Origin of the sequence: Agrobacterium sp. ST15.16.055 (assembly GCF_027956555.1) — a bacterium.
Taxonomy (GTDB): domain Bacteria; phylum Pseudomonadota; class Alphaproteobacteria; order Rhizobiales; family Rhizobiaceae; genus Agrobacterium; species Agrobacterium salinitolerans.
On sequence record NZ_JAQKGN010000002.1, the window covers coordinates 1 to 220,781 of the forward strand.

Here is a 220,781-nt window from a genome sequence, read left to right on the forward strand (position 1 = left end):
CTGGTCCCGAAAGATCACCTGCTTCGCAAGATCGACGCGGTGATCGACTTCTCATTTATCCATGATCGTGTTGCCGGTCTTTACTGTGCCGACAACGGCCGTCCGCCGCTCGATCCCACACGCATGTTCAAGGCGCTGTTCATCGGCTACCTGTTCGGTGTTCGCTCGGAGCGGCAGTTGATGCGCGAGATCGAGGTGAACGTCGCCTATCGCTGGTTTCTGCGCCTGAAGCTGACCGATCCTGTCTTCGATGCCTCGACGCTGTCGCAGAACCGCCGCCGTCGCTTCAACGGGACGGAGGTTGCCCAGGATATCTTCGATGCCATCGTGGAGCAGGCGATCAAGCACGGTCTGGTGGATGGGACCGTGCTCTATACGGATTCGACCCATCTGAAGGCCAATGCCAACAAGGGCAAATACGATCTGGCCATGCTCCAGAAGTCGCGGGCCGATTATTGGGCCGATCTGGATCGAGCGATCGAGGCGGAGCGCATATCCCATGGGCAGAAGCCGTTGAGGGAGAAACAGCGCGAGCCGGAGGTGAAGGAAACGAAGGTCAGCCGTACCGATCCCGATAGCGGTTATATGGTGCGCGACGGCAAGCCCAAGGGCTTCTTCTATCTCGATCACCGTACTGTCGACGGCCGCCATGCGATCATCACCGATACGCATGTAACGCCGGCCAATGTGCATGACAGTATCGTCTACCTGGAGCGGCTCGACCGGCAGCGCCAACGCTTCGACTTGCATGTCGGGGCGGTCGGGCTGGACGCAGGCTATGCCACGGCAGGCATTGCCAAGGGTCTGGAGGACAGAGATATCCTCGGCGTGACCGGCTATCGCAACCCGACCCCGCCCAAAGACGGGATGATGCGCAAGTCGAAGTTCGTCTACGAACCAGAGACCGATGGCTACCGCTGCCCTGAAGGACAACTGTTGACCTATGCGACGACCGACCGCAGCGGTTACAGGCACTATCGCTCAGACCCCTCCATCTGCCGTGACTGCCCGCTTCTTGCCTCCTGCACGTCCAATGCCGGCTCGATACGAACCATCACCCGGCATGTCTGGCAAGATGCACGCGAACGCACGGATGTTCATCGAAAGACGGCGTGGGGCAAGGCGATCTACAAGCGGCGCAAGGAAACGGTGGAGCGCTCCTTCGCCGATGCCAAGCAGCTTCACGGGCACCGCTATGCCCGCTTCCGCGGCTTGATCAAGGTTAGATGGCAGTGCCTGCTCGCCGCGAGCGCCCAGAACATCAAGAAAATAGCGATGGCGCTCACGAAAGCACCCAAACCCGCCTGGGGATGAGGAAACGAGGCTCATCTTATCTCCCGTTCACCCGCAAAAGACGACAACAAAACGTCATCATCCCGAAAAAGAAAAAACCCGCCGAAAATATCGACGGGTTTGTCAGCGGTCTGAGGGCCGCGAAAGCGGCCCTTTTTATTGGAACTCGAAGATTTGCCGGAAGACGCCCGGTGCAATCAGCGACAGCGGATTGATCGTCAGCTTCGGCTGGTCCGTCTGGCCGGAAAGCTTGAAGGTGATGCCGAGCAGGCCGCGGTCGCGGCCGTTGCCGAGGAAGATGCCGATGAAGGGCAACTCGCCGAACAGCCGGTTCAGCCCATAGGCGGGCATGAAGGTGCCGGTCATCTCCATGCGGCCATTCTGATCCTTCAGCAACCCCTGGAAGGTTGCGCCGATCTGCTCGCCGCGCACGACGCCGTTTTCCACCGCCACCGAACCGTTGACATAAACGAGCCGGGCAAACCCGCGCTGGAACTTTTCCGAGCTCACGTCGATATTGCGGCGCACCGCATTGTTGAGGCTCCTGCCGTCCTCGCCCGTCGGCGTGGCGACGATGTCCTGAAGCTTGGCTTCGTTGACGACGGCAAAATTGCGCAGGTCGAGCGATCCGCTCCAGTCGCTGCCATTGGAGGTCGTCAGCGCAAGGTTGAGAAGGCCGCCGCGAATGCGGCTGTAGATATTGGCGAAACGGGCGAGCGACCCCGCGTCGCTGCTGGTCAGCGTCACGGTTCCCGTCGCCCCGCGATTGACGGTCTGCGCCACGACCGCCTGGCCGTTGCCCGTGACGCCACGGAAATCGATGGAGCGGACCTTGCCGTCCCGCACGCTGACATCGGAACTGACATTGGCAAGAATTTCGTCGTTGAACCCGTAGACCTTGTCGAATTGCGTCTTGATGGCAAGGGATGGCTGCGCACGTGACGTTCCGTCGCCGCCACCGGAAGAGCTGCGAAGCTTCGAGAGGAAAGGCCTGAGATCGGCGGATTTTCCCGAGGCATTGATGATATAGCCGTTCTTCGAAGCGGCGACCGAAACGGCGTAATTATCCGAGGGCGAGAGCTGCACGCGGCTGAGATCGGCCGAAATCAGCCCGTTCTTGCTAAAGGCGATATCGCCGGCGGCGCCGAAGCCGTCGCCATCGAGCGAGAAGTCGCTGATCGTTGTGCGCCCGTCTCCCGTTTCCATGGTGAAGGCGGCGCTGGCGGGAATGCCGATGCCCTTGCTCCAGCCGAGCCCGGGCAGAATGATCGACGCCTTGGTCAGATCGAGCCGGATATCCTGGCGTTTCGGGTCGGCGCCGTCGATTTCAATTGCCGTTGTGCCGCCAAGAACCGTGGAGAGTTCCGGAGCGAGCTTGGCAACCTGCGTTTCGTTCAGGCTAGCCTTCAACGACAGCGTCGGCGCGATATCGCTGTTCTTGCGCACCGGCTCCGTCATCACGATGTCCATCGGCACATCGTCCACCCGACCCTTGCCCTCCAGTTTGAGCTGGTGGTCGTTCAGCGACATGAAACCATCAAGCGCGGTCACCTTGTGGCCGGCGAAGGGCTTGGTCAGCGCCAGGTTCTTCAGGTCGAGATCGGCCGTCCACACCGGCGGGGGCGGGTTCTGGCTGGAGAGCATGCCAACGGTCAGCTTCGCACTGACCTTGACGTCGCCGGTGAAATCCTCTGGCTTGAACTGCGTATCCTTGAGCGCATTGATGGGCTTGAGCGTCGCAAGCTCCGCCACGGCATCGGCCGCACCGGACACGTTCAGTTCAAGATTTCCGAGCAGCGGCTTCTCATACACATCTGAAATGAGAAAGCGGCTGTTCTCCAGCGAAAGCGTCCGGTTGGAGGGGAAATAGGATGTACCCTCCTTGATATCGACGACCATCTTGCCGCCGACGAGGTCGAAATGCGCATCGACATCCCGCAGCGGTGGAATGTCGCCCGTCGTGTTGAGGCGCGTCTCGTCGATGTCGAAGCGGATTTGCATTTCGCTTTCGCCAAGCACCAGCGGGCAGCCGGGGCCGCACATCCGTCCCTGCGGGATGAAGATTGCGATTGACCCATTGGTGACGGTGCCGCCGTAAAGATTGGAGACCACCCAGTCGCGCGGCTTGTGCGCCATCCAGAACGGCCAAAGCTGCTTGACGGCCGTCGCCTCCATCTTCGGAATCTGGCCGCCAAAGCTGATTTCCGGCGACCCCTCGCCAAACCGGATTTTCAGCGACCCCGCCATATCTCCGAGCGGGCCGCTGACGTAAAGCGAGGGAACGTCGAGCTGCTTCGCGGCCGTTGTAAAATGACCGTCCGCTTTCAGGTTGAAAGAAACGGGTGCTTCACCCGAGGCTTCGGAGGAAGCGACGCCGTTGTCTACTCTCAGTGAAAGGCCGAAACCCTCTTCCGTATCGCTGATTTCACCGCTGACGGGAATAATCGTCCGCCCGAGTTCCAACCGCGAATTGTCGATGACCACGCTGTTTTTTGCAAAATCATAACGCGCATGCACGGTTCCAGTTGTGAAGGGCTGCGCCTCGCCGCCAATCATCAACGTTCCATTGCCGAGACCGACCGAAACCTCCAGCCGCGGCTCCTGCGCTGCCATCGCGCGCCGGGCAACAATATTCACGCCGGTCTTGACGTTCAGGCCCTCATGGAGATTTCCTTCCGGATCGAATTTTTCCAGGAACGGGCCGATGTCGAAACCATCGATGCGGGCGTCAAAACCGTCGATCACGCCGCCAGCGCCGGAGGTTCTGAGCGACACGCTGGCGATTTCCCCGTTAAACAGGGTTTCTCCATCAAGCGTATATCCGCCCTGCTGATCCGGTGTCAGCGACAGTTCCCGCACCTCGATGGTGCGCGGCTTGCCCTGTTCGCTGGGCGGCAGGTGAACCGAAACGCTGGAAATATCGATTTCCTCGGTGCCGCTGCTGAGAAACGCCTGGGCAAGCTTGTCGAGTTGCCCGAACGCCATCTGCAATTGTTGCGGCACGGCGTCGAGCTTGATGCTGGCGAGATCGAAACCGTTGCCTTTCGGCAAAAGCGCCGTATCGAGTTCCATCCCGTCGGCCTCGAGGCTCTGCACCGACACATGGCCGGCCAGAAGCGCAAGCGGGTCGAGCACCATGCCAATCGCCCGCGCCCGGCTCAGATGCTGGCCGGATTCCTTCTCGATGATATCCACGTCCTCGGCCACCAGCGCCAGCCTCAGCCCGGTGGAAAACCGGATCGCCGAGGAGCCTATCCGCGCGCTGTAATGGGGACCGAGTGCCTTTTCCAGCGCCTGCTGCGCCTGGCTCGAAAGCGTATTATCGATGGAACCGGTCTCGACCGACAGGATGATGCCGCCGATGGACAGGAAAGCCAGCACGAAAAGGGCCGCAAAAATCTTGCAGAAAGCGCGCGCCATGGAGCGCGGCGGCGGGCAATGCACGATGATCGGGTCTTCGGCCTGAGCCGAAGGAAGCTCGTGCAGCGCAACCATATCGCGCTTGCCGAACGTAACCTTTTCACCCCTTATTTCAGCCATACGCCCGTGTTTGCCTCTAAGTAGCTTTTGTTTCGCCGCAACACTGGACGACGCGCGGTTTCGCTATATATCGAATGTGGCGACTTTCCCTCAACATCCCGGCGAAAGAAAGGTAGAATATGACAGACTTGACGATTGGCAGCCCCGCCCCCGACTTCACCTTGCCCCGTAACGGTGAAGGGACGGTGACATTGTCGAAACTGCAAGGCAAGGCGGTCATTCTTTATTTCTACCCGAAGGACGATACTTCCGGCTGCACCGCAGAAGCCATCGACTTCAGCGCGCTGGGCGGCGAATTCGAGGCCGCCAACGCCGTCGTTATCGGCATTTCGCCCGACAGCGTCAAAAGCCATGACAAGTTCGCGGCAAAACATTCCCTTTCCGTCATGCTCGCTTCCGACGAGGAGAGGAAGGTTCTGGAGGCCTACGGCGTCTGGAAGGAAAAAAGCATGTATGGGAAAAAATACATGGGTGTCGAACGCACCACTTTCCTTGTGGCTCCGGATGGAAAAATCGCGGAAATCTGGAACAAGGTGAAGGTCGCGGGCCATGCACAGGCCGTTCTCGAGGCTGCAAAAAAGCTCTGAGGGATCACTTCATCGTGACGCCCCCCTTCAAAATCATCTCGCTGCGAGGCGGCGCGACGGATGCGATCGCGAGCGCCGATCTCGACCGAAAAACCGAACTCGCGCAGGAAACGGCAACGCGCTGGTTCGAGCGCCGGCTGTCATTGCGCTCCCCGCTCGATCCGCCCTTGCCCGAGCGACCGGGAAGGCCTGCGAAGCCGGAACTCGTTCCACCGACCGCGGTGGAGCGCCGTTCGCTGCACAGCGTCAAGGGTCGCATCGCCCTCTTGCACGCCATCGCCCATATCGAACTCAATGCCGTCGATCTCGCGCTCGATATCGTCGCCCGTTATGCCGGCGAGCCGGTGCCGCACTCCTTTTTCGACGGCTGGATGCAGGTCGCCTTCGAGGAAGCAAAGCACTTCCGGCTGGTTCGGGACCGGTTACGAAGCCTCGGGGCCGATTATGGTGACTTGCCCGCCCATGACGGGCTGTGGCAGGCTGCGCATTCCACCCGCAACGATCTGACCGCGCGGCTTGCGGTCGTGCCGCTCATCCTGGAGGCGCGTGGGCTTGATGTCACCCCTTCCCTGCAGGCCAAGATGCGCGAGACCGGCGATCTAGAAAGCGCTGCGGTTCTTGACGTGATCTACAATGACGAGAAGGGCCACGTCGCCATCGGCGCGAAATGGTTCCGTTTCTTGTGCGCGCGTGAAAAGAAGGACCCGGCGGCAACCTTCAGGCAACTGGTCCGCGCCAATTTCCGCGGCCCCCTGAAACCGCCTTTCAACGACCTCGCCCGCGCCGAGGCCGGCCTGACGCCATCCTTTTACCGCTCGCTGACATCCGTCAGCCGATAGCCGACACGGCTAAAACCTCTCCGGCAAAACTTCGTTAACCTTAACGAATTATGATTTCCGTTAAGAAATCGGCCAGTCCGGAGAGAGATTGTGACTGATACGGCGGAAAACCGGGTATTCGGCAAAAAGCGTGAGCCCCACGTGCTCATTCTCGCGCGCGGCGAAAGCGTGCGGCACATGACCATTCGGCCGTGGATGGCGGCGCTTGCCGGCTGCGCGATCGGGCTTTTTTCGCTCGGATATCTCGGCGCCACAGGCTATCTCATTTTGCGTGACGACCTGATCGGCGCGACCATGGCGCGCCAGACCCGCATGCAAAACGACTATGAAGACCGCATCGCGGCGCTCAGAGCCCAGGTGGACCGTGTCACCTCCCGGCAATTGCTCGATCAGCAGGTTGTTGAAAAGAAAGTGGAAAAGCTGCTGGAGCAGCAGGCGGCGCTGGCCTCGCGGCACGGTCGCATGAGCGAATTGCTTGAGCGCGCCGAAAATTCCGGCATTGCCGCCTCCCCTATCGCGCCCTCGTCTCTTTCGAACGCCATGGCGCCGGAAAAACGCGCCGACCTCTCCGGCGGCCTCTCGGCCATCGAAAAGCTGATGACCCCACGCAGGCCGCAGGCGGAAAAGCCGGCCACATCCGACAGACACGCCGCCTATGTGCCGGAAGCCGGCGAAACGCCATCCGACCGGGCCGACCGGGTGTTTTCCAAGGTGACGCTGTCGCTGAAGGATATCGAACACCAGCAGATATCGCGCATCGCCAGACTGACCAGCGACGCCGAGGACAAGGCGAATGCGATGCAGGACATCATCCGGCAGGCAGGCCTGAAAATCGAAGAAAACGGCAACGACGACATTGGCGGCCCCTATGCGGATCCCGAGCGCGGCGAAACCGATCCTTTCAACCTGTCGCTTACCAATCTCGACAATGCGCTGAACCGGCTCGACATCGTCAAGGAAACCGCGACCAACCTGCCCTTCGGCAACCCGGCCCCCGGCCGGGCGATCACCAGCCGATTCGGCAACAGGATGGATCCGTTTCTCGGCCGCCCGGCCCTTCATACCGGCATCGATTTTCGTGCAGAAACCGGCGCTGACGTCAAATCCACCGGCGCGGGCAAGGTGACGGTGGCGGAAAATTCCGGCGGCTATGGTAATATGGTCGAGATCGATCACGGCCAGGGCGTCTCGACGCGATTCGGCCATCTTTCCGCAATTCTGGTGAAAGTCGGCGACAGGGTCGAAACCGGCGATATCATCGGCCGCGCCGGCAGCACCGGCCGCTCCACCGGTCCGCATGTACATTATGAGGTACGCCGCAACGATGTGCCCGTTGATCCCATGCGGTTCCTGATCGCGGGAACGGAACTCAAAACCTACCTGAAATAGCAGCCCGATTTTAACGCTTCTTTTGCTATTTTAACGATAAACCGCACAAATATGCGCCCAAGGCTTAAAAGCCCCGCCCGAGGCATCACGTTTCGCGTGCTTTTCCCGTTGTTTCCTTGACTTTCCGGCAATTTGGGCCTATCCCCGCGCCAAGTCTTTGCAAGTGCCAGAGCGCACGCAGGTATATCGTACCGAACCAGAACGGAAAAAGTTCTTCCTTTGACAACATTCTCTGATCTTGGCCTGAGCCAAAAAGTTCTTTCCGCTATTGCAGATGCCGGCTACACGACGCCGACACCCATTCAGGCTGGCGCCATTCCGCCGGCGCTGGAAAAGCGTGATATCTGCGGTATCGCACAGACCGGCACGGGCAAAACCGCGTCCTTCGTTCTGCCGATGCTTACCCTGCTCGAGAAGGGCCGCGCCCGCGCAAGAATGCCGCGCACGCTGATCCTCGAGCCGACCCGTGAGCTTGCAGCACAGGTGGCGGAGAATTTCGAGAAATACGGCAAGAATCACAAGCTGAACGTCGCCCTTCTCATCGGCGGTGTGTCTTTCGAAGATCAGGACCGCAAGCTTGAGCGCGGCGCCGATGTTCTCATCTGCACCCCCGGCCGTCTTCTCGACCATTGCGAACGCGGCAAGCTTTTGATGACCGGCGTGGAAATCCTCGTCATCGATGAAGCCGACCGCATGCTGGACATGGGCTTCATTCCCGATATCGAGCGCATCGCCAAGATGATCCCGTTTACCCGGCAGACGCTGTTCTTTTCGGCCACCATGCCGCCGGAAATCCAGAAGCTGGCTGATCGCTTCCTGCAGAACCCCGTCCGTGTCGAGGTTGCCAAGCCCTCCTCAACGGCAAAGACCGTTGCCCAGCGCATCGTCGCCGCGCATAACAAGGACTATGAAAAGCGCGCCGTGCTGCGCGATCTCGTCCGCGCCGAAGAAGCCGAACTGAAGAACGCCATCATCTTCTGCAACCGCAAGAAGGATGTGGCCGACCTGTTCCGCTCGCTCGACCGTCACGGCTTTTCCGTCGGCGCGCTGCATGGCGACATGGACCAGCGTTCGCGCACCACGATGCTGCAGAGCTTCAAGGACGGCAACCTGAAGCTGCTCGTCGCCTCTGACGTCGCCGCACGCGGCCTCGACATCCCCGATGTCAGCCACGTCTTCAACTTCGATATTCCCATTCATTCGGAAGACTATGTCCACCGCATCGGCCGCACCGGTCGCGCCGGCCGCTCGGGCAAGGCCTTCACCATCGTCACCAGAAACGACACCAAATATCTCGACGCGATCGAAAAGCTGATCGGCGAAAAGATCGAGTGGCAGAACGGTGACCTCTCCACCCTTCCCGCGCCGATGGAAAGCTTTGAAAGCAACTCCGGCCGCCGGGGCAAGGAACGGGGCGGCAGGGGCCGCGACCGCAACCGTCGCGACGCAGCGCCGGTCGACAACATCAATCAGGGTGCACAATCCGCTGCGGACGCTGATGTCGCGGCTCATGGAGACGACAAGGTGAGAGCAGAACGTAAATCGGAAAAGACCCCGCGCAATTCCGACCGCAACAGCCGCAACCCGTTGCACGCCAATGACGACAACCGCGACCGCCGCCGCCATTATCGCGACCACGACGATGGCCCGACACCGGTTGGTTTCGGCGACGACATCCCCGCTTTCATGCTGATTGTCGCCAACGCCAAGGGCTGACCGCGGGAATGGGCAGCATGACATCGACCACCAGGCCCGGCCTTGATTTTCCGGGCGTCGGCGTCGGCCTTGTCATATTGCGTGACGAACGCATACTTTTATGCCGGCGCTTGAAGGCGCCGGAAGCCGGATACTGGAACATTCCGGGCGGCAAGGTCGATCACCTTGAAACATCCCTCGCCGCGGCACGTCGGGAAGCCGAAGAAGAAACCGGGCTCAAGATCGGTGACGTCGAATTCCTCTGCCATAGCGAATTCATCGATACGGAAGACCGTCACCATTGGGTTTCGCTGATCTTCGTCACCCGCGATGCACAGGGTGAGCCGGCACTGACCGAACCCGACAAGCTTTCCGCCATCGGCTGGTTCGATCCGGATAAGCTTCCCGAACCCATCTCCGCCTTCGCCAGGGACGCCCTGGCCGCCCTGAAAAAAGGCCAGCCAGAAAACTGAACCCGCCGCCTGTTGGGCGAGGCCAGTCAAAGCGCATCGTCAAACAGCCGCGCGAATGACGCGCGAGAGCCGGTATCGCCGTCTCCGCGCTATATTTTTTCAACAAACGGCAGACGGAAGCACGCCTTGGCGTAAGGCTTTCCGAATTCAATTTAAAATTGCTGAATTTAGCCCCACATAAAAAACCGCCCCAGTTTCCTGAAGCGGTTTATACGTAATGAAAAAAATACAATATATGAAGCAATATAGTCTGGCAGTGCTTACAATCGGAACACTTTCCGAGGCCGGTTAAGGCCAATTTCAGTCGTCCCCTGAAACAATTACATTTAAGCTAATCATTTACTTTGCGTCAAGCAAATCTTCTCGCAATTGCGAAAAAACCGGAAAAACAAACCTGCCAATGAGGTGAAGCTTTATATATTTCTAATATATATCAGATATTTACGGAAATGAGAACAAAATGTGCATTTTTGTGGGCTGCACTATAAAAGGCACAACCAAGATGCACAGGTTCTAAATTTCATATCTACTCCACAAATATGATAGTTTTATAAAGTAAAACGGTCGCTCCTCCGCACAGAGTTTATTCCTGTAGCAATCAGAGTAAATCGAGGATGATCCAGGGAAAATTAACGACTATGGCTGCTTCGGTTTGCAAGACGCAGAACAACTAAAACTTGATATTTCTATAGGTGACTAAAACATGAAGGTTCACGCTGAAATCCACGACCAGACTTCAGGCGATTTTCTGCTGTTGAGTGGGCATTTCAGGATGCAATAATCATACTAAGCGCAGGCCTTGCTGCACCTAATACGGCGACATGATGAATCGGGCAAAAAAAATGATAATCCCCCACATGACGATAGAGACGACTAAAACCAGCAAATGACGCCTGCGCGTAAAGTAAAGTACGAATGCTTTTGCAATTTTCTCCATATTTTCCGATGACGACACATTCATATTAGTGCGCGGCCACCCCTCCTTCGCGACAGAAAACCTGATCAGTCACGCCTTTCTTCTCGCGGCTTTATCTCAGGAGAGATCGCCACCATTGCCATCATGATTATCGCGAACAACAATATGAATGGGCACAAAACGAGCACCGCAAGGCCCTTGACGATCATACCGGGCACCTTGAGAATTTGCTTCGGTCTCTCAACGCACATCGTGACCGCCTTTTTGGAAATCTATATATTCAAATATTGTCATCGCCCCCCTCAAAATCGCATCGCCTTCAAGACCGCTGAGGAGTCATGAAGCATCTATGGCGCGATATGTGGGTCAGTGCAGGGAGCACGAAGCATGCGCCTATCTTGCTGATACCTTTAACACAGTGCTAAATAACCTTCTAAAACAGGTGCGTCCCGGCAGACGCCCTTCAAACTGGTGATATACGAACACAGAGAGGATTAAATCACATTTGGATTTTTGTAAACTCCATTTGTGATTTAATTTGAGAGAATTTGGCTAGGAAAGAAGTCGAGTCCAAGACAGACCTTGGAAGACGCCTCAGAGCTGTGAGGGCAGCTTTCGATATCGATGACCGGAATGTCTTTGCGAGCCGGCTTTCGATCAGTAAAAGCGGACTGGCTCATTATGAGCGGGGCGAACGCGTGCCCGACGCCGAACTGCTTTGCGCCTATCACCGTGAATTCGGCGTCAACATATCCTGGCTTGTCACGGGGCAAGGCGATATGTTCGAGACCGGGCAATCAACAAACACGGAGCATGGCTCACATCAGCTTCTGGTCGATCTGATCAATCCGCTCGGGAGGCTGATAAACAAAGTTTATCGTGACCAGCAAGTCAGGATAACCGACGATCAGCGCTTCGCGGAGCTGACGAGATGGCATAACAATCTGACGAGCCGCGCCGGCCCCTCTTTCGAATGGAACGATCTGATGTCGCAGTTGCCCTGGGTGGAGCAAAGCCTTGCGGAGGAACTGCGTTCGAAACGAGCGGACGCCGAAGGCAATAAAAGATCGACAGGTTGATTATTGGTGGCAGGGCGCGACGCGCGTACAATGTGATAGTTTTCCGGGAATGACCGTGAAGCGCATATTTTTCCTTTGGAAAACCGGTTGTTGCCGATAAACATCAAGCCGAGACAACAGGATTTCCATCGCGTCATGCTTTCACTTCGCCTGCTAACGATCATCGCCGGTTTTGCCCTTGCGGGCTCAGCAAGCGCGGCATCGATTGGCATCGTTGCTCCCCAAAGCGGTCCTTACGAACTTCTGGGACAGCAGATACGGCAGGGGGCGAAAGCGGCGGCCGCCAAGCTCGGCCTTGATGTCGTCGAAATCCATGAAAGCTGCGAAGACGGCAGCGGCGGCGCTATTGCCGACGGCCTTGTAGCCGCCAAGGTCAGCACCGCGATTGGGTTTTTATGCACGGAAACGCTTCAGGGCGTTCTGCCGCCCTTGAAGGCGGCCGCCATACCCGCCATCACGCTTTCCAGCCGCGCACCGATCCTGATGGAAGACGCCCTGAAATACGGCTGGCCGCTATTTCGTCTCGCCCCGTCCGACAGGGCCGAATCGGACAGGATCGCGGAGATCATGCTGCGCAACTGGAAGGGACATTCCATCGGGCTTGTGGATGACGGCACGATCTACAGCCGCGAGCTGGTCGACCGCATCCGCTCTTCGCTCGAGGAAAACGGTCTCAAACCCACCTTTGCCGACACGATGCGACCCAATCAGGAACAGCAGGTGGCGCTGGTGCGCCGACTGGCGCGCACTGGCGTCTCCCATGTCTTCGTCGGTGCTGAGCGCAACGACGTGGCCATCATCGCCAGAGATGCCGGGTCGGAAAACCTTCCTTTGACCATCATGGGCGGCGACGCCATGAACGCCGCCAACAACCCGGTTCCCCTCGCCGCGAATGTGTTGGCGGTCACCCGCCCGGCCTATGATACCCTGCCATCGGCCCAGGCCGTCGCCGGCGAACTGCGCGGCGCCGGCATCGAGCCGGAAGGTTATGTCCTGCCGGCCTATGCGGCTGCGGAACTGACTGCCGCCCTTGCGGAAGCCACGCAGGCGCAGTCGAAACCCGCGCCGGAGATACTGGCGGGCGGCGCCGTGTTCAGGACAGTCATCGGCGAGCTCGGCTTCAACCCCTCGCATGACCTTTCGGACAATCCTTACCGCCTGCAGCGATGGAACGGCCAGCGCTTCGAACCGGCGGACAAGGCGGAAAGACCATAGGCGAAACCCGCGCGGCCGAAATTTCGAGGAAACGTAGCTTAAAACCCCCGGCAACCGCGATGCCAGCCGTTCCAAACCCGGATACTTGGTGTTAAAGGCAGCTTACGCAACGCGTCGAGAGGAGTTTGCCCCATGTCCCTGCCCATCCGCATAGCCCCGTCCATTCTGGCTGCAAATTTCGCCAAGCTCGGACAGGAAGTCGCCGATGTCACGGAAGCGGGCGCGGACTGGATTCATCTCGATGTCATGGACGGCCACTTCGTCCCCAACATCTCCTTTGGCCCTGACGTCATCAAGGCGCTTCGCCCGCACAGCAATGCCTTCTTCGATTGCCACCTGATGATTGCGCCCGTCGATCCTTATCTCGAAGCCTTCGCCAAGGCGGGCTGCGATAGCATCACCGTGCATGCGGAAGCCGGACCGCACCTTCACCGTTCTCTCCAGACCATTCGCGGACTTGGCCTGAAGGCCGGCGTCACGCTCAATCCGGCAACGCCGCTTTCCGTCATCGAAAACGTGCTGGATGATGTCGACCTCGTGCTGATCATGAGCGTCAATCCCGGCTTCGGCGGTCAGAAATTCATTCCCGCCATGCTCGACAAGATTCGTGTAGCAAAGGCGATGATCGGTGAACGGCCGATCGAACTGGAGGTGGATGGCGGCGTGACAGCGCAGACAGCAGGTGACATCATCGCCGCCGGCGCCAATGCGCTCGTCGCCGGCTCGGCGGTCTTCAAAGGCGATGGCGTCGATGACTATCGCAAAACGGTCGCCCTGCTACGCTCGGCAGCCGAAGCCGGACGGACGTAAACCACCACGGCTGAATGCGGCACAACGAGGCATCGGGGGATTGTCATGGAAAGCGGCATGAAGAGCTTCCGTGGCAAGGCTCTTCCAACTCTGTTGATTCTGCTCGGCGCGCTTGGCTGGGGCGTCTGCTCGACCGCTTCCGCCGGCATTGGCCTCTATGTCCGAAACAGGCTGGAAACGGACCACGCCGCCGATATCATCACGCTTTTTTTCGTGGGTGGCTTTTTCGGCTGGCTATTGGCGCTTGCCGCATTGCGCTTTCTACCCGCCTCGACATCCCGGCCATTACGTTTTGCGGCCGCTTGTCTCGCCATCGTTTTTTTCACGCTGGCCGTTGCGGCAGCATTGTTCGCATTCGAATACCGCATCTTTTATGCGCAATGGCACGCACCGGCTTTTTCACGCATCTGGTTTTTCCAACAACTCTTCACGTCGCTCGGCGCGGTCTATCAATTCGCAATTCTCGGTCTTGGGCTTTATTTTCCTTTTTCCATTGTTCCGCTCTTGGCCGCTGGCGCAATCCTCTGCCGGCCTGCGCGACGAGCGGCATAGCCATGCAGCTTGATAGATTGAGATTAGCGGAACACTTTGCTAAACGGGCAGCAAATTTCCTCCACTAAGAAAGTCATTGCCATGATCCCTCGTTACTCCCGGCCGGAAATGGTCGCCATCTGGTCGCCGGAAACAAAGTTCCGCATCTGGTTCGAGATCGAGGCACATGCCTGTGACGCGCTGGCCGAACTCGGCGTTATCCCGAAATCGGCGGCCCAGACCATTTGGGAAAAGGGCGGCAGCGCGACCTTCGATGTCGCGCGCATCGACGAGATCGAGGCCGTGACCAAACACGACGTCATCGCCTTCCTCACCCATCTTGCCGAATTTGTCGGCCCCGACAGCCGTTTCGTGCATCAGGGCATGACCTCGTCGGACGTGCTTGACACCACGCTCAACATCCAGCTCGTGCGCGCCGCCGATCTGCTGCTCGCTGACATGGACCGGGTGCTCACAGCGCTGAAGACCCGCGCCTTCGAACACAAGAACACAGTGCGCATCGGCCGCAGCCACGGCATCCATGCCGAACCGACCACCATGGGCCTGACCTTCGCGCGTTTCTACGCCGAGATGCACCGCAATCGCGAGCGCCTCGTCAACGCCCGTGCGGAAATCGCCACCGGCGCAATCTCCGGTGCCGTCGGCACCTTTGCCAATATCGACCCGCGCGTCGAAGAACATGTCTGCGAAAAGCTCGGCCTCATCCCCGAGCCGGTCTCCACGCAGGTCATCCCGCGCGATCGCCACGCCATGTTCTTCGCCACCCTCGGCGTCATCGCCTCGTCGATCGAAAACGTCGCCATCGAAATCCGCCACATGCAGCGCACCGAAGTTCTGGAAGCGGAAGAGTTTTTCTCGCCCGGCCAGAAGGGTTCCTCGGCCATGCCGCACAAGCGCAACCCGGTTCTGACCGAAAACCTCACCGGCCTTGCCCGTCTGGTGCGCATGTCGGTCGTCCCGGCCATGGAAAACGTGGCGCTGTGGCACGAACGCGACATCAGCCACTCCTCTGTGGAGCGCGCCATCGGCCCAGACACGACCGTCACGCTGGATTTCGCGCTGAACCGTCTCGCCGGCGTCATCGAAAAGCTGGTGATCTACCCGGACAACATGTTGAAGAACATGAACAAGTTCCGGGGTCTCGTGCATTCGCAGCGCGTTCTGCTGGCGCTGACGCAGGCTGGCGTCTCCCGTGAAGACGCTTACCGTCTGGTGCAGCGCAACGCCATGAAGGTGTGGGAACAGGGTGCCGACTTCCTTGAGGAACTGCTGGGCGACGAGGAGGTGCGCGCCGCACTGTCCGAAGAGGTGATCCGCGAAAAGTTCGACCTCGGCTACCACACCAAACACGTCGACACGATCTTCACCCGTGTCTTCGGCGAGGCCTGAGAGAACTCCCTGAAGTTAATGCCGCCGCGGCCTTGATCGCGGCGGCATCACAACACAGATATGGGCGCATGAAAGTTTCAGAAGCAGATATCCTGATCGTACCCGGTTATACCAATTCCGGCCCCGACCACTGGCAGAGCCGCTGGGAGCGCAAGCTTTCCACCGCCCGCCGCGTCGAGCAGGCCGAATGGTCCAAACCCGTGAAGGAAGACTGGGTCGCCCGGCTGGTGGAAGAGGTCAACGCTTCCACCAAGCCCGTTGTGCTCGTCGCCCATTCGCTCGGCGTACCGACCGTGATCCACGCCTTGCCGGAAATCGGCAAGAAGGTGTCCGGCGCGCTGTTTGTCGCGCCGCCCGATGTCGCCAATCCCGATATCCGGCCAAAACACCTGATGACCTTCGGGCCTTACCCGCGCGACCCGCTGCCTTTCCCGGCGATCACCATCGCCAGCCGCAACGACCCTTTCGGCTCCTATGAACATGCCGATGACATCGCCGCCGCCTGGGGCTCGCTTTTGATCGACGCCGGCATGTCCGGCCACATCAACGCGGAGTCCGGCCATGGTCCGTGGCCGGAAGGCGGCATGGTCTTCGCGCAGTTCCTGAGCCGGCTGAAGGCAGTCGAGCCCTGATTGGTGGCAGCCATGCAGGCCCCCGCCTTCTCTATCGGCTCCGCAAGCCGATTTTTCAGGCAAAGCCGTTTCCCGGCCTGTCACAAGAATTGAAGGGAAATATGCGAGCCGCATTGTAGAATGCACGCTTTTCCTTTATGGGACCGCTTCAAAGACCAAACGCAACGCCACCAGAATCGGCGTCAACCAAGAGACCTGCAATTATGAACCGTCGCCGCCGTATTTACGAAGGCAAGGCCAAGATCCTCTACGAGGGTCCGGAGCCAGGCACGCTTATCCAGTTCTTCAAGGACGATGCGACCGCCTTCAACAAGAAGAAGCATGAAGTCATCGACGGCAAGGGCGTGCTGAATAACCGTATCTGCGAATATGTCTTCACGCATCTGAACAAGATCGGCATTCCCACGCACTTCATCCGCCGCCTCAACATGCGCGAGCAGCTGATCAAGGAAGTGGAGATGATCCCGCTCGAAGTCGTCGTGCGCAATGTCGCCGCCGGCTCGCTGTCGAAGCGCCTCGGCATTGAGGAAGGCGTGGTTCTGCCGCGCTCCATCATCGAATTCTATTACAAGTCGGATGAGCTTGAAGACCCGATGGTCTCCGAAGAGCACATCACGGCGTTCGGATGGGCCAACCCTGCCGAGCTCGACGATATCATGGCGCTCGCCATCCGCGTCAACGACTTCCTCTCCGGTCTCTTTCTCGGCGTCGGCATCCAGCTCGTCGATTTCAAGATCGAATGCGGTCGGCTGTTTGAAGGCGACATGATGCGCATCATCCTCGCCGACGAGATTTCGCCGGACAGCTGCCGCCTGTGGGACATCGAGACCCAGAAAAAGATGGACAAGGACCTGTTCCGCCGCGATATGGGCGGGCTTGTGGAAGCCTATTCCGAGGTCGCGCGCCGTCTCGGCATCATCAATGAAAACGAACCGATCCGCGGCACCGGCCCCGTTCTGGTAAAGTAGTATCGGCCTCGTAAAGTTATATTGGCCTCGTAGGGTAAATCAGGAGAAGATCAGGTGATCAAGGCACGGGTGACTGTTACGCTGAAGAACGGCGTTCTCGATCCGCAGGGCAAGGCAATCGAAGGCGCGCTCGGCAGCCTCGGTTTCGGTGGCGTCGGCCATGTCCGTCAGGGCAAGGTCTTCGATCTGGAGCTGGAAGGCGCCGATAAGGCCAAGGCCGAAACCGACCTGAAGGCAATGTGCGAAAAGCTTCTGGCCAATACGGTCATCGAAAACTACGCCATCGCCATTCTCTAAGCTCCAGGAGCCGCCGTCCATGAAATCCGCTGTCGTCCAACTTCCCGGCCTCAATCGCGACCGCGACATGATCGCGGCTCTGACGAAAATCTCCGGTCAGGCGCCCGTCACCATCTGGCAGACGGAAACGGATATTCCCGATGTCGACCTGATCGTCATTCCGGGCGGCTTCTCCTACGGCGACTATCTGCGCTGCGGCGCGATTGCCGCCCGCATGCCGGTCATGCAGGCCATTCGCGAAAAAGCGGAAAAGGGCGTGAAGGTTCTAGGCGTCTGCAACGGCTTCCAGATTCTGGTCGAGGCGGGCATGCTGCCGGGTGCTTTGATGCGCAACGCCTCGCTGAAATTCGTCTGCCGTGAAGTGAAGCTCGAAGTCGCCAATAACGACACGGACTTCACCCGCGCCTACGACAAGGGCCAGATCCTGCGCTGCCCAGTCGCCCATCACGATGGCAACTACTTCCTTGATGCGGATGAGCTGAAGTCCGTAGAAGGCAATGATCAGGTCGTGTTCCGTTATGCCGAGGGCACCAACCCCAACGGTTCGCTGAACGACATTGCCGGCGTCATCAATACCAAGGGCAATGTCCTCGGCATGATGCCGCATCCAGAAAACCTGATCGAAGCCGCCCATGGCGGCAATGACGGCCGCGGCCTCTTCGCTTCGGCGCTGGGCGTCATCGCAGCCTGATAGACCAAGGCGGGTTTCAAGCCCGCCTTTTTTGATGCCGGTTTCCGGCTATGTTTCGGCTTCTCTTCTGGATGACCTGATGCCCCGTCTTTTTCGACACGATGCCTGCAAAGCCGCCGGATTGATCCTTGCGGCAGTGGCGCTTGCCGCCTGCCAGCCGAAACCGCAACCTTCCTCCTCAATCTCCCGCGCGGCCCTGCCGACCATGGAACGCATTGCGCTTGGCGCGAATGTCTGCTGGTTCAAATCGGGCGACGCGGCCTTCAAGGCCTATCGTCTGGCGCCGGAACTCAACTCCTTCTCCGGCCGTCCGCGCATCCTGCTCGTGCCGCGCAACAGCCCGGAATCGCGCCCCATGCTGGTGGTTCAGGCCGAAGGTAACCCGGCAAAGCTCGATGCATTCGGCCCTGTCATGAACGAACCCATGTCCGGCCGCATCGCAACCGACGTCAAACGCTGGGCGAACGGCGGCAAGGGCTGCTGATCGACAAGCGCGGAAACGGGCCCTCGGCAATCCACTAAAAAAACCCGCCAACGCCGGTTGGGATTGGCGTGGCGGGCTGCCGAATGGCTGCTTGGCGCCGGGGAAAGAAGGCGCCGCTCTCCGACAAAATCAAAGCGGCCGCGGCGGCCAGGAAAGGAGTCGGGATTTCGCTGCTTCCGTCAAGGCTTCATCACGCGTAACGCCAATATCCTCCAGCAGATCGTCCGACAGTTCGCGCAAGGCGAGCCGTCCCCGTCGTTTCTGCTGCCAACGGGCCATGCCCGCAATCAGACGACCAATAAGCGTGCGGGCGATCTTGGCCGGAAAGGGCGCCGGTGCGACCATGTCGCCGGCATCGCGGAACACGCGTTCCCGTTCGTAGCCATCAGGATAGAGTGTATCCGCTGTCGAAAGGTATTGATTCATCTTGCGCATATTGCACCTATTGTCTCCGTGCGTTTAAGGTCATTCAATGCAGACAATAAATACAATTGACTTGGCGACAGATACAATGCATAAATTGTCACCATGACAAATTGGCTTCCCGACATTACCGAGGGCGACGGCCCGATTTACCTGCGCCTCGCCGACAGTATCGAAGGCGCGATTTCCGATGGCACCCTGCAGGCCGGCTCGAAATTGCCACCGCAGCGCAATCTTGCTTACGATCTCGGCGTGACAATCGGCACAATCAGCCGCGCCTATGCGCTCATCCACGAGCGAGGCCTCGTCAGCGGCGAAGTCGGCCGCGGCACTTATGTCAATGAGCGGAAGACGCCGGCACCCTCCTCGCCAATGGAACAGGCTGCCCCAGCCTTCGGCGGCACCCGGCATGCCATTGAGGCCACCGGCGAATATCGCCTGAACACCACAGCTGCCCCGGATGTCGGCCAGAGCGTGGTGATCGCTCGTCATATAGAGGCGCTGACGCGCGAGCATGGCTATGACATCACCAATTATGCCCGGACCTTCCCGGATAACTGGTGTAAAGCGGGGGCTCGCTGGCTTTCACAGAATGGCTGGTCGCCGCAGCCGGAAAACATCGTCTCGACGCTCGGCGCCCATGCGGCGGTGATGAGTGTGGTAACGGCGATGACCGCGCCGGGCGACCGTATCGTCTTCGAACAGGTCACCTATTCCCATATCAGCCGTAGCGCCGCCCTTGCAGGACGACGGGTAACGTTGGTCGATGCGGATGAAAACGGCATCATTCCCGAGGATTTTGAGCGGGTCTGCGCCCAGCAGCATCCCAAGATGATCTTTCTGATGTCGGCCGGCCAGAACCCGACCTGCGCCACCCTTCCGGAAGACCGCCGCCGCGCGATTGCGGACATCGCCCGCCGATATGGTGTCTGGATCGTCGAGGACAATCTTTATGGCGCGATGACGCGCGAGGCGATCCCGCTGATCGCCGAGTTCGCACCCGATATCACCTTTGTGGTTGGCGGCCTGTCGAAATCCGTCGCCGCCGGCGTGCGCGGCGGCTGGGTCGCCTGTCCCGCACAATATTCCTCACGCATCCGCATTTCCCACTCGATGCTGACCGGCGGCCTGCCCTTCATGCTGGCCGAACTGAATGCACGCCTCGTCAATAGCGGCGACGCAGACGATATCCGCAAAGATTGTATAACCGAGATCAATCAACGCGAGGCAATCGCCAGACAGGTATTTACCGGGCTGGATTTCAACTCTCTGCCCGATATCGCCTTCCTGTGGCTGAGGCTGCCCGAACCCTGGCTTTCCGGCACCTTCCGCAATGCGGCGATGAAGGAAGGGGTCCTGATCGATGACGAAGACGAATTCAAGGCCGGGCGGACGGACAAGGTTTTCCACCGCGTTCGCATCAGTTTTTCCGGGCCTTCCACCCGCGAGGAGCTGACCCATGCCTTCGGCATCCTCCGCCATCTGCTGGATAACGGCTCCGCCGGCTATGAAAGCGTGGCGTAAACACCGGCGCACAGAGTCTTTCCTGCAACACCCTGCCTAATTCAGTAACTGATCATTTACCGCACCGCCAAACCTGCCATCCTTTGCAGAATTCACAGCGAGGAATGATTCGATGGCAGCAGTCGGATTGAAAAATGCCAGGGTGTTCTTCTTGCTGGCGACGATGTTTGCAGCATACCTCCTCCTCAGCGTAGTGCCGGCCACCGCCGCGGACGGCGCTGTCTTTGATGAATTGCGGTTTGGGATTACCACTTCACTCTCAAATCGTGATGGCGGCGGCGAAGATGGCGTATTCCCGGCCTTCACCGCCTATTTTGATCCCTTCGCCGGCGCCTCGGCCGTCACACTTGGTGAAAAGCTTGCCCGGCCCCGCCTGCATCTGGGCGCGGAAATCAGCACAGAGGGTGAAGCGAACACCGTTTATGGCGGCGTCAACTGGACCTTCGACCTCAATCCGAAAATTTTCGTCGACCTCGGCTTTGGCGGCCTGTGGCACGATGGCAAACTGAGAAACGTCCCGGGCGAAACGGGAGCGGAATTCGGTTGCCACCTGCTTTTCCATGAATATGCCGCCATCGGATATCGCTTCGACAACAGCTGGAATATTTCGACCCAGATCGAACACGCCTCCCACGCCAATCTATGCGACGGCCCCAATGACGGGCTCACCCGCGTCGGCCTGATGGTCGGATACAAGTTCTGAAGAAGCCAACAAAGCGGCGTTTTGCGGGTAAAACGGCGCATTTTCCTGTCGCACCTTTGAGCCTCTTGCGCTAAAGAACCGGAAACTTTCCTCGGCTCGAACCGCGTGAGACCTATGTCGATTTCAAACTCCATCAAGATCACCCCGGAACTCGTTGCATCCCACGGGCTGAAGCCCGACGAATACCAGCGTATCCTCGACCTGATCGGACGGGAGCCTAGCTTTACCGAGCTTGGCATCTTCTCGGCCATGTGGAACGAGCACTGCTCCTACAAGTCCTCCAAGAAGTGGCTGAAGACCCTGCCGACCAAGGGACCGCGCGTCATTCAGGGTCCGGGTGAAAATGCCGGCGTGGTGGATATCGACGATGGCGACTGCGTCGTCTTCAAGATGGAAAGCCACAACCATCCGTCCTATATCGAGCCCTATCAGGGTGCGGCGACCGGCGTCGGCGGTATCCTGCGTGACGTCTTCACCATGGGAGCGCGCCCGATTGCCGCCATGAACGCCCTGCGTTTCGGCGCGCCGGATCATCCGAAGACCCGCCACCTCGTGGCCGGCGTCGTCGCCGGTGTCGGCGGTTACGGCAATTCCTTCGGCGTGCCGACGGTTGGCGGCGAAGTGGAATTCGATCCGCGTTATAACGGCAACATCCTCGTTAACGCCTTTGCCGCCGGCCTTGCCAAGTCCAACGCGATCTTCCTTTCGGAAGCCAAGGGCGTTGGCCTGCCGGTCGTTTATCTCGGTGCAAAGACCGGCCGCGACGGCGTCGGCGGTGCGACCATGGCGTCCGCCGAATTCGACGAATCCATCGAGGAAAAGCGCCCGACCGTTCAGGTCGGCGATCCCTTCACCGAAAAGTGCCTGCTGGAAGCCTGCCTTGAGCTGATGAAAACAGGTGCGGTCATCGCCATTCAGGACATGGGCGCCGCCGGCCTCACCTGCTCGGCCGTCGAGATGGGCGCCAAGGGCGATCTCGGCATCGAGCTTGACTTGAACGCCGTACCGGTGCGCGAAGAGCGCATGACGGCTTACGAAATGATGCTCTCGGAAAGCCAGGAGCGCATGCTCATGGTTCTCGAACCTTCCAAGGAAGAAGTCGCCAAGGCGATCTTCGTCAAGTGGGGTCTGGACTTCGCCATCGTCGGCAAGACTACCGACGACCTGCGCTTCCGCGTGCTGCACAATGGCGAGGAGGTCGCCAACCTGCCGATCAAGGAACTGGGCGATCAGGCTCCGGAATATGACCGCCCGTGGACGCCTGCCAAGGTGCCTGCGCCGCTTTCGGAAAACGACGTTCCCGCCGCCGATATCGCCGATGCGCTGGTATCGCTGGTCGGTTCGGCCAACAACTCCTCGCGCCGCTGGGTCTACGAACAGTATGACACGCTGATCCAGGGCAATTCCCTGCAGCTTCCCGGCGGCGACGCCGGCGTGGTTCGCGTCGAAGGCCATGATAAGAAGGCGCTCGCCTTCTCCTCCGACGTCACACCGCGTTATGTCGAGGCCGATCCCTTCGAAGGCGGCAAGCAGGCCGTTGCCGAATGCTGGCGCAACATCACCGCAACCGGCGCTCTGCCGCTCGCGGCCACCGACAACCTGAACTTCGGCAACCCGGAAAAGCCCGAGATCATGAGCCAGCTGGTTCATGCCATCAAGGGCATCGGCGAAGCCTGCCGGGTACTGGAATTCCCGATCGTTTCCGGCAACGTCTCGCTCTATAACGAAACCAACGGTCAGGCGATCCTGCCCACCCCCACCATCGGCGGCGTTGGCCTCCTGAAGGATTGGGGCCGCATGGCGCGCATCCGTTTCGCCGCCGCTGACGAAGTGGTGCTGCTTGTCGGCGCTCCTGCCGGCCTCGGCACCCACATCGCCCAGTCGGTTTACATGCGTGACGTCCACGGCCGCATCGATGGCCCTGCGCCGCATGTCGATCTGGCCGCCGAAAAGAGGAACGGCGATTTCGTTCGCAGCCTGATCACCGATGGTCTTGCCACCGCCGTTCACGATTGCTCCTCGGGCGGTCTCGCGCTTGCGGTTGCCGAAATGGCGATCTCGTCGGGCATCGGCGCGACCATCGACGCGGTCGAAGGTCACAATCCGGTTCTCACCTTCTATGGTGAAGATCAGGGCCGCTACGTCATGACGGTCAAAAAGGCCGATCTCGACGAGGTGCAGACAGCGGCGAAGGCAGCGGGCGTTTCCTGCCCGGTCATAGGTGTTACCGGCGGTGCGAGCGTAAAGCTGGGCACGGCGCGGGCAGTCGAGATTAAAGAATTGCACTTGGCCTATGAATCGTGGTTCCCTCAATTCATGGATGGCGAAACTTTGCTCGCCGCAGAATGAATTAAGGAGAAACACCATGCCCATGAAACCCGGCGACATTGAAGACATGATTAAGGCGGGAATTCCCGGGGCAAAGGTCACGATCCGCGATCTGGCCGGTGACGGCGACCATTACGCGGCAGAAGTCGTTGCGGATGCGTTCAAGGGCAAGACCCGCGTGCAGCAGCACCAGATGGTTTATGACGCACTGAAGGGCAATATGGGCGGCGTTCTGCATGCCCTTGCCCTGCAGACCTCCGCTCCCGAATGATTGCGCCCGTGAAAGCGGCTCCGGTAACAATCCGTCTCTGTCCCATCTGCGGCAGGGCGTGAAATCTGCTGAATAAATCAAAGGCCCGCGTGAGACTCTCACGCGGGCCTTTTTCATGTCCGATATAAGGATCGGATGCCGCTTACAGAACAGGCGGCGTCTGCGAATCCAGATCGGCGAAGGAGGCGGCCGGCAAAGGGCCTGCCGTCAGCAGGGTAAAATCGTAACCGGATCTGCGATCCGGCCCCAGAACATATTGCCGGTGCATGCGCAGGAAGTTGCGCTTGTTCTTCTTATAGCGCTCCGGCGAAAGCGAATGCTTGAAGCGGATCGGCACGATCTTCGGCTGCGGCGCATCGCCATGACCGGTCAGGGTAACCGTATTGCAGCGATAAAGATGGATCGGATCGGTGAGACACTGGATGTCGAACCATGTCACCTCGGCGTGACGCGCTATTATGCCTACGCTTTGACGAAGCCGTTCAGCGCTCGCCAGGAACGCGCATTGCAAAGCCGCGCCGCCCAACGTCGCGAAAGACAGTGTCCGGCCATCCAGCGCATCCGGTTTCTGCTCCAGCACGCGGCCGATCGTGGCAAGCGCAAGGCTGGCGCCCATGCTATGGGAAACCACCAGAACCTCATCCGAAGGCTGCTCCAGCGCCGTCAGAACAAGTGCTGCCCTCTCCTCGATCCAGTCGCGGGCAATCGGCTCATCACGGCCGACCGCAAGCGCGAATCGCCAGTCTGCATAAAGATGCAGCGTGTGAAACCGCTCCGCAAACGGCAGGAAAGCCTTTAGGAAAAACAGGGCGGCGGCGGGAAGGCTGATCGCAAAGAGCCAGAGCGGTAAAGCGAAAAGCCAGGGCGAAAGGGCGATAGTCGCCGCAAGCGCGCCACCGACAAGCATCAGCAGGAACGGGAAGATGAAGAACAGGCCAAAACGCCAGGCATGGCGGAAATAACGCGCCGCACCGCCCTCACTGACAATGCCCGCCCCGGCCTTGAAGCCCAGCCAGATCTGCCGCCAGACCGGCGCATCGCGCAATTGCGATATCACCGCATTATGGTCGTAAACGAAAATGTCGGAGCGCGTCCGCCAGTCGCCCGCCGCGGCCTCCACCGTGAAAGTCTCGCCCCCGGGCGCATTTTCCAGCGGCCCCACCGTGTAATCCACATCCCAGGTTTTGCCGGCGAGCGCCGCCGCCCGCTGGTAACGCAGATGATGGGCGGCCGCATCGAGCGGATCGAAACCGGGAAAATAAAGAACAAGTCGTGACTTGACGGCTGGCATGCATAGACCTTCAGGCTGGAGACGCCCGAAAGGATCGCTTGATACAGTGGGCGATGCACGTATAGTAAAAAACGCGACAGAAATATGATTTATTTATCGGTGAGGGAAATTTGTCTGGCATCGTCGATCAATTGCTCAACGGCGTCGTCAAAGGCGCTCTCGCCGAAGTGCTGACCAAATCCGGCATCCGCAAGACACGCCGCACGCGCCGGACGAAAAGTACCCGCTCTGCGGCCGGCGGTATCCTCGGTTCCGTGCTGGAAGCCGCAATCAAGGCCGCCGTCAAACCGAAACCCGCCCGGAAACAGGTCAGCAAAAAGCGCACCGCGGCTGCCCGCAGCCGGCAGCGATATAAATAAAAAGCCGCAGGCCGGATTTCCCCCGTCACGCCATGCCATCGAGACGCATTTTTTACGCTCCCCCGGGTGGAAATCACGGCGCGACATGTTATTTAGAGGCTAACAGAAAGCAGCGGCCTTGAACCGCATGTGAAAGGAATAGGCCTATGAGCGGCATTCACGACATGATCGACAGCGAAGTGAAGAGCAACGACATCGTTCTTTTCATGAAGGGCACCCCGCAATTTCCGCAATGCGGTTTTTCCGGCCAGGTGGTACAGATCCTCGATTATCTCGGCGTCGACTACAAGGGCGTCAACGTGCTTGCCGATGCGGACATCCGTCAGGGCATCAAGGACTATTCCAACTGGCCGACCATCCCGCAGCTCTACGTCAAGGGCGAATTCGTCGGCGGCTGTGACATCGTAAGAGAGATGTTCCAGTCGGGCGAGTTGCAGAGCCACTTCCAAGAACAGGGTATCAGCGTCCGCGGCGCGGCCTGATTTCGGCCGGTTCATCCGGCCCACCCTGATTGTCAGAAATTTATGCCAGGCGTTGCTTCATGCAACGCCTTTGCCGTTCTTTTTGGGGCAATCCTGTGACAGAACTTTCACAATCCACCGCTTCGCGCGCAGGCTCGATGGGGCGTACGGAATTCATTGCGCTGGCAGCCATGCTGATGGCAATGAATGCGCTCGCCATCGACATCATGCTACCCGGTCTTCAGGAAATCGGCGCCTCGCTGGGCGTGGAAAATGAGAACCATCGCCAGTACGTCATCTCCACCTATCTTCTCGGCTTGGGCATAGCCCAGCTCGTCTACGGACCGATCTCGGACCGTTTCGGACGTCGCAAGCCAATGCTTTTCGGCCTTGCGATCTACATCGTTTCAGCCGTTGCCGTCGTCTTCGTGCCGTCCTTTGCGGGCCTGCTGTTCCTGCGCTTCATTCAGGGCATCGGTTCGGCAGCAACGCGCGTCATCACCATCTCGATCGTGCGCGATATCTATGGCGGCCGCCAGATGGCGGAAGTCATGTCGCTGATCATGATGGTCTTCATGGTTGTTCCGGTCATCGCGCCCGGCACCGGTCAGATCGTGCTTTTTTTCGGCAACTGGCACCTGATCTTCGCCTTCATGGCCGGAATTGCTGCCATCGTGACGGCCTGGATGTATTTCCGCCTGCCGGAAACCCTGCATCCTGATGACGTCAGGCCTTTCACGGCTCGTTCGATCCTTGGCGGCTTCAAGATCGTGCTCACCAACCGTATCGCGCTCTGTTATACGCTTTCCAGCACCTTCATCTTCGGCGCGCTGTTCGGCTTCATCAACTCGGCTGAGCAGGTCTACAAGGGCATATACGGCCTTGGCGCATGGTTTGCGGCGGCCTTTGCGGGCGTTGCCCTGTTCATGGCCTTCTCATCCTTCATCAACGCCAGGCTGGTCGGCCGGTTCGGCATGCGCAAGCTGTCGCACGGATCGCTGCTGGGCTTCATCGCCATCACCTTCGTCTGGCTGGTGGTGCAGGTGCTGGGGCCGGAGCCGATGCCGTTCGCCATCTTCATCGTGTTCTTTGCGCTTGCCATGTTCCAGTTCGGCTGGATCGGCTCGAACTTCAACTCGCTCGCCATGGAGCCGCTCGGCCACGTCGCCGGCACCGCCTCTTCCGTTATCGGTTTCATGGGAACCGTCGGCGGCTCGCTGATCGGTGCGGCCATCGGCCAGGCGTTTAACGGCACTGCGCTGCCCATGGTGGCAGGCTTTTTCGTGGTCTCCATCATCGGCCTGATCTTCGTGCTGATCGGCGAAAAGGGCATGCTGTTTCAGGCGCATAACAAGCCGACACGGTAACACCGGTTGAAAAAGAAAAGGGCGCGGAATTCTGTTCCGCGCCCTTTTTATTTGATTGACGGCTGGCGTAACACTCAGCGTCGGCCAGTTTCAGCACCCATTCCCCACTCTTGGCGTCATCCTCGGGCTTGACCCGAAGATCCATCGCTTCGACCGCCTGTGGATCCTCGCCTCAAGGGCGAGGATGACAGAGGTGAGGTAGATGATGTCCACCATCAAGCCGCAACCTTGTCACGCCACCTCAAACCGTAAAAATCTTCTCCCGCAGCAGCTCCCATGTCTGCTGGTCAGGCGCAAGCAGCAGCCCGCCATCCACATGGCTTGGCAGATAGGGCGAGCCGTCGAGGCGCGCCGCATAGGCGCCCGCTTCCTGCGACAGCAGCGTGCCGGCCAGATGGTCCCAGGGCATCAGCTTGTTGTACATCAGGAAATGCATGTGGCCGCCGCAGAACAGGCGATATTCGTGCGCAGCACAACGGTAGCTGGTGAAGAGCCGCACATCCGCCAGATTCATCAGGATCTTGCGCCGTGTTTCCACCTCGAAATAGCCGGTATTGGCGATGCCGACCATCTGCGACAGTTCCGGCGCCGGCACGACCGACATCTGCGTCTGCGAACCATCGGCGCTGCACAGCCATGCGCCGGAGCCCTTTTCGGCAATCGCCCAGTCGTTGCCCATGGGGTCGAAGATCAGCCCCGCAACGGTCTCGCCCTTGGAAATGACGCTCATCATCACGCCGAAGAGCGGCAGGCCGGAAGCGAAATTATAGGTGCCGTCGATGGGATCGACCACCACAGCCAGATCGGCATCGGCAAGCTTGCCGAGCAGCGAGGCATCCGCCGCCACCGCCTCTTCACCGATGAACAGGGCGTCAGGCATGATCTCCTGAACGCGGGCGCGGATCAACCGCTCGGCGGCCTCGTCGCCCTCGGTGACGAGGTCTATCGCCTCGGTCTTCATCCGTACATCGCCTTCGCCCAGATTGCGGAACCTTGGTAAGATTTCCACTGCCGCCGCCTCCTGAAGCGCATTGGCAAGAGAGGCGATGTCGAGTTCGAGAGCCATGGGCGATATCCTTCTATTTGGGCGTGATGTTATAAGGCGACGATTTCCCGTCGCAGCATCTTCCAGCTTTCCTTGTCGGGGGCGGATAGGATGCCGCCCTCCGTTTGTCCCGGCCGATAGGGCGTATTGTCGAAACGGGCCGTGTAGCCACCCGCCTCCTGATGAATGAGCACGCCGGCGAGATGATCCCACGGCATCAGCTTTTCATGGCCGATGAAATGCAGCTTGCCGGCCGAGGCGAGCCAATATTCATGTGCCGAGCAGTTGAGCGACAGTGCCATCTTGATCTTGGCCATATTGGCGGCAATCACCGGCCGGCGATCCTGATGGCTGTGGCCCCAGGAAAAGATGCCGACCATGTCGGACAATGGCGCGGGATCGGCAACACTGAGCTTCGCCTGCGAACCGTTCCTGCGGTTGAGAAACGCGCCCTCGCCTTTCAGGGCAACGATGGTATCGCCCATGACAGGATCGTGGATGATGCCCGCCACCGTCTCGCCCTTGACGGTGACCGCAAGCAGCGTGCCGAAAGCGGGAAAACCGGAAGCGTAATTGAAAGTGCCGTCGATGGGATCGATCACGAAGGCAAGCGGCGCATCGGCAAGGGCTGGAATGACGGATTGGTCCGTCTCATAGGCCTCTTCGCCGACGATATGGGCCTTCGGAAATCGCTGAAGGAGAGCAGCGGTGATCGCCTTTTCCGCTAGAACATCGGCCTCGGTGACCAGATCGACGGCCGAGGTCTTTTCGGAGATCGCACCGGCGCTCAGGTTTCGGAAGCGGGGAAGAATTTCATTTGCGCCGGCAGCGGCAACGGTGGAAATAAGAAAATCGATATCTTTGTCGGAAAGGGTCATCGGGCGGGGCACTTCTTCATAAGGGGGAGTTGGCCTCCCTACGCTCTTCAGGTGACGCCCCGGTGACAGAAAGCGCCGAAAAATCAAAAAGCTTGGGATCGAGCAGATGCGACGGATTGACATGGGCAAGCGCCCTCAGCATCACGTCCTTGCGGCCCGGCATACGCCGCTCGATGTCGGCCAGCATCTCCTTCATGGCATTGCGCTGAAGCCCGTCCTGCGAGCCGCAGAGGTCGCAGGGAATGATCGGGAATTCCATCGCCGCCGCGAATTTCGCCATATCTTCCTCGGCGCAATAGGCGAGCGGGCGCATGACCATCACGTCGCCCTCATCATTCAAAAGCTTCGCCGGCATGCCGGCCAGACGGCCGCCATGGAAGAAGTTCATGAAGAAGGTTTCGAGAATATCCTCGCGGTGATGGCCGAGCAGCAGCGCGTCGCAGCCCTCCTCCCGCGCGATGCGGTAGAGATTGCCGCGCCTGAGCCGCGAACAGAGCGAACAGTAGGTGCCGCCGGACGGCACCTTTTCCTTCACCACCGAATAGGTGTCACGATATTCGATGCGATGGGGCACACCGATCTTCGCCAGATATTCCGGCAGGACATGCTTTGGAAAATTCGGCTGGCCCTGATCGAGATTGCAGGCGACCAGTTCCACCGGCAAAAGGCCGCGCCATTTGAGATCGAGCAGCAGCGCCAGAAGACCGTAACTGTCCTTGCCGCCGGAAAGGCCGACCAGCCAGCGCGTCTGGCCCTTCAGCATGTCAAAATCTTCAAAGGCCTGGCGCACATTACGCAGCAGCCGTTTGCGCAGCTTGTTGAACGAGACCGAGCGCGGCGCGTTGTCGAACAGCGGGTGCGAGTTACCGCTCTCTTCCGGCGGTTCCTGATCTGCCCCGACCTTCTCCGCGATGTCATCGATCCTGGTGAGAATGTTCATCATCCGCTCGCTCCGGCACGACTGCCGTTCTTCATGCTGGCAATGCCCCCATCCGCCGGCAAGATCAAGCCCCGAATACCGACCAGCCGGTTTTCGTTGCCAGCAATTCCAGCGCCTGTGACCCGAGCGCCGAGTTTCCGACCTTGTTGAGACCCGGCGACCAGACCGCAATCGACGCCTTGCCCGGCGCCACCGCCATGATGCCGCCGCCGACACCGCTCTTGCCCGGCAGGCCGACATGATAGGCGAAATCGCCCGATCCGTCATAATGGCCGCAGGTCAGCATCAGCGCATTGATACGCCGCGCCCGCCGGTCCGAGACAACCGTGTGGCCGGAGAGCGGATTGCGGCCGCGATTGGCAAGGAAGAGGCCGGCCCGCGACAGCTGCGCGCAGGTCATCGACAGCGCACACTGATGGAAATAAACGCCCAGCGTATGTTCCACGGGATGGTGCAGATTGCCGAAGGAGCGCATGAAATTGGCGAGCGCAAAATTGCGGAACCCCGTCGCCTGCTCGGATTTCGCCACCGTGTCGTCAATGCTGATCGTATCGTCATCTGCGAGGTAACGAACGAAACGCAGAAGCTCGCCGATAGCCTCGCGCGGCTGGTGGCCGGCAAGCACGATATCGGTCACCACAATGGCGCCGGCATTGACGAAGGGATTGCGTGGGATTCCGTGCTCGTGCTCCAGCTGGACGATGGAGTTGAAGGAAGAGCCTGAAGGCTCGCGCCCTACCCGGTTCCACACCGTCTCACCGGCCTTGCCGAGCGCCAGCGTCAGCATGAAGACCTTGGAAATGCTCTGGATCGAAAACGGCGTTAGCGCATTGCCGGCCGTATAGGTGGTTCCATCGACAGTGGTGATGGCAATGCCGAACTGGTTGGGATCGACCTTGGCGAGCTCGGGAATGTAATCGGCTACCTTCCCCTCGCCGAGTCTCGGCAGCATATTGTCATAGATGGAATCGACGATAGCCTGAATGTCCTGCATGCAAAGCCTTCCCCAGCCAACAAAAAAGCCGCCCCGAAGGGCGGCTTTCTCAATACTGAAACGCGTCGATTAACGCGAGTAGAATTCGACGACCAGATGCGGTTCCATGACGACCGGGTACGGAACGTCGGAGAGCGAAGGAACGCGAGCATAGGTCGCAACCATCTTGTTGTGATCAACTTCGATGTAGTCCGGAACGTCGCGCTCTGCGAGCTGAACGGCTTCGAGAACCGTAACCAGCTGCTTGGACTTCTGGCGAACTTCGATGACGTCGCCCGGCTTGCAGCGGTAGGAACCGATGTTGACGCGAACGCCGTTAACCGTGACGTGGCCATGGTTGATGAACTGGCGCGATGCGAAAACGGTCGGAACGAACTTGGCGCGGTAGACGATGGCGTCCAGACGCGACTCGAGCAGGCCGATCAGGTTTTCGGAAGTGTCACCCTTGCGACGGTTTGCTTCGTCGAACGTGGCGCGGAACTGCTTTTCGCGCAGTTCGCCGTAGTAGCCCTTGAGCTTCTGCTTGGCGCGCAGCTGCGTGCCGAAGTCGCTCATCTTGCCCTTGCGGCGCTGGCCGTGCTGGCCCGGGCCGTATTCGCGGCGGTTAACCGGGGACTTCGGACGGCCCCAGATGTTTTCGCCCATGCGGCGGTCAATTTTATACTTAGCCGATTCGCGCTTGCTCATCGTATTTCCTTCTCAAAAGGTTATACCGATCTTTTGCCAGACCGGTTTAAGGAAACACGCCCTCCTCTGAGGCCCGTTTCAGGGCCTCTGACAGGCTTCTCACATGCAAATGGAGAAACCACGGGACATGTCGGTGATATTGACCGCCGAACGTCAGTTCTTAAACTGCAGGGCAGTCAACAAAACACACCGGACATCACTGCCCGGCGTTGGGGCGGCTTCTACAGAGCTTTCACGGTTTTGTCAAACAAGCCCTTTCGCTTTTTTATGAAGTCTCCTCTTGAAAAGCAACAGTGCCCACCCATCTCTTCGTCGTGATCAGAACTCGGGCCCCTCTGGCGTGTTACCGGACAACACGTGATGTCGAGTTTGTTAAGGTTGGGGCCACGTATATTTTTGACGCACGTTCCCCATCCGTAAAGCCAACCTCGTCCGGCTAAAGGTTGACTGATGGACTTTCTTCTATCGGATTTTCTCGGCACCCCCACATGGATGTGGGCTGTCTTTATTTCCCTCGTGCTTGGCCTGCTCGCGCTCGATCTCGGCGTGCTGCACAAGAACTCCAAGGAAATCGGCGTTCGTGAAAGCCTGCTGATGTCCGGCTTTTACATCGCCATCGGCTTGGCCTTTGGCGGCTGGATCTGGTACCAATCCGGCCAGCAGTCGGCGATGGAATATGTCACCGGCTTCGTCGTCGAAAAAAGCCTGGCGATGGACAATATCTTCATCATCGCCATGATCTTCTCATATTTCGCCATTCCCCGGCAATATCAGCACCGTGTGCTGCTCTGGGGTATCCTCGGCGTCATCATCCTGCGCGGCATCATGATTGCCGGCGGTGCTGCCATCGTCGAAAACTTCCACTGGGTGCTTTATCTCTTTGCGGCCTTCCTCGTCTTCACGGGCCTCAAGATGCTGTTCTCGTCCGACCATGACGAAAACGACATCGGCAATAACCGCATCCTGAAGTTCCTGCGCAGCCACCTTCCGGTGACAAACAGGCTGCATGGAGAGAAATTCTTCGTCAAGGAAACCGATGAGGCCACCGGCAAGCTCAAGACCTTCGTAACGCCGCTCTTCCTAGCGCTCATCATGGTCGAAATCGCCGACCTCATCTTCGCGGTCGATTCGATCCCGGCAATCTTCGCGATCACCACCGATCCGTTTATCGTCTATACCTCGAACATCTTCGCGATCCTCGGCCTGCGCGCGCTCTATTTCGCACTCGCCGCCCTGATCCACCGCTTCGCTTATCTGAAATATGCGCTGGCTGCGGTTCTGGTCTTTGTCGGTTCGAAGATTTTCGTGGCGGACATGCTTGGCATCGCCAAGATCCCGCCCGCCGTCTCGCTCGGCGTCACGGTCACCATCCTCGCAACCGGCATTATCGGTTCGCTGATCGCGACGCGGAAGGAAGAAAAGGCCATCGAGTAAGGCTTCCAACGGCAAGCGGCAGGGAAACCTGCCGCAACCTCACTCAGCCGCAAGCCTCGTATCATCCTCAGCCGCATCCGCATCGCCGGGTGCGGTTTTTGCGTCGAGATCGGGAAACGCCACGATGCGCTTGCCGGAGAAATCGGCATGCACCACCACAAGCTCCTTCTCCTCGAAATAACCGAGAAGCCGCCGGGCGCGGCGGGCGGAATGGGTGCCGTAGGCGCGAGCGATGCGGGCGTCCGATGGGCAAGGCTCTTCACCCAGTGCCGCCTTGACCAGCAGCAGGAAGACCCCCTGCAGATCGTCGGAGACCGACATCGACAATTCCAGCGCTTTCTCCCAGCCTTCGCTTGCCGCCATCGCCGCATCCACGCCGGAACGGGCAATCGCCACCTGGCGGCGGAATTCGGGAAGCGTCATCGGCGTGCCGGGAATGCGGCGCATGCGGGCGCGAACCAGAAAATCCTGATAAAGCACGGCATCCGTGCGATAGGCCGATTGCGGATCATCGAGAATTTCGACGAGAACCGCCCCGATCTTTTCCTCGCGCTCCTCCGGTGTCATCTCCGGCTGGCCTGCACGCGGCGACTGCTCCGATGAAGGGCCAACGGCAGCGGGCGTGGAGCGGGAAAGCTCTGCCAGAATATCGGTGGTCGGGCGCGGTGCGGGGGGTGTACGGCGCACGGCTGCGCGCGTGAACTCTTCCGGATCAGGCGTGAAGATAAGGTCTTCGACATCCTGCGGGGCATCCGGTAGCGGCATCAGCTTCGGTGAAGATGACCGCGCCGAGGTTTCCACCGCCCCGATGACGATTGGAAGCGGACGGCGCGACAGCGCCGGCCCGAGCGCCACGAAATTGCCACGCTGGAGATCACGGAACATTTCCGCCTGGCGACGGTCCATGCCGAGCAGATCGGCGGCACGCGCCATGTCGATATCGAGGAAGGTTCGGCCCATCAGGAAGTTCGAGGCTTCCGCCGCGACGTTCTTGGCAAGCTTGGCCAGACGCTGCGTGGCGATGACGCCGGCAAGACCGCGTTTACGGCCGCGGCACATCAGATTGGTCATGGCGCCCAGCGACGCCTTGCGCGCATCCTCAGTCACCTCGCCGGCGACGGAGGGCGCAAACATCTGCGCCTCGTCTACCACGACAAGTACGGGATACCAGAATTCACGGTCCGCATCGAACAGGCCGTTGAGGAAGGCGGCGGCGGCCCGCATCTGTTGCTCGATATCCAACCCTTCCAGCGTCAGCACGCAGGAGACACGGTGCTGGCGGATGCGGTTGGCAATACCGGCCAGCTCGGCTTCCGTGCGCTCGCCATCGACCACCACATGGCCGAACCTGTCGGAAAGCGTGACGAAATCGCCCTCGGGATCGATAATGACCTGCTGCACCCATGGCGCCGATTGCTCCAGCAGCCGCCGCAGCAGATGCGACTTGCCGGAACCGGAATTGCCCTGCACCAGCAAACGCGTCGCAAGCAATTCCTCGATATCGAGCTTGGCCTGCTGCCCGCCCGATAGGGTCCCCATGTCGATACCGACCTGCAATGTTCCATTCCTCGTGCTGCATCTCACCCGACCGATTCCCTAGAGGACGGCCGAACGTACTCTTTACCAAAAAATCGGCTCTTGCGTCTCATCCGTGCCGATAATGCACAGGCAATTCACGCTCAGCCCTGCGGAGACCTGACCCAGAAGCTTGCAATGCCGATGCGCCGACCGAAGACGTTAAGTGCCAGCCCGAGAATGACCAGCGCCGCACCGATGATTTCGAAAACGGTGATGTGTTCTGCAAAAGCCAGATAGGCGCTGATGAACCCGACAACAGGCACCAGCAGCGAAAACGGCGCCACCGTTCCGGCGGGATACCGCAGAAGCAGATAACTCCAGATGCCCGCGCCGACGATGGTTGCACCATAGGCCATATAGATCACCACGAGAGCCATGGTCGGCGTCGCATTGATCACTCCTTCGGCAATCGCTTCCGGCCCTTCCACGACCAGTGAAAGCAGGATCAGCGGCAGAACGGGCACAAGGCTGGTCCAGGCAATGAAGGACACCGCATTGACTTGCCCGATGCGGCGATTGACGATGTTACCGCAGGCCCACGCAATCGCGGAACCGACGCCCATCAGAAGCGGCACCAACCCTGCCGCCGTCATGCGCTCCACACCGATGACCGCCAGCCCGCCAAAAGCGATGAGTGCGCCAAGAATCTGCGACGGCAACGGCCGTTCGCCCAGAAACACCACGGCAAGCGCCAGCGTGAAGAAAGCCTGCGACTGCATGACCAGCGACGCAAGACCGGCCGGCAGGCCGAGCTTGATGGCGGGATAAAGCAGGCCGAATTGCACGAAACCCATCGCCATGCCGTAAACGACCATATGTCGCCACGGCACATTGGGTTTCGGCAGGAAGAACACCAGGGGCACCGCCGCAACAAGATAACGCACCCCCGTCAGAAACAGGGGCGGCATGTCCGTAACCCCGATCTTGATGGCAACGAAGTTGAAGCCCCACAAAAACACGGTGATCAGGGCGAGAAATATATGCGGCAATGCCATTTTGTTATGTCCGAATGTCAGGCGATCAGCAGGCGTCAGGCCGAAACCGCCCTCTTCCAGCCGAAGGTAATAAGGCCGGCGCCGATCAGGAGCCCGCCGCCCGTACGGTTGACGATACGCTGAACCTTCGGCTTGCGGATCGTATTACGAGCGGCGCTTGCCAGAAGTCCATAAAGCGCTGCATTGACAGTAGCAAGCACCAGGAATGTGACTTCAAAAATCAGCACCTGCGGCCAGAAGGGTAATGTCGGCACCAGAAACTGCGGCAGGAAGGCCACGAAAAACACGATGCTCTTCGGGTTCAAGGCCGTGACGATATAGGCGTGCAGGAAGATTTTAAGCGGCCTTTCGCGTCCCGTCACGCCCGTATTTTCCGCCGCGTCACCAACCGGCGAACGCCACAGCTTGATGCCGAGATAGATGAGGTAAGCCGCACCGATCCATTTCAGACCGGTGAAAAGTGCAGCCGACGTGGCAAGCAGCGCGCCAAGTCCCAGCATCGAGGCCGTCATGGCGGTGAAATCGCCGAGCGCCACACCCGTCACCGTCGCCGTGCTGGCCTTGCGGCCGTGGCCCAGCGCATAAGAAATCACCAAAAGGATCGTCGGTCCCGGAATGGCGAGCATGATGGCAGATGCGGCCACGAAGGCCAGCCAGTTTTCTATCGGCATGATGAGTCTCCTGTCTCATATTGGGGGAGCAAGCCACGGAAAAAACTCCGCATCAAGCAGGATTTTTCGCAGATCGCGCCGCGGCCGCCTGCATTTCGTGGTTTGCCAGCGGGCGTAATTCGACGACGAAGCCTCCCCGACATTTCTTTGCCGGAGAGGCCTTTGCCAATCAAAACCGGGGCGCCCAGTAAGGAACCTCCCAATCCCGCCGCCGCTTCACCCGCGATGGGTCAAGGCCGATATCGACCAGAAGGCGCTCTGGCAGATCGGCAGGATCGGTCGGCGGCGCGCGTGGCACGACAGCCGCGAAGACGACCGTCTTCAGGGTCTTCCAGACGCCGAATGTGACGAACAGACGGTCCACCGCATCCGGCAGCGCATATGCTACCAATGGTTGATCATTTTGCATGGGAAATCCATCCCGGCGCGGCAAAGCGGCCAGGTCCTTTATCGATGGAAAACGACAGGACGAAACGACGCGCGCAGCACGCATGCCACGCGGACGCGCAAGTCACATGTCAGACGAAGTGAAAATGCCAAACGGCTGGGGAATCAGGCCATAAGCCTTATCGGAGGGAGATGCCTCGCATCACATAACCGCCGACAATCACGCCAAAGGGGCCCGACATGCCATTAAGGCGCATATTAATGTCATTGCTCATTCCACGCCTCCAGTTCTTGCGGTTACAGACGAGATGCATCTTACACAGGAAAACAGACGCGACAAGAGGTCGCAATCTCGAATTGCAAAAGACGAATAGTGGCGATGCAAAAATGCAACAGGCGATCAGGTAGCGGAAACGCTGAGACCGAAACCCTGCATTAGCCGCCGCGTGGCGAAATCCGGCTTGCCTGACGTGAAGACGGCAAAGTCGAAACCGTCGGGATGCTCCGCATCCTGTGGCAGCGGCACCAGATGGCGGGCCCGCCTCGCAATCGCCTCGGCGGGATCGAGCCAGTCCACCGGCCATGGCGCCAGCCGGCGGAACACATTGGCCATGAAGGGGTAATGGGTGCAGGCGAGAACGACGATATCGGTACGCTTGCCATCGCTGTCGATGAAGCAAGGTTCGATTTCGGCCAGCACCGCCTCGTCGGGCACGGGTTCACCTCTGATCCAGCTTTCCGCCATGCGCGCCAAATTTTCCGACCCCACAAGACGAACATGGCATTGCGTGGCGAAGGACTGGATGAGATCGCGCGTATAGGCCCGCTTGACGGTGCCGGGCGTCGCCAGCACGGAAACGAGGCCGGAGCGGGTCCGCTCGGCCGCCGGCTTGATGGCGGGAACGGTGCCGACGAAGGTCATGTCCGGAAACCGGGCGCGAAGATCGGCGCCCGCAAGCGTGAAGGCGGTGTTGCAGGCGATGATGCAGACTTCGGGGCTGTAATCCTGCAGCAGCGTCTCGAAGAGCGAGAGAATACGGGCTTTCAGCGCCTCCTCTTCCCAGCCGCCATAGGGAAAACCCGCATCGTCGGCCACGTAGATGAAACCGCGCTCGGGCATCAGCACGCGCGCCTCGCGCAGCACGGTAAGCCCGCCAATGCCGGAATCGAACACCAGCACCGGTTTCATCACATCGGCCGCCGCCTCACTCGTCTTCAGCATTCTCCCCTGCTCCCTCAGCCGACGGCCCTGCAGCCCGGCCCGTCTTCTTCGGCCATTGCCGCGGGAAACGGTCGAGCGAATTGATCACGCCGCGGAAAACGCTGATCTCCTGCTCGGAAAAACCGCGTCGCGACAGCACGGCGCGCAGATTGTCGACCATTTTCGGCTTTTTTTCAGCCGGATGGAAATAACCCCGCGCATCCAGCGCTTCCTCGATATGTTCGAACAGGCCAAAGACCTGTTCCTTGGTCGAAGGCCGCTGCTCGACGGACTGGAACAGTGTCTCTCCCAGATCGTCCATGCCTGACTTCATCCACTCATAGGACATCAGAAGCACGGCCTGCGCGATGTTGAGCGAGGCGAAGGCGGGATTGACCGGGAAGGTCACGATCTCGTCGGCCAGCGCCACTTCCTCGTTCGTCAGCCCCCAGCGCTCGCGCCCGAACAGGATGCCGGTCTTTTCGCCAGCCTTGAATTTTGCCCTGAGCGTGTCGGCGGCAGTAACGGGCGCACGCACCGGCTTGAACCCGTAACGCTCGCGCGCCGTTGTGGCATAGACGAAATTCAGATCCTTGATCGCCTCTTCCAGCGTCTCGAACACCTTTGTTCCGTCAATGACGTGATCGGCCTTGGAGGCCGCGGCGCGTGCCTTCTCGCTCGGCCAGCCGTCACGCGGATTGACCAGCCGCAATTCGGCCAGGCCGAAATTGGCCATAGCCCGCGCCACCATGCCGATATTTTCGCCAAGCTGCGGTTCGACGAGAATGATCGCCGGGCCTTCCGCCACAAGTTCGAGATCGCTGTTTGTGCCTGCCATCGTCTTTTGTCCGTTTGTTGAAGCGTCGCATAGATTTTCAGCCCGACGCGCTAAAGCGCGCTTCACTGGCACAGATCGACGCCAAAATCAAAGCCGGCGCGGAGAAAGCCCGGACCCGCCCCGCTGGCAAAGACGCCCCTTATTGCTCTCCCTTGATGATCGTTGCCATCTCTTCGCGCAGCGAATCCCTGCCCTCATCGCCAACCCGGTGAATATCGCTGATGACAGGGCGGCCGTCTTCCTCGACGACATCGAAATGAACTTCGTCAACCGTCGCCTTCATCTCCGCCTCATCCATGCAGGCCCAGAGCTTGAATTTCGCCGTCACGTCCGTCACGCCGTCCTTGACCGCGCCCGGCGTCACGGAAACATCGGCCAGCGGGCAGCCATCCTGCGAGTTCGTCACGACATCGTAACCGAAGGGATCGCCGGTCTCACCGCTTTCGGCCTCGTAAGCCGGCTTTTTGGACGCTTCGCGATATTGCGCGACGAAATCCTTGCTGAACAGGCTGGTCAGCATGTCCTCGTCGAAAATGTATTTCCAGTTTTCCGCATCGCCGGACCAGTTCTTCACGGTGATATCCATCACCTTCTGAACGGGATCGGCCGGCCCGGCGGCGAGCGCGCTGTGGGAAAAGAGGACGGCGGCAGTCAGAAGCAGAATTTTCCGCATGGTGTTATCCCGGTAGAGGCCCAGAGACGGGCGAAGCGATTCGCCTGACTGTATTCCGGCGTTATGGTTTGGCAATGCGTAAAGCGTTATTGCGCTGCGCCAAAAAAGCGCCCCCCATGGCTTTGCCTCAGGCGCGCGCGATGCTATAGCCGCACCGGATATTTTTCCGGATACCGGCGCCATCCGGCGCCACAGCTTCGAAGGTGAGGAATTCATGGCAAAGATCAAGGTAGCCAATCCGGTCGTCGATCTCGACGGCGACGAAATGACCCGTATCATCTGGCAGCTGATCAAGGACAAGCTGATCCTGCCTTACCTCGATCTCGACATCGAATATTACGATCTCTCGGTTGAAAACCGCGACGCCACCAACGACCAGATCACCGTTGATGCGGCACACGCCATCAAGAAGCATGGCGTCGGCATCAAATGCGCCACCATCACCCCCGATGAGCAGCGCGTCGAGGAATTCGGCCTGAAGCAGATGTGGAAGAGCCCGAACGGCACCATCCGCAACATTCTGGGCGGCGTCATCTTCCGCGAGCCGATCATCTGCAAGAACGTTCCGCGCCTCGTTCCCGGCTGGACGAAGCCGATCGTCGTCGGCCGTCACGCTTTCGGCGACCAGTACAAGGCAACCGACTTCAAGTTCCCCGGCAAGGGCAAGCTGACGATCAAGTTCGTCGGTGAAGACGGCCAGGTCATCGAAAAAGACGTCTTCGACGCCCCGAGCGCCGGCGTGGCGCTTGCCATGTACAACCTCGACGAATCCATCCGCGAATTCGCCCGCGCCTCCATGAACTATGGCCTGATGCGCAAGTGGCCGGTTTACCTCTCCACGAAGAACACCATCCTCAAGGCCTATGACGGCCGCTTCAAGGATATCTTCGAGGAAGTGTACCAGACCGAGTTCAAGGCGCAGTTCGACGAAGCCGGCATCACCTATGAGCACCGCCTCATCGACGACATGGTCGCTTCCGCGCTGAAGTGGTCCGGCGGCTACATCTGGGCCTGCAAGAACTATGACGGCGACGTTCAGTCCGACACGGTCGCGCAGGGCTTCGGCTCGCTCGGCCTGATGACCTCGGTTCTGCTGTCGCCCGATGGCCGCACGGTCGAAGCCGAAGCTGCGCACGGCACGGTCACGCGCCACTACCGCCAGCACCAGAAGGGTCAGGAAACCTCCACCAACTCGATCGCTTCGATCTTCGCCTGGACCCGTGGCCTCGCCCACCGCGCCAAGCTGGACGACAATGCGGAACTGGCAAAGTTCGCGGCAACGCTCGAAACCGTCTGCGTCGATACCGTCGAAAGCGGCTTCATGACCAAGGATCTGGCGCTGCTCATCGGACCGGACCAGCCCTGGCTCTCCACCACCGCTTTCCTCGACAAGATCGACGAAAACCTCAAGAAGGCGATGGCGGTTTAAGCCTGCTTTCCCCGAGACTTCAAAACCCGGCCTCAGCGCCGGGTTTTTTATTTGCACGGTATAGAAGAAACGTCAGTCCAGTAGAAACGAAATGGACAACTAGATAGCGAACAAACATCATCGAGTGCCAGAGGCGCCGAAATAGGAGAAAGAAGTCCGGCGCAATACCAGGTTTCTTTTTTGTTCACGGCACCTTGATTAGCCGTTGCACTAGGCGCAAAATTTGATTCCGCGTGCTTAGGGCCAGCACAACAATAAAACTAAGATAAACAGCATCTACTTGCACATAACTTGCCCGGCACAGTCAACCATTCACCGTAACATCCATGCGACCCCAGGGAACATGCGAGGGATGTTGCGGACATAAAATGCGAAGCGCAGGCATGAAATTCTGTTGGGTTTTACACGATGCTTCGACGATTTTGCTTGGGGAGGCAAAAGCATGAGTGAACTGATCTTCTACACCAATCCCATGTCGCGCGGGCGCATTGCGCGATGGATGCTCGAGGAAGTGGGCGTTCCCTATAAGACCGAAATACTTGGTTTCGAAACCTCGATGAAATCGCCCGCCTACCGGCTGATAAACCCGATGGCGAAGGTGCCGGCGATCAAGCACGGCGATACCATCGTCACCGAGGCGGCGGCGATCTGCGCTTATCTGGCTGACGCCTTTCCGGGCGCAAACCTTGCCCCGACGCCGAAGGCGCGCGGCCTTTATTACCGCTGGATGTTTTTCGCCGCCGGCCCCCTCGAAATGGCGGCAAGCATGAAGGCCATGGGTTTTGAAGTGTCCAAGGAGAAGTTGCGCATGGCCGGCTGCGGCAGCTATGCGGATGTGATGAATACGCTCGAACGCGCGGTCAGTGAAAACCGCTTCATCGCCGGCGATCTCTTTACCGCCGCGGATGTCTATGTCGGCGCGCATATCGGTTGGGGGCTGCATTTCGGCACGATCGAAAAACGCCCGGCCTTTCTGGAATACATGGCGCATCTCACTGACCGACCGGCCTTCAAGCGCGCCGCCCAGCTTGACGAAGAGGCAGCGAAGGACTTGCAGGCGACGGGATAAGACGGGAAAGCCCGCATAGGCCACTATTGTGCGCCGGACGGCTTGAAACCGTAATTAAAAAGGCGGGGTAAAAGCCCCGCCCTCTTCAATTTTCTCGCATCAGGCAGCCAGTGCCGCCGCCACCGCTTCGATGGCATCTTGCGCCTTGGCGCCGTCAGGGCCGCCGGCTTGCGCCATATCCGGGCGTCCGCCGCCACCCTTGCCGCCAAGCGCTGCCGAAGCGGTGCGGACGATATCGACGGCGCTGAAACGGCCCGTCAGATCTTCGGTCACGGCCGCAACAGCACTTGCCTTGCCGTCTTCGGAAACGGCAATCAGCAGCACGACGCCGGAGCCGAGATTAGCCTTGGCCTCATCGGCGAGACCCTTCAAATCCTTGGCATCGATGCCGGACATGGATTTTGCCAGGAAGTTGACGCCCGCGACCTGCTTGACGTCGCTTGCGCCGGCATCCGCCGAGCCGCCGCCCATGGCGAGTTTGCGGCGGGCATCGGCAAGCTCACGCTCAAGCTTCTTGCGCTCGTCCAGCAGGCCTTCAACGCGCGACAGAACATCGCCCGGCTGAACTTTCAGCGATGAGGCCAGCGCCTTCACTCGCTCATCCTGTTCAGAAAGATAGGCAAGCGCGCCCTGCCCCGTGACAGCCTCGAGACGACGAACGCCAGCACCGACGGCGCTTTCACCGAGGATGCGGATGAGACCGATCTGGCCGGTCGCGCCCACATGCGTACCGCCGCAGAGTTCGACCGAATAAGGACGGTTGGCTTTTGCGCCATGCAGGCCAGTGCCCATCGAAACGACACGAACTTCATCACCGTATTTCTCGCCGAACAACGCCATAGCGCCCTCGGCAATGGCGTCATCGACGCTCATCAGACGGGTGACGACTGGCGAGTTCTGCAACACGATTTCGTTGGCCATTTCTTCGACGACCTTCAACTCCTCGGCCGACATCGGCTTCGGATGCGAGACGTCAAAGCGCAGGCGCTCGGGCGCGACCAGCGACCCCTTCTGCGCGACATGGGTGCCGAGCACTTCGCGCAGCGCCTCATGCAGCAGGTGCGTGGCGGAATGGTTGGCACGCAAGCGCGAGCGGCGATCATGATCGACCGTCAGCTGAACGGCGTCGCCCACTTTCAGACCACCGTTGGAAACGGTGCCCATGTGGACGAAGAGGCCTTCGCCCCGCTTCTGGGTATCGGAAACGGCAAAGGCACCATTATCGCCGGTGATAACGCCGGTATCGCCCATCTGGCCGCCGGACTCGCCATAAAACGGCGTCTGGTTGACGACGACCTGAACGGCCTCACCATCCGCAGCGCTTTCGACAGCCTTGCCGTCCTTGACGATCGCCTGCACAACGCCCTCTGCCGTTTCCGTGTCGTAACCGAGAAACTCGGTGGCGCCGAGCTTTTCCTTGAGCTCGAACCAGATCGTTTCGGTGGCCTTGTCGCCGGAACCGGCCCAATGCGAGCGGGCTTCCGCCTTCTGACGCTCCATCGCATCCGTGAAGCCGGAAATATCGACGCCGATTTCGCGGGCGCGCAACGCGTCCTGCGTCAGATCGAGCGGGAAGCCGTAGGTGTCATAGAGCTTGAAGGCGGTCTCGCCATCCAGCATGTCGCCCTTGTGCAACGTCGAAGTGGCATCGGACAGCAGCGACAGGCCGCGCTCCAGCGTCTTGCGGAAACGGGTTTCCTCAAGCTTCAGCGTTTCGGAGATCAGCGCCTCGGCGCGAACCAGTTCCGGGTAGGCGCGGCCCATCTGCTGCACCAGCGACGGCAGCAGCCTGTAGATCAGCGGCTCGCGCGCGCCGAGAAGTTCGGCATGGCGCATGGCGCGGCGCATGATACGGCGCAGAACATAACCGCGCCCTTCATTGGACGGCAGGACGCCATCGGCAATGAGGAAGGCGGACGAGCGCAGATGGTCGGCGATGACCCGGTGGCTAGCGCGCTTTTCGCCTTCAGCCGGAACACCTGTCGCTTCGACGGAAGCGGCGATCAGCGCGCGGAACAGGTCCGTATCGTAATTGTCATGCTTGCCCTGCAGCAGCGCAGAAATGCGTTCCAGACCCATGCCGGTATCGATCGACGGACGCGGCAGGTCGATGCGCTCTTCCTTCGTCACCTGCTCATATTGCATGAAGACGAGGTTCCAGATTTCGATGAACCGGTCGCCATCCTCTTCCGGAGAGCCGGGCGGGCCGCCCCAGATATGATCGCCGTGGTCGTAGAAGATTTCGGAACAGGGACCGCAGGGGCCGGTATCGCCCATCGCCCAAAAATTGTCGCTGGTCGGGATACGGATGATGCGGTCGTCGGAGAAACCGGCGATCTTCTTCCAGAGGTTAAAGGCCTCGTCGTCGGTGTGATAGACCGTGACCAGCAGACGGTTGCGGTCGATGCCGAATTCCCTGGTGATCAGGTTCCAGGCGTGCGTGATCGCCTCTTCCTTGAAATAATCGCCAAAGGAGAAATTGCCGAGCATTTCGAAAAACGTGTGGTGACGGGCGGTATAACCGACATTGTCGAGGTCATTATGCTTGCCGCCAGCGCGCACGCATTTCTGCGCGGATGCGGCCGTGGAATAGGGACGGCTTTCGAGACCGGTGAAGACGTTCTTGAACTGCACCATGCCGGCATTGGTGAACATCAGCGTCGGATCGTTGCGCGGCACCAGCGGGCTGGAGGGCACAATCTCGTGTCCGTTCTTCTTGAAGTAGTCGAGGAAGGTCGACCGAATTTCATTTACACCGCTCATGCCCACACACCGCTCACAGCTGGAGTCCATCACCGCCACCGGTAACGATGGCCATATTGCAAAATCACTGGCTTTTATCGTCCGTATCCAGCCCTGTCCAGCCATGGAGACCGGTGAAGGCGCACCGACAAAGAAAAAGGACCATGCGACGGGAAATCACACGGCCCAATTCATTTCAATCAGCTCATTTCAGCAAAGCGGCCAGACGGTCGATGTCCTGGCCTTCTTGCATATCAGCCTTCGTCACCGTCACCATCGCTGTCGCCGGCATCCGGACCACCATTCTGCAGGAACCGGTCAGCGATCAGACCGGCATTCTGGCGCAGCGCCAGTTCGATCTCATTGGCCGTATCCGGATTGTCGCGCAGGAAGGTCTTGGCATTTTCACGCCCCTGCCCGAGACGCTGGCTGTTATAGGAGAACCAGGCACCAGACTTTTCGACGATGCCGGCCTTCACGCCGAGATCGACAAGTTCACCGGTCTTGGAAACGCCTTCGCCATACATGATGTCGAATTCCACCTGCTTGAAGGGCGGCGCCATCTTGTTCTTGACGACCTTGACGCGGGTCTGGTTGCCGACAACCTCTTCGCGCTCCTTGACGGCGCCGATACGGCGGATGTCGAGGCGAACCGAGGCGTAGAACTTGAGCGCGTTACCGCCGGTCGTCGTTTCCGGCGAACCGAACATGACGCCAATCTTCATACGGATCTGGTTGATGAAGATGACCATGCACTTCGACTTGGAGATCGAAGCGGTCAGCTTGCGCAGCGCCTGGCTCATCAGACGAGCCTGAAGACCCGGCAGGCTGTCGCCCATCTCGCCTTCAATTTCCGCCCGCGGCGTCAGTGCCGCAACGGAGTCGACCACGAGCACGTCAACCGCGCCGGAACGCACCAGCGTATCGGTGATCTCAAGAGCCTGCTCGCCCGTATCTGGCTGCGAGATCAGAAGACCCTGCAGATCAACGCCAAGCTTGCGGGCATAGACCGGATCGAGCGCATGTTCGGCGTCAACGAAGGCGCAGATGCCGCCCTTCTTCTGCGCTTCCGCAATTGTCTGCAGCGCCAGCGTCGTTTTACCCGAGCTTTCCGGACCATAAATTTCAATGATACGCCCCTTCGGCAGACCGCCGATGCCGAGCGCGATATCCAGGCTGAGCGAACCCGTCGAAACGGTTTCCACTTCAACCACATTTTCATTGGAACCGAGCTTCATGATCGATCCCTTGCCGAACGACCGTTCGATCTGGGAGAGCGCCGCTTCCAGTGCCTTGCTTTTATCCACCGATTTATCCTCTACGAGACGCAAAGAATTTTGTGCCATCCGAACCACCTTTAGGTTATTGAAGCCGCACAGGCAATGAAGCAGTATGGAAACGGTATGTACTCTATTTGTTCTCATTTCACAAGGCTGAGCCAGCATATTGAAAACAAATAGTGATAAGTCGTTTGTTCTGCTTTCGTTTTTCTGTGCGCGGCCCATTGCCGCAAACCGGAGGCGAGGTCAGGAAGACGTCAGTTTAGGCCGAATCGTCCGGTCTTTCCATCCGCCAGAGAGGGAAACGCAAGCGTGAAGAAAATACTCGTTCTGGGCGGCGCGCATATCGACAGACGCGGCATGATCGAGACTGAAACGGCGCCGGGCGCCAGCAACCCCGGCTCGTGGATGGAAGAGGCGGGCGGCGGCGGTTTCAACGCCGCGCGCAATCTTTCCCGGCTCGGCTTTCAGGTCCGCATTATCGCGCCGCGCGGCGGCGACGTGACGGGCGAAGCGGTGGCGGAGGCCGCACGTCAGGCGGGCGTGGAAGACACGCCGTTCACCTTCCTCGACCGGCGCACGCCAAGCTACACGGCCATTCTGGAGCGCGATGGCAACCTCGTCATCGCGCTTGCCGATATGGATCTCTACAAACTCTTCACCCCGCGCCGCCTCAAGATACGCGCCGTGCGCGAGGCAATAAGGACGAGCGATATCCTGCTTTGCGACGCCAACCTGCCCGAGGATACGCTGACGGCGCTTGGCCTCATCGCCCGCACCTGTGAGAAGCCGCTGGCGGCCATAGCCATTTCGCCGGCCAAGGCTGTGAAGCTGAAGGCGGCGCTCGGCGATATCGACATCCTCTTCATGAACGAAGCGGAAGCCCGCGCGCTCACCGGCGAGACGGCGGAAAATGTTCGTGACTGGCCGGATATCCTGCGCAAGGCCGGGCTTTCCGGCGGCGTCGTCACCCGCGGCGCAAGCGAAGTCGTGGCGTTCAACGGGACGGAAAAAGCCATCCTCCACCCGCCCCTCATCCGCGAAGTGAAGGACGTCACCGGCGCCGGCGATGCCATGGCCTCCGGTTATCTCGCCGCCATTGCCGAGGGAAAAACAATCAGGGAGGCCTTGAGACAGGGGGCGGCGGCAGCGGCCATTACCGTGCAGTCACCCTTCGCCACCTCCCACGACCTATCAAAAGACAGTGTCGAGGCCATGTTGGGGCTTGTTCCCCAGGCCGAAATGCTGGCATGAACCGCTTTTAAAAACTGGAACAGATGAAATGACCCGCCCCATCTCCCCGCTCCTGCCCATCGTCTATTCTCAGGAAGTCGCCGCCGCCAAGCAGCGCGGCGCGCCGATCGTCGCGCTCGAATCGACCATCATCACCCACGGCATGCCCTATCCCGGCAATATCGAGATGGCGGAAAGCGTCGAACAGATCATCCGCGATCAGGGTGCGGTTCCGGCCACCATCGCCGTCATTCACGGCACGCTGCATATCGGCCTTGAGAAGGACCAGCTCGAGGCGCTCGCGCAGACCACCGACGCCATGAAGGTGTCGCGCGCCGATATCGCCTTCGCGATCGCCGAGCGCCGCACGGGTGCCACCACGGTCGCCGCCACCATGATCGCCGCCGCCCGCGCCGGAATCCGCGTTTTCGCCACCGGTGGCATCGGCGGCGTGCACAAGGGCGCGGAAGAAACCTTCGATATCTCCGCCGACTTGACCGAGCTTGCCAAGACAGGCGTTATCGTCGTCTGCGCCGGCGCCAAGGCGATCCTCGATATTCCGAAGACACTCGAGGTTCTCGAAACCAACGGCGTGCCTGTCGTTACCTTCGGCTCCGAAGAATTCCCGGCTTTCTGGTCGCGCTCCTCTGGCCTGGCCAGCCCACTCTCGCTCAACAGCCCCGCGGCAATCGCCAATTTCCAGGCGACCCGCGAACAGCTCGGCATCGATGGTGGCATGCTGGTGGCCAATCCCGTGCCGGAAGAAGACGAAATTCCGCGCGAGGAGATGGAGATCTACATCAACCGCGCCATCTCCCATGCCGAACGCGACGAAGTTACCGGCAAGGCGGTCACGCCTTACCTGCTGGGCGATATCTTCCGCCTGACGGATGGAAGGAGCCTTGAGACCAATATCGCGCTGGTGCGCAACAATGCGCAGCTGGCTGCGGAGATTGCGGTGGCGCTGAGCTGAGGTCATACCTGCCCTCTTCGTTCCGTTCGACAGCAGAGAGGGTTCGTCAAAATAAAGAAGAGCCGCGCGCTTTTGACTTCCCGGGAGTGGGAGGTCGCAAGCTTCCCCTCCGTCATGCTCGGGCCTGTCCCGAGCATCTGCGACGCCTCTCCCAGTGAGACGTGATTGGATCCTCGGGACGAGCCCGAGGATGACGTCGAGTTGCCGGAAAGACCCGTCACCGACAACAAAAGGCCCGGAGAGCTTGCGCTTCCGGGCCTTCGTTTTTCTTCCAGAACCCAATCAGTTCTGCGCGATCGGCTTCACCAGCGGCGTCACACGACGGATGGTCACGCGGCGGTTCTGCTGTTCCGGGCCGAGCGTCTGAACCTTCAGGTAACGCTCACCATAGCCCTGCGTCGCGAGGTTTTCCGGCGGGATGCCGTAAACATCGCTCAGCACGTTGGCGACGGAGGCGGCGCGTTCATCGGAAAGCACGAGGTTGCTTTCATCCGAACCGACCGCGTCGGTGTGGCCTTCGATCAGGAAGGTTTCCGCCGGGTTCTTTTGCAGCGCCTTGTTGATCGCGTCGGCCACCTTGCGCAGCGAACGGGCCTGCGCCATCGGAATGTCGGCGCTGCCAGTGGCGAAAGTGATCGTATCGAGGTCGATACGGCGCACCTTGTCGCGGATACGGGCCGAATAACGCACTTCATCCAGCGAGTAGACACGCTCCACAGGCTCGACCGGCGGCTGCTCCAGGAAGCGATAATAATCGCGATCCGGATCGCTTGACGTGTCGATGATGTAGTCCGTCACGGGGATGCGCAGGCGCATCGGCGGCAGGTCGAGACCGGGATCGCGATAGACGTAATCACGATCGGGATCATCCATCAGTTCCGGTGCGTAGAACAATACGTATTCACGACCGCGATCGTCGATGCGCGAGCGCTGCATCACATCACCGTAACGGTTGCGGATCGTCACCACCTGCGTGCCGTCACGGCGTTCCACGGTTTCGCGGACGCGACCGCCCGGCAAGCGCTCGTAATAGGGCTCGCCACCATCGCGGATGAAGCGCTGATTGTCATCGCCACGCACCACGACACGGTCGCCGAACTGCAGGATGATCGGCGCATCCATATCCCGGTCGCGCGGGCGGCCTTCGCGCGGCTGCCATTCGCGCACGCCGTCCGGCCGCTCATATTGCGGACGACGGTCGATGCGCTCGCCCTGCTGGGAGGTGATCGCCTCCAGCTTGACAGGCGGCGGCGGAGCCTTGCCTTCGGCGGCACCGGCACGCTGCGCCTCGGCATCGGAGGTCGGGACCTTGACGTCACCGGCCTGCTCGCGCTCGCGACGACGTTCCTCGCGGGTCTGGCGGTTGCCGGAGCGTTCCACTTCCTTGTCGCTGTCGAGAACGGCAGCACCCTTGTCGACCGGCAGGATGACGGTGTCGGTGGTCTTGGACGGGTCCTTGGCGATTGCCTTGGCCTTATCAAGTTCTTCCTTCGTCGTCGGCGGTGCTTCCGTCTGCGGAACGGCGACCTGACTGGGCACGGCTTCGCCAGCCGGGGCCTGTCCGGTCGTTGCACCGCTCGGCGGCGGCGTCGGGGCACCGGGAAGCGGCGCTGCGGGTTCGGACTTCACCGGCGGTTGTTCGGAAGGCTGCCGGCCGGGTGCAGGGTTGGGCTGTGCTTCGGGAGCCGGCGGACGCGCGGGCGTCGGTGCTTCTGTCGGAACCGGTGCTTCCTTCACGGAGGGCTCGGGGGCTGTGGGCTTTTTCTCCGGAACGGGTTTTTCAGCCGGTTCAGCTTTCTGTTCCGGGGCCTTTTCCTCTACTTGCGGCTTCTTCGAGGGTGCCGGTTCGCGCGACTTGGCGGGCTGCTCGGCATTTTCCGGACGCGCGGCGGGCTGCTGTTCGGCAGCGGGTTCCTTCGCGGGCTCCTTCTCCTTGCGGGGACGTTCCGGGCGCTGCTCGCCTTCGCCGGCCGGCTGTTCCGCTTTTTGAGGCTTGCGGGGACGTTCCTGCGGCTGCTGTTCGGCAGGCGCTGCTTCCGGTGTTGCCTCCCGCTGGCGTGCCGGGCGCTGTTCGCCCTCGCCCTGCGGCTCCTGCGCACGTTCGGGTTTGCGCGGACGCTCCTGCGGCTGTTCGGCGGGTGCCGGCGCGGGTTCCGGGCGGGCCTCGCGCTGCTGGGGCTCGGGCGCAGCTTCGCGCTTGGGTTCGGGTGGAGCTTCGTGTTTGGGTTCAGGGCGAGGTTCGGCGGGAGCCGCCTCACGCTTGGGCTCCGGTTCGCGCTGCGGTTCAGGCGCGCGTTCTTCGCGTTTTGGCTCGGCCTGCGGCTGCGCCTCTTCTGCCTGCTGGCGCTTCTTGCGTAGCTCTTCTTCGGGGTTTTCCGCTGCCGGTTCCGCCTGCGCCAGGATCACCTGGCCGGGAAGTGTCTGGGAGATCGGCGCCTGTGCGCGGGCTGCGCCGGCAAAGCCCGCGGCTGCTGGCTCAACCGCAATCGCGAGAGACATGAGCGGAAAAACCACCCCGGTCAGCAATGTGTTTTTCTTCTTCAGCATCAGTGCTTCCTCATCTGCCGTCATTTATGGGTCGCAAATTATGCGACATCGTGGGCCCGGCTTGGCCGCAGGCGCTGTTCAACGCCTTACACACGCTCCGGTTCCCATGATGACCAAAGCCTTCTGTACCGGAAATGAACAGATCAAGGCCTTTTCGTGGAAGCTCTGCGGCGCAAACGCGATCACTAATATTGCAGTTGCATTTTTTGACCAACCGGATGAATAATCTGATCCGCGCTGAAGGCCACAGGCGGTATGCTCCGTTCTGCCGCGCCCAGCGCCCATGGCATCCGCACTGAAAATAACAACAGACTGCGGATGAACGACCAACAGAGAGGATCGAAATGCCTATTTCCACCCGTCTGCTCGCAGCCGTATCGATTGCCGCCATCTCGCTGTTGTCAGGCGCAGCCCTCGCGCAGGACAAGATCGTCATCGGCACCGAAGGCGCCTACCCGCCCTTCAACAATCTCGAAGCCGACGGCACGCTGACCGGCTTCGACATCGACATCGCCAAGGCGCTGTGCGAACAAATGAAGGCCGAATGCACCTTCGTAACCAATGACTGGGACGGCATCATCCCTGCCCTTCAGGCCAAGAAGTTCGACGCCATCATCGCGTCCATGTCGATCACGCCGGAACGCCTCCAGAAGGTCGATTTCTCCAAGAAATATTACAACACCCCGCCGGCAATCGCCGTGCCGAAGGATTCGCCGATCAAGTCCATCGACGATCTCAAGGGCAAGTCGCTCGGCGCGCAGGGTTCCACCACACACTCCAACTATGCCGAAAAGCATTTCCCGGATGCCGACGTGAAGATGTATCCGACCGCCGACGAATATAAGCTCGACATCGCCAATGGCCGCATCGACGCCGTCATCGACGATATCGTCGTGCTGTCGGAGTGGCTGAAGACCGACGCCGGCAAGTGCTGCAAGATCCTGACGCCGCTCAAGGTCGATCCCGAGATCAACGGCAATGGCGCAGGCATTGCCGTGCGCAAGGGCGACACGGCGCTGGCCGACAAGTTCACGGCCGCAATCGCCGGTATCCGCGCCAGCGGCAAGTATCAGGAGATCAACAAAAAATACTTCGATTTCGACGTTTACGGCGATTAAGCCGGTTCGATCTGTTGAAATCTCGTGGCGGAAGGCTTGCCCTTCCGCCATTTTTGTTTGAAAACGTCACTATAACAATCACGGCGGCTTAAGACCGCAGGGGAAAACTGGCATGAGCGGAGCATTTTCCGCCATAGGTGCGTTCTGGACCTATGTCTCGACACTTCTCGATCCCTTCTGCGGACCGGTCGGTCTCTTCTCGCTTTTCGGAAACGGCACTCTGGTCGCCTGCGGCGATGCGGGCTGGGGCGATGAAATCGCCTTCGGCGTCAAGGTCACGATCTCGCTGGCGCTCGCCACCCTGCCCGTCGGGCTGCTGATCGGCTTCCTCATCGCGCTTGCCGCGCAATCGGAGGAAAAGTCGCTGCGGCTGGCTGCCGGCATCTACACCACCATCTTCCGCGGCCTGCCGGAACTGCTGACGCTCTTCATCGTCTATTACGGCGTCCAGATGCTGCTGCAATCGGTGGCCGGTTATGTCGGTTTCAGCGGTCCGATCGAGATCAACGCCTTCGTGGCCGGTATGGTGGCGCTCTCGGTGGTGTTTTCGTCCTATGCGTCTGAAGTGCTGCTCTCCGCCTTCAAGGCCATACCGAAGGGACAATATGAGGCGGGTGCGGCGCTGGGGCTTTCGCGGGGCCGCACAATGGTGCTCATCATCATTCCGCAACTTGTCCGCATCGCCCTGCCCGGCATGACCAATCTCTGGGTCATCCTGCTCAAAGACACGTCCTATGTGTCGATCATCGGCCTTGCCGATATCGTTCGCCAGACGGGCATCGCCGCCCGCGTCAGCAAGGAAGCCTTCTTCTTCTACAGCATCGCCTGCCTGCTCTACCTCATCCTCGCGCTGCTATCCTCCATTGGCATAGGCTTCATCGATCGCTGGTCGCGCAAGTCGGAGGCGAGCAGATGAGCCATATTCAGGAACTCATCCCGCCCCGCCCCGCACCGGCCGTCGCGGACAAGCCGCTCAATATTTCGCGCATCGTCGGCGTCGCCGTCATCACGCTCTGGCTGTTGCTCGCCGCCGCGCTGATCTTCGCCATGATCGAGGGCTGGGACTGGGACAAATTCCAGCGCTACGGACCGCGCTATATCGACGGTCTCATCACCACCATCACCCTCGTCGGCAGCTCGATCATTCTCGGCGCCATTCTTTCCGTGCCGATCGCCTTCGGCCGCATGTCGGAAAACCGCATCGTCGGCGCGCTGGCCTATGCCTATGTCTATGTCTTCCGCAGCACGCCGCTACTGGCGCAGCTTTTCCTGATCTATTACGGCCTCGGCAGTTTCCGCCAGGGGCTGGAAACCGTCGGCCTGTGGTGGTTCTTCCGGGAGGCCTGGTATTGCGGCCTGTTGTCGCTCACACTCAACACCGCCGCCTATCAGGCCGAAATCCTGCGCGGCGCGATCCGCAGCGTACCGCGCGGCCAGCATGAGGGCGCCGCCTCGCTCGGCCTGTCGAAATTCGTCACTTTCCGCAAGATCATCCTGCCGCAGGCGCTCATCGTGGCGCTGCGTCCCTATGGCAACGAGATCATCCTGATGATCAAGGGTTCGGCCGTGGTCTCGATCGTCACGGTCTTCGACCTGATGGGCCAGACCCGTTACGCCTTCTCCCGCACCTTCGACTATCAGGCCTACCTCTGGGCCGCGATCTTCTACCTGGCGATCGTCGAAACGCTGCGGCATGTCTGGGCATGGCTGGAAGCACGCCTGACCCGTCACCTCAAGCGCTAGCCGCAAAGTTGGCAGCACTCATCAGGAGAGGCTGCCAACACTCTGAAAAATATAACAAATTTGTGACGTATCCATGTCTTTGGCAAGCTTGGGTTAACCATGACGTGTTCCCATATTCGATACAGCGGCAACGCTGTGATCGGCAATCATGGAAACGGGAACCGCCGTCATGAACAAGGACATGGAAATGATGCTGAGGGGCTACGGCCTCACCACCGCCCAGATATTTTATCGCCTGCCGGATCATCCGCTGGTTCTCCAGACCTATGTCTGGCAGGACTATGATCTTGCCCCAGACTTCCCCGAAATGCATGGCTTCCTCCAATTCTGGAAGGAAAAGCTCGACGGACCGCTGCACTCCGTCCGCTACGTGCACCGGCAGGTAATCTCGGCGCAGGAATGGCGCGCGCTCAAAGGGGAGTTCATCATCCACTGAGCCGTCGCACCACATAAACATTGCGCCCGTCCCCGATGCGGCTTACAGCAAACCTCAACTGAAGATGCTGACGGATAAGGCACGATGACGAAGAACCAGAAAATCGACGAAGAGGCGCTTGCCGAGGCCTATAACCGTGCGCTCGCGCTTGAAAAAGCCGGCGATGTGGACGCGGCGGTCAAGGCCTATGAAGAGGTTCTGGCCATCGATCCGGACGATCATGGCGGCGCGGCCGTGCGCATCGCCGCCATGGGCCGGGGCGAAACCCCGCCGAAAGCGCCTGACGCCTATGTCGAAACCCTGTTCGACCAGCACGCCGAAGCTTTCGAGGACATTCTTGTCGAGCAGCTCGGTTACGCCGTGCCGATGATGGTGCGCCAGCGGCTGCAGACGCTGAACCTCGGTCCCTTCAAGCGCCTGCTCGATCTCGGCTGCGGCACCGGCCTCACCGGCGAAGCGTTGCGCGATATGGCAGACGACATCACCGGCATCGACATTTCCGAAAACATGGTCGAAATCGCCCACGAGAAAGACCTCTACGAGACGCTCTACGTCGCCGAAGCCGAGGATTTTCTTGAAGACAATGACGACGAACCTTTCGACATCATCACTGCCACCGATGTGCTGCCCTATCTCGGCGCGCTGGAGCCACTGTTTTTCGGCGCCGCCGAAAACCTCAACGCCGGTGGCCTGCTGATCTTCTCGTCGGAAACCCTGCCCGAAGATACCCTGGCCGGACGTCCCTATATGGTCGGCCCGCACCAGCGTTTCGCCCATGCGGAAACCTATGTTCGGGAAAGACTGGCCGCGACCGGTTTCGAGGTCGTTGAAGTGACCGACATCAACGTGCGCATGCAGGACGGCAATCCGACGCCCGGCCATCTGATTATCGCCAAGCTCAAAGGCTGAGGCAGCGTCGCGGCATGTTTCTTCTCTCCGCCGGGGAGAAGAAACAAGCGGCGGACGCTCGTTTCAACGCCACGTCTGCTTCTTTGCTGAATCAATATCTCATCAAGACCACCCAGCGGCTTGAAGAGATTCGATTTTCCGTCACCGAAACCCGCAAAACGAAAAATGCCCTCCCCGACTACCGGAAAGGGCATTGCTCCAAAACCGGATTGGCGGCGGATCACTCCTCGCCGGATTTTGGATTGTCCAGCAGCATGTAATCGAGCGGCAGCTCGGTCGTATATTTGATCTGCTCCATCGCGAAGGCGGAGGAGACATCGCGAATTTCGATCTTGGCGATCATGCGCTTATAGAAGGCGTCATAGGCCGCAATATCGGGCACTACCACGCGCAGCAGATAATCGACATCGCCGCTCATGCGGTAAAATTCGACGACTTCCGGAAACTCGGAAACCACCTCGGAGAAACGCTTCAGCCACTCAATGGAATGGGAGGCTGTGCGGATGGAAACAAATACCGTGACCTTGGTGTTGACCTTGACCGGATCGAGCAAGGCCACGCGCCGACGGATGACGCCGTCTTCCTCCATCTTCTGGATACGCCGCCAACAGGGCGTCGTGGAAAGACCGACCTTTTTCGCCAGATCGGCAACGGCCAGCGTGGAATCCTCTTGCAGAATGCGCAAAATCTTACGGTCAAGGCGATCCAATGCGTCTATCCTCCTGAATTAATTTCCTTTCAATACACTAATTTTCGCAAAAAAACAGAAAATTGTTTCACTAAAGCCGCATTTCCACATATTGCCGCAGAACTGGCAGCAGTTCCGACGTGAACCACGGGTTCTTCTTCAGCCAGCCGGTATTGCGCCAGCTTGGATGCGGCAAGGGAAGAATTCCGGGACCGGAATTCGCGTGGAGATAGCTGCGCCAGTCCTGCACCGTTTCCGTCATGGTCTTGCGCCGCCTTTCCCCCAGGTGAAACGCCTGCGCATATTGGCCGACAGCGAGGATCAGCTCAACCTGCGGCATCGCCGCCATTACCCGCTCACGCCATTGCGGCGCACATTCGCGCCGGGGCGGCAGGTCGCTGCCCTTCTCGTCATAACCGGGAAAACAAAAGCCCATGGGCACGATGGCGAAACGATCCGGATCGTAGAACGTCTGCCGATCGACGTTCAGCCACAGGCGCAGCCTGTCGCCCGAGGCGTCGTTGAACGGCAGCCCTGTTTCATGTACGCGAAGCCCCGGCGCCTGCCCTGCAATCAGGATGCGCGCCTTGGTCGACATGACGACCACCGGCCTGGGTTCGTGCGGCAGGCGATCGGTCATTCCCTTGAGCGGCTTGTCGCGACAGAGCCGACAGCGCGCGATTTCGCCGCGTAATCCGTCCAGCCCGTCATCACGCACCGGCACCAGCTCAACCATGATCCCACCCCAGAAGATGACGGACAATTGTGAGAAAACCCCACGGCGGCGTTTCCAGATCCGCGCCGCGATGCTCCCGCCGCCATTGCGACGGTTTTTCGAATTCTCCCGCCCAGATTCCGCGTTCCCGCCTGCGCGCCGCCGCCTGCTCGCTGGAGAACTGGAAATAACCGGATGCGACGGCAAAACCCGCCGACACCATTTCCGACGAGACATCCCTGCCGCCGGCGGAACAATAAACCAGCCGCCGCCCGTAACTGTCCCTGGAACTGCCGGAACAGTAAAAGTCGGCCACCCCGGCCAGCCTTTGCAGGACACGACGCGCCTCCTCGCCGCACGGCCAGCTTTCGCTGCCACGCAGGCATGTCTGCGCAAGCTCGGGCGCATCGATGCCAAGCAGCCGGAAACGTTCCTCACCCATCGAGAGCGTATCGCCGTCGATCACGAAGAAGCGGCCGTTATAGGTCTCGCTGTTGATCTGGTCGAGCTTGGCGGCAATCAGAATGCCGAGAAAAACCGTGGCGACAAAAAGTCCGCCATCGCGAAATGCAGAAAAACGCCTGCTCTTGCCTCCATTTCGTCTCATGTAACAACAAACCCTTGTCAGAAATGGCAAACAAATCCTTTCCCAGCAGCATCTTCTTAAGATTTTGCGCGTAGTCTGCAAGGGTTCATGTCACCCTGCGTTGTAACAATGAGTAAAAGCGTCAGCACGTCCACCGACAAGATCATCGTCGACCGGTCGAAAAAACACCGCAACAAGGCGGTTTTCGACACGGTGAAGACGACGCGTGAACGCCTGCAACAAGGGGCCGGCGCAAGCGACGCCTATGAACGCGAAATGCTGACCATGCACATCGCCGAAACCCTGCAGGGCGCGATGATCATGCCGCTTTTCATCGTGCTCGCCTCCATCATCGGCCTTTACATCACCCGCGACATCAGTCTGATCATCTGGTCGTTGATGGCGCTGAGCTTCCACGCTTTCTCTCTACTCTTGGCCAAGCGTGCGGCAAAACAGGAAATCACGGCCGACAATCTTAAGCGCTGGAAAAGCCTCTTCCTCGGCATGCAGATCCTCATCGGCTGCGCCTGGGCGATGTTTGCGCTGACCGAACCGGTTCGCAACGACCCGACGCTCGTCCTTTTCTTCAAGGGCTCGACGCTGCTGATCGCGCTTTCGCTCACCGCCATGGCCAATTTCATGCTGCGGCGGGCGACCTTCATGACCTTTTTGCCGGTGCTTGCGGCTCTCTGCATGACTTCGGCAATCTCGCGCAATCCTTTCGATGTCGGTCTCGCGCTGATGTTCGGCATGGCCATCCTCTTCTGTCATCGCATCACCAGCCGGCTTTACCAGACCAGCATCAAGCTCCTGTCATCTCAGACGGAGAAAGACGACCTGATCGCCGAACTCGAAGTCGCCAATTCGATGTCCGACGAGGCGCGACGACGTGCGGAAGAAGCCAATCTGGCGAAATCGCGCTTTCTCGCCTCCATGTCGCATGAGCTCAGAACCCCGCTCAACGCCATTCTCGGCTTCTCCGAGGTCATGTCTTCAGAGGTGCTCGGTCCGCTCAACAATCCGCTCTACAAGGAATATTCCGGCGATATCCACCGCTCCGGCCAGCATCTGCTAGACCTCATCAACGAAATCCTCGACCTGTCGCGCATAGAGGCCGGCCGTTACGATCTCAACGAAGAGTCCATCTCCATGCTGGAAATCGCCGAGGACTGCATCGGCATGATCCAGCTGCGCGCCCGCGCCAAGAATATCCGGATTTCCCAGCAGTTCGAAAGCAGCCTGCCGCAGGTCTGGGCCGACGAGAAATCCATCCGTCAGGTCATTCTCAACCTGCTCTCCAATGCGGTGAAATTCACCCCGCAGGGCGGCGAGATTCTGGTGAAGGCCGGCTGGACGGCGGGCGGCGGGCAATATGTTTCGATCAGGGATAACGGCCCCGGCATTCCCGAAGATGAAATTCCGGTGGTGCTGTCCGCCTTCGGTCAAGGATCGATTGCGATCAAGAGCGCGGAACAGGGAACCGGCCTTGGCCTGCCCATCGTCCAGGCCATCCTCGCCAAGCATGATGGCCAGTTCATCCTGAAATCGAAGTTGCGCGAAGGCACCGAAGGGATCGCCATCCTGCCGGCAAAACGTGTGTTGCAGAGCCTGCCGGCCGTGGAAGAAACCCACGCCATCCAGCCGCGCCGCCGGTCCTTCGCATAAGGCTGAAGAGACATTAGAAGAACAGCGTCGTCACCAGCGAATACAGCACGAAAAATCCGTTCGCCATCAACAGGCAGAAGACGGCAAAGGAGCCAAGGTCCTTGGCATGCCGTCCAACGGAGGAGATTTCCGGCGAAATGCGGTCCACCAGCTCCTCGATCGCCGTATTCAACGCCTCCACCGAAAACAGCAGCAGCATCAGCACCGTGAAAACAAGAAGATGCGCAAAGGGTGAGCCGACCGCAAGAAGCAGGGCAAGCCCGACGCCGAAGGCGAGAACCTCATGGCGAAACGCTGCCTCCTGCCACAGACGGCCAAGCCCCTGCACGGAATAACGCGCGGCGGCAAAAAGATGCCGCCAGCCTTTTTCCTTGCGAAAGACGGGTTCCGGTTTCGGGCTTTGCGGCGTCGCGTCCATCTTCGGCCTCAGTGGTCGGTGCGGGAGCTGATACGGGTGTCCACACCCGCCGCTTCGAACGTCGCCATGCCGGAATGGCAGGCGGCGGCGGCCTTGACGATACCGGCGGCAAGCGCTGCCCCCGTGCCTTCACCGAGACGCATACCAAGCGCCAGCAGCGGCGTCTTGCCGAGCTTTTCGACGGCGGCCAGATGGCCGGGCTCGCCCGAGACATGGCCGATCAGGCAATGGTCGAGCGCCGAAGGATTGGCAGCCTTGAGGAGAGCGGCAGCAGCCGTCGCCACATAGCCGTCGATCAGGACGGGGATGCGCTGCACGCGCGCCGCAAGGATCGCACCGGCAATCGCCGCAATCTCACGCCCGCCGAGACGGCGCATGATTTCCAGCGGATCGGACAGGTGGTCCTTGTGGAACTCCACCGCGGCCTTCACGGCGGCGATCTTGCGGGCCATGACCTCGCCTTCCGAGCCGGTGCCGGGACCGGTCCATTCTTCCGCTGTGCCGCCATAAAGCGCAAGATTGATCGCAGCCGCAATCGTGGTGTTGCCAATGCCCATTTCACCGACGCAGAGAAGATCGGTGCCGCCGGCAATCGCTTCCATGCCGAAGGCCATGGTGGCGGCACAGTCGCGCTCCGAAAGCGCCGGTTCGCAGGTAATGTCGCCGGTCGGATAATCCAGCGCCAGATCGAAAATCTTCAGGCCAAGATCGTTTGCAACGCAGATCTGGTTGATTGCCGCACCGCCTGCCGCAAAATTCTCCACCATCTGCTGGGTGACGGATGTCGGATAGGGCGTAACGCCGTGCCGGGTCACGCCATGATTGCCGGCGAAAATCGCCACCAGCGGACGGGTGACGGCGGGCGAACGGCCCGACCACGCGGCCAGCCACATGGCGATTTCTTCGAGACGCCCGAGCGAACCGGCAGGCTTGGTCAGCTGCGCATTGCGCTCCTTGGCCGCCACAAGCGCATGGGTATCCGGGCCGGGAAGCTCGCGCAGCAGCGCGCGAAAATCGTCGAAGGGCAATCCGCTCATGCTCATGATATCTGTCTCTCTCATCGCCGGGTTGGCTTTCGCATCGGCTCATGCGTCCGGAACTTGTGTTTTCCGGCAAATCGGTCTTTGTTGCGCCTCTCATAATCGCGGATGCGCCGCGGAACAACCGGAAATGCAGCGACTGCAACGGAGAGAGCATGAAGGCCGGGGATTTTATAACAGATGTCATGCATTCCGTTGCCTTTCTCAGCCGCCTGCCGGTTCCCTCACGGTTTTTCGACAATACCGACGGCGTGTCGATGCGTCGCACTGCCCGCGCCTTTCCAGCCGCCGGCCTGCTGATCGCCCTGCCCGCCGCTTTCCTGGTGGTGGTTTTCGCCGGTTTCGACGCGTCACCGCAGCTCACGGGCTGGCTTGCCATCGGCCTGACAGCGCTCATCACAGGCGCATTGCATGAGGACGGGCTGGCCGACACGGCTGACGGTTTCGGCAGCGGCAAGGACAAGGCCCGCACCCTTGAGATCATGAAAGACAGCCGCATTGGCAGCTATGGCACCATCGCCATGGTCCTGTCCTTCGCGCTGCGCGCCACGGCACTCGCATCGCTGGTCGAGACCCTGCCGGGAAAAACCGCCGCCGCCTGCCTGATTGCCGCACTCGTCCTCAGCCGCGCCCCGATGGTGTGGCACTGGCAGTCCCTGCCCGCTGCCAAAACCTCCGGCATCGCTGCCGGCGCCGGCCAGCCGGGAACAAACGAGCGCAACATTGCGCTGGTGATCGGGCTGCTGCTTTTCACACTCTTCACGCTGCACGCCCTGCCTCTTCTGTCGATTGCCCTTGTGCTGGCGGCAGCCTTTCTGGCGGCGGCGTTTTTCGGCAGGCTCTGCGACAGCAAGATCGGCGGCCATACCGGCGACACCATCGGCGCCTGCCAGCAGATCACGGAGATCGTGATTCTCGTCGCCCTTGCCCTTGCAGCGTGACGGCCTGATATAAATCATCATGGAAACACCCTGCATTCATATCTGCCGCCTCGATGAAACCGTGAGCCTCTGCATCGGCTGCGGCCGTACGCTGGATGAAATCGGCGGCTGGGCGGGATATAGCGACGAGAAGAGGCGCGATATCATGATGTTGCTGCCGCAAAGACTGGCAAACCTGCCCAAGACCGCCAAGGAGACACATACCGCATGAACAGGCTGACCATCGTTCTCCTTCTGCTGGCCGTCGGCCTTGGCCTGCTTCTCATCAATCACGACGGCGGCCGAACGCTCGGTATCGACAATGATCAATTCGCCCACGTGCTTTATCTTCTGCCGATTGCCGGCCTGTTATCCGCCGGCATTCTGGCGGGAAGACGCGGCAGCCTCAGTACCGTCATCCGCCAGCTCGCTGTCTGGCTCGTCATCATTCTCGGCCTCGTCTCGCTCTATCTCTATCGCTACGATCTGCAATCCTTCGGCGACCGGCTGCTCGGCGGCCTGATGCCCGGTCGTGCCGTGGTGGTGACGACATCAGGCGGTGAACAGGAGATCGTGTTGCATAAATCGATGAGCGGCCATTTCGAGGCGAATGTCACCGTCGAGGGCAAGACGATCCATATGCTGGTCGATACCGGCGCGAGCTCGGTGGTCCTCGCCAATGCGGATGCGGCAGCAATCGGCATCGACACCACAAACCTCCGCTATACCGTACCTGTCATGACCGCGAATGGCCGCACGGCGGCTGCCCCCGTTACGCTCTCCGAAATCGGCATCGGCCCCATAGCCAGACGCAACATCCCCGCCCTCGTCGCGCAGGATGGCCAATTGGGCCAGAGCCTGCTCGGCATGAGCTTCTTGTCGACGCTCGGCTCACTGCAGATGCAGACCGATGAATTGCGTTTGCGGGATCGGTAAGCTTCTCTCGGAGAAGGCTCTTATCTTGCGATCAAACGCTTTCATCACAATATATGTGAAGTAACGAGGAAAAGGTTGGCCGACACTGACCCGCTGAAACCGGCGGCTTACTCGCAAATTTTGTCACTTCGGCAAATTATTGACATGCCACACTGATCATGAGACAAGATTACATATTCAACGCGGGAGTTCTCAACATGATCGGTCCAGATCCTATCCTACTTTGATCTAAGCGTGCTTCCACTGTAAGAAGCGAAGCGTCGAACTATGGTTTCGGCGCTTTTTGTTTTTTTGAGATTCCCGGCGAACGGATTTTTCGCTTTAATTTGTATCCCCTGTATTTTCGTTCCATCGTCTGCAAAAGATTCTCGCCGGTTTTCTTTGCCTCTTCCGCGTGTTCGTAGAGGCTGCGAATGGCGCTTTCTCGACCCTCGAGTGAAATATTGGTGAAACTCTTCCGGTATATTCCATCTATCTTGGCGCGAATTTTATCCAGAACACCATAGAAATAGACGACATCGCCAATATACTCTCTTCCAGTGGCCGATATTGAATCGATATTCTTCAGATAGAAATGGGTGTGTCGTGCATCTGTAATGTGCGGAACGAAATCTTTGTTTTCCATGATACGCTCCCTGAAAGTCACATAGGAAATAGGCGCGGCAAGGAAGATCGCCATATCGGCTGTATTAAAGTCGATCTCAGCATAGAGAGACCGAATAAATTTCTCTTTTTCTCGGGACTTTTTCCAGAATCCTACCCCCACCGCTACAAACTGTCCGAGTATCCACAGTGTAAAAGCAGTGGACGCCGCGACCACCGCGGCGAGCAATTGCGGACTTTCGGATATTTGCTGCGTTGCTGACATGCAACAATCCTTTTAAATATAAATTATATTTACTTTTAATAAATGAAATATAAAAATCACAAACATCAAAATCAACAATATAAATATAACAATTCAAATGGCGGGCAACGATTTTTTACACCAATATCGGGCCTGTTTCGACGGAAATATTGGGCAGGAACTCGACCTGAACCACGCTGAAATAAAATGCTCGCAGGAACCATTTTCCGAGAGATTTCTTTCTGCGCGATTCTTGTTCGACGAACCATCGCCCCTTGATTCCTACCCATTGGATAAATTATATTGGTTCCGTTCTCAGGGCGGGGTGCAATTCCCCACCGGCGGTATCGGGATTTTTCCCGGAGCCCGCGAGCGCTTCCGGTCTCCAAAGCCGGAAGGTCAGCAGATCCGGTGAGAGGCCGGAGCCGACGGTATAGTCCGGATGGAAGAGGACAAGGCATAGGACGCACGCGCGTGAGCGGGCTTCGCATTGCATTGTTCGCCCAAGGGATATTTGGCGCTTCTCTAAGCGCGAAAATGCCGCAAAACGGCATAACCCTTGAAAGGCTTGAAAGAAAATGACCATTGCTAGAATTGAAGACGCCATCGAAGCCATTTCCCGTGGCGAGATGGTGATTGTCGTTGACGACGAAGACCGCGAAAATGAAGGCGATATCATCGCCGCCTCCGACAGCATCACCCCACAACAGATCGCCTTCATGATGAACCATGCGCGCGGGTTGATCTGCGTCGCCATGCCGGGCGAGCGTCTCGATGCGCTCGACATTCCGCTGATGGTGTCGCGCAATACCGAATCCCTCAAGACGGCCTTCACCGTCTCGGTGGACTATATTCCAGGCACCACGACCGGCATTTCCGCCGCCGACCGGGCAAAGACTGTTCGCGCGCTGGTCTCCGAGGAATCGCGCCCGGAAGATTTCGCCCGTCCCGGCCACATCTTCCCGCTGCGTGCCAACCCTCAGGGCGTCCTTGGCCGCACCGGTCATACCGAAGCCGCCGTGGACCTCTGCCGCCTCGCCGGAAAATACCCCTCCGGCACCATCTGCGAAGTCGCCAATGACGACGGAACGATGGCCCGCCTGCCCCAGCTCAAGGTTTTCGCCGAACGCCACGGCCTGCTCGTCGTGACCATCAAGGACCTTGTCGCTTACCTCAAGGGCGAGGTTGTCGAGGAAGTGGCGCAGAAGCAGGTTGCGTGAGCTGCTGCTCGTGTTGTGGGTACGAAAACGCCCGGCGCAAGCCGGGCGTGAAATGGGTAACTGAAGTGCTGAAACCTCCCAGCTCCGTCATCCTCGGGCTTGACCCGAGGATGACGTGGAGTGTGGTGAACCGTCGGTTGGCACTGACGTCCATGTTTATCAGACCAGGAAGCTCAATACTTCCGCGTCGAAAACCCTACCAGCAGCAGAAACCGCCATCCACCAGCAGATCCACGCCCGTCACGAAACTAGCCGCATCTGACAGCAGGAAGATCGCCGGACCGACCATCTCATCCACGCCCGCCATGCGCTGCATTGGCGTTTGCTCTTCGAACAGCTTGGTCTGGTGCACCATTTCCGGCCGCGTGTTCATCGGCGTCGCCGTGTAGCCCGGCGAGATGGTGTTGACGCGGATGCCGCGCCCCACCCACTCCATCGCCATGGATTTCGACATGTGGATGACGCCTGCCTTCGAGGCATTGTAATGGCACTGCATCAGCCCGCGATTGACGATGACGCCCGACATGGAGGCAATGTTGACAATTGCGCCGCGGCCGTTTTTCAGCATGGCATTGGCTTCCGCCTGGCAGGAGAGGAAAACGCCCTTCAGGTTGATATCCATCATCGTCTGGAACTGGCTTTCTTCCATCTCCTCGGCCGGATTGGCATTGGCGATGCCGGCCGCATTGACGGCGAGCGAAAGTGCGCCGAGTTCTGCCTCCGTGCGGGCAACCGCTTCAGTCAGCGCCTGCTTGCTGGTGACATCGGCAGCAATCTGGATCGACTTGCGCCCGGCCTTGGCGATAAAATCAGCCGTCTGCGCCAGACCGTCATCGGTACGGCGATCGAGCAGCGCGACATTGGCGCCCGACTGGGCAAGCCCCATGGCAATACGCTGGCCGATGCCCGAGCCGGCGCCGGTGACAAGCGCCACCTGACCGGAAAGATCGAACAATTTCGGCGCGTTGAGGGTGATGGTGGACATTTTTATTTCCTTCTTCAGATCGTCGCCAGTTCCATGACCGAGACATCGTTTGCTTCGTCGCGGTTGAGGATGCCGGCCTGTTTTCCCTGCGCGAGCACGAGAATGCGGTTCGAAACGCCCAGCACCTCTTCCAGATCGGAGCTGACGACGATGACGGCCACGCCGTCTTTCGCCAGACCGACAATGATATCGTAGATTCCCGCGCGCGCGCCGACATCGATGCCGCGCGTCGGCTCGTCCAGCACCACCACGCGCGGATTTCGGGCAAGCCATTTGGCGATGACCACCTTCTGCTGGTTGCCACCGGAAAGATCGGAGGCAGGCTGTTCGCTACGGCCCTTGACCCCAAATCTGGCGATGGCCTCTTTTGTAAAGGCGCGCTTGATGCGCGGCGTGATCCAGCCGGTGCCGACACGGTCGAGATTGGCATAGATCAGGTTTTCACCGATCTCGTGCTCCACCACCAGCCCCTGCAACTTGCGGTCTTCCGGCACCATGACGATGCCCTTGGCGATAGCGTCTGCCGGGCTTTTCAGCGTCAGCACCTTTCCGTCAAGCAGGACCTCACCTGCAAAAGTCGGATCGGCACCGGAAATGGCCCGCACCAACTCGGTGCGTCCCGCGCCGATCAAACCGGCAATACCAAGGATTTCACCGGCGCGGACGCTGAAGCTGATGTCGCGGAAAGCATTGTCCGCGCCAGTCAACCGTTTCACTTCCAGCACCGTCTTGTCCTGCGGCTCCGGCAGCGCCGGGAACAGGCGTTCCAGCGAGCGGCCGACCATGCTTTCAACAATGGTGCGCACCGGCGTCGCGCTGTCGGCAAATTCATGCACCCGCTCGCCGTCGCGCAACACGACGATACGGTCGGTAATCTGTTTGATCTCTTCCATGCGGTGGGAAATATAGATGATGCCCACGCCCTCGGCGCGCAGCTTGCGCACCTGCTCGAACAGCGCCTGCGTTTCCGCACCGCCAAGTGCGGCCGTCGGCTCGTCGAGGATCAGGAGTTTAGCATCCAGCGCCAGCGCCTTGGCGATTTCGATCAGTTGCTGGTTCGCGGTCGAGAGACCCGCCACCTTGCGGGTTGCGGGAATGTGGAGGTTGAGGCGCGCCAGCTGCTGCTGGGCTCTGCGCACCATCTCGGCGCGGTCGACAACCCCGTTTTTCATCGGCCAGCGGCCAATGAAGACGTTTTCGGCGATGGAAAGCTCCGGCAGAAGCTTCAATTCCTGATGAATGAGGACGACACCCTTGTCGATCGCCTCGCGTGGCGACGACGGCGCAAAGGGCTCACCGAGCCACGTCATCTTGCCCTCGGACGGCTCACGCGAACCGGCGATGATGCCGGACAGCGTGGACTTGCCCGCACCGTTTTCACCCAGCAACGCGACCACCTCGCCCGGATAGACGTCGAGATCGACCGCTTTCAGAACCTCGAGCGGACCGTAACGTTTGCTGATGCCACGGAGCGAAAGAACCGGCTCGCGCATGACGGGACCTCCCAGGACATAATCGCAGTGGCGATACACCACGGCTCCGTGTCCGAAATTGCGTAAAGACAAACCAATGAATGCCCCGCGCATCCAGTCGGACGCGCGGGGCATAGGGATCAGGGATGGTTGGCGATGAAGCCTTCGACATTTTCCTTGGTGGTCAGCGTCGCATCGGAGAGCTGCACCGCCGGAACCTTCTCGCCGCCGACGATCTTGACCGCCATGTCGACAGCCATGCGGCCCATCTTCTGGGTCTGCTGTGTCGCGGTCACGTCGAACACGCCGTTCTTCAGCGCCTCAAGCGCGGCCGTGTCACCATCGAAGCCACCGACGACGATCTTCTGCGAAGGGTTGGCGACCTTGATCGCCTGTGCCGCGCCGAGCGCCAGACCGTCCGCCTGCGCAAAGACGATCGAGACATCAGGATTGGCCTGCAGCATGTTCTGCATGATCTGGAAGCCTTCGTCCTGGCTCCACATGTTGGACCACTGTTCGGCAACGATTTTCACGCCGGAATTGGCATTTACCGATTCCATGCAGCCCTTGGTGCGGTCGACTTCCGGTGTCGTGCCCTTCTGGCCGTGAATGATGACCATCTTGCCCGAACCGCCAGCCTGCTTGATGATGTAATCGCAAACCGCCTTGGCGGAAGCGACGGAATCGGTGGCGAGGAAGGTATCGCCCGGCGCGCCATCGGCATTGCGGTCGATATTGATGACCGGAACGCCGGCGGCTTTGGCAAGCTTCACCGGAACGGTCGCGGCGGCGGCACCGGCCGGGATATAGATCAGCGCATCGATATTCTGGGTCAGCAGATCCTGGATCTGGTTGACCTGCGTCGGGCCGTCGCCCTTGGCGTCGACGGTAACGACGGCAATGCCGCGCGTCTTGGCTTCGGCTTCGACGGCCTGCTTGATCTGGTTGAAGAAGTTCGCCTGCAGATTGGCGACGGCAAGGCCGATCTTCTTGACTTCTGCGGCATTGGCAGAGCCGAGCGATAGGGCGAGAAGTGCGGCGGATGTCAGCAGAATGCGTGAAAATTTCATGATTATTCCTCCATTTGTTGATTTTTGACCTTCGGGCAGATCGAACCTCCTCCCCTCCGGCCGTTTTTTCACGCCTCCCATGCCGGGAGGGTCGTTTATTGCGCGGACGGCTCAGCACCGTCCGCAGGCAAATTCAGCTTCTGCGGCGACGCAATGTTTCAGCACCCACGGCCAGCACGATGACCACACCGATGATGACCTGCTGGAGAAAGGGAGAGACGTTGAGCAGGTTGAGGCCGTTGCGCAGCACGCCGATGATCAGCACGCCGATCAGCGTTCCGCCGATGCCGCCCGCACCGCCCGAAAGCGAGGTTCCACCGATGACAACGGCCGCAATCGTATCCAGCTCGTAACCGAAGCCGCTGGAGGGCTGAACCGAGTCGAGACGTGCGGCAAGAACGATGCCGGCAAGACCGGCAAGAACCGCGCAGGCGACATAAACGCAGATCGTCACTAGCGGCACGTTGATGCCGGCAAGACGCGCCACTTCCGGATTACCGCCCACCGCATAGACGGTACGGCCCTCGGAGCGGAAACGCAGGAAAGCCCAGGAAACCAGCACCACGACCAGCATCAGCAGCACGGTCGCGGTCAGCACGCCGAAATGGCGCTCAATCGCCAGCATCATGAACCAGTCGGGAAACCCGACGATCTGCTGTCCGTCCGTGATCATGTTGGCGAGACCGCGCGCCACAGACATCATGGCCAGCGTGGCAATGAACGCAGGCACCCGAAAGGCCGTAACCAGAATACCGACAACAAGGCCGCAGGCGGCAGAGGCGATCAGCGCCAGCACGATGGCCATGCCCATGGGCATGCCCGCGACATTGGCCGTCCAGCCCATGATCATCATCGACAGCGCCAGCACCGAGCCGACGGACAGATCGATGCCGCCGAGCAGGATCACGAAGGTCATGCCAACGGCCATGATGCCGAGAACGGTGATCTGGTCGAGAATGTTGAGACCATTTCTGAGCGAGAGGAAATTCTCGCTGGCGAAGGTCAGAAACACGCAGAGCAGCAGCAGGCCCAAAAGAGGTCCGGTCGCGCCGCTCAGCCAGGCAAGCGGGCTCCTGGTATGCGTGACCCCCTCGTTGCGTTCAATCGCGGACATGGCTCCTCCCGGTGACTGCCTTGCACTTTTTAAACCGATTAGAATAATTATTCATGACCGGTGAAACATGCATAAGCCAGTTCCGCGAAGCTTGTCAATAGGGCGTTAATGGCAGAAGGGACCCTGCGGAGGATGGCAAGGCGGTCGACTTACGTTCCTATCCTCATTCCTGTGCCTGTCACAGGAAACCAGCCGACGCGCGTCTACGCGGCGGAAGGAGTCCTTTCGACCCCAGGACTTCGGCTGGCGGAATCCCTGTTACAAATACGGGGATGAGGACGCCGCGAATATCCTTCCGTAAGAAAAATTCTGCGACACCGGAACAGAACGGCTCGACCGAAACAAGACAATCCACAATTCCGGCTTGACAGAAACGCCATCTCTGCAATTATATAAACATCTGTATAAATATTCACACGCATGTTTTGAAGAGGATTCCATGCAGCCCCAGGAGCTAGAGCGCATTGCGCGCCAGATTCGCCTTCGCGACGTACAGGCTGTTTTTGAAGCGGGTGCGGGCCATGTCGGCGGCGAAATGTCGGCTATCGACATCATGACAGCCCTTTATTTCCGCGTCCTGCGCATCTGGCCGGATGATCCGAAGAACCCTACCCGCGACCGTTTCGTGCTTTCCAAGGGCCATACGGCCTGTGCGCTTTATGTGACACTGGCCAAGCGCGGCTTCATTCCGGAAGAGGAAATCTCGACCTTCCTGCAGCCGAATTCGCGCCTCAACGGCCATCCGAACTGCAACAAGGTGCCGGGTGTGGAAACCAATACCGGCCCGCTCGGCCATGGATTGCCTGTTGCCGTCGGCATGGCCAAGGCGGCCAAGCTTTCCGGTGCGGACTATCACACCTATGTCATGACCGGCGACGGCGAGATGCAGGAAGGCTCCAACTGGGAAGCCATCATGTCCGCAGCGCAGTTCGGCCTGAACAATCTGACGCTGATCGTCGACCACAACCGCTTCCAGCAGGGTGCGGCGCTCTCGGAAACCAATGATGTCGCGCCGCTCCGCCCGAAGCTCGAGGCTTTCGGCTGGGAAGTGAGCGAAATCAACGGCAACGCCATGGCGGACGTCGTGCCGGCGCTGGAGCATCGCGGCGACCGCCCGCATTGCATCGTCGCCCACACCAACAAGGGTCACGGCATTTCCTTCATGCAGGACCGCGTCGACTGGCACCATAAGGTTCCGAGCAGGGAACAATATGAAATCGCCGTCAAAGAACTTTCGGAGACATTGTGATGAACGCGCCCGTAACCGCCGCCAAGCTTTATGACTGCCGCGACGCTTTCGCCGAGACACTGGAAGCGCTGGCTACCAACAATGACAAGGTCGTCGCCGTTTGCAACGATTCGGTCGGCTCTTCGAAGCTCGGCGGCTTCAAGTCGAAATTCCCCGAGCGCCTCGTCAATGTCGGCATTGCTGAACAGAACATGGTCGGCGTTGGCGCCGGCCTCGCCAATGGCGGCCAGCTGCCCTTCGTCTGCGGCGCATCCTGCTTCCTCACCGGCCGCGCGCTGGAGCAAATCAAGGCGGACCTTGCCTATTCGAACGCCAATGTGAAGCTGGTCGGCATCTCCTCCGGCATGGCCTATGGCGAACTCGGCCCGACGCATCATTCCATCGAGGACTTCGCCTGGACCCGCGTTCTGCCGAACCTGCCGGTAATCGCCCCCTGCGACCGTATCGAAACGGCAGCCGCCGTCAAATGGGCGGCGGACTATGCCGGCCCCTGCTTCCTGCGCCTGTCGCGTGTCGGCGTGCCGGACCTGCTGCCGGAAGGTCACGTCTTCGAACTCGGCCGCGCCAACCTGTTGCGCGAGGGTTCCGACCTGACGCTGATTGCCAACGGCACGCTGACGCACCGTATCGTCAAGGCCGCCGACATTTTGGCCAGCCGCGGTGTCAAGGTGCGCGTACTGAACATGGCAACGGTGCGTCCCATCGATGAGGCGGCCATCGTAGCAGCAGCAAAGGAAACCGGCGCGATCCTGACGGCCGAGGAACATTCGATCTTCGGCGGCCTCGGTTCAGCCGTCGCCGAAGTCGTGGTCGATCATGCACCGGTGCCGATGAAGCGTCTCGGCGTTCCCGGCGTCTTCGCCCATACCGGTTCAGCCGAATGGCTGCTCGATGAATTCGGCATGGCACCGTGCGCCATTGCCGATGCCGCTGAAGCGCTGATCAAGAGAAAATAAGGTCTCCTCCCAGAGTCGTCGCGTGTCTTCGGATGCGCGGCGACGCCCTTTCTGCAATATCGTCGTTGAATCGCCGCAAGGCAGAAACGAAAAACTGCCGACGAAAGACCCATCATGCGCGCTATTTTGTCCATCGATCAGGGCACCACCAATTCCAAGGCCATTCTTGTTTCAGAAACCGGCGAATTGCTGGCGCGCGGCTCATCGCCCGTCGGCATCACCTATCCGCAGCCCGGCTGGGTGGAACAGGAACCGCAGCGCATCTGGGCGTCGGTCTGTGAAGCGATCTCCGCCTGCCTTGCCGCCGCACACTCTGGCGTCGATGTCGTAGCCATCGCCATTTCCAACCAGCGCGAATCCGTGACCATCTGGGACGGCGAAACCGGTGAGCCGCTCGGACCAGTGCTCAGCTGGCAATGCCGCCGCACGGCGCAGGACTGCGCCGAACTGATCGAAAAGGGCCATTCCAAGCGTGTGATGGCGCTGACCGGCCTGCCGATTGACCCGATGTTTCCGGGCGCAAAAATGCGCTGGCTGCTGGAGCGCGCGCCGCAAGGCCGCCAGCTCCGCCTCGGCACCATCGATAGCTGGCTCATCCATCGCTTCACAGGCGGCAAGGTCCATGCCTGCGATGCCTCCAACGCCGCCCGCAGCCAGGTGCTCGATCTCAACCGCCAGGTCTGGAGCGAGGAGCTTTGCGAGCTCTTTGGCATCGACATCAACACACTGCCAGACCTGCGCGACAGCAGCGGCGACTTTGGCGTCACATCAGGCGTTCCCGGCATCAAGGACGGTACGCCGATCCTCGCCGCCATCGGTGACAGCCACGCCGCCCTCTTCGGCCATGGCGCGTTTAACCCCGGCGACGGCAAGGTGACCTTCGGCACCGGTTCCTCCGTCATGACGACGCTTCCGCATTTCATCGCGCCCGAACGCGGCATCACGACGACCGTCGCATGGCGGCTGGGCGGCAAACCAACCTTCGCCTTCGAAGGCAATATTCTCGTCTCGGCCGCCTCCCTGCCCTGGATGACGGATATCCTCGGCCTGCCCGATGTCGCGGCCCTTGTCGAGCTTGCCGCCACTGCCGAGCCAAACGGCCCCGGTTTCGTGCCGGCCTTCGTGGGTCTCGGTGCGCCCTATTGGGATACGAATGCACGTGGGCTTTTCTCTCAGATCAATTTCAGCACTACCCGCGCCCAGATGGCCCGCGCCGTCACCGATTCCATCGCCTTTCAGGTCCACGACGTATTCGCCGCCATGCGCGCGCAATCGCCTTCGGGCTTTGGACGGCTGTTCGTGGATGGCGGGCCGAGCCAGAACCGTTTCCTGATGCAGTGCGTCGCCAATATGCTGGAACACCCGGTCATCCAGCGCGATGCGCCGGAAGCCTCCGCGCTGGGTGCGGCCTATCTCGCCGGCCTCGCCCTCGGTTTCTGGAGCGATCTTACGGCCATCGCCGCCCTTGCCAGCCAAGGCAACACGATCACGCCGGCAAACGGCGAAAACCGGCAGCGGCTTGGCATCTGGCGCGATGCGATTGCCCGCTCGACCTTGCCTGTAACCTCGGGTAATGGTGAATAAAAATTCACCCTGGAGGGCTTATGGGCAGGCTAAACGAACTTCGAATGATTTCCCGCGTGGCGCAGATGTATTTCAGCGAGCATAAACGTCAGGCGGAAATCGCCCAGCATCTCAACCTTTCCCAAGCCACCGTCTCGCGCATGCTGAAGCGTGCGGAGGCGGAAGGCATCGTCCGCACCAGCATCATTCCCCCACCCGGCACCTATAGCGATCTGGAGGCGCAGCTGCGCGAACGTTTCGACCTGCCGGAGGCCATCGTTGTCGATTGCAGCGAGGACCGTGATGGCGCCATCATGGCCCGCATCGGTGAAGCGGCCGCGCACTTTCTCGAGGTGACGCTGTCGCAGAACGAGATCATCGGCGTTTCCAGCTGGAGCCAGACGATCTTCAAGATGGTGGAAAACATCCACCCGCTTAAAGGCGCCAAGGCGCGTTATATCGTCCAGACGCTGGGCGGCATGGGCGATCCCTCGGTCCAGACGCACGCGACCCAGATCACCACCCGGCTGGCGCGGCTGACGGAGGCCGAACCAAAGCTGCTGCCAGTACCCGGCGTCGCCACTTCGCGGGAAGCCAAGCTTCTGATGCTCGCAGACCCCTTCGTGCGCGAAACCATCGATCTCTTCGGGTCCATCACTCTCGCCATCGTCGGCGTCGGCGCGGTGGAGCCATCGGAACTTCTCGCCCGCTCCGGCAACATCTTTTCCGCCAAGGAACTGGCCGATCTCGCCCAGGCAGGCGCCGTGGGCGACATATCTCTACGATTCTTCGACAGGCAAGGCAAACCGGTAAAGACGCCGCTCGATGACCGGGTCATCGGCCTGCCGCTGGAAAACCTCTCGAATGTCGACCGTGTCATTGCGCTCGCCGGCGGCTCGAAGAAGACAGAGGCCATTGCCGGGGCGCTCAGAACCGGTGTGATCGATGTGCTCGTCACCGACAAATTCACTGCCGAACGACTGGTCGGTCAGGAAACATAGCCAAGTTCCCATAAAGGAGGAGACATGAGGCGCTTTGAAGGTCAATCCGTATTCGTGACCGGAGGCAACAAGGGCATCGGTTACGGCATAGCCCGCCGTTTTGCCGATGAAGGCGCAAAAGTCGCCATCGCCTCAGTCGACAAGGACACGCATGACGCCGCCAGAAAACTGGCGGACGAAACCGGCACCGTTACCCATGGCGTCATCCTCGATGTGCGCGACGCGGCAGCGGTGCGCGAGGCCTATGGCGCCGCCGAAGAGGCGATCGGCCCGCTTTCCATTTCCGTCCAGAATGCCGGCGTCATCACCATTTCGAAAATCGAAGAGCTGACGCAGGAACAGTGGGACTTCAATCTTGACGTCAACACCAAGGGCGCGTTCCTCTGCTGCCAGGAAGCGATCCGCCGCTTCCGCGCAAGCGGCACCAAAGGCCGCCTCGTCAACACCGCCTCGGGTCAGGCGCGTCAGGGATTCATCTATACACCGCATTATGCCGCCTCAAAATTCGGCGTTGTGGGCCTGACGCAAAGTCTTGCCAAGGAGCTCGCGCCTGAGGGCATTACCGTCAACGCCATCTGCCCCGGCATCATCCACACCGAAATGTGGGACTATAACGACCGCGTCTGGGGCCGGATGCTGGGCGACTACAAGCCCGGCGAGCTGATGGCCGAATGGGTGCGCAACATCCCCATGCGCCGCGCCGGAACCCCCGCCGAAGTGGCCGCACTGGTGGCATTTCTGGCGTCGGACGATGCGGCCTATATCACCGGCCAGACGATCAATGTCGACGGTGGGTTGATTATGTCGTAAAGGGGCTTGCTAAAGCCTCTCCTCCGTCATCCTCGGGCTTGTCCCGAGGATCTAATCACGTCCAATAAAATCAATCGGTTGCAGATCCTCGGGACAAGCCCGAGGATGACGTAGCGTGTGAGGGGAAGCTTTCCGCTATCTCTAACGATTGAGCCGTCAGTTGCGCAGCCTATACCCCGTCTTGAAGATCCAGCTAACAACACCGAGGCACAGCGCCAGAAACAGCGTGATCATCGCAAGGCTGATGGCGGGATTGACGTCGGCGATCTCATAAAAACTCCAGCGGAAACCGCTGATGAGATAAAGCACCGGATTGAAATGGCTGACCGTCTGCCAGAAGGGCGGCAGCATGTCGATGGAATAGAAGCTGCCGCCAAGGAAAGTCAAAGGCGGCACCACCAGCATGGGAATAAGGTTCAGCTGCTCGAAATTCGTCGCCCAGATGCCGATGATGAAGCCGAACAGGCTGAAACTGACAGCCGTCAGCACGAAGAACAGCACCATCATGAACGGATGAGCAATCGTGATATCCACGAAGAAGGTGGCTGTTATCAGAATGATCGTCCCGATCATCAAGCCCTTGGTCGCCGCCGCCCCGACATAGCCGGCGACAATTTCCGTCATCGATACGGGCGCGGACAATATCTCATAGACCGTGCCGGTGAATTTCGGGAAATAAATGCCGAAGGACCCGTTGCCGATACATTGCGTCAGCAACGTCAGCATGATGAGACCGGGCGTTATGAAGGCGCCATAGGAAACTCCGCCAACTTCCTGAATCCGCGAACCGATCGCGGTTCCGAAGACGATGAAATAAAGGGAGGTGGAAATGACGGGCGAGACCACGCTTTGCAGCAGGGTGCGACGCGTGCGCGCCATTTCGAACAGATAGATGGCCTTGATGGCTTCGAAATTCATTTCTGGCCTCCCACCAGCGAAACGAAAATATCCTCAAGCGAACTCTGCCGCGTGGAAATATCCCTGAAATGGATGTTGGCGGCGAAAAGGGCATTCAGAACATCCGCGATGCGGACCTGCTCGCCATTATCCTCGATTTCATAGGTGATGGTGGAGCGGTCATCGGAAAGCGTCAGACCGAAGGGCGCAAGACTGTCAGGCAATTGCTCCACGGGCTGGGCAAGCTCCAGGAAAAGCTGCTTGCGGCCGAGCTTTTTCATCAGCGCCGTCTTTTCTTCCACCAGCAGCAATTCGCCGCCATTGATGACGCCCACCCGGTCGGCGATTTCTTCCGCCTCTTCGATGTAATGTGTGGTGAGGATGATGGTGACGCCTTTGGCGCGCAGCTCGGAAACCACATTCCACATGTCGCGGCGCAGCGCCACATCCACACCGGCCGTCGGCTCGTCAAGGAACAGAACCTTCGGCTCATGCGCCAGCGCCTTGGCGATCAGCACGCGCCGTTTCATACCGCCGGAAAGCTCCCGCAACATATTGTCCTTCTTGTTCCAGAGCGACAAGGATTTCAGGATACGCTCGATCAGCTCCGGGTTCTTCTTCTGCCCGTGCAGGCCGCGCGAGAAGCTGACGGTGTTCCACACCGTCTCGAACTGGTCTGTGGTCAGCTCCTGCGGCACGAGGCCGATCAGGGCGCGGGTCTGGCGAAAATCCTTCACCACATCGTGCCCGCCGACAAGCACCGAACCTTCACCCGGATTGACGAGACCGCAGACAATCGAGATCAATGTCGTCTTGCCAGCACCGTTCGGACCGAGAAGAGCGAGGATTTCCCCCTGTTTGATATCGAGGCTGACACCTTTGAGCGCCTGAAAGCCGTTTGCGTAGGATTTTGTCAGATTCCGTATCGAAACAATGGCATTCATGGCGAATTCTTTCGAAAAACCGAGTAAGATGATCGCCATATAGACCGCAGAGGTTGCAAATGCCACCCCAGCGGACCGAACACTGCGTTCGGCAGAGACGGAAAATCAGCTGTAGATGCTGTAGAAAAACTGCGCTGCGACGAAGACCAGAAATACCCCGAAGGCCCGCTCCAGCTGCTTTTTGCTGAGCGCATGGGCGAGCCTAGCGCCATAGGGCGCAACGACAAGCGTGATGGGGATCAGCAACACCACGGCGATCCAGTTGATGAAACCGGTGGAAAACGGCGGCAGGCCCGCATCACCCCAGCCAGCCCAGATGTAACCCAGAAGCCCCGGCAGCGAAATCAGCACGCCGACACCGGAAGAGGTTGCGACCGCCTGATGGATCGTGCGTCCGTAAAGCGTCATGAAGGTATTGTTCATCACCCCGCCGCCCACGCCCATCAGGCCGGAAAAGAGCCCGATGCCGGTGCCAACAAGAAAACGGCCCGGATTTTTCGGCAGGTCGGAGCCGAGATGCCAGCTCGCCCGGTTGAAGATCATCCGGAAGGCGAGCACCAGCGCGATGAAGGCGAAGATCAGCCGCAGGGCGACGCTCGAGGCATGGGCAGCAACCACGGATGCGAGGATGGCGCCGAGCGGCACGGCGACAATCCAGCCCTTCAGCAGATCGACATCGACCGCGCCCTTTTGACGATGCGCCAGGAACGAACGAATGGAAGTGGGCACGATGATGGCAAGCGACGTGCCAAGCGACAGATGCATGCGCACCGCCTCCGGCACATCCAGCAGCCCAAAGACCTGGTAGAAGACGGGCACCAGCACCGCGCCGCCACCAATGCCGAATAGCCCCGCCAGAAGACCGGCGACCACACCCGCTGCCGCAAGCGCCGCAGCAAAGACCATCAGCTCTGAAACAGGGGGCATAAAGGCAGGCTCCCGAAGGCCGTTGTCACAAACATGTGACCCTCATAGCGTATCTGAAAGGTGCGGCAAGCCATGTTGGCCGCAGGTCAGTACGGTGCGATGTCTTTTGCCGCTATCCGCGCCGGATGGACCACTCTATGGGATCGTTTTCCCATTGCATGCCCTTGCAAAGACGCCGATATCCCCCCGATAAGGCTGTCTTTTTCAACCGGCCTTCGGGCCGGTCTTTTTTTGGGGTGTGACGGGCGATTATCGAGTTAGCGCGCAGAGAAGCATCCTCAACCGTCGTCATTACGGCCTTATCCAAAAATCCGCCGCCTATGTCATCGGCGGCAGCCCGATAACAAGCCGCACTCCGTATTCGACGTCATCCTCGGCCTTGTGCCAAGGATCTGCCAACATATCGCCAATAACGACGTTGCAGTTACTCGGTACAGGCCCGAGAATGACGGCGGAGACGCTTTCAAACTCAGCCGTTAACGTCCACCAGCGCGGCCTAATCGCAATGCCTGTAACCTGACTTGCGCGTGCGCAAGTCGAAATGAAAATGGTTCCAGTGGTTGGGATCGCTGCCCGGTCCGAGAACGGTCGAGAAATATTTGCAGCTGTCAGACCTCACCGCCTTCAGCAGCGCTTTTTCGCGGAAGGCGAAGAAGCTTTTCTTGCGAACATCGATTTCCTTGCCGTTCTTCAGCGTGATGGTGCCGATATCGATGGCATTACCGCGTGCATGTTCTGACCACGGGTTGCTGGAGCGCGAATTCATCTTGCGGCAGGAATAACCGCCCATCGGCGTGATGCGGCCGACACCGGAGAGGTAACGGAAGCGCGAGGACGGCACGAGCTCGAACTTCACCCATTTCGCAAAGGCAAGCGTGACCTGGCAATTGAGCTTTACTGCCGGCCGGACGGCGACACCACTGGCGAGGCCACTGAGTTCGATCGGATAGTCGATACCGCAGGTCGGACCGTCAGCAATACGCGCGACATCACGGAAAGCGACGCCGAGACGGCGAAGTTCGGAGCGGCAGGCAACTTCGGAAGGCGGCATGACGCCGGGCGGCATGGACCGGTTGCTTTGCAGCCCGTCGCCCGCCATCGGATTATCAGGCATCAGCATGGCCACTTCTTCCACCGGCTGGCGACGGGAAGAGGAGCCGAGCGGCGGCGGTGGGACGAGCCGCGATTGGCTGGCCCGTTGCGTCTGGCGGGCCGGAGAGACGGCCACGGGATTATCCGTACCGATACCATCCACCACCGGCTGCGCTGAAGCGCCTTCGGCGATATCCGCATCCTGTTCTTCGGCAAGTCCGCGAACCGGCTCCACGCCCAGCATGGAATCCATATTCACGCCGCCTTCACCTTCGGCGATCTGGTTGCTGGCCATCTGCTGCGCCGGCATCGCCTGGCCCTGCATGGTCTGCGCCGGCGCAGTTGTATGGCCGCTGGCCGCCATGCGCGCCTGATGCTGGGAATCGAGTGTCGAATAACCCTGCCCGCCCTGCGGCGATTGCAGCAGGGGGTCCTGCGAAGCGTAAGGCTCCGGCATCGGCTGTGAGACGGCGGCAGGATAATCGGTACCCTGCCCGGCCCGCTCGGCCTGATACACCGCACCAGCCGGCGCGCTGTAACCTTGCTGCCGCGAGGAACGGATGGCGCTGACGCGCGTGGTGCCGTCCACCTCCGCCGGCGGCACGAGGCCCTCCGCCGAACACGACACCATGACCGTGGAAATCATCAGCAACGTCACAAGACGACGCGGAAGGGAAACATACGCCATACGAGAACCTGTACCTTCAGCGGCCGCAATTCGCGGCAATACAGGATAAATTTTAAAGAAATGAGGTAAACGAAACCTTATTGGTTGCCGGAAATAACGAATGGCTGGTTCTGAAGGCTCAAAACAAAAAGGCGCGGCCAGGACCGCGCCTTTCAATCAGATCTAGATGCCTGACATTACGCGGCCCGCGAAACCTCCCGCCCCGCAACATGTCCAAGTTCGAAACGCGAAAGCAGCGAGCGCAGCTGGCGGCTTTCCTCGGCGAGCGTCTGGCTGGCCGCCGTCGTTTCTTCCACCATGGCGGCATTCTGCTGTGTCATCTGGTCCATGTGGTTGACGGAGGTGTTGATCTCCTGCAGGCCCGTTGCCTGCTCGCGCGCGGCCGTGGCTATGGAGTTCACATGGCCGTCGACACGGTTGACCAGCGCCACGATCTCCTCCAGCGCATCGCCCGTCGAGCGCACGAGTGCGACACCGCCGCCGACTTCTTCGGCCGAACGGTTGATAAGGGTCTTGATTTCCTTCGCCGCATTGGCGGAGCGTTGCGCCAGTTCGCGAACCTCCTGCGCCACCACGGCAAAACCACGCCCGGCCTCGCCTGCACGCGCCGCCTCCACACCGGCATTCAGCGCCAGAAGATTGGTCTGAAAGGCTATTTCATCGATGACCGAGATGATCTGGCCGATGCGTTTCGAAGATTCCTCGATACGGCCCATGGCGTCGACGGCATTGCGCACGATCTCGCCCGAGCGGCCGGCGCTGGTTTTCGTGTCCTGCACCATCTGCCGGGCCTCGTTGGCACGCTCGGAAGCGGTGCGCACCGTGGCCGTGATCTCGTCCAGAGCCGCCGCTGTCTCCTCCAGCGCCGCCGCCTGCTGTTCGGTCCGGCGGGAAAGATTGCCGGTCGCACCGCTGATGTCGGAGGCGCTGTCATTGACCACATGCCCGGTTCTGGCGATCGCCTCGATCGCACCGTGCAACGCACCGACGGCACGGTTGAAGTCCATGCGCAGCTTTTCGTAATCCTCACCAATATCTCTGAGTGAAACGGTCAGATCGCCATTGGCAAGCGCTTCGAGCGCATTGCCCAATTGCTCCATGGCATGCGCCTGCCGTTCGGATGCGGAGCGCAGAACCATCTCGTTACCATGCCGCTCCTCCTCCAGCGCCCGCTGCTGATCCGCCTCCCGCGCCTGCAGCGCGCTGCGCTCATTGACGCTGTCGCGCAGTACCAGCAGCGTCTTGGCAATCGCGCCGATTTCATTGCGACGGTCGGCGAACTGGATATCCGCCGCGCCGTCACCGTCGGCAATCCGCCGCATGCTTTGGCGGATGAGGTCGATCGGCCGCATTACGCTCCGCACGACGGCTGCGGCCACGCCGACAACCAGAAGGCCGGCCACGACACAAAGACCGCCATTAAAATAGAGGTCGCGCCAGAACACCGCTTCAAGATCATCAACATAAACACCGGTGCCGACAATCCAGCCCCAGGGAGCAAAACCGGCGACATGGGAAAATTTCTCGACCGGCTCCGGCGCACCGGGCTTCGGCCAGTAATAATCGACAAAGCCCTTGCCGCCCGCCTTGACCGTGTTCACGAACTCGACAAACAGCGCCTTGCCGTTCGGGTCCTTGTTGGCGGTAAGGTCCGTGCCGTTCATCTCGGGTTTGATCGGATGCATCACCATTTTGGGATGCATGTCGTTGATCCAGAAATAGCCGCTGCCATTGCCATAGCGCATCGCTGCAATGGTCGTCTTGGCCTGCTGTTGCGCCGCCTCCCGCGTCAGGCTTCCGGCCTGCTCCAGCCGATAATATTGATCGAGAATGGCAACAGCGGTTTCGTTCATCGCCGCAAGCCCAGCTTTCCGTTCGCCCTCCATTTTGTGGTAGCTTTCAAACAGGCTGAATGTCAGGGCCGTAGCCAATATTGCCAGAAACAATGCGACGAGCGCATAAAGGCGCGCAGATATTGTTACGTTTTTCATGTTCCCCCTCAACGTCGCTGATGCACTTCGACCAGTCGATGTTAAAGGCGAAAAATTTATTATTATTAAACACACACATTATACGTCGGTATTATTCTTATAGTCACATAATCCTTGGCGCCATCATGCCGGACAGGCACAGCAAGCGTGAATTTTCAAACCAGCTGGCGGCATTTAAAGACACCGTTAACCGTGTAACTCCTATCCTCTTTGACCGAAATTACTTTACAGAGAGGCGCGCGATGGCCCGGCCGAATTTTCGCTATACGCATTATGACCTGAAGGAATTGCGGGCAGGCACCATCCTTGAAATATCCCTGTCCGCCGTCAACAATGTCCGGCTGATGACGGGCGCCAATTTTCAGCGTTTCACCGAATTGCTCGATTTCAAATATCTCGGCGGCGTCGCGAAAAAATCGCCGATCCGCATCGCCGTTCCCGAGACATTGCACTGGCATCTGGTGATCGATGCCGAAGGCCATAGCGGCCTGGCGGAATCCTCGGTCAAGATGCTGCCCGCGCAGCCCCAGGCGGCGCCACATCGCAAGGCGTCCTGATCGCATTTACAAACAATCAGTTACGCCCATTTTCCGACTCAATCTACCAGCGACTTGAATCTCTTTCTCAAGATCGCCCGCGGCGCACTTTCCGGCCGGGACGCCGCAAACCCTAGCGCGTCGCGCGCTCGCGACGCAGCTTCGCCCACCAGTCGAGGCGCTTGCGGATTTCCCTTTCGAAGCCTCGATCCGGCGGATCGTAAAAGGTCGTGCGCCCCATCTTCTCCGGGAAGTAATCCTGCCCCGAAAAAGCATCCGGCTCATCATGGTCGTAACGGTAACCATCGCCATAACCCTCGCCCTTCATGAGCTTGGTTGGCGCGTTCAGAATATGTTTCGGCGGCACCAGCGAGCCGTTTTCCTTGGCCGCCCGCATGGCCGACTTGAAGGCGGTATAAACGGCGTTCGATTTCGGCGCGGTCGCGAGATAGACGCAAGCCTGCGCCAGCGCCAACTCACCCTCGGGTGAGCCGAGATAGTCATAGGCGTCCTTGGCGGCGTTGCAGACGGTCAAAGCCTGCGGATCGGCAAGGCCGATATCCTCAACGGCCATACGGACCAGCCGCCGCCCAAGATAAAGCGGGTCCTCGCCGGCATCGAACATGCGCGCGAGATAATAAAGTGCCGCATCCGGGTCCGAACCGCGCACCGATTTATGCAGCGCGGAGATGAGATTGTAATGGCCGTCCTGGCTCTTGTCGTAAACGGGCGCACGACGCTGCACGATGCGCGTCAGCCCTTCGGTATCGAAGGTCTCGTCCTTGCGCGCCGCGCGCCAGACCTCCTCGGCAAGCGTCAGCACGGCGCGGCCATCGCCGTCGGCCATGCGGATCAGGCTGGCCCGTGCCTCTTCCGTCAACGGCAGGGACTTGCCCTCCGCCTCCTCGGCGCGCTTGAGAAGCTCGCTCAGGCTATCCTCGTCATGCGAGCGGAATGTCAACACACGCGCCCGCGACAACAGAGCGGCATTGAGTTCGAAAGACGGGTTTTCGGTGGTGGCGCCCACCAGAATAATGGTACCGTCCTCCATGACAGGCAGAAAACTGTCCTGCTGGGCGCGGTTGAAGCGATGAATCTCGTCTACGAAAAGCAGCGTCTGCCGGCCATTCATCCGCCGTGTGCGCGCCGCCTCGAAAACCTTCTTGAGATCGGCGACACCGGAAAAGATCGCCGAGATTTGCTCGAAAGCCAGCCCCGCTTCGCCGGAAAGCAACCGGGCAACCGTGGTCTTGCCGGTGCCGGGCGGCCCCCAGAAGATCATCGACCCCAGTGAGCCGCTATCGATCATGCGGCGCAGCACGCCCTCCTCGCCCGTCAGATGCGGCTGCCCGCTCACCTCCGCCAGCGTCTTGGGACGCAGACGATCGGCAAGAGGCCGCCGGTTGGCGACCTCGACGGGCACTTGCGGGGCGAAGAGATCGTCGCTCATCGCAGGAACTGCCGGATGCGCTGCCCGTCACGCAGGATTTCCACCCGCCAGAAGCCGGGATTGTCGTCCAGCGCCTTCTCGACAGCGGCGGTGGTGCCGATATCCGCGCCGTTCAGCGACAGGATCACGTCTTTCGGCTGGAAACCGACACGATAAGCCGGGGAACCGCGCTTCACATCGGTAATGACAACGCCGGTCACCTGCGACGGCATACGCAATTCATCGGCAAGCTTTGGCGAAAGATTGGCGACAGTCGCGCCGGCGAAGGGATTGCGCCCCTCAATCAGCCGTTCATCGCGCGGTGCGGTTTCCGGCGCGGTATCGAGCGCGATGGTCACCTTCTTCTCTTTCCCCTTGTCCATGACGGTCAGTTCGGCGGATTTGCCGATGCCGGCGGTCGTCAGGCGATAACCCAGCGCATCCGGATGCTCCACCTCGAAGCCGTTGACGGCTGTAACCACCTGCCCCGGCTCGATGCCCGCCTTCTCCGCCGGCCCACCCTTGATGACGCTGACGACCAGCGCGCCACGGGCGCGATGCAGACCAAGCGCCTCGGCGACATCCGATGTCACCGGATCGAAAGTTGCGCCGATATAGGGCCGCTGGAAGCTTGCATCGCCACGCTCGGCGGCAGCGACGAAAACCCGGACAAGATTGGCGGGAATGGCGAAACCGATGCCATTCGAGCCGCCGCCCTTGGAGAAGATGGCCGTGTTGATGCCAACCAGCTCACCCGCCATGTTCATCAACGCACCGCCGGAGTTGCCGGGGTTGATGGAGGCGTCGGTCTGAATGAAGAAACCGAAATCGCCCTGCGTCACCTGGTTGCGCGCAAGGCCGGAAACGATGCCGCTCGTCACCGTCTGGCCGACACCGAAGGGATTGCCGATGGCGAGCACCAGATCACCGACCTCGATCTTGTCAGAATTTCCGAGCGACAGTACCGGGAACTGCTCCTTCGCATCGATCTGCAGAACGGCGAGATCGACGCGATCATCCTTTAGCAGCACCTTTGACGAAAATTCACGTCCATCCGCCAGCGCCACCTTGATGTCATCGGCACCGTCGATGACGTGATTATTGGTCACCACGAGGCCGCCGGCGGTCACGATGACGCCGGAGCCGAGCGATGACTGCTTTTCCGTACGGTTCGGCATCTGCTGGCCGAAGAACTGTTCGAAGAAAGGATCACCAGCAAACGGCGACAGACGCCGTTGCACGACGCGTTCGGCATAAACATTCACCACCGCGCCTGCGGTGCGCTTGACCAGCGGCGCGAAAGAAAGCTGCATTTCCGTGTGGCTCGACGGCACGGTCCTGTTATCCTGCGCCGCAGCACCCACGGGCAGGAGAATGAGCGCGGCGAGAAAGCCGGTGGACAGATACTTCAACACGCTTCGCATGTGATTCCTCATCGTCATCAGTATGATGGAGTTATAACGTCAAAGCCTGTAAAGCAAAGAGCGGCAAGATGATGGCCGTCCTTTTCCAGGCATGGTATCGGCGGGCGACATTGGAACCAACAGCGCCCCTTTTCGGTTTCACCGGCACCTGACTGCCCTTTAAAAGAGACGACCCATGCATCTGAAACCGATCCTCCTTGCCTGCGGCATCCTTTTCACATCCTCCCTCGTCTCACCGGCCAGCGCGGCAAGCTTCGATTGCGCCAAGCCCGATCTGGCGGCGGATGAAAAAGCGATCTGTGACAACCGCGCGCTGAACGACCAGGATGTGAAGATGGCCACCACCTTCGACATTCTGACCCAGTTGATGGCGATGGGCGCGCGCGACACTTTGCGCGACGAACAGAGCCAATGGCTGAAGAAACGCCAGGAATGCGCGGCCGATGTGGCCTGCCTGACGCGTTCTTACGAGGAACGTATGAAGCGCCTCGGGGAAGCCTTCCAGAGCATCAATCGACCGCTCTAACCGTTAAGCCTGCCCTCAGACCGCACGAATGATGTTTTCCAGGAGGCCATGCAGCTGGTCGCGATAGCCGGTTCTGGCGGAAGGAGCATCTTCCCGCGAGGTCATGACCACGGAAAGTCGTCTGGCAGGCACGATATAGAGCATCTGCCCGCCATAACCCCAGGCGTAATAGACAATCTCCCCCGCCATCTCCTTGATGAACCAGCAATACCCATAACCATCGCCGTTGAAGACGGAATTGGTGCGCTGCTGCCAGGACTGGCTGATCCATTCCTGCGAGATGAGCCGCTCGCCATCAGGCGTTACGCCGCCAAGACGATAAAGCTCGCCAAAGGCCAGCAGGGAACGCGCCGTCATCGCCATCTGGTTGCCACCGAGATAGATGCCCTGCGGATCGCGCTCCCACCCGCCGATCGCGAACCCCTCAAGTGGCCGGAACCAGTCTCGGGCGAGAGAAAGCGTCGAGCGGCCGGAAGCCTTGGTCAATATCGCCGAGAGCAGATGTGTTGATGCCGTGGAATAGAGCATGCCGCCGCCGGGCTCCCCGGCAAAACCGGAACCCAGCGCCATCCTCACCCAGTTGCGGCTGGCGACCCAGCGGCCGTAATTCGGACCGGACATGCGCTCCAGACCGGATTGCATGGACAGGAGATGACCAATGGTGATCCGCTCCAGCCGTGGATCGGGGTTAGGAGGAAAATCTCCGCGCAGTATGGTCGCGACCGGCTGATCGGCGCCCGACAGAATCTTGCGGTCGATCGCCATGCCGACCAGCGCCGAGATCACCGATTTCGACGCTGACTTGATATTGGTGGAACCATTGAGACTGGCACCGTGATAGGCGCGGCTTGCCACCTCTGCGCCATCGATGCTGACGATGACGGTCTTCAGGCTCGAAAGCGCACCCGCATCCCGTAGCAATGGGTCGAATCGGCCGGCATTGCCAGAGGTTTGCGCGCGGGTAAGCCGGGCAAAAGGAAGAGAAGCAATAAGGGTGAGTGCGGTTCGTCTTTTCATAGGTCTGATTTAAGGTCTGCGGAAAGGTCGACCAGACCTGTCACCACATTGTGACCCGGACTGCCGCGCAGCGTTACCGCGCCATGGCGTCAACACGATAATTCTTTTGATTGTCATCGACTTGGCCATCTTTCCGGAATCGGTCTGGCAAAGACTTGAATCGATATGTGAGACAGAGACACTATCGGCGGATGCAACACCTATCCTTTTTGTTTCCCGGCGTTTTTCATGATGTGACATATCCGCCTCCATGGGTGCTAGGTTGACGCAAAATCAAACGCGAATTTGCTCCGCCATGAAAATTACGCAACACCACATCTCTTCCCTTTTCGATGAGCGATATATCGAACGCGGAAATCAGTATTTTGAAGCCGGGATGGTCGAATTCGTCTCGATCAAACATGATGAGATCATAGCCCGCTGCATGGGAACGCGGCGCTACAAGGTGGAATTGTGGTTCGACGGAACGCGTCTCTCCGGCAAGTGCTGGTGCCCGGCCTTTGCAGGATTCGGTCCCTGCAAGCACATGGCCGCTGTGGCATTGGCGGTTCAACGGGGGAGCAAAAGTTATGCACCAAGCCCGATCTATCAGGCGCAAACCGCTGAACTCGACGCTGTTGAGCGGCGGCTAAACCGAATGCGTAAAGCAGAATTGATCGAACTCATCTGGCATCTTGCGAACGACGAGAACGAGATCTTGTATTTTCTCGATGGTGATGAAACGAAGCGAATTTGAATTGCGGGTAGCGAACGTATTGGCACTTCGTGCAAAATAGAAAACCGCCCGGCATCACCGGACGGTTTTGTTTCCTTCACAATCAGTCTGTTACTCCGGCAGAATCCGCACTGCACCCTTGTCCGCGCTCGACGCAAAGGCCGCATAGGCCTTCAGTGCCGTCGTGACATTGCGCTTGCGTGGTGCTTCCGGCTTCCAGCCCTTTTCTTCCTGCTCGGCACGGCGCGATGCCAGTTCGGCATCCGGTACGCTGAGGTTGATCGTGCGGTTCGGAATGTCGATCTCGATCAGGTCGCCCTGACGCACGAGGCCGATGGCGCCGCCCTGTGCCGCTTCCGGCGAGGCGTGGCCGATGGACAGGCCTGACGTGCCACCGGAGAAACGACCGTCGGTGATGAGCGCGCAGGCTTTGCCGAGGCCTTTGGATTTCAGGTAGCTGGTCGGATAGAGCATTTCCTGCATGCCCGGCCCGCCCTTCGGCCCTTCGTAACGGATGACAACGACGTCGCCCGCCTTGACCTCGTTGCCGAGAATGCCCTTCACGGCCGCGTCCTGGCTCTCGTAAACGACCGCCGGGCCGGTGAATTTCAGAATGGATTCGTCCACACCCGCCGTCTTTACGATGCAGCCGTCGAGCGCGATGTTGCCATAAAGCACGGCGAGACCGCCATCCTTGGAGAAAGGCTTTTCGACCGAGCGGATGACGCCATTATCGCTGTCGGTATCCAGATCGTCCCAGCGCGAGGACTGGCTGAAGGCAACCTGCGTCGGTACGCCGCCGGGGGCAGCCTTGAAGAATTCACGCACCGTCTCGCTGTTGGTGCGGGTAATGTCCCAGCGGTCGATGGCGTCGCCGAGCGTCGCTTCGTGCACCGTATAGGTATCACGGTTGATGAGACCGCCGCGCTCCAGCTCACCGAGAATACGCATGATGCCGCCGGCGCGGTGTACGTCTTCCATGTGCACGTCCTGCTTGGCGGGCGCGACCTTGGAAAGGCAGGGAACCTTGCGGGAAAGACGGTCGATGTCTTCCATGCCGAAATCGACGCCGCCTTCATGGGCAGCCGCCAGAATATGCAGAACCGTATTGGTGGAGCCGCCCATGGCGATATCAAGCGACATGGCGTTCTCAAACGCCGCCTTGTTGGCGATGGTGCGCGGCAGAACGGTCTCGTCGTCCTGCTCGTAATAACGGCGGGCGAGATCGACGATCAGGTGACCGGCTTCGACGAACAGGCGCTTGCGATCCGAGTGGGTGGCAAGCGTCGAGCCGTTACCGGGCAATGACAGGCCGAGCGCCTCGGTCAGACAGTTCATCGAATTGGCGGTGAACATGCCGGAACAGGAACCGCAGGTCGGGCAGGCGGAACGTTCGATGACCTTGACGTCCTCATCGGAAATCTTGTCGTCGGCAGCCGCCACCATCGCATCGACCAGATCGAGCGCGACCGTCTTGCCGTGCAGAACGACCTTGCCCGCTTCCATCGGGCCGCCGGACACGAAAACGGCGGGAATGTTGAGGCGCATCGCGGCATTCAGCATGCCGGGGGTGATCTTGTCGCAGTTGGAAATACACACCATGGCATCGGCGCAATGGGCATTGACCATATATTCCACCGAGTCGGCGATGATTTCGCGCGAGGGCAGCGAATAGAGCATGCCGTCATGGCCCATGGCGATACCGTCATCGACCGCGATGGTGTTGAATTCCTTGGCAACACCGCCGGCCGCCTCGATTTCGCGGGCGACGAGCTGGCCGAGATCCTTCAGATGCACATGGCCCGGCACGAACTGCGTGAAGGAATTGACGACAGCAATGATCGGCTTGCCGAAATCGCTGTCCTTCATGCCGGTGGCGCGCCAAAGGCCGCGCGCGCCCGCCATGTTGCGGCCGTGGGTTGTCGTTCTGGAGCGATAGGCTGGCATGGTGTTTTCCTCGATCTCTTGGGCAAAGACGCGTCTTCCGCAGCGCGGTCAAAATGGCCTCTGCCCTAATTTGCGGTTTTTCTAGCGCAAACCGTGAGCCCTGTCACTGTCACCTTGAGGCAAAACAGTACGGTTCGGTACGGTACGCTTTCTCTTCAGCGTGCTATCGGGCCGCGCCTTTCATCACAAATGCGCGATTTTCGCCGCTCCACCGTTGTTTTTCCGCAGATCGCTGAAACATAACTGTGCAGCGGCCGTATTGGCTATCATAGTCGATTTATCGCCGATGCACCCGGCTTTTGTGGAGGTTCCAATGCCCGCCTATCGTCCGCCCATCATCTCGGCAAATGAAATCACGCCGAAGAATATCTACCTGTCCAGACGTGGCTTCCTCGGCACGGCGGCGGGGCTGGCGGCAATCGGGCTGGCCGGGCGTGAGGCTGTTGCCGCGCCGCTTTCCGCAAAACCCGGCGCCTACAAGCTCGATGAGAAGCTCACCCCGCTCGACGCCGTCACCAGCTATAATAATTTCTACGAGTTCGGCGTCGGAAAATCCGACCCGAAGGAAAATTCCGGCAAGTTCAAGCCGACCCCCTGGACTGTGAAGGTGGATGGCCTCGTTTCCAAACCGCAGGAATTCGGCATTGAAGACCTCATGAAATATCCTCTCGAAGAGCGCACCTATCGCATGCGCTGTGTCGAGGGCTGGTCGATGGTCATTCCGTGGATCGGCTTCCCGCTCGCCGCCCTTCTCGACAAGGTGGAGCCGCTTGGCAGCGCGAAATACGTGTCCTTCGAGACGGTTGTGCGGCCGGAGGAAATGCCCGGCCAGAGCGGCTTGTTCCAGCCTCTTTCATGGCCCTATGTCGAGGGCCTGCGTCTCGATGAAGCGCGCCATCCGCTCACCATCCTCGCCGTTGGGCTTTATGGCGAAACCCTGCCGAACCAGAACGGCGCGCCGATCCGCCTCGTGGTCCCGTGGAAATATGGTTTCAAGGGCATCAAATCCATCGTCCGTATTTCGCTTGTCGAGAAACAGCCGGAAACGACGTGGAAAAACTCCAATGCCCGCGAATATGGCTTCTATTCCAACGTCAATCCGCATGTGGACCATCCCCGCTGGAGCCAGGCGACGGAACAACGCATCGGCGAAGGCGGCTTTTTCGGCACGCAGAACCGCCCGACCCTGATGTTCAACGGTTACGACGAGGTGGCAAGCCTCTATGCCGGCATGGACCTGAAAGCGAATTACTGACCATGGCCTTAGCGCTGCCTCTTCCCTCGCTGCCGAAGCGTTACCAACCGGCAGCCATCTGGGCGCTGTATATCGCCGGCCTTTCTCCCGGTGTCTGGTATTTCTATCTCGCCGCAACCGGCGGCCTCGGCTTTAATCCGGTCAAGGAATTCGAGCACCTGCTCGGCATCTGGGCGCTGCGCTTCCTGTGTATCGGCCTACTGGTGACGCCGATGCGCGATCTCTTCAACATCAACCTCATCGCCTATCGTCGCGCTCTGGGGCTGATCGCCTTTTATTATGTGCTCGCCCATTTCACCGTCTATCTGGTGCTGGATCGCGGCTTGATCCTCAGCTCCATCGCAGGCGATATCCTGAAACGCCCCTATATCATGCTCGGCATGGCCGGCCTTCTCATGCTCATTCCTCTGGCGCTCACCTCCAACCGCTGGTCGATCCGCAAACTCGGCAGCCGCTGGAACACGCTGCACAAGCTGGTCTATCTCGTCCTCATCGTCGGCGTGCTGCATTTCGTGCTGGCGCGAAAATCGATCACGCTGGAGCCGGTGTTTTATATCACGACGATGGTGGTGCTGTTGGGGTATCGGCTGGTGCGGCCGACGATCATGGCTCGGAAACGCAGCAGGAAGGCCGCTGGCAGGCCCGTGCATCAATAGTCCAAAATTTAAGGGGGCTCATGGCGAATGGAGTTGCGTGGGGCCTGCCCCCCTCTGCCCTGCCGGGCATCTCCCCCTCAAGGGGGGAGATCCGCAAGACGCTCTACCGCCACTTCATCCGTGACGGTTGAGATACTAGAGACTTTGCGGTGTCTCGATCTCCCCCCTTGAGGGGGAGATGCCCGGCAGGGCAGAGGGGGGTCAGCCGCACGCACCGCCCTCAATGCAAAAAACCGCAAAACAAAAAAAAGCCGGGCAATCTCTCGCCCGGCATTTTAACTCGCGACGCCGGAAAGGCGTCAGATATTATGCAGCTTCGGCAGCAGCAGCTTCTGCAGCAACGCGAGCCTTGTCGGCTGCGCCCTTGGCGTCAACGTCGCGCTCGACGAATTCGATGACGGCGAGAGCGGCATTGTCGCCCTGGCGGAAGCCGGCTTTCATGATACGCAGGTAGCCGCCATTGCGGTTTGCGTAGCGAGCTGCGATCGCGTCGAACAGCTTGCGAACAGCGTCCTGATCCTTGATCTGCGAGATCGCCTGACGACGAGCGTGCAGGTCGCCGCGCTTGCCGAGAGTGACGAGCTTCTCAACGATCGGGCGAATTTCCTTCGCCTTCGGAAGCGTGGTGACGATCTGCTCATGGGTGATGAGCGAAGCAGCCATATTGGCAAACATTGCCTTGCGGTGGCTGGCGGTTCTATTGAGCTTGCGGCCTGAATTACCGTGGCGCATTGCTATTCTCCTTCTACGCAGGTTCCTTCTCTAAGGCCTGCCGTTTCCTGGCACATGCAGATGACTTATCTGCTGTTTGACGGGGAAAGGCAGTCTTTGAGGTCTGCCTTCTTGCTTGTTAGTACTGGTCTTCGTAACGCTTTGCGAGATCTTCGATGTTCTCAGGCGGCCATGCCGGCACTTCCATACCGAGGTGCAGACCCATGGAAGCGAGAACTTCCTTGATTTCGTTAAGCGACTTGCGACCGAAGTTCGGCGTGCGAAGCATTTCGGCCTCGGTCTTCTGGATCAGGTCGCCGATATAAACGATGTTGTCGTTCTTCAGGCAATTTGCCGAACGAACGGACAGTTCGAGCTCGTCGACCTTCTTGAGAAGCGCCGGGTTGAACGCAAGTTCGGTAACCGATTCTTCTTCTGCTTCCTTCTGCGGCTCGTCGAAGTTGACGAAGACGCCCAGCTGGTCCTGAAGAATGCGAGCGGCGAAGGCAACGGCGTCTTCGCCGGAAACCGAACCGTTGGTCTCGATCGTCATGATCAGCTTGTCGTAGTCGAGAACCTGGCCTTCACGGGTGTTTTCCACCTTGTAGGACACTTTCTTGACCGGAGAATAGAGGCTGTCCACCGGAATGAGGCCGATAGGGGCATCTTCCGCGCGGTTGCGCTCAGCCGGTACGTAACCCTTGCCGTTGTTGACGGTGAATTCCATGCGGATTTCAGCGCCATCGTCCAGCGTGCAGATCACGTGCTCGGGGTTCAGGATTTCGATGTCGCCAACCGTCTGGATGTCACCAGCGGTTACGGCACCCGGACCCTGCTTGCGCACGACCATGCGCTTGGAATCATCGCCGTCCATCTTGATGGCGATTTCCTTGATGTTGAGCACGATATCCGTCACATCTTCCCGAACACCGGGGATGGAGGAGAATTCGTGCAGGACACCGTCGATCTGCACGGCCGTTACAGCGGCGCCACGCAGAGAAGACAACAGAACGCGACGCAGCGCGTTGCCGAGGGTAAGACCGAAACCACGCTCCAGCGGCTCGGCAACCAGCGTTGCCTTGGTGCGGCTGGACGAGGTGAACTCGACCTTGTTCGGCTTGATAAGTTCCTGCCAGTTCTTCTGAATCATCTTTAAACCTTCCGTTCGCCGCCACCATCCAATCGTGACGGACCGAGCATGAAAACACCGAGAGGAACCAAATTCAGGGGTTCATCGGTGGGTTCTTGAGCGCAAGTCCGTCGATCGAAATCGACGCGCACACGCCAGATACACGAAAATTCCGCCAGACCTGAGGAAAGGCGGAATTTCCGAACCACGGTCGCGTCAGACGCGGCGCTTCTTGCGCGGACGGCAACCGTTGTGCGGGATCGGCGTCACGTCGCGAATGGAGGTGATCATGAAACCGGCAGCCTGCAGAGCGCGAAGTGCCGATTCACGGCCGGAACCCGGACCGCAAACTTCAACTTCAAGCGACTTCATGCCGTGTTCCTGAGCCTTCTTCGCGCAATCTTCAGCAGCGATCTGGGCAGCGAACGGGGTCGACTTGCGCGAACCCTTGAAGCCCTTGGCACCAGCGGACGACCAGGCAATAGCATTGCCCTGTGCGTCGGTGATGGTGATCATCGTGTTGTTGAAGGTCGAGTTGACGTGCGCGACGCCAGACGTGATATTTTTGCGTTCGCGACGACGGACGCGTGCGGCTTCCTTGGCCATTTTATACCTTTCATTGATCTCTTCACCGCCGTAACACCAGCGGCTACACCGGCGATCAGCCCTTCTGGAGCCTTACGCCAAACTCAGAAAGGCTGGCGCGGACTGCACCAGCCTCCCCTTTCCGGAGAACCGGAAAATTACTTCTTCTTACCAGCGATAGCCTTCGCCGGACCCTTGCGGGTGCGGGCGTTCGTGTGCGTGCGCTGACCGCGGACCGGAAGGCCACGACGGTGACGCAGGCCGCGGTAGCAACCGAGGTCCATCAGACGCTTGATGTTCATCGAGGTCTCACGACGCAGGTCGCCTTCGACCTGGTAGTCGCGGTCGATGGCTTCACGGATCTGAAGAACTTCAGCATCCGTCAGCTGATGAACGCGCTTCTCAGCCGGAAGACCGACCTTGTCCATGATTTCCTGCGCGAATTTCGGACCGATCCCGTGAATGTAGGTCAGCGCAATAACAACGCGCTTCGCAGTCGGGATGTTGACGCCAGCGATACGTGCCACGTCTCTTCTCCTTGGTTCCAGTTGCCATCCGGCAAGTGGTGATTCCATTTGAGCGGCCGAAAGACCGCCAGTTCAAATTGGTGTCCGTGACAAGTCAAAACGACTGAACCCGGATCTCCCTTCCCTAAGGGAAATCCGCGCCAGTCGCTTGGGATGTCGCGAGTTGGCGCGGTGTTTAACGGAATCAGCGCAAAAAAGCAACCGGCTCCGCCAAGATTCTTTTACGATCCAGAGGATCAGCCGCCTTTCGGAAATGGAAGATGGGCAAGAACGTAACGGCCCTCACCCATTCATTCTCTCGATCAGGCAGAGGCTTTCTCGAGAACGCGCTCGATGGCCTCAGTGACGGCATCGACATCAGCCATGCCATCCAGCGCCACAAGCTCGCCCTGTTCGCTGTAATAGGCAGACAGCGGCGCGGTCTTCTCGCGATATTCCGTAAGACGCTTGCGGAAAGCTTCCGGATTGTCATCCGAACGGACAGTGCCGCCAGCCGCGATGGTCTCAGCGACGCGGTTTTCGATTCGGCGAATCAACGCCTCTTCGTCCACCTTGAGTTCGATGACGGCGTCGAGAACCAGGTTCTTCTTGCGCATGTTGTCGGCAAGAGCCTTGGCCTGCGGAACGGTGCGCGGATAACCGTCGAGAATGAAACCCTTGGCACAGTCCGGTGCTTCGATGCGCTCGGAAACGATCTGATTGACGATATCGTCGGATACCAGCCCGCCGGCATCCATGACGGCCTTGGCGCGCTTGCCGATTTCGGTGCCCGCGCTGACCGCAGCGCGCAGCATGTCACCGGTGGAAAGCTGCGGGATCCCGTACTTGTCCGTCAGCCGCTTGGCCTGGGTTCCCTTGCCCGCACCCGGCGGACCCAAAAATATCAGTCTCATCGTCCCCTCTTTCCTCCACGCAACTTCGACTTCTTGATCAGGCCTTCATACTGCTGGGCGATCAGGTGACCCTGAATCTGCGCAACCGTATCCAGAGTCACACTGACAACGATCAAAAGCGAAGTACCACCAAGGGCTAATGGAATGCCCGTCCGTGCGATAAGTGTCTCAGGAAGGATACACACGAAGACCAGATAAATCGCGCCGACCACCGTGATGCGGGTCAGGACGTAATCAATGTACTCCGCGGTGCGCTCGCCCGGACGGATGCCCGGAATGAAGCCGCCATGCTTCTTGAGGTTATCTGCGGTGTCCTTCGGATTGAAGACGATCGCCGTATAGAAAAACGCGAAGAACGCGATCAGCAGGCCGTAGAGCGCCATGAACAACGGCTGTCCGTGCTGCAGCGACGCAATGATCGACGTCGCCCAGCCCGGCAGGTTGGTGTTTCCGGCAAAACCCGCAGCCGTTGCCGGCAAAAGCAGCAGCGACGATGCGAAGATCGCGGGAATGACGCCGGCGGTGTTGAGCTTCAGCGGCAAATGCGAGGTATCGCCCTGGAACATCCGGTTGCCGACCTGGCGCTTCGGATATTGGATCAACAGGCGGCGCTGCGCGCGCTCCACGAAGACGATAAGCGCGATGACGCCGATAGCGATGATGACGACCATCAGAATGAGAGGGGTCGACAGCGCGCCGGTGCGGCCAAGTTCCAGCGTGCCGGCCAGCGCCTTGGGCAGGCCCGCGGCAATGCCCGCGAAGATGATCAGCGAAATACCGTTACCGATACCGCGCGAGGTGATCTGTTCGCCGAGCCACATGAGGAACATCGTACCACCGAGCAGCGTGATGACGGTGGAGATGCGGAAGAACATGCCCGGATCCACCACGAGACCGTTGCCGCTTTCAAGCCCGACCGCAATACCATAGGCCTGCAGCGTGCCGAGCAGCACCGTACCGTAGCGTGTGTACTGGTTGATGATCTTGCGGCCGGCTTCGCCTTCCTTCTTCAACGCTTCGAGCGAGGGCACGACCGAGGTCATGAGCTGCACGATGATCGAAGCGGAGATGTAAGGCATGATGCCGAGGGCGAAAATCGCCATGCGCTCGACAGCGCCACCCGCAAACATGTTGAAAAGACCAAGAATACCGTTGGCCTGGCCACGGAAGGCCTGCGCATAGGCTTCGGGGTTCAGGCCCGGAAGCGGAATATGGGTGCCGAGACGGTAGACGAGAAGTGCGGCAAGAGTAAACCAGAGACGCTTTTTCAGATCCTCCGCCTTAGCGAAGGTCGAAAAATTCAGGTTCGAAGCCAGTTGTTCCGCTGCTGAAGCCATAAATTTCTCCGAATGACCCTTGCCAGCCAGCAACACCGGCCAATGCGGAAAGGTCTAAAAGATACTGGTCAAAACCGGGCTTCGGACGAATGCAGCTCTTGGCCGCCATCATGCCTCACCCTGTTTTTTATGTCCTATCCCCTCCCCTACGGAAGTTCAAGAACTGTGAGGCTCTCCCTGCGGCACTTTCTGCCGCAAGCGGGGCCAAGAAAGCACACCGCGAAGAGATTGCCCTGATGCTCTATAAATCGATTTAGATCGAAAGCAACAGTGGCCAGGGAGCGCAAACGCCCGGAGCGACATGCGCACCGGGCGTCTGAAGTTTATATATTACTCGGCGGCTTCCGCTGCAACAGCTAGAAGCTTGATCGAGCCGCCAGCCTTTTCGATCTTTTCGATCGCAGGCTTGGAAGCGCCGGCAACTTCGAAAGCGACCTTTGCCTTCAGCTCGCCGTCGGCGAGAATGCGTACGCCGTCCTTGGCGCGGCGGATAACGCCGGCAGCCTTGAGAGCAGCGGCATCGATCGTTGCGGAAGCGTCAAGCTTCTTGGCGTCGATGGCGGTCTGAATGCGGCCGAGCGACACAACAGCATATTCGGAACCGAAGATGTTGTTGAAACCGCGCTTCGGCAGACGACGGTAGATGGGCATCTGACCGCCTTCGAAGCCGTTGATCGCGACGCCCGAACGGGCCTTCTGACCCTTCACACCGCGACCACCGGTCTTGCCCTTGCCGGAACCGATACCGCGACCTACGCGGATACGATCCTTGGAGGCGCCTTCGTTGTCTCTGATTTCATTGAGTTTCATGATAGGTTACTCCGTCTCACTTCTCGTCAACGACGCGAACGAGATGCTGGACCGCACGGATCATGCCGCGAACCGCAGGAGTGTCTTCCAGGGTGCGCTGACGATGCATCTTGTTGAGACCCAGACCGACCAGCGTCTGACGCTGGATTGCCGGGCGGCGAATAGGGCTGCCGATCTGTTCGACCGTAACAGTCTTCTTGGCTTCAGTAGTCTTCTTGGCCATGATCCAGCTCCTTATTCTTCAGAAGCGTTGCCGGAAGCGGCACGGCGAGCCTGAAGGGTCGCATACTTCAGACCGCGCTGTGCAGCGATGTCCTTCGGATGAACCTGATGCTTCAGAGCGTCGAACGTAGCGCGAACCATGTTGTACGGGTTCGACGAACCGGTCGACTTTGCAACAACGTCATGAACGCCGAGCGTTTCGAAAACGGCGCGCATCGGACCACCGGCGATGATACCGGTACCGGCCTTGGCCGAACGCAGCAGAACCTTGCCTGCGCCGTGACGGCCATTGACGTCGTGATGCAGCGTGCGGCCATCCCGCAGCGGAACGAAGATCAGATCGCGCTTTGCGCTTTCAGTTGCCTTGCGGATCGCTTCCGGAACTTCACGAGCCTTGCCGTGACCGAAGCCAACGCGGCCCTTCTGGTCGCCAACGACGACGAGAGCGGCGAAGCCGAAGCGACGGCCACCCTTAACAACCTTTGCAACGCGGTTGATCGCGACCAGCTTGTCGACGAATTCGCTATCGCGCTCTTCACGGTTCTGGCGGTCGTCGCGAGAACCTCTTTTTTCCTGTGCCATTGTCCTTGTCCTTTTTCTTTTACGGGTGGAACGGCAAACGAAAAGACCAGCGGCCTCGAGAACGAGATCCGCATGGTCCGGTGAAATTCCGCCCGGATCGATGCCCGGGCGGAAAAAACTTAGAAGTTCAGACCGCCTTCGCGGGCAGCTTCAGCCACGGCCTTGATGCGGCCATGATAGATGAACGCGCCGCGGTCGAATACGACATCCTTGACGCCGGCCTTGACGCCACGCTCGGCAACCAGCTTGCCGACAACAGCCGCTGCTGCAACGTCGGCGCCGGTCTTGAGCGAACCGCGCAGATCGGCTTCGAGCGTGGAGGCAGACGCAAGCGTCTTGCCAGCAACGTCATCGATGATCTGGGCATAGATGTTCTTCGACGAGCGATGAACCGACAGGCGCGGACGGCCGTTGGCAACCGCCTTGATCTGGCGGCGCACACGGCTCGCGCGACGTGCAAGTGCTTCTTTCCTGCTAGCCATTTCGCGTGATCCTTACTTCTTCTTGCCTTCTTTGCGGACAATACGCTCTTCAGCGTACTTCACGCCCTTGCCCTTGTAGGGCTCGGGACCGCGGTATTCACGGATTTCCGCGGCTACCTGGCCAACCTGCTGCTTGTTGATGCCGGAAACGATGATTTCCGTCGGCTTCGGAACGGCAATGGTGATGCCGACCGGAGGCTCGTAAACAACGTCATGGGAAAAGCCGAGAGCCAGCTGCAGGTTCTTGCCCTGCATGGCGGCACGGTAACCAACGCCGTTGATTTCGAGCTTGCGCTCATAGCCGTCCTTAACACCCTTGAAGATGTTCTCGATCATCGTGCGGGACATGCCCCACTTCGAACGAGCTTCCTTGGTGCCGTTAGCCGGCGTTACGGAAACGCCGTTATCTTCGAGCTTCAGCTGAATGTCGTCGTTAGCGACGAAAAACAGTTCACCCTTCGGGCCCTTAGCAGTAACCTTCTGGCCGTCGACATTGGCCGTCACACCTGCTGGAACCGGAACGGGCTTTTTACCGATACGAGACATTATTCAATCCTGTCTGTTCGTTATGGAGATCCTGCTCGGGTCTTAGAAGACCGAGCAAAGAACCTCGCCACCAACGTTCTGTTCGCGAGCCTGGTGATCGGCCATCACGCCCTTCGGGGTCGAAAGGATGGTGATGCCGAGGCCGTTCGCGACCTGCGGAATGGACTTTACCGAGACATAAACCCGGCGGCCCGGCTTGGAAACGCGGCCGATCTCACGGATCACCGACGCACCTTCGTAGTACTTCAGTTCGATGGTGAACTCGGACTTGCCGTTTTCAAAATCGACCTTGGAATAACCGCGAATGTAGCCTTCAGACTGCAGCACGTCGAGAACGCGTGCGCGCAGGCTGGAAGCAGGCGTGCTTACCGAAGACTTACGGCGAGCAGCACCATTGCGGATGCGGGTGAGCATATCACCCAAAGGATCAGTCATGGTCATGTGCCCGTCTCCTTACCAGCTCGACTTGACAATGCCCGGCACCTTGCCGGAATTGCCCAGCTCACGAAGCGCGATACGCGACATCTTGAGCTTGCGATAGAACGCGCGCGGACGGCCCGTTACTTCGCAGCGGTTGCGGATACGCGTCTTCGAGCCGTCACGCGGCAGCGAAGCGAGCTTCAGAGTGGCCTTGAACCGGTCTTCGATCGGAAGGGACTGGTTCATCACGATCGCCTTGAGAGCAGCGCGCTTGGCAGCCTGCTGGGCGACCGACTTGCGGCGGCGCTTGTTCTTTTCAACTGCGCTTGTTTTCGCCATATCGGAGTTCCTTTTCTACGCTCGTCGTTACGGTTAGTGACGGAACGGGAAGTTGAACTCTGTCAGCAGAGCCCGAGCTTCGTCGTCCGACGTCGCCGTCGTGCAAACGATGATGTCCATGCCCCACATCTGATCAACCTTATCGTAGTTGATCTCAGGGAACACAATGTGTTCCTTGATGCCCATGGCGAAGTTGCCACGGCCGTCAAAGCTCTTCGGGTTCAGACCCCGGAAGTCGCGAACGCGCGGCAGCGCGATGTTGACCAGACGATCAAGGAATTCGTACATGCGGGCGCCACGAAGGGTAACCTTCGCACCGATCGGCATGCCTTCGCGAACCTTGAAACCTGCGATCGAGTTGCGAGCGCGGGTAACGACCGGCTTCTGGCCGGCAATCGCAGCCAGATCACCGGCAGCGATCGTGGGCTTCTTGGAATCGGCAGTCGCTTCGCCAACGCCCATGTTGATCACGATCTTTTCAAGCTTCGGGATCATCATGACGTTTGCGTAGGAGAACTTCTCCTGCATGGCGCCACGGATACGGGAAACGTATTCCGTCTTGAGACGCGGCTCGTACTTATCAGCCATCGATCACTTCTCCCGAACGCTTGGCCACGCGGACCTTCTTGCCATCCACAACAGAGAAGCCAACGCGGGTCGGCTTGCCATCCTTGTCGACGATGGCGATGTTGGAGATGTGCAAGGATGCTTCCTTGTTGATGATGCCGGCTTCCTGAGCCTGGGTCTGGCGCTGGTGACGCTTCACCATGTTCACGCCACGCACAACGGCACGGTCTTCTTTCGGCATTACCTGGATTACTTCGCCGGTACGGCCCTTGTCCTTACCGGTCAATACGACAACCTTGTCGCCTTTACGAATTTTCTGCATCGCATACGCTCCTTACAGTACTTCCGGAGCCAGCGAGATGATCTTCATGTGGTTCTTGGCGCGAAGTTCGCGCGGAACCGGTCCGAAGATACGGGTGCCGATGGGCTCTTTCTTGTTGTCGATAAGAACGGCTGCGTTGTTATCGAAACGGATGACGCTGCCGTCAGCGCGGCGGATGTCCTTGGCGGTGCGCACGACAACCGCCTTCATCACGTCGCCCTTCTTGACGCGGCCGCGCGGAATAGCTTCCTTGATGGAAACGACAATAATGTCGCCAACAGAAGCATATTTGCGCTTCGAGCCGCCCAGCACCTTGATGCACATGACACGACGTGCGCCGGAATTATCCGCCACGTCGAGGTTTGTTTGCATCTGAATCATGTCAGGTCGCCTTCTTGTTGTTACCGGAACGGTTGGGCAAACTCTCCCGAGCGAGCCCCCTGCCCCAGCTTATGAATGTCTCTTTTTTTGCGCGGAAAAATCGTGACAGGGTGGTTTCCCGAAGGACCTTCCGTGCGCATCAAAGCAAAAGACGCCCGGGTCACGAGCGTCCTTGCGCTGCTTCATACAGGAATTCGCGCCAAGTGCAAGACACAAGGCGCGATTCTGATGAAATTAAGCCTGGGCGGAAACGACCGTCCAGCGCTTGTCCTTGGAGATCGGTGCGCATTCCTCGATGGAAACGACATCGCCGACCTTATACTGATTGTTTTCGTCGTGTGCCTTGTACTTCTTCGAACGACGAACGGTCTTTTGCATGAGCGGGTGAGCGAATCGACGCTCAACCCGGACCACGACAGTCTTCTCGTTCTTGTCGGACACAACGACGCCCTGCAGAATGCGTTTCGGCATATTATTCTTCCTTAGGCCTTGGCTTCTGCCGCCTTCTGGCGGGCAATGGTTTTGACGCGGGCGATGTCCTTGCGGACTTCGTTGATGCGCGAGGACTTCTCCAGCTGGCCAGTCGCCTTCTGGAAGCGCAGGTTGAACTGCTCCTTCTTCAGATCGGCGAGCTTGTCCTTGAGCTGGTCGGCGCTGAGGCCGCGAACTTCATCGGCTTTCATGTGCCTTGCTCCTTACTCTGCGATGCGCTGTACGAAGCGCGTCTTGACCGAGAGCTTGGCAGCGCCGAGACGAAGCGCCTCACGGGCGATCTCCTCGGTAACACCGTCGATCTCGAACATCATACGACCGGGCTTGACCTTGCATGCCCAGTAATCGACCGAACCCTTGCCCTTACCCATACGAACTTCGGTCGGCTTTGCCGTAACCGGAACGTCGGGGAATACGCGGATCCACACGCGACCTGCGCGCTTCATGTAACGCGTGATCGCGCGGCGGGCCGCTTCGATCTCGCGTGCATTCACGCGGTTCGGTTCCTGCGACTTCAAGCCGAATTCACCGAATGCCAGGTCAAAGCCGCCCTTGGCGACGCCCTTGATGCGTCCCTTGAACTGCTTACGGTACTTAGTACGCTTTGGCTGCAACATTTTCTTACTTCTCCGAGCTTATCTTTCGCCAGCGTCAATCAAGCGTTTTCGCGACGACGATCGCCACGATCGCCACGCTCACGGCTTGCAGGGCCCTGTGCGTCGCCTTCGAGACCGCGACGCTCAGAAGCCATCGGATCGTGCTCAAGGATTTCGCCCTTGAAGATCCAGACCTTGATGCCGCAAATGCCGAATGCGGTTTCAGCTTCGGCTGTGCCGTAGTCGATGTCCGCACGCAGCGTGTGCAGCGGAACGCGACCTTCGCGGTACCATTCGGTACGAGCGATTTCAGCACCGCCGAGACGGCCGCCGCAGGTGATCTTGATGCCTTCGGCGCCAAGACGCATTGCGGACTGAACAGCTCGCTTCATCGCACGGCGGAAAGCCACGCGGCGCTCGAGCTGCTGAGCGATCGACTGGGCAACCAGCGTCGCGTCGATTTCCGGCTTGCGCACTTCAACGATGTTGAGGTGCGTTTCGGAGTTGGTCATCTCGGAAAGCTTCTTGCGAAGCTTCTCGATGTCTGCACCCTTCTTGCCGATGATCAGACCCGGACGAGCCGAGTGGATCGTGACGCGGCACTTCTTGTGCGGACGCTCGATGACGACCTTTGCGATACCGGCCTGCTTGAGTTCCTTGATCAGGTAAGCCCGGATCTTGAGGTCTTCATGCAGCAGCTTGCCGTATTCTGCGGTGTCAGCGTACCAGCGGCTGTCCCAGGTACGGTTGATGCCGAGGCGGAAGCCGATCGGATTGATTTTCTGACCCATTATGCGGCCTCCCCTTTTTCCTCGACTTCACGAACAACGATCGTGAGGTGAGAGAACGGCTTTTCGATGCGGGAAGCACGACCACGGCCACGAGCGTGGAAACGCTTCATGGTGATGGACTTGCCAACATAGGCCTCGGCGACGACGAGAGCGTCGACGTCGAGGTCGTGGTTGTTTTCCGCATTGGCAATTGCAGATTCCAGCGTCTTCTTGACGGTGCCTGCAATGCGCTTGCGGGAGAATTCGAGCTCGGCGAGAGCGCGATCAACCTTCTTGCCACGGATAAGAGCGGCAACCAGGTTCAGTTTCTGGGGGCTGACGCGGAGCGTACGGGCAACGGCCTGAGCCTCGTTGTCCTTCAGCCGGCGTTCGGTCTTAGCCTTCGCCATGATTACTTCCTCTTTGCCTTCTTGTCCGCGCCGTGACCGTAATAGGTACGGGTCGGAGAGAATTCACCGAACTTGTGTCCGACCATGTCTTCGTTGACCGAGACGGGCACATGCTTGCTGCCGTTGTAGACGCCAAACGTCAGACCGACGAACTGCGGCAGGATCGTGGAGCGACGGCTCCAGATCTTGATTACTTCATTACGTCCGCTCTCGCGCACCTTCTCAGCCTTGGTGAGAAGATAGCCGTCAACAAACGGACCTTTCCATACTGAACGAGCCATGAGTGACTACCTCTCTTACTTCTTACGCTGATGGCGCGAGCGCATGATGAACTTGTCGGTCGACTTGTTCGAACGGGTGCGCTTGCCCTTCGTGGGCTTGCCCCACGGAGTAACCGGGTGGCGACCACCCGACGTGCGACCTTCACCACCACCGTGCGGGTGGTCGACCGGGTTCATGACGACGCCGCGAACGTGCGGACGCTTGCCGCGCCAACGCGAACGACCGGCCTTGCCGTCGTTGATGTTGCCGTGGTCCGCGTTCGAAACAGCACCGATCGATGCGAGGCAGGAGCCGTGCACCAGGCGCTGTTCGCCCGAGTTGAGACGCAGGATGGCCATACCGGCATCGCGGCCGACGAGCTGGACATACGTACCGGCGGAGCGAGCGATCTGACCGCCCTTGCCCGGCTTCATCTCGACGTTGTGGATGATCGAACCGACCGGAATGTACTGAAGCGGCATGGTGTTGCCGGGCTTCACGTCCACTGCCTTGTCGGAGGCGATCACCTTGTCACCAGCAGCAAGACGCTGTGGCGCGAGAATGTAAGCCTGTTCGCCGTCGGTATACGTAACCAGCGCGATGAACGCGGTGCGGTTGGGGTCGTATTCCAAACGTTCAACGGTGCCTTCAACGTCAAACTTGCGACGCTTGAAGTCAACCAGACGGTAGGTCCGCTTGTGACCGCCACCCTGGAAACGGACGGTGATCCGGCCCTGGTTGTTACGGCCACCCTTGGAGCTGAGGCCCTGGGTGAGAGCCTTTACCGGCTTGCCCTTGTAGAGCGAAGCGCGGTCCACGATAACCAGCTGACGCTGGCTCGGCGTGGTCGGATTGAAACTTTTCAATGCCATATTCTTGTTCCCTTTTGGGTCTTTGCCCGCTTGGGCCTAACCTTTAGAGTCCGGTGGACACGTCGATGGATTGACCTTCGGCGAGCGTAACGACGGCTTTCTTGACGTCCTTCAGCTTACCGGCGAACCCACGGAAACGACGGGTCTTACCCTTGCGGATAAGCGTGTTCACAGCCGTGACTTTGACGCCGAAGAGAGCTTCCACGGCAGCCTTGATTTCAGGCTTGGAAGCATCCTTGGCGACGTTGAATACGACCTGGTTCTGTTCGGATACCAGCGTCGACTTTTCCGTGATCGAAGGAGATACGATCACATCGTAGTGGCGAAGATCCGTCATTTGAACCGCTCCTCCAGAGCCTCTACAGCAGCCTTGGAAAGCACCAGCTTGCCACGGCGCAGGATGTCGTAAACATTGATGCCCTGTACCGGCAGAACGTCCACATTCGGGATGTTCTGAGCAGCGAGCTTGAAGTTGCCATCAAGTTCGGCGCCGCCGATTACGAGAGCGTTGGTCAGGCCAAGCGAAGAGAAGCTGCCCAGCAGAGCCTTGGTCTTTGCTTCGGACGCGACGAGCTGATCGACGATGATCAGTTCTTCAGCCTTCAGCTTTGCAGACAGGGCGTGACGCAGGGCGAGCGCACGAACCTTCTTGGGAAGGTCATGGGCGTGGCTGCGAACGACCGGGCCATGGGCCTTGCCGCCGCCGCGGAACTGCGGTGCGCGAGCCGAATGGTGACGAGCGCGGCCCGTACCCTTCTGCTTGTACATCTTCGCGCCGGTGCGGGAAACTTCCGACCGGTTCTTGGATTTGTGGGTTCCCTGCTGCTTCTTTGCAAGCTGCCAGCGAACCATGCGGGCCAGGATGTCCTGGCGGGGGTCGAGGCCGAAGATCTCATCCGACAGAGAAACCTTGCCGGCGTCTTTTCCCTCGAGGGTCTTGACGTTCAATTCCATGATAAGGCTCCCTTATTTCGCAGCCGACTTGACGGCATCGCGGACGATGATCCAGGCGCCCTTGGAACCGGGAACTGCACCCTTTACCAGGATGAGGCCACGGTCTTCATCAGTCGAAACGACTTCAAGGTTCTGGGTCGTGACGCGTGTCTGGCCCATGTGACCAGCCATGCGCTTGCCCTTCCAGACGCGGCCCGGATCCTGGTTGTTACCGGTCGAACCGTGTGCACGGTGCGATACGGAGTTACCGTGCGAAGCGCGGCCACCACCGAAGTTGTGACGCTTCATAGCACCGGCAAAACCTTTACCGATTGTGGTTCCAGTGACGTCGACCAGCTGGCCGGACTGAAAATGATTTGCGGTCAGTGTTGCACCGATGTCGATCAGGTTCTCGGGGGAAACCCGGAACTCGACGAGCTTGGCTTTCGGTTCGACATTGGCAGCGGCAAAGTGACCGCGAAGAGCCTTCGTCGTGTTCTTGACCTTGGACTGGCCGGCACCGAGCTGAACTGCGGTGTAGCCATTCTTGTCTTCCGTGCGCTGGGCAACGACTTGTACGTTATCCAGTCGCAATACTGTTACAGGGATATGTTCACCTGCGTCGTTATAGACGCGTGTCATACCCACTTTCTGTGCAATCACACCTGAACGCATTGGTTCATCCTCTTGCGAGCCTTGAAGGGAAAACCCTCTCTGGCCTTTGTTAAGGAGTGCCCTTCGACATCTCACGATGTTTCCGGTCTCCGGTTTGGAAGTCGTTGGATTGCTCCACGTACCTTCCTTGTTATTGGCCCTCACCCAAGAGTGAGGTCCGGCCTTGTTATTTCAGCCCTCACCTTGGACGGTTCGGGCCGGGTCTTAGAGCTTGATTTCCACATCAACGCCAGCAGCGAGGTCGAGCTTCATCAGAGCATCGACAGTCTGCGGGGTGGGATCAACAATATCGAGAAGACGCTTGTGCGTCCGCATTTCGAACTGTTCACGGCTCTTCTTGTCAACGTGAGGAGAGCGGTTGACGGTAAACTTTTCGATGCGGGTGGGGAGCGGAACCGGGCCGCGAACGCTGGCGCCGGTGCGCTTTGCGGTCGACACGATTTCACGGGTAGAGGCATCGAGGATCCGGTGATCGAACGCCTTGAGGCGGATACGGATATTCTGGCCGTTCATTCGTCTTGTCCTTGTTCTTTGTTATTCGTTTCCGCACGCGGAAACACATGAACTTCTATTGATCGTGGCGCCGCAGATTTTCAAAAATCGAGAGGGATGCGCGTCACACCCCAATCATTTCGGTAGTCTGTATTGCTAAAAAAACCGCGTTTCGCAATCGCTTACGAATCCAGCGGTGATTGTGAGTGCGCGTTTACGCGCTTTCACCGAATTTTTCAAGCACTAAAAATGCAACGCCGCCAGGCTTTTTACCAAAAGTCCGGCGGCGGTGTTGTTCACACCGCCGCCAGTCAGAATTTCAAAGGTCGAAATTACTCGACGATCGAGGCCACGATGCCGGCGCCGACGGTACGACCGCCTTCGCGGATAGCGAAGCGCAGCTTTTCTTCCATCGCGATCGGAACGATCAGCTCGACGTCAACGGTGACGTTGTCGCCAGGCATAACCATTTCCGTGCCTTCAGGAAGCGTAACGATGCCCGTCACGTCCGTCGTGCGGAAGTAGAACTGCGGACGGTAGTTCGTGAAGAACGGCGTATGACGGCCGCCTTCTTCCTTCGTCAGGATGTAGGCTTCGGCCTTGAACTTCTTGTGCGGCTTGACCGAACCCGGCTTGCACAGGATCTGGCCACGCTCGACGCCGTCACGGTTAACACCGCGAACCAGTGCGCCGATGTTGTCGCCGGCCTGACCCTGGTCGAGCAGCTTGCGGAACATTTCAACGCCGGTAACCGTCGTCTTCGACGTCGGACGGATGCCGACGATTTCCACTTCTTCACCAACCTTGACGATACCGCGCTCAACGCGACCCGTCACAACCGTACCACGACCCGAGATCGAGAACACGTCTTCGATCGGCATCAGGAACGGCTGGTCGATCGGACGCTCAGGCGTCGGGATGTAGGCGTCAACCGCTGCCATCAGCTCGCGGATCGCGTCTTCACCGATCTTCTTGTCGCTGTCTTCAAGAGCAGCAAGCGCCGAACCCTTGATGATCGGGATATCGTCGCCCGGGAAGTCGTAGGACGACAGAAGTTCACGAACTTCAAGCTCGACGAGCTCCAGAAGCTCGGCGTCGTCAACCTGGTCGACCTTGTTCAGGAACACGACGATCGCAGGAACGCCAACCTGACGGGCAAGCAGGATGTGCTCGCGGGTCTGCGGCATCGGGCCGTCGGCAGCCGAGCAAACCAGGATCGCGCCGTCCATCTGCGCTGCACCCGTGATCATGTTCTTCACGTAGTCGGCGTGGCCGGGGCAGTCAACGTGAGCGTAGTGACGGTTCGGCGTCTCATACTCAACGTGCGCCGTCGAAATCGTGATACCACGCGCCTTTTCTTCCGGAGCGGCGTCGATCTGGTCATACGCCTTGAACTCGCCGAAGAACTTCGTGATTGCCGCCGTCAGCGACGTCTTGCCATGGTCAACGTGACCGATCGTGCCAATGTTGACGTGCGGCTTCGTCCGCTCAAACTTGCTCTTTGCCATGTGAATTGCTTCCTGTGAACGTGAAGTAGTTTCCCCGGCGCACCGGTTTGGTGTCGCCGTTTAAGGCTTTGTAAGCGAATGCGCAAGACTTAATTGTGAAAGCGTCTTCGCGCGCGCCCAAAGCGTGCCTTGAGGCCCGTATATGGTATCTGATCTGCGACATTCAAACCGTCGCGAGGACGAAGTCCAGTGCCGGCCCGGCGGCTCCCTTCTACGGAATAGTCGATCACTAAATAAGATATTTCCATCACAACTTCTTTACCTGCACCGGCATGATGGCTTAAGGACATGTCATCGCCGGGGAGAGACGGGCGACTGGAATCCGTCGCGGGCGCGCCATCCACGCCATAACTCGATCCGTCGCCTCCTTCGCGACCTCTGCACCGCCTCAGGACCATCCCATGGAAATCTTCACAGCCGCCGGCTTCACGGCATTCCTACAGGTTATCGCAATCGACCTCGTGCTGGCGGGCGACAACGCCATCGTCATCGGCCTTGCCGCAGCCGGTCTGCCCGCTCACCTTCGCCGCAAGGCGATCCTGGTCGGCATCATCGCCGCCACGGTTCTTCGCATCGGTTTTGCCGCCGTCACCGTGCAGCTTCTCGCCATTGTCGGCCTGCAATTGTTCGGCGGCCTGCTGCTTGCCTGGGTGTGCTGGAAGATGTGGGTCGAACTGCGTGAGGCCGCAGGTTCCATCGAAGACGAGGTGACAGACGAAGAGGCCGACCTGACCAAGGGTCATAAGACTTTTTTCCAGGCCGCGACCCAGATCGTCATCGCCGATGTTTCCATGTCGCTGGACAACGTCCTTGCCGTCGCCGGCGCTGCGCAGGAACATGTGACGGTGCTTATCATCGGCCTCGTCGTTTCAATTGCGCTCATGGGCCTTGCCGCCAACTTCGTCGCCAAGCTGCTGCACCGCTATCGCTGGATTTCCTATCTCGGCCTAATGGTCATCATCTATGTGGCCCTTAACATGCTGTATCACGGTACGCTCGAGGTTCTGCCCCATCTCCAGACCTATCTGAGTTGAAACAGCCACCAGAAACGCTTCTACAGAAGGCCCGGAAACACCCGTTTCCGGGCCTTTTCCATGACTTGCGCCCATGAAGCCGCCTCACTGTCGCGGGACAGGAAGAATCAATCGAAGCACTTGCTGCAACATCGGGAGAGAACAGGAAAATCGTGAATTTTCGCCGATGGATTCTGGCAATTGAGGTCAGGCACGGGCAAGCCTAGGGAGCTAATCAATAAGTCATAATAATAAAAAGAAAGGTAAAGCTGCCAATGGCTTATGACTGGAGCGGCGGACGTACCCGCCGCCTTCGCAGGGTGAGGCTCGGCGTTGTCGCCAGTTCTCTCATCCTGCTGGCGCTTCTTGCGTCGCTCGTTCTTGGCTGAACGCGCCGCGCGCGCACTTCCACGCTGACCGGCGGCAGGCAAGGTTGTCACAAACCGCCCTGCCGCCGCTCCTTTGCGGAAACAAGCAAACGTTTAGGTTTTTTTGGTCTCGATGCAATGAACCGGCTGCTTCATCTGCGGATCGGCCATCAGATCGTAAAGATCCGCCTCATCACCCTTCGACCACCAGACATACATGCCGCCCTGATATTTCGCTCCCGAGCCGGAAATGACATTTGCGGCAACGGTGACGCCATCCTTCAGCCCCAGCCGAACGAGGCTGATCTCACCGGCATTGAAATAGACGGCCTCCACCTTGTCGGCAGCGCATTGGTAGACGGTCTCAACCTTTTCGACCGTCGTGTCTTTCGGAAGCGGAATCACCAGGTCTTCAGCCATGGCGCCGGTCGCAATCGACGTGGAGAAAGCTGCAAGGCATGTCGCGGCAACGGATTTTTTCATGATGACCCTTTCCTGATTTCACCGAACCATAGCGGCACGCCAGCAAAGCCGAAATGGGGCGGCCGTCTCTCAACACCTCAAATTTTTTGGGAATATCGGCCTCATAGGCGAACCTGGGGCTTTCTCGCCAAACAAGCCTTGCGGCGGTTTCATTCAGGCCGGTAGGCCTGGTAAAAACTATCGAAACAGCCAATAAACCACGCCAAGGATCACCGTCCACATCAACAGCGATATGGCCAGCACGGTGAGATAGTTTCGAAATCGTCTGGTCATCAGCCCACATTGCCAGCGAACCGTCATCGGACAGCCGCAGCCGTTGAATTGCTGGCTGCGGATCGACCCGCAGCATCAGATCTTTCTATCAAGAGACTGAATCGCAAGCCATTCGCAGATTTTACCCGCCCGAAAACGGGGTTGCTCCCAGCCACGGATTTCCCACCGTCAAGAAACGGACTGATCCGCGACAAGTCTTGATCGCGGACAAGATGCGTTATCCGCATCTGCCGGCCAATGGCGGCAGGGAAAAAGGCCCAAGGGAAACGATCGCGACCCAACGACTAACGCGTTATCCGAAGCCGTGTCGGATAACGCGCCAATGCCGGCGGTACTTGGCCAGCCGCCCGCCTGTCTCAGCTCTTCAGGGCCGTGTTGCACAGGCTCCAGTAGCCGCCGCCCTTCTGGATCCATTTCAGATCGCCGAGCGTGCCGTCATTCTTGTTCTTGTGGTAAGAGTCGGCACAGGTTTTCAGGCGTGCCTTTGCGGGCGTCTCGCTTGAATATTTCTTATCGACCGCACGCGGAAAAGCGACGCCCCTGGGAGCTTTTATCGTCGCTTTTTCGGGCTCTTTTTCTGTCGTGGCCGCGACCTGCTTGTCGTCGGCCGCATCCTCGGCTGCCGCCTCGCTGCCGCAGAACTTGGCGCGATAGTCGTTCCACTTGACGTCCTTGGCAGACCCGTCGGCTTTCGCCGCCTGATATTTCGCGCTGCACTCCTTCATGGTGAGTGCGGCTGCGGGGGAGACAAACGCCGCCGATGTCAGCAGCGCAAAGGATGAGAGAATGACAACCCTGTTAAACATTGAAGGCTCCCGTTTGCATGATTGCCGGGCGACTATCCGACCGGATTTTGCGCTTGTCAACGAGCCGTGCGGCACGGATACAAAGTCCGGTTGAACGGGCATAAAACGCGCTCATCGCGGACAGCGTTTTCCCGATGAAGCCGACGTCGCAGAATCACGTCTTCGTGTGACGTCAAGCCTCCAGCGGAACGAATTTCCTAAGTTTTCGTTAGCATACCGAACGAATAACGAGGATTTATCGATGTTGAGGATGCCGAAGACCATCTCCGCGCTCGCTCTTGGCGTCGCGATATCTGCCGCTGCGGTCGTTCCCGCCAACGCGCTGAGCCTCATACCGCCGGCCTACAAATTTCAGGCACAGGCTTCAGATGAGCGAGGCTATCCCGCCTCTGCCTTTGCAGCGGGCAAAGGTGAAGAGGCCGTGTCCAACGGCTACGCCTTGTCGCCAGCTGAGATCAACCATATAAAATGGTGTGCGGCGCGTTACACGTCCTACCACCCCACGGATAACAGCTATATGGCGCCTGCCGGGACACGAACGCAATGCCGCTCGCCCTATTGAAAAGACCGAGGCCTGGGCTGGATCTCCAGCCGGGCCGATGCGGGGAAGATAAAATTTACCTTAAATTCTATTGATCTGAACCCTTATCCCCGCAAGCCGTTCATGCAGCTGCCAACGGGGAAAACGCGATGTTATGGAATCTGGAAAAGCTGGAGCAGGAGCGACTTGACCTGATCGAGGTGATTTCCGCCCTGCGCCATGTTGAGCGCTTGTCGCAAACGGACCGGACCTCGGTCTTTGAGGAAATTACGGCCCATATGGGACGGTTGAGCGAGCTGGACGCGGAAAAACTGCGAATCCAGTCTGCCCTTGAGGCATACTGAAGACGATTGAGCATGGCCAAAACCCACAGAGTCAGACCCCATCGCAACGCGCAGGCGGAACGCCATCCCACAGCTGAAAAGTGTCAACAGTCGAAAAGTGCCCAAAGACGGGCGCATGTTTCCGCCGAAAAAAACAGGGCGACGAAATAAGCGTAAAAGAAGATCGAGTGATGATGGGAAGAGTCGCTGGAGCGGGTAGCGGGAATCCAACTCCCATACCGCGCATTGAATTGACTTCACTTTTTGCCATTCAACTTCCCATTATGTGGTGCGATTTGTGGTGCGTTTTGTGCATCAAAACGCGGTCGGCCAGGCTCTGATGCGGCGGCAACCTATCACGACTTCGGACAGGTTGTCCGCAAAATCTTGACTCCTCGCAAAACGAGAACATAATCAGAACATCGTACTGCGTTTTCGGGAGATGAAGCATGGCTGGAAAAGCAAGGTTGATTGTCCTCGCGGCCTTTAATCAGGATGAGGATGGCTACCTCTTGCCGGCGTTCGAGCCTCGGCAGGTGGAAACAGAGGAGCGGGCGAAGCGAGATGCTCGCCTGATGGCCGACCAGTATTCCGGCGTTATCGCATGGTCGCGAGAAGCCGACCCGAACATCGGGGAATACGGAGAGCCGACGGTGCTATTTAAGCGGGGCAGCGTCCCCGAGATGGAATAGCACGACGACGGGTCGTGCCGTCGAACTTCGAATAATGGAAATGAATATGCCTGACAAAGGAGTTTACCTGCTGTCGGATTACGGCGGTGAGCCGGTAGGCGTCTTATGTGAGGAATGCGAGCTCTTAAAATTCGTGAGCTCGGCAGAGCTGATGATTGAGTTCGGCGACCTGTCCATGCCTACGATGCTTCGCCACATTTCTCAGAAGGTGATCAAATGCGCAAAGCCGATGGAGGGTTACTCCGGCCGCTGCATGCTCAGGTATCACACCCGCTCTGGCAGCATCATCGACGTTCTGAAGCAGGCGAAGCCACCAGCCGTGAAGGTGAAGGAAATTCGAAACTGGGAGATTGTCGTTGCCAAGTGCAACTACTGCGGCCACGTTTCCAATATCCCGCAATGGCAACTGAACCGTGCAGCCAAGACCGACACGACGGTGGACCAGATAGCCAAGCGACTGAAATGCAAAAGATGCAACGTCAAGGGTGATGTGAAGATCACCATAGCCAAGATGCCGAGGTGAGCATGTGTAATCTATACCGCGTGAAGACCAATCAGGAATCAATCCGCGATATCGTCGGCACGATGCAGGAGCGGCTCAATCTGGAGCCGGATGTCGAGGTCTATCCTGATCGACCGGCGCCAGTGGTGCGCAACAGCGATACCGGCCGGGAGCTTGCAGGGCTGACGTGGGGCATGCCGTCGCCTCAGTTCGTTACGCAGGGAAAGCCAGATACAGGCGTGACCAATATCCGCAACGTGACATCGCCGCACTGGCGCCGATGGCTTCGTCCAGAGAACCGCTGCGTGGTACCGTGGACGACCTTCTGCGAGTGGGAGGATACCAAGCCGCGGAAAACAAAGCGTTGGTTTGCGCTGAATGAGGAGACGCCCCTCGCCTTCTTTGCTGGCATTTGGACCGACTGGCACGGCGTGCGCGGCTCGATGAAGAACCCGCGCGAGGGAGACCATCAGCTGTTTGCATTCCTCACAACCGATCCCAACAGCATTGTGAAGCCGATCCACCCGAAGGCGATGCCGGTCATTCTCACGAGTAAGGATGAGATAGAAACGTGGCTGACCGCGCCATGGGAGGAAGCCAAGGCACTACAACGCCCATTGCCTGACGAAGGGCTTGTGCTGCTGCCTGTCGAGGAGCAGAAAGAGCAAGGTTCCCTGCTATGAGCGACCAGACCAACAAGGCCGGCGACGGCATCCACGAGAACCACTGGTGTGAGCATCCGGGGTGTCGTAAATGGGGTGGCTTCGGCTTTAGCCGAAACAAAGTTGAAAAGTCATCCTGGCATTGCTGGGAACACTATCCGCACAAGGAGCCACCCAGATGATAACCCGCATCACTCGCCAGAAGAACGCTGAGCAGCGCCTGGCTACAGCGCTGCGCCAATTGAATGATGCCATCAAAGAAATCCACAAGACCGGCCTCGACGTAGAAGTCTCTACCTTGGCGATGATGACGTCACGCGGGCCGTTGACGCAGGTGGACCTCAAAACATTCAGAGCCGAAGGCGCTCCACCGGTCTTGAATGTCGTACGCGACTGACTCTTCAGAGCCCAGCCGCGCTACTTGTCCCCACGGCATGAGATCTCCAGAGGATGCGCGAAATCGCAAGAGTTCATCGAACCGACATAATAAAAATTTTAGTTGAGTAGACTCGACTCCAATCTCTTTGCGTGTTTTTCTCACGCTATCTGGGACTCGGGATTCTTCGTTGAAAATACTTAGATTGGTTTTGGCCGTGGCCTTGCTTGCTTCGCCCGCGTGGCATGCATATGCGCATGGTGGGGGCCTGGACAAGAACGGCTGCCATAATGATCGGAAACGCGGCGGCTATCATTGCCATTAATACTCAGCGATTTTGGGATATTGGTCCGGCAGTTAGCTCTGGTCTCGCTGGCAAATGCACAGACATCGAAAGGGACACTGAGTGGAGTTTTGGGCAGTAGTTGGAGCAGGGAACTGGCGAAAATCCTCGACAATTAGGTCGCTTACTGGCGCCTACGGCATGAAGCCGTCATGGGAAGTCGATGTTCTGGGGCGTAAGCAGAGTATGTGTGTTGTGACAAGCGCTCCTCAGGAAGGCACAGCACACAGCCCTGCACAGATCATAGCGCAAATTTCTGCATCCAATCCCAATGCAACGCATCTGATGATAGCTCTAAGGCACCTAGGAACCTCTAGAGCGATGTTCGATGCGGACGCATATATCTCAGCGTTTCTTGCACATGGCTGGACGCTGAATGGCATTCTGATTGTATCTCCGGAACCTTCTCATACCCCACTTTTCAGCAAATACGCCGCGAGCGTTGACTATGCGCCGACGCTGGCTTGGCCTCCTGCATCTTCAAATGCAATAGCGAATGTCGTTCGAACTAAGTGGGGCCTCTAAGATGAGCTTAATTGAATGAAACGGAAAGAAGTTAAGAATCAGCCTTAATCTGGCGGGAGGGGCAATGGCACACAAATACGGCGGACCTTGGTCCGAAGTGAAGCTCGACGCGGTTGAATACTACCTACAATGTTACACCAATGCATTAACACCAAAAAATATGGATATCTGGTATATTGATGCATATGCCGGATCGGGGGATCGAGAGGCGGAGCGTCAAATAGGCGGCCTTCTCGAAGGTGCCCCGCTTGAGACGATTATAGAAACCCTCGATGGGTCTGCGCGCCGGGCACTTAAGATCAAGCCGCCCTTCCGCCATTTCATTTTCATCGAAAAAGACCCAAACCGGGTAAAATCACTAGAGGCGGTAAAGGACGAATATCCCGGTGTGGATATTCAAGTTCTGCATGGCGACGCAAATTCACAGTTGCTGCAAATGGTCAGCAACATGCCCTGGACGCGTAAGGCTAGAAGCATGTCACGCGGTGTCGTGTTTTTAGACCCCTTCTCAATGCAGGTAGACTGGTCGACGCTTCAGGCCCTCGCTGCATCCGAATGTCTTGATATCTGGTACTTCTTCAACGTTCAGGCGATTATCCGCCAACTGTCTCACGATTTCCAAGGCGTTGGAAATAAAGACGCTGCACTCGACAGGGTTTTAAGCCCGCGCTGGCGAGAGCTTTATGCAATTCAGCCTGAGGAAGAGCATGGCCAGACCGATATGTTTGGAGGGTTTGACGTTGCCCTCAAGTCGCCGTCAGCAAAACGCACAATAACAAAGGATCAGATAGACAAGTGGTTTAAGCGGCTCTTGGAGGACGAATTTGCCTTTGTATCAGATCCTCTTCCGATCCTGACACCACACAGCGGCCATACCTTCTCGCTATTCTTGGCGGTGGCCAATAAACATCCGAAGGCCACCGAACTGGCGGAAAAATTTGTCCGTTACGTCAATAGGAAATTTGCGCCGAAGCCGGCATCTCGTCGTAGGTCCGGCCGTTGAGTTCGCGGCCGGCCGCTTTTTTGTTTCGACCGCCCCACTGCTTGAAGAAAAACGCTGTCCCATAGTCTCGACACATGCGCTCGATTTCGTGTACCCAAACGGGATCCATGTGGCGAGACTGCGGGCCAGACTCCCCGCCAACGATCGCCCAGTGAATGCCATCTAAACTTGCGCCAGAAACCGATCCAATCAGTGGCTCAAAAGACGCGAATCTCACAGCTGCTGGAACTGCTCGAAGCTCATCCAAACGATGAAGAACGCGCCCGTCTTCTACGCTCGTTCCCAGCCAGACATTTGGAAGGACTTTGAACTCCCTTCCTGGCAAGATTTCAGCCATTCGGTCTGGCCGCTTCGTTAATATCTGGTACGTGTGTCTAGGCGTGGCCTCCATCGTCTTCCACACGGCGGCGATGAAATCTACAGGAACGTCACTGTGAAACAGATCCGACATAGAGTTAACGAAGACAAGCCGTGGCTTTGACCATTTCGCAGGGATATCAAGTGCTTTCCAGTCGAGCGTAATCTTACCGGTCCACTTCGCGCGGCCCCCACTCTTCCTAGTCAAGCCAGTGTATTTTTCCTGCCCCATAGCTTCGAGCCGTGCGGCCATACGCATCGCGTAGCAGTTTGTGCATCCTGCAGTGAGGATCGTGCAACCCGCCACAGGGTTCCATGTCGCGTCAGTCCATTCGATTGAAGTTTCAGCCATCGGCAAACCCTCTTAAGATGGTCGCCATTGTACCAAACATCGTTAATATTTCGATAAAAATCCCCATAAAAAAGAGAAATACTTTTCTGATTCAATCTCTTAGCTATACGAATCAGGCGCTAATCTGGCCTGTCTGCGCTATCCATTCCGACGGATTTCTTTTTGTTTTGAATCCCCTAGAGGTATATGTTCAGAGCGCTCTCTGCCCTCAGGTACCCATGTCGCCGAATTCGGGTCCATCGTCATCTGGGGAGACCGATAGACCCGCCTCATGTGCGGCGTCAACGAAGGCCTCGCGCGCGTCCTCGGGCCTATCATCCAGGCCATTCTCCAAAACCGCAGCGCACACCATAAGCGCAGTAATGTAAGCTTCTGCTTCCACACTGCCGGGCCAGTGGTCGAGGAGAAATCGCGCTAAGTCGGTGACAGTCTCGAGGGTTTCAAAATCCCCCCAGAGCACAGAAACCGGTTCGATCTTAAATTCGCTCATGCCCCCAGATTACACAAATTAGGAAGCAGCTTGATCAAACCGATACACGTCGGCGTTATCCTGCCTCTCCCGAAGACCTTTGTAGGCCGCGTGGCGAAGCTTTCGATCCGGGGTTATCTGCCGAAACTCGATCTCCGCAATTAGAGTGGGCTGAAGCCACACGACCTCACGCCGGCCACCGTAGCCCACAGGCGGTTTCTTTTTCTTCCACGGCAGCTTGTCGAACATACGGCGCAACTCAATCGCCGCACGTTCCTTAAAGCCCGTGCCAACACTCCCCACATATCGCAGCTCGTCGCCGTCATAGGCGGCCAGCAACAGCGATGCAAAGCCGCCGCTGGCGGACATGGATGGCTCGTAGCCGACAATCATGAACGGCTCGGACTGGACGCATTTCACCTTGATCCAGTCGCCGGTTCTCCCGCTCCGGTAGGGACTGTTTCGGTCCTTGCCGATAATTCCCTCAAGACCGAGACGGCACGCGTGTTCCAACATCAGAACGGGATTGTCCGTCTCCACCTCTTCTGAAATCCGGATGGAGCCATCGAAGCCCGTTAGCATTTGCTCAAGGAGGTGCCGGCGGCTTCTATACGGCAGTTCACGCAGATCGTGGCCGTCGTGATAAAGGAGGTCGAATGCATAGAGGATGGCATCCCCCGCTACCTTCTTGCCGCTCCGTGCGCCAACAGCACCCAAGCTATTCTGGAGCGCGTTGAAATCCGAGCGCCCCTGCTCATCCAGGACAACCGCTTCGCCGTCGATGATGAATGACGCGGGCCCGAGATCGCGCGCCGCTTGCTCTATAGCCGGGAACCGTGCGACCCAGTCATAACCGCCGCGTGTCAATATCCTGACGCCAGAACCGTCCGCGTGGATCGCGATCCGATAGCCGTCCCATTTTATTTCCCAGCCCCACTTGTCGCCAGCTGGAGGCTTTTGCTTCAGAAGCGCAAGAGCGGGCTCAACGCGCGCAGGCATCGGATCGAGCGAGAGGTTTGGCTGGGCCGGATCTCTACGCCGTCGTGGCCGCGAGCGGAGCGGGTCGTCGTGCCTCAGAAGAGGCTTGCTGGTTCTTGGCTTCTTCATGGGCCAAGCGTACCGACGAAGCCTTTACAAAATGTTCGCAGGGTTCCGGGAATTTCGGGCACAAAAAATGCCCCGACGCGAGCGCGCCGGGGCCAAAGCAAAGCTTCCTGATTTATCTACGCTGGCGGCGACACCACGAAACGCCCCGGCAGCACGGTGAACCGGACCGGCGGTGAAGTTACGACAATTGGCCCGAGAAACTTCTGCAGAGGGTTGCAGACGTACTCCAGGGTCACACGATACTCGGCTGGCCCCGCGGCTGCAGCCTGCGGAACAGTGATCGACCTTCGATAAGTCTCTCGCCCCGCCAGCAACCGAAGCCCCGTCGTGAACTGTGGAATGTTATGCCGTTCCTTGGCCGAGTCCGTGAGCCAGCGCTTGGCAATAAGTGGGCAGATGCGCGTCCGAAAGACAGAGAACTCAATCTCAATTGTGCCCCCCTGCTCCACCGAGGGCGACAGCGCTTTGGCGTCCTCGTAGATTATTGGCGGGTCCCGATCTGCGACCCAGATCCCGAGGTTCACCGACCCGACGCCAGCTAGCGCAAAAACGCCGATGCCTATCACTTTCCATAGGATACGCTTCATGGTGTCGGCCCTCCCTTAAGGTAGCCAATGGCTTTCTGGATATTCTCGTAGAGCATGATGGAGCCCACGAAGAGGGCTATCATCGATACCAATAGCCACCGCATGAACTTGCCTACGGTCCGGATATCTCGGACCATCCGGAAGCCCTCTCGAACATCCTCGGCGGGCATCTCAATGATCGCTTCAAGGGTTTTCAACTCGTCTGGACGGAGGCCGGCGAGAAACGCTCTAGTCTTCTCTGGCAGCTCCACCATCTTCTCTGGTGCGTCATCGCTCATTTGGTAGATCCCTGCCATTCCGCGGCCTGTTCGTAATGAAACCAGATACATGCGGGCGGCTATTTAGCCACCCGCACAAGGTCCGGGATTTTCGATAGAATGATTTCTTCAAGGGCTTTTTGATCGACACCCAACTTGCTTAAAGCCTCAGGGTTTTTCTCGCGGACGTAATCCGCAGCCATGGTGACCAACTGACCCGACGCTCCCGTCAAAGTAACGGGAACGCCCATTCTGGCGGCGGCGAATTTCAGCGCGTTCAGCGCCGATTGATGCAACGCCGTGCGTAGCTGCACCTCAATCTCCACGCGCTGCTTTTCGTCCGTGATCTTCAAGAGGGCGATCAAGCGGGCACCGATCCATGTAACCATCACGGGCCCGACGGTCGCCACGAACATAACCGCAATCGGTTGAACGATCAGCCAGAGCTCGTACCAGAAAGAAGATGGCGCGATCACCGGAGCGGCGTCCTGGGCAAACGCCGGAGACAGGATGAAAGCCCCGATGCAGGTGACCGCCAACGCGATCGCGATGTAATAGTAGATTCGCTGCATGATTGTTTTTCCTCGTTTCGAGAGAGAGGTTGAGGGTCTGCTCAGGCGGCCCAGGCCAGGCCAAGTGCGCGGCCCGTGTTGCGTCCGACCTTCCCGTCGACGGAGAGCTTGTGCTTCTTCTGGTACTGGCGGACGGCTTGATCCGTGAGCCTGCCGAAGGCACCGTCGGTCCCGCCCGTGCTGAAGCCTCGGGCAGTCAGGACGTTCTGGAGCTCGACTACCACCGCCCCGACATCACCGATCGACAGGATGCCATCAGCAAGAGGATCGGCGGCGGCTGGCTTGCCGGTAGCAAAGCTGCGATATGCCTTCTCGAGCTTGAGATCATACTGGTTCTTGGCGTACCCAGAGCCGTTATAACCGTGGGCGATCGCTTTCCAGTCCTTGCGGACCATCGCACTCGCCAGGCCGTTACCGATGATGAAGCCGACGATCCCGTCCAGCTGCGCGCCCTCGCCACGAAGGAAAGAGGTCACCATGTCCCTGGCGCTGCTGTAGCCGCAGACCTCGGCGTTGGCGCCCATGATCTGCCCGAGCCCCCATGAGCAGCTATCGAGCGCGGTCTCAAGGTCAATCGTCACCATGCGGGCCAGCCGCTGGTAACGCAAATCTTGCGACTTGTCGTAGGGCTGCTCACCCCATTTCGGATAGGCCAGGCCAAGCTTGACGGCTTCGGCTCGCTGCGTGCCCGTGAGGAGCTTGTAGAAGTAATGCGGTTCGGGGAGGATCTTCAGTCGGTTCTTTGCGTCGAAGCCGGAGCCGGCCGCCTCGACAGAAACGACAGCTTGAACCACAGCAGTCTCGCAGCCGATCGTCTTCGCTGCGCGCGAAAAGTCGGTGGCCGCCAGCTTTGTGCCTGTGCCAGTGAAATTCATCGGAGTTACCTTCAAAGAAAAAGCCCCGGCCGTGGGGCGCGGGGCTTGGAACGCAAGGCGCTCGGTGATCAATCCCAAAGCTTACGGAAGGGCTTCGGTGTTTCCTGTTTCGGCAAAGCGGGAAGCTTTACAACGACCCCGGCCGGGAGCACGTTGTTCAGGTCGGCGAGTTCCGGGTTAGCCCCGTAGAGCTCCTCCGTGTGGCGCTCGTGCTTGCCGTAATATTCGTGGGCGATCTGGTCGACCATGTCTCCGTCGATGGTGACGTAGAGCACGCCGCCGTCGGCGCCCGTGATCAGCTGGCCTCTCATGGGGCTCCTCATTCATCTACGCAACGGCACTGCCGCCCGTGGTTTGCTGGGGCACTCCGGCTTCTTGCCATGTGCCTCCGCTGCCGCTGACCGACTTCGATCCGTTGCTACCCGCTTCTGTCTCCGCGTTTTCCGGCGCTGCCCCGCATTGAATTGAGTTCCTATAAGGGCCGTCGGCCGAGAACTGGTGTGTGACAGTCTTTGCCCACCAGACCCCGTCCACCCGCGTGCGGCACCCAGAGACGATCGCCCAGGCTTCCGCCATCGCGAATGGATCTCCGTCGATTTCAAACGTGGCGTCCCCGCGCATACGGAGCAGCTCCTTGGCGTGCGACTCTGCCGCAGCCTTGGCCTCGTCTTCATCTTGAAAGGGGGTGCGCATGAGGAACTTCGGACCATCCATCCCGGTCTGCACCGTGACGATTTCCCGCTTATTCTTCTTGCGATCGAAGTAAGTGGCCTCGACCTCCTTGTGCCTCGGCTCGTCTTTCTCGGTGACCGAATAGGACAGCAGGTTGAAGCCATTCGAGATGGTGATGATCCCGAGCGGCCCACCGCTGACGCTTAGGCCAGCCCCCTTCTTCACCACGACCATGTTGCCGGCCTTGATCGAAACGGACGCATTCAGTTTTTCGCCGATGCGCATCGTGAACTCGAGCGAGTTTTCGTCGGACTGCGCCTCGTAGATGTTCTTCTTCGACTTAATCTCCGCTGAGATCTTCAGCTGCACTCCGATCCGCTTTGCGACCTCGGAGAAGATATCCCCGTAGGTGGGGTAATCCTTCTCCGGATATGCCTTTGGCTCGCGCTGCTTGGCCGCCGATTTCGCCGCCACCGACTTAGCATCGATGGTGATCTTCTGAGGCCATCCGTCGTAGACGACACTGTCGACCGAGAAGAGGCCGAAGTCTCGCATCAGCCCTTCATAGCCACCAACTGGATTGAGAACGGCGCCAGTGCGAGGCGCTTCCGTCATGCCGCCCAGATCGTCGAGCACCACCTGTAGCGTGTCGGCTTTCATGCCGACGGAATCGGTGATGGTCATCGTCATGTTGGCGCCCGCGAAGTTTGAGGTGACATCTACACCGTTCGCGGAAAGGGTAAACATTGGCTTTGGCATCAGAACCCGAGCCTCACTGTGAAGTCGATACCTGCGACAACCGCTGACATCGCGATCGACCGGGCGGTGGATTTATCGTCCCGGGTCAAACTCATCGACACCGTGACCACTTGCGGCGTGCCGGCAGTGTCGAATGTGGTCTGCTCATCCTCAATCGATGTGCAGATCCAGTTACCGAAGATGTTCTGCCCCGCGCCGTTGATATGCACGAGCGGCAAGGGAGTGAGATTGTTGACCGCTGCCCTGACCCCAGCCAGTTGCGCCAGCCCGCGCCCGTTTAGATGGCGCGGGTGGAATGTCGATGACAGGCTGACCTTTTCATTACCGGGACCCAAGCGATGGAGCGAAGGGGCGACACCAATAATAGACTGAGCCTCAACTCTCGGCTCGATGGACCGCCGGAGCGTCTCGACCGAGTAGTTCGGGACGGTGAACCGGTAAGGTCCCCAAGCCATGAGCATCATTTGTCTCCGTACTGAATGTTGGAAAACGTCGTTTGCCCTCGACGCCTAAGTCGTTGTCCAAGTTCTTGAGTCAGCGTTGCGACTGCCTCTTTTGCGGCTTCACTCGCGGCCTTCTTGACGTCAGCCGCAGACGAGCCGTGGAAGGTCAAGCTGATCGGCGCATGCAGCACGACACCAGAAACACCGCCGTTCAGCTGGTCATTCGGTGTAATGAAGCCATCGGCACCAGGCGTGAAACGCTCCTCGCCCGCCTCGCCTACTCGGTAGGTTTTCCCGGCTTCAACGGGTCCGCCTCTCCGTCTCGCACCGGAAACGGGCGGAGTCGGTCCGGCCGACGGCGTGGCGGCTGGGCTGGCGGCTACCATGCCCCAGCGCGCGAGCGTGTCCCTCAGCAGATTTGCCTTCGCCTGAGCGGCGTCGATGCTGCTCGAGTCGATCTGTGGCTTCACCTGCAGCTGGTCGAACGCCCTGATCCGGTTCTCGAGCATGTCGAGATCCTGCTGGAGGGGCTGGATCAAGGTGTTCGCCATCTCCGGTATTCTGGAGTTGGCGCGGATCTCAGCGATCTTTCGGCGCTTTTCGTCCGCCTGCGCTCGCAAATCTGCGGCGTCATCCTGATCCTTCGGCATCCAGTGCTTGCCACCGGCAATGGTTCCGAGCTCTCGCCCGCCTTTGCCGAGGTAGCTGCCGATCTCCCATCCAGCGATAGCGGCACCGAGCGGCCCAAGGAATCGTGCACCGGTCCGGGCAACGCCCCATGCGGCAGCAGCGGCACCACCTGTGGCAGCGCTAGTGCCCGCACCACCAAGGACGCCACCAAGAAGGGTTGTCCCAGCTCTTGCCGCAGCTATGCCTGCGAAGACCGCGACCGCAGCGCCGAACGCCTCAATCAGACGGCGGGTACCGTCCGAAAGATTGGTGAAGCGGTCTATGATCGAGTCCGTCGTGCGAATGATCGGCCGTGTCGCGAACTCCCAATCCTGAGAGATGCGGAGCATGGCGGTTTCCACGGTACCCGTCAGCTTGGTCCAGTCGCCATAGACGCCTTGGTTGGCCTCGGTGCCGATCTTGTTCGCTACGCCACCAGGAACGTTCCGCATTTTGTCGAGCAGCTCCTGGAAGAGCCCCCACTGCTGGAAGATCATGTTGGCGCGTCCGCCCTGCTTGTCAGTGAAGAAGGCGTTCAGGTTGCCCAGCGTCGGGTCGGATGCGGCAATCGCATTCATGAGCCCGACCGCATCGACGCTATCAATCGAGTATTTCTGGTAATCACCCAGAGCTTTCGCCAGCGCCTTTGCGTCTTGTGCCGAAACCTTGCCCTTCTTGTCCTGAAACAGCGGGGCAAGAATGTTGCTCATCTGCGAGACGAACTCGCCGGAATCGGAAATCACCGATCGGTTCTCGCCAGTCTCCGGGTCTGTAAACTCGCCGTTGTTGATGAGCTCTTCTACGGCTGATTTCATTTCCGGGGTGAGGCGGGCACCGAACTTGTTTTTCATCATGATCCCGACGCCCTCGGTATTCATGGCGTCGATCGCGGTGAACTTGTTGAAGTCGATACCCATGGCAGCGAGGGCGTCACGGCCCTTCTGCGTGGGCGCCACGAGCTTCGATGACGCGGAGCGTCCGAAGACACCCGCCTCGTCCCCGCGCACGCCAGAGCGGCGCAGGATCATGCCCATGGCGGCCATGTATTCATCCGGCAGCTTGGCACCCGTGGTGGGCCCGCCAGCGTACTTGATGAACTGGCTGACGTCCTCGTTCGACATACCGCCGTTCTTCGCCATCCAGACCATGAAGTCGACGAAGCCGCCGATCGCCTTCGCATCATTGAGGTCGATGCGCTTGGTGAGCGCCGCGCCGGTGACAGCATCAGCGCCCTCCTCGAGCGTCACGCCCATGGCGAGAGCGTAGTCCGTCACCTTCTGCGTCAGGTCCATGATCTGCTTGGAGTCACGAATGCCTCGCTGCAGAATGGTGGTCTGTGCGCGCACGACGTCGACGTTCGAGAATCGGGTGTCGCCACCGATCTTTTCTGCCTGACGATTGAGGGCTGCGCGGTCCTCACCCTTGAAGTCACCTAGGGCGGCTTGATACTCGGCAGCCTGGTTGAAATCGACGCCCGTGAAGAACGACTTCTGCGCAATGTTTCGGCCTTGATTGGCTACGTAGCCGCCGCCGATCAGCGTTGCCGCGTTGTAGGCGCCGGATCCGCCACCGGGTGGCCGCTGACCCGGAGGCTGGCGCGACGGTGGCAGGCGCGGTGGCTTTGGCTTCTTCGCCTCGGTGTCGAGGCGGCGCATTTCGCGAATTGTTTTGGCGATTTCGTTTCGGATCGCCTGCTGAGAACTGGAAATGCCGCGTCGGCCGGCAATGCCGAAGGACTGAAGCGCTCTCTCCGCGCCACGGACGGCGACACCCTGCTCGCGGAACGCCTGACTGGTTGCCTTCAGCTGAACCTTCGCGGACTCGAGCTCCGACTTCATCTTCGCCGTCGGCTTGGTCGCATTCTTCAGCGCTTGCTCGAGGCGGGCGACATTAGAACGAGCCGCAGCCATCTGCGTGCTGAGGTCTTTGAACCCACGCCGCTGCGCGGTGAAGTCCTCAATCGTGCCGGCCTTCTTCTGGAGATACTCCAGCTGCTTGACGAGGCGCTTGATCTCAGGTGTCCCTCCCCGGCCGAACCGGGAAAGCGCACCGTCAATGCCTTTCAGCGAAGAGGTAATACCCTTTGACGACCCGCTCACTGAATCGATGAGCTGGAGCCGAAGGGTGGCGGTGCGGGTTACCATGGGTCACCTACTCAATGCGGACTGCTACCTCCCACAGATCCACAAGATCCGGAAACGTCCCGTCCAGAATTGTTTCCAGAGAGACGCCTCCATGGCTTTCCCTCATCACTCGGAAGGCGATCCCTCGCCAGTTTCGGATGTCGAGCCCGACGTTGTCCCCTCCGTCTCGGGAGGCAACGCGGACCGTCCGAAAAAACCCTGTTGCGCAGTCTCCAGTCGGGTTGCGTCGAGGTAGTCGAGCTCCTCGATGACGACGGCGCGAAGGCTCAACCAAGGCTGGTCGACGAGGTCGTCAGCACCTTCTCCGTTCTTATCCACCGCCTCTACGCACTCCCGAATGTATGCGCGCCACTCGCGCATCTTCGGCCGCCGGATGACGATCTCCGTCACCAGCTCACCGTCTACCGTAACAGGGAAGTCGAGCGGCACAGTCAACGTGAGCTGCTTGTCTTCCTGCGGTACGAACTCGACGACAGGCGCCGGGGCTTTCGGCTTCTCTTCAACCCTCGGGTTGTTCTGCGCCTCAATGGCAGCAATCTGCGCAGGCGTGAGCGCCCGCGTAATCTGGTCCGACATCTCTCTCTCCGGAGGATTGGGAGCCCGGCTTAATAGCCGAGCGCCTGGTTGAGCTGTGCGAGCTGGTTGACGCCGTTGATGATGCGAACGGGCGGCCATACCTGAAGCTCGTGGATGACGCGGGTGTCGGCCTCGTAGCGGTAATACTTCACGCCATTGAGCTTGAACTCGAGGCCCGACTTTTCACCGCGCTGCCAGCGGTCGCGGGAACTGCCGTTGAGCGCTCCCTCGACAATGCAGACATGGGCGGCAATACCGCCGTCCTGCTCACGCATCACACCGCCGCGAAACGTCACGCGGGTGGTGATGCCCGGCGCCTGCGCCATACGCGCCAAGACGTCAGGGTTGTGGCCAGCCATCTTGACCGTCACTTCGAGAGCTTCGATCGCGGACATGGGCAGATTGATGCCCAGGTCCTGACCGCCGCCCCGGTATTCTTGGGTCATCGGAGTCGGAAGAGGAAGTTCAACCTCTTCCGTGTCGATGCCGAAATCGAGCCCGTCCATAAACATGGTGAAGCCCTGCAGGATATGCCGCATGGTTTGATCTCCTTATGCGTGCTGTTTCGATCAGGCGGCAGGAAGTGCCGTGCCGGCCATGCGGGCGATCTCTCGAACGGCCTTTGCGGCGAGTTCCTCGTAGTAGCCGGTGTGCCGATTGAAGATGAACGTGATGTGCTCGATCGGCGCCGGCGCTTCCGCGTCGTAGCTGATGAAGATCTGGCCGTTCGCCCAGGTCTCCTTGGTGTTGAGCCCAGCATCCAGCCACACTCGACCGCCAAGCGTTGCCCCCAGCGCCTTCCAGCGCCGCAAGGCCGCATTCACCGTCTCGGCGATGTCAACCAGGATCTGCACACTGAAGGGCTTGTCGATGAACGGCTCGGCCGCCCGCTCGATCGAGTCGATGATCGTGTCGTGCGCGCGCCGTACCGACCAAAAAACCTTGAGGGAGTCGGACGATGGAACGCGGCTACCCCAGAGCTTGAACCCGCCGCTCGGCGACCGGACGATGGCGGCAACGGCGTTCCGGTTGAGCAACTGCGATTCCGCAGACGGATCGGTGATCGAGTGCTCGATCGGGCGCGAGACACCGACGACGCCTTCAATGACGTGGTTCGACGGCGAGACCCAAAAGCCCTCGCTGTAGTCGATCCGCGCCTGAAGGCCTGCCACACGGGCCGACGCCGGCTCGGAGACCACCACAGCCTCCTTGAAGATCTTGACCATCGGCTCAACGATCAGAAGGCGGTCAGTGTCGTAGTCCGACCGGTCCTGAATCGCTGCCGACGTGGTGGTCGCAAGCGAGTCCTTGACGACACCGGCTCGGAACCGGTTGGCGAGCGTAAGCATCTCGACCGTAACCGGGTTGGCCACCGTGCCGACCGTGGCCTGGGCCGTCGCCTGAGTGGTTCCGCCACCACCCGTGAGAGTGACAGTCGGCGCCGACGTGTAGCCGTAGCCCGGCTTGGTCATGACGATCTCGTCCAGCTTGCCGGTCTCGCTGTTGATGATCGCGATGGCTTCAGCGCCGTGGCCGCCACCGCCGGTGATCGCCACCGTAGGAGCAGAGGTATAACCAGCGCCGTCTGTCTGCTTTGCGATCGACTTGATGCCGTCGGTTGGGCGCATCGAGGTGAACCCGGGAGAAACCAGCAGCTTGGGCGTCAGGCCGTGCTCTCCCGGTGCCTTGCGAAGGGCGTGCATGCCGGTGAAGGCCGTCGAGCTGCCGATTATCTTCGACATCGTCTCGGCGAGGTTTGCGCCCTCTTCGACGCGGACCACCAGAATCGTTTGCGATACCCGGCCAGCCTGGTCAAAGATACCGTCGATCGCGTCTTTCAGAGTGCCGGTCGCACCGAGAGCCTGGACCGCGCCGTTGGCGCCGTAAATGGGCCGGACCGTGTCCAGAGGCCAGAGCTCGTCGTTTGCGTCAGGGGCGGTACCGATGAGACCGATGACGCCGGTATCGATCGTCATGACCGGGCGGGGCCCATTCGTGTTTTCAGTGGTTTCCACGCCGTGCAGGTAAATGTCGGCCATGTCTGTTTCTCCAATTGTGCATGGTTGCGGGGGCAGAAGCCGCAGAGGCGGCGGCCGAAAACGGCAAAGAAAAAGCCCGCCGGGTGGGGCGGGCTTCTCAAGGGTCTGAGGATGGCTGGTAGGGCTTCACGGCCAATAATCGGGGTTGGTCGCGTAGTCCGCCGGTATCGGGCTCATGTTCTTCAAGGTGCGAGCCGCCAAGATATGAGCCTGCTTGTGGTTCAAGGCCGCATAGCCGAAGCGCATAACGGTCTGAGCATCCATCGGATGAGTGTCGTTATCCGCTGCGATCCACCGAAATTCCGGCGGGGCGCCGGGATCGAGTAGCTGTTGCCACGCGAAGTTTCCGGCCTCGGCTCCAAAGAGCGTTATCGCGTCCGTCGCTGCCGCCTTAGCGCCTGCGATGTTCTCACGATCTTCCGCGCGGGACTGATAATGCACTCCCTCAAAGACAAAACCGGCATCGATCCGGCGGTTGCGCTCCGCGTCAACATCCGGTTCAGATGGGCCGGGGGCGGTGTATGGTGGGATCGTATTTCCCTCCCCTTCCCATTCAGCAATCATCTGCCGATGACGGTTGCTGATATCATCGGGGACCAAAATTTCTACCTCGCCCATTTCGGCGCGGATCATGCCGCTTTCAGTATAACCGAGAACGTTCATGTCAAAGCTCCGAATCCACAGAAACTAGTCTGTTCAATGCATAAAAGTCTCCCGCCCCGGCTGATACGATTTCAAGCCTTCCTGCATTAGAGCCGGCCAATGTTGCGGTAACGTTCACAATATTCGAACTAGTACCACCTGTATTTCCGATTGTGGGAGTCGACCTCATGTTTACCGGAAAATAGAAAGGCGTGGTTGTAAACTGTGATGGACCGGTGGCGTTACCGCGAGCGTGCGCAAATACAGTGGCATAATACCTTTGGCACAACGCAACCTCCTGCCCGATATGGCGCGGAGAAAATGGATCCGGATCCTTGGTTGCATCGCCTTCCACAAGAGAAATGCGGGCAAGATCAAACGTACCAGATTGCTGTCCCAAGTTATTGGTTCTGGAATTGAAGTTTGAACCGGCATCAAACCAAAATATTACCGAAAGGGCATCGTCTCTCGCCGTTCCAATCGTCTTTCCCGTTAGCGGAGGGATATCCATTACAAAATCATACCGTGTCCATTGCACCCCCGTCGCCACTTTTTGCGTGAAGAATGTGTTGAACGGCGACGGCCCCCCCCCGGTGCCAAAGTCTTGGGAAACCTCAACGGCCATATTCCTAATGGCATCCGTTTTGGCGTATGCCGTTAGGGTCACTCGCTTTCCTGCAAAAGTCCGAAGCCCTTCGATCTTTTGTACTTTTCTGCAAACGTTATTTGCTCCCGCGACACTCGCCACGACTGTCCTAGAGAAATATTCCGGGTCCCCAGGAACGTCCGTTTGGCCGGTTACGAAAGCCTGTCTTGTATGCGTTTTTGTTGTTCCATCGTGCTGATTGAACCAACGATCATCACTGCCGTAACCGTTGGAAGTTTGAGAAAGGGCGCGCTGCCATATATCAAAATTGCCGTTGATGAGTTTGTTTCGGAACCCGGCAAGAATGCCCGCCCCCATATTGGCGCGAGCCTGCCCTCTCTCAGCATCGGTGAACGTTTGCGCTCCATCAACTGCGACCCTTTTCCCGAGCAGGGCCGCGGTGGCATTTGCGTTCGCCTTCAATGCAAGAAGATCGTAGACGCCAAGCTTAGTGAGGATTGCAGCGACCGCACTTGTCTTGATTTTCGCGGCATCGACCGTCTCATCGGAGGGCGTCCCAATCGCAAGCTGCGCAATGATTTTGACCTCGACGGCCACGCCAACCCCGGGATTGGTGACGAAACTGAAATTCGTACCATCGACGTTGAATGCCGAGCCCTTGAGCGGGGCGTTCCCGGCAATCACAAAGCAATTATCCTTCGACGCCGGCGCTTCCGGCAGAGGGTAAGGCGCGGTTCCTCGATCGTCCGTCATGAACGTGTAGCGGACGATGTTCGAGCCCGCCGTCGTGTCCTGCCATCCAGACAGTCCGTAGTAACGGAGCTTTCCCGAGCCGACGTTCGTATAGAGAGCGCCGATCGAAACCGGGTTGCCGTTGCCGTCCGTCGTCGGATCGGCTGCCCGCGTCCCAAGATACTTGGCGCGGAAATCGGTAGCGATCGATTGCGCATCATTCTTGGCGTTGATGGCCGCGCCGGCATTCAAGCCGGCTTGCAGGCGATCGGCTTGCACCTGATCGCGCAGCGCCTCAAGGTCGGCCGTCGTGGCAACGGGAGTGAGCGTCCAGGCATTGAAGATGCCTGAGCCGATCGTCTCAATGACGTCGAGGACGAGGACGCCCGTTGAGCGATTGTAAGAAGCCGTCGAGCCGATGATCGCGTTAGAATAGTTCGAGCCGGCATAGGCCATCATGATAGCCGCCGGTGAAAACTGATCCTTGCGGTTCGTAGGGATCGTAAAGCTTTTTTGCCCCGCCCCGATCAGAACGGTTGTTTCCGATGGCGCCGTAAAGATCATTCCGAGGTTCGAAATGGCCTTCACGTTTGCCGCCGCCTGCTCCGCCTGGATGATGGCCGGGCCGATGCCATCTTCAATCACCTGCAGGCCTCGAGCAAGGATGCTGTCGGCCACGCGCTCGGTGATGTCGGCCTTCTCCTCGAGTACGCGGAACCGGTTATCCAGCCACCGCACGAAGCCGTCCCACTTCTCAGGAGTCAGGCTTTTCAATTTCGATGCCAGGTAATCGGTAATGCCGGCCATTGTCTTCCACCTGCTTAGTTGGGGCTGACTTCCGGAGCCAGCTCGTATGATTCAACCGCCTTCGCATCGCGGTCGATGACGGTCTGCAGCACGTCACCGCGCAGCTTCACATTCGGTCCCGGATGAACACTCTGACGGCCCACGGGAATGGAGCGATTAAGCACCACCTTGTAGATGTCGTCCGGGTTGATTTTCGTAGGGGCTTTCGCCATGGCCTTGTCTCCTGCTTGGTGCGTGGCTCCCGGTCATTAGACCGGGAAGCCGACGTCGGTTACTTCGGAAACGAGATAGATCGACAGCGCGGACACCGTCGCCATCTCCACACGCCGCTTCCACTTGTTGGTTGGCGTGAAGCCGGTGAACGTCCATTTCCGCCGGACGGAGCCGTCAGGAAGAATGTCGTCTGTCGTGCTCGACGGGTTGACCACCGTGCCGAAACCAGCGCCCACGAGGATCTTCACCGTCGCGTCGTGATTGGCCTCAATGTAATGCTCGAGCACGGCCTCAACTGTGATCTCGTCGACGTTCGAAGGAGCCTGCATCTGATCGCTGATGTGCACCGCGCTCGTGCGCGGCCGGAGCAGAGTAACGAAGCTCTCCCCGAGTTTGATGCCGGGCATGACGTCGGTCGTGCCTACCATCACCATTCTAGCGTTGAGCGCAGGAGGCAGGCCGTAGAGCGGCGAATTGCCCGACGCCACTTCCTCGAGGGGCACCCACTTGGACCCCACCTGCACCTCGAAGATGATGTCGAAGGCACCGGCCTTGGTGACCATCTTCAAGAGCAAGTCGATATCGGTGATACCGCCCGAGAGGCTGAAGTTGGTGAGGTTGACCACGAGGCGCGATGCATCGAAGTCGGCTACGAGCACTTCGAAGCAAGCATCCTGAGAGATGTTGCCCTGCGACCACGCGCCATCGGTCGAGACGAAGAACGTGCCCTGCGCGTACTTGTTACCCTCAACCATCGCCAGCCAATGGTTACCCGGCGTGATGGCGAACCATGCGTAACGCTTGCCACCTTCAAGATATGTCGGCTCGATCGAGAACTTCGTCATCGTCGGCCAAATCTTGAGGTTGGCAGCGGCGACTGTCGTCACGGCCAAGCAGGAGTCGTACTTCGGCGCACCTGCGTCGTTCACCTCGCACAATGCCAATCTTACATCACCGCCACCAGCATCCACTCGGCTGAAGCCGATGTTGAAGCCCGTCACCCATCCGGAGCGCGGCACCATGAAGGTGTTGCCCGCGATCTGACCGGTGTAGGAGGCGGGCACCACCGTGGCCGCCCAATAGGGCTCCTCATAGGTGTCGTAGAAGATCTGGCGAAGACGCTTGATCGAATGTGCGGGGTTGCCGCTCGGATGCTGCTCGGCGAACTCGACATTGTAGGCCGTGCCGTCGGCTGCATAGAAGACCCCGGCAACGCTGTCGTAACGGCCGGTCTGCCACCACTGCGCGTTGGTGCACACCAACATGGAGTTACCATAGCGGATGCGCGTCTTCGAAATGGTTTTCAGAACGTACTGGATCGTCTGAGAACCGCCGTTCGACATAGCGACTTCAGCGTCACGCCCCTTAACCGACAGGAGGACAGCCTCCTTGTATTTCGGGAGCAGCAAACCGCCGGCCGAAACCTGAATGGAGGTATCACCAGGTGTCAGCAGTGCCAGCGCCCGGGTGTCCTTGTTTTCGTCGGCGAAGCGAATGCCCTCCTCCACCTTGGCGAGGAACTGCACGTTCGTCTCATCCGAGGAGCTGTCTTCCAGCGTGAGGAAGTAGTCGGTGTAGGAGAATGACGCGCCCTGGTCGACGCCGACCCGCTCGTTGAGACGTGCCAACTGCTCCAGCAGATAGCCCTGGAACTTACGGTCAACCTTGCTCCCCTGCCCCAGCAGCTTTGCGACGTCCGACTTCAGACCCTGCACCGCAGGCTCTGTTTCGCCGCGCCACGTCTCCAGCGACTTCACCCGTCCGTCGACATTGATGAGCGGGTTGATGCGCTGTTCGACGTTCAACTCGATCGAAGCAATTTCCGTAGAGGAGAGCGTCACCCATGCGATGACGACCAGAGCAGCATCAATGACTGGTCGAGCGGGCTGTGGAGCTGGCGCTCCCTGTATCGTGGAGATGCTGGCACGACGATAGAGCCTTGTAGCCGTGGGGCGCGCCTCGGTTTGGATGACGTTGTTCACGACACCGACACGAAAATCGCGTTCTTCGGTCTCGTCCGAAACTTCCTGCCCCTGGATAACAAGAGCGACAATGCGCTGGTTGCCGGTTGTGGGCAGTGCGGTGATGAGGTCGAGCTCAATGATCTCGTCGCCGTCTCGCGTGTAAATCGCGCCGTCATCGAATAGACCGAGCGGCGTTGCGACTGAAACCCGGGTTGCCGCCGTCTTCACAACTGTGGCGCCGAAATACCCGCGACCCGCTGTTACGGCGGTGCGAGCCAAGATGTCGGCAAGATCCCGCGGGTCTTTGGCGAGGTGTTCGAAATCAGAGAGAACGACCTGCTGGTCGGGTACAAGGCGGGCGATGCGGGTCATGCTGAACCTCTAGCAATGTCGATGAGATCGCCGAGCCGGTACGTCCCGTCGAGCGGGATGCCGTCTTCAAGCGAGCGGGAGCGCTTTGTTTGCGCGGTGAAGAAAATCTTGTCGCGCGCCGATTTACCGGCGCGAACGGCTGTTGCGATCCGCGCGAGGCGGCCACTGCTGGGCTCGGGGAACATGCCAACGATGCCGCCGACGTAGGCAGATCGTGGCGCGGCTGTTCCGGGATAGTGGACGCGCAGCTCTGCAGTGAACGGCGAAATCTCCGTCCAGCTGTAGCCAATGAACGTGCCATAGCTCGTTGTCTGCGAGATCGGGACCCGGTCTTCATCGAAGAGATAGAAGCGGTCGTAGTACCGTTCCGCAGCTGTATTTATGTAGAGAAAGTCGCCGATGAACCCGTCGACCATCATCGGCCGCTCGACTGTCTCTGCTCCCTCCGACACCCTCTCGGGTTTGATGGAGACCACGTCGAGGTCGTTTGCCGGTCTCTCAATGAGCGGCATGCGAACGTTCGTCTGCGGAGACCTGTCGGGGCCAAGCGTCAAAATGCGGGACGTCGTTTCGAAGGGCTCCGCGAAAGATCGCTCGGCTCCCAGGAACATGGCCCCCACAAACGGCTCACTCGATCGCGCGATGCCTGGGACGGTGATGCGCTCAACTGGTGTGAGGATGCCATCCACCTCGACCTTGCCAGCAGTCGACCAGATGACCTCCGTCTCGACGCCTTGATCGACCACCGTAGCCTTCCGGCCATAACGCTGTCGGGCCGTGCCAGGCACCGCGAAGTTGCTGCCGATGAACGAGTCACCGGCTCCCGGTCTGTACGGCGAGGCGTAGAAGGTGCCGGCATCACCCGGTCCGGGCGAGCGGCGCAAGGTGATCCGAAGCTGTGCGAACCGCTTCAGAAACTCGAGGCGCTGCTCCTTCGTCTGTCCGCTTGTAGCGAAACATCCGCCGGGCGGCGCGACCACGTCGACGACGTTGGCACCGAGTAAGTCTAGCCAGCCCTCGTAGGCCTCGAGCGTGCCGGTGCGTTGGCGAAGGTAGATCGACTTGCCGATCGCCTTTCGCTTCAGCCACTCGGGCCAGTTGTCATCCCACACGCCGACAGTGCGCTCCCACGCAAGGAAGGGCAGAGCGTCGGCGATGATCTTCTCGTGGTCGTCTGCATCCCTGATCGGGATCGGGATTGCGTCGGTGCGCAGCGCGCCGAGCTCCTCCACCACCACCTCAAAGTCGGTGCGGTTGCTCTCCGGCTGGATGCTTGTGAAATCGTTCACGAAAGGATCTCCGTTGTGGCGGTGACAGAGGGCACGAAGACCGCGCCCTGAATGCCCGGCACAACGTCAGCCGTGGGTGAGTCGACCAGCACCTGTTCCATGTCGCCGGCGCCGCGTGCCGCGCCAATAATCCCGTCGATCCGCAGCGCAGATCCGATCTTGTGGCGCGCCGCGCAGTAAGCTGCGACCTTTTGCTGCGCGAGCGACCGGACTGGTTCTGGTGCGGGCCCCCCGGGGAGAACGATCCGAAATGCGACTGGCTGGATGATGACCGTGGCGCTCCGTACTCGGACATCGTCCGTCAGAGGGCGCGCGTCCTTCGGTGAAAGAGCATCAGCCACATTGGCGAGCTGCTGACCGGTGGCAGTGCCATCGCCCACCGAGGAAAGGATGGTGAGGTCGATCCGGTTGGTGTGCGGGTTATCGACCGCGACGTCTTTGATAGTCACGTCGGCGCTAAGCGCATGAAACTGATAGGACTCGATCGAGCCAGCCGAGTTGTAGGCATATATGCCGAGATTGATGCGCTGACGGTAGCGCTCGTCACTCTCCATCACTGCTGCCGCTTGATCGGTGGCCGGTGTTACCACCATCCGGCCGACGCCATAGTTGGCGCCGACGTGATCCAGATCTTTCCCCTTTGCGTAAGCAAGGAGGCGAGCAAGGAACGCCGAGTTGACCCGTGCGCGCATCTTCGTCTCGCGTGACACCCACGCTTGGAAGATGATGGCGAGAACTTCGGACTCGAGATTGAGAGTGGTGAAATCCGGCAGGTGAGGCTTGTCGATCCGCTTCGCCTCCCAGAGGGATTTGAAGTCTGCGACGACCTCGTCGTAGTTCTTTTCGTAGTCGAGTGTTTCAATCGCATCGGGCGCCGGGAACCGCGATAGATCAAGGTTGGTCCTAATGCTCGTGCTCATTTCACACTGCCTCGAAAGTTAAACCTCCGCCGTTGTCGGTGACCGCGTAGACGATCTCCCTCTGAGACGGGTTGCTGTAATCGCCAAGATGGCCGTTCTCGAAGAACACTCCGCCGAGAAGCATCGCCACTCTGCCGGGCTCGCTGGCATCGATGCTGGTGCGCAAAAGGACGAAGCCGGGTTCGCCGTATTGCCTGCCTTCGATGACTCGAGGCTCCAGTGCCTGAGCAGTGGCTACGTAGAGATCCATGATCGTTTCCTCGTTCTGAGGGCGATCGATGATGCGGATCTGCTCACTCCCGAACTCGCGGCGCTGAACGCGCGAATTGAGCTCGGTCGTGAGTATCTTGGTGATGCTTTGGACAGCGTGCGCCCAGCCGTAAAGGAGGCGGCCTGTCCTTGCGTCTAGGCCGACCCGCGTCATCAGCGCGTCTTCCGGTCCAGCGTTGCCGGATCGGGCTCGGCGCGCTTCTCGACCGCCGGCTTATCCTTCGGGTTCGTCTTGCTGACCTGCCCGTTCATCTCGAGGTACTTGGCCTCTTTATCGGTGAGCGGGATCGGGTCGCCGACCTTCCGGTACTTGCCCGCGATGTGGCCTTCGGCCGTGGCGTAATAGTTCCGCTTGTCAGTCTGCATGATGCTCTCCTTTGTCAGATGGGCGGGCCAGGCGAGCCCGGCGGCGCCGATTCATGCGCGTGGTCCTTGCCGATGTTCTTGCCGTTGTGGTTCAACCCGTCTCGGGTGAACCGAAGCGTTTCGCCGCCGACCTGGAAAACCCAGCCGTCCTTGGTCTGGGTGAACTTCGCCCCGTCGACGTCGATGTCGACGCCATCCTTCGATTGCGTGACGACGGCATTGCCGATCTTCACTCGCTTCTGGCCGGGGGTGTCGTCCGGCTGCTTCACGTCGTCGGTGAAGCCTCCGGGAATGATGAACGACCGCCCCATGTCTCCACCGGGCGAGACCAGCACGACGCGCTGACCTTTCGAAAGCGGTGTCCACTCGTTGATTTCCCCGGCTTGCTGCAGCCAAGGCGACGGCTTGCTCTCCACACCATGCGCTTCCACGATCGCGGTGTAGTTTTTCTCGTCGACTGACACGACCTCGCCTTCTCGGAAGAGGTTGCCCATGCGGGTCTGTTCACGTTCGACTGTCAGCTCGAGCCGCTCGATGCGGTCGAAGAGTTCTTCCAGGGGGTCCAAGCTCATTGCCAATTCCCCACCGGTACAAAGGTAAGGTTGCTGGGCGGAACCACCTCGGCCCCCGGCTCGTAGCCGAGAAGCCTGACAAGTGGACGGGCGTACCCGTAGGCCTTCGCTGCTCGCTCTGCGGCGGTTTCGTTCGCCGTCGCCGTGTACATGGCGCGAATATCGTCGACTCGGTCGCCGTAGTCCCCATGCTGCTCGAGCTCGTTGAGAAAATCCGCGATCGGAACGGGTATGGTCCCTGTAATTGGATCGCGCGCTGTTTTCATTTCGAGGGTGATCTGCCGTGCAGCCAACCGCACCCCGCCTTCGATCGAAGCACCTCGGCGGCTCACGACATTGTCGTAGGCGGTACAGAGATAGTTGAAGCAGTCCGCGGCCTTGTTGTTGGCGTTGAGCGCGCGGAAGATTTGCACCTCGAACATGTCGAGCGTGGTCTCGATTTCGCTGTCTGTGAACGGTGTCTCGAGCGTGTACTTCGTCGGGATGACGTTGCCCTGCTCGTCAGTCTGGGGCGCCGTTTCTGCGACCTGGACAATGAGCAGCTCCAGCGTGACCGTCATCATCCGGTCCTTCTTGTCGGCAGACCCCTTCGACCAGTGGTCCTTGTCGTAGTCGGTGTAGACCACGCAACACGGAAACGCGCGATCCTCTTTCATGTCCTCGACCGGCTCGATCTTGGAGTCAAAGATGTTCGGCCCCGCCAAGGTCGGCCAGTGCCCGCCAGATGCCGGCGGCACCATGTAATTGTTGAGCGCCGACACGACGGCCATGCGCGCGACTGTGCGGTTGAGGCTCATGACTGACCTCCGATTTGCACCAGATCCAGGCGGATGCGGCTCATGCCGTCGCGCTGCGCTTTCGTCACCTGAAAATCTGGAAGGTGGGGCTCATCGGGAAATGAGACGAGGTCGCCTTGAAGCGCCGCTTCGTCCACGCCGGGAAAATAGATCATGTCCACCGAAAGCTGCGGATCGCGGCCCGACTGGACAGAGCGAAGGTCGTTACCTTCTCGATAGGATTTGCGCACGCCGAGCTGCACGCCGTATTCCATCTCGACATAATCGAAGATGCCGCGACCACGGATAACCTTTCGGCTCGGATCTGCGGATGGCCTGCCGTTCGGCGTGCTCTTCATGGGGGTCAGCACGAAGCGGGTCGCGTTGACACCATCGACCGCCCGGCTCGTCAGTTTGTCCAGGCGGTTGAACAGTGCCATTTGCGTGCCTCACTTCTCGGTGCGGGTGTCTTCCGATTTATCAATCGCCTTCGCGCCCTCTTCGAGAGCTTTTGCGGCGGCCTTGTCTTCCTTCGGCACTTCCGGCTCGGTGATGAGACCGGCGTCGACATAGCTCTGGAAAGCCTCGTCGCTCATGCCCTTGATCTCAACGCCGATACCCTTGCGGACCGGACGCCCCTCGATGATGGTGTCCTCGGCGGCGACATACTCCTTGGAGCGGTCCGCCTTCGCCTTGGTCTTGGCCTCGGTCTCGGTCTCGGTCTTGGTCTCGGTTTTCGTGTTCATCGTTTCGTTTCCTCGTTGGGGATCGGCAGCCGGTTAAGGCCGCCGTCACGCACCGTTAGAAGTTGTCGTTGAGGCGGACGAGCCCGGAACCGGACGGGTTTTCGGCGGCGGCGATCGCAACGCCAACCTTCGTATTGCCCGATGCCGTCTTGGTCATGATGCCGGCGGCGGTCGCATAGATTGCGTCACCTTCTGCCCATGCTTCCGCACTGGTCTTCGGCAGCTCATAGACCTCGCCTGTATTGAGCGAGAACTTTTCGCCTTCTGCCGCCGATACTGCGGCCACGCCGAAGATGGAGCCGATCATGTAGAACTTGCCGCTGACGACGCCACCGGTGGGTGCCGTCATCGGAAGCACCTTGCCCGGCTGAATGAAATTGCGCATTGGGGATCTCCCGTTGTTCGCGAAAAAGCAAAAGCGCCGGGGTTAGCCGGCGCCATGTTGGATCAGCGCGGGGGCGCTTACTGAGGTGCTACGCCCGGGTTCTTGTAGCCGAAGCGGTAGTCGTCGACGCCCACACCGAAGTCATGGGCAATCGTGTACTCGACACCCTCGACGTCGAAGCCGATGCGCTCGTTGGTGCGCGGGGCTTCAGAGCCTGTCAGATGCAGGTAGTGAATCCCGCGACCCATGGTCGATGCAGCGTCGGCGAACAGGAACCAGACATTGGTGTTGATCTTGTCCAGGCGATGCTCGTAGACCGGAACCAGCGACTTGATCGCCAGAGGGGTCACTTCACCGATCGCATTCGGCGTGTAGGCCGCAGCGATCAGCGTCTGAGCTTCAACTTCGAGGTCGGAGCCGGTGAACAGATACTTCGGCGTGACGTTGATCGCCTCGCCATCAATGTCGGTCTGCTTCCGGAACATCTTGCGCGCCTTGATCAGGTTCGCCTTATCCAGTGCCGAAGCGGTGCCCACGTTATTGTGGGATGCGTGGAAGATCGGGTTGCCGTCCTTCAGCTTCAGCGAGTTGTTGATGATGGCGCCCCAGACGACGTCGCCTTCCAGCTTGGCGACCTTCATCCCCCAGTTGGACACGAGCTTCATGAAGGCGTTCAGCTGGTCGTTGATCAGCATTTCACGGGTAAACCCGATCTTGCGACCATACGTCTGAAGCTTCATGCCTTCCTGGCTTTCGCGAACGGTGCCGCTGGTGAACTCGCCGGCTTCATTCTTCAGCTTCAGATCCGGCGCGCTACCGATGTCCAGCACCTTCGTTTCACGGAAGTCGGACAGCAGAGTCTTGGTCGCAAACAGCTGGAACGTGTTCTCGTACTGGCCGTAGGAGCTCATCAGCGTCTGGCGAGTGATGTCCCCGAGGATAATCGGGAAGTCGCTGGTCGAGTGGAGACCGCGCTCGGCAATCTCGTGGAGCGAACCACGGGTGCTTTCACCACGGGCGCGAAGGAGCTCCTTCACGATGTCCATGGTGTTCATGCCGCGCCATTCGCGGGCGCCGTCTTCGAGCTTGTCGACGAAACCGGAGCGATGAAGGATCGCGTTCGCCACCATCCTGCGTGTGGTCTCCTGCGCATCCTGCATGCCACGGGTCTCCGCATGTGGGAAAGTGGGGTTGCGGGCCTGACGCTCAACGATCTGGTCCAGCACCGCGTTGCGAAACTGTTCCATGGTGCAGTTGACGTCGTTGAGCGATTTGCGGACGAGCTCGTCATCGAGCTTCAGGCCGGCAGTGGCCGCGAAGGCTTCGATGGCGGAGCGGCGCTGACCTTCGGCGGCGACTGCCTGGCGGGCCTGCTCACGAGCCTGCTCGGGCGTGAGGGTCTGCTGCTGCTGCTGCTGCGGGTTGGCGCGGCGCTGAGTTTCTTCCTCGGCAGCGCGGCGAGCGGTTTCGGCGTCAGCGGCCTTGCGCGCCTTTTCGGCGGCGTCGGCTGCTTCAGCGGCCCGGTCTTCCTTGTCGTAGGCAGCCAGCAGGCGGGCGCGCAAAGCATCGTCGCTCTCGCCTTCGCTACGAGACAGACCAGCGCCCAGCGCCAGTGCGTCCAGCTGATCACCCGTGTACTTCTTTGCGGCTTCGCGCTTATTCATCGGTCGTTCCTTCGTGGTTGCGGGCGAGGCCGCGTTGCTGTCCTGCCGGACCAGGACGGTTTCTGAGTTCTTGCCGTCCGGCTCGGATCGGGAGATGGCTTCCGGGTCAGCCGGTATTGGGACCGCGGACAATTCCATCGGCTCCCAGTCGATCGCCCTCAGCACGGGGAGTTGACCGTCCGCGCCTTCAGTCTTTTCGTACCGGTGGATTTTGTAGCCAACCGAGATCGCAAGAGGATGCCCATCACGGAGATCCTGCAGCAGCTCCTCGGCTCGCTGTTTCTTCGAGAGCTTGATGGTGGCGTAACCCTTGCCACCCTCAATGCGAACCGACCCGGGGACGACAGTGCCGAGGCGCTGGTCCATCGAGTAGTTGTCATGCGTGTCGAGAAGAGACATCGCATTGAAGCGGTCGAGTCGGATGGCCTTCTTGTCCACCGCGAGCTCTTCCATGTAGTAGCCTTCGTCCCAGGAATACCGCTTCACCCGGGCGCCGGTAGTCCAGCAAACCTCGACGGTGCGGTCCTCCTCATTGAAGGTGTCCTTCCGGATCTCGACTTCGCCGTAGCTCTTCGGGATGCGGATTTCTTTATCGGCTGCCTGCCTAAGAGCCTGGGGCATTTTTGTCTCCGTTGCCCTCGCCTCCAGATTCCGACATCTGCGCCTGGCCGTTGATGGAGACCTTGCGAGGATCGGAATCGAAGACGAGCTTGGTTTCGGTCTTGTCGACCTTCTGGGTCCATTCGTCGGTTTCCTTCAGCACCAGCGCCGGATCGCGGCCTGTCTTGCTGATGATCTCCGGCATGGACCGTTTCCCCATGCGGACCTCGAGGAGATCGGCGCGGGCGTCGTCGAGACGGGTGATGCTTTCGACCTCCGGCATGGTCCACTCGATCGTCACCTTGACGTTGAGCGGCAGCTTGCTGGCGAGCTTCACAGCTTCAATGAACCATCGACCGACGGGGTCGAGGACCTGAGGAACGAGGATGTGCCACTGCACGTGGCTGCAGAACCGCTGATACTCCAGCAGGCCAAGCTTGCCGGAAGCAAAGTTGGCTTGGCTGAAATCCCCAGTGAGCAGCTCATAAGGAAGCCGCGCGCCTGCAGCGATGCTGCGATGGCGGGTTCGGAGATACGCTTCAATGCCAGCCGAGATGGCCGGCGTGTTGAACCTGATATCTTTTCCGCCCGCCAAGACGTGAAACATCCCCGGCTCCATCCGCTCCAGCGGGTGTCCGTAGATATCCGTGACCATAGGGCGGTCGCGCACCTCGCCGGGTTCCGCGTCCGGTTCCGCGATCCCGACGTTCGGATCGTCGGCATTATCGCTGTCTCCGGGGATCACTGTGCCGACCGAGCACGCCTCGAGCTTCTTGCGAATGTTTTCGGCGAGCTCGTAGTCCCTCAGATCGTTCAGCTCATTGAGCACCGGCGCCAGCCACGGCACGCCGTGGATCTGGTTGGTTTGTGCTTCATAAAGGTGAGCGACATCCGTTGCCGGGATGAAGGAGCTGGCGAAACCAGTTTTCAGAAACCCGTAGTATGCCTTCGGGTTTTGCGGGAACATCCAATAGCCACGACGCCGGCCGATCGCATCGTATTCGACACCTTGGATGACCTGGTTGCCTTCGACGATTGCCGTCTTGCCCCAGTCGCAATACTCGGCGTCGAGCACCTGCAGCTGAAGCGGTACCGGCAGACCGTCGGTCAGCAGGCGGTTGCGCTTGCGGAGATAAACCTCACCATCCTGCGGCATCATCCGCGAAAGCAGATAGATCAAGCCGTAGAAGTCAGTGCTGCCGTCGACGTAGCAGACCTTGGCCCACTCGTCGAACAGCTCGGCGAGCCTCTTCTCCTGTGCGTCGTCACCGGTTTTGAAACGCGGCGTGATGCCGAAGCCGACGAAGTTGTTTGCGTGCGAGGTTATGATCTTCGCCGCGAGCGGATTATTGCGGACAGCATCGCGCGATCGATCCCGGAGGGTCGGTGCGGCTCTTGAAATTTCGCTGTTCGCATCACCGTTCGTAGTGCGGCGGCCCTGAGCCAACCGCCCATTCGAAGCCGCTTCATATCCTCTGACACCATCAATCAACTCCATCCGCTTCCTGGCCGCGACCCGCTTCGCTCCCTTTTCTGGGGCGAAGAATCCGATCGTTCTGTCGAGGAAGTTGGAAACCATCAGTACCCCCGGCTAAACGTGGTGAAGATTGCCTGGCGGGGTTTCCGCTTGGTGAGTTCGCGCTCGAGCTGGTCGATGATTTGTTTCATCTCAGCCATCGAGCGGTAGGTGACATCGCGCTCACGAAAGCGAACGCGATGTGCACCGGAGTAAAAAGCCTCCTTCAGATCCCGAAGGAAGACCCGCTTCTCATCCGGGGTGAGCCCGTCAAGGGGGAGGACGTCATCGTCAGCCATCACCAATACCTGTCTCTGTCACCTCCCCAATAGCTGGAGGGCCGGCTGCCCCCCGGGTTCGGGGGACGGGCCTGCCTGGCTTCTGGCGGTGGTGATGCTGGTTGCTGTTGCACGGGGCGCCGGCGTTGCGGCGGTCCGTCTCTCAGTTTCGTCAGGTTGAGCAGCGTGCATGCCGCTCCCTGCATGGCTTCACAGTCGAGGAAGTGGTTCTGCTTCGACTTCATGATCCATTTGACTTTTCCGCCCGGGGCGCGAATGCGAGCCTCCGATACGATCTGTTTGCAGTAGTCCTCCGAGATATCCTCGGGCAGGTACCAGGAGCCCGGCTGGTCATCGAGCCAGCGGACCTTTTGCTGCACCCAGCTCTTGAAGTAATCCGTGTCTAGACGGAGCAGCTCGAGGCCGCGCTTGATCTCTTTGCCGTCGACGTTGATGTCGATGTTGCTGTTCGAGATCGGCTTGCGCATCGAGGTCGACGAACCCTTCGTCGCTTTCACGAGGTTCGGGAAACGCCGTGCAAATGCGTAGACGCGGTGTTCTGGCACGACGAACTTCTTGCCGGGACGGAAGCCAGAGTCGACGAGGGCAAGTCTGATCGGGATGCCGTCGTAGGTATCGGTCACTACCGTTGCCAGATCGTTCCAGACATCGAGCTCCTCGGTTGCACCGTAGAGTTCGTCAGCCTTGATGAGCCACGACGTGCCGTGGGCACCCCAGCCTCTGATCGTGTAATAGATCCGGTCCTTCTGGACGTCGGCCGTTAGCGTCAGGATGCGGACACCTTTTGGCACCTCATCGCAGCGATAGTCAGGCGATGCCCTGTCAGCGACTTCCTTCCAGTCCGGTACCGCGCCGCCGCCTGGTGAATAGAGCTCACCGAAGCCTTGGTTCTTTACCGCTGCAATGTCACCGGGGTTGCCCGACCGGACGGCTTCGACATAGCGCTGAGCGCGCTCGCCCCATGGCACGAACGGCGAGCAAAGGCCCGACACCCAAAAGCTGACCGTGGTCGCTTCCGGTACCGGGCCTTCGATCGTTCCGTCCGGGAGGATCTTCTGTCCGGGTGCGACGTAAACGCCGCGGCTGTTCATCCATTCCTTGGCCGGCATGTTGGCTTGCTCGACCGTGACCGTCTCGTCTTCGAAGATAACGCAGCCCTGGGGGCACACGAGGTGCGCTGAGCGCTGCGCCATGATCGGGGTCGACGGCAATTCTCGGCCGTCCTTGTCCTTCGGCTTGTCCCACGCCAAGCAGGTGAAACGCGGGATGAAGAACTCGCCGCAATGCGGGCACGGCCATGCCCAGTGATACTTGGTGCCCGTCATCCAGAGGCGCCAGACGGTCGACTTGACCTCTTCCGGATCACTCTCACCCCAAAACTCGAGGCCGCTTTCAGGGTCGACTTCCACTTCTGCCACCCCCTCACTCGGCGTTGACGTGATGGCGTGGACGAAGTCGGCATAGGTATCACCGCGGGCGTCGATCAGACCGATCGGATTGCCCTGCCCTTTAAGCTCCTTCATGAGCTCGTCGGCTTCATCGGTGAACGCCATACCGAACGGGTCGGACTTCATCGCGCCGGACGAACCGCCGTGTGCCAGTCGAAGCGGCACACCGTTGATGAATTTGCGGCTGATCTTCTGGCGGCTCTTCGCACCAATGCGGTCTTTCAGGGCCGTCGAGGTCATGAGCTCGAGGATGCGCGGCTCCCACTGCTCGACGATGAAGCGCTTAGATGGGCCGACATAGATGATCGGCACCGGCGCTGTGTCGAGGCGCTCGCCGATGAGATCGAGGAACGTTTCCGATTTCCCGGACTGGGCCGACACCACCATGACGACACGCTTGTGGGTGCGTGCATGCACCGCCATGGCGAACGGCACCATGTACGGCGTCTTGTACGGGTTTCGCTGACCGGGATGCCCGGCAGTCTCAGGGTACTCTCGGGTTTTGGCCCACTCGACCGGGTTAGTCCTCGGCCTCGGTGTCAGGATCTTCTTCGCCCGTGCGAAGAGTTGCGATCCTTTTGGTGAAACGATCGGTGAGGCGTAAGCGCTCTGCGTCGAAGATGTCATTCAGCCTTTGCCGCTCTCTCGGCACCCCCGTTATTTGTGCTGGGAGACCTGACAGCGAGGCGACATACATGCCCGTCAGCTCCTCGACCGCGCTGAGGGCTTCGTCGAGGGCGATGACTTCACGATCCTTCCTCGCTCGAGCGAGGCGGATGTCGAGCGCCTTCTCCTTGCGGAGATCGTCAAGGCTCTCGGTGCCGGTCTTTTTGATCGCCCCCTCCTTGGAGTAAGCGATGTATGCCTGGACGACCTCGCCGATATTGAAGCGCCCGCGTCCTTCCGTTGGGACAACACCTTCCGTCACCCGGTCCCGCAACCACCTGGTCGAGACGCCGAGCACGGCGGCCATTTGTGTCTGGTTGACGACCATCTCATGGACGGCAAATTTTTCGTCCACCTTCTCGGCCTTTGTTTTCAGAGGCTTCGCTGGCCGAGTGGACGACTTCGCTGGTGCCGGCGGCTTTTTCGTCCGGGTCATCAGAACCTCATGAGCTTGGAGATCCGCTTCACGACCGCCTGCTCCAGATGAACCGGGCCAACGGTCATGAACGTCGCGAGCGACTGGTCCTCCGGGATTTCCTTCATCAGCGACGGACCGAACAGTTTTCGGACTTTGCCGTACTGAACATTCGGCGATGCGAACCTCCCGCGCTCGCCTCTCGGCTGCGCAGCCTTCAGGCCGAAGGTCCAAAGAGGTTTCGGCGCGCGGGTGGATGTTCCTGCGCTCGCCGGCCGGATTGCATAGAAGCCGCCAGCGTTTCCTTCGAACGACCGCTTGAAGATGCGCGGGTTGTTCCAGACACCCGATCGCACCATGCCGCGCTCTGCCTGCTGGCGGCCGACGTTCAGCTTGTTGCCTCGGCTCACTGACCGCAGACCCTTGTAGGCCTCGATCTTGGCACCGGCTTTCACGCCGAAAATGTCGTAGGCCAGGATCTCTTTGCGAGGAATGCCCTTCGTTCCCGCCACCACATGGCTGTTGTAGTTGCCGGCCTTCAGGCCCATCTGCTTGAACACCGCCCGCTGGACCGGCGTCTTGGTTTTGCGTCCGGCGTCAATGACGCCACGCATCAATTCCGTTCGAGTGCGCGCACTTCCGATTAGCGCCGCCATTTTTTCGAAGCTCTTGAGCGCTCTCAGGTTCGACTTGCCGACAACGATATGCATGGCGACACCTCAGCGCATAGTTTGTTCTACGAAAAGCATTCGGAAAGCCACAGTCGTAGAAGATCATTTCGAAGACGCTTTATCTCGTCGGCGGGCGCTCATCATTTCAGGAGCGATGCGTGAAATTTTATTTCTGGAGGCGTTGGTACAAACACCTCGACCAGATCGCCGCGCTGTTTGAAGACAGCATCCGGAATTATCCGAATGATTTCAGCGACATGATCGTCATCCATGGCCTCGTAGAAGAACCGATTTCCGATGATCTTTCCCTTGCCATCCGCGGCCGGCGTCTTGCGAACTGGCTCTCGAAACATCTGGCTCTCTACCTCCCAGGAATTGCGGAATCGGAACGGTGAATTTCGAAATCACAAAACCGCTCAAAGACTGCGCTGCCGCCGACCCGCGGTCCCCTGCCCCCCGCTGCGAAGAACCTAACCGGGGGGAGGGTCGCAAGCCATTGTGATCATTGATGTTTACGCCCTTGAAGGCGTCATGTCGGCAGGTGATGCGCCATGGTGATGGCTGGCAGGCTGGCAGGCGCGGCGGCTGGATGCGCTGGCAAGCGGGTGACTGACGGGTGCAAGCGTATGCACTGCCCTCCCTGCCCCTCTCCCCTTCCCCCTCCTCTATCGCATTCGTTCTTGCCCCTCAGCGTTTCAGGGTGAGGGAATGCGCTGGCGTTGCGGTATCGCGTGGATGCGGTCGCATAGCTGGCACGGGGAACGGCGCGGCAATGCCAGCCTGCCACATATGCGGGCGGCGGGGTTATGCGCTGGCGATGGGAGGGGGAAGGGTTTGCATTGCCGGTTGCGGTCCGTCTGGACGCACTCCGACAATCTGGAACGTGGTGTGACTCGCAAACATGTTAACAGTCAAGCGCACCTCTCTACGTTCGCCCCTCTCCTCCTCCCCTCCCTGTATGGGCGATATGCCCACGGCAAGGCGGAATGCAGCGCCTTCAAATGGCAGCATTCAACCTGGCTAACGTCGCCATGCGATGCGGCAAGAAAGCCTCAAAACATAGGCTGAGAAATAGCCGAACCAGCCACGCTTTTCTGGCGATACCGTGGGGTATGTTGGCAAAAACTAATTCAAAAACGTACGAATAACGCAAAACGGACGATTTTTTATCTGTTTATTTTCAATGATTTAATACGTTACGTACGAATTTCTCACACAACCCTCTTGTCAATGCGTACAAAACGTACGAAATTCAAATCAACGAAGCGCAACACAGCGGCTTCAAACGACCATCTGGTCGGGTTCTTTGAAAACAAGATGACGGTTTCTTGCCTTACCTTCGGCAGGTGTACCGAGAATGTGACTTGCTTCGGCAGGTGTGATTTTCGGCGATTGAAAGAGGGAACGGAACAACGGGAAATGCGGTCACGAATAGGGCAACCCAAATCGAAAGATTTGCATCGCATGACAAAGCGGTGATTCGGGGAAGGACGTGCGGCAAGCGACGGACTGAAATGACTTGTATCGGTAGAGAGCTAGGCCATGCGGTGAACATGGCACAAGGCGGCAACACTGGTAAACGCCACAAGCGCTAAAGACTGCGACCCACGACCGAAACAGGCACGGGCTTTTCCGAGAATAGAAACCGAATAATCGAAACAAGTTTGTGAGGCTGGCGGCAAGCGCCGCCGGTCTCTTACCGATTGCAGCTTAAAGGGCAGGCTTTGCATCTGCCTTTTGCGAAGCAATCCGCTTCACACCCGCCACTTATGGCACCTATGGAGAAAATCATCATGGCAAACTTTCAGGTTCTGACTGGTTCGAAACTCGGCAACGCAATCAAAGGCTTCGGCAAGACCGTCGCCACCTTCTCCGAACGCGAGCACCAGCTTGCCTTTTCGGCTCTCAATCATATCGAACTGCACAATGACGAGAAGTATTTAAACGCGCTTTTCGCCGTCACACCCGCGAACTATCGCAAGGGTCTGGTCTCGTGGGCAACTGCGTTCGGCAAGGTCTCGTTCGATGCGGATGAGCGCGTTTTCAAGCTGGCGAAGTCCAAGAAGTCGGACATGGAACAGGCCATGCAGATTGCGCCGGCAAACTACGAAAAGGCGAAGAACGCCGCAGCCGAAGTCGCCTTCGACGAACAGAAATATCTGGAAGGCGTCGTCAAGAAGTTGACCGACAAGGGCGCAAACCCGCGTGTGCTTCAGGCCGTCAAGGGAGCGCTCAATCTCTACAAGGTCGACCAGATCGCGGCGATCAAGAAGGAAAAGACCGTCAAGACCCCGGCGGCACCGGCAGCTCAGGAAGAGCAGGTCGCGAACGCGGCCTGAAAGGGGCACCGGCTACGGGTGATAGATGGGGGTAGGCATTAGCCTGCCCCTATCCCCGTGTTTCTCCGCAAATCCGCACCCGCGAATTTCCGTGGCAACACACAAACCGAAAGGATTTCCTATGACGCTTGCCTTTGATACACTCGGTTATGCCAAGCGGCTCCGTGACAACGGGGTCGAGCAAAAGACGGCGGAAGCACACGCCGAAGCCGCACGGGATTTCATCATGGCCGAACTGGTTACAAAATCCGACCTCGCCGCCTCGCTGGATGCACTCACGCTCCGGCTGACCGTGCGTCTTGGCGGCATTATGGCCGCCGGTATTGGCGCTCTGGCGATCCTCGTCAAGCTGACCTGATAGTCAGACACGACACTCCCCATTCCTGTCCAGCCCGGCCTTGTGCCGGGCTTTTTCGTTTCAGACCCCCGCAACCATGCACAAAGGAGAGCACGCATGTTCCGCACCTGCAAAGTCGGCGTAGTCCGCCTCGTCAAAATCGGCCCCCTCAACTTCGCTTTCTGCTTCTCACGACAGCAGCACGCAATGCACGACATCACGCCCTACGCGCGGCCTGTCCAGACCAACGCCAAAGGCGTGACGCTCCGCCTCGTCCATTCGGCCTAACCAGCGCCGCCCCTTTCAACCACCCGCAATTATGCACCTCAGGAGATTTGAGAAATGAAAACCGCACCGTCTTACACATTTATCGTCGCCGCACGTCGCCGACGCACTCGCGAACGCTGGGCTCTCGCGATCCTGCAACCCGGCGGCAGGGCTGAAACGCTCACCACCTATTGCAGCCGCAAAATCGCGATCGAGACCGCTCGCATGTTGGCTGGCGACAATGGACGTGTGCGGGTGTGCCAATGATGCACCGTCCGCCAACCTGGCCTGAACTGTTTCGCATGTGGTTCGATGAAATCATCCAGATGGGGATTGAAGGCGCGATGCTCGTCTTCTTCGTCTGCGCATTCATCTCTTTCGCAACTGTCGTTATTCACGGCTGACGCTGGCGCCATCGCGCCCGCCCTCTCCTCGCCTCTGGGAGCACCATAGGAGGCATTTTCCCCACCCCGAACGCGCCGCATGTGGTGCCTTGCCAACGCTCGACGAAGGTCAGCGGTGCCCGCCATGACGGCGGGCATTTCAAACAAAGACGGATGCGTTCGACGGCAACTCAGGAGGAACAAATGCGTCCGGGACCATAAAGCCCGGCACCAATACCCACGGCTGGACAATTCGGTCCCCTGCCAGCCCTCGCAACCGGGGGGCCGTACACCCGCAATCATGCACAAGAGAAACAGCTATGCCCCGCTATAACCATGCCTGCTCAATAGCCTTCGTCGTTCTATCAGACGACCGCAACGGCGACGATTTCACCCCCGCCATGTTGCGCGAATCGCTGATGGATCGCGTCGAGCAGCTCGACCAGTCTTCCGAGGCAGCCGAGTGGCTGGAAGCCGTCGGCGCTCCGGACAACACCTACGAGCAGGACCCGCACGAGCGGTTCCCCCTTGAAGACTGGCAGCAGGAAGTTGCCAACGGCGACACCCTTGTCGGCTACGACGAGTGGCTGAACACTCAGGTGGAAATGGCATCCGTCACAGATGACGCGGAGGACGACTGACATGCCCGTCACCATCACGTTCCACAACCAGAACCCGGACACGATCTGGAATCGCCTTGCTGCCCGCCTTGGCCGTGAACCGTCCACCCGCGAAGCAACTGATGAGGTCCGCCGCATTCTTCGAGAAGCGCGCTCATGAGCAACGGCTTTCCCGTCCTCTCCGCCGTCGCCCTTGTGATAGTGCAAGCGGCGTTTGGCGTTGTCCCCGATAAGAAACCGACACCCGCACCCGCCGCCGCTCCGGTGGCGGGTGCTGCCATTCCCGCACCGCCGCCTGTCGTGGTCGCACCCGTTGAGGCGTTTGCCATGCTGCCCGACGTCGTGCCGCTTCCCAAACCGCGCCCCAAGCCCGTCCGTAAGGCTCCGGCAGTGCGCAAACACAAACCCGCGCCGATGATACGCCGCGCACCGCCAGCGCCTCCCGCGCCCGTGCCAGTGCAATGGTCCGTATCCATCCGGTTAAACCTCTGAGGGGGACCATGCGCACCCAACACCTCCAGCGGCTTCTGCGATACGATAGAGCGCCGGAGATCACTCAGCTTGGCGCGCCAAAGCATCAGTGGATATTTCGGCCTACGGGCGAAACCCGGTCTCGCCTCTTCTTCCTCTGGCTCGATGAAAACGGCGGAATAAACGGCACACGTTGCCGCGACGATTTCACAGACAGGGATGAGCCTTGGCAATGGCACGCTTACCTGCCGCAACGCTTCCTGAGGGTGATGCTGACGCTGTTGCCGCCCGATGAGTTAGCGAGGGCGGCCTATGCTCGCATGACCCACGACTTCGTCAACTTTCCACCACGCTAAACGCAGCCCCCCCAGAAAAACCGAGGCTGCCGCTTCGCATGTCACACCCCCGCAACTATGCACCAACGGAGATAGAAATGAACGCCATGACACACACGGAATCCGCCTCGTCGGTCCTTGCCTCCCGGGCAATGATCGTCTCCCTTTCCATATCGCAATGGTCCGGCCGCCGCCTTGACCGCGAGGTGACGGACGAGGTCAACCAGCAACACAATGCTGCGGCCGACGCCGGCCGATACAACAAGCTGCTCCTCCCACGGGAAGCGCTCGCCGGCATCGTCGCCATTGTCAGTGATACCCGCAACGACTTCCTCAAGCGCACGTTGCCATGGATGGATAACGGCTCCCGCATCATGGCTGCCGACGCCTACATGGCGCACATGTCGTGGATCCGGTCCCAGACCAGCAAATTCGAGCGCGAGGTCGACGAGTTCATCCAGAAATACCCGGCCTATGTGGCCGATGCCCGAAAGCGGTTGAACGGCATGTTCAAGGATAGCGACTATCCGGACGCGGCAGAACTGCGCGCAAAGTTTGGCGTTCAGTGCAAGGTTCTGCCCGTCCCCGCCTCCGATGACTTCCGCGTCAACATGTCGGAAGCCCAGGCCGAGTTGATCCGCGCCGATATCGAGGAGCAGGTGCAGGACGCGACCAAGGCAGCGGTCCGGCAAATCTATGAGCGCGTCCATGAGGTGTGCAGCCGCATGGTCGAGCGCCTTAACGCTTACCGACCAGCCGCCCGCAAGGGCGACAGGGCAGAAGGCGTCTTCCGCGACTCCCTCGTCGGCAACGTCCGCGACCTCATTTCGATCATGCCCGCCCTCAACATTACGGGCGACCCCTACCTTGCGGACATGGCCGATAAGTTGCGCCCTCTGGCCGAGCATGACGCCGATGTGCTGCGCGATAAGCCCGCGATCCGAAAAGACGTGGCCGCACAGGCGCAGGCCATTCTGGACTCCATGTCCGACTATCTCGCCTGATCCTTGCCGGTGCCACATCACCGGCAGGACTTCGCCCCGATCCCCAACTTCAATAGGAGGCAGCATGGGTAATTAGTTCTACAGACGCCGCAACAGTCGGGGGACGTCTGGCACACCGCCAGCGTCCCCTTTTTCGTGAACACACAACACAGGAGACGACCATGGGCGACCGCGTCTATGCGTCCATCGAGATCGGCGGCCACATCGAAACCGTGGCCGAGGCCGAGACGCTGATCGAAGCGCTGCTGCGCGAAGTCATCACATTCAGTCATACGCAAGAGAAAATCACCACAGCAGAAGAAGGCCAGACCGCCCTGCGTACGGTCATCGAAGAGGGGAAAAACTTCAACGGCTATGAGCTCGAGCTCAACTACGGCAACTTCGATGAGCTCGATGCAGTCGCGCCGCAGCTGCCCAAGCTTTGGTTCTCGACCGAATACGAAGCAGGCGGTGATTTCGCGTCAGGTATCAAAACTTTTATCGACGGCGAAGAGCACAGGTGCATGACCAATGGCGGCTCGCCGGTTGTGCCCCTCGATGAACTGGAGGTCGCCGTCAACGGCAACAACCCCGACACCATCGCATACGAGGTGATCCGCATCGTCACCCGCACCAAACGCGAGGCTGGCAAAGGTCTTCCTCCGCTCACCGCCTCCCCGGCTGTGTGTGCCTGGCTGAAGATATTTGGCAATAAGGCCGCGTGACGGAGATGAAGGTCAAGTTCATTTTCATCCCCGTTATTGGCGCGGCTGTCGACCGCGAAGTCGAAGTCAACGTAGCCCCGGCAAAGCTCTGGTCTGCCCTAGCTGTATTTGTAAGGCCTCTCTTTGACGAGGACGTCGAGCACGTCGCGGTCCTATACAAGGGGCAGCGCCGGGACATGTTTGTTGGCGAGACAAGCTCGATCAACGGCCGGCATATACGCAATATGCGGGCGACCGAGATCTACCGTGCAAATTCGGTCAGCAGAATGCCGCCCAGCTTCGATCCGGAAGAGTTGCCCGCTATCAGCGGACCGGCTGTAATCTTCCCCGAAACTATCGTTTGGACGTGACATGCCCAAGGGAACCATGATCGGGCCTTATGCCCGGCAGATCGTCACGGGGCTGTGTCACCCTCCCGGAACGGACGGATATGCAATTTCTTCCCGCCTAAAGTTCTGGTTCGCCCTATCCCAGCCGAACGGAAAGGTCAGGAGATACGAGGCGCTCATCGGCTATCGCTTCAAAACTTTTCAGACGAAGCACCGCCCCTACTTCGGCAGCCCAGCGCCGAAATACAACGCCAATTTCCACGACTACCGGCTGCCCGAAGACCTCACGGCCTTCCCCTCTCTCCCTCTCAAGAAGGGCGACACACTTGCGACAGCCGCCCTCGCATTGCTGCGAGGCGAAGACATTGCCGACGTGACCCGAATGCGGCTCATCGGCGCACTACCAACCCGCCAAATATGGCACCTCACGGAGAACGAGACATGCACATCAAATCAGCCGCTCTTAATCTGAACGACTACATCGACGAGGACACTCCGGCTTTCATGTGGGGACCGCCCGGCATTGGCAAGTCGGCCATCGTCCACGAGATCGCCACAGAGCGCGGGTGGAACGTAATCGACTTCCGTGCATCGACCCGCGATCCTGTCGCCCTCATGGGCTTGCCTGACCTGACGGACAACACCACCAAGTGGAAGGTGCCGGATGAGTTTCCGCAGGTCGAGCGTGATGGTGAAGAAGGCATCCTCTTCCTCGACGAGCTAAACGCGGCGCCTCCGTCTATGATGGCTGCCATGTTCGGCTTCGTTCTGGAGCGCAAGGTGGGCGGCTACGAGCTTCCTCCTGGCTGGCGTATCGTAGCCGCTGGCAACCGTCAGTCTGACCGTGCAGCAGCACAGCGTATGCCGACCGCCCTCGGCAACCGCTTCGCCCACATCGATGTGGACCCGGACACCAGCGGCGGGCACGACAACGTCCATATTGAATACTTCACGAAGAAGGGCGCAAACCCGATCGGAATCGCCTTCCTTCGTTTTCGCCCGGCGCTCATCCATCGCATGCCCACTGCCGATGAGCGGGCATTCGAGACACCCCGCAGCTGGGAGCAGGCATTCAAGTATCTCGACAAGCCGTCGGCCCGCCGGTTGAGCTTGGTGGCTGGCAACGTCGGCGATGGAGCAGCGGCCGAACTGGAAGGCTTCATCCGCATCTATCAGGGCCTGCCCTCGCTTGACCTAATCCTCGCCAATCCGAACAGCGCGCCGCTCGTGAACGAACCAGCCGCCCGCTTTGCCGTAACGACGGGGCTGGCTCGGAAGGTCGACGCCAGATCATTCGAGAACGGGATGGCTTACATCCGCCGGCTCGAGGTGCGTGACTTCGAAATCCTCTTCGCCGTCGACGCGGTCCGGAGGGAGCCTGCCCTGTCCCACACCCAGACGTTCGTAAACTGGGCAACTCGGAATCAGGACGTCACCATTGGATAAGGGCGCCCACTGGATCGCCGGCCCGATTGCCTACAAGCAGGTAACGGGCGGATATCCTGAGACACGGGTCACCATCTGCAAGTGGGAGTTCATCGGTCTCTCAGCCACCGGCCAGATCCGTCGGTGGCACCTGTGTTTCAGCATCGAGACCCGAAAGTTCACGTCAAACGCTCTGACGGTCACCAATTGGGAAAATGACCATGCAAACGATCTGGCGGACATTTACCGCCCGATCGCTGTCCTCCGATCCATGCTCCCGAAGGGCAGCATAGCAACCGCCATGAGGGCGATGGTCAAACCTGCCGACATTGCGGAGGTGACGGCGCTATCAATCAGAGGAGGCAAGTGAATGCCTATCATCCTCCGCAAGGTCTTCGGCCCATTCAAGCCGGAGGAATTTGAGATCGACCGAAAATGGGTAAGCGCCAGCGCAAGCTACGAGTTCATTCCCGGCATGCGCTGGCATTTCTTCGGCATCAGGGACGACCACACTCAGGCATGCTGGTCGCTCAGCTATAATTCGAAGACGCGGAAGTTTGCCGCATCCAATATTCCGCTCACTGGCATGACCGGCAAGGTGGGGCGCGAGGTCGCCGCATCTCTGCCGGGGGGAGGAACGAAAATCCTCCACCCCAAGATGTTCATTGGCGACCGCGAGCCCGTCCTATCGGGAGCGACAATCACGATCATCCTGAAATCGCGGCTCAGCGAAGCAGACATCGCAAAGGCCACCGCCCTAACAATTTTGAGGAAATGAGAATGGACCGTAACAAGATCATCGGTCGCATCAGAGGCCCCTTCCCTGATGGCAACCTGACATGGAAGTTCGAAGGACACCGAAAGCCCAGCCACTCCCTGAAGACTGTCGTCGGCCGTCGCTATGTGTTGAAATTCGATCCCGCCTCCCGGGCCTTCAAAGTCCGCTGCTATCGCCGCTTATCCAAGCGCAACAAGAAGGAAGCTGTTGAGTCAGCCAAAGGAATGGTCGCGTACCTCAAGGCGCGCTTGCTGCCGGCGGATGTAGCGCGGTGCATCGCCGCCTCGATCACGCAGGAACGGCCGACTCCTATGTCACAAGTTCTGACAGGCTTCCAGCTTTCCATCGGCGGGAAAGAGGCGGCGGTTACCAACGTGAATCTCCCGATGTTGCCATGATTATCACCCAGAAGCGCCGCTTTTACTGGCACATGACAGACAGCCCGAACATCAAGGGTCGGACCGTCATGCTCGACCTCGAGTACGACGTCATCGATCGCCAGTTCAATTGCTCGATCATGACGCGCCCGACACCTCGAGACCGGTGGCCCACGCAACGAGCAGCCACCCCTGAAGAACTCGCAATCGCGAGGTCGCAATTGACTGCTGAGCAACTGGCTGCCTGCTCAGCTGCATCAATCAATCCCTCCATCTGGGAGGTCGCTCAGAAGAATGCGCAGAGGCGAATAGAAAGCGGACTCCATGGCTTTATCGGCACACCGTTCACCCTAGAGGCCGTCTCCGAAATGAGCCGCCTAGTCGCCCGCACCCAAGCCGACTTTGCCAGAGACGCCGAAATAGAAAAGGCGTGGAAGGAATGGACCGGTCGATGACCAGCGAAGTCCGCCCACCCGAACGGTACCAACGCACTAACCCGCAATCATGCACCACGGAGATAATCATGAACGTGCAGGACAAGCTCCTCGCAGCGCAGACCGCGCTGCTATGGGACCACCCCTTCTTCGGGGTTCTCATGCTCCAGCTGAAAAAAGTGGATGCCACGAAAGACCCGCGCATCGACACGATGGCAACCGACGGCCGGCACCTCTATTACCACGAGCCCTTCGTCATGGGCCTGAAGAAAGAGGAGCTTGTTTTCGTCCTGGCACACGAGGTGATGCACAATGCGCTCGAGCATCACATCCGCCGCCAGCACCGCAAGCCCGGCCGCTGGAACAAGGCCGCCGACTACGCCATCAACGGCGAGCTGGTCGAATGCAAGGTCGGCAAGATGCCGGATTGCGGTCTGCTCAACCCCGCCTTCACCGGCCTCTCGTCCGAGGAGATCTATCGCATCCTCGACGAGGAGAACAACGGCGATGACTCCGACGAGAACAGCATGGACGGCGGCGGTTGCGGCGGTGTCATCGACGGCTGCCCACCGCACGACGAGGCAGCTAAGGCCGAGCTTCGCGCCGAGATGCAAACCCAGATCCGGCAGGCCGTCATGGCGGCCAAGGCTGCACAGGCTGGCAAGATGCCTGCTGCATTGCAGCGGCTGATCGACGAAATCCTCATGCCCAAGGTCGACTGGCGCGCTGTTCTCCGCCGCTTCATCGATGAGTCCATGACCCGGGACTACTCGTGGGCCAACCCGAACCGCCGACTGCTGCCTTTCGGCATCGTCACGCCCGGCACGGTCAGCTGTGGCGTGAGCCATATCGTGATTGCAGTCGACACCTCCGGCTCGATCGACGCCGACATCCTGAAGGACTTCGCCGCAGAGGTGAACGGAGCCTATCAGGAAGGCGCAGTCGACAAGCTGACCGTGATATATGCCGACGCGGCAGTCGCCCATATCGAGCAGTTCGAGAACGGCGACGAGTTGATCCTGCATCCTGCCGGCGGCGGCGGTACCGCCTTCAGCGACACATTCGAGAAGATCGAAGAGCAGTTTCCGGAAGCACGGGCAACGATCTATCTCACTGACATGTATGTCAGCGACTTCGGACGGCAACCGCCAATGCCCGTGCTGTGGGGTGTCTATGGACGGGACTCGAGGGACTTCGCCACGCTCTCTCCGCCCTTCGGTGAGACGATTAACATCAGCATCTAACCCGCCACTTATGGCAACGAAGGAGAATGAAATGTTCACCGCTACTCTCACGGTCTCTGACCTGGACTTCGCCAAGCCGGAGGATGCGGCGGTCGCGCTGCTCGCCGTTGCAGGCACCGCCCGCCCACTCTCAGTCGCCCTCTTCAATCAACACACCGATGCGAAGCACCTCGTCACAGTCGAGGACTTCGCCGCGACACCAGAGATGCACAGCGACGGGCTATCTCGCGTCATCAGCTTCCTTGAAGGCTTCGAGGGAGACGAGACGCAGGAAGGCATCCCCGAGCTGCTGGCAGCGGCTCATAAAGCCGACAGCCTCCTTCACCGGAACCTCAACGCATGGGAGGACGAAGAGGACACGGTGCAGGAAGAGCATCACGAACTCATCGACGAGCTGCGCAATTTTCTCGAGGGTGACTGAATATCGCGCTGCCCTGACTCATGATAAATCGAAAACCAAACGGAGATCGATATGACCACCATCTTTGACACCATGGACCGGCTCTATAATCAGCTCCAGGACATCGCGACCGATGACCCGGGCGAACATTCGCTTCAGGCTGTGCAGGAGTTTGATAAAGCACGCTCAGCAATGCGTAACATGCACTCGGCCCTCAAGCTTGTCGAACAAGCCTACCGGAAAGGCGAGTTAGTTAGCCCGAACGATATCGCCCTCATCGGCGCAGTCCTCGCCGAAGTCGAGGGCGACTGACATGACCCGCTACCTCGTTCAATGGGAGATCGACATCGAAGGTGCCGACTCCCCCGAAGATGCCGCGCGCCAGGCCTTTGCCCATATGCAGCGCCCCGGCACCAGCGCGAACGTGTTCGACGTGATCGAGCACGACAGCAACGGAGAGGCAATTCGCGTTGACCTCGACGAGATCGATAGCTGAAGCGCTATTCCTCGAGGCCGACCTCGCCTACCACGACGACCTAATCTACTCAGCCCAGCACATGATCGACGAGTATCGCGACCACGCGCCTCGCATCGACAGCGGCGAAGGTTTGATCACGGTGCAAGACCGGCTCGACGATGAGCGCGACCTCCTCAACCAGACAGCAGATCCCCCGCTCCGGCGGGTGACTATCGAGTGGGACGATGGCGTGGGCTATTGGGCCCCACACCTCGAACCTTTCCCCGGCCCCTTTCCATGGGAGAGATCGTGATGAGCGACATCACCAACGCAGACCGCGCCGCATGGGCGGCAACAGCAATCGATGCATTCACCCTCGTTTGCCGTATGGATGGCGAGGACGACCAGACCCGGGCGAAGGATCTTGTCGCCAATCTCGTCCACTACCTGCGCATCGAATGCGGCCTGTCCCTCGAGGAAGCCGGCAACGTCATCCACAACGCGGTCAACATGGCCGAGCAGGAGACGGAGGAGGACAGCGACAGCGCTGACGGGGAAGCACCGCCGAAAACCCTGTACCGCGTGAAGCTGTGCGAGAAGGTCTACTTCCTCGTCGACATCGAAGCAGAAAGTGAAGACGAGGCGATCGAACTAGCCCCCAAGATATGGGCTACTTCCGAAGACCCGTTCGGGGACTTCAGCGGTCAGAGCGACGGCGTTACCGTCTGCTTGACCGAAAAGGTGGAGGACTGATCCATGACGCAAACGTACCTGCAACCTGACCTGGGCGTTCCCTGCACCTGCGACGGCTGCGGTGAGACCACCATGTCCGATGAGCTGGAGATGGTCACCGACGTCGAGGAGCGGGTGAACCCCGGCTACCTCTGCCCTGCCGGCCAGTGCCCGCACTGTGGTGCCCTCGCCTACTACGCGGAGGGCAGCATCCCTGAATACACAGCGCAGCTGGAGCTCAAGAAGCTTCGCGAGGCGTTGTCCAACGTCATCACGTCATCGGACGCCAACGACCACGGCTCGCTGATGAACGCAATCTTTGAGGCGAAGGAGTTGGTGGGGTTCAAGCCCGATGGTTAACCCATCCCGCATCCGCCACCTGATCTCCAAGATCGTGGTCGATTCAGCTCACTCCGATGGAGATAAGATCTACATCGACTTCTACGATGCGGAACGAGCCCGGTGGTATCTCTTCTTCTCTACCGACCGTAGAACGTTTCGAGCGATACGACTCGAGCCCGATGGCGTGGGCACGGCCGATCTGCCCACGCGGCTTAAACAATACCTAATATCCATAACGCCACACGAAATCCTTGCCTACTGTACCGCCGCCTCGCTTGGCGTCGGGGAACCAATCGATCTGATGGTCAAACGGGGGCCTCCCGCTTGGCTGAAATAACCCGCAATCATGCACAAGGAAGAGACCATGACAGACGCACCAGAGCGCTTTATCAAGCGCGAGAGTTTCAGCTACGGCCAGGTTGAGGGCGCCCTCTGCGCTTGGGAATGGATGCTCGACAACCAGAGCCACCCGAAGCTGGACGAATGGCACGACGCCCTTGGTTCCCCGGGCATGCGGATGCTGGCGATGCAGGCCGGAGACATCTGCGACCGCGTCTACAAGCACATGGAGTCTCTCGGCTTCGAGTTCACAGACGCCTATGATTTCGAGTTCGTGCCGGCCGTTTGCCTCAAGCTTGACTGGGACGCCCTTGCAAAGGACAACCAGTACAACGACGGTCGCTACGATCCAGATGTGAATGAGATCCTTCTGGCGATGATCGCCGCCGACAAGGCTGCAAACACCGATCCCAGCCGACGCTCATTCCACACTGCCAGCCTGACGCTCGACCAATTCTCTTTCCTCTGTCGGGCTGAGGCCGAGAAGCAGTGGGGCTACGCTGACCTCGTTGCCGACCACACCGAGAAGGTCAGAACGGCATGGGTCGAAGATCAAGAGCCTGCCGATTTCATCAAGTGGCTCGGTGAAAAATACGATCTCACCCCGAAATCGGAAATGGGGTTAGCACCATGAACGTCTACACGGTCGAGCTGAAAATGACAGTGGTGGTGACGGCCGACAATCCCGGCCGCGCTATCACCGACGCCACATCACAGATCCGGAGCGTGCTCCGTGGTAACGGCCGAGCCTTCCTGAAGGTCAACCCTCTGGAAGCCGTTGCGTGGCAGTCCAGCGGCACCTCCTTGACCCGGGGCGGCCACGACGCTTAATCTCTGGCGCAATCTCAATCAGGATTGCGCCCTTGAATACGATCATCGCCACGCTCGTCGCAGCATCCACTGCCCTCGCAGCACCCACGCCGGCGGCCGACGTCGATGCCTTCATCAAATTCATGTACGCGAGCGAGCGCTGCTCCGGCGTTGTGATCAACTTCGACAAGACGATGGAACAGGTGTTCGACCTTGGCGCCGTGCTCAAGTGGGATCACGACCGGACTCGAGACAAGATCATGGTCGAAACTCGCATCGCCAAATTCGAACACGACCAAAGCCGCAGCAAGTTCTGCGGCGAAGTGAAGAAGATATACGACGGTTACGACCCCTCATATCTGAAGCGCGTCGGCGTCGTTGACTGAATACCCAACCGGGCCTCGCGCCCGGTTTTTTTATGCCCCCGCAATTATGCACCCAGGAGAAACAGATGCTCGCAGCAGTACAAGCCCCCTCTATTTCGCCCTCCGCCTCCCTCGACTATTCGGTTTTCAAGAAGGCTGTCCTCAATGCATGCAAGGTGATCGACAAAGGGAACACCATTCCCGTACTCGACACTCTCCTCATCACGTCGGTGCGTGGCGGCTGCCACATCTTCGGCACCGACCTCGATCTGTGCACCACCACGTTCGTTCCCGGTCCGTCACACCCTGATTTCGTCACTGTGATCGACGCCCACAAGCTGAAGGGCGTGATGGATAAGGTTACAGACGCCGCACGCATCAGCTTCGAAGTGCGGGAGGATGAGAAGCTCCTCGTCACTATCGGCAAGGTCAATCTAACGCTGATGCAGGACATCCCCCGAAACGATTTCCCAGAGGACCTGTCCTTCCGAACCAACCTGAGGACTTCAAACGCCAGCTTCGCGATCCCCTCCTCCACGTTGGCGACTATCCTGCAGAAGGTCCGCTTCGCTATCTCGACCGAGGAGACGCGCTATTATCTGAACGGCGTGCTGATGCACCTCGACGAGCACGCGAAAAACCTAGCCTTCGTCGCAACCGACGGCCACAAGCTGGCGCGGTACCAGATCGATATCCCAGCCGGCGCTGAAGCTGCTCCCACGTTCTCGATCATTCCGCGAAAGACGGTCGAGGAAGTCTACCGAATGGTCTCGCGGAAAGGATGCCCCGAACAAACTCAGATCACAGTCACGGAGACGGCTATCTCTTTCCGCATCGGAGAGGACGAGTTCCTCGAGTCAAAGCTGATCGACGGCACCTTTCCGGATTACCAGCGGGTCATCCCGACACGCAATGAGCACAAGGTTGCCATCCGGACCGAAGGCTTCATCACATCTCTCAAGCAGGCGACCGCGATCAAGTCTACGAAGGACAAGGCTGCCAAGCTTTCGTTCTCACCCAATAAAGTCGTCATCACCTGCCAAGACGTTGACTTCGGCGCTGCCTCCACGGAGATGGTCGCCTTCCATGACGTCACCCTCGAGGTGGGAATGAACGCCAACTATCTTGGCGAGATCCTGAAGCAGCTAGACGGCGGCGCCATGCTCGAAATGCAAGATCCCGGTGCGCCCGTGATCATCAAAGACGGCGCTGACGATGGCGTAACATATGTTCTGATGCCACTGCGGGTTTGAGACCTATCAATCGGGAGTCTTCGACTCTTTCGCCGCAAACTGTTTTACAACAGCAGCCAGGCTCTCGGTGATCTTAGTAATCGCCGAGAGACTTTCCTCGAGCCCCTCGCTTTTCGCTTCCACTTTTGGGTTGTGTTTTATCAAAAGGGAGGCAGCTGCTACGACTTGGTCAGCGTTCCCGAAGCGCGCAACTGCTTTCAGCGCCAGCATCCGGTCGGTGAACTCGACGAGGAGCTCGGTGTAGTGCCTCTGCTCCAAGGAAAGCTTGTTACTGAGCCTCAACATCATCAGCGCCGTGAACTCCACCAGTGCAATCAAAGTCACCCATGGCGCAGAGAGGGCGAAGATGTATGGCCACACGCTACCCGCCCCTACGTTTGTTTTTAAGGACAGGAGACTGTCACTCAGATTACCAAGCCCCCTGACTCGCGAGTAAGCAATAAACAGACCAAAAGCCCCAATGAGGATTGCGAAAATCATCAGCCGCCCTGACCGGGTTTCGGCTCGACTAGCGGGACCGTCAAGCATAGTTCTGATGCGCTGTTCAGCAGCCTCAATAAACTCAATAACGTCGACGACTTTTGCTTCTTGATTTAAGCGTTTTCGAAGGGCTTTATCGACTCCGGAAACAAAAGCTTCATCAATCTTCGCGTCGATCGTAGCTGCGATAACATCCTTTGATAAAAGTTTCTCAGCTTCTCGCGCGGAGATATGCTTGAAATCATTCGCTAGACCTCGTTGGAAAAGCTGCCACTCCGACATTCTGGCACGTTCCAGCTGATCATCGTACCCGCGCCTCCGGCTGAAATAATAACTTCCGGCGCTCGCGGCGAGCGATACCCAAGCCGAAGCAATAACGAAAACAATTACCTTCCAACTGCCGTTGTCACCGACATCAGCTCGGTAAAGCCAAAACGCTAAAGTAGTAACGACCATAATTAGCATGAGGCCAACGGCCAATAACGGTGGGGCCCAACGCACTACTTCTCGCGTAAAGCTCCTTGCCAGATATACCTTACCAGCACTCATAATTCCCCCTGCAGCGTCCAGTCGAGCCCGGAATAGCTTCTAAAAGCAAATCAATGATCAATGGTTAAATCGACGGCTGCTTCCCGTTCAAATTCAACCTCGAAATTAGACTGCATACCCCCGCCGCTTATGGCACCCAAGGAGACACAACATGGAACGCTTGAAAGTCGCCGTTACCGGCGACGTCGAGGAGCTTATCGCCGGAGATTCGCCAGTGGCGATCGGCGTTTCGGGCGGAAAGGATAGCCAGGCCGCCGCCCTCGCCACCTTCCAATACCTCGAGTCCGCGGGGCACAGTGGACCCCGGATATTAATCCACGCGGATCTTGGCTCGGTTGAATGGAACGACAGCTTCCGCATATGCCAGGAGTTGGCCGACTATCTTCAGTGTGACCTCGTCATGGTTCGCCGCAAAGCCGGCGGCCTTATGGAACGATGGGAAAGCCGTTGGCTCTCAAGCAAAACTCGGTACGAGATGCTGAGCACCGTGACCCTCGTCCCTTGCTGGTCGACTCCTGCCATGCGGTTCTGCACCTCGGAACAGAAGACGCACGTCATCATGGCGGAGCTCAAGAGACGGTTCAAAGGTCAGAAGATCCTCAACGTGACCGGCGTCCGTCGCGAAGAGAGCGCGACTCGAGCACGCATGTCGGTCGCCGATAGCGATGCGGCCGGTCAAGTATGGACATGGCGCCCGATCATCGACCTCACCGTCGGCCAGGTGTTCGCCATGATCGACGCCTCCGGCCTTCACCCCCACCCCGCCTATCGCATCTTCGGCATGGGCCGGGTGTCGTGCCGCTTCTGCATCATGTCCAGCATGCCCGACATGCTGGCCGCCAGTGCGCAGCCTGAGAGCCACGATCTTTTCCGGCAGATGGTGCAGCTGGAAATCGACAGCAGCTTCGCATTTCAGGGTGCGCGTTGGCTCGGTGACGTCGCTCCGCAGCTGCTCTCCCCGGAGATGGCAAAGGGTCTGGCCTTCGCAAAGAACCGCGCCGCCCTACGGAAGGACATAGAGGCACGGATCACCAAGCCCATGCTTTACGTCAAGGGCTGGCCCACCCGCATGTTGACGAACGACGAGGCCGACATCCTCGCTAACGTCCGAAACGAAGTCACCCAGCTCTACGGCTTCCAGTCGCGACACCTGACCATCGACGGCATCCACGAGCGATACGCGGCACTCTTGGAAGAGAAGGCCGCAAAGGAAGCTGCTTAACCCGCCACCTATGGCACCATGGAGAAAGACATGAACGCGATTGTCCCCCGCAACACGGTCGAGCAGATCGTCCAGTATAGGAACCAGGCGCTCCAGCTATTCGAGGACGCCTACCGCATGATTGACGCCGCCCACGAGGCTGAGCTCGCCGCGATCGACATGGCGAAGCGCGCCTTCCCCCGCACCAATGCCTACAACGCAGCCTATGAGGTGGACACCCGCCGCGCGCTGCACCCGATCAGTCGCTCCCCTTTCGACGACTACATGCGGGAGAAGCGGCACATCATCGACCTGAATGTGTGGGCATGGGTGGTCAGCCACACCCAACTCGAGCACCTGATGGACCGACAGGCGAAGGACGAGCTGCGCGAGCAGATGTCGCACATAATCGAGGAGCCGAGCGAGCCTGGCCAGCTGATCACCAAGGAGCAGGCAGCCAAGGGCATGCCGCCGGTGACCGTCGAGAATGTTCTCGCCACGCTGGATGAGTTCATGCTGAACGCCGACACGATCTTCCGGCGCGGCATGGCGAACGCCTTCGCCAAACTGGACCGTCGCTTCCGATCTCACGACGGCTTCAAGGTCGGCAACCGCATCATCCTCACCCGCTGCTTCAACGAATACGGCAGCTGGAACTGGAGCTCACACAAGGACGAGCGCTCCACCCTCATCGACATTGAGCGCACCTTCACCATCCTCGACGGCAAACTCGACGAGGTGCGCAAACAGGACGAGGAAAATGAGACAGCTCGCCGGCAGAAGCGGCCAGCCGATTATTTCACCAAGACGATCGGCGAGATCGACCTCGCCCGGCAGGGTCTGTCCGGAGCGCGTCAGACAGAAGTCGAGACCGCATACTTCAAGGTCCGCATTTTCAAGAATGGCAACGCCCACCTTTGGTTCACCCGCAAGGATCTCGTTGCCAAGGTGAACAAGCTGATCGGCGAATATTACGGAGAAGTGCTGGCCGATGGCAGGACCGCCGAGGATGACCCGCTGTCAAAAGAAAAGGCGAAGACATCACCCGCCCGCTACTTCGGCTTCTATCCCACACCAGTGGCCGCTGCTCAGCGCGTCCTCCGCAACTCCCCAATCTGGCACCGATCGAAGGAAAGCGAGCGCTTGAAGATCCTGGAACCGTCGGCCGGTACCGGCAACCTCGCCGTCGCCTGCTACCCCATATACGAAAAGAGCTGGGACCAAGAACGGTACCGGGCCGACCACGTCGTCGACTGCATCGAGATCCAACCGCACCTGATCCCAGACCTGAAAGCCAAAAAGCTCGGTCGTGTTTTCAACGCCGACTTCATGCAGATAGAGCCGGAGACTACCGGCCTCTACGACCTGGTCGTTATGAACCCACCCTTCGACCGGGAACGGGATATCGACCATGTCGTCCACGCCCTGAATTTCCTGAAGCCGGACGGAATGTTGATTGCCATCATGTCCGCTGGCACCGAGTTTAGGCAGACAGCAAAGTCGGTCGCATTCCGCAAACTGATGGAAGACATGGGCGCACGCTGGGATGACCTACCACCCAACTCCTTCTCTGAAGTTGGCACCAACGTGAACACAGGCTTCATTTCCGTCCGCAAGAATGGCAGGAAGAAAGACAGATATGATTTACCCACTTGGCCGAACGTCGGCTGATCAATGAGTCCGGAGTAACAATGACCAGTAAACCCGCATCCCGTCGTATTTCGAAGGCGCTTCCGAATGGCGACAAGTTCACCGCGCAGTTCGCCCTGCCCGGCTTGGTCCCTGACGTTGTCAGAAACGCTAATGGAATTGTGTTCTTCGATGACGAACGGTCTGCTGAGATCGCGGCAATGGAAGCGCTCATGCGTCTCTACGATAGCCGGACGATCGATAGCAGGAGCGCGGGTGGCTACAAGCGGATGAAGCCAGTTGACCTGGCACTCGCCATCGACGAGCTCGACACGACCCCGACCTATTTTGCGGAGATCGTCGGCGTTTCCCAAGAGCGCGTCATGAAATGGTTAGACGGAGAGCAGGATATCCCGCACTCCGTCTTCGTCCTTACCAATCTATTGCTCCTCAACGATGCCAACTTCGAGCTGGCTGAGGAGGTGACCAGAAAATGTCAGGAGAAATAAATGAACGTCATCAACGACTTTCGCCTGTGGGCTTCCCGGATGGGCTTCGGACAGCGCCAGGTGAGCGCGGCGGCCGAGCTCATCGGCATCAACAACAAGTGGACGGCCAGCAACACTTACACAGGTAAGCGCGAGCTGACCGTGTCCGAGCGCCTTGCTATGTCTGCAGTGCGAGCGGGCTTGAAGCCGTGGACGCCCGAATACGACGCCGAATTACAGGCGGCATCCGAGGTGGCTCCGGCCACCGTGCAGTAACGTCCCCCTCCGGGATATAGCCGAGGGCCAGCCCCGCCCGGTCCAGTGCATAGTGCAGCGCGGTCACTGTCTTACGCCGCTCCTTTGCCTTCGTACCGCGCCGGCTGGCCTTCGTTTTCACCGGCACCAGATCCAGCCAGTCGTCCTTCCAGACCACCGCCTCAATCAGTGGGAATGCCCAGCCCGCCTCCATCGTGGTGCGCAGCATCTGGACGAGCTTCATGCAGTCGAGCTGGTAGCCGCGGATATCTCCGGCCGATGAGCCGCCTCCTCCGCCACCACCCTCCCAAGACGGCGAGCGCAACTGCTTCACCTGCGCCCCATCCAGAAGGTCTCTAATGCGCAGCGCTGTGTGATAGCGCGCGCCGGCCATGCCATCCTCGTCCAGCTCGGTTTCCATCTCACCCCTCGAGATAAGATATTCCACAGGGCTGGAGTTGGCGTTGACCACGGCGATCGCGTCCTTGAAATCGATGAAGGTCCAGTTTGCCTTCTGACCCCCGCCCATATTCGAAGGAAGCTCCTCGTCGACGTGACGCATAGCCCGCTCGATCATCGCATACATTCGGTTGCGGAGATGCTCAGCTTTCGGGTCTCGACCATAGAACGCGACCAACGGCAGCGCGCCAGCCAGCGGCCTTGGCGCCGCGCTCGGCTGCTCCTTCTCTTGTTGGGCCTTCTTCAGCCTGTCGAGGATGCTCTGTCCAGTAGCCATCTCACCCACTCCTCTTCTTCTGCTGCCCCCTGAGGGGGATGATTTTCATCGGGATCTTGTCGAGAGCGCCGCCGTCGATCGCCTTGCCGTCATCGCCGATCCGGACTGACGCCAGCTCATCGAGCGCCTTCTGCCTTTCAGCATCTGTCATCGCCGATCGGTTGGCATAGGGAGAACGTCCGACAATCCCGGCCACCTGCTTCGGCCGCTTGAACGTGGCCGCTGCAATCTTCGGCTCCGACATTCCGATCAGCCACAGGACCCACACTATGTAGATGGTCCGGTCGGTATGTCGTTGCGCTCGCGGTCCTGATTGCTTTCGTTTTCTTTCCTGCATTTCCGTCCCTGCCCTTTGTATGCAACTGCGATGAGGCGCGTCTTGCCCTTCTGGCGAAGCACCGGTTTGAAGACGGACTCCGCTTCGGCTCTTGTCTGCCCGGCTATCTCGCCGTCGCGCACCATGTGGCCGTTGATGTATCTGACGACGTGGTCCAGCAGATCCTCGATCGCCTCGGTGCGGCTGCGGTAGACCTTCGGGTCGCCGCCTCTCCCCAGGATGGGTTTCATTTCGCCGTCGTGTGCCGTGCGCAGCTTGGCGTGGATGCCGACATTGGCGATGGTTTCGATCTCGTATGAAAATTCGTTCACGGCTTATGCTCCAAGCTGTGCTGGGTCGAAGCGCTCATCGGCCTCTGACATGCGGCTGTTTCTCGGCTGCTGCGGCTCGTCGTCCAGGAACGAGCCCTGCGTTTGAAATTCCTGGTCCTTGAATTGTGTGATTTTGCCATCCCAATCGAAGATGTGCCGATCGCGAGACGGCCCGAAACGATCCTTCAGTTTGTAGACTTCGATCTTTCCCTCACTCATCCTCAGCTTCCCGTCGTAGTCCTCCTTCGTCTTGGCCGCGTTGGTCATTGGCGGGTTGCGCTTCAGCCAGTCGTTGCGGTTGAAGTTTGCGAGCATGATGTCGGCATGTTCTTCCAGCGAGCCACCGTAGAAGTCCTCCATCTCGGGCTCCGGCTGCTCCTTCTGGCGCGCCGCCTTCGTGAACTGGCAGAGCCCGATCACCACGCAGTTGAGATCCTTTGCCAACGCCTTGAGGTCGCGAGCGTTTTCATAGGCGCGCTCGACCGGGTCCATGCGGACTTTGCTCGGCCGCTCCACCAGCTTCAGATGGTCGACGGCCAAGAGATCCAGGCCGAACTTGCGCTTGTGCGCGTAGGCCCTGCTGCGGATTTGCTGGATGGTCATCTTCGACGGGGACACGATCCGCATCAGCCGGTTAGCAAAGCTCTTTTGCGCGGCGATCAGTGCATCGTATTGGTCGTCGGTTAGTCCGCGCATGATGTCCCGCATGGAGACCCCCGTCTCGCCTGCGATCGAGCGAGCGACCAGCGCCACGTTGTCCATCTCCAACTCGAACAGCGACGTCGGGTGGACCGTGCTGGAGAACAGCATTTGCTGCATCGCCATCGCCGTCTTGCCAGAGCCCGGCGGCCCGCCCCAGAGCACCAGCGAGCCAGACGGGAATTGCCCGACCATCTTCTCCAGACCCTTGAGGCATGGACGGATGGAGAGCATTGACTTGCTGTCAGATGCCTTCTGGTAAATCTGGCCGATGGTGCCCGACACGGTCGACTCGTGCTCGATTGCTGCCTGCCGGGAGATATCTGCCAGCCGCTCCGATGCGCGGTCGACTATCTGGTCGGCGTCATACTTGATGTCCTTCGCCGTCTTGATCATGTTCTCCGCGAGCGCAATCACCTTGCGCCTGGTCGACGAAGACCGGAGCTCGAGTGCGTAGTCCTTGAGCGGGATGCTTTCCTCTCGGGACGCTACGTGCAGCAGCATCGAAACATAGGCCTCGGGGTCCTTCCCTTCAGCAAGGCTGCCGATGCGGCCGGCAACGATAGGCACGCGGATAGCGCGGCCATCGCAAGCCAATTCGTGAATGATGGCGAAGATCTTCTGGTGGTCGTCAGAACCGAACAGATCGAGAGTCAGGATTTCAGAGACGTTCCAGTAGTTCTCCTCGTTCAAGAGGATGGCACCGAGAACGATCTGCTCCAGCTGAAGGTTATAGATATTGGACTGTTCGCTGTTGTTGCTCATCGCGTTTTCTCTGAACCCATACGTCCAACCAGTCGTCGGGCTCGGGTGAAGGGAAGAGCACAGCCTGCACTCCTTCCTTCTCTGCCCTGGACTGGAGCTGCTTTGCTGCTGCGATCCCCGGCGGCATCATCAGATCGCCGGTTTTCTTATTGAGGCGGTGGCGATCGCCATCCGCGTAAATCTCGAGGCGCTTCACGCCCTCTGGGATTTCGAAGTTGATCATTCCGGAGGTCGACAGCGTGGCCCAAACCGATGCCTGCTTCTTCGAAAGCAGCGACACACCGAGGCCTGTCTCAATGCCTTCCACCACACGGAGAGTTTCGGTCACCGGGCCCAGCCGCACCGCCCCGCCGACAGCAGGACCAAGACCGAGCTTCAGCTTCTTGCCCTCGTCATCCGTCAGCGCATGGCCGTCGGGCCCGAGGAAGATGCGCCAGACCGCGGTGAGCTTCCGGTTCTTAGCCTGCACGCCACCGATCAATGCCGGGTGCCGCGTGTTGCCAAGCTTCAAGCCTGGGTGGAATCGGAGGCTTGGCATCCACACCGTACCCTCGGGAAAATCGCTCAACTCGATCGACCGATGACGGAGGTAAAGCTCGGCAAGCGTCCCGCCGATCGGGCGCGCGTTGTCCCAGATCGACCGGACCGTTTCCGCTTTCCGCTCTTCCTCTCTTCGACGCTCTTGCTCGCGCCGCTCGTCCCGCTTCTTGCGGTCATTCTCGCGCTGCTGGCGTTGACGCTTCTCTGCCGCGGTCTCTTCACTCCCCGGCATGTTGACGCCGGCCAGCGAGGCGACCATCTCGACCGCGCGAGGGAAAGATGCGCCGTCTAGATCCATGAAGAACCGGAAGTGATCGCCCGACGAACCGCAACCGAAGCAGTGGTACCGGCCCTTCTGGTCTTCGCAGTGAAATGACGGGCGGTTCTCGCCATGGAAGGGGCAGCAGCCCCAATAGTCACCACGCTGCGGCCGGGTCTTGGCCTTGTCCCATGTGACACGGGTACCGACCACGTCAGAGATGGTTATCCGGTCCCGAAGGTCGTCAATGAACTGATCTGTGAACCGCATTACAGGCCAACCTCCTCGAGGAAAGCCTCAAGCCCTTCCGGCTTCTCCGGGTTGGTGACGCGCGCCTTGATTTCGGCGTCCCAATGGGCCTGCAGCCGCTCGCTCCACATGCGGCCGATGTTGCGTATGCGGTCCAGCTTCAGTTCGTCCGTCGTCCTCGAGAGCCGGCGCTCCCATTTACGGATCTGCTTCCAATAAAAGTTGTGGCTGGCGCGGACTTCCTGCGGCAGGCCCTTGAAGCACTTGCCGCAGATCATCTCGCCGGGGAACTTATCCGCCGCGCCAGTGCGCTTGCAGCAAGGGCTGATGCATGGTGTGCGGCCCGGCTTCATCAGAGGAATGACTCCTGCTGATACGACCTGCCCTTATCGAAGGCATAGTCAGGTTCATGCATGATGCGGAGCGCGTCGAGCATGCAGAGGGCTTCCGCCTCATCCTCGGTTTCGTAAGACCAACCATTCCGATCACAGTAGAGCTTCGCCTGCAGCTTCAGCCATTTGGACTTCTCGGTCTGCGTTGCCGTTTTCATGTTGTCCGGCACGCGCATCTTGCCATGCGTCTTAGAGCGCCACGTCGAGATCGCAATGAGCTCCGGCTCCCGCAGTCCCATCGAATGGCAAAGCGTCTGCGCATGCGTCGGCCAGCCAGAGGAGAACATTACCTGCTTGGCGTCGATTGCAGACTTGCCGTCAGAGCCATGATCCACGATCGTCATGAGCTCCATGCCCACCTGAGGGTCAGGCAAGGCCACCAGCGTGCGCTTGAGGAAGGTGACGAACTCGGCATAGGCAGCGCCGGGAGATGGCTGCTTGAACCGCCATGTGCCGTGCCGGATATTGAGACCGCCAGCCAGACAGTAGGCAAAGCCCATGGTGCGGCCGGGATCGAACACGAAATAAGAGCCAGGTGACTTGCTCATGCTGCCACCCCCGCATCGAACTTGCCGACCTCGTCACCCCAGTGCTGCCAACCTGGACGGTTGGTGCGACTGAACAACTCGAGTCTGTTGGCGCGCGGCATGAGCTTTTCAGCAGCTACGAACGCTTCTTCTGGCTTCTCTGAATGCTTGCGCGCCAGACCAGTGAAGCCGGACCGAACGCTCTTCGTCGTCTTAGGCTTACCGCGGGTGCCGATCAGGAAAGGCTCATTGCTGCCGCGCAGGATGTAGCCGGTACCGAAATGGATCTTGCCGTTTTTGGTGGTCTTCAGCCAGGTGCCGGCGGTCTTGAACTCGAAGCCCCACGCCGACATCATCATAAACGCTTTGTCGAGCATCGGGTTGATTGCCCACACCCAGATCAGAGAGTTCGGCGCGGCCAAATCCATGATCGGCAGCGCCATCCCTTCCTCAAGCGACATGGTGCGATAGTGAGCTTGCGGTGCTTTCTTGTGACCTTTTTCGGAATAGAACTGCTGATGCCAGGGGTAATCGACCATCATAAAGTCGAAGCTGCCCGGCATCAGGTCGCCGAAGGGCCAGTTGGTTAGGCCGCCATAAGCGAAGAGCCTCATCGGTTCCTCCCCGTGGCGCGGAAAACATTCTTTTCCATTTCCATCAGTGCCTTGTTGAGACGGCGGTCTACCCACACCATTCGGAATGCGATCGGCTCTCCCGGCTGGGGAAAGGTGATCATCCGAACGAATTGCTTGACCGGCATTTTGCCCTTCAGCCGGTTGCACGGCAGGCAGGACGCTACGATGTTGTCGCTGTGGTCGAGGCCACCCGCCGCCCGGGCAATGACATGATCCCGGGTGACGTTTTTGTAGGTGAGTTTGCAGAGGCAGTATTTGCAGCAGCCTTCCTGCTTCCTCAGTGCCGCCTCGCGATCAGCTCTCGCAAAGGCGGCCTCCAGCTTCCGTTGCTGGTGGAGGGTGAGCCGATGATGCATGGCGGCCACGCATCAGCGCTTGGGCGCCTCGCGGTCGAAGCCAGGGGTGGTACCGTTGTCGAGCACGATGCGGCCGTTATCCAACTTCTCGAGGCGCTGGTCATCGAACCAACGGGACTCGATGGGGCTGCCTCCTTCGGGAGACGGAGGTTGGATAAGGGTCTGATTGCAGCCTGTGATGTATTCGCAGTGGCCCGTGGCCACTCCCTGAAAGCCGCTGATCTTATCCTTGAAGGTATATCCGAGATGGTCGTTCATTGTTTTTCTCCTGGGGGTGCATAATTGCGGGTGTATTTCGGCAGTTCGTTTGTCAGTCAGGCGCGACTTCCGCGGCCAACTCCTTGTTGATGAAGGCAGTCCCTTCATTCATGCCCTTCTGCCAAGCCTGGTACTCTTCGCTGCCAGGATGGTACGGGTTGCTCGTGCTCTTCCGAAGCCTGCCGACGGCAAGGCCGTCTTCGAAGGCTCGGTCCACCTGCGGCGTCCGATCGGAGTCGAGCAACTCCAGCTGGCGGCCGAGCTGGTGGCCGAACAGTTTCGCGATGCGGATCTTGCGCTCGAAATCGGCGATGACCTGGCCGACGTCCTTGTCCTCGAGGGATTTCGCGAACTCGTAGTCCTTCTTGGACCAGCCGAGATCCTTCAGCCGTTTGTAGACGGCGTTCATGTCGCCCTTCATGCCGGCCATTTCGGAGGTGATATCCTTGAGCTCGGTGAAGCCCTTGAGGAACTGCTGATCCTCGTACTGCTCCTGCTCGGTCTTCTCGTTGTGGTCTCTCGTCATCATCGCAAACCTATTGAGTTGGTTGAATTACAGCCCAAGCTTCTGACGAACCTCAGAGATTGGGATCCCAGTTTTCAGGAGCTCTATGTATTGAGCCTCCAGTTGCCTCGGCACCTCGAAGCCCCGGCGGGCTTTCTTATGGGCCTCGATATGCGCGGGCGGCACAAACCGTCCGTCTTCTATCCTCGAGCCTGGAGTGTCGGCCTTTCTTGGCCGCTCCTTGCGCGGGAGCTGTAACCTTGACGCCCGCGCCCGCACGGCGATGTGGCTGACGCCAATCTCTGCGGCGATATCCCTGAGAGGCGCGTTCTGCCTCCACATCCGGATTAACGTGGCGTCCTTCGCCTCAGTCCACCCCGATTTCACCGTCTCACCCCAGCCAAAAGGAGAAAATAAAAAGCGATCTCAACAGTCTTGCATGATGCTCGACGGGAACCTGACCGCTCTTGGGCATGGTCCCTCCAATTGTTTTTTGCGTATGGAGAAACCAAGATGAAAAACGCAGCTTTATGCTGCGGGCTGAGCAGTCCGCAGTTTTGCAAGCCACTCGTAATTGATGCCGGGCACGCCCTTCTTTTCGGAAGCAGCGATCACACCCTCCCAGTTGGCCGGGGCAATGCTGCCCCTGCTCCGCATCTTTCTGGCAGCCTCGTAACCGCATCCGGCGTCATTGGCGAACTCAGCAATCGACTCCCACCGTCCGATGAGATCGGCCACAGAGGAGGGTACTGATAATGGTTGGTCGCTCATGTTCGTCTACGTCCGTAAATGTTGAAAATTCAGCGAAAACGTCCGGCGCGTACGCCCAACATCAAAAACAGTACGTTTCGTACGATTACTTGGCAAGAGCAAATCGTACACCTTGGACGAAAAAAATCGTGCATAATGCGCGAATGTATCAGAGACCACTTTTAGAGACCGCTTATCTCCGCTTGAGACAGGCACGCCGTGAGGCGGGCTTTAAGACTGCGTCTGCTGCAGTCAAAGCCTTCCCCAAAGAGCTCAACCTCAACACGCTAATCAGCAACGAAAACGGGAACCGCCCGATTTCGAAGAAGATGGCGCTGGTTTACTCCAAGGTATTCGGCATCGACGCCGGCTGGCTGATCTACGGCACCAAGGCTGAGGCGGAAGAGATCGCCGATCGCGACGTTCCACTCCTGTCTATGGTGAGCGCCAGCAACTTGCGCTTCCAGCCTGGCGTCGAAGAGCACGACATCATCCGCCGGATAAAGGTGGGTGATTTGCCAAAGGGTGACTGGATTGCCCTTCAGGTTGACGGCGACTCCATGAATCGTATCGCTCCTGATGGAGCCATCATCGTTGTTGATCGCTCCGATGATCGGCTAATCGACGGAAAATTCTACATTTTTTCGGTCGATAACGGCGATGCGACGTTCAAGATGTTCAAGCGGAATCCGGACCGCCTGCAGCCCTACTCCACCAACCCCGACCACATGGCCGTGCCTGCGGATCGTGACGATCTTTACGTTTTCGGACGTGTGAAGAGAGTCATAATGGATGTTTAAACAAGAGACTCTCTACCTATAAGAGATTCTTTGTTTTGAACGATGGTGAGCCTGGAGCCCGGACATAGGAGGACTAAGCCCCGTGCTGAAACAGCATCCGGAGTTAGCCCCTATGCCAGGTGATTTGAACGACGGAGCCGCCTCTCACCCATCCTTGTCGGTCGTTATCCAGCGCCGCCAATTGTCCGCACTATCTCGTTGCCTCTGGTAAGGCACGGCAGGAACCCCTTCGGACTTTCGGAGTGGGGCTTCTATTTTCCTGCGCCCAGTGGTATAGAACAAACCGTGACCACACGGAGAGAGCGCCACCGTCTTCAACCAACCGCTCTCTTTTCAAGACCCCGGCTTCCGACCGGGGTTTTTCTTTTCGTACGATACAGCATTCAGCAAATCAACAAAATTCGTACAAAACGTACTTGACCCTATTTCGTACATAACGTACGTTGTTCGCACAGATGGAGGCAACCATGCACCCTGCGAGCAACATCAAATCCCAGAACGAAATGGCAGAAGCGATCCGTGCTTGGTTTCGCGGCGAGCCGCTTTCGCCTGCTCAAGTTGATCTTGTCGACCAGGCGCGGCGGGCTGTTCTGGGCCGAGCCTTAGGGCTTCACCAATGAGTGGCGACCGCGTCGAAGCGGTAGCGTTTGCAATTTATCAGGAGTTCATTCGCGGGGGCGTCGGCACGTCTGTCTCCCCTAAGGAAACGCCTGAGCAAGCCTGCGTCCGCCGTTGGAACCGGCTCCCTCCTCTGACCCGCGACCGCTTCATTGCGGAAGCCGATGCAGCTTTGAGAGCGTTAGAGGATTTGGCATGAAAATCGTTCAGCTGAACGCCGAGAATATCAAGCGGCTCGTTGCCGTTGAGATCCGGCCGGATGGTAATCTGGTTGAGATCACTGGCAAAAACGGCCAGGGCAAAACCTCTATCTTGGACGCCATCTGGTGGGCTCTGGACACGAACAAGACGGTCCAGTCGAAGCCGGTGCGCGATGGCGCCAAGAGCGGCTTTATTGAGCTTGACCTTGGCGAATACATCGTCCGGAAGAAGTTCACCCCTCGCGAAAACGGCGACGTCACAATCTCCCTCACGGTGACGAACAAGGACGGCGCGAAGTTTGGCAGCCCTCAGGAGCTGCTGAGCGGCTTCATTGGCGACCTGACATTCGACCCGATCGCTTTCTCCCGCATGAAGCCTCGGGATCAGGTCATTGCCCTTCGCGCGCTGGTTCCGGATTACGACTTCGAGGCGGCCGACAGGGCTAATCGGGACGACTTCGACCAGCGCACGGACGTCAACCGGCGCGCTCGCGAACTGAAGGCGCAGATTGATGGGCTATTCGTTCCGGAGGACACGCCCGACGAGCGCATTAGCTCCGATGACCTGATGCAGGAGCTGCAGTCTGCGCTCGAGAGGAACGCTCAATCCGACGCGCTGGTCGCGAAGCGCGCGAACATTGCCGAACGCATCTCTAACATGGAAGAGACGATCGCCCTCAGGACGCGGCAGGTTACGGAGCTTCAGCGCCAGATCGTTAAGGCTGAACTGGATCTCGAGGAGCTCCGCGACGAGGAGGACAGCCTCGGTGATCCCGCTGAGAAAGCTGACATCGACGCTATCCGCCGGCGCGTTACCGAATCCGAGGAAATCAATCGCCGCGTCGATCGCAAGAAGCAACGCGCTGCGCTCGAGAAAGAACTTTCCGAAGTCGAAGAAACGTCCGCCTCCCTGACGAAGACGATAGAGGCCCGCAAGGAAGCGGCTGCCAAGGCCGTCAGGGAGGCGAGGCTGCCGGTTGCCGGTCTGGAGCTCACCGAGGAGGCTATCCTTCTCAACGGCCAGCCATTCAATCAGGCAAGCGATGCAGAGCAGCTGCGCGTATCGATCGCTGTAGCTGGCGCCATGAACCCGCGCCTTCGCATCGTCCGTGTTCGTGACGGCTCACTCCTCGACAACGATTCCATGGCCGCTCTCACCTCCTACGCAGAGGAGCATGATCTTCAGCTGTGGATTGAGACGGTCCAGTCCAACCGCGAGACCGCAATCGTCATTGAGGACGGCCGGATTTCCAAAGAGGTGAAGTCATGAACGCTTATGACATGTATCGCAATGCCGACGGCACCTACACCCTCCCGCCCGGCATTTACTTCGACCTCCCCGAGAAGATTTATCACTCCGATAACTCGCTCGGCTCCACCTCGATCAAGGAGTTGGCGAAGAAGCCGTGCAAGTGGCAGTACGACCGCCTTCGTCCCGTTCGCGAAGTAGAAGCCGAGCACCTGAAATGGGGCCACGCCTGGCATTGCCGCGTGCTGGAAGGTAAGGCAGCGTTCGAAGAGCGCTACGCCAAGATCCCTACTCCGGCCGATTATCCAAAAGCTCTGAATACGACGGACCAAATCAAGGACTTCCTCCGCATGCACGGGCAGAAGCTCACCGGCAACAAGCCGGAGCTCATCGCCCGAGCGAAACTCCTGGATGATTGCCCTCCGATCTTCGACGAGATCCTTGCTCGCTGGAGGCTCGAGCACCCTGACCATACGGAGCTCACCGATCGGCAGGTAATCGAGATCGAGGACGCCGTCAGCAACATGCACCGCGACGACATGCTGTCCGCCGTGATGGTCGCCGGCTCGCTGATCAACGGCGCCGCGGAAATGTCGATCTTCTGGATCGACCAGCACGGCATCCGCCGCAAGTGCCGTTTCGATTATTCGCTCGCACCGACGGCCACCCGAGTGAAGTCCATCATCGTCGACCTCAAGTCCTTCCAGACGTTCAAGGGTGGCTCTGATGATGAAGCTGCGCTGAGGAAGGTCTACGAGGAATGCTACGACCTTCAGGTCGCGGGCTACATGGAGGGCTACTATGCCGGCCGCGAGCTCCTCGCCATGGGCCAGGTGTTCGGCACTCCGCCCGCAGGCTCATACCTCAAGGACTTCCTCCATTCCGATGGCGTTGAATGGACGTGGGTGATGATGCGCCGGGATAACGGCATGATCCCTATCACCCTCACCGTCGACACCGCCGACGAGATGTTCAAGCACGCTGGCAACATCGTCAACGATGCCCTCCACACCTACCAGAAGTACATGGCGACGTGGGGTGAGAACGCATTGTGGACGCCTCCGCCGAAGGGCGCGCTCCGACTGAACAAATCCGTAATGCCCACCCACAACAGAGGAATCCAATATGAGCAACCAAATCACCGCTGAAGCCGGGGTCTTCCTGGACAGTATGGCGGCGGATATCGCGCCCCTGCTCCGGGAGAACGGCCAGAGCTTCGATCGCCTGCGCTCGGTCTTCATGATCGCCGTCATGCAAGAGCCGAAGATCCTGGAGTGCACGCCCGAAAGCCTGCGCCGCGAAATCTCAAAGTGTGCGGCCGACGGCCTGGTGCCCGACTCCAAGGAAGCAGTGCTCCTATCCTATTGGGACAACAAGGAGCGCAAGCTGCTCGCCAACTACCAGCCGATGGTGCAGGGCATCATCAAGCGGGTGAAGGAGCTTGGCGGCGTCTTCAACATCGTCTGCAAACTGGTGCACGAAAACGACGAGTTCATCCTCAACGAGGCTGACCCGGATTCGCTGGTGCACAAGTCGGACCCGTTCGCCAAGCCAGAGCAGCGCGGCGCAGTCGTCGGCGGCTATGCAGTCTTCCGCGACGACCAGAAGCGCGTGATGCACCTTGAGACGATGTCGGCCGAGGACTTCCAGAAGGTGCGGGATGCCTCGAAAGCCCCGGACAGCCCGGCGTGGAAGAAGTGGACCAACGAAATGTATCGTAAGGCGGTCCTCCGCCGCGGTTCGAAGTACGTCCCGATCAACAACGATAAGATCCGCGCCCTTCTCGAGCGCCAGGACGACATGTTTGATTTCAACCAGCCCCGGACGCTGGAGCGGACCAATCCTTTCACCGGCGAGGTGTTCGAGGCCAACACGACGAAGGCGATCGAGAACAAGCCCGCCGTCAACATCGACCAGACCGCGGAGAAGCAGGATGACCGGCAGAAGGAGCCCGTCCAGCAGCGCCGCGAGCCCAAGGAAAAGGGAAAGCAGCAGCAACAGGCACAACGCTCGTCTCAGGCCAAACCTGACGGCGCTACGGATGTTAAAAATCAAGACGCGCAGGTCACAGAAGCCAAGAAGGAGCTCCCAAGCTCACCTCCGGACCTCCCGGACGTCATGATCGCTAAGGAAGACCATCCGAAAGTTGCCGAGGCGGCGAAGAAGATCCTGGAGATCGGCCTGAACATGGAGCTCGCGCCCAGTTCTCGGCGCGGCGTCCTCAAGGAAGCTTCGGTGACATGGAAAGCCGAGCTGCCGGAATATCTGCACGAGCTCCTCAAGGCGTTCATCGACGCCACCGATTGGGCGATCCGAACCGACAACGCAAAGAAGCCTTGGGCGGCTGACCACGCCGTCTTCGTCCACAAGGTTAGGTCGCTGCTCGAGATCGATAAGCTCGACATTGGGAAGTACCCGTAACCGGCTCCAATCGTTCGAGAATAACCCGCCGAATATGGCACCTAAGGAAACCTAAATGACCCAACCATTTTCTACAGCGATGCAGTCGCTCATTGATGACCTGAAGCAGAAAGAGCTCACCGCCGAATTGGTGGACAGGTTTGTCGCAACTGGTGGCGCACATCGCATTTCAGTTACCGTCGAGCATCCAGATCCCGCTGTGAAAGCAGCGGTTGATGCGGTCGCCAGAAATGTTCCTGCCGACCGTCTGCTCCGTGGCTTCGAGAACTTCTCCCGCGAGCAGGTTCTGGCCGCGCGTGTGAAGCTGCACGACTATGTCGCCAGCTCCAGCCCCTCCCGCGAGGAGGTGGGGCTATGAAGTTCCGTGTCATCGATTTCGAAACCACCGGCAAGATCGAAGATAAGGCTGCCGGCAAGCCGGTTGGCGTGGTGGAAGTTGGCTGGACCGACGTGAGCGAGACCGGCCACGTCTTCAAGCCGCAGTCGCGCCTGGTCAACCCTCACCTCCCCATCCCTCCGGAAGCTCGAGGGGTTCATCACATCTCCGAGGCCATGCTCGAGGATGCCCTTCGCGTGGACGAAGCCTTCAAACTTCTGATGACCGACATGCAGCCGCGCGATTATTTCGTCGCGCATCATGCCGCCTATGAGCGCGCCTTCTTCGGCGGTGGCGGGCTGCCGTGGGTGTGCACCATGGTGTGCGCGAAGCACCTCTGGGAAGACGCGCCAGACTATAAGAACCAGACGCTGCGCTACTGGCTGGACGTCGACCAGTTTTTCGAATGGCCGGAGCTCGCCATGCCGCCGCACCGCGCCGGTCCCGACTCCTACGTGACCGCACACATCCTCTCGCGGATGCTGCTTATGAAGGAGCCTGCCTCCCTCGTCACGTTGACGAATACGATCGTCCTGCAGAAGCGCGTCATGTTCAGCAAGCACAAAGGGCAGCTGTGGTCGGAAATGGATCGAGGCTTCCTCGAGTGGGTGTTGGACCCGGCAAAGGACTTCGATCCCGAGGTCAAGGCCACGGCACGCCATTGGCTCAACAGGGGTCTTGGAGGCACGCCGTTCGCGTGAGGTAGCCTTGACCAAGCCGAAGCGCCGAAAGGCAATTCCCGATCGGGTCAAGTTGATATCAGCACTCCGCCGATTCGGCCTCACCACGGCGGATGTGCAGTTTGATCACCAACCGGCCCTCGAGCTTCGCCCCTGGAATCCTCTGACGAACGACACGATCCCACCGGCGAACTCGCCAGACCATATCGAAATGCTCCTCATCGCCGAACACAAGGTCAAGACCTTCGGTGCCGGCGGTGAGAAACGGATCAGCACCGCGGATGGGGACGTCGGAAAGATTGCCAAGGTCCGCCGCCTCACAGCGCAACAGGAGGAAGCTCGACGGCGGATGCTGGCAAAAGATGAGGGGGAGAGACCCCAGAAGAAAAGCAAGTGGCCGAAACGCCCATTCCAAACCCGCAAGTATGCACCTCAGGAGACCGACAATGCAGGCTCAGACGACGAGCACAACGACGACGTTCCGCGTCTACACAACCCTCGGAACAAAATACATCGAGGCTGAAAATCCTGCCGGCGCTCGCGCTGCAATCAAGAAGCGGTTCCCCGCAGCCCTCATCACCAAAGTGAAGCCGGTGAAAGGAGCTCGAGCATGAGCATTCCTCAGATGATTTTTTTCGCTGTCGGCGTGTTCACCAGCTTGGCCTGCGGATCTTGCGTCGTAACCGGCAAAGGGCCGTGGCAGGCGTTCGCAGTCTGGCTCGTCGGCGGTCTGGCTGGTGCCGTCATGATGTACGTTGCAATTACCATGGGAGGCGCGTCATGCCAGTGACAGCCACCCCGGCCCAGGCGTGGGTACCGACCAAAGATGTTCTTCGAAAGACAGGTCAGTTCCTCGAGAGCTTCGCGTCATCTAAGGACGAGCTGGAGGAACTCCAGAAGCGTCTCAACGGTCTCGTCAGCTTCCGCAGCCAGCCATACCTCCAAAGCTATATCTGGAGAATTAAGCGGGAAGTTGAGAATCTCGACAAACTAGCCCGCGCGTCGATCGATGGACGCATTCTTATCAGCGTGGTCGATCAGGCAGTCATAGATCGAGCCACCCCGCTTCTTGTGAAAGATGCAGTCCGCGACCTGAAGAAAAACATCGAGCACAACGCGCAGCGGCGGGCGGACGAGGTCGTCGACGTCGCGCGCGAAGAAGTGCGATCGCGATTCCAGCGCGCAAAACTCATGATGTTCGCTGGGGTGGTTTTGCTTGTCGCGATCACGGCCATGGCGTTTTCAAAGGGGGTATTTTGATGACCCTGAGAACGCTCACACCAGGCGAAACCAAAGTGATCGAACACCTAGCCGATGCATGGAACGCCTTCATCACGTGCGCGCCATTCCACGGTGACGACCTCGCCGAGTTTCGCCGCGGAATCCATCACCTTCAGGAAAAGGTATTCGCACGTCCGGCGATCGAGCACTTCAACAGGAAGGGCGGGAATGATGCGTGACCCTCACCTGAACTACTGCGCGAACGGCCACATCATGGTGATCCTCGGCGGCGCAAACTGCGGCTGCTACCCGGACGCCACCTGCTCGGCACCCGTCTACTCCTGCCGGGAATGTGGAGACTCCGACTACGGCGAGAACGAGATCTCCCGTCTGAAGAAAAGCATGTGTGAAGAGGCACGGGAGTGCGCAAAGAAAGCCCCTACGCCCGAGGAGCTACCGCCCCTTCACCTCAGCAAAGCCGAGTTCAGCGCTCTCGACGAATACAGCGCCACGCATCCTACCGGCGTGGTGATCGGCAAACGCTGGCGTCGGCACGATGGCGCCTACGATCCGTCATGCAAAAGGCCAGTCTGGATCATCGGTGAATACGTCGCCCTGTTCGACCGGGATGATTGCGCAATGATCAAATGGTACGTGCCGGTCATCCGGGTCGATGCCCCTCTCTCCGGAGGTGAGGCATGACGAAGTGGAGCCCCCAGCAAAACGAAGCCCTATCCCTAGCGGGCGCATGGTTGCGAATGCGCTACAAGCCGGTCTTCTATCTGTCAGGCTATGCCGGCACCGGGAAGACGACGCTCGCAATGCACCTGGCTCAACACGCCAGCGGTCCCGTTGCCTTCGCAGCCTTCACCGGTAAGGCTGCCCGCGTGATGCGCTCGAAAGGCTGCAGAGGCGCAAGGACAATTCACTCGCTGATCTACAACACCGAAACGGACTCGGTAACCGGCGAGGTGACCGTCACGCTCAAAAGTCCTAACTCGCTCGATGACTATTCCCTCATCATCATCGACGAGTGCTCGATGGTGAACGAGGAAATGGGGCAGGATCTCCTATCGTTCGGCCGCCCTATTCTGGTCCTCGGCGATCCGGCGCAACTGCCTCCGGTTTCCGGCGGTGGTTACTTCACCAACCAGCGGCCGGATTACATCCTGACTGAAGTGCATCGGCAGGCCGCCGAGAGCCCGATCATCCGTCTAGCCACCTCCATCCGTGAAGGTGATTGGGACCGTGGTTTCATCGATGTCGACGGGCTGGTCGTTACTGAGAAGGCAAAGCTGGAGCCATGGCTCGTGACATCTGCGGACATGGTGATTGTCGGCCGGAACAACACCCGGCAGAAATACAATAAGCGCCTTCGGGAGATCGCCGGTAAGACAGAAGAGTTCCCCGTGAAGGGAGAGCCGCTCATCTGCCTGCGCAATGACAAGCCGCTGAAGATTTTCAACGGCGACATCCTCACAGTTCAAAAATCGAAAAGCTTCAAGAAGGCCATCTCCCTATGGCTGGCCGACGAGGACCGTGGCGGAGATCCGATTAAGTGCTCGGTCCGCAAGGAGTTCTTTGGTGACGACGTCGAGGCTGCCAAGCTCCCCTTCAAAGAGCTCCGCGGAACGCAGCAATTCACCTTCGGCTACGCCATCACCTGCCACAAGTCCCAGGGCTCTCAGTGGCCGTCCGTATGCGTCTTCGATGAAAGCGCAGCCTTCAGGGAGAACGCCGCCCGCTGGCTCTATACCGCAGTTACCCGCGCCTCCGATCAACTTACATTGGTGATTTAAACTCAATCGCGCGCGGCAGGAGGCGCTCGCAGAAATCTAACTACGCATGCACCCCCAATTATGGACCAGTAGAGATGATTACCACCCGGGCGAAAGACGCCCCTTTGACAGTCGAGCGCGTGGAACGGGCGCTGGACAAGCTGGCCGAGATCATCGTGTTTCTCGGCGACGACGGCGTCAACCTCCTCCCGATCTTCGAAAGGGTCGAGGCTGACCTCGAAACAATGAAGGCCAGCACTGACAGGCTGGCCTCCGTACGTGAGCGTCTCAAACGATCGAAGGATCGTAAGGAAGGGCGACCTTCTTGATCTCCTCGAGGCGGAGCTTGAGAGACCCGCCTTCCCCATATTCAGCGCGGTCCACCGCGTGCCCCATCAGAATGCGACGAAGCTCGGAATCAACCCGGGCTTCTTTCATTCGGTCCTCAAAGGAATGGCGGAACGAATAGACCGTGTGCTTGGTGGTCGGAAACAGCTTGTTCTCTCGCATGAACTTGTTCACGGCAGCAGAAAAAGAGCTTTCCTTGTCCTTGTATTTCGGGAAGCCGTTCGGATGCTTTTTCATCACCTCGAGCGCCATGCCGCTGAGAGGCACAACACGGACCGAGGATTCGGTCTTGATCTCGCGGGGGTCTTCCGGGTCGTCTCGCGGCTCAATCTTCAGGTGTGGGACTGGATGCTTGAGATCGATGAGCTCCGGCGTGAGATTGCAGATCTCGCCCGGCCTGGCGCCGATGTCGGCAACCACGAGCATGATATGCCGCGCCTCCTCGTTCATTTTCTTGAGCTTCGGCGATTTGAGAATCGTCTCCGTGATCCACTCATGCGGCAAAGCCGGCCGCTTTGACTTCCGCTTTTTCTTTTCCTTGAACGTGAGCTTGTCGAACGGATTGACGCGGTCCGGCTCACCGAGGCGGGTGAAGTACGCCCGATAAAAGACGCGAAGATCTCCGAAGCGACGATTGCCGATCGAGGCCGTGTGGGTCGGGGCTCCTTCCGCCGGCGCAATACGCTTCAGCCAGTGATCATAATATTTCCGCGTGTCTTCGCGGCCGAGGGTTTCGATATCGATATCCCCGACTACCTCGATAAACGAGTCGACCGACTGCTGCTTGCCATTGGTCCAGCGTTTCCGCTGCCCCTCGCTCTTTCCGACGATCTCCTGCGGGGCAATCTCCTTGAGATAATCCTTGAACGCTTGTGATATCGAAGTGGCTGGACGAGTGACCGCACCCGTCAACGCCTCCGCCACTGGCCTCGTCATCGTCACGCTCTCAATGCGCCGGATGATCGACTCGAGCGTTTCACTCGAGGCTATTTCTTGAGCCGGGCGATAGACGAATCCCATAGATTTTGCTCGAGATACGGCAGCTTTGTACCGCCGTTGCCCCTCGCTGACGTCCTCGCCCTGCAGAAGAGACGCCCACAATTCATCATCCGCCTGCTCATAAACGTCTCTCAAACGGCGAGCTTGGACGATATCAGATGTCTTGAGGGAGAAGGTTACGATGTCGCCGCGATCGTCTTTGCCGGCGAGATCCGAGGGGACCCTGCGCTTGTAATAAAATTTGCCCTGGCGCTTGGCGAGATAGCGGTCCGCGTCGTCTTGGCCTTTGCGATGTCTACCCATTAGCGCGCCTTTTGTGCATCATTTTGTGGTGCGATTTGTGGTGCGAAAATTGGGAAATTGCGAGAGAGCAATGAACGATTTGGAAAATTATCTAGGAAATTCAGTCGCGTAACCGGCGATGCCTGAAAGGTTTGTGGAGCGGGTAGCGGGAATCGAACCCGCGTATTCAGCTTGGAAGGCTGCTGCTCTACCATTGAGCTATACCCGCGGTGGTGATTTCGATCCGTGCAGAATGGTGGAGGGAGTTGGATTTGAACCAACGTAGGCGTAGCCAACGGATTTACAGTCCGTCCCCTTTAACCACTCGGGCATCCCTCCAGCTTTCTGCTAGGATCGAGCGACCAAGCTCTTCAGATTTCGCTGCGGCGAAGCGCCGTTGCGTCGTCTGTGGCGCGTATATGACGGCCTCGTTCGTTTCTGTCAACACGCCCATTCACGAATTTTCGGGAAAAAATTCAAACCTCTTTACCGCCCTGTGGATTATCGCGGGGGCTGGTGCGCGCCTCGTCCCGGAGATATAAGGCGCCATGAGCAAAGACGATCCCAAGAACAAATCCACCCGCGACACGCACTATGCCAACCTGCGCCGCGCCGTGCGCGACGCCAAGCGCGAGCGCGGCGAAATTCCCACCCCGCAGCAGCCGAAGCGCAAGTACCGCGGCGCAGACGACTGGAAGCCGCCGCAGCTTGCGCCCGACCAGGTGCATCTTTACGGCCTGCATACCGTGCGTGCGGCACTCGCCAATCCCGAACGGCAGATCGTCAAGCTCTCCGTCACCCAGAACGCCTTTGCGCGGCTGGATATCGGCGAGGCGGATGCCCAGCCCTTCCCGGTCGAGATGGTCTCGCCTCAGGATATCGACCGTGTGCTCGGCCCCGAGGCCATCCACCAGGGCGTGATGCTGGAAACCCGGCCGCTGCCGGTCAAGCGTCTCGGCGCGCTGAAGGACAGCCCGCTCATCCTCGTGCTCGATCAGGTCACCGATCCGCACAATGTCGGCGCGATCATGCGCTCGGCGGTCGCCTTCAACGCCGGCGCCGTCATCACTACCATGCGCCACAGCCCGACCGAGTCGGGCGTGCTGGCGAAATCGGCCTCCGGCGCGCTGGAACTCATTCCCTATATCCAGATCACCAATCTGGCCGATGCGCTGGGCGAACTTCACAAACTCGGCTTCTTCTCCGTCGGCCTGGATTCCGAAGGCCCCGCCCCTATCGAACAGACCTTCAGCGGTGATAAAATCGCGCTGGTGCTGGGCGCCGAGGGCAAGGGCCTGCGCCAGAAAACGCGCGAAACCGTCTCGGCGCTCGCCCGGCTAGATATGCCCGGCGAGATCAAATCGCTCAACGTTTCGAATGCGGCAGCCATCGCCCTTTATGCAACGCAGCAATTTCTGGGCAAAGCGTCGTCCTGACGCTTTCCCTTCCTTGCGAAATCGCAAAGCGCAACGCATGCTGCGCCTTTGTCATTCGCACGGAGCACATCTCAACATGACCGACCAGACCATCAAACCGACCGGCGAGCTGACGCTCAGAACGCTCGCCATGCCGGCCGACGCCAATCCGGCCGGCGATATTTTCGGCGGCTGGGTCATGTCGCAGATGGACTTGGCGAGCGGCATCCGCGCCGCGGAGCGTTCCCGCTGTCGCGTGGTCACAGCGGCGGTCAAGGAAATGGCCTTCGAGCTGCCGGTGAAGATCGGCGATACCCTGTCGATCTATACCGATATCGCCCGCGTTGGCCGCACCTCCATCACGCTGACGGTGGAAGCCTGGGCGCAGCGGTCGCGTTATGACAAGCTGGAAAAAGTCACCGCCGGAACCTTCATCATGGTGGCGATGGACGAGAACGGACAACCCACTCCCATTCCGGCAGCGGAATGATTGGCGGAGCGGCGCTGGGTCCAGCGCCGCTCCGCATGCTCGGCAAGCGCGCCAGCAGCCTGCCGTCATTGTGTCGCGGTGACATTTCTCCGCAAATGTGACATTGCGACTGCATGGGATTCATTCGCAGGATCATGCAGGACAAAAGTTCGGCTGGCGCCATCGCCATGCTGGCGGTTTTGCTTTTCCTTTTGCAGGGTCTCGCCAACGGTCTGACCAGCGGCAACATGGCGATGGCCGCGCTCGCAGCGGATGAAATCATCTGCTCCAGCCATATGCCGGAAGGCGGCTCCGGCAAACAGAACCCGGCCGGCAAGATAGCCGACGATTGCTGCGGCACGCTCTGCCGTCTGGCTTCGGCCACGGCCGCCGCTCTTCCGGTTATTCCCATCGAGCGCGCGGACAATATTCTCCCCGCGGTCGAAGTCGCCTTCCTGAACGTCGACGCGGCGTTGCCGCCATCGCCGCCCAATCTGGAATCGCGCCCACGCGCACCTCCCTCCGCTCCGCAGCGCTAGAACACTGTCCGGCCTGCCGGAAAATCAATTCTCTTGCGGAGACATCCATGTCCGTTACGACCTCTTTCGAGGGCGAGCGTGCGCCTGCGCATTCCTCGTCCATAAATCTTTACCGCGCCGTATGGCGCTGGCATTTTTATGCCGGTCTTCTCGTCCTGCCCTTCATGATATCGCTCGCCGTCACCGGTGCGCTTTATCTCTTCCGGGATGAGTTCGATAATCTCATCCATGCGGACCTGAAGCGTGTGGAGGTGGTGCAAAACGCGCCGAAAGCCCTGCCTTCCGAGATCGTGGCCGAAGCGCTTGCGGCCGTTCCCGGCACAGCCGTCAAATATACCACCCCCGCCGATCCGGGCGCGTCGACGGAAATCACCGTCAATACGGCGGATGGAAAGCGGGCCGTCTATGTCAACACCTATACCGGAGAGGTGGCCGGTTCCCTCCCGGATCGCGGCACCGTCATGTGGACGATCCGCTATCTCCACAGCCTGAAATATTTCGGTACCTATGCCCGCTATCTGATCGAAATCGCCGCCGGCTGGTCCATCCTTCTTGTCGCTACCGGCATCTATCTCTGGTGGCCACGAAAGCAGACCGGCGGTGTCGTGACCGTGCGCGGCACACCGAAAAAACGGGTATTCTGGCGCGATACCCATGCCGTCACCGGCATTTTCGTCGGTTTTTTCATCGTTTTCCTTGCGGTCACCGGCATGCCCTGGTCGGGCGTCTGGGGCGCCAAGGTCAATGAATGGGCGAATGGTAGCAACTTCGGATATCCGGCGGGCATTCGCACCGATGTTCCGATGTCGGGAGACCATCTCGACCACGTCGCGAAGACGAGCTGGTCGCTGGAGCAGGCGAAAATACCGGAATCCACCCATTCCGCCGCAGGCCAGCCAATCGGGATCGACGAGGCGATAGCACGTTTCGACGCGCTCGGCCTTGCCGCCGGTTACGCTGTCGCCCTGCCAGGAAAACCGACGGGCGTCTATAGCGGCTCCGTCTATCCCGACGATCTGGCGCAGCAACGTGTCATCCATCTCGATCAATATAGCGGCAAACCGCTGATCGATATGAGCTACGCCGATTACGGCCCGCTCGGCAAGGCGCTGGAATGGGGCATCAACGTGCATCTGGGCCAGCAATATGGCCTTGCCAACCAGATCGTACTTCTGGCGGCCTGTATCGGCATTGTGCTGCTTGCCGTGTCTGCCGGCGTCATGTGGTGGAAACGCCGTCCGAAAGGGTCACTCGGCGTGCCGCCTTTGCCGCAGGAAAAACGCGTCCTGTACGGTCTGCTCGCCATACTCGCCATCGGCGGCGTCATTTTCCCGCTGGTGGGCGCGAGCCTGCTGGCCATGCTGGTGCTGGATTTGATCGTACAGTCGCGCCAGAAACGACGTGCAATCTGAAAATGAAAACAGCCGGGCGAAAATCCCGGCTGTTCCCCTGCTATTGGCAATGCGACGGCGACGGCCCTCAGAACATCGTATTATTGTTCGCCGCTGTTTCCGGAACAGGCTGGATCACGTCCCAATGCTCGGTGATCTTGCCATCGGTGACGCGGAAGATATCGACGATGGCCCTGCCGCGATCGCCTTCATTTTCCGTCGAATGGATGTGCAGATAGACCAGATCGCCATCCGTGGCGCTACGCACGATCCGCGCTTTCGACTGCGAGTTTTCCTTGAAGAAGCCGGTAAAATAATTAACAAACGGCGCCTTGCCATCCGGCACCATCGGGTTGTGCTGCTTGTAGCTGTCGACAAGGACGGCAGCTCCTTTCTCCACTTCATGCTTGTTGAAGACCGTGTCGTAAAACTCGATCACCAGCTTGCGGTTGGCCTCTTCCTGCGCGAAATCCCGCGTTGCGGTTTGCGCCAGAACCGGTGCGGCCAGCAGCGCGGGTGCAAGGGCAAGGGTGGCGACGGCAAGACGACGTGTCACAAAATTCATGGGCGATACCTCTCAATAACCGACGGTGAAACGCTGGCGGGAATGCTGCGGCTTCTCGATTTCATCGGCAAGCGCGATGGCATAGTCCTCGAAAGAAATACGGCTGCCCTGCTCGTTGCTCAGAAGCGTATCCTTGCCGATCCGGAATTTGCCGGTTCTTTCGCCCGGCACGAATTCGGCCGGAGGCGACAGGAAGGTCCAGTCGAGCTGCTTTTCCTGTTTCAGCCGATCCAGGAATTCCGCGCCCTTCGTTGCCTCGGCCTTGTAGGCGGCCGGGAAATCCGGCAGGTCGACCACTCGCTGGCCGGGAGCTATTTCAAGGCTTCCGGCGCCACCGACCACGAGATAACGGGAAACGCCAGAGGCGCGGACGGCCTCGATCAGCGTCGCGGGATCGCTGGCGGTAAAGTGTACCGAACTGATCACGGCATCGTGACCCCTCAGCAGCTCCGAAAGCGCTGCCTGATCGAAGACATCGCCCTTTTTTGCCACCACATTTGGCAGGGCGGCGATCTTTTCGGGGTTACGGGCGATCGCCGTGACCTGGTGTCCACGGTCGGAAAGTTCCTTCAGGATACGGGATCCGGCATTGCCGGAAGCGCCGATGAGTGCGATTTTAGCCATGGCTTGTTTCCTCTGCTGTTATCGTCATTAGTCTAAATAATAGACCGTAGAGCAAAGCTATGGTATCGCGAGGTTTGCCGCAAGAAGTCAGCCGCCGGTGATCTGGTCACACGGCGATGACCTTGAAGGTACTAAAAACGGGCAAGGGGGTAAGGACAATGCCGGATACGCAGACCAGGGAAATCTTCGCTTTCGAGCAGCCCTGCCCCATCCGCGACGTGCTGGACCGCATCGGCGATCAATGGAGCCTGCTGGTTCTCGAAGCCCTTCAGGGCGGCGTTCTGCGCTTCAACGAGCTGAACCGCAGGATAGACGATATTTCCAAACAGATGTTGTCGCGCACGCTGAAACGGCTGGAGGAGGACGGCTTCATTCGCCGCACGCTATATGCCGAAGTGCCGCCACGCGTGGAATATGAGCTGACCAATCTCGGCCGCTCGTTTCTGGTGCCGATGCAATTGCTGGTGCAATGGGCCGATGAGAACCATGTCCGCATCTGCAAGGCGCGTTTGGAATATTCGGAAAGCGACAATCGCGGCTGAGGCACGTTTCCAGCCGCCACGCAACGTATCCGGTCGAATTTTGTTCCGCGCGCTTCGTTTCCTTTTTGTACTCATTTTTTCATCGCCTCCCCTTCACTTTGCGAAGGACTCCCTCCATATTTCGCCCATGGCCAGATCACCGAAAAACTCCACCTCCTCGCCCTCCGGCTTCGAGGAAGCTCCGCAATCGTCATTCGAAGGTGCGCCGCTCAGCGGCAGCGTCGCCGATTGGGTGAAGCAGCTCGAGGCTGAAGCCGAGGCCGGCTCGGTGGAAACCCAGCGCGAAATCGCTTCGAAGGCGGGCAAGCACCGCAAGAAGATCGAGATCGAGGCGCGCAAGGAAGCGCAGAAAGCCGCGTCGAAGACGGCCAAAAACACCACGGCCTCCAAGACATCTCGCGGCGTATCGATCGGCGCATCGAGCGATCCGAAAACCCGCGCCGCCGCCGGTCTCAATCCGGTCGCCGGCATGGACGTATCGCTGGAGGACGCGGCCAACCTCGCGCCGGGCGCCGTCACCGCAACCGTGGATGCATTGTCGAAGCTGATCGAGAGCGGCAATCCGCTGTTCAAGGACGGCAAGCTGTGGACGCCGCATCGGCCGGCCCGCCCGCCGAAATCCGAAGGTGGCGTCGCCATCCGCATGGCCTCGGACTACCAGCCCGCCGGCGACCAGCCGACCGCCATTGCCGACCTCGTGGAAGGCATCAATTCGGGCGAACGCAGCCAGGTCCTGCTCGGCGTTACGGGCTCGGGCAAGACCTTCACCATGGCCAAGGTGATCGAGGCCACACAGCGCCCGGCTGTCATCCTTGCCCCCAACAAGACGCTGGCCGCACAGCTCTATTCGGAGTTCAAGAATTTCTTCCCCGACAATGCGGTGGAATATTTCGTCTCCTATTACGATTATTATCAGCCGGAAGCCTATGTGCCGCGCTCCGACACCTTCATCGAGAAGGAATCCTCGATCAACGAACAGATCGACCGGATGCGCCACTCCGCCACCCGCTCGCTGCTGGAGCGCGATGACTGCATCATCGTCGCTTCCGTTTCCTGCATCTACGGTATCGGCTCGGTGGAAACCTACACCGCCATGACCTTCCAGATGCAGGTGGGCGACCGGCTGGACCAGCGCCAGCTTCTGGCCGACCTTGTGGCCCAGCAATACAAGCGCCGCGACATGGATTTCCAGCGCGGCTCCTTCCGCGTGCGCGGCGATACCATCGAAATCTTTCCCGCCCACCTAGAGGATGCCGCATGGCGCATCTCGATGTTTGGCGACGAGATCGATTCCATCACCGAATTCGACCCGCTGACCGGCCAGAAGACCGGCGACCTGCAATCGGTCAAGATTTACGCCAATTCGCACTATGTCACGCCCCGCCCGACGCTGAATGGCGCGATCAAGTCGATCAAGGAAGAGTTGAAGGGCCGCCTCGCCGAGCTTGAGAAAGCCGGACGCCTGCTGGAAGCCCAGCGGCTGGAGCAGCGCACCCGCTACGATATCGAAATGCTGGAAGCCACCGGCTCCTGCGCCGGCATCGAAAACTATTCGCGTTATCTCACCGGCCGCAACCCCGGAGAGCCGCCGCCGACGCTGTTCGAATATATCCCTGACAACGCCCTGCTGTTCATCGACGAAAGCCATGTCTCCGTCAGCCAGATCGGCGGCATGTATCGCGGCGACTTCAGGCGCAAGGCGACGCTGGCCGAATATGGCTTCCGCCTGCCCTCCTGCATGGATAACCGCCCACTGCGCTTTGAGGAATGGGACGCGATGCGCCCGCTCACCGTCGCGGTTTCTGCCACCCCCGGCTCATGGGAGATGGAGCAGTCCGGCGGCGTCTTCGCCGAACAGGTCATCCGCCCGACCGGCCTGATCGACCCGCCGGTGGAGGTGCGCTCCGCCCGCAGCCAGGTGGACGATGTTCTCGGCGAAATCCGCGAGACCGCCGCCAAGGGTTACCGCACGCTCTGCACCGTGCTGACCAAACGCATGGCCGAGGATTTGACCGAATATCTACACGAGCAGGGCGTCCGCGTGCGTTACATGCACTCGGATATCGACACGCTGGAGCGCATCGAAATCATCCGTGACCTGCGCCTTGGCGCCTTCGACGTGCTTGTCGGTATCAACCTCCTGCGCGAAGGCCTCGATATTCCCGAATGCGGTTTCGTGGCGATCCTCGACGCCGACAAGGAAGGTTTCCTGCGCTCGGAAACCTCGCTGATCCAGACCATCGGCCGTGCCGCCCGTAACGTCGACGGCAAGGTCATCCTCTACGCCGACAACATCACCGGCTCGATGAAGCGGGCGATGGAGGAAACCGCCCGCCGCCGCGAGAAGCAGATGGCCTATAACGCCGAACACGGCATCACGCCGGAATCGGTGAAGGCGAAGATTTCCGATATTCTTGATTCTGTTTATGAGCGCGACCACGTAAGGGCCGATATTTCTGGCGTTTCCGGCAAGGGCTTCGCCGATGGCGGCCATCTGGTCGGCAACAATCTGCAGGCCCATCTCAACGCGCTGGAAAAATCCATGCGCGACGCCGCAGCCGACCTCGACTTCGAAAAAGCCGCCCGCCTGCGCGACGAAATCAAACGCCTCAAGGCCGCCGAACTCGCCACCATGGACGATCCCATGGCCAAGGAAGAGGCCAAATCGCTCGAGGGTGGCGGCAAGTCCCGGAAAAGCGGAACGAGCGCCCGCCACGAGTCGATCTCCCCCCTTGAGGGGGAGATGTCCGGCAGGACAGAGGGGGGTAACGCCGCGAACGAAAGCAGCAACTCCCTCTTCGCCAAACCCTCTCTGGACGAAATGGGCCCTGGCTCGGATGCGGGAAAACCGCTGTTCCGCAGGAACACGCTGGACGAGATGACGGTGGGAAGAACCGAAAAGCCCGTGCGCGGCGCGGTGCCCGACAAGCCCGAAACCGAGGCCGGAAAACGCTTCTCACCGCTTATGGAGGGCCAGCCGGAACGGACCACGGACGATCCAAGACCGCTGGTCCGCGGCAAGATCGGTGCGGGTTCCTATGAGGATGCCGGGGAGCAGAAGCGCAAGAGCCGAACCAAGGGCAAGACGGGCCGGCCGGGGCGGTGAGGTGTATGCGAAGGTTGCAAGGATGCAGTTAACGACGCTGGAAGTAGGAAGGAATATGCATCGACATTACCTTGCCGCATCGTTCCTTCTCCTGTTCGGTAACTCAGCGCTTGCCGGCCAGATCGAAGACGCCACCTTCCACAGCGCGGCCCTGAACGCGCCGCTTCCCGTCAATATCTACCGCCCGGATGGTGTACCGCCCGAAAACGGCTGGCCGGTGCTCTATCTGCTGCACGGCCATGATGGCGACCAGAACAGCTGGCGTGATCTCGGCAATATTGAAAAGACTCTCGACACGCTCATCGCAGCGGGCGCCATTCGCCCGCTGGTGGTCGTCATGCCCGGTGTCAAGAACAGCTGGTACGTCGATTCCGCCGCTGTCGGCGGCCCCGGCGACTACGAAGCCGCGCTGACGGGTAACCTGCGCCACCAGATCGAAAAAACCCTGCCCGTGCGCAAGGATCGTGAAGGCCGCGCCATTGCCGGTCTCTCCATGGGCGGTTTCGGCGCCCTGCATCTGGCCTATGGCCATGAGGACCTCTATGGCGCCGTCGCCAGCCTGTCCGGCGCCATCTGGCAGAACGTCCCCGTCTCCGATCTCGACAAAACGCCCGCCGAATTGAAGCTCATTCAGGACAGCGCCTTTTTCCATCAGGTCGACCGCACCACAATCACCAGCGGCATCGTGCTGCCGTCCACCGGCGACCATTTCTCCGGGGCCTTCGGCACGCCTTTCGATGCGAGGCTCTTTAACGAGAAAAACGTCTTCACCCTCGTCGCCCAGCATGTCGCCGAAAACGAGGATCTGCCCGCCACCTATCTGACCGTCGGCGATGATGACGGCTTCTTCCTCTGGCGCGGCGCCATCGCCCTGCACGAGACGCTGCAGGCTGACAAGCGCAAATCCGAGCTGCGGGTGACCGATGGCGATCACGTCTGGTCGGTGTGGAAGGTTTCGATCATCGATGCACTGAAGTTTATCGATGGGGAGTGGGACAAGGCTGCGGATATCGCCGGGGATTGAGGCGCGACCCACCCTCTCAAACGAGACAGATCGATCATCTCATGGGCCGCTTCTTCCCGCTCTTTTCCGCAAGGTTCAACGCCACCGCAGCCCGTATCAACCCCGCCAACGCCTCCTCATTCACGACATCCCCGTCGTGAAAATCAATCGCCCGCCGCGTATTGCCTTCCAGGCTGGAATTGAACAGGCTGGCCGGGTCTTCAAGCGAAGCGCCCTTCATAAATGTCATCTTCACGGCGCGCTTGTAAGTTTCACCCGTGCAGAGGATTCCGGTATGTGACCAGACCGGCACGCCGCGCCATTTCACTTCCTCAATCACCCCTGGATCGGCCTTCAGGATCACCGCACGGATGCGTGAGAGTAGATCGCCGCGCCAGTCGGCCAGTTCCGCAATTTTTCGGTCGATGAGGTCGGAGGCCGCGATCTCCTCCGCGTCTTTTTCCGTAACCTTTTTTGCCATGATGCCCTCCTGATTTCGCCGCGAGGCCACTCCCGACCTGCTGTGCCTCTGTTCCGGCTTTCAACATAGACGAAATTTTCCTGTCCTCCCATGAGGAACCAAATCCGCCTCCCATCGTTTCCTCCCCGAACGCAACGTTCAGCATACAAAGGGAAGAAACATCATGAAAATCAATGTCATCGCTCTCGCTGCGGCAGCAGCGCTCTCCTCTTCCGTGGCTTTTGCCCAGACGGCCACGACTGCTCCTGCTGCCGGCGCGGACGCCGCTTTGTCCGGCCCCGGTATTACCATGGGCACCAAGGCCAGCGCCCCGCTGAAGTTCGTCAACGTTCAGAAGACCGACCTTACCGCCTCCCAGCTCGATGGCATGGACATCTATAACGCCCAGAACGAAAACATCGGCGAGATCGAAGATGTCGTCATCGGCGACGGCAAGTCGGTGATCGGTCTGGTCGCCAGCGTCGGCGGCTTCCTCGGCATCGACAAGAGCTATGTGGTGCTCGACCCGGCTTCCGTCGCTGTTCACAACGACAACGGCACCTGGAAGGCCTATGTCGACACCACAAAGGAATCGCTTCAGAACGCTCCGAAGCTCGATTACGACAAGCTGGACGACTGATTACCCCTGCAGTCCGCAAGCTTGTCCCCCCGCGCACTGTCGCGGGGGTTTTCATATGTGGCGAGTTATCGGAAAACCCGGCGCTCGCCGCCGGACGGCACTTGCCTGACGGCGCGCCTCTCGCCTATCTTCGGCGCGCCAATCACCAAGGATCGTTGCGTGCCCGCCAATAGCCTCTTTTCCTTTGCCATCAGCACCACCATCGCGCTCTGCGCCCTGCCGCTGTCAGCGCAGGCGGCCGACTGGAAACCGGCCGAGCAGATAAAAACCTATGCCATCAGCGGCAATACGGGCGGTGCGCTTTATCAGTCGATCGGCGAGCGCGGTCCGACCGCCGGCGTGCAGGCCATTGCCCACACCACTTTCAAGCTGACATGGCGGCGGGACTATCGTCCGCAGCCGGATGGCGCCTGCGTGCTGGCCACCGCGAGGCCCAATCTCACCATCATCTACACCTGGCCGAAAGCGCCCGCCAATCTGCCGCCCGCCGTCGCCGCCAGCTGGAGGAGCTTCATTTCCGGCGTGGAGACCCACGAGCGCGTCCATGGTGACCACATTCTCGACATGGTGAAAAAGATCGAAGCCTTCAGCATAGGGCTGCGGGCGGAGAACGATCCAAAATGCCAGAAGGTGCGCGCCGTTCTGCAACAACGCCTGGGTGAGCTTTCCAACGAGCAGCGCCAGCGCGGCCGCGATTTCGACCGGGACGAGCTTTCTCCCGGCGGGCGGGTGCATCAACTCATCCTCGCCCTCGTCAACGGCCCCTGAACGGCCCCTGAACGGTCGTCTATTCGGCCGCCTCGCCTTTCAGCAAGGGCTCGGCCAGCGTCACGCTTTCCAGCTCGTAGGAATAACCTTCAAGCATCGTATAGGCTTGCTCGATCGCCTCGATCTGGATTTCGGCATTGCGGATGGCTTCGGCGATGGACTGGCTGCGGGCGCGCAGCATGGAACTCAGCACATCGGTTTCCGGCTTGCGGCCCAGACGGTCCATATGTTTGCGAACCCGGGTACGATGCCGTTCCAGCTCGAGAATATGGAAACGGCTTTTCAGAATATCGTCGGTCAGCTTGCGGCGCATGGCGGCCACGGGGTCGAAACTGCCGGGTTCGCGCTCATCCAGAATGAATTCATTCACCAGCGTTTCCAGCATCAGCAGGCCCTTGAGGTCCTTGGCGTCGGCAAGCTGCGGATCGTAGCCAGTATCGTCGAATACCTTGCGGCGCACCGGATCCTTCAGCAGCTCATAGGCCGTCTGCAGGCGCGCGAATTGCTCGCCATCGCCACCGCTGTCGGGATGCGCGGCCTTGGCCACCTTGCGGTAGGCCGACTTGATCGCCGCCTCGTCGGCATCGCGCTCCACGCCAAGCAAAACATAGGGATCAATCACAAAAACACCTTCAAACGCAAACTGTTACCCGCACGCCAACACCGCTCCCGTCTGGCACGCGGGCGGATCATAGGCCAATTCCGCCCGGCGCGGCACCCCGCCCCTGCGGTTAAACCGGCAAAGCCCACACAAAGCCTCGCGGCGCGCCGCATCGCAACGGACGGAACAGCCCTTGATGCCGAAATTTGTCCGACCCAAGGCGACTATAATGACAGGCGGGACAAAATTGTGGAAAGCCGTGCAAAACATGCCGCACGGTTTTGCACAGCGCCTGCCGCAACCGGCCGGAAAACACCACCGGGAGAAGCGTAACAGGCGCGTTTTCAGGGGGTTATGGTGGAAAGACGCCAACGGGTGTAAGCTTGGCTTTTGGATTGGGAGGGAGGACGATCCGATGCCGCAAACGATTACCCAGACCGTCACGGACTATGTCCATGCCATGGCCTATGCGGATGAGAGCCTGATGCGCGACGTTTTCGATCCGCGCGCCAGCATCGTCGGAACCTTCGAAGGCGAAATCGAATGGTTGTCCCTGGAAGATTTTGTCGACCAGTTGCGCAAAAGCGAACGCGGCCTGCCCGATCACGATCCCGCTTTTGAAATCATGGGCATCGACAAGGAAGGCGACAGCGCTTCTGTGAAGCTGACGACCCGTTTCGACGGTATGGATTTTTACGAATATCTCTCCCTGCTGGAACGCGACGGCAACTGGTTTATCGTGCACAAGCTCTATCACATAAAGCCGTAGGCCTCGTCGAAAGCGCCACCCCGCATTGTGCGCTTGCGCATTCCACTTGCAGCCGCGGCTCGCGATCCGGTTATTCTGCCGCTGAATGAACTAGAACAGGTCGCTGTAGATCGCCGTTATCCAGAGGGCGTTAAAGAAGAGCCAGATAACACCGAGCCACATGATTTTGCGGCTGCTATCGGTTCTCATCGCCACGACAGCAATCAGCAGACCGCCGACTATCCTTGCCAGATACCATGGCCCAAGCTGTTCGAAATGCTCCCTGCCCTTGATGTAGGTGTCCACCAGATCGAAGACGAACGAGGCGGCAAAAAGGGCAAAGAACGCATGTCGCCTGCGCACGAAAAAACTTTCCCGTTCGGACAATTCCTGAATGTGATCGGGATAAAGCAGCGTCGACATCAAAAAGAAAAGCGACGTGTAGACCAGAACGAAGATGTATATCCAGAAATTCCAGTTGTGGATGAGCCGCAGGGCAAACTCCCACCACCAGAAATGGACAGCTCCAAGAAGAAGGGCAATCGACCATACGATCTGCGCATGCATACGGTCGGTTTTCTGCGGCTCTTGCAGCCTTCTGGAAAGTCCGGACAACACCCTGGTAATGGCCAGACCGAGGATGAGGCTTACCAATATCCGCAAATGACCATATGCATCCATTGAAAGCGCCCGCTGTTGCTCAACTTATCCGCCGAACAATATGCTTAAACCTTCGGGCTTTACAACTCTGGCGGACGCCCCGCCCTTGCCGATCTCGCCTTATAGTGGGAAGGACCGGCCTCCTGAAGCGAAAGTCCCGCGGGACTGGCAGGACGGAAGCCGCAAAGCCCGCCCGTCACGCGGCGCGTTCAAGCAAATAGATTTCAAGATAAAGGGATTGATTTTACTGGTGCCCCCGGCAGGGTTCGAACCCGCGACCCCCTGATTACAAATCAGGTGCTCTACCAACTGAGCTACAAGGGCAAGCCAGTACCTTGCCAACTATCAGATTCTGACTTGGTGTAAAGCAAAAACTGACGCCATGGCATCGACAGACCGCTTTTCCACACCGTTGCCAGCCGGTCTGTTTGCATGATCGCGATTGTAGCAAAGGGCCCGGAAAATAAGCGAAGTATTTACGCAGCGCCACTAGAATGGCGATGAAACATGACCATTCCAGTGAGAACAACGCATCATATGCGCGCGAGCATACAGAAAATCCAGCTGACAGGCACGATCATCATCGCCGTAAGCTCAATCCTGCTGGCAACCCTTGCCGCGCTGCCCAGCGTCTACAATTATATACGTTATCGCACCAATGCCGCGCAGCTCACCCGCTTTGAAACCGCTCTCCAGTCCGCATGGCTGGTATCGGCAGAGCGAGGCCCCGCCAATAATCTGATGGGCGCATCCGTGCCGGATGAGGGGCTGATCGAAGGGCTTGCGACCGCGCGCAAGGCAACGGACGACAAGCTGTCGGAGCTGGAGAAATCCTTCACCGAAGATATCAGAACGCAGCCCGAACTGGCGAAGTCACTTGCTGAAACCCGCCAGGCTCTCAAACAATCGCGAGAACTGGTCGATCAGGTCGCCGCGCTCTCCCCTGACGTACGCAACCACGGCGCGATGTCCAACGCGATTTCATCGATGTTCAGGGCGGCGGACAGCGTCAACCTGCTGCGCGGCAGGGCCGCACGCGCCATCATCAAGGCAACGCCCGACGTGGCGATCGACATCGCACTGACGGGTACGGCGGGCGTGATGCGGGACCGGATCGGCCGCCTCGGCTCTTATGTCATCATGAGTCTCAAGGCGAACAGGCAGGAAAAGCTCCGTTATCGCGCCAAGTTCGACACCGAGATGCAGAGCCTGCTGTCGCTGAAAGCATCGCTGACCAATTATACCGCCGCCTATCTGTCGACGCCGCGACTGGACGCGGCATTGCGCGATCTTGAAACCCAATATTTCAGTCAGGCTTTGCTTTACGCGCAGAATACGATCGTGATGGCCGTGCCATCCGCCCAGCCAAGCGCTCTTGAATTCTCCAGAAACTATATTGCAGGCATGCGGTCGTCCGACACGTTGCGCGACCTCATACTGTCCGAAACGCGCGCGCGGATCGAAAGGAAAAAGCACGAGGCCCTGATCTACGGCGGAACGTCGCTCTTTCTCGCCGGCATTGCTGTGCTGGTGCTGTTGCGGCTGACATCGGTTTACAAAACCGCGCTGTTCCGGCCGATGCAATCCGTTCAGGCGCAGATCGCCGCCATCGCCGGCGGTGATCTTTCCGAGGGCAATCATGAGGACAGGGTTGCTCCGGAAGTGAAGAAGATGTTCGAGGAACTGGATTTCCTGCGCGAACAGCTTCGCCAGAAGGGCGAAATGGAAAACCAGCAGCGTGCGCTGGCCGAACAGTTGCGCACCCTTTCCGAAACCGATGCGCTGACGGGCGTTTTTAACCGCCGCGCACTCGAAAAGGCGGTTCGCTCCATATTGACGGGCGAGGAGCAATGTCAGTCGCTCGGCGTGATGATTGTCGATATCGACCATTTCAAATCGATCAACGACCGTTACGGCCATGCCATGGGTGACATCGCGCTTCAGAAGACCGCGAGCCTGTTGCGCAGCGCTTTGCGCAAGGATGATATTCTTGCCCGATATGGCGGCGAGGAATTCGTCGTCGTGTTGCAGAATGTCAGCCACGCCACGGCGACGGCGACGGCCGACCGCCTTCGCCGCCTGATCGAATCCCAGACCATCGACGCGCAAAGCGGCCTGTCACTGACGGCAAGTTTCGGCGTGGTCTGGCAGGAAGCACGCGCGATCAACAGTTGGGACGAGTTGATCGCCATCGCCGACGACCGGCTTTACGAAGCCAAGCGTGCGGGCCGCAACCGGGTCTGGGCAACCTATTTTCCAAAGGTCGCGAACGGCTAGGAGCATCGCCTAGATCAAATCCAGCGTCATGACCACGGGGCAATGATCGGAAGCCTTCGGGCGATCCCAGCCGGTGCGGGGATAACGTTCGACCTCTTGTCCCGGCGGGAATATCGTTCGGAAAGGCTGTCCATTGCGAATGATGTCGGGAACATGTGTAGCGTTCGTCTCCGCCAGACGCGGGGACAGCCAGATATAGTCGAGCTGGCACAGATGCTGTTCCTGCGGCCCGCGTGAATGGTAGAGCGTCCAGCGATCCATGACGTCGCGGCGCGTCATCGGATTGACCACGAAACCATCGGCCGTGAAGATATCGAGCGCACTGCGCTCCTCCTCGACCGGCGCGAAGCTGTAGCCACTGCGCCTGTCGCCGGAAATCGCGACACGCTCTTGATAATCATTCATATCGCCGCAGATCGCGAAATTCTTGTTGCGGGTACTGCCCACGCCCCAGCGGTTTTCAATGATGCGGCGCACGGCCATGGCCTCCGCCTCGCGGATCGGCATGGTGGCGATGCGGGCGTCGACCGCATCGCGGGCATTGGTCATGGATTTGAAATGCGTGACGTAAAGCGTCAGCGGCTTGCCGCCGATCCGCAGATCGATTTCCAGGCAATCCCGTTTGAAAATCTTGTCGTCGATCTGGTTTGTGGCGGCAAGCGCGGGATTGAAGAGATCGAGATTGCGATAGGTGAGCGCGGCATGGCTCTTGATATCGACCACCTCGATCCTGTCGCCGTCGCGCGTCTCTTCGCGCATGACGACGGCCACATCGATGCCGCGGCCGTCATTGCCCTCAACCAGATATTTCTGCAGGTAGCCATTGCCGACCATACGATAGAGATAACCATATTCGAAGGCCTGCAACGCGGCCATGTTGTCCACTTCCTGCAGGCAAAGGATATCGGCGTCCGCATCGGCGATGGCGAGCGCCGAAAGCTGGCGCGTATCGTCGGTGGAAGCCACCATCCGCGCGCTTTCCAGCGCCTGATAGGTCGCCTCATCCCTGATATCGAAGAGCTGGATCGCCCTGTCGCGCCGCGTCTGGTTGCGAAAACCGGTGAAATCGAAACGGGTGAGAAGATTTTCGATATTGAAGGTGGCGAGCCGAAGCGACATGTTTCGTTCCTGTTGCTGGACGGAAAGCTTAGCCGCTCAAACCCTGCCTCGCCAATAGCCTAAAGCCGCCATGCCGCACGAATTGCAACGGGCAACCGGTCGCCTATGGCCACGGCTTCCCGTGAATAGGCCCGGAGCGCCTGCCCATCCGGCAGATCGAGACGAAGGGCATACCGCTCCCCCTCGTAGAGAACCGAGGTGACGGTGCAATCGATACCCTCGGCATCCCGCAACACATCCTGCGGCCGCACGAGAATATCTGCCAGCGGTAATTGCGCCCCGCTCTCCATCGCGGCCCGAAGCCCGGCCCAGTCGAGATCGCGCGATGCTCCGTCCGGCACCGGCAGGCGGAGGATAGCACCCTGCCCCACCAGCGAGCCGACGAGCCTGCCTTCAGGCCGCGCATAAAGCTCCGCCGGCGGCGCAATCTGCAGCAGCTTGCCCTGCGACATGACGGCGACATCGGTCGCCAGCGCCATGGCTTCCGCCTGATCGTGGGTGACGTAAATCATGGTTGCGCCGGAGCGGGCATGGAATTCCCGAAACGTCTCCTCCATCTCCTGCCTGAGATGCCGGTCGAGATTGGCGAGCGGCTCATCGAGCAGCACCACGTCAGGCTCGGTAACGAGGCAACGGGCAAGCGCCACACGCTGCCGCTGGCCGCCGGACAATTCGGCGGGACGGCGCTCCGCAAAACTCTCGAGGCGGACAGCGGCCAGCGCCTGGCGCACCTTCTCGCGATATTTCTCGCCCGAAATACCACGCACCTTCAGGGGATAACCGGCATTGTCGGCAACCGACATATGCGGCCACAGCGCATAGGACTGGAACACCATCGCCATATTGCGACGCTCCGGCGGTACCATGCTGCCGGCATCGGCCAGCACCCGCTCGCCGAGCAGGATGGAACCGTCGGTCGGTTGTTCGAAACCGGCGATCATGCGCAGCACGGTCGTCTTGCCGCAGCCGGAAGGCCCGAGCAGAGCGAGAAAACCGCCTTCCCGCACGGTAAGCGAAACATCGTCGACGGCTGGCTTTGAACCGGTATCGAAACTTTTCGACAGGCGGTTGAGGATCAGTTTCGCCAAGGGACCACTCCTTTCGGCAGATAGCGCCCCAGAATTTCCAGCAGAGCCATGAGGAAAATCACCATGATGACGACGAGCACCGAAAGTGCGGAGGCAAGATCGAAGCTGCCGCTGTCATCGAGATTGTAGATGAGCACGCCGAGCGTCTGCGTGCCGGCGGACCACAGCAGCGCCGACACCGTCAACTCGTTGCAGGCGATCAGGAAAACAAGGATGACCGAAGCGCCCGCCGCAGGCCCGACCAGCGGCAGGATGATATCCTTCAACCGCCGCCAGAAACCGGCGCCGGAGAGCCTTGCTGCCTCTTCCAGCGATGGATCGAATTGCAGGAAGGCGCTGACCATGGGTTTCAGGCTGACGGCGAAGAAGGAGGAGAAATAGGCGAGCAGAATGATCCAGATCGTGCCGTAGAGCGTGATGCCGACAAGCGGGATGGGAGCGGCGAAAAGCAGCACGAAGGAGACGGAAATCACCACCCCCGGCAACGCATAGGGAATATCCACCAGCGCCGAGAGCAGGAACATGAAACGGCTTTTGCCGCGCACCAGGAAATAAGCCGTCAGCACCGTCACCGCAAGGAGACATAAGGATGTCGCCGTCGCGAGAAACAGCGAATTGCGGAACGCCGTGCGGGTCACGCTCTGCCGATAGAGCAACTCCTCATAGGCATGCAGCGTCGCCGTCTTGAGGCTGAGCGGCACGCCATAGGCGGGCGCAAGCGAGCTTGCCACCAACGCCGTCAGCGGCGCCACCAGCATGAAGAACAGCACAAGCCACAGGGCAAGCTCCGCTGGCACCCGCCACAGCCCAAGCCGGAATGTCGCCGCCTTGCCGGAAAGACCGATGATGCGATAGTCCCTGCCCTTCATCGCCCGTTCCTGAAGCGCAAGCCCGGCGACGGAGATGATCGCGATCATGGTGGAGAGAATGGCGATATCGCCGAATGTGCTGGTGCCGAAACTGGCAAAACGGCTGTAAATCAAGGTCGGCAAAGTGAAGATCGAGGCGGGGATGCCAAGGATCGCCGGAATGCCGAAATTGCCGACATTGGAGACGAAGGAGATCGCCGCCCCGGCGATCAATCCCGGCGTCGACAGCGGCAGGATAATATCGAACAGCACCCGGTGCGGCGAAGCGCCGGAGAGCTTGGCAGCCTCGATGCCGTCCTGCGGCAAAGCCAGCAGACCGGCGCGCAGCGACAGATAGACGAGCGGCGCATGCTGCACACCGAGCAGAAGCGCGATGCCCGTAACCGAATAAAGCGGCTGCGGCGAACCCAGTGCCGGCGCAAGGCCGATGGCCTTCAACAGCGTGCTCGACGGCCCTGTCATGCCGATCCACGACAGCGCCGTCACCTGCGGCGGGATCATCATCGGCAGCATGAACAGGAAACTTAAGATCGACTTGCCGCGGATGTCGCAGAGCGTCAGCGCAAGCGCAAAGGCGCCGCCGATGGCAAGTGAAATCAGCATGCCGAAAAACGAGGTGGAGAGCGTGTTCAGCGCCGCATCCCAGAGAGCGGGATCGGCCAGAAGCCGCCATATATCACCATTCAGTGATGAGACGATGCCGGTATAGGCCAGCCGCCCGAGCGGCAGGGCGCTCAGCGCGAAAACGACACTCACGACAAAAGGAAACAGCCAGCGCGGCTGGCTGCTTCCATAGGCATTGGAACGGGTCATTCCGCTATATCAGCCCTTGGAGCCGAAAATATCGGAGAAAGTCTTCAGGTCCTGTTCGGAGTTCTTCAGCGCGTCAGCGGCGTTGAGCGGCAGAACCTTGATCTTGTCGCGAGCCGGAAAGCCTTCCGGCATGCCGGCATCGGCGCGCACCGGGATATAGCCGAGCTTGACGAAGCCCTGCTGGCCCTTTTCGGACAGCACGTAATCAACGAATTTCTTGGCGGCTTCTTCGTGTTTGGTGCCCTTGATGATCGCGACCGGCTCGGTGACAGCCGAAACGCCCTCTTCCGGGAAGACGAACTCGACGGGCGCGCCCTTGGCCTTTTCGCGGATCGGCATGTAATCGACCACCACGCCATAGGCCTTTTCGCCTGACGCAACGGACTTCAGAACCGCGCCATTGCCGCCGCCGGCGATGGCTTCATTGGCCTTAAGCTGCTTGTAATAGTCCCAGCCGAGGCCGTTTGCTGCGGCAAGCGTCTGCGCATGGATCAGCGCTGCACCCGAGGTCAGCGGGCTCGGCATGGTGACGAGACCCTTGGCTTCCGCCTTGGCCAGATCCTTCCAGCTCGTCGGTTTCATCGCGGCCGCGGTGTTGTACATGATGCCGGTCGTAATGAGCTTGGTGGAATAATAGAAGCCGTCCGCATCATAAAGCGAAGCATCGATATTCTTGGCTTCGGGAGACTTGTGGGCCAGAAGCTGGCCGGCCTGCTTCATGCGCTCCAGCGTCACGGTGTCGGCGATCAACAGCACGTCGGCAACCGGATTGCCGGCATTGATCTCGGCCATCAGCTTGGCCATGATCTTCGGCGTTCCGTCACGCACCCATTCGACGTCGAGACCGGGGTTGGCAGCCTTGAAACCATCAACGGTCGCCTGCGCGTCCTCGTTGGGCTGGCTGGTGTAGAGCACCAGATCGGCGGCATTGGCGGCGGTGGCGATGAAGCCGAGCGATACGATGGCGGTGAAAGCGGAAAGCAGCGTTTTCATGGGTCCAGTCCCTGTTGTTTCGTGGGACCGCTAAAACATGATTGCATAACATGTATGTGACAGGCAGGATTTTTGGGGTGTGATCTCTTGGGGCCGTCAGGATTGAGAGTAACATTGCCCCTCAACACTCGCGGTTTACCCCCCTCTGCCCTGCCGGGCATCTCCCCCTCAAGGGGGGGAGATCGATCCGTGGCTAGGCCTCGCCCATCTCGACGCTTGAGAGGGGAGTAACGGTAGAGCGTCTTGCTGATCTCCCCCCTTGAGGGGGAGATGCCCGGCAGGGCAGAGGGGGGTAAGCCACACCCTCCACCTTTCAAGGCCTCATCGCCAGCCCCCTCAAATTGCCGCAAGCACCTCACTCGTCTCCGCCTGAGCCGTCGCGATCAACCGGCCAAGCCGCTTCATACCCTCCTCGATCATCGCCTCATTGGCGCAGGAGAAGCTGATGCGCAGCGTGTTCGTACCCGAACCATCCGCAAAGAAAGCTCGACCCGGAACGAAGGCGACCTTTTCCGTGGCAATGGATTTGGCCAGCAGCGCCGCGCCATCCATGCCCTCAGGCAACGTCACCCAGATAAACATGCCGCCTTCCGGCTTGGTCCAGCTGGTCGTCTTCGGCATGTACTTCTCGAGTGCCGCCAGCATCGCATCACGCCGTGCGCTGTAAGCAGCCTTGATCTTAGCGACCTGCTTGTCGAAGCCGCGCGAGGCGACGCGTTCGATGGCGATCTGGTTGATGGTCGAGGAATGCAGGTCGGCGGCCTGCTTCATCAGCACCAGCTTGCGGATGACAGGCGCGGAAGCGACGATGTAACCGACGCGAAGGCCAGGCGCCAACGTCTTCGAAAAGCTGCCGCAATAGATGGTGCGGGTGTTCTCGATGCCGCCAGAGCGGGCGATATCAAGCGCCATGATCGGCGGAACAGCCTCGCCATCGTAACGCAGCGACTGATAGGCGGCGTCTTCGATGACGGCGATATCCAACTCGTCAGCCAGTGCCAGAACCTTTTCGCGGCCCGCGAGATCGACGGTTTCGCCGGTCGGATTGGAGAAATCGGCCGAGAGATAGGCGAATTTCACCGCGCCGCCGAGCTTGGCCGCCGTTTCGCGGTAAGCCTCAGGCGTACGGTTACCGCCGGGGTTCAGCTGGTCGTAATTAGGCTCATAGGCGTTGAAGGCGGAAAGCGCGCCGAGATAGGTCGGCCAGGTCACCAGCGCCGTATCCTTCGGCGACAGGAACAGCTTGCCGAGATAATCGAGACCCTGCTGCGAACCGGAAACGATAAAGACGTTGTCAGCGGTGCATTCGATGCCGATCTTGTCCATCTCGCCCGCCAGCCACTCGCGCAGCGGCTTGTAACCCTCGCTTACCGAATATTGCAGCGCCGAGTTGACCTGCGAACCGGAGAAAATTTCCGCGTAAGCCTGCTGAAACTCCTCTGCGGGGAAAAGGGCCGGGTCCGGAATGCCGCCGGCAAAGGAGATGATATCAGGCTGTTCGAGCAGCTTCAGCAGCTCGCGGATTTCAGACGCTTTCATGCGCGAAGAGCGCGTGGCGAAAATTTGTTCCCAATCAAGCATGGGTACGTTTCCTCTTGTGTCGTTTTTATGCGTGCATCTTTACAGAAATGTCGATATGTCAGCAATACTGACTTATCAGTTTTTCGAATTATTTCTGCCTCCCTGCACATTGCCCGCAACCGACCTGCATCGACGCCCAGATTTGCGGACAAAGCCAAATACACCCTTGCGCAAAGCTTCACAATCACACCTTTGCGATTGACGCGGCATGGTTTTCCGGTTGGATTGCGCGCGCGCCGCAACCCGGCGAGAGCATCATGGGAGTTTAACGACATGCTGAAAAATATCGACCCGGCGCTGAACGCCGATGTTCTGCACGCGCTGCGCGCCATGGGCCATGGCGATACGCTGGTGATCTCGGACACTAATTTCCCTTCCGATTCGGTGGCCCGCCAGACCACCGTCGGCAAGGTGCTGCATATCGACAACGTCTCGGCCGCCCGCGCCATGAAGGCTATCCTGTCCGTTCTACCGCTCGACACGCCGCTGCAGCCCTCGGTCGGCCGCATGGAAGTGATGGGCGCGCCCGATCAGCTGGAACCGGTACAGGCCGAAGTGCAGAAGGAAATCGACGCGGCGGAAGGAAAACCCGCCCCCATGTACGGAATCGAACGTTTTGCCTTCTACGAAAAAGCCAAGCAGGCCTATTGCGTCATCACCACTGGCGAGACCCGGTTCTATGGCTGCTTCCTGCTGACGAAGGGTGTCATCCCGCCGGCAAAATAAGCCGGAGGCAGGAAATTTCGCTAGCTGCCGACCTTCATGACAATTTCAAGTTGTTGTGGCAAAAACTTCCACTAGGCTTGAAAACCCAACCGGAGGTGTGCGGATCATGACCCAATATGTCCTGGCGTTCTGGAATGTCGAAAACCTGTTTGCGCCGGAGGGTTATCCGGCGCGAGAACCGTGGATTGCCGAGCGGCTGAAGAACGATCTGAAAGGCTGGACGGAGGATCTGTTCAGGACCAAGATCAGGCAGCTCGGCATCATCATCCGACAGATCGGCGGTGCCGGGCCTGATTTGCTCGGCGTCTGCGAGGTCGAGAACCGTTTCGTCCTGGAGACGCTGGCAGAACATCTGAACGATCTCATGCCTGAGCGCGCCTATCGCGTCGTGCACGCCGATTCCAGCAAGGACCAGCGCGGCATCGACACCGCCTTCATCTATGACAGCAAAAAGCTGCTGATCAACGAAAACGAGATTTTCAGCCATTTCGTGATGCGCCGCACCGGCACGCGCGACATTACCCAATGCACCTTCATCACCAAGGGCGGACGCCAGCTCATTGCGCTTTCCAATCACTGGCCGTCGCGCTCGGGTGGCGCGGTCGAAAGCGCCGGTTTTCGAATGACCGCCGGCGAAACGCTCGGCTACTGGCATCAGCGTATTCGCGAGGAAAAAGGAAACGACATCGCCGTTATCGCTTTCGGCGACTTCAACGACGACCCGTCCGATGCCTCGCTGCGCTATCACGCCAATTCCACCCGCGAGCGCGACGATGTCGAAAATTCGCAATCGGCCATGTTCTACAATCTTGCCTGGAATTATTTGCGCCAGCCCGTGGTGGATTCAGTCGGCACGGCAAGGACGATCTATGGCACGCTCTATTTCAATGGCGACGCCAATATCTTCGACCAGATCCTCGTTTCCCGATCACTTCTGAGCGGCAGCAACGGCTTCAGCGTGCGTGAGGAAACCGCGAAAGTCGAAGCCATCGCCGCCATGGTCAGCCATAGCAAGAACGAGGGGCCTATCCGCTTCGGCCTGTCGAAGGGCGATGCGGTCAAAAACGTCAATCTCGGCGGATTTTCCGATCACTTTCCCGTTTCCGTTATCGTCGAGGAAGACGACGCCATCATGTGAGAGCACATCGAAAACAAAAGGCCGGAGCTTTCGCCCCGGCCTCCAAAGTTTCCACCAAGCGATGGAGCTTAGTTGACGGCCTTGTCCACCAGCTTGTTCTTGCCGATCCAGGGCATCATGCCGCGCAGCTTTGCGCCGACTTCTTCGATCTGGTGAACGTCGTTCATGCGGCGGATACCCTTGAAGCGGGCCGCACCCGAGCGGTATTCCTGCATCCAGTCCGAGGTGAACTTGCCGGTCTGGATGTCGTGCAGGACGCGCTTCATTTCAGCCTTGGTCTCGGCGGTGATGATGCGCGGGCCGGTGACGTATTCGCCCCACTCGGCCGTGTTGGAGATCGAGTAGTTCATGTTGGCGATGCCGCCTTCATAGATCAGGTCAACGATCAGCTTCACTTCGTGCAGGCACTCGAAATAGGCCATTTCCGGTGCGTAACCGGCTTCGACCAGGGTTTCGAAACCGGCGCGGATGAGCTCTACGAGACCGCCGCACAGAACGACCTGTTCGCCGAAGAGGTCGGTTTCGCACTCTTCCTTGAAGTTGGTTTCGATGATGCCCGAACGGCCACCGCCAACGCCGCAGGCGTAGGAGAGAGCGAGTTCAAGCGCGTTGCCGGAAGCGTTCTGGTGAACGGCAACGAGGCAGGGAACGCCGCCGCCCTTCTGGTATTCGCCGCGAACCGTGTGGCCGGGGCCCTTCGGTGCGATCATGACGACGTCGAGCGATGCCTTCGGCTCGATGAGGCCAAAGTGAACGTTAAGGCCGTGTGCGAAAGCAATCGCCGCACCGTCACGGATGTTGCCGGCAATGTCGGCCTTGTAGATGTCGGCCTGCAATTCGTCAGGCGTTGCCATCATCAGGAGGTCGCCCCACTTGGCGGCTTCGGCAACGGTCATGACCTTGAAGCCGTCGGCTTCGGCCTTCTTGACGGTCGGCGAACCGGCCTTCAGAGCGATGACGACGTTCTTGGCGCCGGAATCCTTGAGGTTCAGCGCATGTGCACGGCCCTGGGAGCCGTAACCGACGATGACGACATTCTTGGACTTGATGAGATTGAGATCGGCATCACGATCATAATAAACGCGCATTTGATGGTCCTTCCCTAATGCTTGTCTCTCAGTTGTCTGAACCGGAACCTCAGGCGAGTTTGCCGCTGAGTTCCGAATGTACCTTTTCCGTCCCGTAAAGCGTCAGAAAGGCGACGACCGCCTTTTTTGCCCGGGCAGAAAAATCCTTGTCCGGCGCCTCGCCCAGAAGCATGCGCACATGCAGATCCGAGACGATGAGGCCGTAAAAACTGCGATATGCCTCCTCGGCATCATCAAAACGCAGATAGCCGGAACGGCGACCCGCTTCGAGCAGTCCACGCGCCCGCCGGTCGATCTGGCGACGGCCGCGTTCGAGCAGCAGATCGCCGAGCTTGGAGCCGTCACGGCTCGCTTGGCCAACGGCGAGGCGGTTCAGCGCCAGCGACACGTCGCCCGCCAGAACGTCGAGCAGATCATGCGCGAATACCTCGAGGTGATCGGCAAGCTGCGGCGCGGAGACGCGGTCGCCCGCCTTCTCGAAGGTACGAACCTTGCTCTGCTGGAAGGTGATCATCGCTGCCAGCAGGCCATCGCGATCGCCGAACCACTTGTAGAGGCTTTCCTTGGAACAGTTGGCCGCACGCGCCAGCCCGGATGTGGTGAGCGCTTTCTCGCCGCCCTCGACCAATAGACGCAATGCCTGGTCCAGAACGGCGTTCTGGCGCGGCGAAAATTCCTGCGCTGTGATCGGGTCGGAAGCCAAGTCTTTTCATCTCCAGGGGCTCAATTAATGTACCGTACGGTACGGTTCGAGCGTCATTTAAGCGGAGGCAGCGTTGGGGTCAAGCGGATTCTTCGGGGGAGGACGAGAATTGACGCGGTGCGGCGGAGTGTGAAAGGGAGCTTGCGGGGAACTTCAGGGGGTTATACGTTGGCTAGCAGATAGACGGCGCGTGGAGCTTTACCCCCTCTGCCCTGCCGGGCATCTCCCCCTCAAGGGGGGAGATCGGCAAGGGTCCCTTTTGTCGCTTCATTCCCAAGCTTCGAGATGGGCGAGACCTTGCCGCAGATCGATCTCCCCCCCTTGAGGGGGAGATGCCCGGCAGGGCAGAGGGGGGTAACGCCGCGCTCCGTAGACAATGGAAAACCTTCCCAAAGAACCAATCTACCCGGCCGCGCTGATCTCCCGCGATGCATCAATATCGCGCGACGGCGACAGCCCGTAAAAGCGGCTATATTCCCGGCTGAACTGCGACGGGCTCTGGTAGCCGACGCGATGGCCGGCGGTGCCGACATCCAGCCGCTCCAGCAGCATCAGCCGCCGCGCCTCATGCAGGCGAAGCTGCTTCTGATACTGAACCGGCGTCATGGCCGTGATCGTCTTGAAATGATGGTGGAAGGACGAGACGCTCATGCCGACCTGTTCGGCCAGTTCTTCGATCCGTAACTGGCGCGCGAAATTCTCGCGCAGCCAGGCGATGGCGCGGGCGATGCGATTGCCATGGCTGCCGGACGCGATGACGTTCATCAGCTGCCCGCCGGCCGGTCCGGTCAGGATGCGATAAAGTATCTCCTGTTCGATCAGCGGCGCCATGGCGGCGATGTCGGCCGGACGATCAAGCAAACGCAGGAGCCGTATGGCGGCATCGAGAAGCTCCGGTGTTGCCCTGTTGACGACGATGCCGCGCTGCGCATTCGTCGGCTCCACCGCAGGATCGATCGGTACACGCCGCATGAGATCGACCAGCTTCTCACTATCGACGGCAAGCGAGATGCAGAAATGCGGCACTTCCCTGCTCGCCTCCACCACCCGCCATGCAACGGGCAGATCAAGCGAGGTCAGAAGATAATCCCCCGCGCCGTAGTTGATGGTGTCCGTTCCGAGTTGAACGCTTTTCGACCCCTGGATCACCATGGCGAGACAGGGACGATAGCTGCCGTGGCAGGGAGCGCTCGGCGTCGTGCGCCGGCTGATGCCCAGCGATTCTATCGCCGTGCGCACCTCGCCGTCCTCCGTGACGTGCCGCGCGGCGATGGAGGCGATCTCCCGATAGACATTGAACGGCAAGGACATGGGAAAATCCCTTAACTGAAGGAAGAGATATATTGGATGTTGCTTATCTAGAAAGCCACCCGACATCCGCAAAGAGCACACGGGGCATTTTTTGCAGGATCGTGCAAAAAGCTCGGAGGATCGCTCTAACGCCGCCTCACGCTTCCATCGCATATTCCGCCGTCCCCAACCCCTCGATAAGGATATTCAGATGGCCATTGCTAGAGGTTATGCTGCGACCGATGCGTCGAAGCCGCTTACCCCGTTCACCTTCGAACGCCGCGAGCCAAACGATGACGACGTCGTCATCGATATCAAATATGCCGGCATCTGCCACTCGGACATCCACACCGTCCGCAACGAATGGAAAAACGCCGTCTATCCGATCGTTCCCGGCCACGAAATCGCCGGCGTCGTCCGCGCCGTCGGCTCCAAGGTCACGAAGTTCAAGGTCGGCGACCATGTCGGCGTCGGATGTTTCGTCGATTCCTGCGTCGGCTGCGCCACGCGCGATCTCGACAACGAGCAATATATGCCCGGTCTCGTCGGAACCTATAACTCCGTCGATAGAGACGGCAAGACCGCGACCCAGGGCGGCTATTCCGACCATATCGTCGTCCGGGAAGACTACGTCCTTTCCATCCCGGAAAACCTTCCGCTGGATGCCTCTGCGCCGCTTCTCTGCGCCGGCATCACGCTCTATTCGCCGCTGCACCACTGGAATGCCGGCCCCGGCAAAAAGGTCGCCATCGTCGGCATGGGTGGTCTCGGCCATATGGGCGTGAAGATCGGTTCGGCTATGGGCGCGGATATCACCGTTCTCTCCCAGTCCCTGTCGAAGAAGGAAGACGGCCTGAAGCTCGGCGCGAAGGAATATTACGCCACCAGCGATGCCTCGACCTTCGAGAAGCTCGCCGGCACCTTCGACCTGATTCTCTGCACCGTTTCCGCCGAAATCGACTGGAACGCCTACCTCAACCTGCTGAAGGTCAACGGCACGATGGTTCTGCTCGGCGTGCCGGAACATGCGATCCCGGTCCACGCATTCTCGGTCATTCCCGGCCGTCGTTCGCTCGCCGGTTCGATGATCGGCTCGATCAAGGAAACCCAGGAAATGCTGGATTTCTGCGGCAAGCACAACATCGTCTCCGAGATCGAAAAGATCGACATCAAGGACGTCAATGAAGCCTATGAGCGCGTGCTGAAGAGCGACGTGCGTTACCGCTTCGTCATCGATATGGCCTCGCTCGAGGCGTGATGCGCCTAGAGACGACCAAATAAACAAGGGCGGGAAGTCATGCTTCCCGCCCTTGTTGTTTTTAGGCGTCAGGCCTCGTCCTTCAGCGTCTCTTTCTGGGTAATCAGCCGCGCACTGTGTTGGCCGCTCAGGTAAATCCACAGCCAGCTCCAGGCCACGGCCAGCCGCGAGCGCGTTCCGATCAGGAAGTAGATGTGGGCAAGCCCCCATATCCACCAGGCCAGCACGCCCTTCAGCTTGAACCGGCCAAAATCGATCACCGCCGCGCGTTTGCCGATGGTGGCGAGATTACCCTGATGGCTATAGCGGAAGGGCGATGGCGACGGCTTGCCCTCCAGCCGCGCCTTGATGACCTTTGCCACATAGGCGCCCTGCTGCTTTGCCGCGGGCGCGATGCCCGGCACCGGCTTGCCGTTTTCCTGATTGACGGCGGCGGTATCGCCGATGACGAAGATATCGGCATCGTCTTCGAGATGAAGCTGCGGCCCGACGATGACACGCCCTGCCCTGTCGCCGGCGGCATTCAGCCACTTGGCGGCCGGAGATGCCTGCACACCGGCGGCCCAGACGACGGTGCGGCACGGATAATAGGTCTCGCCCACCGTCACGCCCTCATCCGTGCAGGCCGTCACCGGCGTGCCGAGCAGAACCTCGACGCCAAGCCTCTCAAGCGCTTCCTTCGCATAGGTCGAAAGATCCTCCGTAAAGACCGGCAGAACGCGCGGTCCCGCCTCCACAAGCAGAACACGGGCCTTTGTCGTATCGACATTGCGGAATTCCGCCGGCAGCGCCCTGTGGGCGAGTTCGGCGATCATGCCCGCCATTTCCACGCCGGTCGGGCCGGCCCCGATGATGACGAAGGTCAGAAGCGCCTGCCGCTCCTCTTCACTGGTGGCAAGTTCGGCCCTTTCGAAGGCCAGAAGCAGTCGGCGGCGGATTGTCGTTGCATCTTCCAGCGTCTTGAGGCCGGGGGCCGAACGTTCCCACTCGTCACGGCCGAAATAGGCGTGACGTGCGCCGGTGGCCAGCACCAGCGTATCGAAGCCGATTACCTGGCCGGAATTCAATTGCACGGTCCGCGCCGCCCGGTCCACGCCGGTCACCTCCGCAAGCAGGGTCGTCACCTCCTTGCGGTCGCGGTAAAGATGGCGGATCGGCCAGGCGATTTCGGATGTCGCCAGCGCCGTCGTCGCAACCTGATACAGCAGGGGCTGGAACAGGTGGTGATTGCGACGGTCGATCAATGTGATGCGGACAGGGAGCCCCTCCAGCCCGTGCACCAGTTGTAACCCGCCGAAGCCTCCACCCACGACGACAACATGATGTTCTTGCATATGTCTCTGCCTTCCAAAATCTGCGCACGGAGCATGCGCAAGGCAAAGCATAGGCGAAAAAATTGACTTTGGTTATGAATTAGGCTGACCGCAGGCCTGACAAAAACGCCGGACAGTTTCAGCCATGCCATATTCCATGGCATCTGCCGTCAGCCCGTGGCCGATCGAAACCTCGGCGAGATAAGGGATACGTTCCATCAGCTTGGGCAGGTTTGCCACGGTGAGGTCATGGCCGGCATTGACAGCAAGTCCGAGCGCTCTGGCATGATCCGCCGTCTGCCCGAGTTTTTCAAGAAGCGCATCGCCCTTTTGCGGATCGTCAAAGCAGCCGCCATATGGGCCGGTGTAAAGTTCGATACGCGCCGCCCCCGTCTCGGCCGCCAGTTCCACCGGCTCGCGCTCACCATCGCCATCGGCAAAAAGCGAGACGCGCATGCCGCCGGACTTCAGGCGTCCCACCACGTCTTTCAGGAAAACGCCGTGCTTGCGGAAATCCCAGCCGTGGTCGGACGTCGCCTGCGACGGGTCGTCAGGCACAAGCGTCACCTGTTCCGGCTGGGTTTCCTCGCAAAGAACGAGGAAATCCTCGGTCGGATAACCTTCGATGTTGAATTCCGCGCCGGGAAAACTGTCGTCGATCAGGGCGCGCAGCACCGGCAGATCGGAAAAGCGGATATGGCGCTGATCCGGTCGCGGGTGTACAGTCAGCCCGCTTGCCCCCGCCGCCAGTGCAATATGCCCGAAATGCGCGACATCCGGCCATGGAAGATCGCGACGGTTGCGTAACATCGCAATTGCGTTCAGATTGACAGAAAGTTTTGCGGGCATGGCATCGAGGCTCCGGTTCGGAATTGACATCCTGTTTCACGCAGGTCGAGGCCAATCGCAAGGAGGCCGGCAAAATTTTTATTACTGCGGGAACGAAAACAGACAATACACGTTACGGTTCTGATGTAGCGTTTGGCATGAGGTTTTGATCGAAAAACATGCCCGTCTTGGGGGAACAAGTAACGGGCACCTTAAAAAGGCAGGCACGCTGTCAAAGAGCGCGAAGGGGGAGACAATGCAGGATGGCCGGATGCCGTTCGAAAGTCACGGCGACGAGGACAAACCCAATCTAAGGATCAGCAGCTTTCTACCGGATATAAGCCTGCCCTCCTCCCTGCCCGCAGAACCCGTGCCCATCGCCGACATGGCCAACATCTTCGGGGTGACCCACCGAACGCTGCATTTTTACGAAGAAAAGGCGCTGCTGACCTCGAAGCGCATCGGCCAGATGCGGGTCTATACCCACCGCAACGTCCAGCGCATGGCCGTCATTAACGTCTGTCGCGAAGTCGGCATATCGGTCGCAGCGATTACCGAGATCATGGAAAAACTCGTCCGTTCGCTCTCGCAGGAAGAGGCCGACGACATATTTCACGCCGCGTTGCGGCAGCGGAAGAGGGAATTGACCGCCGAGCTTTCCACCCTTCAGCGCCAGGCCCAGCAGATCGAGGAACTGCTGGTCGCCGACACGGACGCGGACGGCATGGACGGCGCGGAACGGGCGCCGGCAAAGGACATCGCACTCACCGACACCGAACGAAAATGCCTGGAACTGATGGCGGAGGGTTACGCCCCGGTGAGGCTCGCCCGCGCTCTTGGTCTTTCGGGCAGCGATCTCCATGTTCTCGAGGCGACGATCATCGGCAAGTTCAATGCCAGCAACCGCTTTCAGGCGGTCGCCAAGGCGGTTCTGCTCGGCGTCATCCGCGCCTGATCAACGAACAATCGTCAGGGTCTCCGCCGCGCGCGTGATGGCGGTATAGAGCCACCTTTCGCGCGAGTCCCGGAACGCATAGCTCTCGTCGAAGAGAACCACATTGTTCCACTGCGAACCCTGCGCCTTGTGCACGGTCAGCGCATAGCCGAAATCGAATTCATCATAACGCTTGCGCGTGGACCACGGAATTTCCGTCTCCACATCCTCGAAGGCCGCCTTCAGCAATTTGATCTTGGCAGCACCACGATCCATATCGTCGTCTTCGGGCCGGATCATCAGGTTGATGCCGGGTTTCACCGTCTCGCGCGAAGAGCTCATTACCTGCCATAGCGAGCCGTTGAGCAGCCCCTTGGCGGGATCGTTCCGGAGGCAGACCAGCTTGTCGCCGGATTGCGGATAATCGGCGGTAAAGCCCTTCAGCTCGCGAAGCCGCTGATTGTAGCGACGGCGGGTGCGGTTGGTTCCGACCAGCACCTGATCGGCATCGAGCACCAGCGACTGCGTCACCTCTGACTTGGAGATCACCTGCGCGGAACCATAGTCACCGCGCATGATCTCCCGGCCTTCCCGCACATCCATGGCAAGATGGATGATGGGATTGTCCTTGGCCTGACGATGGATTTCCGACAGCAGATAATCCGGCTCCTGTTCGGTAAAGAAGCCGCCGCCCGAAACCGGCGGCAACTGGCCGGGATCGCCGAGCACGAGGATCGGGGTGCCGAAACTCATCAGATCCCTGCCGAGCTGCTCGTCCACCATCGAACATTCGTCGATGATGATCAGCGCCGCCTTGGCGAGCGGGCTTTGCCGGTTGATGGAGAACATCGGCGCAATCGAGGTCTTGCCGGTTTCCTCGTCTTCGACAGTTTCTTCGCCGCGCGGGCGGTAGATCAGCGAATGGATGGTGCGGGCGTTGGTGGCGCCACGCGAACGCAGCACCTGCGCCGCCTTGCCAGTGAAGGCCGCAAACAGCACCTCGCCATCGACATTTTCCGCAAAATGTTTGGCAAGCGTCGTCTTGCCCGTCCCGGCATAACCGAACAGCCGGAAAACCGGCGTCCGGCCTTCCTTCAGCCAGCGGGAAACAGCCTTGAGCGCTTCGTCCTGTTGCGGTGAAAATAACATGCGCCCTCATCGCAGGATTCGAGCCTGATGCGCAACAGAAAAAGAACGAAAGATGAATCGTCTCGCTAATATGACGGCTCAATGCGCGGCCTGCTTCTCGACAAGCTGCGCCAGTTGCTCCGCAACCGTGTTCCAGCCATCGAAGAACCCCATCTCCGCATGCCTGTCACGATCCCCAGGGTTATTGTGCATGGCATAGGCCACATATTCCATGCCATCAGGGTGATCGCGAAACGTCATCACGGCGGTGAGGAACGGCTGGGCGGAGGGGCGAAAACCTGCGGTCAGCGCATCGGTGAAGATGAGACGCTGCTCATGATCCACCGCCAGAAAACAGCCGCTGACATGCTGGCCAAATTCCTTGCCGTCTTCGCTGTAGCGCGTCTCGAAAGCGCCGCCGGGATGAAGCTCCATACGGTCGACACGGCACTGACCGGGATGCGGCACCCACCATTGTTCGAGGCTGGTTTTGTCCGTCCAGGCATTCCAGACGAGCCGGCGCGGCGCCCTGATGATGCGTGAAATCTTCAGGTCAAGATCGGGATTGAAAGTCTCGGTCATTGCTCATTCTCCCCTTTGCTGGACATCCTGTCCTGTTGCGCCATGACGAATTGTTCGAGCCGGTCGGTGCGGCCTTCCCAGATGGCGCGCTGTTGCGACAACCAGCCATCGAGCATGGAAAACCTCTGTTTCTCCAGCGAGCAGAACCGGACACGCCCCTGCTTGCGCGTCACGATCAGCCCCGCCTCTTCCAGCTGGCGGATATGTTTCATGAAGGACGGCAGGGCCATGTCGAAGGGCTCGGCCAGCGTTCCGACGCTCGCCTCCCCGCCGCCCAGCCTCAGGATCACTGCTCTGCGGGTCGGATCGGCAAGAGATTGGAAGATGTCGTCGAGCGCGCCTGAATAGTTTTCCATAAGGCTAACTATCATATCAAAATAGTTAGCTCAATGGATAAGTTTAAAAATCGCAAAAATTCGTTGCCGCAGGGAATAATCAGTGGGGCTGCGGTGTCTCTTGATGTGCTGGCGGCTTGAGCCCGCCCGAACCAAGGAGGATATACCCATGAAGATCCGCTTTATCGTTCCCGCCCTCGTTCTGGCTTTTGCCGGAACGGCCTATGCCGCCCCTATGGTCGAAACCGTCAAGACCGCCAAGGGCGATGTGCTGGCGGGCGAAAAAGGCATGACGCTCTACACTTTCAAGAACGACAAGAAGGGCGTATCCAATTGTTACGACAAATGCGCGGTGAACTGGCCGCCATTTTTCGCAGCCGCCAGCGACAAGGCCGAGGGCGCCTATTCCCTCGTGAAGCGCAAGGACGGCAAAATGCAATGGGCGAAGGATGGCATGCCGCTTTATTACTGGGTCAAGGACATGAAAAAAGGCGACGCCACCGGCGACGGTGTGAACGGTGTATGGGATGCCGCAAAACCCTGACGGCATGAAGGACGAAAAGCGGGGGAGTAATTCCCCCGCAGCGGGCAGCTTCGAAACGGAGATGCTGGCGCTGATACCCATGCTGCGCCGTTATTCCCGCAGCCTTTCCCGTTCCGACGCCGATGGCGAGGACCTCTTGCAGGACTGCGTGGAAAAGGCGCTGGCCAATAAAAGGCAATGGCGTGGAACGGCTTTGAAAACATGGGCTTACACGATAATGACGAATCTTTATCGCAACCGCCACCGCGCCGAGAAACGCCACCCGTCCGAAAGCCTGGACGGCCATGAGAGCATCGCTGGCGCGGAGACGTTCTCCGACACGCTGGAGAACGACCGGCTGCACGGCGCACTCGCCCTTCTTTCGCCGGACATGCGCGCCGTGCTGATGCTGGTGACGGTGGAGGGCTACAGCTATCAGGAGGCGGCAGAGACATTGTCGATCCCGCTCGGCACCGTCATGTCCAGACTGTCCCGCGCCCGCGAAACCCTTCGCCAGCATCTGGCGGCGGATAATATCATACCCCTGCGGAGACCACGATGAAACGGCCGGACGCCATAACCGAAGACGATCTGCACGCCTATGTCGACGGACTTCTTTCCGACGACGAACGCGCGGCTGTCGAGGCCTGGCTGGCTGAAAGACCGGAGGAGCAGGCCCGCGTGGAGGCATGGAAAAAACAGGCCGACATTTTGCGCAATGCCTTCGCTTCCTATGCCGCCGCACATCCGCATGACGCATCGCTACTCAGCCCGCAAAAGAAGGATCGCGCATGGCGGCTGAAACCGGCCCTCCTCCAGACGGCTGCGGCCTTGCTGATCTTCCTGGCGGGCGCTGCAGCCGGCAGACTGCTGCCCCCATCTTTTTCGACGCCACAGGACGTGACCCTGGCGTCGCTGAGGACAGATATTCCGGCACAGGCGAAATCCGCCTATCTCATCTATGCAAGCGAAGTGCGCCATCCCGTCGAGGTCGGCGCGGGAGAACAGCAACATCTCGCCACATGGCTCGGCAAGCGGCTCGGTTATCCCTTTGCCATCCCCGACCTGTCGAAGATCGGATACGACCTCGTCGGCGGGCGTCTCATCCCCGTCAGCGGCAAGCCGGGCGCGATGCTTATGTATCAGGACAAGACCGGCCGCCGGGTGACCGTGCTGATCGGCCACAACGAGGAAAACCGCACCACCAGCTTCCGCATGGCCAGCGCCGATGGCGTCGAAACCTTCTACTGGATCGACAATGAGCTGGGTTATGCCGTTTCCGCCGAACTGACGCGCGACGAGGTGCAGGCAATCGCCGAGGAATGTTACCGGCAGTTTCCGACGTGAGGTCTGTTATTTCAGCATTGGCCAGAGGCTGATGACAAGCAGGACAGCCATGGTGATGTTGAACCATTTAAGCCGAACCGGAACCGACAGCCAGTCGCGCAGCACAGAGCCGAAACCGGCCCAGGTGGAAACACTGGGAAGATTGACGGCCGCAAAGGCAAGACCGACGATCAGGACCGTGAGGAAATATTGGGCCTCGTCCGTATAGGTCGCCATCGCCGTCACCGCCATTACCCAGGCTTTAGGGTTGACCCATTGAAAGACGGCAGCGGCAAGGAAACTCATCGGCTCGGAAGCGGCCGAACCTTCGTTGAGGCTGCGCGACATCGCGATTTTCCACGCAATCCAGACGAGATAGAGCCCGCCCGCGAATTTCAGCCCGGCGTAAAGCACTGGCACCGAATGCAGCAACGCGCCGAGACCGAAGCCGACCCCGATCAGCAGCGACAGAAACCCGGCGCCAATGCCCAGCATATGCGGGATGGTTCGGCGGAAACCGAAATTCACACCCGACGCAAACAGCATCATATTGTTCGGGCCGGGCGTGATGGAGGTGGTGAAGGCAAACAGCACCAGCGCGGCGAAAGTTTCTATGGTCATGATCTCTCCTTGAGCCAAAACCCTATCCGCCGTCCTGCCGTCAAACCATCCCGACGCGTCGATGGGCGAGGTCAAATTTTTTGATGGATCAATCACTTCCACCATGGGTTTGAGAAGTTGAAACAAAGGACTATTGTCCAATTGGCAACCGCTGGAGCAAAACCATGCATGAGGATATTCCTTCCGTCACCCTGCCCTCTGGAAAAGAGGTTCCAGCCCTCGGCCTCGGCACCTGGAACATGGGCGAGACGAGGTCATCGGCAGACGACGAGGTTAAAAGCATCCGCAAGGCGATCGATCTCGGCATGACGCTGATCGACACCGCGGAAATGTATGCGGACGGCCGGTCGGAAGAAGTGGTCGGGACGGCAATCGCCGGCCGCCGCGACGAGGTCTTTCTCGTCACCAAGATCTATCCGTGGAATGCCAGCGCCAGAGGCACTGCGGAAGCCTGCGAGCGCAGCCTCACAAGGCTCGGCACCGATCACATCGACCTCTACCTGCTGCACTGGCGTGGCGAGCATCCGCTTGGCGAAACCGTGGCAGCGTTCGAAAGGCTGAAGAGCGACGGCAAGATCGGTAACTGGGGCGTCTCCAATTTTGATACCGACGACATGGAAGAGCTTTTCGCGGTTCCCGAGGGCAAAAACTGCGCCGCCAATCAGGTGCTCTACAACCTCTCCCGGCGCGGGCCGGAATTTTCCCTTCTGCCCTGGTGCCAGCAGCACGGCGTGCCGCTAATGGCCTATTCCCCCATCGAGCAGGGTCGTATCCTGAAGAACCACGAACTCATCCGCATCGCCAAGGCCTATCA

At 59.4% G+C, this 220,781-nt stretch carries 258 protein-coding genes, 3 tRNA genes, 2 pseudogenes and 1 riboswitch (1 of these 264 running past the window's edge); of the genes and pseudogenes, 123 read left to right on the plus strand and 140 right to left on the minus strand.

Annotation, left to right across the window (positions count from 1 at the left end):
- On the plus strand, positions 1-1,314 hold a 1,314-nt coding region (locus PL599_RS03020; protein WP_271358796.1), incomplete at its 5' end, for an IS1182 family transposase.
- A gap of 135 nt (positions 1,315-1,449) precedes the next feature.
- Here the strand turns inward: PL599_RS03020 and PL599_RS03025 are convergent.
- Positions 1,450-4,833, minus strand: coding sequence for a YhdP family protein (locus PL599_RS03025; RefSeq protein ID WP_269825074.1), 3,384 nt, complete (start codon positions 4,831-4,833; stop codon positions 1,450-1,452).
- 119 nt (positions 4,834-4,952) lie between these two features.
- On the opposite strand from PL599_RS03025, the gene bcp reads away from it, so the two are divergent.
- The 15 genes from bcp to PL599_RS03100 all read left to right on the plus strand — a co-directional run bounded on the left by bcp (position 4,953) and on the right by PL599_RS03100 (position 18,849).
- On the plus strand, positions 4,953-5,420 hold the full coding sequence (gene bcp, locus PL599_RS03030; RefSeq protein ID WP_137410594.1) for a thioredoxin-dependent thiol peroxidase: 468 nt from the start codon (positions 4,953-4,955) through the stop codon (positions 5,418-5,420).
- Between the two features lie 14 nt (positions 5,421-5,434).
- Positions 5,435-6,259 (plus strand): ferritin-like domain-containing protein, encoded by an 825-nt coding sequence (locus tag PL599_RS03035; protein ID WP_269825073.1) that lies wholly within the window; start codon positions 5,435-5,437, stop codon positions 6,257-6,259.
- A 90-nt stretch (positions 6,260-6,349) separates the two neighbouring features.
- The gene (locus PL599_RS03040; RefSeq protein ID WP_142911449.1) at positions 6,350-7,648 is read left to right on the plus strand and encodes a M23 family metallopeptidase; all 1,299 of its coding nucleotides are present in this window, start codon (positions 6,350-6,352) and stop codon (positions 7,646-7,648) included.
- Between the two features lie 219 nt (positions 7,649-7,867).
- Positions 7,868-9,364 (plus strand): DEAD/DEAH box helicase, encoded by a 1,497-nt coding sequence (locus PL599_RS03045; protein ID WP_077982041.1) that lies wholly within the window; start codon positions 7,868-7,870, stop codon positions 9,362-9,364.
- A gap of 8 nt (positions 9,365-9,372) precedes the next feature.
- Positions 9,373-9,816 carry an NUDIX domain-containing protein gene (locus PL599_RS03050; RefSeq protein ID WP_142911450.1) on the plus strand — a complete coding sequence of 148 codons (444 nt, stop codon included), beginning with the start codon at positions 9,373-9,375 and terminating at the stop codon, positions 9,814-9,816.
- Between the two features lie 1,464 nt (positions 9,817-11,280).
- Positions 11,281-11,811 (plus strand): helix-turn-helix domain-containing protein, encoded by a 531-nt coding sequence (locus PL599_RS03055; RefSeq protein WP_077982039.1) that lies wholly within the window; start codon positions 11,281-11,283, stop codon positions 11,809-11,811.
- Between the two features lie 135 nt (positions 11,812-11,946).
- Positions 11,947-13,026, plus strand: coding sequence for an ABC transporter substrate-binding protein (locus PL599_RS03060; RefSeq protein ID WP_269825072.1), 1,080 nt, complete (start codon positions 11,947-11,949; stop codon positions 13,024-13,026).
- A gap of 132 nt (positions 13,027-13,158) precedes the next feature.
- Complete coding sequence (gene rpe / locus PL599_RS03065; RefSeq protein WP_269825071.1) at positions 13,159-13,836, plus strand: ribulose-phosphate 3-epimerase; 678 nt, start codon at positions 13,159-13,161, stop codon at positions 13,834-13,836.
- A gap of 45 nt (positions 13,837-13,881) precedes the next feature.
- On the plus strand, positions 13,882-14,388 hold the full coding sequence (locus PL599_RS03070; protein WP_077982037.1) for a hypothetical protein: 507 nt from the start codon (positions 13,882-13,884) through the stop codon (positions 14,386-14,388).
- Positions 14,389-14,469: 81 nt separating this feature from the next.
- Positions 14,470-15,777, plus strand: a complete 1,308-nt coding sequence (gene purB, locus PL599_RS03075; RefSeq protein ID WP_142911453.1) for an adenylosuccinate lyase — start codon at positions 14,470-14,472, stop codon at positions 15,775-15,777.
- A 68-nt stretch (positions 15,778-15,845) separates the two neighbouring features.
- Complete coding sequence (locus PL599_RS03080; protein ID WP_142911454.1) at positions 15,846-16,409, plus strand: alpha/beta hydrolase; 564 nt, start codon at positions 15,846-15,848, stop codon at positions 16,407-16,409.
- Positions 16,410-16,612: 203 nt separating this feature from the next.
- Positions 16,613-17,377, plus strand: coding sequence for a phosphoribosylaminoimidazolesuccinocarboxamide synthase (gene purC / locus PL599_RS03085; protein WP_077982034.1), 765 nt, complete (start codon positions 16,613-16,615; stop codon positions 17,375-17,377).
- A gap of 54 nt (positions 17,378-17,431) precedes the next feature.
- Positions 17,432-17,674, plus strand: a complete 243-nt coding sequence (gene purS / locus PL599_RS03090) for a phosphoribosylformylglycinamidine synthase subunit PurS (protein WP_003507918.1) — start codon at positions 17,432-17,434, stop codon at positions 17,672-17,674.
- 19 nt (positions 17,675-17,693) lie between these two features.
- A complete protein-coding gene (gene purQ / locus PL599_RS03095; protein ID WP_269825070.1) occupies positions 17,694-18,365 on the plus strand; it encodes a phosphoribosylformylglycinamidine synthase subunit PurQ in 672 nt (223 codons plus the stop codon).
- A gap of 79 nt (positions 18,366-18,444) precedes the next feature.
- The gene (locus PL599_RS03100) at positions 18,445-18,849 is read left to right on the plus strand and encodes a hypothetical protein (protein WP_077982877.1); all 405 of its coding nucleotides are present in this window, start codon (positions 18,445-18,447) and stop codon (positions 18,847-18,849) included.
- Between the two features lie 129 nt (positions 18,850-18,978).
- Here the strand turns inward: PL599_RS03100 and PL599_RS03105 are convergent, their stop codons facing one another.
- Positions 18,979-19,284: a DUF1127 domain-containing protein gene (locus PL599_RS03105; RefSeq protein ID WP_137410603.1), complete on the minus strand. Its 306-nt coding sequence runs from the start codon at positions 19,282-19,284 to the stop codon at positions 18,979-18,981.
- A gap of 93 nt (positions 19,285-19,377) precedes the next feature.
- On the opposite strand from PL599_RS03105, the gene PL599_RS03110 reads away from it, so the two are divergent.
- From PL599_RS03110 to PL599_RS03125, 4 genes are all read left to right on the plus strand, one after another.
- A complete protein-coding gene (locus PL599_RS03110; protein WP_137410604.1) occupies positions 19,378-20,796 on the plus strand; it encodes an aminotransferase-like domain-containing protein in 1,419 nt (472 codons plus the stop codon).
- Between the two features lie 112 nt (positions 20,797-20,908).
- The gene (locus tag PL599_RS03115; protein ID WP_269825069.1) at positions 20,909-21,499 is read left to right on the plus strand and encodes an acyloxyacyl hydrolase; all 591 of its coding nucleotides are present in this window, start codon (positions 20,909-20,911) and stop codon (positions 21,497-21,499) included.
- A 114-nt stretch (positions 21,500-21,613) separates the two neighbouring features.
- Positions 21,614-23,848: a phosphoribosylformylglycinamidine synthase subunit PurL gene (gene purL / locus PL599_RS03120; RefSeq protein ID WP_142911458.1), complete on the plus strand. Its 2,235-nt coding sequence runs from the start codon at positions 21,614-21,616 to the stop codon at positions 23,846-23,848.
- 16 nt (positions 23,849-23,864) lie between these two features.
- On the plus strand, positions 23,865-24,098 hold the full coding sequence (locus PL599_RS03125) for a BolA family protein (RefSeq protein WP_003516012.1): 234 nt from the start codon (positions 23,865-23,867) through the stop codon (positions 24,096-24,098).
- Positions 24,099-24,240: 142 nt separating this feature from the next.
- On the opposite strand, the gene PL599_RS03130 is transcribed toward PL599_RS03125, so the two are convergent.
- Entirely contained in the window at positions 24,241-25,389 is a 1,149-nt protein-coding gene (locus PL599_RS03130; protein ID WP_269825068.1) for a hypothetical protein, read from the minus strand.
- Between the two features lie 110 nt (positions 25,390-25,499).
- Here PL599_RS03130 and PL599_RS03135 point away from each other — a divergent pair, with 110 nt between their 5' ends.
- From PL599_RS03135 to PL599_RS03145, 3 genes are all read left to right on the plus strand, one after another.
- Positions 25,500-25,748, plus strand: a complete 249-nt coding sequence (locus PL599_RS03135) for a hypothetical protein (protein ID WP_269825067.1) — start codon at positions 25,500-25,502, stop codon at positions 25,746-25,748.
- Between the two features lie 146 nt (positions 25,749-25,894).
- Positions 25,895-26,230 carry a Grx4 family monothiol glutaredoxin gene (gene grxD, locus PL599_RS03140; protein WP_142911461.1) on the plus strand — a complete coding sequence of 112 codons (336 nt, stop codon included), beginning with the start codon at positions 25,895-25,897 and terminating at the stop codon, positions 26,228-26,230.
- A gap of 137 nt (positions 26,231-26,367) precedes the next feature.
- Positions 26,368-27,576: a multidrug effflux MFS transporter gene (locus PL599_RS03145; RefSeq protein WP_142911821.1), complete on the plus strand. Its 1,209-nt coding sequence runs from the start codon at positions 26,368-26,370 to the stop codon at positions 27,574-27,576.
- Between the two features lie 241 nt (positions 27,577-27,817).
- On the opposite strand, the gene PL599_RS03150 is transcribed toward PL599_RS03145, so the two are convergent.
- From PL599_RS03150 to rpsD, 5 genes are all read right to left on the minus strand, one after another.
- Positions 27,818-28,642, minus strand: coding sequence for an inositol monophosphatase family protein (locus PL599_RS03150; RefSeq protein ID WP_077982025.1), 825 nt, complete (start codon positions 28,640-28,642; stop codon positions 27,818-27,820).
- A 29-nt stretch (positions 28,643-28,671) separates the two neighbouring features.
- Positions 28,672-29,499 carry an inositol monophosphatase family protein gene (locus tag PL599_RS03155; protein ID WP_269825066.1) on the minus strand — a complete coding sequence of 276 codons (828 nt, stop codon included), beginning with the start codon at positions 29,497-29,499 and terminating at the stop codon, positions 28,672-28,674.
- A 16-nt stretch (positions 29,500-29,515) separates the two neighbouring features.
- Positions 29,516-30,442: a tRNA 2-thiocytidine(32) synthetase TtcA gene (gene ttcA / locus PL599_RS03160; RefSeq protein ID WP_416172507.1), complete on the minus strand. Its 927-nt coding sequence runs from the start codon at positions 30,440-30,442 to the stop codon at positions 29,516-29,518.
- A 61-nt stretch (positions 30,443-30,503) separates the two neighbouring features.
- Positions 30,504-31,433, minus strand: coding sequence for a glutaminase (locus PL599_RS03165; RefSeq protein WP_269825065.1), 930 nt, complete (start codon positions 31,431-31,433; stop codon positions 30,504-30,506).
- 69 nt (positions 31,434-31,502) lie between these two features.
- Positions 31,503-32,120: a 30S ribosomal protein S4 gene (rpsD, locus tag PL599_RS03170; protein ID WP_004442465.1), complete on the minus strand. Its 618-nt coding sequence runs from the start codon at positions 32,118-32,120 to the stop codon at positions 31,503-31,505.
- A 450-nt stretch (positions 32,121-32,570) separates the two neighbouring features.
- On the opposite strand from rpsD, the gene PL599_RS03175 reads away from it, so the two are divergent.
- Positions 32,571-33,554, plus strand: coding sequence for a TerC family protein (locus PL599_RS03175; RefSeq protein WP_269825064.1), 984 nt, complete (start codon positions 32,571-32,573; stop codon positions 33,552-33,554).
- A gap of 39 nt (positions 33,555-33,593) precedes the next feature.
- On the opposite strand, the gene PL599_RS03180 is transcribed toward PL599_RS03175, so the two are convergent.
- From PL599_RS03180 to PL599_RS03210, 7 genes are all read right to left on the minus strand, one after another.
- A complete protein-coding gene (locus tag PL599_RS03180; protein WP_269825063.1) occupies positions 33,594-35,111 on the minus strand; it encodes an ATP-binding protein in 1,518 nt (505 codons plus the stop codon).
- A gap of 122 nt (positions 35,112-35,233) precedes the next feature.
- Entirely contained in the window at positions 35,234-36,127 is an 894-nt protein-coding gene (locus tag PL599_RS03185) for an EamA family transporter (RefSeq protein WP_269825062.1), read from the minus strand.
- Between the two features lie 35 nt (positions 36,128-36,162).
- Positions 36,163-36,798, minus strand: coding sequence for a LysE family translocator (locus PL599_RS03190; protein ID WP_142911466.1), 636 nt, complete (start codon positions 36,796-36,798; stop codon positions 36,163-36,165).
- Positions 36,799-36,967: 169 nt separating this feature from the next.
- Positions 36,968-37,207, minus strand: coding sequence for a hypothetical protein (locus PL599_RS03195; protein WP_080790437.1), 240 nt, complete (start codon positions 37,205-37,207; stop codon positions 36,968-36,970).
- 378 nt (positions 37,208-37,585) lie between these two features.
- Positions 37,586-38,407, minus strand: coding sequence for a glutamate racemase (gene murI / locus PL599_RS03200; RefSeq protein WP_077982017.1), 822 nt, complete (start codon positions 38,405-38,407; stop codon positions 37,586-37,588).
- A complete protein-coding gene (locus tag PL599_RS03205) occupies positions 38,391-39,224 on the minus strand; it encodes an RNA methyltransferase (protein WP_137410613.1) in 834 nt (277 codons plus the stop codon). Before PL599_RS03205 ends, murI begins: the two co-directional genes overlap by 17 nt.
- A 139-nt stretch (positions 39,225-39,363) precedes the next feature.
- Positions 39,364-39,897 carry a hypothetical protein gene (locus PL599_RS03210; RefSeq protein WP_162520292.1) on the minus strand — a complete coding sequence of 178 codons (534 nt, stop codon included), beginning with the start codon at positions 39,895-39,897 and terminating at the stop codon, positions 39,364-39,366.
- 214 nt (positions 39,898-40,111) lie between these two features.
- Between PL599_RS03210 and PL599_RS03215 the strand changes: the two genes are divergently transcribed.
- A complete protein-coding gene (locus PL599_RS03215; RefSeq protein WP_271358798.1) occupies positions 40,112-41,326 on the plus strand; it encodes an NADP-dependent isocitrate dehydrogenase in 1,215 nt (404 codons plus the stop codon).
- A 442-nt stretch (positions 41,327-41,768) separates the two neighbouring features.
- Positions 41,769-42,395 carry a glutathione S-transferase family protein gene (locus PL599_RS03220; protein ID WP_269825061.1) on the plus strand — a complete coding sequence of 209 codons (627 nt, stop codon included), beginning with the start codon at positions 41,769-41,771 and terminating at the stop codon, positions 42,393-42,395.
- A gap of 99 nt (positions 42,396-42,494) precedes the next feature.
- On the opposite strand, the gene alaS is transcribed toward PL599_RS03220, so the two are convergent.
- Together alaS and recA are read right to left on the minus strand one after the other, a co-directional pair.
- Positions 42,495-45,158 carry an alanine--tRNA ligase gene (gene alaS, locus PL599_RS03225; protein WP_269825060.1) on the minus strand — a complete coding sequence of 888 codons (2,664 nt, stop codon included), beginning with the start codon at positions 45,156-45,158 and terminating at the stop codon, positions 42,495-42,497.
- Positions 45,159-45,391: 233 nt separating this feature from the next.
- Positions 45,392-46,483 (minus strand): recombinase RecA, encoded by a 1,092-nt coding sequence (gene recA / locus PL599_RS03230; RefSeq protein WP_269825059.1) that lies wholly within the window; start codon positions 46,481-46,483, stop codon positions 45,392-45,394.
- Positions 46,484-46,729: 246 nt separating this feature from the next.
- Between recA and PL599_RS03235 the strand changes: the two genes are divergently transcribed.
- Together PL599_RS03235 and PL599_RS03240 are read left to right on the plus strand one after the other, a co-directional pair.
- Positions 46,730-47,671, plus strand: coding sequence for a carbohydrate kinase family protein (locus PL599_RS03235; protein ID WP_269825058.1), 942 nt, complete (start codon positions 46,730-46,732; stop codon positions 47,669-47,671).
- 28 nt (positions 47,672-47,699) lie between these two features.
- The gene (locus PL599_RS03240) at positions 47,700-48,623 is read left to right on the plus strand and encodes a pseudouridine-5'-phosphate glycosidase (RefSeq protein WP_006314061.1); all 924 of its coding nucleotides are present in this window, start codon (positions 47,700-47,702) and stop codon (positions 48,621-48,623) included.
- 282 nt (positions 48,624-48,905) lie between these two features.
- Here the strand turns inward: PL599_RS03240 and PL599_RS03245 are convergent, their stop codons facing one another.
- Positions 48,906-51,170, minus strand: a complete 2,265-nt coding sequence (locus PL599_RS03245; RefSeq protein WP_269825057.1) for an OmpA family protein — start codon at positions 51,168-51,170, stop codon at positions 48,906-48,908.
- 344 nt (positions 51,171-51,514) lie between these two features.
- Here PL599_RS03245 and PL599_RS03250 point away from each other — a divergent pair, with 344 nt between their 5' ends.
- The 6 genes from PL599_RS03250 (at position 51,515) to PL599_RS03275 (ending at position 55,636) form a co-directional block, all read left to right on the plus strand.
- Positions 51,515-52,288, plus strand: a complete 774-nt coding sequence (locus tag PL599_RS03250) for an ABC transporter substrate-binding protein (RefSeq protein ID WP_006314058.1) — start codon at positions 51,515-51,517, stop codon at positions 52,286-52,288.
- Positions 52,289-52,400: 112 nt separating this feature from the next.
- Positions 52,401-53,204: an ABC transporter permease gene (locus tag PL599_RS03255; protein WP_269825056.1), complete on the plus strand. Its 804-nt coding sequence runs from the start codon at positions 52,401-52,403 to the stop codon at positions 53,202-53,204.
- Positions 53,201-54,031 (plus strand): ABC transporter permease, encoded by an 831-nt coding sequence (locus PL599_RS03260; protein ID WP_142911477.1) that lies wholly within the window; start codon positions 53,201-53,203, stop codon positions 54,029-54,031. The genes PL599_RS03255 and PL599_RS03260 overlap by 4 nt, the downstream gene beginning before the upstream one ends.
- Positions 54,032-54,200: 169 nt before the next feature.
- Positions 54,201-54,467, plus strand: a complete 267-nt coding sequence (locus PL599_RS03265) for an usg protein (RefSeq protein WP_077983841.1) — start codon at positions 54,201-54,203, stop codon at positions 54,465-54,467.
- 84 nt (positions 54,468-54,551) lie between these two features.
- Complete coding sequence (locus PL599_RS03270) at positions 54,552-55,376, plus strand: class I SAM-dependent DNA methyltransferase (protein ID WP_077983804.1); 825 nt, start codon at positions 54,552-54,554, stop codon at positions 55,374-55,376.
- A gap of 14 nt (positions 55,377-55,390) precedes the next feature.
- Positions 55,391-55,636: a hypothetical protein gene (locus PL599_RS03275; RefSeq protein WP_269825055.1), complete on the plus strand. Its 246-nt coding sequence runs from the start codon at positions 55,391-55,393 to the stop codon at positions 55,634-55,636.
- Here the strand turns inward: PL599_RS03275 and PL599_RS03280 are convergent.
- From PL599_RS03280 to PL599_RS03290, 3 genes are all read right to left on the minus strand, one after another.
- Positions 55,597-56,085 carry an Lrp/AsnC family transcriptional regulator gene (locus tag PL599_RS03280; protein WP_003507846.1) on the minus strand — a complete coding sequence of 163 codons (489 nt, stop codon included), beginning with the start codon at positions 56,083-56,085 and terminating at the stop codon, positions 55,597-55,599. The genes PL599_RS03275 and PL599_RS03280 overlap by 40 nt on opposite strands.
- Before the next feature lie 70 nt (positions 56,086-56,155).
- Positions 56,156-56,800 carry a uracil-DNA glycosylase family protein gene (locus PL599_RS03285; RefSeq protein ID WP_269825054.1) on the minus strand — a complete coding sequence of 215 codons (645 nt, stop codon included), beginning with the start codon at positions 56,798-56,800 and terminating at the stop codon, positions 56,156-56,158.
- A complete protein-coding gene (locus tag PL599_RS03290) occupies positions 56,793-57,386 on the minus strand; it encodes a thermonuclease family protein (RefSeq protein ID WP_269825053.1) in 594 nt (197 codons plus the stop codon). Before PL599_RS03290 ends, PL599_RS03285 begins: the two co-directional genes overlap by 8 nt.
- A 108-nt stretch (positions 57,387-57,494) precedes the next feature.
- Between PL599_RS03290 and pdhS2 the strand changes: the two genes are divergently transcribed.
- On the plus strand, positions 57,495-59,030 hold the full coding sequence (pdhS2, locus tag PL599_RS03295; protein WP_077983806.1) for a two-component system sensor histidine kinase PdhS2: 1,536 nt from the start codon (positions 57,495-57,497) through the stop codon (positions 59,028-59,030).
- Between the two features lie 13 nt (positions 59,031-59,043).
- Here the strand turns inward: pdhS2 and PL599_RS03300 are convergent, their stop codons facing one another.
- Both PL599_RS03300 and cobT read right to left on the minus strand, forming a co-directional pair.
- Entirely contained in the window at positions 59,044-59,448 is a 405-nt protein-coding gene (locus PL599_RS03300) for a diacylglycerol kinase (RefSeq protein WP_080790424.1), read from the minus strand.
- Between the two features lie 8 nt (positions 59,449-59,456).
- On the minus strand, positions 59,457-60,491 hold the full coding sequence (gene cobT, locus PL599_RS03305) for a nicotinate-nucleotide--dimethylbenzimidazole phosphoribosyltransferase (RefSeq protein WP_173989400.1): 1,035 nt from the start codon (positions 60,489-60,491) through the stop codon (positions 59,457-59,459).
- A 152-nt stretch (positions 60,492-60,643) separates the two neighbouring features.
- On the opposite strand from cobT, the gene PL599_RS03310 reads away from it, so the two are divergent.
- From PL599_RS03310 to PL599_RS03320, 3 genes are read left to right on the plus strand one after another with little or no spacing between them, the layout of a single operon-like run.
- Complete coding sequence (locus tag PL599_RS03310; protein ID WP_321186475.1) at positions 60,644-61,429, plus strand: adenosylcobinamide-GDP ribazoletransferase; 786 nt, start codon at positions 60,644-60,646, stop codon at positions 61,427-61,429.
- A 19-nt stretch (positions 61,430-61,448) separates the two neighbouring features.
- Positions 61,449-61,640, plus strand: coding sequence for a DUF1289 domain-containing protein (locus tag PL599_RS03315; protein WP_077983809.1), 192 nt, complete (start codon positions 61,449-61,451; stop codon positions 61,638-61,640).
- The gene (locus PL599_RS03320) at positions 61,637-62,344 is read left to right on the plus strand and encodes a TIGR02281 family clan AA aspartic protease (RefSeq protein WP_077983810.1); all 708 of its coding nucleotides are present in this window, start codon (positions 61,637-61,639) and stop codon (positions 62,342-62,344) included. Before PL599_RS03315 ends, PL599_RS03320 begins: the two co-directional genes overlap by 4 nt.
- Positions 62,345-62,609: 265 nt before the next feature.
- On the opposite strand, the gene PL599_RS03325 is transcribed toward PL599_RS03320, so the two are convergent.
- A complete protein-coding gene (locus PL599_RS03325; RefSeq protein WP_137410624.1) occupies positions 62,610-63,212 on the minus strand; it encodes a hypothetical protein in 603 nt (200 codons plus the stop codon).
- Between the two features lie 286 nt (positions 63,213-63,498).
- A riboswitch (FMN riboswitch) is annotated at positions 63,499-63,649 on the plus strand.
- Positions 63,650-63,769: 120 nt separating this feature from the next.
- On the opposite strand from PL599_RS03325, the gene ribB reads away from it, so the two are divergent.
- Complete coding sequence (gene ribB / locus PL599_RS03330) at positions 63,770-64,411, plus strand: 3,4-dihydroxy-2-butanone-4-phosphate synthase (RefSeq protein WP_077983812.1); 642 nt, start codon at positions 63,770-63,772, stop codon at positions 64,409-64,411.
- Positions 64,412-64,607: 196 nt separating this feature from the next.
- Here the strand turns inward: ribB and PL599_RS03335 are convergent, their stop codons facing one another.
- From PL599_RS03335 to PL599_RS03350, 4 genes are all read right to left on the minus strand, one after another.
- Entirely contained in the window at positions 64,608-65,396 is a 789-nt protein-coding gene (locus PL599_RS03335) for an SDR family oxidoreductase (RefSeq protein WP_065115987.1), read from the minus strand.
- Positions 65,397-65,410: 14 nt separating this feature from the next.
- Positions 65,411-66,889: a sugar ABC transporter ATP-binding protein gene (locus tag PL599_RS03340; RefSeq protein WP_142911483.1), complete on the minus strand. Its 1,479-nt coding sequence runs from the start codon at positions 66,887-66,889 to the stop codon at positions 65,411-65,413.
- A 119-nt stretch (positions 66,890-67,008) separates the two neighbouring features.
- Complete coding sequence (locus PL599_RS03345) at positions 67,009-67,938, minus strand: sugar ABC transporter substrate-binding protein (protein WP_173989411.1); 930 nt, start codon at positions 67,936-67,938, stop codon at positions 67,009-67,011.
- Between the two features lie 133 nt (positions 67,939-68,071).
- Positions 68,072-69,052, minus strand: a complete 981-nt coding sequence (locus tag PL599_RS03350) for an ABC transporter permease (RefSeq protein ID WP_269825052.1) — start codon at positions 69,050-69,052, stop codon at positions 68,072-68,074.
- Between the two features lie 439 nt (positions 69,053-69,491).
- On the opposite strand from PL599_RS03350, the gene PL599_RS03355 reads away from it, so the two are divergent.
- From PL599_RS03355 to PL599_RS03375, 5 genes are all read left to right on the plus strand, one after another.
- Positions 69,492-70,301, plus strand: coding sequence for a transketolase (locus PL599_RS03355; protein ID WP_137410625.1), 810 nt, complete (start codon positions 69,492-69,494; stop codon positions 70,299-70,301).
- Positions 70,301-71,257, plus strand: a complete 957-nt coding sequence (locus PL599_RS03360) for a transketolase family protein (RefSeq protein WP_269825051.1) — start codon at positions 70,301-70,303, stop codon at positions 71,255-71,257. The genes PL599_RS03355 and PL599_RS03360 overlap by 1 nt, the downstream gene beginning before the upstream one ends.
- Before the next feature lie 114 nt (positions 71,258-71,371).
- The gene (locus PL599_RS03365) at positions 71,372-72,841 is read left to right on the plus strand and encodes an FGGY family carbohydrate kinase (RefSeq protein ID WP_269825050.1); all 1,470 of its coding nucleotides are present in this window, start codon (positions 71,372-71,374) and stop codon (positions 72,839-72,841) included.
- 20 nt (positions 72,842-72,861) lie between these two features.
- Positions 72,862-73,821, plus strand: coding sequence for a sugar-binding transcriptional regulator (locus PL599_RS03370; RefSeq protein ID WP_162520294.1), 960 nt, complete (start codon positions 72,862-72,864; stop codon positions 73,819-73,821).
- Between the two features lie 24 nt (positions 73,822-73,845).
- Complete coding sequence (locus PL599_RS03375) at positions 73,846-74,631, plus strand: SDR family oxidoreductase (RefSeq protein ID WP_142911485.1); 786 nt, start codon at positions 73,846-73,848, stop codon at positions 74,629-74,631.
- Between the two features lie 156 nt (positions 74,632-74,787).
- Here the strand turns inward: PL599_RS03375 and PL599_RS03380 are convergent, their stop codons facing one another.
- The 5 genes from PL599_RS03380 to PL599_RS03400 form a co-directional block, all read right to left on the minus strand.
- The gene (locus PL599_RS03380) at positions 74,788-75,549 is read right to left on the minus strand and encodes an ABC transporter permease (RefSeq protein ID WP_077983822.1); all 762 of its coding nucleotides are present in this window, start codon (positions 75,547-75,549) and stop codon (positions 74,788-74,790) included.
- On the minus strand, positions 75,546-76,472 hold the full coding sequence (locus PL599_RS03385) for an ABC transporter ATP-binding protein (RefSeq protein ID WP_077983844.1): 927 nt from the start codon (positions 76,470-76,472) through the stop codon (positions 75,546-75,548). Before PL599_RS03385 ends, PL599_RS03380 begins: the two co-directional genes overlap by 4 nt.
- A 105-nt stretch (positions 76,473-76,577) precedes the next feature.
- The gene (locus PL599_RS03390; protein ID WP_137410627.1) at positions 76,578-77,399 is read right to left on the minus strand and encodes a sulfite exporter TauE/SafE family protein; all 822 of its coding nucleotides are present in this window, start codon (positions 77,397-77,399) and stop codon (positions 76,578-76,580) included.
- Positions 77,400-77,895: 496 nt separating this feature from the next.
- Complete coding sequence (locus PL599_RS03395) at positions 77,896-79,179, minus strand: extensin-like domain-containing protein (protein ID WP_269825049.1); 1,284 nt, start codon at positions 79,177-79,179, stop codon at positions 77,896-77,898.
- Between the two features lie 176 nt (positions 79,180-79,355).
- A complete protein-coding gene (locus PL599_RS03400; protein WP_269825048.1) occupies positions 79,356-81,170 on the minus strand; it encodes a methyl-accepting chemotaxis protein in 1,815 nt (604 codons plus the stop codon).
- A 242-nt stretch (positions 81,171-81,412) separates the two neighbouring features.
- Here PL599_RS03400 and PL599_RS03405 point away from each other — a divergent pair, with 242 nt between their 5' ends.
- Positions 81,413-81,727, plus strand: coding sequence for a DUF1883 domain-containing protein (locus tag PL599_RS03405; protein WP_080790415.1), 315 nt, complete (start codon positions 81,413-81,415; stop codon positions 81,725-81,727).
- A gap of 112 nt (positions 81,728-81,839) precedes the next feature.
- Here PL599_RS03405 and PL599_RS03410 read toward each other — a convergent pair whose 3' ends face one another.
- Positions 81,840-83,156, minus strand: a complete 1,317-nt coding sequence (locus PL599_RS03410) for a replication-associated recombination protein A (protein WP_077983826.1) — start codon at positions 83,154-83,156, stop codon at positions 81,840-81,842.
- Positions 83,153-84,559 (minus strand): DegQ family serine endoprotease, encoded by a 1,407-nt coding sequence (locus PL599_RS03415; RefSeq protein ID WP_269825047.1) that lies wholly within the window; start codon positions 84,557-84,559, stop codon positions 83,153-83,155. Before PL599_RS03415 ends, PL599_RS03410 begins: the two co-directional genes overlap by 4 nt.
- A gap of 175 nt (positions 84,560-84,734) precedes the next feature.
- On the opposite strand from PL599_RS03415, the gene PL599_RS03420 reads away from it, so the two are divergent.
- Complete coding sequence (locus PL599_RS03420) at positions 84,735-85,085, plus strand: lysozyme inhibitor LprI family protein (protein ID WP_142911488.1); 351 nt, start codon at positions 84,735-84,737, stop codon at positions 85,083-85,085.
- A gap of 15 nt (positions 85,086-85,100) precedes the next feature.
- Here the strand turns inward: PL599_RS03420 and PL599_RS03425 are convergent, their stop codons facing one another.
- Positions 85,101-86,102, minus strand: coding sequence for a serine hydrolase domain-containing protein (locus PL599_RS03425; RefSeq protein ID WP_271358799.1), 1,002 nt, complete (start codon positions 86,100-86,102; stop codon positions 85,101-85,103).
- Between the two features lie 295 nt (positions 86,103-86,397).
- Here PL599_RS03425 and PL599_RS03430 point away from each other — a divergent pair, with 295 nt between their 5' ends.
- Positions 86,398-86,838, plus strand: coding sequence for an SWIM zinc finger family protein (locus tag PL599_RS03430; RefSeq protein ID WP_269825045.1), 441 nt, complete (start codon positions 86,398-86,400; stop codon positions 86,836-86,838).
- A 90-nt stretch (positions 86,839-86,928) separates the two neighbouring features.
- Here the strand turns inward: PL599_RS03430 and ilvD are convergent, their stop codons facing one another.
- Positions 86,929-88,764: a dihydroxy-acid dehydratase gene (gene ilvD / locus PL599_RS03435; RefSeq protein ID WP_269825044.1), complete on the minus strand. Its 1,836-nt coding sequence runs from the start codon at positions 88,762-88,764 to the stop codon at positions 86,929-86,931.
- A gap of 313 nt (positions 88,765-89,077) precedes the next feature.
- On the opposite strand from ilvD, the gene msrP reads away from it, so the two are divergent.
- Together msrP and msrQ are read left to right on the plus strand one after the other, a co-directional pair.
- Positions 89,078-90,019, plus strand: a complete 942-nt coding sequence (gene msrP, locus PL599_RS03440; protein WP_142911490.1) for a protein-methionine-sulfoxide reductase catalytic subunit MsrP — start codon at positions 89,078-89,080, stop codon at positions 90,017-90,019.
- A 2-nt stretch (positions 90,020-90,021) separates the two neighbouring features.
- Complete coding sequence (gene msrQ, locus PL599_RS03445) at positions 90,022-90,675, plus strand: protein-methionine-sulfoxide reductase heme-binding subunit MsrQ (protein ID WP_137410635.1); 654 nt, start codon at positions 90,022-90,024, stop codon at positions 90,673-90,675.
- Between the two features lie 306 nt (positions 90,676-90,981).
- On the opposite strand, the gene rplQ is transcribed toward msrQ, so the two are convergent.
- The 29 genes from rplQ to tuf form a co-directional block, all read right to left on the minus strand.
- Positions 90,982-91,407 (minus strand): 50S ribosomal protein L17, encoded by a 426-nt coding sequence (gene rplQ, locus PL599_RS03450; protein WP_003521014.1) that lies wholly within the window; start codon positions 91,405-91,407, stop codon positions 90,982-90,984.
- Between the two features lie 118 nt (positions 91,408-91,525).
- Positions 91,526-92,536 carry a DNA-directed RNA polymerase subunit alpha gene (locus tag PL599_RS03455; protein WP_269825043.1) on the minus strand — a complete coding sequence of 337 codons (1,011 nt, stop codon included), beginning with the start codon at positions 92,534-92,536 and terminating at the stop codon, positions 91,526-91,528.
- A 195-nt stretch (positions 92,537-92,731) separates the two neighbouring features.
- Positions 92,732-93,121, minus strand: coding sequence for a 30S ribosomal protein S11 (gene rpsK / locus PL599_RS03460; protein WP_003495225.1), 390 nt, complete (start codon positions 93,119-93,121; stop codon positions 92,732-92,734).
- A 137-nt stretch (positions 93,122-93,258) separates the two neighbouring features.
- The gene (rpsM, locus tag PL599_RS03465; RefSeq protein WP_035263425.1) at positions 93,259-93,627 is read right to left on the minus strand and encodes a 30S ribosomal protein S13; all 369 of its coding nucleotides are present in this window, start codon (positions 93,625-93,627) and stop codon (positions 93,259-93,261) included.
- 302 nt (positions 93,628-93,929) lie between these two features.
- Positions 93,930-94,520: an adenylate kinase gene (locus PL599_RS03470; protein WP_077983834.1), complete on the minus strand. Its 591-nt coding sequence runs from the start codon at positions 94,518-94,520 to the stop codon at positions 93,930-93,932.
- Positions 94,517-95,857: a preprotein translocase subunit SecY gene (gene secY, locus PL599_RS03475; RefSeq protein ID WP_077983846.1), complete on the minus strand. Its 1,341-nt coding sequence runs from the start codon at positions 95,855-95,857 to the stop codon at positions 94,517-94,519. Before secY ends, PL599_RS03470 begins: the two co-directional genes overlap by 4 nt.
- Positions 95,802-95,969 carry a hypothetical protein gene (locus PL599_RS03480; protein WP_165691255.1) on the minus strand — a complete coding sequence of 56 codons (168 nt, stop codon included), beginning with the start codon at positions 95,967-95,969 and terminating at the stop codon, positions 95,802-95,804. The genes secY and PL599_RS03480 overlap by 56 nt, the downstream gene beginning before the upstream one ends.
- Positions 95,970-96,187: 218 nt before the next feature.
- Complete coding sequence (gene rplO, locus PL599_RS03485) at positions 96,188-96,667, minus strand: 50S ribosomal protein L15 (RefSeq protein ID WP_077983835.1); 480 nt, start codon at positions 96,665-96,667, stop codon at positions 96,188-96,190.
- 16 nt (positions 96,668-96,683) lie between these two features.
- The gene (rpmD, locus tag PL599_RS03490) at positions 96,684-96,890 is read right to left on the minus strand and encodes a 50S ribosomal protein L30 (protein WP_003495212.1); all 207 of its coding nucleotides are present in this window, start codon (positions 96,888-96,890) and stop codon (positions 96,684-96,686) included.
- A gap of 11 nt (positions 96,891-96,901) precedes the next feature.
- Positions 96,902-97,471: a 30S ribosomal protein S5 gene (gene rpsE, locus PL599_RS03495; protein ID WP_003495208.1), complete on the minus strand. Its 570-nt coding sequence runs from the start codon at positions 97,469-97,471 to the stop codon at positions 96,902-96,904.
- A 119-nt stretch (positions 97,472-97,590) separates the two neighbouring features.
- Positions 97,591-97,953 (minus strand): 50S ribosomal protein L18, encoded by a 363-nt coding sequence (rplR, locus tag PL599_RS03500; protein WP_003516127.1) that lies wholly within the window; start codon positions 97,951-97,953, stop codon positions 97,591-97,593.
- A gap of 12 nt (positions 97,954-97,965) precedes the next feature.
- Positions 97,966-98,499, minus strand: coding sequence for a 50S ribosomal protein L6 (gene rplF, locus PL599_RS03505; RefSeq protein WP_003495204.1), 534 nt, complete (start codon positions 98,497-98,499; stop codon positions 97,966-97,968).
- A 42-nt stretch (positions 98,500-98,541) separates the two neighbouring features.
- A complete protein-coding gene (gene rpsH / locus PL599_RS03510) occupies positions 98,542-98,940 on the minus strand; it encodes a 30S ribosomal protein S8 (RefSeq protein WP_004442588.1) in 399 nt (132 codons plus the stop codon).
- A 12-nt stretch (positions 98,941-98,952) separates the two neighbouring features.
- Positions 98,953-99,258, minus strand: coding sequence for a 30S ribosomal protein S14 (gene rpsN, locus PL599_RS03515; protein ID WP_003507785.1), 306 nt, complete (start codon positions 99,256-99,258; stop codon positions 98,953-98,955).
- Positions 99,259-99,291: 33 nt separating this feature from the next.
- The gene (gene rplE / locus PL599_RS03520; RefSeq protein ID WP_003495201.1) at positions 99,292-99,846 is read right to left on the minus strand and encodes a 50S ribosomal protein L5; all 555 of its coding nucleotides are present in this window, start codon (positions 99,844-99,846) and stop codon (positions 99,292-99,294) included.
- Complete coding sequence (gene rplX / locus PL599_RS03525; protein ID WP_003495200.1) at positions 99,839-100,147, minus strand: 50S ribosomal protein L24; 309 nt, start codon at positions 100,145-100,147, stop codon at positions 99,839-99,841. The genes rplE and rplX overlap by 8 nt, the downstream gene beginning before the upstream one ends.
- Positions 100,148-100,159: 12 nt before the next feature.
- A complete protein-coding gene (gene rplN, locus PL599_RS03530; RefSeq protein ID WP_003495199.1) occupies positions 100,160-100,528 on the minus strand; it encodes a 50S ribosomal protein L14 in 369 nt (122 codons plus the stop codon).
- 234 nt (positions 100,529-100,762) lie between these two features.
- On the minus strand, positions 100,763-100,999 hold the full coding sequence (rpsQ, locus tag PL599_RS03535; protein ID WP_077983837.1) for a 30S ribosomal protein S17: 237 nt from the start codon (positions 100,997-100,999) through the stop codon (positions 100,763-100,765).
- Positions 101,000-101,010: 11 nt separating this feature from the next.
- Positions 101,011-101,211, minus strand: a complete 201-nt coding sequence (gene rpmC, locus PL599_RS03540; protein WP_003495193.1) for a 50S ribosomal protein L29 — start codon at positions 101,209-101,211, stop codon at positions 101,011-101,013.
- A gap of 12 nt (positions 101,212-101,223) precedes the next feature.
- Positions 101,224-101,637, minus strand: coding sequence for a 50S ribosomal protein L16 (gene rplP, locus PL599_RS03545; RefSeq protein ID WP_003507774.1), 414 nt, complete (start codon positions 101,635-101,637; stop codon positions 101,224-101,226).
- A 38-nt stretch (positions 101,638-101,675) separates the two neighbouring features.
- Positions 101,676-102,407: a 30S ribosomal protein S3 gene (gene rpsC, locus PL599_RS03550; protein ID WP_004442600.1), complete on the minus strand. Its 732-nt coding sequence runs from the start codon at positions 102,405-102,407 to the stop codon at positions 101,676-101,678.
- Positions 102,407-102,796 carry a 50S ribosomal protein L22 gene (rplV, locus tag PL599_RS03555; RefSeq protein WP_065113658.1) on the minus strand — a complete coding sequence of 130 codons (390 nt, stop codon included), beginning with the start codon at positions 102,794-102,796 and terminating at the stop codon, positions 102,407-102,409. The genes rpsC and rplV overlap by 1 nt, the downstream gene beginning before the upstream one ends.
- A 2-nt stretch (positions 102,797-102,798) precedes the next feature.
- The gene (gene rpsS, locus PL599_RS03560; protein ID WP_003507772.1) at positions 102,799-103,077 is read right to left on the minus strand and encodes a 30S ribosomal protein S19; all 279 of its coding nucleotides are present in this window, start codon (positions 103,075-103,077) and stop codon (positions 102,799-102,801) included.
- Between the two features lie 15 nt (positions 103,078-103,092).
- Positions 103,093-103,929 carry a 50S ribosomal protein L2 gene (gene rplB / locus PL599_RS03565; RefSeq protein ID WP_077983838.1) on the minus strand — a complete coding sequence of 279 codons (837 nt, stop codon included), beginning with the start codon at positions 103,927-103,929 and terminating at the stop codon, positions 103,093-103,095.
- Positions 103,930-103,972: 43 nt separating this feature from the next.
- The gene (locus PL599_RS03570; RefSeq protein ID WP_063948592.1) at positions 103,973-104,266 is read right to left on the minus strand and encodes a 50S ribosomal protein L23; all 294 of its coding nucleotides are present in this window, start codon (positions 104,264-104,266) and stop codon (positions 103,973-103,975) included.
- Positions 104,263-104,883 carry a 50S ribosomal protein L4 gene (gene rplD / locus PL599_RS03575; RefSeq protein ID WP_271358801.1) on the minus strand — a complete coding sequence of 207 codons (621 nt, stop codon included), beginning with the start codon at positions 104,881-104,883 and terminating at the stop codon, positions 104,263-104,265. Before rplD ends, PL599_RS03570 begins: the two co-directional genes overlap by 4 nt.
- Positions 104,884-104,895: 12 nt before the next feature.
- Positions 104,896-105,537: a 50S ribosomal protein L3 gene (gene rplC, locus PL599_RS03580; protein ID WP_174008783.1), complete on the minus strand. Its 642-nt coding sequence runs from the start codon at positions 105,535-105,537 to the stop codon at positions 104,896-104,898.
- Between the two features lie 204 nt (positions 105,538-105,741).
- Positions 105,742-106,050 carry a 30S ribosomal protein S10 gene (gene rpsJ / locus PL599_RS03585; RefSeq protein WP_003507767.1) on the minus strand — a complete coding sequence of 103 codons (309 nt, stop codon included), beginning with the start codon at positions 106,048-106,050 and terminating at the stop codon, positions 105,742-105,744.
- A 311-nt stretch (positions 106,051-106,361) separates the two neighbouring features.
- Positions 106,362-107,537 carry an elongation factor Tu gene (gene tuf, locus PL599_RS03590; protein WP_065113659.1) on the minus strand — a complete coding sequence of 392 codons (1,176 nt, stop codon included), beginning with the start codon at positions 107,535-107,537 and terminating at the stop codon, positions 106,362-106,364.
- 401 nt (positions 107,538-107,938) lie between these two features.
- Between tuf and PL599_RS03595 the strand changes: the two genes are divergently transcribed.
- Complete coding sequence (locus PL599_RS03595) at positions 107,939-108,571, plus strand: TerC family protein (protein ID WP_077981759.1); 633 nt, start codon at positions 107,939-107,941, stop codon at positions 108,569-108,571.
- A gap of 461 nt (positions 108,572-109,032) precedes the next feature.
- On the opposite strand, the gene PL599_RS03600 is transcribed toward PL599_RS03595, so the two are convergent.
- From PL599_RS03600 to PL599_RS03610, 3 genes are all read right to left on the minus strand, one after another.
- On the minus strand, positions 109,033-109,401 hold the full coding sequence (locus tag PL599_RS03600; RefSeq protein WP_332909355.1) for an MliC family protein: 369 nt from the start codon (positions 109,399-109,401) through the stop codon (positions 109,033-109,035).
- The gene (locus tag PL599_RS03605) at positions 109,331-109,750 is read right to left on the minus strand and encodes a hypothetical protein (RefSeq protein WP_269823586.1); all 420 of its coding nucleotides are present in this window, start codon (positions 109,748-109,750) and stop codon (positions 109,331-109,333) included. Before PL599_RS03605 ends, PL599_RS03600 begins: the two co-directional genes overlap by 71 nt.
- A gap of 280 nt (positions 109,751-110,030) precedes the next feature.
- Positions 110,031-110,480: a hypothetical protein gene (locus PL599_RS03610; protein WP_149147271.1), complete on the minus strand. Its 450-nt coding sequence runs from the start codon at positions 110,478-110,480 to the stop codon at positions 110,031-110,033.
- Between the two features lie 241 nt (positions 110,481-110,721).
- Here PL599_RS03610 and PL599_RS03615 point away from each other — a divergent pair, with 241 nt between their 5' ends.
- From PL599_RS03615 to tcmP, 8 genes are all read left to right on the plus strand, one after another.
- Positions 110,722-111,042 carry a BA14K family protein gene (locus tag PL599_RS03615; protein WP_269823587.1) on the plus strand — a complete coding sequence of 107 codons (321 nt, stop codon included), beginning with the start codon at positions 110,722-110,724 and terminating at the stop codon, positions 111,040-111,042.
- A gap of 128 nt (positions 111,043-111,170) precedes the next feature.
- Positions 111,171-111,365 carry a hypothetical protein gene (locus PL599_RS03620; RefSeq protein ID WP_269823588.1) on the plus strand — a complete coding sequence of 65 codons (195 nt, stop codon included), beginning with the start codon at positions 111,171-111,173 and terminating at the stop codon, positions 111,363-111,365.
- 428 nt (positions 111,366-111,793) lie between these two features.
- On the plus strand, positions 111,794-112,036 hold the full coding sequence (locus PL599_RS03625) for a hypothetical protein (protein WP_271358818.1): 243 nt from the start codon (positions 111,794-111,796) through the stop codon (positions 112,034-112,036).
- Between the two features lie 46 nt (positions 112,037-112,082).
- A complete protein-coding gene (locus PL599_RS03630; protein ID WP_271358820.1) occupies positions 112,083-112,559 on the plus strand; it encodes a hypothetical protein in 477 nt (158 codons plus the stop codon).
- Between the two features lie 2 nt (positions 112,560-112,561).
- Positions 112,562-113,221, plus strand: coding sequence for an SOS response-associated peptidase (locus tag PL599_RS03635; RefSeq protein ID WP_271358822.1), 660 nt, complete (start codon positions 112,562-112,564; stop codon positions 113,219-113,221).
- 157 nt (positions 113,222-113,378) lie between these two features.
- Entirely contained in the window at positions 113,379-113,597 is a 219-nt protein-coding gene (locus PL599_RS03640) for a hypothetical protein (protein ID WP_271358824.1), read from the plus strand.
- Positions 113,598-113,793: 196 nt separating this feature from the next.
- Entirely contained in the window at positions 113,794-113,901 is a 108-nt protein-coding gene (locus PL599_RS03645) for a YHYH domain-containing protein (protein ID WP_271358938.1), read from the plus strand.
- A gap of 607 nt (positions 113,902-114,508) precedes the next feature.
- Positions 114,509-115,447, plus strand: a complete 939-nt coding sequence (tcmP, locus tag PL599_RS03650; RefSeq protein WP_271358826.1) for a three-Cys-motif partner protein TcmP — start codon at positions 114,509-114,511, stop codon at positions 115,445-115,447.
- Here tcmP and PL599_RS03655 read toward each other — a convergent pair.
- The 33 genes from PL599_RS03655 to PL599_RS03815 form a co-directional block, all read right to left on the minus strand.
- Entirely contained in the window at positions 115,395-116,156 is a 762-nt protein-coding gene (locus tag PL599_RS03655; protein ID WP_271358828.1) for a DUF5131 family protein, read from the minus strand. The two genes, tcmP and PL599_RS03655, sit on opposite strands and share 53 nt — an antisense overlap.
- Before the next feature lie 208 nt (positions 116,157-116,364).
- Positions 116,365-116,646, minus strand: coding sequence for a DUF982 domain-containing protein (locus PL599_RS03660; protein WP_271358830.1), 282 nt, complete (start codon positions 116,644-116,646; stop codon positions 116,365-116,367).
- A gap of 18 nt (positions 116,647-116,664) precedes the next feature.
- Complete coding sequence (gene ligD / locus PL599_RS03665) at positions 116,665-117,732, minus strand: non-homologous end-joining DNA ligase (RefSeq protein ID WP_271358832.1); 1,068 nt, start codon at positions 117,730-117,732, stop codon at positions 116,665-116,667.
- A 116-nt stretch (positions 117,733-117,848) separates the two neighbouring features.
- Positions 117,849-118,319, minus strand: coding sequence for a hypothetical protein (locus tag PL599_RS03670; protein WP_271358833.1), 471 nt, complete (start codon positions 118,317-118,319; stop codon positions 117,849-117,851).
- The gene (locus tag PL599_RS03675) at positions 118,316-118,597 is read right to left on the minus strand and encodes a hypothetical protein (protein ID WP_162749581.1); all 282 of its coding nucleotides are present in this window, start codon (positions 118,595-118,597) and stop codon (positions 118,316-118,318) included. Before PL599_RS03675 ends, PL599_RS03670 begins: the two co-directional genes overlap by 4 nt.
- A gap of 59 nt (positions 118,598-118,656) precedes the next feature.
- Positions 118,657-119,148: a hypothetical protein gene (locus PL599_RS03680; protein WP_271358836.1), complete on the minus strand. Its 492-nt coding sequence runs from the start codon at positions 119,146-119,148 to the stop codon at positions 118,657-118,659.
- A 41-nt stretch (positions 119,149-119,189) separates the two neighbouring features.
- The gene (locus tag PL599_RS03685; RefSeq protein WP_271358837.1) at positions 119,190-120,023 is read right to left on the minus strand and encodes an N-acetylmuramidase domain-containing protein; all 834 of its coding nucleotides are present in this window, start codon (positions 120,021-120,023) and stop codon (positions 119,190-119,192) included.
- Between the two features lie 68 nt (positions 120,024-120,091).
- Positions 120,092-120,334: a tail protein X gene (locus PL599_RS03690; RefSeq protein ID WP_271358838.1), complete on the minus strand. Its 243-nt coding sequence runs from the start codon at positions 120,332-120,334 to the stop codon at positions 120,092-120,094.
- A gap of 16 nt (positions 120,335-120,350) precedes the next feature.
- Positions 120,351-121,385: a phage late control D family protein gene (locus PL599_RS03695; protein WP_271358839.1), complete on the minus strand. Its 1,035-nt coding sequence runs from the start codon at positions 121,383-121,385 to the stop codon at positions 120,351-120,353.
- Positions 121,386-121,453: 68 nt separating this feature from the next.
- Positions 121,454-121,915 carry a phage tail protein gene (locus PL599_RS03700; RefSeq protein WP_271358840.1) on the minus strand — a complete coding sequence of 154 codons (462 nt, stop codon included), beginning with the start codon at positions 121,913-121,915 and terminating at the stop codon, positions 121,454-121,456.
- The gene (locus PL599_RS03705) at positions 121,915-124,221 is read right to left on the minus strand and encodes a phage tail tape measure protein (protein ID WP_416372314.1); all 2,307 of its coding nucleotides are present in this window, start codon (positions 124,219-124,221) and stop codon (positions 121,915-121,917) included. Before PL599_RS03705 ends, PL599_RS03700 begins: the two co-directional genes overlap by 1 nt.
- Before the next feature lie 594 nt (positions 124,222-124,815).
- Complete coding sequence (locus PL599_RS03710) at positions 124,816-125,286, minus strand: phage tail assembly protein (protein WP_271358842.1); 471 nt, start codon at positions 125,284-125,286, stop codon at positions 124,816-124,818.
- 29 nt (positions 125,287-125,315) lie between these two features.
- Positions 125,316-125,825, minus strand: a complete 510-nt coding sequence (locus tag PL599_RS03715) for a phage major tail tube protein (protein WP_174027779.1) — start codon at positions 125,823-125,825, stop codon at positions 125,316-125,318.
- Between the two features lie 30 nt (positions 125,826-125,855).
- The gene (locus PL599_RS03720; RefSeq protein WP_271358843.1) at positions 125,856-127,325 is read right to left on the minus strand and encodes a phage tail sheath subtilisin-like domain-containing protein; all 1,470 of its coding nucleotides are present in this window, start codon (positions 127,323-127,325) and stop codon (positions 125,856-125,858) included.
- Positions 127,326-127,451: 126 nt separating this feature from the next.
- Positions 127,452-127,988: a DUF4376 domain-containing protein gene (locus tag PL599_RS03725; protein WP_271358844.1), complete on the minus strand. Its 537-nt coding sequence runs from the start codon at positions 127,986-127,988 to the stop codon at positions 127,452-127,454.
- A gap of 1 nt (position 127,989) precedes the next feature.
- Positions 127,990-130,113 carry a hypothetical protein gene (locus tag PL599_RS03730; protein ID WP_271358845.1) on the minus strand — a complete coding sequence of 708 codons (2,124 nt, stop codon included), beginning with the start codon at positions 130,111-130,113 and terminating at the stop codon, positions 127,990-127,992.
- Between the two features lie 14 nt (positions 130,114-130,127).
- Entirely contained in the window at positions 130,128-130,325 is a 198-nt protein-coding gene (locus tag PL599_RS03735; protein WP_271358846.1) for a hypothetical protein, read from the minus strand.
- A gap of 36 nt (positions 130,326-130,361) precedes the next feature.
- Positions 130,362-132,662, minus strand: a complete 2,301-nt coding sequence (locus PL599_RS03740) for a hypothetical protein (RefSeq protein ID WP_271358847.1) — start codon at positions 132,660-132,662, stop codon at positions 130,362-130,364.
- Positions 132,659-133,951 (minus strand): phage tail protein I, encoded by a 1,293-nt coding sequence (locus PL599_RS03745; protein WP_271358848.1) that lies wholly within the window; start codon positions 133,949-133,951, stop codon positions 132,659-132,661. The genes PL599_RS03740 and PL599_RS03745 overlap by 4 nt, the downstream gene beginning before the upstream one ends.
- The gene (locus PL599_RS03750) at positions 133,948-134,871 is read right to left on the minus strand and encodes a baseplate assembly protein (RefSeq protein ID WP_271358849.1); all 924 of its coding nucleotides are present in this window, start codon (positions 134,869-134,871) and stop codon (positions 133,948-133,950) included. The genes PL599_RS03745 and PL599_RS03750 overlap by 4 nt, the downstream gene beginning before the upstream one ends.
- Before the next feature lies 1 nt (position 134,872).
- Positions 134,873-135,295 carry a baseplate assembly protein gene (locus tag PL599_RS03755; RefSeq protein ID WP_271358850.1) on the minus strand — a complete coding sequence of 141 codons (423 nt, stop codon included), beginning with the start codon at positions 135,293-135,295 and terminating at the stop codon, positions 134,873-134,875.
- Positions 135,295-135,507 carry a hypothetical protein gene (locus PL599_RS03760; RefSeq protein WP_271358851.1) on the minus strand — a complete coding sequence of 71 codons (213 nt, stop codon included), beginning with the start codon at positions 135,505-135,507 and terminating at the stop codon, positions 135,295-135,297. Before PL599_RS03760 ends, PL599_RS03755 begins: the two co-directional genes overlap by 1 nt.
- Positions 135,508-135,521: 14 nt before the next feature.
- The gene (locus PL599_RS03765; protein WP_271358852.1) at positions 135,522-136,079 is read right to left on the minus strand and encodes a hypothetical protein; all 558 of its coding nucleotides are present in this window, start codon (positions 136,077-136,079) and stop codon (positions 135,522-135,524) included.
- Positions 136,076-136,876: a hypothetical protein gene (locus tag PL599_RS03770; protein WP_271358853.1), complete on the minus strand. Its 801-nt coding sequence runs from the start codon at positions 136,874-136,876 to the stop codon at positions 136,076-136,078. Before PL599_RS03770 ends, PL599_RS03765 begins: the two co-directional genes overlap by 4 nt.
- The gene (locus tag PL599_RS03775) at positions 136,873-137,295 is read right to left on the minus strand and encodes a hypothetical protein (RefSeq protein WP_271358854.1); all 423 of its coding nucleotides are present in this window, start codon (positions 137,293-137,295) and stop codon (positions 136,873-136,875) included. Before PL599_RS03775 ends, PL599_RS03770 begins: the two co-directional genes overlap by 4 nt.
- Positions 137,296-137,304: 9 nt before the next feature.
- Complete coding sequence (locus tag PL599_RS03780) at positions 137,305-137,601, minus strand: hypothetical protein (RefSeq protein WP_271358855.1); 297 nt, start codon at positions 137,599-137,601, stop codon at positions 137,305-137,307.
- A gap of 55 nt (positions 137,602-137,656) precedes the next feature.
- A complete protein-coding gene (locus PL599_RS03785; protein ID WP_271358856.1) occupies positions 137,657-137,986 on the minus strand; it encodes a DUF2190 family protein in 330 nt (109 codons plus the stop codon).
- 77 nt (positions 137,987-138,063) lie between these two features.
- A complete protein-coding gene (locus PL599_RS03790) occupies positions 138,064-140,271 on the minus strand; it encodes a prohead protease/major capsid protein fusion protein (protein WP_271358857.1) in 2,208 nt (735 codons plus the stop codon).
- On the minus strand, positions 140,255-141,829 hold the full coding sequence (locus PL599_RS03795; RefSeq protein ID WP_271358858.1) for a phage portal protein: 1,575 nt from the start codon (positions 141,827-141,829) through the stop codon (positions 140,255-140,257). The genes PL599_RS03790 and PL599_RS03795 overlap by 17 nt, the downstream gene beginning before the upstream one ends.
- Complete coding sequence (locus PL599_RS03800; RefSeq protein ID WP_271358859.1) at positions 141,829-142,065, minus strand: phage head-tail joining protein; 237 nt, start codon at positions 142,063-142,065, stop codon at positions 141,829-141,831. The genes PL599_RS03795 and PL599_RS03800 overlap by 1 nt, the downstream gene beginning before the upstream one ends.
- Entirely contained in the window at positions 142,065-144,140 is a 2,076-nt protein-coding gene (locus PL599_RS03805) for a terminase gpA endonuclease subunit (protein WP_271358860.1), read from the minus strand. The genes PL599_RS03800 and PL599_RS03805 overlap by 1 nt, the downstream gene beginning before the upstream one ends.
- The gene (locus PL599_RS03810; protein ID WP_271358861.1) at positions 144,034-144,615 is read right to left on the minus strand and encodes a hypothetical protein; all 582 of its coding nucleotides are present in this window, start codon (positions 144,613-144,615) and stop codon (positions 144,034-144,036) included. The genes PL599_RS03805 and PL599_RS03810 overlap by 107 nt, the downstream gene beginning before the upstream one ends.
- A complete protein-coding gene (locus tag PL599_RS03815; RefSeq protein WP_271358862.1) occupies positions 144,615-145,304 on the minus strand; it encodes a hypothetical protein in 690 nt (229 codons plus the stop codon). Before PL599_RS03815 ends, PL599_RS03810 begins: the two co-directional genes overlap by 1 nt.
- A 119-nt stretch (positions 145,305-145,423) precedes the next feature.
- Here PL599_RS03815 and PL599_RS03820 point away from each other — a divergent pair, with 119 nt between their 5' ends.
- From PL599_RS03820 to dnaN, 30 genes are all read left to right on the plus strand, one after another.
- On the plus strand, positions 145,424-145,660 hold the full coding sequence (locus PL599_RS03820; protein WP_271358863.1) for a hypothetical protein: 237 nt from the start codon (positions 145,424-145,426) through the stop codon (positions 145,658-145,660).
- A 1,398-nt stretch (positions 145,661-147,058) separates the two neighbouring features.
- Positions 147,059-147,604 (plus strand): hypothetical protein, encoded by a 546-nt coding sequence (locus PL599_RS03825; protein WP_271358864.1) that lies wholly within the window; start codon positions 147,059-147,061, stop codon positions 147,602-147,604.
- Between the two features lie 121 nt (positions 147,605-147,725).
- Complete coding sequence (locus PL599_RS03830; protein WP_271358865.1) at positions 147,726-147,962, plus strand: hypothetical protein; 237 nt, start codon at positions 147,726-147,728, stop codon at positions 147,960-147,962.
- 96 nt (positions 147,963-148,058) lie between these two features.
- The gene (locus PL599_RS03835; RefSeq protein WP_271358866.1) at positions 148,059-148,229 is read left to right on the plus strand and encodes a hypothetical protein; all 171 of its coding nucleotides are present in this window, start codon (positions 148,059-148,061) and stop codon (positions 148,227-148,229) included.
- Between the two features lie 54 nt (positions 148,230-148,283).
- A complete protein-coding gene (locus PL599_RS03840) occupies positions 148,284-148,475 on the plus strand; it encodes a hypothetical protein (protein WP_271358867.1) in 192 nt (63 codons plus the stop codon).
- Positions 148,475-148,612, plus strand: coding sequence for a hypothetical protein (locus tag PL599_RS03845; protein WP_271358868.1), 138 nt, complete (start codon positions 148,475-148,477; stop codon positions 148,610-148,612). Before PL599_RS03840 ends, PL599_RS03845 begins: the two co-directional genes overlap by 1 nt.
- Before the next feature lie 299 nt (positions 148,613-148,911).
- A complete protein-coding gene (locus PL599_RS03850) occupies positions 148,912-149,232 on the plus strand; it encodes a hypothetical protein (protein ID WP_271358869.1) in 321 nt (106 codons plus the stop codon).
- 1 nt (position 149,233) lies between these two features.
- Positions 149,234-149,371, plus strand: a complete 138-nt coding sequence (locus PL599_RS03855) for a hypothetical protein (RefSeq protein WP_271358870.1) — start codon at positions 149,234-149,236, stop codon at positions 149,369-149,371.
- Positions 149,368-149,703: a hypothetical protein gene (locus PL599_RS03860; RefSeq protein ID WP_271358871.1), complete on the plus strand. Its 336-nt coding sequence runs from the start codon at positions 149,368-149,370 to the stop codon at positions 149,701-149,703. Before PL599_RS03855 ends, PL599_RS03860 begins: the two co-directional genes overlap by 4 nt.
- Positions 149,704-149,711: 8 nt before the next feature.
- On the plus strand, positions 149,712-150,038 hold the full coding sequence (locus PL599_RS03865; protein ID WP_271358872.1) for a hypothetical protein: 327 nt from the start codon (positions 149,712-149,714) through the stop codon (positions 150,036-150,038).
- A gap of 77 nt (positions 150,039-150,115) precedes the next feature.
- Entirely contained in the window at positions 150,116-151,021 is a 906-nt protein-coding gene (locus PL599_RS03870) for a hypothetical protein (protein WP_271358873.1), read from the plus strand.
- Between the two features lie 161 nt (positions 151,022-151,182).
- Positions 151,183-151,725 (plus strand): hypothetical protein, encoded by a 543-nt coding sequence (locus PL599_RS03875; RefSeq protein WP_271358874.1) that lies wholly within the window; start codon positions 151,183-151,185, stop codon positions 151,723-151,725.
- Positions 151,726-151,730: 5 nt separating this feature from the next.
- Positions 151,731-152,075 carry a hypothetical protein gene (locus PL599_RS03880; RefSeq protein ID WP_271358875.1) on the plus strand — a complete coding sequence of 115 codons (345 nt, stop codon included), beginning with the start codon at positions 151,731-151,733 and terminating at the stop codon, positions 152,073-152,075.
- 1 nt (position 152,076) lies between these two features.
- Positions 152,077-152,526, plus strand: coding sequence for a hypothetical protein (locus tag PL599_RS03885; protein ID WP_271358876.1), 450 nt, complete (start codon positions 152,077-152,079; stop codon positions 152,524-152,526).
- Positions 152,496-153,500 (plus strand): AAA family ATPase, encoded by a 1,005-nt coding sequence (locus PL599_RS03890; protein WP_271358877.1) that lies wholly within the window; start codon positions 152,496-152,498, stop codon positions 153,498-153,500. The genes PL599_RS03885 and PL599_RS03890 overlap by 31 nt, the downstream gene beginning before the upstream one ends.
- Positions 153,493-153,849, plus strand: a complete 357-nt coding sequence (locus PL599_RS03895; protein ID WP_271358878.1) for a hypothetical protein — start codon at positions 153,493-153,495, stop codon at positions 153,847-153,849. Before PL599_RS03890 ends, PL599_RS03895 begins: the two co-directional genes overlap by 8 nt.
- Positions 153,850-154,257 (plus strand): hypothetical protein, encoded by a 408-nt coding sequence (locus tag PL599_RS03900; protein ID WP_271358879.1) that lies wholly within the window; start codon positions 153,850-153,852, stop codon positions 154,255-154,257.
- A 2-nt stretch (positions 154,258-154,259) separates the two neighbouring features.
- Positions 154,260-154,655 (plus strand): hypothetical protein, encoded by a 396-nt coding sequence (locus PL599_RS03905; protein ID WP_271358880.1) that lies wholly within the window; start codon positions 154,260-154,262, stop codon positions 154,653-154,655.
- A complete protein-coding gene (locus PL599_RS03910; protein WP_271358881.1) occupies positions 154,652-155,089 on the plus strand; it encodes a hypothetical protein in 438 nt (145 codons plus the stop codon). Before PL599_RS03905 ends, PL599_RS03910 begins: the two co-directional genes overlap by 4 nt.
- Positions 155,090-155,157: 68 nt before the next feature.
- A complete protein-coding gene (locus tag PL599_RS03915) occupies positions 155,158-156,312 on the plus strand; it encodes a vWA domain-containing protein (RefSeq protein ID WP_271358882.1) in 1,155 nt (384 codons plus the stop codon).
- 31 nt (positions 156,313-156,343) lie between these two features.
- Entirely contained in the window at positions 156,344-156,733 is a 390-nt protein-coding gene (locus PL599_RS03920; RefSeq protein WP_271358883.1) for a hypothetical protein, read from the plus strand.
- 51 nt (positions 156,734-156,784) lie between these two features.
- A complete protein-coding gene (locus PL599_RS03925) occupies positions 156,785-157,024 on the plus strand; it encodes a hypothetical protein (RefSeq protein ID WP_271358884.1) in 240 nt (79 codons plus the stop codon).
- A gap of 1 nt (position 157,025) precedes the next feature.
- Positions 157,026-157,208: a hypothetical protein gene (locus tag PL599_RS03930; protein ID WP_271358885.1), complete on the plus strand. Its 183-nt coding sequence runs from the start codon at positions 157,026-157,028 to the stop codon at positions 157,206-157,208.
- Positions 157,183-157,482: a hypothetical protein gene (locus PL599_RS03935; RefSeq protein ID WP_271358886.1), complete on the plus strand. Its 300-nt coding sequence runs from the start codon at positions 157,183-157,185 to the stop codon at positions 157,480-157,482. The genes PL599_RS03930 and PL599_RS03935 overlap by 26 nt, the downstream gene beginning before the upstream one ends.
- Positions 157,482-157,922, plus strand: a complete 441-nt coding sequence (locus PL599_RS03940) for a hypothetical protein (RefSeq protein WP_271358887.1) — start codon at positions 157,482-157,484, stop codon at positions 157,920-157,922. Before PL599_RS03935 ends, PL599_RS03940 begins: the two co-directional genes overlap by 1 nt.
- Before the next feature lie 3 nt (positions 157,923-157,925).
- Positions 157,926-158,261 carry a hypothetical protein gene (locus PL599_RS03945; protein ID WP_271358888.1) on the plus strand — a complete coding sequence of 112 codons (336 nt, stop codon included), beginning with the start codon at positions 157,926-157,928 and terminating at the stop codon, positions 158,259-158,261.
- 346 nt (positions 158,262-158,607) lie between these two features.
- Positions 158,608-159,216, plus strand: a complete 609-nt coding sequence (locus PL599_RS03950; RefSeq protein ID WP_271358889.1) for a hypothetical protein — start codon at positions 158,608-158,610, stop codon at positions 159,214-159,216.
- The gene (locus tag PL599_RS03955; protein WP_271358890.1) at positions 159,213-159,413 is read left to right on the plus strand and encodes a hypothetical protein; all 201 of its coding nucleotides are present in this window, start codon (positions 159,213-159,215) and stop codon (positions 159,411-159,413) included. The genes PL599_RS03950 and PL599_RS03955 overlap by 4 nt, the downstream gene beginning before the upstream one ends.
- 32 nt (positions 159,414-159,445) lie before the next feature.
- Positions 159,446-159,778, plus strand: a complete 333-nt coding sequence (locus PL599_RS03960) for a hypothetical protein (RefSeq protein WP_271358891.1) — start codon at positions 159,446-159,448, stop codon at positions 159,776-159,778.
- Between the two features lie 65 nt (positions 159,779-159,843).
- Complete coding sequence (gene dnaN, locus PL599_RS03965; protein ID WP_271358892.1) at positions 159,844-161,010, plus strand: DNA polymerase III subunit beta; 1,167 nt, start codon at positions 159,844-159,846, stop codon at positions 161,008-161,010.
- Between the two features lie 6 nt (positions 161,011-161,016).
- Here the strand turns inward: dnaN and PL599_RS03970 are convergent, their stop codons facing one another.
- A complete protein-coding gene (locus PL599_RS03970) occupies positions 161,017-162,039 on the minus strand; it encodes a hypothetical protein (protein ID WP_271358893.1) in 1,023 nt (340 codons plus the stop codon).
- A 151-nt stretch (positions 162,040-162,190) separates the two neighbouring features.
- Here PL599_RS03970 and PL599_RS03975 point away from each other — a divergent pair, with 151 nt between their 5' ends.
- Genes PL599_RS03975 through PL599_RS03985 form a run of 3 tightly spaced genes read left to right on the plus strand, consistent with a single transcriptional unit; the run spans position 162,191 to position 165,378 of the window.
- Positions 162,191-163,261 (plus strand): phosphoadenosine phosphosulfate reductase domain-containing protein, encoded by a 1,071-nt coding sequence (locus PL599_RS03975; RefSeq protein ID WP_271358894.1) that lies wholly within the window; start codon positions 162,191-162,193, stop codon positions 163,259-163,261.
- Positions 163,262-163,291: 30 nt separating this feature from the next.
- Positions 163,292-164,911, plus strand: a complete 1,620-nt coding sequence (locus PL599_RS03980) for a DUF4942 domain-containing protein (RefSeq protein ID WP_271358895.1) — start codon at positions 163,292-163,294, stop codon at positions 164,909-164,911.
- 20 nt (positions 164,912-164,931) lie between these two features.
- Positions 164,932-165,378 (plus strand): hypothetical protein, encoded by a 447-nt coding sequence (locus PL599_RS03985; protein WP_271358896.1) that lies wholly within the window; start codon positions 164,932-164,934, stop codon positions 165,376-165,378.
- Positions 165,379-165,535: 157 nt separating this feature from the next.
- On the opposite strand, the gene PL599_RS03990 is transcribed toward PL599_RS03985, so the two are convergent.
- From PL599_RS03990 to PL599_RS04050, 14 genes and pseudogenes are all read right to left on the minus strand, one after another.
- A complete protein-coding gene (locus PL599_RS03990) occupies positions 165,536-166,348 on the minus strand; it encodes a hypothetical protein (protein WP_271358897.1) in 813 nt (270 codons plus the stop codon).
- Between the two features lies 1 nt (position 166,349).
- The gene (locus PL599_RS03995) at positions 166,350-166,592 is read right to left on the minus strand and encodes a hypothetical protein (RefSeq protein ID WP_271358898.1); all 243 of its coding nucleotides are present in this window, start codon (positions 166,590-166,592) and stop codon (positions 166,350-166,352) included.
- A 23-nt stretch (positions 166,593-166,615) separates the two neighbouring features.
- Complete coding sequence (locus tag PL599_RS04000) at positions 166,616-166,996, minus strand: hypothetical protein (RefSeq protein ID WP_271358899.1); 381 nt, start codon at positions 166,994-166,996, stop codon at positions 166,616-166,618.
- Between the two features lie 3 nt (positions 166,997-166,999).
- Positions 167,000-168,460 (minus strand): replicative DNA helicase, encoded by a 1,461-nt coding sequence (locus tag PL599_RS04005; protein WP_271358900.1) that lies wholly within the window; start codon positions 168,458-168,460, stop codon positions 167,000-167,002.
- On the minus strand, positions 168,426-168,803 hold the full coding sequence (locus PL599_RS04010; protein WP_442866952.1) for a toprim domain-containing protein: 378 nt from the start codon (positions 168,801-168,803) through the stop codon (positions 168,426-168,428). Before PL599_RS04010 ends, PL599_RS04005 begins: the two co-directional genes overlap by 35 nt.
- A gap of 3 nt (positions 168,804-168,806) precedes the next feature.
- A pseudogene (locus tag PL599_RS22825) lies at positions 168,807-169,109 on the minus strand (DUF7146 domain-containing protein); the annotation flags it as partial.
- Positions 169,110-169,184: 75 nt separating this feature from the next.
- Positions 169,185-169,529, minus strand: a pseudogene (locus PL599_RS04015) (CHC2 zinc finger domain-containing protein); the annotation flags it as partial.
- Entirely contained in the window at positions 169,529-169,861 is a 333-nt protein-coding gene (locus PL599_RS04020; RefSeq protein ID WP_271358901.1) for a hypothetical protein, read from the minus strand. The gene PL599_RS04020 and the pseudogene PL599_RS04015, both read right to left, overlap by 1 nt.
- Positions 169,861-170,448, minus strand: coding sequence for a hypothetical protein (locus PL599_RS04025; RefSeq protein WP_271358902.1), 588 nt, complete (start codon positions 170,446-170,448; stop codon positions 169,861-169,863). The genes PL599_RS04020 and PL599_RS04025 overlap by 1 nt, the downstream gene beginning before the upstream one ends.
- Positions 170,445-171,041 carry an MT-A70 family methyltransferase gene (locus PL599_RS04030; protein ID WP_271358903.1) on the minus strand — a complete coding sequence of 199 codons (597 nt, stop codon included), beginning with the start codon at positions 171,039-171,041 and terminating at the stop codon, positions 170,445-170,447. The genes PL599_RS04025 and PL599_RS04030 overlap by 4 nt, the downstream gene beginning before the upstream one ends.
- A complete protein-coding gene (locus tag PL599_RS04035; protein WP_271358940.1) occupies positions 171,038-171,418 on the minus strand; it encodes an HNH endonuclease in 381 nt (126 codons plus the stop codon). The genes PL599_RS04030 and PL599_RS04035 overlap by 4 nt, the downstream gene beginning before the upstream one ends.
- A 12-nt stretch (positions 171,419-171,430) precedes the next feature.
- Positions 171,431-171,676 carry a hypothetical protein gene (locus PL599_RS04040; protein ID WP_271358904.1) on the minus strand — a complete coding sequence of 82 codons (246 nt, stop codon included), beginning with the start codon at positions 171,674-171,676 and terminating at the stop codon, positions 171,431-171,433.
- A 52-nt stretch (positions 171,677-171,728) separates the two neighbouring features.
- Positions 171,729-172,202, minus strand: a complete 474-nt coding sequence (locus PL599_RS04045; protein WP_271358905.1) for a hypothetical protein — start codon at positions 172,200-172,202, stop codon at positions 171,729-171,731.
- A gap of 507 nt (positions 172,203-172,709) precedes the next feature.
- Positions 172,710-172,952 carry a hypothetical protein gene (locus tag PL599_RS04050; protein ID WP_271358906.1) on the minus strand — a complete coding sequence of 81 codons (243 nt, stop codon included), beginning with the start codon at positions 172,950-172,952 and terminating at the stop codon, positions 172,710-172,712.
- A 182-nt stretch (positions 172,953-173,134) separates the two neighbouring features.
- Here PL599_RS04050 and PL599_RS04055 point away from each other — a divergent pair, with 182 nt between their 5' ends.
- The 13 genes from PL599_RS04055 (at position 173,135) to PL599_RS04115 (ending at position 182,603) form a co-directional block, all read left to right on the plus strand.
- Positions 173,135-173,731, plus strand: a complete 597-nt coding sequence (locus PL599_RS04055; protein ID WP_271358907.1) for a S24 family peptidase — start codon at positions 173,135-173,137, stop codon at positions 173,729-173,731.
- A gap of 813 nt (positions 173,732-174,544) precedes the next feature.
- The gene (locus PL599_RS04060; protein ID WP_271358908.1) at positions 174,545-175,819 is read left to right on the plus strand and encodes an AAA family ATPase; all 1,275 of its coding nucleotides are present in this window, start codon (positions 174,545-174,547) and stop codon (positions 175,817-175,819) included.
- Positions 175,816-176,946, plus strand: a complete 1,131-nt coding sequence (locus tag PL599_RS04065) for a PD-(D/E)XK nuclease-like domain-containing protein (protein WP_271358909.1) — start codon at positions 175,816-175,818, stop codon at positions 176,944-176,946. The genes PL599_RS04060 and PL599_RS04065 overlap by 4 nt, the downstream gene beginning before the upstream one ends.
- Positions 176,924-178,219, plus strand: a complete 1,296-nt coding sequence (locus PL599_RS04070; RefSeq protein ID WP_271358910.1) for a recombinase RecT — start codon at positions 176,924-176,926, stop codon at positions 178,217-178,219. The genes PL599_RS04065 and PL599_RS04070 overlap by 23 nt, the downstream gene beginning before the upstream one ends.
- A 55-nt stretch (positions 178,220-178,274) precedes the next feature.
- Positions 178,275-178,577: a hypothetical protein gene (locus tag PL599_RS04075; RefSeq protein WP_271358911.1), complete on the plus strand. Its 303-nt coding sequence runs from the start codon at positions 178,275-178,277 to the stop codon at positions 178,575-178,577.
- The gene (locus tag PL599_RS04080) at positions 178,574-179,296 is read left to right on the plus strand and encodes a hypothetical protein (RefSeq protein WP_271358912.1); all 723 of its coding nucleotides are present in this window, start codon (positions 178,574-178,576) and stop codon (positions 179,294-179,296) included. The genes PL599_RS04075 and PL599_RS04080 overlap by 4 nt, the downstream gene beginning before the upstream one ends.
- Positions 179,297-179,303: 7 nt before the next feature.
- On the plus strand, positions 179,304-179,798 hold the full coding sequence (locus PL599_RS04085; protein WP_271358913.1) for a hypothetical protein: 495 nt from the start codon (positions 179,304-179,306) through the stop codon (positions 179,796-179,798).
- Between the two features lie 87 nt (positions 179,799-179,885).
- Positions 179,886-180,065, plus strand: coding sequence for a hypothetical protein (locus PL599_RS04090; RefSeq protein ID WP_271358914.1), 180 nt, complete (start codon positions 179,886-179,888; stop codon positions 180,063-180,065).
- Entirely contained in the window at positions 180,056-180,535 is a 480-nt protein-coding gene (locus PL599_RS04095; protein ID WP_271358915.1) for a hypothetical protein, read from the plus strand. Before PL599_RS04090 ends, PL599_RS04095 begins: the two co-directional genes overlap by 10 nt.
- Positions 180,535-180,735 (plus strand): hypothetical protein, encoded by a 201-nt coding sequence (locus PL599_RS04100; RefSeq protein ID WP_271358916.1) that lies wholly within the window; start codon positions 180,535-180,537, stop codon positions 180,733-180,735. The genes PL599_RS04095 and PL599_RS04100 overlap by 1 nt, the downstream gene beginning before the upstream one ends.
- Positions 180,725-181,198 carry a hypothetical protein gene (locus PL599_RS04105; RefSeq protein ID WP_271358917.1) on the plus strand — a complete coding sequence of 158 codons (474 nt, stop codon included), beginning with the start codon at positions 180,725-180,727 and terminating at the stop codon, positions 181,196-181,198. The genes PL599_RS04100 and PL599_RS04105 overlap by 11 nt, the downstream gene beginning before the upstream one ends.
- Positions 181,195-182,295, plus strand: a complete 1,101-nt coding sequence (locus PL599_RS04110; protein ID WP_271358918.1) for an ATP-dependent DNA helicase — start codon at positions 181,195-181,197, stop codon at positions 182,293-182,295. The genes PL599_RS04105 and PL599_RS04110 overlap by 4 nt, the downstream gene beginning before the upstream one ends.
- Before the next feature lie 74 nt (positions 182,296-182,369).
- The gene (locus PL599_RS04115) at positions 182,370-182,603 is read left to right on the plus strand and encodes a hypothetical protein (RefSeq protein ID WP_271358919.1); all 234 of its coding nucleotides are present in this window, start codon (positions 182,370-182,372) and stop codon (positions 182,601-182,603) included.
- Here the strand turns inward: PL599_RS04115 and PL599_RS04120 are convergent.
- From PL599_RS04120 to PL599_RS04130, 3 genes are all read right to left on the minus strand, one after another.
- Positions 182,563-183,924, minus strand: a complete 1,362-nt coding sequence (locus tag PL599_RS04120) for a DUF6538 domain-containing protein (RefSeq protein WP_271358920.1) — start codon at positions 183,922-183,924, stop codon at positions 182,563-182,565. The two genes, PL599_RS04115 and PL599_RS04120, sit on opposite strands and share 41 nt — an antisense overlap.
- A 134-nt stretch (positions 183,925-184,058) precedes the next feature.
- A tRNA-Gly gene (locus tag PL599_RS04125) sits at positions 184,059-184,132 on the minus strand.
- A 25-nt stretch (positions 184,133-184,157) separates the two neighbouring features.
- Positions 184,158-184,242, minus strand: a tRNA-Tyr gene (locus PL599_RS04130).
- A gap of 209 nt (positions 184,243-184,451) precedes the next feature.
- On the opposite strand from PL599_RS04130, the gene PL599_RS04135 reads away from it, so the two are divergent.
- The 4 genes from PL599_RS04135 to PL599_RS04150 all read left to right on the plus strand — a co-directional run bounded on the left by PL599_RS04135 (position 184,452) and on the right by PL599_RS04150 (position 187,738).
- Entirely contained in the window at positions 184,452-185,339 is an 888-nt protein-coding gene (locus PL599_RS04135; RefSeq protein WP_269823589.1) for a TrmH family RNA methyltransferase, read from the plus strand.
- Positions 185,340-185,415: 76 nt separating this feature from the next.
- The gene (locus PL599_RS04140) at positions 185,416-185,808 is read left to right on the plus strand and encodes an acyl-CoA thioesterase (RefSeq protein WP_077981754.1); all 393 of its coding nucleotides are present in this window, start codon (positions 185,416-185,418) and stop codon (positions 185,806-185,808) included.
- 113 nt (positions 185,809-185,921) lie between these two features.
- Positions 185,922-186,326, plus strand: a complete 405-nt coding sequence (locus tag PL599_RS04145) for a DUF2946 family protein (protein ID WP_269823590.1) — start codon at positions 185,922-185,924, stop codon at positions 186,324-186,326.
- A gap of 47 nt (positions 186,327-186,373) precedes the next feature.
- Positions 186,374-187,738, plus strand: coding sequence for a PepSY-associated TM helix domain-containing protein (locus PL599_RS04150; RefSeq protein WP_269823591.1), 1,365 nt, complete (start codon positions 186,374-186,376; stop codon positions 187,736-187,738).
- A 67-nt stretch (positions 187,739-187,805) separates the two neighbouring features.
- Here PL599_RS04150 and PL599_RS04155 read toward each other — a convergent pair whose 3' ends face one another.
- Together PL599_RS04155 and PL599_RS04160 are read right to left on the minus strand one after the other, a co-directional pair.
- A complete protein-coding gene (locus PL599_RS04155; protein WP_269823592.1) occupies positions 187,806-188,282 on the minus strand; it encodes a nuclear transport factor 2 family protein in 477 nt (158 codons plus the stop codon).
- Between the two features lie 12 nt (positions 188,283-188,294).
- Positions 188,295-188,906: an NAD(P)-dependent oxidoreductase gene (locus PL599_RS04160; RefSeq protein WP_269823593.1), complete on the minus strand. Its 612-nt coding sequence runs from the start codon at positions 188,904-188,906 to the stop codon at positions 188,295-188,297.
- Positions 188,907-189,064: 158 nt separating this feature from the next.
- On the opposite strand from PL599_RS04160, the gene PL599_RS04165 reads away from it, so the two are divergent.
- The 3 genes from PL599_RS04165 to PL599_RS04175 all read left to right on the plus strand — a co-directional run bounded on the left by PL599_RS04165 (position 189,065) and on the right by PL599_RS04175 (position 193,578).
- Complete coding sequence (locus tag PL599_RS04165) at positions 189,065-189,448, plus strand: winged helix-turn-helix transcriptional regulator (RefSeq protein WP_269823594.1); 384 nt, start codon at positions 189,065-189,067, stop codon at positions 189,446-189,448.
- A gap of 127 nt (positions 189,449-189,575) precedes the next feature.
- Positions 189,576-192,554 carry an excinuclease ABC subunit UvrB gene (gene uvrB / locus PL599_RS04170; protein WP_269823595.1) on the plus strand — a complete coding sequence of 993 codons (2,979 nt, stop codon included), beginning with the start codon at positions 189,576-189,578 and terminating at the stop codon, positions 192,552-192,554.
- Between the two features lie 55 nt (positions 192,555-192,609).
- Positions 192,610-193,578, plus strand: coding sequence for an alpha/beta hydrolase (locus PL599_RS04175; RefSeq protein WP_269823596.1), 969 nt, complete (start codon positions 192,610-192,612; stop codon positions 193,576-193,578).
- A gap of 34 nt (positions 193,579-193,612) precedes the next feature.
- On the opposite strand, the gene PL599_RS04180 is transcribed toward PL599_RS04175, so the two are convergent.
- Complete coding sequence (locus tag PL599_RS04180; RefSeq protein WP_269823597.1) at positions 193,613-194,038, minus strand: DUF1801 domain-containing protein; 426 nt, start codon at positions 194,036-194,038, stop codon at positions 193,613-193,615.
- Positions 194,039-194,201: 163 nt separating this feature from the next.
- Between PL599_RS04180 and PL599_RS04185 the strand changes: the two genes are divergently transcribed.
- Together PL599_RS04185 and PL599_RS04190 are read left to right on the plus strand one after the other, a co-directional pair.
- Positions 194,202-194,657 (plus strand): PRC-barrel domain-containing protein, encoded by a 456-nt coding sequence (locus PL599_RS04185; protein ID WP_077981745.1) that lies wholly within the window; start codon positions 194,202-194,204, stop codon positions 194,655-194,657.
- A gap of 159 nt (positions 194,658-194,816) precedes the next feature.
- Entirely contained in the window at positions 194,817-195,425 is a 609-nt protein-coding gene (locus PL599_RS04190) for a DUF922 domain-containing Zn-dependent protease (RefSeq protein ID WP_269823772.1), read from the plus strand.
- Between the two features lie 19 nt (positions 195,426-195,444).
- Here the strand turns inward: PL599_RS04190 and PL599_RS04195 are convergent, their stop codons facing one another.
- A complete protein-coding gene (locus PL599_RS04195; protein ID WP_077981744.1) occupies positions 195,445-196,047 on the minus strand; it encodes a J domain-containing protein in 603 nt (200 codons plus the stop codon).
- A gap of 394 nt (positions 196,048-196,441) precedes the next feature.
- Between PL599_RS04195 and PL599_RS04200 the strand changes: the two genes are divergently transcribed.
- On the plus strand, positions 196,442-196,795 hold the full coding sequence (locus tag PL599_RS04200; RefSeq protein ID WP_137410646.1) for a nuclear transport factor 2 family protein: 354 nt from the start codon (positions 196,442-196,444) through the stop codon (positions 196,793-196,795).
- 90 nt (positions 196,796-196,885) lie between these two features.
- Here PL599_RS04200 and PL599_RS04205 read toward each other — a convergent pair whose 3' ends face one another.
- Both PL599_RS04205 and PL599_RS04210 read right to left on the minus strand, forming a co-directional pair.
- The gene (locus tag PL599_RS04205; RefSeq protein ID WP_269823598.1) at positions 196,886-197,455 is read right to left on the minus strand and encodes a hypothetical protein; all 570 of its coding nucleotides are present in this window, start codon (positions 197,453-197,455) and stop codon (positions 196,886-196,888) included.
- Between the two features lie 227 nt (positions 197,456-197,682).
- Positions 197,683-197,758, minus strand: a tRNA-Thr gene (locus tag PL599_RS04210).
- Positions 197,759-197,971: 213 nt separating this feature from the next.
- Between PL599_RS04210 and PL599_RS04215 the strand changes: the two genes are divergently transcribed.
- On the plus strand, positions 197,972-199,711 hold the full coding sequence (locus PL599_RS04215) for a GGDEF domain-containing protein (RefSeq protein ID WP_269823609.1): 1,740 nt from the start codon (positions 197,972-197,974) through the stop codon (positions 199,709-199,711).
- 9 nt (positions 199,712-199,720) lie between these two features.
- Here PL599_RS04215 and PL599_RS04220 read toward each other — a convergent pair whose 3' ends face one another.
- From PL599_RS04220 to PL599_RS04240, 5 genes are all read right to left on the minus strand, one after another.
- Positions 199,721-200,830 (minus strand): endonuclease/exonuclease/phosphatase family protein, encoded by a 1,110-nt coding sequence (locus tag PL599_RS04220; protein WP_269823610.1) that lies wholly within the window; start codon positions 200,828-200,830, stop codon positions 199,721-199,723.
- 59 nt (positions 200,831-200,889) lie between these two features.
- Positions 200,890-201,918 (minus strand): ABC transporter ATP-binding protein, encoded by a 1,029-nt coding sequence (locus tag PL599_RS04225; RefSeq protein ID WP_269823611.1) that lies wholly within the window; start codon positions 201,916-201,918, stop codon positions 200,890-200,892.
- Positions 201,906-203,600: an ABC transporter permease gene (locus PL599_RS04230; RefSeq protein ID WP_269823612.1), complete on the minus strand. Its 1,695-nt coding sequence runs from the start codon at positions 203,598-203,600 to the stop codon at positions 201,906-201,908. Before PL599_RS04230 ends, PL599_RS04225 begins: the two co-directional genes overlap by 13 nt.
- Positions 203,601-203,609: 9 nt before the next feature.
- Positions 203,610-204,593 carry an ABC transporter substrate-binding protein gene (locus PL599_RS04235; protein WP_077981738.1) on the minus strand — a complete coding sequence of 328 codons (984 nt, stop codon included), beginning with the start codon at positions 204,591-204,593 and terminating at the stop codon, positions 203,610-203,612.
- Positions 204,594-204,929: 336 nt separating this feature from the next.
- Positions 204,930-206,174, minus strand: a complete 1,245-nt coding sequence (locus PL599_RS04240; protein ID WP_271358921.1) for an aminotransferase-like domain-containing protein — start codon at positions 206,172-206,174, stop codon at positions 204,930-204,932.
- Between the two features lie 273 nt (positions 206,175-206,447).
- On the opposite strand from PL599_RS04240, the gene PL599_RS04245 reads away from it, so the two are divergent.
- Together PL599_RS04245 and PL599_RS04250 are read left to right on the plus strand one after the other, a co-directional pair.
- On the plus strand, positions 206,448-206,900 hold the full coding sequence (locus PL599_RS04245; protein ID WP_077981780.1) for an RbsD/FucU family protein: 453 nt from the start codon (positions 206,448-206,450) through the stop codon (positions 206,898-206,900).
- Between the two features lie 106 nt (positions 206,901-207,006).
- Complete coding sequence (locus PL599_RS04250) at positions 207,007-208,038, plus strand: endonuclease/exonuclease/phosphatase family protein (protein WP_269823614.1); 1,032 nt, start codon at positions 207,007-207,009, stop codon at positions 208,036-208,038.
- A gap of 68 nt (positions 208,039-208,106) precedes the next feature.
- Here the strand turns inward: PL599_RS04250 and ilvC are convergent, their stop codons facing one another.
- The 3 genes from ilvC to PL599_RS04265 form a co-directional block, all read right to left on the minus strand.
- On the minus strand, positions 208,107-209,126 hold the full coding sequence (gene ilvC / locus PL599_RS04255; protein WP_077981734.1) for a ketol-acid reductoisomerase: 1,020 nt from the start codon (positions 209,124-209,126) through the stop codon (positions 208,107-208,109).
- 49 nt (positions 209,127-209,175) lie between these two features.
- The gene (locus PL599_RS04260) at positions 209,176-209,829 is read right to left on the minus strand and encodes a TetR/AcrR family transcriptional regulator (protein WP_269823615.1); all 654 of its coding nucleotides are present in this window, start codon (positions 209,827-209,829) and stop codon (positions 209,176-209,178) included.
- Between the two features lie 402 nt (positions 209,830-210,231).
- A complete protein-coding gene (locus tag PL599_RS04265) occupies positions 210,232-211,140 on the minus strand; it encodes an AraC family transcriptional regulator (protein WP_269823616.1) in 909 nt (302 codons plus the stop codon).
- A gap of 190 nt (positions 211,141-211,330) precedes the next feature.
- On the opposite strand from PL599_RS04265, the gene PL599_RS04270 reads away from it, so the two are divergent.
- Positions 211,331-212,377 (plus strand): NAD(P)-dependent alcohol dehydrogenase, encoded by a 1,047-nt coding sequence (locus tag PL599_RS04270; protein ID WP_269823617.1) that lies wholly within the window; start codon positions 211,331-211,333, stop codon positions 212,375-212,377.
- 68 nt (positions 212,378-212,445) lie between these two features.
- Here PL599_RS04270 and PL599_RS04275 read toward each other — a convergent pair whose 3' ends face one another.
- On the minus strand, positions 212,446-213,711 hold the full coding sequence (locus PL599_RS04275; protein WP_269823618.1) for an NAD(P)/FAD-dependent oxidoreductase: 1,266 nt from the start codon (positions 213,709-213,711) through the stop codon (positions 212,446-212,448).
- Positions 213,712-213,783: 72 nt separating this feature from the next.
- Positions 213,784-214,539: a pyridoxine 5'-phosphate synthase gene (locus tag PL599_RS04280; RefSeq protein ID WP_077981779.1), complete on the minus strand. Its 756-nt coding sequence runs from the start codon at positions 214,537-214,539 to the stop codon at positions 213,784-213,786.
- Positions 214,540-214,774: 235 nt separating this feature from the next.
- Between PL599_RS04280 and PL599_RS04285 the strand changes: the two genes are divergently transcribed.
- On the plus strand, positions 214,775-215,473 hold the full coding sequence (locus PL599_RS04285) for a MerR family transcriptional regulator (RefSeq protein ID WP_077981729.1): 699 nt from the start codon (positions 214,775-214,777) through the stop codon (positions 215,471-215,473).
- Here PL599_RS04285 and PL599_RS04290 read toward each other — a convergent pair whose 3' ends face one another.
- The 3 genes from PL599_RS04290 to PL599_RS04300 all read right to left on the minus strand — a co-directional run bounded on the left by PL599_RS04290 (position 215,474) and on the right by PL599_RS04300 (position 217,518).
- The gene (locus tag PL599_RS04290) at positions 215,474-216,601 is read right to left on the minus strand and encodes an ATP-dependent DNA helicase (RefSeq protein ID WP_077981728.1); all 1,128 of its coding nucleotides are present in this window, start codon (positions 216,599-216,601) and stop codon (positions 215,474-215,476) included.
- Between the two features lie 78 nt (positions 216,602-216,679).
- The gene (locus PL599_RS04295) at positions 216,680-217,162 is read right to left on the minus strand and encodes an SRPBCC family protein (RefSeq protein ID WP_269823619.1); all 483 of its coding nucleotides are present in this window, start codon (positions 217,160-217,162) and stop codon (positions 216,680-216,682) included.
- Positions 217,159-217,518, minus strand: coding sequence for an ArsR/SmtB family transcription factor (locus PL599_RS04300; RefSeq protein WP_269823620.1), 360 nt, complete (start codon positions 217,516-217,518; stop codon positions 217,159-217,161). The genes PL599_RS04295 and PL599_RS04300 overlap by 4 nt, the downstream gene beginning before the upstream one ends.
- 148 nt (positions 217,519-217,666) lie before the next feature.
- Between PL599_RS04300 and PL599_RS04305 the strand changes: the two genes are divergently transcribed.
- From PL599_RS04305 to PL599_RS04315, 3 genes are read left to right on the plus strand one after another with little or no spacing between them, the layout of a single operon-like run.
- Positions 217,667-218,041, plus strand: a complete 375-nt coding sequence (locus PL599_RS04305) for a COG4315 family predicted lipoprotein (RefSeq protein WP_162520296.1) — start codon at positions 217,667-217,669, stop codon at positions 218,039-218,041.
- Positions 218,025-218,582, plus strand: a complete 558-nt coding sequence (locus PL599_RS04310; protein ID WP_165691108.1) for an RNA polymerase sigma factor — start codon at positions 218,025-218,027, stop codon at positions 218,580-218,582. The genes PL599_RS04305 and PL599_RS04310 overlap by 17 nt, the downstream gene beginning before the upstream one ends.
- A complete protein-coding gene (locus PL599_RS04315) occupies positions 218,579-219,367 on the plus strand; it encodes an anti-sigma factor family protein (protein WP_269823621.1) in 789 nt (262 codons plus the stop codon). The genes PL599_RS04310 and PL599_RS04315 overlap by 4 nt, the downstream gene beginning before the upstream one ends.
- A gap of 6 nt (positions 219,368-219,373) precedes the next feature.
- On the opposite strand, the gene PL599_RS04320 is transcribed toward PL599_RS04315, so the two are convergent.
- Positions 219,374-219,967, minus strand: a complete 594-nt coding sequence (locus tag PL599_RS04320; RefSeq protein WP_269823622.1) for a LysE family translocator — start codon at positions 219,965-219,967, stop codon at positions 219,374-219,376.
- Positions 219,968-220,131: 164 nt separating this feature from the next.
- Here PL599_RS04320 and PL599_RS04325 point away from each other — a divergent pair, with 164 nt between their 5' ends.
- A protein-coding gene (locus PL599_RS04325; RefSeq protein ID WP_269823623.1) for an aldo/keto reductase crosses the window boundary here: on the plus strand, positions 220,132-220,781 show its 5' portion. It continues 196 nt past the right edge of the window; only the first 650 of its 846 coding nucleotides appear in the window; it begins with the start codon at positions 220,132-220,134; the stop codon falls past the right edge of the window.

Coding starts and splice junctions, on each gene's coding strand:
- PL599_RS03025 (WP_269825074.1), bottom strand. CDS start 4,833: ATGGCTGAAATAAGGGGTGAAAAGGTTACGTTCGGCAAGCGCGATATG.
- bcp (WP_137410594.1), top strand. CDS start 4,953: ATGACAGACTTGACGATTGGCAGCCCCGCCCCCGACTTCACCTTGCCC.
- PL599_RS03050 (WP_142911450.1), top strand. CDS start 9,373: ATGGGCAGCATGACATCGACCACCAGGCCCGGCCTTGATTTTCCGGGC.
- PL599_RS03060 (WP_269825072.1), top strand. CDS start 11,947: ATGCTTTCACTTCGCCTGCTAACGATCATCGCCGGTTTTGCCCTTGCG.
- rpe (WP_269825071.1), top strand. CDS start 13,159: ATGTCCCTGCCCATCCGCATAGCCCCGTCCATTCTGGCTGCAAATTTC.
- PL599_RS03070 (WP_077982037.1), top strand. CDS start 13,882: ATGGAAAGCGGCATGAAGAGCTTCCGTGGCAAGGCTCTTCCAACTCTG.
- purB (WP_142911453.1), top strand. CDS start 14,470: ATGATCCCTCGTTACTCCCGGCCGGAAATGGTCGCCATCTGGTCGCCG.
- PL599_RS03080 (WP_142911454.1), top strand. CDS start 15,846: ATGAAAGTTTCAGAAGCAGATATCCTGATCGTACCCGGTTATACCAAT.
- purC (WP_077982034.1), top strand. CDS start 16,613: ATGAACCGTCGCCGCCGTATTTACGAAGGCAAGGCCAAGATCCTCTAC.
- purQ (WP_269825070.1), top strand. CDS start 17,694: ATGAAATCCGCTGTCGTCCAACTTCCCGGCCTCAATCGCGACCGCGAC.
- PL599_RS03100 (WP_077982877.1), top strand. CDS start 18,445: ATGCCCCGTCTTTTTCGACACGATGCCTGCAAAGCCGCCGGATTGATC.
- PL599_RS03105 (WP_137410603.1), bottom strand. CDS start 19,284: ATGCGCAAGATGAATCAATACCTTTCGACAGCGGATACACTCTATCCT.
- PL599_RS03110 (WP_137410604.1), top strand. CDS start 19,378: ATGACAAATTGGCTTCCCGACATTACCGAGGGCGACGGCCCGATTTAC.
- PL599_RS03115 (WP_269825069.1), top strand. CDS start 20,909: ATGGCAGCAGTCGGATTGAAAAATGCCAGGGTGTTCTTCTTGCTGGCG.
- purL (WP_142911458.1), top strand. CDS start 21,614: ATGTCGATTTCAAACTCCATCAAGATCACCCCGGAACTCGTTGCATCC.
- PL599_RS03125 (WP_003516012.1), top strand. CDS start 23,865: ATGCCCATGAAACCCGGCGACATTGAAGACATGATTAAGGCGGGAATT.
- PL599_RS03130 (WP_269825068.1), bottom strand. CDS start 25,389: ATGCCAGCCGTCAAGTCACGACTTGTTCTTTATTTTCCCGGTTTCGAT.
- grxD (WP_142911461.1), top strand. CDS start 25,895: ATGAGCGGCATTCACGACATGATCGACAGCGAAGTGAAGAGCAACGAC.
- PL599_RS03145 (WP_142911821.1), top strand. CDS start 26,368: ATGGGGCGTACGGAATTCATTGCGCTGGCAGCCATGCTGATGGCAATG.
- PL599_RS03150 (WP_077982025.1), bottom strand. CDS start 28,642: ATGGCTCTCGAACTCGACATCGCCTCTCTTGCCAATGCGCTTCAGGAG.
- PL599_RS03155 (WP_269825066.1), bottom strand. CDS start 29,499: ATGACCCTTTCCGACAAAGATATCGATTTTCTTATTTCCACCGTTGCC.
- ttcA (WP_416172507.1), bottom strand. CDS start 30,442: ATGATGAACATTCTCACCAGGATCGATGACATCGCGGAGAAGGTCGGG.
- PL599_RS03165 (WP_269825065.1), bottom strand. CDS start 31,433: ATGCAGGACATTCAGGCTATCGTCGATTCCATCTATGACAATATGCTG.
- rpsD (WP_004442465.1), bottom strand. CDS start 32,120: ATGAGCAAGCGCGAATCGGCTAAGTATAAAATTGACCGCCGCATGGGC.
- PL599_RS03175 (WP_269825064.1), top strand. CDS start 32,571: ATGGACTTTCTTCTATCGGATTTTCTCGGCACCCCCACATGGATGTGG.
- PL599_RS03185 (WP_269825062.1), bottom strand. CDS start 36,127: ATGGCATTGCCGCATATATTTCTCGCCCTGATCACCGTGTTTTTGTGG.
- PL599_RS03190 (WP_142911466.1), bottom strand. CDS start 36,798: ATGCCGATAGAAAACTGGCTGGCCTTCGTGGCCGCATCTGCCATCATG.
- PL599_RS03195 (WP_080790437.1), bottom strand. CDS start 37,207: ATGCAAAATGATCAACCATTGGTAGCATATGCGCTGCCGGATGCGGTG.
- murI (WP_077982017.1), bottom strand. CDS start 38,407: ATGCTGAAGACGAGTGAGGCGGCGGCCGATGTGATGAAACCGGTGCTG.
- PL599_RS03205 (WP_137410613.1), bottom strand. CDS start 39,224: ATGGCAGGCACAAACAGCGATCTCGAACTTGTGGCGGAAGGCCCGGCG.
- PL599_RS03210 (WP_162520292.1), bottom strand. CDS start 39,897: ATGCGGAAAATTCTGCTTCTGACTGCCGCCGTCCTCTTTTCCCACAGC.
- PL599_RS03215 (WP_271358798.1), top strand. CDS start 40,112: ATGGCAAAGATCAAGGTAGCCAATCCGGTCGTCGATCTCGACGGCGAC.
- PL599_RS03220 (WP_269825061.1), top strand. CDS start 41,769: ATGAGTGAACTGATCTTCTACACCAATCCCATGTCGCGCGGGCGCATT.
- alaS (WP_269825060.1), bottom strand. CDS start 45,158: ATGAGCGGTGTAAATGAAATTCGGTCGACCTTCCTCGACTACTTCAAG.
- recA (WP_269825059.1), bottom strand. CDS start 46,483: ATGGCACAAAATTCTTTGCGTCTCGTAGAGGATAAATCGGTGGATAAA.
- PL599_RS03240 (WP_006314061.1), top strand. CDS start 47,700: ATGACCCGCCCCATCTCCCCGCTCCTGCCCATCGTCTATTCTCAGGAA.
- PL599_RS03245 (WP_269825057.1), bottom strand. CDS start 51,170: ATGCTGAAGAAGAAAAACACATTGCTGACCGGGGTGGTTTTTCCGCTC.
- PL599_RS03250 (WP_006314058.1), top strand. CDS start 51,515: ATGCCTATTTCCACCCGTCTGCTCGCAGCCGTATCGATTGCCGCCATC.
- PL599_RS03255 (WP_269825056.1), top strand. CDS start 52,401: ATGAGCGGAGCATTTTCCGCCATAGGTGCGTTCTGGACCTATGTCTCG.
- PL599_RS03260 (WP_142911477.1), top strand. CDS start 53,201: ATGAGCCATATTCAGGAACTCATCCCGCCCCGCCCCGCACCGGCCGTC.
- PL599_RS03265 (WP_077983841.1), top strand. CDS start 54,201: ATGAACAAGGACATGGAAATGATGCTGAGGGGCTACGGCCTCACCACC.
- PL599_RS03270 (WP_077983804.1), top strand. CDS start 54,552: ATGACGAAGAACCAGAAAATCGACGAAGAGGCGCTTGCCGAGGCCTAT.
- PL599_RS03275 (WP_269825055.1), top strand. CDS start 55,391: ATGTTTCTTCTCTCCGCCGGGGAGAAGAAACAAGCGGCGGACGCTCGT.
- PL599_RS03285 (WP_269825054.1), bottom strand. CDS start 56,800: ATGGTTGAGCTGGTGCCGGTGCGTGATGACGGGCTGGACGGATTACGC.
- PL599_RS03290 (WP_269825053.1), bottom strand. CDS start 57,386: ATGAGACGAAATGGAGGCAAGAGCAGGCGTTTTTCTGCATTTCGCGAT.
- pdhS2 (WP_077983806.1), top strand. CDS start 57,495: ATGAGTAAAAGCGTCAGCACGTCCACCGACAAGATCATCGTCGACCGG.
- PL599_RS03300 (WP_080790424.1), bottom strand. CDS start 59,448: ATGGACGCGACGCCGCAAAGCCCGAAACCGGAACCCGTCTTTCGCAAG.
- cobT (WP_173989400.1), bottom strand. CDS start 60,491: ATGAGCATGAGCGGATTGCCCTTCGACGATTTTCGCGCGCTGCTGCGC.
- PL599_RS03310 (WP_321186475.1), top strand. CDS start 60,644: ATGAAGGCCGGGGATTTTATAACAGATGTCATGCATTCCGTTGCCTTT.
- PL599_RS03315 (WP_077983809.1), top strand. CDS start 61,449: ATGGAAACACCCTGCATTCATATCTGCCGCCTCGATGAAACCGTGAGC.
- PL599_RS03320 (WP_077983810.1), top strand. CDS start 61,637: ATGAACAGGCTGACCATCGTTCTCCTTCTGCTGGCCGTCGGCCTTGGC.
- PL599_RS03325 (WP_137410624.1), bottom strand. CDS start 63,212: ATGTCAGCAACGCAGCAAATATCCGAAAGTCCGCAATTGCTCGCCGCG.
- ribB (WP_077983812.1), top strand. CDS start 63,770: ATGACCATTGCTAGAATTGAAGACGCCATCGAAGCCATTTCCCGTGGC.
- PL599_RS03335 (WP_065115987.1), bottom strand. CDS start 65,396: ATGTCCACCATCACCCTCAACGCGCCGAAATTGTTCGATCTTTCCGGT.
- PL599_RS03340 (WP_142911483.1), bottom strand. CDS start 66,889: ATGCGCGAGCCGGTTCTTTCGCTCCGTGGCATCAGCAAACGTTACGGT.
- PL599_RS03345 (WP_173989411.1), bottom strand. CDS start 67,938: ATGAAATTTTCACGCATTCTGCTGACATCCGCCGCACTTCTCGCCCTA.
- PL599_RS03350 (WP_269825052.1), bottom strand. CDS start 69,052: ATGTCCGCGATTGAACGCAACGAGGGGGTCACGCATACCAGGAGCCCG.
- PL599_RS03355 (WP_137410625.1), top strand. CDS start 69,492: ATGCAGCCCCAGGAGCTAGAGCGCATTGCGCGCCAGATTCGCCTTCGC.
- PL599_RS03360 (WP_269825051.1), top strand. CDS start 70,301: ATGAACGCGCCCGTAACCGCCGCCAAGCTTTATGACTGCCGCGACGCT.
- PL599_RS03365 (WP_269825050.1), top strand. CDS start 71,372: ATGCGCGCTATTTTGTCCATCGATCAGGGCACCACCAATTCCAAGGCC.
- PL599_RS03370 (WP_162520294.1), top strand. CDS start 72,862: ATGGGCAGGCTAAACGAACTTCGAATGATTTCCCGCGTGGCGCAGATG.
- PL599_RS03375 (WP_142911485.1), top strand. CDS start 73,846: ATGAGGCGCTTTGAAGGTCAATCCGTATTCGTGACCGGAGGCAACAAG.
- PL599_RS03380 (WP_077983822.1), bottom strand. CDS start 75,549: ATGAATTTCGAAGCCATCAAGGCCATCTATCTGTTCGAAATGGCGCGC.
- PL599_RS03385 (WP_077983844.1), bottom strand. CDS start 76,472: ATGAATGCCATTGTTTCGATACGGAATCTGACAAAATCCTACGCAAAC.
- PL599_RS03390 (WP_137410627.1), bottom strand. CDS start 77,399: ATGCCCCCTGTTTCAGAGCTGATGGTCTTTGCTGCGGCGCTTGCGGCA.
- PL599_RS03395 (WP_269825049.1), bottom strand. CDS start 79,179: ATGGCGTATGTTTCCCTTCCGCGTCGTCTTGTGACGTTGCTGATGATT.
- PL599_RS03400 (WP_269825048.1), bottom strand. CDS start 81,170: ATGAAAAACGTAACAATATCTGCGCGCCTTTATGCGCTCGTCGCATTG.
- PL599_RS03405 (WP_080790415.1), top strand. CDS start 81,413: ATGGCCCGGCCGAATTTTCGCTATACGCATTATGACCTGAAGGAATTG.
- PL599_RS03410 (WP_077983826.1), bottom strand. CDS start 83,156: ATGAGCGACGATCTCTTCGCCCCGCAAGTGCCCGTCGAGGTCGCCAAC.
- PL599_RS03415 (WP_269825047.1), bottom strand. CDS start 84,559: ATGCGAAGCGTGTTGAAGTATCTGTCCACCGGCTTTCTCGCCGCGCTC.
- PL599_RS03420 (WP_142911488.1), top strand. CDS start 84,735: ATGCATCTGAAACCGATCCTCCTTGCCTGCGGCATCCTTTTCACATCC.
- PL599_RS03425 (WP_271358799.1), bottom strand. CDS start 86,102: ATGAAAAGACGAACCGCACTCACCCTTATTGCTTCTCTTCCTTTTGCC.
- PL599_RS03430 (WP_269825045.1), top strand. CDS start 86,398: ATGAAAATTACGCAACACCACATCTCTTCCCTTTTCGATGAGCGATAT.
- ilvD (WP_269825044.1), bottom strand. CDS start 88,764: ATGCCAGCCTATCGCTCCAGAACGACAACCCACGGCCGCAACATGGCG.
- msrP (WP_142911490.1), top strand. CDS start 89,078: ATGCCCGCCTATCGTCCGCCCATCATCTCGGCAAATGAAATCACGCCG.
- msrQ (WP_137410635.1), top strand. CDS start 90,022: ATGGCCTTAGCGCTGCCTCTTCCCTCGCTGCCGAAGCGTTACCAACCG.
- rplQ (WP_003521014.1), bottom strand. CDS start 91,407: ATGCGCCACGGTAATTCAGGCCGCAAGCTCAATAGAACCGCCAGCCAC.
- PL599_RS03455 (WP_269825043.1), bottom strand. CDS start 92,536: ATGATTCAGAAGAACTGGCAGGAACTTATCAAGCCGAACAAGGTCGAG.
- rpsK (WP_003495225.1), bottom strand. CDS start 93,121: ATGGCCAAGGAAGCCGCACGCGTCCGTCGTCGCGAACGCAAAAATATC.
- PL599_RS03470 (WP_077983834.1), bottom strand. CDS start 94,520: ATGAGACTGATATTTTTGGGTCCGCCGGGTGCGGGCAAGGGAACCCAG.
- secY (WP_077983846.1), bottom strand. CDS start 95,857: ATGGCTTCAGCAGCGGAACAACTGGCTTCGAACCTGAATTTTTCGACC.
- PL599_RS03480 (WP_165691255.1), bottom strand. CDS start 95,969: ATGATGGCGGCCAAGAGCTGCATTCGTCCGAAGCCCGGTTTTGACCAG.
- rplO (WP_077983835.1), bottom strand. CDS start 96,667: ATGAAACTCAATGAAATCAGAGACAACGAAGGCGCCTCCAAGGATCGT.
- rpmD (WP_003495212.1), bottom strand. CDS start 96,890: ATGGCCAAGAAGACTACTGAAGCCAAGAAGACTGTTACGGTCGAACAG.
- rpsE (WP_003495208.1), bottom strand. CDS start 97,471: ATGGCACAGGAAAAAAGAGGTTCTCGCGACGACCGCCAGAACCGTGAA.
- rplR (WP_003516127.1), bottom strand. CDS start 97,953: ATGGCTAGCAGGAAAGAAGCACTTGCACGTCGCGCGAGCCGTGTGCGC.
- rplF (WP_003495204.1), bottom strand. CDS start 98,499: ATGTCTCGTATCGGTAAAAAGCCCGTTCCGGTTCCAGCAGGTGTGACG.
- rpsH (WP_004442588.1), bottom strand. CDS start 98,940: ATGACCATGACTGATCCTTTGGGTGATATGCTCACCCGCATCCGCAAT.
- rpsN (WP_003507785.1), bottom strand. CDS start 99,258: ATGGCGAAAACAAGCGCAGTTGAAAAGAACAAGCGCCGCCGCAAGTCG.
- rplE (WP_003495201.1), bottom strand. CDS start 99,846: ATGGCTGATAAGTACGAGCCGCGTCTCAAGACGGAATACGTTTCCCGT.
- rplX (WP_003495200.1), bottom strand. CDS start 100,147: ATGCAGAAAATTCGTAAAGGCGACAAGGTTGTCGTATTGACCGGTAAG.
- rplN (WP_003495199.1), bottom strand. CDS start 100,528: ATGATTCAGATGCAAACAAACCTCGACGTGGCGGATAATTCCGGCGCA.
- rpsQ (WP_077983837.1), bottom strand. CDS start 100,999: ATGCCGAAACGCATTCTGCAGGGCGTCGTTGTGTCCGACAAGAACGAG.
- rpmC (WP_003495193.1), bottom strand. CDS start 101,211: ATGAAAGCCGATGAAGTTCGCGGCCTCAGCGCCGACCAGCTCAAGGAC.
- rplP (WP_003507774.1), bottom strand. CDS start 101,637: ATGTTGCAGCCAAAGCGTACTAAGTACCGTAAGCAGTTCAAGGGACGC.
- rpsC (WP_004442600.1), bottom strand. CDS start 102,407: ATGGGTCAGAAAATCAATCCGATCGGCTTCCGCCTCGGCATCAACCGT.
- rplV (WP_065113658.1), bottom strand. CDS start 102,796: ATGGCGAAGGCTAAGACCGAACGCCGGCTGAAGGACAACGAGGCTCAG.
- rpsS (WP_003507772.1), bottom strand. CDS start 103,077: ATGGCTCGTTCAGTATGGAAAGGTCCGTTTGTTGACGGCTATCTTCTC.
- rplB (WP_077983838.1), bottom strand. CDS start 103,929: ATGGCATTGAAAAGTTTCAATCCGACCACGCCGAGCCAGCGTCAGCTG.
- PL599_RS03570 (WP_063948592.1), bottom strand. CDS start 104,266: ATGACGGATCTTCGCCACTACGATGTGATCGTATCTCCTTCGATCACG.
- rplD (WP_271358801.1), bottom strand. CDS start 104,883: ATGGAATTGAACGTCAAGACCCTCGAGGGAAAAGACGCCGGCAAGGTT.
- rplC (WP_174008783.1), bottom strand. CDS start 105,537: ATGCGTTCAGGTGTGATTGCACAGAAAGTGGGTATGACACGCGTCTAT.
- rpsJ (WP_003507767.1), bottom strand. CDS start 106,050: ATGAACGGCCAGAATATCCGTATCCGCCTCAAGGCGTTCGATCACCGG.
- tuf (WP_065113659.1), bottom strand. CDS start 107,537: ATGGCAAAGAGCAAGTTTGAGCGGACGAAGCCGCACGTCAACATTGGC.
- PL599_RS03595 (WP_077981759.1), top strand. CDS start 107,939: ATGGAAATCTTCACAGCCGCCGGCTTCACGGCATTCCTACAGGTTATC.
- PL599_RS03600 (WP_332909355.1), bottom strand. CDS start 109,401: ATGAAAAAATCCGTTGCCGCGACATGCCTTGCAGCTTTCTCCACGTCG.
- PL599_RS03605 (WP_269823586.1), bottom strand. CDS start 109,750: ATGCTGCGGGTCGATCCGCAGCCAGCAATTCAACGGCTGCGGCTGTCC.
- PL599_RS03610 (WP_149147271.1), bottom strand. CDS start 110,480: ATGTTTAACAGGGTTGTCATTCTCTCATCCTTTGCGCTGCTGACATCG.
- PL599_RS03615 (WP_269823587.1), top strand. CDS start 110,722: ATGTTGAGGATGCCGAAGACCATCTCCGCGCTCGCTCTTGGCGTCGCG.
- PL599_RS03620 (WP_269823588.1), top strand. CDS start 111,171: ATGTTATGGAATCTGGAAAAGCTGGAGCAGGAGCGACTTGACCTGATC.
- PL599_RS03625 (WP_271358818.1), top strand. CDS start 111,794: ATGGCTGGAAAAGCAAGGTTGATTGTCCTCGCGGCCTTTAATCAGGAT.
- PL599_RS03630 (WP_271358820.1), top strand. CDS start 112,083: ATGCCTGACAAAGGAGTTTACCTGCTGTCGGATTACGGCGGTGAGCCG.
- PL599_RS03635 (WP_271358822.1), top strand. CDS start 112,562: ATGTGTAATCTATACCGCGTGAAGACCAATCAGGAATCAATCCGCGAT.
- PL599_RS03640 (WP_271358824.1), top strand. CDS start 113,379: ATGATAACCCGCATCACTCGCCAGAAGAACGCTGAGCAGCGCCTGGCT.
- tcmP (WP_271358826.1), top strand. CDS start 114,509: ATGGCACACAAATACGGCGGACCTTGGTCCGAAGTGAAGCTCGACGCG.
- PL599_RS03655 (WP_271358828.1), bottom strand. CDS start 116,156: ATGGCTGAAACTTCAATCGAATGGACTGACGCGACATGGAACCCTGTG.
- PL599_RS03660 (WP_271358830.1), bottom strand. CDS start 116,646: ATGAGCGAATTTAAGATCGAACCGGTTTCTGTGCTCTGGGGGGATTTT.
- ligD (WP_271358832.1), bottom strand. CDS start 117,732: ATGAAGAAGCCAAGAACCAGCAAGCCTCTTCTGAGGCACGACGACCCG.
- PL599_RS03670 (WP_271358833.1), bottom strand. CDS start 118,319: ATGAAGCGTATCCTATGGAAAGTGATAGGCATCGGCGTTTTTGCGCTA.
- PL599_RS03675 (WP_162749581.1), bottom strand. CDS start 118,597: ATGAGCGATGACGCACCAGAGAAGATGGTGGAGCTGCCAGAGAAGACT.
- PL599_RS03680 (WP_271358836.1), bottom strand. CDS start 119,148: ATGCAGCGAATCTACTATTACATCGCGATCGCGTTGGCGGTCACCTGC.
- PL599_RS03685 (WP_271358837.1), bottom strand. CDS start 120,023: ATGAATTTCACTGGCACAGGCACAAAGCTGGCGGCCACCGACTTTTCG.
- PL599_RS03690 (WP_271358838.1), bottom strand. CDS start 120,334: ATGAGAGGCCAGCTGATCACGGGCGCCGACGGCGGCGTGCTCTACGTC.
- PL599_RS03695 (WP_271358839.1), bottom strand. CDS start 121,385: ATGACGATGACCATCACCGATTCCGTCGGCATGAAAGCCGACACGCTA.
- PL599_RS03700 (WP_271358840.1), bottom strand. CDS start 121,915: ATGCTCATGGCTTGGGGACCTTACCGGTTCACCGTCCCGAACTACTCG.
- PL599_RS03705 (WP_416372314.1), bottom strand. CDS start 124,221: ATGCGCCGCCTCGACACCGAGGCGAAGAAGCCAAAGCCACCGCGCCTG.
- PL599_RS03710 (WP_271358842.1), bottom strand. CDS start 125,286: ATGTCGGACCAGATTACGCGGGCGCTCACGCCTGCGCAGATTGCTGCC.
- PL599_RS03715 (WP_174027779.1), bottom strand. CDS start 125,825: ATGCGGCATATCCTGCAGGGCTTCACCATGTTTATGGACGGGCTCGAT.
- PL599_RS03720 (WP_271358843.1), bottom strand. CDS start 127,325: ATGGCCGACATTTACCTGCACGGCGTGGAAACCACTGAAAACACGAAT.
- PL599_RS03725 (WP_271358844.1), bottom strand. CDS start 127,988: ATGAACGTTCTCGGTTATACTGAAAGCGGCATGATCCGCGCCGAAATG.
- PL599_RS03730 (WP_271358845.1), bottom strand. CDS start 130,113: ATGGCCGGCATTACCGATTACCTGGCATCGAAATTGAAAAGCCTGACT.
- PL599_RS03735 (WP_271358846.1), bottom strand. CDS start 130,325: ATGGCGAAAGCCCCTACGAAAATCAACCCGGACGACATCTACAAGGTG.
- PL599_RS03740 (WP_271358847.1), bottom strand. CDS start 132,662: ATGACCCGCATCGCCCGCCTTGTACCCGACCAGCAGGTCGTTCTCTCT.
- PL599_RS03750 (WP_271358849.1), bottom strand. CDS start 134,871: ATGAGCACGAGCATTAGGACCAACCTTGATCTATCGCGGTTCCCGGCG.
- PL599_RS03755 (WP_271358850.1), bottom strand. CDS start 135,295: ATGACGCGGGTCGGCCTAGACGCAAGGACAGGCCGCCTCCTTTACGGC.
- PL599_RS03760 (WP_271358851.1), bottom strand. CDS start 135,507: ATGCAGACTGACAAGCGGAACTATTACGCCACGGCCGAAGGCCACATC.
- PL599_RS03765 (WP_271358852.1), bottom strand. CDS start 136,079: ATGAGCTTGGACCCCCTGGAAGAACTCTTCGACCGCATCGAGCGGCTC.
- PL599_RS03770 (WP_271358853.1), bottom strand. CDS start 136,876: ATGAGCCTCAACCGCACAGTCGCGCGCATGGCCGTCGTGTCGGCGCTC.
- PL599_RS03775 (WP_271358854.1), bottom strand. CDS start 137,295: ATGGCACTGTTCAACCGCCTGGACAAACTGACGAGCCGGGCGGTCGAT.
- PL599_RS03780 (WP_271358855.1), bottom strand. CDS start 137,601: ATGAACACGAAAACCGAGACCAAGACCGAGACCGAGACCGAGGCCAAG.
- PL599_RS03785 (WP_271358856.1), bottom strand. CDS start 137,986: ATGCGCAATTTCATTCAGCCGGGCAAGGTGCTTCCGATGACGGCACCC.
- PL599_RS03790 (WP_271358857.1), bottom strand. CDS start 140,271: ATGCCCCAGGCTCTTAGGCAGGCAGCCGATAAAGAAATCCGCATCCCG.
- PL599_RS03795 (WP_271358858.1), bottom strand. CDS start 141,829: ATGGTTTCCAACTTCCTCGACAGAACGATCGGATTCTTCGCCCCAGAA.
- PL599_RS03800 (WP_271358859.1), bottom strand. CDS start 142,065: ATGGCTGACGATGACGTCCTCCCCCTTGACGGGCTCACCCCGGATGAG.
- PL599_RS03805 (WP_271358860.1), bottom strand. CDS start 144,140: ATGACATCTTCGACGCAGAGCGCTTACGCCTCACCGATCGTTTCACCA.
- PL599_RS03810 (WP_271358861.1), bottom strand. CDS start 144,615: ATGACCCGGACGAAAAAGCCGCCGGCACCAGCGAAGTCGTCCACTCGG.
- PL599_RS03815 (WP_271358862.1), bottom strand. CDS start 145,304: ATGCATATCGTTGTCGGCAAGTCGAACCTGAGAGCGCTCAAGAGCTTC.
- PL599_RS03825 (WP_271358864.1), top strand. CDS start 147,059: ATGGCAAACTTTCAGGTTCTGACTGGTTCGAAACTCGGCAACGCAATC.
- PL599_RS03830 (WP_271358865.1), top strand. CDS start 147,726: ATGACGCTTGCCTTTGATACACTCGGTTATGCCAAGCGGCTCCGTGAC.
- PL599_RS03835 (WP_271358866.1), top strand. CDS start 148,059: ATGTTCCGCACCTGCAAAGTCGGCGTAGTCCGCCTCGTCAAAATCGGC.
- PL599_RS03840 (WP_271358867.1), top strand. CDS start 148,284: ATGAAAACCGCACCGTCTTACACATTTATCGTCGCCGCACGTCGCCGA.
- PL599_RS03845 (WP_271358868.1), top strand. CDS start 148,475: ATGCACCGTCCGCCAACCTGGCCTGAACTGTTTCGCATGTGGTTCGAT.
- PL599_RS03850 (WP_271358869.1), top strand. CDS start 148,912: ATGCCCCGCTATAACCATGCCTGCTCAATAGCCTTCGTCGTTCTATCA.
- PL599_RS03855 (WP_271358870.1), top strand. CDS start 149,234: ATGCCCGTCACCATCACGTTCCACAACCAGAACCCGGACACGATCTGG.
- PL599_RS03860 (WP_271358871.1), top strand. CDS start 149,368: ATGAGCAACGGCTTTCCCGTCCTCTCCGCCGTCGCCCTTGTGATAGTG.
- PL599_RS03865 (WP_271358872.1), top strand. CDS start 149,712: ATGCGCACCCAACACCTCCAGCGGCTTCTGCGATACGATAGAGCGCCG.
- PL599_RS03870 (WP_271358873.1), top strand. CDS start 150,116: ATGAACGCCATGACACACACGGAATCCGCCTCGTCGGTCCTTGCCTCC.
- PL599_RS03875 (WP_271358874.1), top strand. CDS start 151,183: ATGGGCGACCGCGTCTATGCGTCCATCGAGATCGGCGGCCACATCGAA.
- PL599_RS03880 (WP_271358875.1), top strand. CDS start 151,731: ATGAAGGTCAAGTTCATTTTCATCCCCGTTATTGGCGCGGCTGTCGAC.
- PL599_RS03885 (WP_271358876.1), top strand. CDS start 152,077: ATGCCCAAGGGAACCATGATCGGGCCTTATGCCCGGCAGATCGTCACG.
- PL599_RS03890 (WP_271358877.1), top strand. CDS start 152,496: ATGCACATCAAATCAGCCGCTCTTAATCTGAACGACTACATCGACGAG.
- PL599_RS03900 (WP_271358879.1), top strand. CDS start 153,850: ATGCCTATCATCCTCCGCAAGGTCTTCGGCCCATTCAAGCCGGAGGAA.
- PL599_RS03905 (WP_271358880.1), top strand. CDS start 154,260: ATGGACCGTAACAAGATCATCGGTCGCATCAGAGGCCCCTTCCCTGAT.
- PL599_RS03910 (WP_271358881.1), top strand. CDS start 154,652: ATGATTATCACCCAGAAGCGCCGCTTTTACTGGCACATGACAGACAGC.
- PL599_RS03915 (WP_271358882.1), top strand. CDS start 155,158: ATGAACGTGCAGGACAAGCTCCTCGCAGCGCAGACCGCGCTGCTATGG.
- PL599_RS03920 (WP_271358883.1), top strand. CDS start 156,344: ATGTTCACCGCTACTCTCACGGTCTCTGACCTGGACTTCGCCAAGCCG.
- PL599_RS03925 (WP_271358884.1), top strand. CDS start 156,785: ATGACCACCATCTTTGACACCATGGACCGGCTCTATAATCAGCTCCAG.
- PL599_RS03930 (WP_271358885.1), top strand. CDS start 157,026: ATGACCCGCTACCTCGTTCAATGGGAGATCGACATCGAAGGTGCCGAC.
- PL599_RS03940 (WP_271358887.1), top strand. CDS start 157,482: ATGAGCGACATCACCAACGCAGACCGCGCCGCATGGGCGGCAACAGCA.
- PL599_RS03945 (WP_271358888.1), top strand. CDS start 157,926: ATGACGCAAACGTACCTGCAACCTGACCTGGGCGTTCCCTGCACCTGC.
- PL599_RS03950 (WP_271358889.1), top strand. CDS start 158,608: ATGACAGACGCACCAGAGCGCTTTATCAAGCGCGAGAGTTTCAGCTAC.
- PL599_RS03955 (WP_271358890.1), top strand. CDS start 159,213: ATGAACGTCTACACGGTCGAGCTGAAAATGACAGTGGTGGTGACGGCC.
- dnaN (WP_271358892.1), top strand. CDS start 159,844: ATGCTCGCAGCAGTACAAGCCCCCTCTATTTCGCCCTCCGCCTCCCTC.
- PL599_RS03970 (WP_271358893.1), bottom strand. CDS start 162,039: ATGAGTGCTGGTAAGGTATATCTGGCAAGGAGCTTTACGCGAGAAGTA.
- PL599_RS03975 (WP_271358894.1), top strand. CDS start 162,191: ATGGAACGCTTGAAAGTCGCCGTTACCGGCGACGTCGAGGAGCTTATC.
- PL599_RS03980 (WP_271358895.1), top strand. CDS start 163,292: ATGAACGCGATTGTCCCCCGCAACACGGTCGAGCAGATCGTCCAGTAT.
- PL599_RS03985 (WP_271358896.1), top strand. CDS start 164,932: ATGACCAGTAAACCCGCATCCCGTCGTATTTCGAAGGCGCTTCCGAAT.
- PL599_RS03990 (WP_271358897.1), bottom strand. CDS start 166,348: ATGGCTACTGGACAGAGCATCCTCGACAGGCTGAAGAAGGCCCAACAA.
- PL599_RS03995 (WP_271358898.1), bottom strand. CDS start 166,592: ATGTCGGAGCCGAAGATTGCAGCGGCCACGTTCAAGCGGCCGAAGCAG.
- PL599_RS04005 (WP_271358900.1), bottom strand. CDS start 168,460: ATGAGCAACAACAGCGAACAGTCCAATATCTATAACCTTCAGCTGGAG.
- PL599_RS04020 (WP_271358901.1), bottom strand. CDS start 169,861: ATGAAGCCGGGCCGCACACCATGCATCAGCCCTTGCTGCAAGCGCACT.
- PL599_RS04025 (WP_271358902.1), bottom strand. CDS start 170,448: ATGAGCAAGTCACCTGGCTCTTATTTCGTGTTCGATCCCGGCCGCACC.
- PL599_RS04030 (WP_271358903.1), bottom strand. CDS start 171,041: ATGAGGCTCTTCGCTTATGGCGGCCTAACCAACTGGCCCTTCGGCGAC.
- PL599_RS04035 (WP_271358940.1), bottom strand. CDS start 171,418: ATGCATCATCGGCTCACCCTCCACCAGCAACGGAAGCTGGAGGCCGCC.
- PL599_RS04040 (WP_271358904.1), bottom strand. CDS start 171,676: ATGAACGACCATCTCGGATATACCTTCAAGGATAAGATCAGCGGCTTT.
- PL599_RS04045 (WP_271358905.1), bottom strand. CDS start 172,202: ATGACGAGAGACCACAACGAGAAGACCGAGCAGGAGCAGTACGAGGAT.
- PL599_RS04050 (WP_271358906.1), bottom strand. CDS start 172,952: ATGAGCGACCAACCATTATCAGTACCCTCCTCTGTGGCCGATCTCATC.
- PL599_RS04060 (WP_271358908.1), top strand. CDS start 174,545: ATGAAAATCGTTCAGCTGAACGCCGAGAATATCAAGCGGCTCGTTGCC.
- PL599_RS04065 (WP_271358909.1), top strand. CDS start 175,816: ATGAACGCTTATGACATGTATCGCAATGCCGACGGCACCTACACCCTC.
- PL599_RS04070 (WP_271358910.1), top strand. CDS start 176,924: ATGAGCAACCAAATCACCGCTGAAGCCGGGGTCTTCCTGGACAGTATG.
- PL599_RS04075 (WP_271358911.1), top strand. CDS start 178,275: ATGACCCAACCATTTTCTACAGCGATGCAGTCGCTCATTGATGACCTG.
- PL599_RS04080 (WP_271358912.1), top strand. CDS start 178,574: ATGAAGTTCCGTGTCATCGATTTCGAAACCACCGGCAAGATCGAAGAT.
- PL599_RS04090 (WP_271358914.1), top strand. CDS start 179,886: ATGAGCATTCCTCAGATGATTTTTTTCGCTGTCGGCGTGTTCACCAGC.
- PL599_RS04095 (WP_271358915.1), top strand. CDS start 180,056: ATGCCAGTGACAGCCACCCCGGCCCAGGCGTGGGTACCGACCAAAGAT.
- PL599_RS04100 (WP_271358916.1), top strand. CDS start 180,535: ATGACCCTGAGAACGCTCACACCAGGCGAAACCAAAGTGATCGAACAC.
- PL599_RS04105 (WP_271358917.1), top strand. CDS start 180,725: ATGATGCGTGACCCTCACCTGAACTACTGCGCGAACGGCCACATCATG.
- PL599_RS04110 (WP_271358918.1), top strand. CDS start 181,195: ATGACGAAGTGGAGCCCCCAGCAAAACGAAGCCCTATCCCTAGCGGGC.
- PL599_RS04115 (WP_271358919.1), top strand. CDS start 182,370: ATGATTACCACCCGGGCGAAAGACGCCCCTTTGACAGTCGAGCGCGTG.
- PL599_RS04120 (WP_271358920.1), bottom strand. CDS start 183,924: ATGGGTAGACATCGCAAAGGCCAAGACGACGCGGACCGCTATCTCGCC.
- PL599_RS04135 (WP_269823589.1), top strand. CDS start 184,452: ATGAGCAAAGACGATCCCAAGAACAAATCCACCCGCGACACGCACTAT.
- PL599_RS04140 (WP_077981754.1), top strand. CDS start 185,416: ATGACCGACCAGACCATCAAACCGACCGGCGAGCTGACGCTCAGAACG.
- PL599_RS04145 (WP_269823590.1), top strand. CDS start 185,922: ATGGGATTCATTCGCAGGATCATGCAGGACAAAAGTTCGGCTGGCGCC.
- PL599_RS04150 (WP_269823591.1), top strand. CDS start 186,374: ATGTCCGTTACGACCTCTTTCGAGGGCGAGCGTGCGCCTGCGCATTCC.
- PL599_RS04155 (WP_269823592.1), bottom strand. CDS start 188,282: ATGAATTTTGTGACACGTCGTCTTGCCGTCGCCACCCTTGCCCTTGCA.
- PL599_RS04160 (WP_269823593.1), bottom strand. CDS start 188,906: ATGGCTAAAATCGCACTCATCGGCGCTTCCGGCAATGCCGGATCCCGT.
- PL599_RS04165 (WP_269823594.1), top strand. CDS start 189,065: ATGCCGGATACGCAGACCAGGGAAATCTTCGCTTTCGAGCAGCCCTGC.
- uvrB (WP_269823595.1), top strand. CDS start 189,576: ATGGCCAGATCACCGAAAAACTCCACCTCCTCGCCCTCCGGCTTCGAG.
- PL599_RS04175 (WP_269823596.1), top strand. CDS start 192,610: ATGCATCGACATTACCTTGCCGCATCGTTCCTTCTCCTGTTCGGTAAC.
- PL599_RS04180 (WP_269823597.1), bottom strand. CDS start 194,038: ATGGCAAAAAAGGTTACGGAAAAAGACGCGGAGGAGATCGCGGCCTCC.
- PL599_RS04185 (WP_077981745.1), top strand. CDS start 194,202: ATGAAAATCAATGTCATCGCTCTCGCTGCGGCAGCAGCGCTCTCCTCT.
- PL599_RS04200 (WP_137410646.1), top strand. CDS start 196,442: ATGCCGCAAACGATTACCCAGACCGTCACGGACTATGTCCATGCCATG.
- PL599_RS04205 (WP_269823598.1), bottom strand. CDS start 197,455: ATGGATGCATATGGTCATTTGCGGATATTGGTAAGCCTCATCCTCGGT.
- PL599_RS04215 (WP_269823609.1), top strand. CDS start 197,972: ATGCGCGCGAGCATACAGAAAATCCAGCTGACAGGCACGATCATCATC.
- PL599_RS04220 (WP_269823610.1), bottom strand. CDS start 200,830: ATGTCGCTTCGGCTCGCCACCTTCAATATCGAAAATCTTCTCACCCGT.
- PL599_RS04230 (WP_269823612.1), bottom strand. CDS start 203,600: ATGACCCGTTCCAATGCCTATGGAAGCAGCCAGCCGCGCTGGCTGTTT.
- PL599_RS04235 (WP_077981738.1), bottom strand. CDS start 204,593: ATGAAAACGCTGCTTTCCGCTTTCACCGCCATCGTATCGCTCGGCTTC.
- PL599_RS04240 (WP_271358921.1), bottom strand. CDS start 206,174: ATGCTTGATTGGGAACAAATTTTCGCCACGCGCTCTTCGCGCATGAAA.
- PL599_RS04245 (WP_077981780.1), top strand. CDS start 206,448: ATGCTGAAAAATATCGACCCGGCGCTGAACGCCGATGTTCTGCACGCG.
- PL599_RS04250 (WP_269823614.1), top strand. CDS start 207,007: ATGACCCAATATGTCCTGGCGTTCTGGAATGTCGAAAACCTGTTTGCG.
- ilvC (WP_077981734.1), bottom strand. CDS start 209,126: ATGCGCGTTTATTATGATCGTGATGCCGATCTCAATCTCATCAAGTCC.
- PL599_RS04265 (WP_269823616.1), bottom strand. CDS start 211,140: ATGTCCTTGCCGTTCAATGTCTATCGGGAGATCGCCTCCATCGCCGCG.
- PL599_RS04270 (WP_269823617.1), top strand. CDS start 211,331: ATGGCCATTGCTAGAGGTTATGCTGCGACCGATGCGTCGAAGCCGCTT.
- PL599_RS04275 (WP_269823618.1), bottom strand. CDS start 213,711: ATGCAAGAACATCATGTTGTCGTCGTGGGTGGAGGCTTCGGCGGGTTA.
- PL599_RS04280 (WP_077981779.1), bottom strand. CDS start 214,539: ATGCCCGCAAAACTTTCTGTCAATCTGAACGCAATTGCGATGTTACGC.
- PL599_RS04285 (WP_077981729.1), top strand. CDS start 214,775: ATGCAGGATGGCCGGATGCCGTTCGAAAGTCACGGCGACGAGGACAAA.
- PL599_RS04290 (WP_077981728.1), bottom strand. CDS start 216,601: ATGTTATTTTCACCGCAACAGGACGAAGCGCTCAAGGCTGTTTCCCGC.
- PL599_RS04295 (WP_269823619.1), bottom strand. CDS start 217,162: ATGACCGAGACTTTCAATCCCGATCTTGACCTGAAGATTTCACGCATC.
- PL599_RS04300 (WP_269823620.1), bottom strand. CDS start 217,518: ATGGAAAACTATTCAGGCGCGCTCGACGACATCTTCCAATCTCTTGCC.
- PL599_RS04305 (WP_162520296.1), top strand. CDS start 217,667: ATGAAGATCCGCTTTATCGTTCCCGCCCTCGTTCTGGCTTTTGCCGGA.
- PL599_RS04310 (WP_165691108.1), top strand. CDS start 218,025: ATGCCGCAAAACCCTGACGGCATGAAGGACGAAAAGCGGGGGAGTAAT.
- PL599_RS04315 (WP_269823621.1), top strand. CDS start 218,579: ATGAAACGGCCGGACGCCATAACCGAAGACGATCTGCACGCCTATGTC.
- PL599_RS04320 (WP_269823622.1), bottom strand. CDS start 219,967: ATGACCATAGAAACTTTCGCCGCGCTGGTGCTGTTTGCCTTCACCACC.